This is a genomic window from Enterobacter hormaechei ATCC 49162 (genome assembly GCF_001875655.1).
Classification (GTDB): Bacteria; Pseudomonadota; Gammaproteobacteria; order Enterobacterales; family Enterobacteriaceae; genus Enterobacter; species Enterobacter hormaechei.
The window spans coordinates 1-225976 of the sequence record NZ_MKEQ01000002.1; the positions used below are offsets into that span (position 1 = coordinate 1).

226 protein-coding genes, 2 tRNA genes, 4 rRNA genes and 3 pseudogenes are annotated in these 225976 nt (G+C 55.8%); 147 read left to right on the plus strand and 88 right to left on the minus strand.

What is annotated here, in order from left to right; all coding sequences use genetic code 11:
* The 6 genes and pseudogenes from pcoB to pcoE all read left to right on the plus strand — a co-directional run.
* Positions 1 to 868: pseudogene (pcoB, locus tag BH712_RS18915) on the plus strand (copper resistance outer membrane transporter PcoB); the annotation flags it as partial.
* A 39-nt stretch (positions 869 to 907) separates the two neighbouring features.
* Entirely contained in the window at positions 908 to 1288 is a 381-nt protein-coding gene (pcoC, locus tag BH712_RS18920; protein ID WP_000025662.1) for a copper resistance system metallochaperone PcoC, read from the plus strand.
* 55 nt (positions 1289 to 1343) lie between these two features.
* A pseudogene (gene pcoD / locus BH712_RS18925) lies at positions 1344 to 2226 on the plus strand (copper resistance inner membrane protein PcoD).
* Positions 2227 to 2280: 54 nt separating this feature from the next.
* The gene (gene pcoR, locus BH712_RS18930; protein ID WP_001188930.1) at positions 2281 to 2961 is read left to right on the plus strand and encodes a copper response regulator transcription factor PcoR; all 681 of its coding nucleotides are present in this window, start codon (positions 2281 to 2283) and stop codon (positions 2959 to 2961) included.
* A complete protein-coding gene (pcoS, locus tag BH712_RS18935) occupies positions 2958 to 4358 on the plus strand; it encodes a copper resistance membrane spanning protein PcoS (RefSeq protein ID WP_001211180.1) in 1401 nt (466 codons plus the stop codon). The genes pcoR and pcoS overlap by 4 nt, the downstream gene beginning before the upstream one ends.
* 217 nt (positions 4359 to 4575) lie before the next feature.
* Complete coding sequence (pcoE, locus tag BH712_RS18940) at positions 4576 to 5010, plus strand: copper resistance system metallochaperone PcoE (protein WP_000723069.1); 435 nt, start codon at positions 4576 to 4578, stop codon at positions 5008 to 5010.
* A gap of 359 nt (positions 5011 to 5369) precedes the next feature.
* Here pcoE and BH712_RS18950 read toward each other — a convergent pair whose 3' ends face one another.
* The gene (locus BH712_RS18950) at positions 5370 to 6317 is read right to left on the minus strand and encodes a hydroxyacid dehydrogenase (RefSeq protein WP_006812318.1); all 948 of its coding nucleotides are present in this window, start codon (positions 6315 to 6317) and stop codon (positions 5370 to 5372) included.
* Complete coding sequence (locus BH712_RS18955; RefSeq protein ID WP_006812317.1) at positions 6317 to 7009, minus strand: RraA family protein; 693 nt, start codon at positions 7007 to 7009, stop codon at positions 6317 to 6319. The genes BH712_RS18950 and BH712_RS18955 overlap by 1 nt, the downstream gene beginning before the upstream one ends.
* Positions 7010 to 7178: 169 nt before the next feature.
* Between BH712_RS18955 and BH712_RS18960 the strand changes: the two genes are divergently transcribed.
* The gene (locus tag BH712_RS18960; RefSeq protein ID WP_032674096.1) at positions 7179 to 7916 is read left to right on the plus strand and encodes an IclR family transcriptional regulator; all 738 of its coding nucleotides are present in this window, start codon (positions 7179 to 7181) and stop codon (positions 7914 to 7916) included.
* 36 nt (positions 7917 to 7952) lie between these two features.
* Here the strand turns inward: BH712_RS18960 and BH712_RS18965 are convergent, their stop codons facing one another.
* A complete protein-coding gene (locus tag BH712_RS18965) occupies positions 7953 to 9287 on the minus strand; it encodes an MFS transporter (protein WP_006812315.1) in 1335 nt (444 codons plus the stop codon).
* A gap of 329 nt (positions 9288 to 9616) precedes the next feature.
* On the opposite strand from BH712_RS18965, the gene BH712_RS18970 reads away from it, so the two are divergent.
* The gene (locus BH712_RS18970; RefSeq protein WP_032674095.1) at positions 9617 to 10642 is read left to right on the plus strand and encodes a TerC/Alx family metal homeostasis membrane protein; all 1026 of its coding nucleotides are present in this window, start codon (positions 9617 to 9619) and stop codon (positions 10640 to 10642) included.
* 60 nt (positions 10643 to 10702) lie between these two features.
* On the opposite strand, the gene BH712_RS18975 is transcribed toward BH712_RS18970, so the two are convergent.
* The 3 genes from BH712_RS18975 to BH712_RS18985 form a co-directional block, all read right to left on the minus strand.
* The gene (locus BH712_RS18975) at positions 10703 to 11365 is read right to left on the minus strand and encodes an HAD family hydrolase (protein WP_003861228.1); all 663 of its coding nucleotides are present in this window, start codon (positions 11363 to 11365) and stop codon (positions 10703 to 10705) included.
* Between the two features lie 106 nt (positions 11366 to 11471).
* On the minus strand, positions 11472 to 12266 hold the full coding sequence (locus BH712_RS18980) for an SDR family NAD(P)-dependent oxidoreductase (RefSeq protein WP_006812313.1): 795 nt from the start codon (positions 12264 to 12266) through the stop codon (positions 11472 to 11474).
* 31 nt (positions 12267 to 12297) lie between these two features.
* Positions 12298 to 13179: a LysR family transcriptional regulator gene (locus BH712_RS18985; protein ID WP_006812312.1), complete on the minus strand. Its 882-nt coding sequence runs from the start codon at positions 13177 to 13179 to the stop codon at positions 12298 to 12300.
* Between the two features lie 99 nt (positions 13180 to 13278).
* Between BH712_RS18985 and BH712_RS18990 the strand changes: the two genes are divergently transcribed.
* Positions 13279 to 13785, plus strand: coding sequence for a phenolic acid decarboxylase (locus tag BH712_RS18990; protein WP_006812311.1), 507 nt, complete (start codon positions 13279 to 13281; stop codon positions 13783 to 13785).
* Between the two features lie 59 nt (positions 13786 to 13844).
* Here BH712_RS18990 and acpT read toward each other — a convergent pair whose 3' ends face one another.
* The 20 genes and pseudogenes from acpT to BH712_RS19090 all read right to left on the minus strand — a co-directional run bounded on the left by acpT (position 13845) and on the right by BH712_RS19090 (position 30492).
* A complete protein-coding gene (acpT, locus tag BH712_RS18995; RefSeq protein ID WP_006812310.1) occupies positions 13845 to 14438 on the minus strand; it encodes a 4'-phosphopantetheinyl transferase AcpT in 594 nt (197 codons plus the stop codon).
* A 2-nt stretch (positions 14439 to 14440) separates the two neighbouring features.
* On the minus strand, positions 14441 to 15670 hold the full coding sequence (locus BH712_RS19000; RefSeq protein WP_006812309.1) for a beta-ketoacyl-ACP synthase: 1230 nt from the start codon (positions 15668 to 15670) through the stop codon (positions 14441 to 14443).
* Complete coding sequence (locus BH712_RS19005) at positions 15667 to 16398, minus strand: 3-ketoacyl-ACP reductase FabG2 (protein ID WP_032674094.1); 732 nt, start codon at positions 16396 to 16398, stop codon at positions 15667 to 15669. Before BH712_RS19005 ends, BH712_RS19000 begins: the two co-directional genes overlap by 4 nt.
* A complete protein-coding gene (locus BH712_RS19010) occupies positions 16392 to 16865 on the minus strand; it encodes a hotdog family protein (protein WP_006812307.1) in 474 nt (157 codons plus the stop codon). The genes BH712_RS19005 and BH712_RS19010 overlap by 7 nt, the downstream gene beginning before the upstream one ends.
* Positions 16865 to 18031, minus strand: a complete 1167-nt coding sequence (locus BH712_RS19015; protein ID WP_006812306.1) for a beta-ketoacyl-[acyl-carrier-protein] synthase family protein — start codon at positions 18029 to 18031, stop codon at positions 16865 to 16867. The genes BH712_RS19010 and BH712_RS19015 overlap by 1 nt, the downstream gene beginning before the upstream one ends.
* A 1-nt stretch (position 18032) precedes the next feature.
* Complete coding sequence (locus tag BH712_RS19020; RefSeq protein WP_006812305.1) at positions 18033 to 18611, minus strand: DUF3261 domain-containing protein; 579 nt, start codon at positions 18609 to 18611, stop codon at positions 18033 to 18035.
* Complete coding sequence (locus tag BH712_RS19025; protein ID WP_006812304.1) at positions 18608 to 20929, minus strand: MMPL family transporter; 2322 nt, start codon at positions 20927 to 20929, stop codon at positions 18608 to 18610. The genes BH712_RS19020 and BH712_RS19025 overlap by 4 nt, the downstream gene beginning before the upstream one ends.
* Positions 20898 to 21499 (minus strand): annotated as a pseudogene (locus BH712_RS19030) (LolA family protein). Before BH712_RS19030 ends, BH712_RS19025 begins: the two are co-directional and overlap by 32 nt.
* Entirely contained in the window at positions 21496 to 21918 is a 423-nt protein-coding gene (locus BH712_RS19035; protein ID WP_006812302.1) for an acyl-CoA thioesterase, read from the minus strand. Before BH712_RS19035 ends, BH712_RS19030 begins: the two are co-directional and overlap by 4 nt.
* 3 nt (positions 21919 to 21921) lie before the next feature.
* Positions 21922 to 23613: a glycosyltransferase family 2 protein gene (locus BH712_RS19040; RefSeq protein ID WP_006812301.1), complete on the minus strand. Its 1692-nt coding sequence runs from the start codon at positions 23611 to 23613 to the stop codon at positions 21922 to 21924.
* Entirely contained in the window at positions 23604 to 23954 is a 351-nt protein-coding gene (locus tag BH712_RS19045; RefSeq protein WP_006812300.1) for an ApeI family dehydratase, read from the minus strand. The genes BH712_RS19040 and BH712_RS19045 overlap by 10 nt, the downstream gene beginning before the upstream one ends.
* Complete coding sequence (locus tag BH712_RS19050) at positions 23941 to 25287, minus strand: AMP-binding protein (RefSeq protein ID WP_006812299.1); 1347 nt, start codon at positions 25285 to 25287, stop codon at positions 23941 to 23943. The genes BH712_RS19045 and BH712_RS19050 overlap by 14 nt, the downstream gene beginning before the upstream one ends.
* Entirely contained in the window at positions 25280 to 25840 is a 561-nt protein-coding gene (locus BH712_RS19055; RefSeq protein ID WP_006812298.1) for a COG4648 family protein, read from the minus strand. Before BH712_RS19055 ends, BH712_RS19050 begins: the two co-directional genes overlap by 8 nt.
* A gap of 10 nt (positions 25841 to 25850) precedes the next feature.
* Entirely contained in the window at positions 25851 to 26102 is a 252-nt protein-coding gene (locus tag BH712_RS19060; protein ID WP_022649680.1) for an acyl carrier protein, read from the minus strand.
* 11 nt (positions 26103 to 26113) lie between these two features.
* Complete coding sequence (locus BH712_RS19065; protein WP_003861263.1) at positions 26114 to 26371, minus strand: phosphopantetheine-binding protein; 258 nt, start codon at positions 26369 to 26371, stop codon at positions 26114 to 26116.
* Positions 26352 to 27167: a lysophospholipid acyltransferase family protein gene (locus BH712_RS19070; protein WP_032674093.1), complete on the minus strand. Its 816-nt coding sequence runs from the start codon at positions 27165 to 27167 to the stop codon at positions 26352 to 26354. Before BH712_RS19070 ends, BH712_RS19065 begins: the two co-directional genes overlap by 20 nt.
* On the minus strand, positions 27164 to 27886 hold the full coding sequence (locus tag BH712_RS19075) for a beta-ketoacyl synthase chain length factor (RefSeq protein ID WP_006812295.1): 723 nt from the start codon (positions 27884 to 27886) through the stop codon (positions 27164 to 27166). The genes BH712_RS19070 and BH712_RS19075 overlap by 4 nt, the downstream gene beginning before the upstream one ends.
* A gap of 125 nt (positions 27887 to 28011) precedes the next feature.
* A complete protein-coding gene (locus BH712_RS19080) occupies positions 28012 to 29061 on the minus strand; it encodes an AI-2E family transporter (RefSeq protein WP_003861270.1) in 1050 nt (349 codons plus the stop codon).
* Positions 29062 to 29196: 135 nt separating this feature from the next.
* The gene (locus BH712_RS19085) at positions 29197 to 29754 is read right to left on the minus strand and encodes a DcrB family lipoprotein (protein ID WP_006812294.1); all 558 of its coding nucleotides are present in this window, start codon (positions 29752 to 29754) and stop codon (positions 29197 to 29199) included.
* A gap of 72 nt (positions 29755 to 29826) precedes the next feature.
* Positions 29827 to 30492: a 7-cyano-7-deazaguanine/7-aminomethyl-7-deazaguanine transporter gene (locus BH712_RS19090; RefSeq protein WP_006812293.1), complete on the minus strand. Its 666-nt coding sequence runs from the start codon at positions 30490 to 30492 to the stop codon at positions 29827 to 29829.
* A 169-nt stretch (positions 30493 to 30661) separates the two neighbouring features.
* Here BH712_RS19090 and tusA point away from each other — a divergent pair, with 169 nt between their 5' ends.
* The 4 genes from tusA (at position 30662) to BH712_RS19110 (ending at position 33875) form a co-directional block, all read left to right on the plus strand.
* Positions 30662 to 30904, plus strand: a complete 243-nt coding sequence (gene tusA / locus BH712_RS19095) for a sulfurtransferase TusA (protein ID WP_006812292.1) — start codon at positions 30662 to 30664, stop codon at positions 30902 to 30904.
* A 180-nt stretch (positions 30905 to 31084) separates the two neighbouring features.
* The gene (locus tag BH712_RS19100) at positions 31085 to 32056 is read left to right on the plus strand and encodes a TRAP transporter substrate-binding protein (protein WP_000858957.1); all 972 of its coding nucleotides are present in this window, start codon (positions 31085 to 31087) and stop codon (positions 32054 to 32056) included.
* A 12-nt stretch (positions 32057 to 32068) separates the two neighbouring features.
* Entirely contained in the window at positions 32069 to 32578 is a 510-nt protein-coding gene (locus tag BH712_RS19105) for a TRAP transporter small permease (protein ID WP_001293225.1), read from the plus strand.
* Between the two features lie 10 nt (positions 32579 to 32588).
* Complete coding sequence (locus BH712_RS19110) at positions 32589 to 33875, plus strand: TRAP transporter large permease (RefSeq protein WP_006812291.1); 1287 nt, start codon at positions 32589 to 32591, stop codon at positions 33873 to 33875.
* Between the two features lie 89 nt (positions 33876 to 33964).
* On the opposite strand, the gene zntA is transcribed toward BH712_RS19110, so the two are convergent.
* Entirely contained in the window at positions 33965 to 36136 is a 2172-nt protein-coding gene (gene zntA / locus BH712_RS19115; RefSeq protein ID WP_032674091.1) for a Zn(II)/Cd(II)/Pb(II) translocating P-type ATPase ZntA, read from the minus strand.
* A gap of 76 nt (positions 36137 to 36212) precedes the next feature.
* Positions 36213 to 36839 (minus strand): lysoplasmalogenase, encoded by a 627-nt coding sequence (locus BH712_RS19120; protein ID WP_006812289.1) that lies wholly within the window; start codon positions 36837 to 36839, stop codon positions 36213 to 36215.
* A 129-nt stretch (positions 36840 to 36968) separates the two neighbouring features.
* On the opposite strand from BH712_RS19120, the gene BH712_RS19125 reads away from it, so the two are divergent.
* Positions 36969 to 37328, plus strand: coding sequence for a DUF2500 domain-containing protein (locus tag BH712_RS19125; protein WP_032674090.1), 360 nt, complete (start codon positions 36969 to 36971; stop codon positions 37326 to 37328).
* A gap of 95 nt (positions 37329 to 37423) precedes the next feature.
* On the opposite strand, the gene BH712_RS19130 is transcribed toward BH712_RS19125, so the two are convergent.
* Positions 37424 to 37705 (minus strand): DUF1145 family protein, encoded by a 282-nt coding sequence (locus tag BH712_RS19130; protein WP_006812287.1) that lies wholly within the window; start codon positions 37703 to 37705, stop codon positions 37424 to 37426.
* Positions 37689 to 38291 carry a 16S rRNA (guanine(966)-N(2))-methyltransferase gene (rsmD, locus tag BH712_RS19135; RefSeq protein ID WP_006812286.1) on the minus strand — a complete coding sequence of 201 codons (603 nt, stop codon included), beginning with the start codon at positions 38289 to 38291 and terminating at the stop codon, positions 37689 to 37691. The genes BH712_RS19130 and rsmD overlap by 17 nt, the downstream gene beginning before the upstream one ends.
* Positions 38292 to 38417: 126 nt before the next feature.
* Between rsmD and ftsY the strand changes: the two genes are divergently transcribed.
* The 6 genes from ftsY to livJ all read left to right on the plus strand — a co-directional run bounded on the left by ftsY (position 38418) and on the right by livJ (position 45413).
* On the plus strand, positions 38418 to 39893 hold the full coding sequence (gene ftsY / locus BH712_RS19140; protein ID WP_006812285.1) for a signal recognition particle-docking protein FtsY: 1476 nt from the start codon (positions 38418 to 38420) through the stop codon (positions 39891 to 39893).
* Between the two features lie 2 nt (positions 39894 to 39895).
* Positions 39896 to 40561 (plus strand): cell division ATP-binding protein FtsE, encoded by a 666-nt coding sequence (gene ftsE, locus BH712_RS19145; protein ID WP_006812284.1) that lies wholly within the window; start codon positions 39896 to 39898, stop codon positions 40559 to 40561.
* Positions 40554 to 41609, plus strand: a complete 1056-nt coding sequence (gene ftsX / locus BH712_RS19150; protein ID WP_006812283.1) for a permease-like cell division protein FtsX — start codon at positions 40554 to 40556, stop codon at positions 41607 to 41609. The genes ftsE and ftsX overlap by 8 nt, the downstream gene beginning before the upstream one ends.
* 250 nt (positions 41610 to 41859) lie before the next feature.
* Positions 41860 to 42717 carry an RNA polymerase sigma factor RpoH gene (rpoH, locus tag BH712_RS19160; protein WP_006812281.1) on the plus strand — a complete coding sequence of 286 codons (858 nt, stop codon included), beginning with the start codon at positions 41860 to 41862 and terminating at the stop codon, positions 42715 to 42717.
* A gap of 135 nt (positions 42718 to 42852) precedes the next feature.
* Positions 42853 to 44118, plus strand: coding sequence for a 4-aminobutyrate--2-oxoglutarate transaminase (locus BH712_RS19165; RefSeq protein ID WP_006812280.1), 1266 nt, complete (start codon positions 42853 to 42855; stop codon positions 44116 to 44118).
* 197 nt (positions 44119 to 44315) lie between these two features.
* Positions 44316 to 45413, plus strand: a complete 1098-nt coding sequence (gene livJ / locus BH712_RS19170) for a branched chain amino acid ABC transporter substrate-binding protein LivJ (RefSeq protein WP_073885143.1) — start codon at positions 44316 to 44318, stop codon at positions 45411 to 45413.
* Positions 45414 to 45590: 177 nt separating this feature from the next.
* On the opposite strand, the gene panM is transcribed toward livJ, so the two are convergent.
* Positions 45591 to 45974, minus strand: coding sequence for an aspartate 1-decarboxylase autocleavage activator PanM (panM, locus tag BH712_RS19175; RefSeq protein ID WP_006812278.1), 384 nt, complete (start codon positions 45972 to 45974; stop codon positions 45591 to 45593).
* Positions 45975 to 46398: 424 nt separating this feature from the next.
* On the opposite strand from panM, the gene livK reads away from it, so the two are divergent.
* The 10 genes from livK to ugpQ all read left to right on the plus strand — a co-directional run bounded on the left by livK (position 46399) and on the right by ugpQ (position 56470).
* On the plus strand, positions 46399 to 47508 hold the full coding sequence (gene livK, locus BH712_RS19190; RefSeq protein ID WP_032674089.1) for a high-affinity branched-chain amino acid ABC transporter substrate-binding protein LivK: 1110 nt from the start codon (positions 46399 to 46401) through the stop codon (positions 47506 to 47508).
* A gap of 46 nt (positions 47509 to 47554) precedes the next feature.
* A complete protein-coding gene (gene livH, locus BH712_RS19195) occupies positions 47555 to 48481 on the plus strand; it encodes a high-affinity branched-chain amino acid ABC transporter permease LivH (protein ID WP_003861540.1) in 927 nt (308 codons plus the stop codon).
* A complete protein-coding gene (locus BH712_RS19200; protein WP_006812275.1) occupies positions 48478 to 49755 on the plus strand; it encodes a high-affinity branched-chain amino acid ABC transporter permease LivM in 1278 nt (425 codons plus the stop codon). The genes livH and BH712_RS19200 overlap by 4 nt, the downstream gene beginning before the upstream one ends.
* Positions 49752 to 50519: a high-affinity branched-chain amino acid ABC transporter ATP-binding protein LivG gene (livG, locus tag BH712_RS19205; protein WP_006812274.1), complete on the plus strand. Its 768-nt coding sequence runs from the start codon at positions 49752 to 49754 to the stop codon at positions 50517 to 50519. Before BH712_RS19200 ends, livG begins: the two co-directional genes overlap by 4 nt.
* Before the next feature lies 1 nt (position 50520).
* On the plus strand, positions 50521 to 51234 hold the full coding sequence (gene livF / locus BH712_RS19210; RefSeq protein ID WP_006812273.1) for a high-affinity branched-chain amino acid ABC transporter ATP-binding protein LivF: 714 nt from the start codon (positions 50521 to 50523) through the stop codon (positions 51232 to 51234).
* A gap of 264 nt (positions 51235 to 51498) precedes the next feature.
* Positions 51499 to 52815, plus strand: a complete 1317-nt coding sequence (gene ugpB / locus BH712_RS19215; RefSeq protein WP_032674088.1) for a sn-glycerol-3-phosphate ABC transporter substrate-binding protein UgpB — start codon at positions 51499 to 51501, stop codon at positions 52813 to 52815.
* Between the two features lie 116 nt (positions 52816 to 52931).
* The gene (ugpA, locus tag BH712_RS19220; protein ID WP_006812271.1) at positions 52932 to 53819 is read left to right on the plus strand and encodes a sn-glycerol-3-phosphate ABC transporter permease UgpA; all 888 of its coding nucleotides are present in this window, start codon (positions 52932 to 52934) and stop codon (positions 53817 to 53819) included.
* Positions 53816 to 54661, plus strand: a complete 846-nt coding sequence (gene ugpE / locus BH712_RS19225; protein ID WP_006812270.1) for a sn-glycerol-3-phosphate ABC transporter permease UgpE — start codon at positions 53816 to 53818, stop codon at positions 54659 to 54661. The genes ugpA and ugpE overlap by 4 nt, the downstream gene beginning before the upstream one ends.
* Before the next feature lies 1 nt (position 54662).
* Complete coding sequence (locus BH712_RS19230; protein WP_006812269.1) at positions 54663 to 55733, plus strand: sn-glycerol-3-phosphate import ATP-binding protein UgpC; 1071 nt, start codon at positions 54663 to 54665, stop codon at positions 55731 to 55733.
* Positions 55730 to 56470 carry a glycerophosphodiester phosphodiesterase gene (gene ugpQ / locus BH712_RS19235; RefSeq protein WP_006812268.1) on the plus strand — a complete coding sequence of 247 codons (741 nt, stop codon included), beginning with the start codon at positions 55730 to 55732 and terminating at the stop codon, positions 56468 to 56470. The genes BH712_RS19230 and ugpQ overlap by 4 nt, the downstream gene beginning before the upstream one ends.
* On the opposite strand, the gene BH712_RS19240 is transcribed toward ugpQ, so the two are convergent.
* Complete coding sequence (locus BH712_RS19240; RefSeq protein ID WP_006812267.1) at positions 56460 to 56831, minus strand: DUF2756 family protein; 372 nt, start codon at positions 56829 to 56831, stop codon at positions 56460 to 56462. The genes ugpQ and BH712_RS19240 overlap by 11 nt on opposite strands.
* A gap of 122 nt (positions 56832 to 56953) precedes the next feature.
* Here BH712_RS19240 and ggt point away from each other — a divergent pair, with 122 nt between their 5' ends.
* Positions 56954 to 58699 carry a gamma-glutamyltransferase gene (gene ggt / locus BH712_RS19245; RefSeq protein WP_006812266.1) on the plus strand — a complete coding sequence of 582 codons (1746 nt, stop codon included), beginning with the start codon at positions 56954 to 56956 and terminating at the stop codon, positions 58697 to 58699.
* A gap of 83 nt (positions 58700 to 58782) precedes the next feature.
* On the opposite strand, the gene yhhY is transcribed toward ggt, so the two are convergent.
* Positions 58783 to 59271: an N-acetyltransferase gene (yhhY, locus tag BH712_RS19250; RefSeq protein WP_006812265.1), complete on the minus strand. Its 489-nt coding sequence runs from the start codon at positions 59269 to 59271 to the stop codon at positions 58783 to 58785.
* Between the two features lie 310 nt (positions 59272 to 59581).
* On the opposite strand from yhhY, the gene BH712_RS19260 reads away from it, so the two are divergent.
* The 5 genes from BH712_RS19260 (at position 59582) to gntU (ending at position 64523) form a co-directional block, all read left to right on the plus strand.
* Positions 59582 to 60619 (plus strand): oxidoreductase, encoded by a 1038-nt coding sequence (locus BH712_RS19260; protein ID WP_006812264.1) that lies wholly within the window; start codon positions 59582 to 59584, stop codon positions 60617 to 60619.
* Between the two features lie 123 nt (positions 60620 to 60742).
* Positions 60743 to 61438, plus strand: a complete 696-nt coding sequence (locus tag BH712_RS19265) for a pirin family protein (RefSeq protein ID WP_000639796.1) — start codon at positions 60743 to 60745, stop codon at positions 61436 to 61438.
* A 91-nt stretch (positions 61439 to 61529) separates the two neighbouring features.
* On the plus strand, positions 61530 to 62525 hold the full coding sequence (gene gntR / locus BH712_RS19270) for a gluconate operon transcriptional repressor GntR (RefSeq protein WP_003861567.1): 996 nt from the start codon (positions 61530 to 61532) through the stop codon (positions 62523 to 62525).
* Between the two features lie 126 nt (positions 62526 to 62651).
* On the plus strand, positions 62652 to 63179 hold the full coding sequence (gntK, locus tag BH712_RS19275) for a gluconokinase (RefSeq protein WP_024906707.1): 528 nt from the start codon (positions 62652 to 62654) through the stop codon (positions 63177 to 63179).
* Positions 63180 to 63182: 3 nt separating this feature from the next.
* Entirely contained in the window at positions 63183 to 64523 is a 1341-nt protein-coding gene (gntU, locus tag BH712_RS19280) for a gluconate transporter (protein WP_023295539.1), read from the plus strand.
* A 540-nt stretch (positions 64524 to 65063) separates the two neighbouring features.
* Here gntU and yhgN read toward each other — a convergent pair.
* The gene (gene yhgN / locus BH712_RS19290; RefSeq protein WP_003861574.1) at positions 65064 to 65657 is read right to left on the minus strand and encodes an NAAT family transporter YhgN; all 594 of its coding nucleotides are present in this window, start codon (positions 65655 to 65657) and stop codon (positions 65064 to 65066) included.
* A 178-nt stretch (positions 65658 to 65835) separates the two neighbouring features.
* On the opposite strand from yhgN, the gene asd reads away from it, so the two are divergent.
* The 6 genes from asd to glgP all read left to right on the plus strand — a co-directional run bounded on the left by asd (position 65836) and on the right by glgP (position 76547).
* Entirely contained in the window at positions 65836 to 66939 is a 1104-nt protein-coding gene (gene asd / locus BH712_RS19300; protein ID WP_006812261.1) for an aspartate-semialdehyde dehydrogenase, read from the plus strand.
* A gap of 239 nt (positions 66940 to 67178) precedes the next feature.
* Positions 67179 to 69365 (plus strand): 1,4-alpha-glucan branching enzyme, encoded by a 2187-nt coding sequence (gene glgB, locus BH712_RS19305; protein ID WP_032674086.1) that lies wholly within the window; start codon positions 67179 to 67181, stop codon positions 69363 to 69365.
* Complete coding sequence (gene glgX, locus BH712_RS19310) at positions 69362 to 71335, plus strand: glycogen debranching protein GlgX (RefSeq protein WP_006812259.1); 1974 nt, start codon at positions 69362 to 69364, stop codon at positions 71333 to 71335. Before glgB ends, glgX begins: the two co-directional genes overlap by 4 nt.
* Before the next feature lie 17 nt (positions 71336 to 71352).
* On the plus strand, positions 71353 to 72648 hold the full coding sequence (gene glgC, locus BH712_RS19315; protein ID WP_003861582.1) for a glucose-1-phosphate adenylyltransferase: 1296 nt from the start codon (positions 71353 to 71355) through the stop codon (positions 72646 to 72648).
* Positions 72648 to 74081 (plus strand): glycogen synthase GlgA, encoded by a 1434-nt coding sequence (gene glgA / locus BH712_RS19320; protein ID WP_022649646.1) that lies wholly within the window; start codon positions 72648 to 72650, stop codon positions 74079 to 74081. The genes glgC and glgA overlap by 1 nt, the downstream gene beginning before the upstream one ends.
* An 18-nt stretch (positions 74082 to 74099) precedes the next feature.
* Positions 74100 to 76547 (plus strand): glycogen phosphorylase, encoded by a 2448-nt coding sequence (glgP, locus tag BH712_RS19325; RefSeq protein WP_006812256.1) that lies wholly within the window; start codon positions 74100 to 74102, stop codon positions 76545 to 76547.
* 85 nt (positions 76548 to 76632) lie between these two features.
* Here the strand turns inward: glgP and glpD are convergent, their stop codons facing one another.
* Complete coding sequence (glpD, locus tag BH712_RS19330; protein ID WP_006812255.1) at positions 76633 to 78141, minus strand: glycerol-3-phosphate dehydrogenase; 1509 nt, start codon at positions 78139 to 78141, stop codon at positions 76633 to 76635.
* A gap of 188 nt (positions 78142 to 78329) precedes the next feature.
* Here glpD and glpE point away from each other — a divergent pair, with 188 nt between their 5' ends.
* Genes glpE through BH712_RS19350 form a run of 3 tightly spaced genes read left to right on the plus strand, consistent with a single transcriptional unit; the run spans position 78330 to position 80315 of the window.
* The gene (gene glpE / locus BH712_RS19340; protein ID WP_006812253.1) at positions 78330 to 78662 is read left to right on the plus strand and encodes a thiosulfate sulfurtransferase GlpE; all 333 of its coding nucleotides are present in this window, start codon (positions 78330 to 78332) and stop codon (positions 78660 to 78662) included.
* A 47-nt stretch (positions 78663 to 78709) separates the two neighbouring features.
* Complete coding sequence (gene glpG / locus BH712_RS19345; RefSeq protein ID WP_006812252.1) at positions 78710 to 79540, plus strand: rhomboid family intramembrane serine protease GlpG; 831 nt, start codon at positions 78710 to 78712, stop codon at positions 79538 to 79540.
* A gap of 16 nt (positions 79541 to 79556) precedes the next feature.
* The gene (locus BH712_RS19350) at positions 79557 to 80315 is read left to right on the plus strand and encodes a DeoR/GlpR family transcriptional regulator (protein WP_000815090.1); all 759 of its coding nucleotides are present in this window, start codon (positions 79557 to 79559) and stop codon (positions 80313 to 80315) included.
* 62 nt (positions 80316 to 80377) lie between these two features.
* Here BH712_RS19350 and malT read toward each other — a convergent pair whose 3' ends face one another.
* On the minus strand, positions 80378 to 83083 hold the full coding sequence (malT, locus tag BH712_RS19355; protein ID WP_006812250.1) for an HTH-type transcriptional regulator MalT: 2706 nt from the start codon (positions 83081 to 83083) through the stop codon (positions 80378 to 80380).
* A gap of 571 nt (positions 83084 to 83654) precedes the next feature.
* Here malT and malP point away from each other — a divergent pair.
* On the plus strand, positions 83655 to 86048 hold the full coding sequence (malP, locus tag BH712_RS19360; RefSeq protein WP_006812249.1) for a maltodextrin phosphorylase: 2394 nt from the start codon (positions 83655 to 83657) through the stop codon (positions 86046 to 86048).
* 9 nt (positions 86049 to 86057) lie between these two features.
* On the plus strand, positions 86058 to 88139 hold the full coding sequence (malQ, locus tag BH712_RS19365; RefSeq protein ID WP_006812248.1) for a 4-alpha-glucanotransferase: 2082 nt from the start codon (positions 86058 to 86060) through the stop codon (positions 88137 to 88139).
* A gap of 88 nt (positions 88140 to 88227) precedes the next feature.
* Here malQ and gntT read toward each other — a convergent pair whose 3' ends face one another.
* The 3 genes from gntT to gntX all read right to left on the minus strand — a co-directional run bounded on the left by gntT (position 88228) and on the right by gntX (position 91227).
* Positions 88228 to 89544, minus strand: coding sequence for a gluconate transporter (gntT, locus tag BH712_RS19370; protein ID WP_006812247.1), 1317 nt, complete (start codon positions 89542 to 89544; stop codon positions 88228 to 88230).
* 365 nt (positions 89545 to 89909) lie between these two features.
* The gene (nfuA, locus tag BH712_RS19375; protein WP_003861601.1) at positions 89910 to 90485 is read right to left on the minus strand and encodes a Fe-S biogenesis protein NfuA; all 576 of its coding nucleotides are present in this window, start codon (positions 90483 to 90485) and stop codon (positions 89910 to 89912) included.
* 61 nt (positions 90486 to 90546) lie between these two features.
* A complete protein-coding gene (gntX, locus tag BH712_RS19380; RefSeq protein WP_032674085.1) occupies positions 90547 to 91227 on the minus strand; it encodes a DNA utilization protein GntX in 681 nt (226 codons plus the stop codon).
* A 36-nt stretch (positions 91228 to 91263) separates the two neighbouring features.
* Between gntX and bioH the strand changes: the two genes are divergently transcribed.
* Positions 91264 to 92046 (plus strand): pimeloyl-ACP methyl ester esterase BioH, encoded by a 783-nt coding sequence (bioH, locus tag BH712_RS19385; RefSeq protein ID WP_006812245.1) that lies wholly within the window; start codon positions 91264 to 91266, stop codon positions 92044 to 92046.
* Here the strand turns inward: bioH and feoC are convergent.
* The 5 genes from feoC to greB form a co-directional block, all read right to left on the minus strand.
* Entirely contained in the window at positions 92021 to 92257 is a 237-nt protein-coding gene (gene feoC / locus BH712_RS19390) for a [Fe-S]-dependent transcriptional repressor FeoC (protein WP_000157581.1), read from the minus strand. The two genes, bioH and feoC, sit on opposite strands and share 26 nt — an antisense overlap.
* A 12-nt stretch (positions 92258 to 92269) precedes the next feature.
* Positions 92270 to 94588 (minus strand): Fe(2+) transporter permease subunit FeoB, encoded by a 2319-nt coding sequence (gene feoB, locus BH712_RS19395; RefSeq protein ID WP_006812244.1) that lies wholly within the window; start codon positions 94586 to 94588, stop codon positions 92270 to 92272.
* Between the two features lie 30 nt (positions 94589 to 94618).
* Positions 94619 to 94846: a ferrous iron transporter A gene (gene feoA, locus BH712_RS19400; RefSeq protein ID WP_006812243.1), complete on the minus strand. Its 228-nt coding sequence runs from the start codon at positions 94844 to 94846 to the stop codon at positions 94619 to 94621.
* 336 nt (positions 94847 to 95182) lie between these two features.
* Positions 95183 to 97513, minus strand: a complete 2331-nt coding sequence (locus BH712_RS19405) for a Tex family protein (protein WP_032674149.1) — start codon at positions 97511 to 97513, stop codon at positions 95183 to 95185.
* 87 nt (positions 97514 to 97600) lie between these two features.
* Positions 97601 to 98074: a transcription elongation factor GreB gene (gene greB, locus BH712_RS19410; protein WP_000856689.1), complete on the minus strand. Its 474-nt coding sequence runs from the start codon at positions 98072 to 98074 to the stop codon at positions 97601 to 97603.
* Positions 98075 to 98302: 228 nt separating this feature from the next.
* Between greB and ompR the strand changes: the two genes are divergently transcribed.
* Positions 98303 to 99022, plus strand: coding sequence for an osmolarity response regulator transcription factor OmpR (gene ompR, locus BH712_RS19415; RefSeq protein ID WP_001157751.1), 720 nt, complete (start codon positions 98303 to 98305; stop codon positions 99020 to 99022).
* The gene (gene envZ / locus BH712_RS19420; protein WP_003861615.1) at positions 99019 to 100365 is read left to right on the plus strand and encodes a two-component system sensor histidine kinase EnvZ; all 1347 of its coding nucleotides are present in this window, start codon (positions 99019 to 99021) and stop codon (positions 100363 to 100365) included. Before ompR ends, envZ begins: the two co-directional genes overlap by 4 nt.
* Positions 100366 to 100454: 89 nt before the next feature.
* Here envZ and pckA read toward each other — a convergent pair whose 3' ends face one another.
* The 5 genes from pckA to BH712_RS19445 form a co-directional block, all read right to left on the minus strand.
* Positions 100455 to 102074: a phosphoenolpyruvate carboxykinase (ATP) gene (gene pckA / locus BH712_RS19425; protein WP_006812240.1), complete on the minus strand. Its 1620-nt coding sequence runs from the start codon at positions 102072 to 102074 to the stop codon at positions 100455 to 100457.
* Positions 102075 to 102464: 390 nt separating this feature from the next.
* Complete coding sequence (hslO, locus tag BH712_RS19430) at positions 102465 to 103349, minus strand: Hsp33 family molecular chaperone HslO (RefSeq protein ID WP_006812239.1); 885 nt, start codon at positions 103347 to 103349, stop codon at positions 102465 to 102467.
* An 18-nt stretch (positions 103350 to 103367) separates the two neighbouring features.
* Positions 103368 to 103769 (minus strand): ribosome-associated heat shock protein Hsp15, encoded by a 402-nt coding sequence (hslR, locus tag BH712_RS19435; protein WP_006812238.1) that lies wholly within the window; start codon positions 103767 to 103769, stop codon positions 103368 to 103370.
* On the minus strand, positions 103766 to 104449 hold the full coding sequence (yrfG, locus tag BH712_RS19440; RefSeq protein WP_006812237.1) for a GMP/IMP nucleotidase: 684 nt from the start codon (positions 104447 to 104449) through the stop codon (positions 103766 to 103768). The genes hslR and yrfG overlap by 4 nt, the downstream gene beginning before the upstream one ends.
* 64 nt (positions 104450 to 104513) lie before the next feature.
* On the minus strand, positions 104514 to 106652 hold the full coding sequence (locus BH712_RS19445; RefSeq protein WP_006812236.1) for an intracellular growth attenuator family protein: 2139 nt from the start codon (positions 106650 to 106652) through the stop codon (positions 104514 to 104516).
* A gap of 327 nt (positions 106653 to 106979) precedes the next feature.
* Here BH712_RS19445 and nudE point away from each other — a divergent pair, with 327 nt between their 5' ends.
* Positions 106980 to 107540 (plus strand): ADP compounds hydrolase NudE, encoded by a 561-nt coding sequence (nudE, locus tag BH712_RS19455; RefSeq protein WP_003861622.1) that lies wholly within the window; start codon positions 106980 to 106982, stop codon positions 107538 to 107540.
* 93 nt (positions 107541 to 107633) lie between these two features.
* Here nudE and mrcA read toward each other — a convergent pair whose 3' ends face one another.
* Positions 107634 to 110186: a peptidoglycan glycosyltransferase/peptidoglycan DD-transpeptidase MrcA gene (gene mrcA, locus BH712_RS19460; protein WP_006812234.1), complete on the minus strand. Its 2553-nt coding sequence runs from the start codon at positions 110184 to 110186 to the stop codon at positions 107634 to 107636.
* Positions 110187 to 110306: 120 nt separating this feature from the next.
* On the opposite strand from mrcA, the gene BH712_RS19465 reads away from it, so the two are divergent.
* The 12 genes from BH712_RS19465 (at position 110307) to trpS (ending at position 120264) form a co-directional block, all read left to right on the plus strand.
* On the plus strand, positions 110307 to 111080 hold the full coding sequence (locus BH712_RS19465) for a type IV pilus biogenesis protein PilM (RefSeq protein WP_006812233.1): 774 nt from the start codon (positions 110307 to 110309) through the stop codon (positions 111078 to 111080).
* Positions 111080 to 111571, plus strand: coding sequence for a PilN domain-containing protein (locus BH712_RS19470; RefSeq protein WP_006812232.1), 492 nt, complete (start codon positions 111080 to 111082; stop codon positions 111569 to 111571). The genes BH712_RS19465 and BH712_RS19470 overlap by 1 nt, the downstream gene beginning before the upstream one ends.
* Before the next feature lie 3 nt (positions 111572 to 111574).
* Positions 111575 to 112036 carry a HofO family protein gene (locus BH712_RS19475; RefSeq protein WP_006812231.1) on the plus strand — a complete coding sequence of 154 codons (462 nt, stop codon included), beginning with the start codon at positions 111575 to 111577 and terminating at the stop codon, positions 112034 to 112036.
* Positions 112026 to 112430: a HofP DNA utilization family protein gene (locus BH712_RS19480; protein ID WP_006812230.1), complete on the plus strand. Its 405-nt coding sequence runs from the start codon at positions 112026 to 112028 to the stop codon at positions 112428 to 112430. Before BH712_RS19475 ends, BH712_RS19480 begins: the two co-directional genes overlap by 11 nt.
* Positions 112342 to 113580 (plus strand): DNA uptake porin HofQ, encoded by a 1239-nt coding sequence (gene hofQ / locus BH712_RS19485; protein ID WP_006812229.1) that lies wholly within the window; start codon positions 112342 to 112344, stop codon positions 113578 to 113580. Before BH712_RS19480 ends, hofQ begins: the two co-directional genes overlap by 89 nt.
* A 286-nt stretch (positions 113581 to 113866) precedes the next feature.
* Positions 113867 to 114388, plus strand: a complete 522-nt coding sequence (aroK, locus tag BH712_RS19495) for a shikimate kinase AroK (protein WP_003861630.1) — start codon at positions 113867 to 113869, stop codon at positions 114386 to 114388.
* Positions 114389 to 114445: 57 nt separating this feature from the next.
* Positions 114446 to 115534: a 3-dehydroquinate synthase gene (gene aroB, locus BH712_RS19500; protein ID WP_003861631.1), complete on the plus strand. Its 1089-nt coding sequence runs from the start codon at positions 114446 to 114448 to the stop codon at positions 115532 to 115534.
* A 92-nt stretch (positions 115535 to 115626) separates the two neighbouring features.
* A complete protein-coding gene (gene damX, locus BH712_RS19505) occupies positions 115627 to 116916 on the plus strand; it encodes a cell division protein DamX (protein ID WP_006812228.1) in 1290 nt (429 codons plus the stop codon).
* Positions 116917 to 116983: 67 nt separating this feature from the next.
* On the plus strand, positions 116984 to 117796 hold the full coding sequence (gene dam / locus BH712_RS19510; RefSeq protein WP_006812227.1) for an adenine-specific DNA-methyltransferase: 813 nt from the start codon (positions 116984 to 116986) through the stop codon (positions 117794 to 117796).
* 39 nt (positions 117797 to 117835) lie between these two features.
* Positions 117836 to 118513 carry a ribulose-phosphate 3-epimerase gene (gene rpe / locus BH712_RS19515; protein ID WP_032674083.1) on the plus strand — a complete coding sequence of 226 codons (678 nt, stop codon included), beginning with the start codon at positions 117836 to 117838 and terminating at the stop codon, positions 118511 to 118513.
* The gene (gene gph, locus BH712_RS19520; RefSeq protein ID WP_006812225.1) at positions 118506 to 119267 is read left to right on the plus strand and encodes a phosphoglycolate phosphatase; all 762 of its coding nucleotides are present in this window, start codon (positions 118506 to 118508) and stop codon (positions 119265 to 119267) included. Before rpe ends, gph begins: the two co-directional genes overlap by 8 nt.
* Positions 119260 to 120264, plus strand: a complete 1005-nt coding sequence (trpS, locus tag BH712_RS19525) for a tryptophan--tRNA ligase (RefSeq protein ID WP_006812224.1) — start codon at positions 119260 to 119262, stop codon at positions 120262 to 120264. Before gph ends, trpS begins: the two co-directional genes overlap by 8 nt.
* Before the next feature lie 96 nt (positions 120265 to 120360).
* Here the strand turns inward: trpS and BH712_RS19530 are convergent, their stop codons facing one another.
* The 5 genes from BH712_RS19530 to tsgA form a co-directional block, all read right to left on the minus strand.
* Complete coding sequence (locus BH712_RS19530; protein WP_020884583.1) at positions 120361 to 120531, minus strand: YhfL family protein; 171 nt, start codon at positions 120529 to 120531, stop codon at positions 120361 to 120363.
* 143 nt (positions 120532 to 120674) lie between these two features.
* Complete coding sequence (gene cysG / locus BH712_RS19535; protein WP_006812222.1) at positions 120675 to 122048, minus strand: siroheme synthase CysG; 1374 nt, start codon at positions 122046 to 122048, stop codon at positions 120675 to 120677.
* A gap of 134 nt (positions 122049 to 122182) precedes the next feature.
* Entirely contained in the window at positions 122183 to 122509 is a 327-nt protein-coding gene (gene nirD, locus BH712_RS19540) for a nitrite reductase small subunit NirD (protein WP_006812221.1), read from the minus strand.
* On the minus strand, positions 122506 to 125049 hold the full coding sequence (nirB, locus tag BH712_RS19545) for a nitrite reductase large subunit NirB (protein WP_006812220.1): 2544 nt from the start codon (positions 125047 to 125049) through the stop codon (positions 122506 to 122508). The genes nirD and nirB overlap by 4 nt, the downstream gene beginning before the upstream one ends.
* Before the next feature lie 261 nt (positions 125050 to 125310).
* Positions 125311 to 126495, minus strand: a complete 1185-nt coding sequence (gene tsgA / locus BH712_RS19550; protein WP_006812219.1) for an MFS transporter TsgA — start codon at positions 126493 to 126495, stop codon at positions 125311 to 125313.
* 278 nt (positions 126496 to 126773) lie between these two features.
* Here tsgA and ppiA point away from each other — a divergent pair, with 278 nt between their 5' ends.
* The 4 genes from ppiA (at position 126774) to argD (ending at position 129940) form a co-directional block, all read left to right on the plus strand.
* The gene (ppiA, locus tag BH712_RS19555) at positions 126774 to 127346 is read left to right on the plus strand and encodes a peptidylprolyl isomerase A (RefSeq protein WP_000920483.1); all 573 of its coding nucleotides are present in this window, start codon (positions 126774 to 126776) and stop codon (positions 127344 to 127346) included.
* Between the two features lie 107 nt (positions 127347 to 127453).
* Positions 127454 to 128038, plus strand: a complete 585-nt coding sequence (locus tag BH712_RS19560; protein ID WP_006812217.1) for a putative adenosine monophosphate-protein transferase Fic — start codon at positions 127454 to 127456, stop codon at positions 128036 to 128038.
* A 30-nt stretch (positions 128039 to 128068) separates the two neighbouring features.
* Complete coding sequence (gene pabA, locus BH712_RS19565; RefSeq protein ID WP_006812216.1) at positions 128069 to 128632, plus strand: aminodeoxychorismate synthase component 2; 564 nt, start codon at positions 128069 to 128071, stop codon at positions 128630 to 128632.
* A gap of 87 nt (positions 128633 to 128719) precedes the next feature.
* A complete protein-coding gene (argD, locus tag BH712_RS19570) occupies positions 128720 to 129940 on the plus strand; it encodes a bifunctional acetylornithine/succinyldiaminopimelate transaminase (protein WP_174269506.1) in 1221 nt (406 codons plus the stop codon).
* Here argD and BH712_RS19575 read toward each other — a convergent pair.
* Both BH712_RS19575 and crp read right to left on the minus strand, forming a co-directional pair.
* Positions 129937 to 132024, minus strand: a complete 2088-nt coding sequence (locus BH712_RS19575) for a YccS/YhfK family putative transporter (RefSeq protein WP_006812214.1) — start codon at positions 132022 to 132024, stop codon at positions 129937 to 129939. The two genes, argD and BH712_RS19575, sit on opposite strands and share 4 nt — an antisense overlap.
* A gap of 57 nt (positions 132025 to 132081) precedes the next feature.
* Positions 132082 to 132714 (minus strand): cAMP-activated global transcriptional regulator CRP, encoded by a 633-nt coding sequence (crp, locus tag BH712_RS19580; RefSeq protein ID WP_000242758.1) that lies wholly within the window; start codon positions 132712 to 132714, stop codon positions 132082 to 132084.
* Between the two features lie 310 nt (positions 132715 to 133024).
* Here crp and BH712_RS19590 point away from each other — a divergent pair, with 310 nt between their 5' ends.
* Entirely contained in the window at positions 133025 to 133429 is a 405-nt protein-coding gene (locus BH712_RS19590; RefSeq protein ID WP_006812213.1) for an OsmC family protein, read from the plus strand.
* An 86-nt stretch (positions 133430 to 133515) separates the two neighbouring features.
* Here the strand turns inward: BH712_RS19590 and BH712_RS19595 are convergent, their stop codons facing one another.
* Genes BH712_RS19595 through BH712_RS19605 form a run of 3 tightly spaced genes read right to left on the minus strand, consistent with a single transcriptional unit; the run spans position 133516 to position 135653 of the window.
* Positions 133516 to 134385, minus strand: a complete 870-nt coding sequence (locus BH712_RS19595) for a phosphoribulokinase (RefSeq protein WP_003861663.1) — start codon at positions 134383 to 134385, stop codon at positions 133516 to 133518.
* A gap of 30 nt (positions 134386 to 134415) precedes the next feature.
* Positions 134416 to 134634 carry a YheU family protein gene (locus BH712_RS19600; protein WP_003861664.1) on the minus strand — a complete coding sequence of 73 codons (219 nt, stop codon included), beginning with the start codon at positions 134632 to 134634 and terminating at the stop codon, positions 134416 to 134418.
* On the minus strand, positions 134631 to 135653 hold the full coding sequence (locus BH712_RS19605; protein WP_006812212.1) for a hydrolase: 1023 nt from the start codon (positions 135651 to 135653) through the stop codon (positions 134631 to 134633). The genes BH712_RS19600 and BH712_RS19605 overlap by 4 nt, the downstream gene beginning before the upstream one ends.
* Before the next feature lie 228 nt (positions 135654 to 135881).
* Between BH712_RS19605 and mdcA the strand changes: the two genes are divergently transcribed.
* From mdcA to mdcH, 8 genes are all read left to right on the plus strand, one after another.
* The gene (mdcA, locus tag BH712_RS19615) at positions 135882 to 137537 is read left to right on the plus strand and encodes a malonate decarboxylase subunit alpha (RefSeq protein WP_006812210.1); all 1656 of its coding nucleotides are present in this window, start codon (positions 135882 to 135884) and stop codon (positions 137535 to 137537) included.
* Positions 137537 to 138394, plus strand: a complete 858-nt coding sequence (locus BH712_RS19620; protein WP_006812209.1) for a triphosphoribosyl-dephospho-CoA synthase — start codon at positions 137537 to 137539, stop codon at positions 138392 to 138394. The genes mdcA and BH712_RS19620 overlap by 1 nt, the downstream gene beginning before the upstream one ends.
* Positions 138395 to 138403: 9 nt before the next feature.
* The gene (mdcC, locus tag BH712_RS19625) at positions 138404 to 138703 is read left to right on the plus strand and encodes a malonate decarboxylase acyl carrier protein (RefSeq protein WP_006812208.1); all 300 of its coding nucleotides are present in this window, start codon (positions 138404 to 138406) and stop codon (positions 138701 to 138703) included.
* Positions 138696 to 139529, plus strand: a complete 834-nt coding sequence (locus BH712_RS19630) for a biotin-independent malonate decarboxylase subunit beta (RefSeq protein WP_001204087.1) — start codon at positions 138696 to 138698, stop codon at positions 139527 to 139529. Before mdcC ends, BH712_RS19630 begins: the two co-directional genes overlap by 8 nt.
* On the plus strand, positions 139529 to 140329 hold the full coding sequence (mdcE, locus tag BH712_RS19635; protein ID WP_032674081.1) for a biotin-independent malonate decarboxylase subunit gamma: 801 nt from the start codon (positions 139529 to 139531) through the stop codon (positions 140327 to 140329). The genes BH712_RS19630 and mdcE overlap by 1 nt, the downstream gene beginning before the upstream one ends.
* A gap of 123 nt (positions 140330 to 140452) precedes the next feature.
* Positions 140453 to 141412: an AEC family transporter gene (locus BH712_RS19640; RefSeq protein WP_006812205.1), complete on the plus strand. Its 960-nt coding sequence runs from the start codon at positions 140453 to 140455 to the stop codon at positions 141410 to 141412.
* Positions 141413 to 141414: 2 nt separating this feature from the next.
* The gene (locus tag BH712_RS19645; protein ID WP_006812204.1) at positions 141415 to 142032 is read left to right on the plus strand and encodes a malonate decarboxylase holo-ACP synthase; all 618 of its coding nucleotides are present in this window, start codon (positions 141415 to 141417) and stop codon (positions 142030 to 142032) included.
* Positions 142032 to 142928 carry a malonate decarboxylase subunit epsilon gene (gene mdcH, locus BH712_RS19650; protein WP_006812203.1) on the plus strand — a complete coding sequence of 299 codons (897 nt, stop codon included), beginning with the start codon at positions 142032 to 142034 and terminating at the stop codon, positions 142926 to 142928. The genes BH712_RS19645 and mdcH overlap by 1 nt, the downstream gene beginning before the upstream one ends.
* A 95-nt stretch (positions 142929 to 143023) precedes the next feature.
* Here the strand turns inward: mdcH and BH712_RS19655 are convergent, their stop codons facing one another.
* A complete protein-coding gene (locus BH712_RS19655) occupies positions 143024 to 143956 on the minus strand; it encodes a LysR substrate-binding domain-containing protein (RefSeq protein ID WP_006812202.1) in 933 nt (310 codons plus the stop codon).
* Positions 143957 to 143971: 15 nt separating this feature from the next.
* On the minus strand, positions 143972 to 145876 hold the full coding sequence (locus BH712_RS19660; protein WP_006812201.1) for an ABC transporter ATP-binding protein: 1905 nt from the start codon (positions 145874 to 145876) through the stop codon (positions 143972 to 143974).
* Positions 145877 to 146008: 132 nt separating this feature from the next.
* Between BH712_RS19660 and kefG the strand changes: the two genes are divergently transcribed.
* The 4 genes from kefG (at position 146009) to slyD (ending at position 149282) form a co-directional block, all read left to right on the plus strand.
* Complete coding sequence (kefG, locus tag BH712_RS19670) at positions 146009 to 146560, plus strand: glutathione-regulated potassium-efflux system ancillary protein KefG (RefSeq protein ID WP_006812200.1); 552 nt, start codon at positions 146009 to 146011, stop codon at positions 146558 to 146560.
* On the plus strand, positions 146560 to 148365 hold the full coding sequence (gene kefB / locus BH712_RS19675) for a glutathione-regulated potassium-efflux system protein KefB (RefSeq protein ID WP_006812199.1): 1806 nt from the start codon (positions 146560 to 146562) through the stop codon (positions 148363 to 148365). Before kefG ends, kefB begins: the two co-directional genes overlap by 1 nt.
* A 13-nt stretch (positions 148366 to 148378) precedes the next feature.
* Complete coding sequence (locus BH712_RS19680) at positions 148379 to 148579, plus strand: YheV family putative zinc ribbon protein (RefSeq protein ID WP_003861689.1); 201 nt, start codon at positions 148379 to 148381, stop codon at positions 148577 to 148579.
* 94 nt (positions 148580 to 148673) lie between these two features.
* Complete coding sequence (slyD, locus tag BH712_RS19685; RefSeq protein ID WP_006812198.1) at positions 148674 to 149282, plus strand: peptidylprolyl isomerase; 609 nt, start codon at positions 148674 to 148676, stop codon at positions 149280 to 149282.
* A 51-nt stretch (positions 149283 to 149333) separates the two neighbouring features.
* Here the strand turns inward: slyD and BH712_RS19690 are convergent, their stop codons facing one another.
* Positions 149334 to 149552, minus strand: coding sequence for a protein SlyX (locus BH712_RS19690; RefSeq protein ID WP_003861693.1), 219 nt, complete (start codon positions 149550 to 149552; stop codon positions 149334 to 149336).
* A gap of 238 nt (positions 149553 to 149790) precedes the next feature.
* Between BH712_RS19690 and fkpA the strand changes: the two genes are divergently transcribed.
* From fkpA to bfr, 11 genes are all read left to right on the plus strand, one after another.
* The gene (gene fkpA, locus BH712_RS19695; RefSeq protein ID WP_003861695.1) at positions 149791 to 150609 is read left to right on the plus strand and encodes an FKBP-type peptidyl-prolyl cis-trans isomerase; all 819 of its coding nucleotides are present in this window, start codon (positions 149791 to 149793) and stop codon (positions 150607 to 150609) included.
* Between the two features lie 167 nt (positions 150610 to 150776).
* Complete coding sequence (locus BH712_RS19700) at positions 150777 to 151499, plus strand: helix-turn-helix transcriptional regulator (RefSeq protein ID WP_003861697.1); 723 nt, start codon at positions 150777 to 150779, stop codon at positions 151497 to 151499.
* Positions 151499 to 151885 (plus strand): sulfurtransferase complex subunit TusD, encoded by a 387-nt coding sequence (gene tusD / locus BH712_RS19705; RefSeq protein ID WP_003861699.1) that lies wholly within the window; start codon positions 151499 to 151501, stop codon positions 151883 to 151885. The genes BH712_RS19700 and tusD overlap by 1 nt, the downstream gene beginning before the upstream one ends.
* Positions 151885 to 152244, plus strand: coding sequence for a sulfurtransferase complex subunit TusC (tusC, locus tag BH712_RS19710; protein WP_006812197.1), 360 nt, complete (start codon positions 151885 to 151887; stop codon positions 152242 to 152244). The genes tusD and tusC overlap by 1 nt, the downstream gene beginning before the upstream one ends.
* A 7-nt stretch (positions 152245 to 152251) precedes the next feature.
* Positions 152252 to 152539 (plus strand): sulfurtransferase complex subunit TusB, encoded by a 288-nt coding sequence (gene tusB, locus BH712_RS19715; RefSeq protein ID WP_006812196.1) that lies wholly within the window; start codon positions 152252 to 152254, stop codon positions 152537 to 152539.
* 124 nt (positions 152540 to 152663) lie between these two features.
* The gene (gene rpsL, locus BH712_RS19720) at positions 152664 to 153038 is read left to right on the plus strand and encodes a 30S ribosomal protein S12 (protein WP_000246815.1); all 375 of its coding nucleotides are present in this window, start codon (positions 152664 to 152666) and stop codon (positions 153036 to 153038) included.
* A gap of 96 nt (positions 153039 to 153134) precedes the next feature.
* Positions 153135 to 153605, plus strand: coding sequence for a 30S ribosomal protein S7 (gene rpsG / locus BH712_RS19725; RefSeq protein WP_003861706.1), 471 nt, complete (start codon positions 153135 to 153137; stop codon positions 153603 to 153605).
* A gap of 96 nt (positions 153606 to 153701) precedes the next feature.
* Positions 153702 to 155816 carry an elongation factor G gene (gene fusA, locus BH712_RS19730; protein ID WP_006812195.1) on the plus strand — a complete coding sequence of 705 codons (2115 nt, stop codon included), beginning with the start codon at positions 153702 to 153704 and terminating at the stop codon, positions 155814 to 155816.
* A 69-nt stretch (positions 155817 to 155885) separates the two neighbouring features.
* Complete coding sequence (tuf, locus tag BH712_RS19735; protein WP_039274549.1) at positions 155886 to 157070, plus strand: elongation factor Tu; 1185 nt, start codon at positions 155886 to 155888, stop codon at positions 157068 to 157070.
* Between the two features lie 178 nt (positions 157071 to 157248).
* Positions 157249 to 157443 (plus strand): bacterioferritin-associated ferredoxin, encoded by a 195-nt coding sequence (gene bfd / locus BH712_RS19740; RefSeq protein WP_003863268.1) that lies wholly within the window; start codon positions 157249 to 157251, stop codon positions 157441 to 157443.
* A 72-nt stretch (positions 157444 to 157515) separates the two neighbouring features.
* The gene (bfr, locus tag BH712_RS19745; protein WP_003863270.1) at positions 157516 to 157992 is read left to right on the plus strand and encodes a bacterioferritin; all 477 of its coding nucleotides are present in this window, start codon (positions 157516 to 157518) and stop codon (positions 157990 to 157992) included.
* Here bfr and BH712_RS19750 read toward each other — a convergent pair.
* Positions 157976 to 158449 carry a prepilin peptidase gene (locus BH712_RS19750; protein ID WP_032674080.1) on the minus strand — a complete coding sequence of 158 codons (474 nt, stop codon included), beginning with the start codon at positions 158447 to 158449 and terminating at the stop codon, positions 157976 to 157978. The genes bfr and BH712_RS19750 overlap by 17 nt on opposite strands.
* Positions 158450 to 158829: 380 nt before the next feature.
* Between BH712_RS19750 and rpsJ the strand changes: the two genes are divergently transcribed.
* From rpsJ to BH712_RS19905, 31 genes are all read left to right on the plus strand, one after another.
* A complete protein-coding gene (rpsJ, locus tag BH712_RS19755) occupies positions 158830 to 159141 on the plus strand; it encodes a 30S ribosomal protein S10 (protein ID WP_001181005.1) in 312 nt (103 codons plus the stop codon).
* A gap of 32 nt (positions 159142 to 159173) precedes the next feature.
* Positions 159174 to 159803, plus strand: coding sequence for a 50S ribosomal protein L3 (gene rplC / locus BH712_RS19760; protein WP_003863274.1), 630 nt, complete (start codon positions 159174 to 159176; stop codon positions 159801 to 159803).
* Between the two features lie 10 nt (positions 159804 to 159813).
* Positions 159814 to 160419 carry a 50S ribosomal protein L4 gene (rplD, locus tag BH712_RS19765; RefSeq protein ID WP_000424395.1) on the plus strand — a complete coding sequence of 202 codons (606 nt, stop codon included), beginning with the start codon at positions 159814 to 159816 and terminating at the stop codon, positions 160417 to 160419.
* Positions 160416 to 160718: a 50S ribosomal protein L23 gene (gene rplW, locus BH712_RS19770; protein ID WP_000617546.1), complete on the plus strand. Its 303-nt coding sequence runs from the start codon at positions 160416 to 160418 to the stop codon at positions 160716 to 160718. The genes rplD and rplW overlap by 4 nt, the downstream gene beginning before the upstream one ends.
* A gap of 17 nt (positions 160719 to 160735) precedes the next feature.
* Positions 160736 to 161557 carry a 50S ribosomal protein L2 gene (gene rplB / locus BH712_RS19775; RefSeq protein WP_000301859.1) on the plus strand — a complete coding sequence of 274 codons (822 nt, stop codon included), beginning with the start codon at positions 160736 to 160738 and terminating at the stop codon, positions 161555 to 161557.
* 16 nt (positions 161558 to 161573) lie between these two features.
* A complete protein-coding gene (gene rpsS, locus BH712_RS19780) occupies positions 161574 to 161852 on the plus strand; it encodes a 30S ribosomal protein S19 (RefSeq protein ID WP_001138117.1) in 279 nt (92 codons plus the stop codon).
* 14 nt (positions 161853 to 161866) lie between these two features.
* Complete coding sequence (gene rplV / locus BH712_RS19785; protein ID WP_002919773.1) at positions 161867 to 162199, plus strand: 50S ribosomal protein L22; 333 nt, start codon at positions 161867 to 161869, stop codon at positions 162197 to 162199.
* A 17-nt stretch (positions 162200 to 162216) separates the two neighbouring features.
* Entirely contained in the window at positions 162217 to 162918 is a 702-nt protein-coding gene (rpsC, locus tag BH712_RS19790) for a 30S ribosomal protein S3 (RefSeq protein ID WP_000529945.1), read from the plus strand.
* Between the two features lie 12 nt (positions 162919 to 162930).
* Positions 162931 to 163341: a 50S ribosomal protein L16 gene (gene rplP, locus BH712_RS19795; protein ID WP_002919759.1), complete on the plus strand. Its 411-nt coding sequence runs from the start codon at positions 162931 to 162933 to the stop codon at positions 163339 to 163341.
* Complete coding sequence (gene rpmC / locus BH712_RS19800; RefSeq protein ID WP_003863282.1) at positions 163341 to 163532, plus strand: 50S ribosomal protein L29; 192 nt, start codon at positions 163341 to 163343, stop codon at positions 163530 to 163532. The genes rplP and rpmC overlap by 1 nt, the downstream gene beginning before the upstream one ends.
* Positions 163532 to 163786 (plus strand): 30S ribosomal protein S17, encoded by a 255-nt coding sequence (gene rpsQ / locus BH712_RS19805; RefSeq protein ID WP_002438707.1) that lies wholly within the window; start codon positions 163532 to 163534, stop codon positions 163784 to 163786. Before rpmC ends, rpsQ begins: the two co-directional genes overlap by 1 nt.
* A 166-nt stretch (positions 163787 to 163952) precedes the next feature.
* Positions 163953 to 164324: a 50S ribosomal protein L14 gene (gene rplN / locus BH712_RS19810; protein WP_002919748.1), complete on the plus strand. Its 372-nt coding sequence runs from the start codon at positions 163953 to 163955 to the stop codon at positions 164322 to 164324.
* A gap of 10 nt (positions 164325 to 164334) precedes the next feature.
* Positions 164335 to 164649: a 50S ribosomal protein L24 gene (gene rplX, locus BH712_RS19815; protein ID WP_003863287.1), complete on the plus strand. Its 315-nt coding sequence runs from the start codon at positions 164335 to 164337 to the stop codon at positions 164647 to 164649.
* Between the two features lie 14 nt (positions 164650 to 164663).
* Positions 164664 to 165203, plus strand: a complete 540-nt coding sequence (rplE, locus tag BH712_RS19820; protein WP_003863290.1) for a 50S ribosomal protein L5 — start codon at positions 164664 to 164666, stop codon at positions 165201 to 165203.
* 14 nt (positions 165204 to 165217) lie between these two features.
* On the plus strand, positions 165218 to 165523 hold the full coding sequence (gene rpsN, locus BH712_RS19825) for a 30S ribosomal protein S14 (RefSeq protein WP_003863291.1): 306 nt from the start codon (positions 165218 to 165220) through the stop codon (positions 165521 to 165523).
* A 30-nt stretch (positions 165524 to 165553) separates the two neighbouring features.
* The gene (gene rpsH, locus BH712_RS19830; RefSeq protein WP_006178918.1) at positions 165554 to 165946 is read left to right on the plus strand and encodes a 30S ribosomal protein S8; all 393 of its coding nucleotides are present in this window, start codon (positions 165554 to 165556) and stop codon (positions 165944 to 165946) included.
* Positions 165947 to 165958: 12 nt separating this feature from the next.
* Entirely contained in the window at positions 165959 to 166492 is a 534-nt protein-coding gene (gene rplF, locus BH712_RS19835) for a 50S ribosomal protein L6 (protein WP_003863296.1), read from the plus strand.
* Between the two features lie 9 nt (positions 166493 to 166501).
* Positions 166502 to 166855, plus strand: coding sequence for a 50S ribosomal protein L18 (gene rplR / locus BH712_RS19840; RefSeq protein WP_003863297.1), 354 nt, complete (start codon positions 166502 to 166504; stop codon positions 166853 to 166855).
* Positions 166856 to 166869: 14 nt separating this feature from the next.
* Positions 166870 to 167370 carry a 30S ribosomal protein S5 gene (rpsE, locus tag BH712_RS19845; RefSeq protein WP_003863299.1) on the plus strand — a complete coding sequence of 167 codons (501 nt, stop codon included), beginning with the start codon at positions 166870 to 166872 and terminating at the stop codon, positions 167368 to 167370.
* Positions 167371 to 167376: 6 nt separating this feature from the next.
* Positions 167377 to 167556, plus strand: coding sequence for a 50S ribosomal protein L30 (rpmD, locus tag BH712_RS19850; protein ID WP_003863301.1), 180 nt, complete (start codon positions 167377 to 167379; stop codon positions 167554 to 167556).
* A 3-nt stretch (positions 167557 to 167559) separates the two neighbouring features.
* Positions 167560 to 167994 (plus strand): 50S ribosomal protein L15, encoded by a 435-nt coding sequence (rplO, locus tag BH712_RS19855; RefSeq protein WP_003863304.1) that lies wholly within the window; start codon positions 167560 to 167562, stop codon positions 167992 to 167994.
* 7 nt (positions 167995 to 168001) lie between these two features.
* A complete protein-coding gene (secY, locus tag BH712_RS19860) occupies positions 168002 to 169333 on the plus strand; it encodes a preprotein translocase subunit SecY (RefSeq protein ID WP_003863305.1) in 1332 nt (443 codons plus the stop codon).
* A gap of 31 nt (positions 169334 to 169364) precedes the next feature.
* The gene (gene rpmJ / locus BH712_RS19865; protein WP_000868187.1) at positions 169365 to 169481 is read left to right on the plus strand and encodes a 50S ribosomal protein L36; all 117 of its coding nucleotides are present in this window, start codon (positions 169365 to 169367) and stop codon (positions 169479 to 169481) included.
* Between the two features lie 146 nt (positions 169482 to 169627).
* On the plus strand, positions 169628 to 169984 hold the full coding sequence (gene rpsM / locus BH712_RS19870; protein WP_003863308.1) for a 30S ribosomal protein S13: 357 nt from the start codon (positions 169628 to 169630) through the stop codon (positions 169982 to 169984).
* A 16-nt stretch (positions 169985 to 170000) separates the two neighbouring features.
* Positions 170001 to 170390: a 30S ribosomal protein S11 gene (gene rpsK / locus BH712_RS19875; RefSeq protein WP_003863312.1), complete on the plus strand. Its 390-nt coding sequence runs from the start codon at positions 170001 to 170003 to the stop codon at positions 170388 to 170390.
* Between the two features lie 32 nt (positions 170391 to 170422).
* A complete protein-coding gene (gene rpsD, locus BH712_RS19880; RefSeq protein ID WP_003863314.1) occupies positions 170423 to 171043 on the plus strand; it encodes a 30S ribosomal protein S4 in 621 nt (206 codons plus the stop codon).
* A gap of 25 nt (positions 171044 to 171068) precedes the next feature.
* Positions 171069 to 172058, plus strand: coding sequence for a DNA-directed RNA polymerase subunit alpha (locus tag BH712_RS19885; protein ID WP_002919219.1), 990 nt, complete (start codon positions 171069 to 171071; stop codon positions 172056 to 172058).
* 40 nt (positions 172059 to 172098) lie between these two features.
* Complete coding sequence (gene rplQ / locus BH712_RS19890) at positions 172099 to 172482, plus strand: 50S ribosomal protein L17 (RefSeq protein ID WP_001216368.1); 384 nt, start codon at positions 172099 to 172101, stop codon at positions 172480 to 172482.
* A 106-nt stretch (positions 172483 to 172588) separates the two neighbouring features.
* The gene (locus tag BH712_RS19895; RefSeq protein WP_006812193.1) at positions 172589 to 172957 is read left to right on the plus strand and encodes a DnaJ family domain-containing protein; all 369 of its coding nucleotides are present in this window, start codon (positions 172589 to 172591) and stop codon (positions 172955 to 172957) included.
* A gap of 2 nt (positions 172958 to 172959) precedes the next feature.
* Entirely contained in the window at positions 172960 to 173385 is a 426-nt protein-coding gene (zntR, locus tag BH712_RS19900) for a Zn(2+)-responsive transcriptional regulator (RefSeq protein ID WP_006812192.1), read from the plus strand.
* Positions 173386 to 173442: 57 nt separating this feature from the next.
* Positions 173443 to 173658, plus strand: coding sequence for an alternative ribosome-rescue factor A (locus BH712_RS19905; RefSeq protein ID WP_032674079.1), 216 nt, complete (start codon positions 173443 to 173445; stop codon positions 173656 to 173658).
* Here BH712_RS19905 and mscL read toward each other — a convergent pair whose 3' ends face one another.
* The 5 genes from mscL to def all read right to left on the minus strand — a co-directional run bounded on the left by mscL (position 173659) and on the right by def (position 178437).
* Complete coding sequence (gene mscL / locus BH712_RS19910) at positions 173659 to 174072, minus strand: large-conductance mechanosensitive channel protein MscL (protein WP_003863335.1); 414 nt, start codon at positions 174070 to 174072, stop codon at positions 173659 to 173661.
* A gap of 146 nt (positions 174073 to 174218) precedes the next feature.
* Positions 174219 to 175595: a Trk system potassium transporter TrkA gene (trkA, locus tag BH712_RS19915; protein ID WP_003863337.1), complete on the minus strand. Its 1377-nt coding sequence runs from the start codon at positions 175593 to 175595 to the stop codon at positions 174219 to 174221.
* Between the two features lie 22 nt (positions 175596 to 175617).
* A complete protein-coding gene (gene rsmB / locus BH712_RS19920; protein ID WP_006812190.1) occupies positions 175618 to 176904 on the minus strand; it encodes a 16S rRNA (cytosine(967)-C(5))-methyltransferase RsmB in 1287 nt (428 codons plus the stop codon).
* Between the two features lie 52 nt (positions 176905 to 176956).
* Positions 176957 to 177904: a methionyl-tRNA formyltransferase gene (gene fmt, locus BH712_RS19925; protein ID WP_006812189.1), complete on the minus strand. Its 948-nt coding sequence runs from the start codon at positions 177902 to 177904 to the stop codon at positions 176957 to 176959.
* A 23-nt stretch (positions 177905 to 177927) separates the two neighbouring features.
* On the minus strand, positions 177928 to 178437 hold the full coding sequence (gene def / locus BH712_RS19930; RefSeq protein WP_006812188.1) for a peptide deformylase: 510 nt from the start codon (positions 178435 to 178437) through the stop codon (positions 177928 to 177930).
* A 127-nt stretch (positions 178438 to 178564) separates the two neighbouring features.
* Between def and dprA the strand changes: the two genes are divergently transcribed.
* The 6 genes from dprA to BH712_RS19960 are packed head-to-tail and all read left to right on the plus strand — an operon-like array spanning position 178565 to position 182348.
* On the plus strand, positions 178565 to 179689 hold the full coding sequence (gene dprA / locus BH712_RS19935; protein ID WP_032674078.1) for a DNA-protecting protein DprA: 1125 nt from the start codon (positions 178565 to 178567) through the stop codon (positions 179687 to 179689).
* A complete protein-coding gene (gene smg, locus BH712_RS19940) occupies positions 179661 to 180134 on the plus strand; it encodes a DUF494 family protein Smg (RefSeq protein ID WP_000460665.1) in 474 nt (157 codons plus the stop codon). Before dprA ends, smg begins: the two co-directional genes overlap by 29 nt.
* A gap of 26 nt (positions 180135 to 180160) precedes the next feature.
* Positions 180161 to 180703: a DNA topoisomerase family protein gene (locus BH712_RS19945; protein WP_006812186.1), complete on the plus strand. Its 543-nt coding sequence runs from the start codon at positions 180161 to 180163 to the stop codon at positions 180701 to 180703.
* 4 nt (positions 180704 to 180707) lie between these two features.
* Positions 180708 to 181280 carry an L-threonylcarbamoyladenylate synthase type 1 TsaC gene (gene tsaC, locus BH712_RS19950; protein ID WP_006812185.1) on the plus strand — a complete coding sequence of 191 codons (573 nt, stop codon included), beginning with the start codon at positions 180708 to 180710 and terminating at the stop codon, positions 181278 to 181280.
* A 4-nt stretch (positions 181281 to 181284) separates the two neighbouring features.
* Positions 181285 to 182103 (plus strand): shikimate dehydrogenase, encoded by an 819-nt coding sequence (aroE, locus tag BH712_RS19955; protein ID WP_006812184.1) that lies wholly within the window; start codon positions 181285 to 181287, stop codon positions 182101 to 182103.
* Entirely contained in the window at positions 182100 to 182348 is a 249-nt protein-coding gene (locus BH712_RS19960) for a DUF1488 family protein (RefSeq protein ID WP_006812183.1), read from the plus strand. Before aroE ends, BH712_RS19960 begins: the two co-directional genes overlap by 4 nt.
* Here the strand turns inward: BH712_RS19960 and BH712_RS19965 are convergent.
* Positions 182324 to 182878, minus strand: coding sequence for a gamma carbonic anhydrase family protein (locus BH712_RS19965; protein WP_003863357.1), 555 nt, complete (start codon positions 182876 to 182878; stop codon positions 182324 to 182326). The two genes, BH712_RS19960 and BH712_RS19965, sit on opposite strands and share 25 nt — an antisense overlap.
* A 473-nt stretch (positions 182879 to 183351) precedes the next feature.
* Here BH712_RS19965 and BH712_RS19970 point away from each other — a divergent pair.
* The 6 genes from BH712_RS19970 to rrf (BH712_RS19995) all read left to right on the plus strand — a co-directional run bounded on the left by BH712_RS19970 (position 183352) and on the right by rrf (BH712_RS19995) (position 188579).
* Positions 183352 to 184893: ribosomal RNA gene (locus tag BH712_RS19970) — 16S ribosomal RNA — on the plus strand.
* 85 nt (positions 184894 to 184978) lie between these two features.
* Positions 184979 to 185054, plus strand: a tRNA-Glu gene (locus BH712_RS19975).
* A 183-nt stretch (positions 185055 to 185237) separates the two neighbouring features.
* Positions 185238 to 188143: ribosomal RNA gene (locus BH712_RS19980) — 23S ribosomal RNA — on the plus strand.
* Between the two features lie 71 nt (positions 188144 to 188214).
* Positions 188215 to 188330: ribosomal RNA gene (rrf, locus tag BH712_RS19985) — 5S ribosomal RNA — on the plus strand.
* A 14-nt stretch (positions 188331 to 188344) separates the two neighbouring features.
* Positions 188345 to 188420, plus strand: a tRNA-Thr gene (locus BH712_RS19990).
* A gap of 43 nt (positions 188421 to 188463) precedes the next feature.
* A 5S ribosomal RNA gene (rrf, locus tag BH712_RS19995) occupies positions 188464 to 188579 on the plus strand.
* The 16S, 23S and 5S rRNA genes sit together here with 2 tRNA genes alongside, the layout of an rRNA operon.
* A 347-nt stretch (positions 188580 to 188926) precedes the next feature.
* Here rrf (BH712_RS19995) and BH712_RS20000 read toward each other — a convergent pair.
* The 3 genes from BH712_RS20000 to BH712_RS20010 all read right to left on the minus strand — a co-directional run bounded on the left by BH712_RS20000 (position 188927) and on the right by BH712_RS20010 (position 193661).
* Complete coding sequence (locus BH712_RS20000) at positions 188927 to 189148, minus strand: lipoprotein (RefSeq protein WP_003860364.1); 222 nt, start codon at positions 189146 to 189148, stop codon at positions 188927 to 188929.
* A 248-nt stretch (positions 189149 to 189396) separates the two neighbouring features.
* Complete coding sequence (locus BH712_RS20005; RefSeq protein WP_006812181.1) at positions 189397 to 192510, minus strand: efflux RND transporter permease subunit; 3114 nt, start codon at positions 192508 to 192510, stop codon at positions 189397 to 189399.
* Between the two features lie 11 nt (positions 192511 to 192521).
* Positions 192522 to 193661 carry an efflux RND transporter periplasmic adaptor subunit gene (locus BH712_RS20010; RefSeq protein WP_006812180.1) on the minus strand — a complete coding sequence of 380 codons (1140 nt, stop codon included), beginning with the start codon at positions 193659 to 193661 and terminating at the stop codon, positions 192522 to 192524.
* Between the two features lie 399 nt (positions 193662 to 194060).
* Here BH712_RS20010 and envR point away from each other — a divergent pair, with 399 nt between their 5' ends.
* Positions 194061 to 194708, plus strand: a complete 648-nt coding sequence (gene envR, locus BH712_RS20015; protein WP_006812179.1) for an acrEF/envCD operon transcriptional regulator — start codon at positions 194061 to 194063, stop codon at positions 194706 to 194708.
* Here the strand turns inward: envR and BH712_RS20020 are convergent.
* The 14 genes from BH712_RS20020 to acuI all read right to left on the minus strand — a co-directional run bounded on the left by BH712_RS20020 (position 194703) and on the right by acuI (position 207635).
* Positions 194703 to 196787, minus strand: coding sequence for a putative bifunctional diguanylate cyclase/phosphodiesterase (locus BH712_RS20020; protein ID WP_006812178.1), 2085 nt, complete (start codon positions 196785 to 196787; stop codon positions 194703 to 194705). The genes envR and BH712_RS20020 overlap by 6 nt on opposite strands.
* A 141-nt stretch (positions 196788 to 196928) precedes the next feature.
* A complete protein-coding gene (locus BH712_RS20025) occupies positions 196929 to 197093 on the minus strand; it encodes a DUF2556 family protein (protein ID WP_003860373.1) in 165 nt (54 codons plus the stop codon).
* A 177-nt stretch (positions 197094 to 197270) separates the two neighbouring features.
* Entirely contained in the window at positions 197271 to 197567 is a 297-nt protein-coding gene (gene fis / locus BH712_RS20030) for a DNA-binding transcriptional regulator Fis (protein ID WP_000462905.1), read from the minus strand.
* A gap of 23 nt (positions 197568 to 197590) precedes the next feature.
* Positions 197591 to 198556: a tRNA dihydrouridine synthase DusB gene (gene dusB, locus BH712_RS20035; RefSeq protein ID WP_006812176.1), complete on the minus strand. Its 966-nt coding sequence runs from the start codon at positions 198554 to 198556 to the stop codon at positions 197591 to 197593.
* A gap of 329 nt (positions 198557 to 198885) precedes the next feature.
* Positions 198886 to 199626 carry a carbonic anhydrase gene (locus BH712_RS20040; protein WP_032674077.1) on the minus strand — a complete coding sequence of 247 codons (741 nt, stop codon included), beginning with the start codon at positions 199624 to 199626 and terminating at the stop codon, positions 198886 to 198888.
* Positions 199627 to 199763: 137 nt separating this feature from the next.
* Positions 199764 to 200645, minus strand: a complete 882-nt coding sequence (gene prmA / locus BH712_RS20045; protein ID WP_006812174.1) for a 50S ribosomal protein L11 methyltransferase — start codon at positions 200643 to 200645, stop codon at positions 199764 to 199766.
* An 11-nt stretch (positions 200646 to 200656) separates the two neighbouring features.
* A complete protein-coding gene (gene panF, locus BH712_RS20050) occupies positions 200657 to 202108 on the minus strand; it encodes a sodium/pantothenate symporter (protein ID WP_032674076.1) in 1452 nt (483 codons plus the stop codon).
* Positions 202098 to 202340, minus strand: a complete 243-nt coding sequence (locus BH712_RS20055; RefSeq protein ID WP_006812172.1) for a YhdT family protein — start codon at positions 202338 to 202340, stop codon at positions 202098 to 202100. Before BH712_RS20055 ends, panF begins: the two co-directional genes overlap by 11 nt.
* Before the next feature lie 108 nt (positions 202341 to 202448).
* Complete coding sequence (gene accC, locus BH712_RS20060; RefSeq protein ID WP_003860388.1) at positions 202449 to 203798, minus strand: acetyl-CoA carboxylase biotin carboxylase subunit; 1350 nt, start codon at positions 203796 to 203798, stop codon at positions 202449 to 202451.
* Between the two features lie 10 nt (positions 203799 to 203808).
* The gene (gene accB / locus BH712_RS20065; RefSeq protein ID WP_003860389.1) at positions 203809 to 204273 is read right to left on the minus strand and encodes an acetyl-CoA carboxylase biotin carboxyl carrier protein; all 465 of its coding nucleotides are present in this window, start codon (positions 204271 to 204273) and stop codon (positions 203809 to 203811) included.
* A gap of 21 nt (positions 204274 to 204294) precedes the next feature.
* Entirely contained in the window at positions 204295 to 204747 is a 453-nt protein-coding gene (gene aroQ / locus BH712_RS20070) for a type II 3-dehydroquinate dehydratase (RefSeq protein WP_006812171.1), read from the minus strand.
* A gap of 234 nt (positions 204748 to 204981) precedes the next feature.
* Complete coding sequence (msrQ, locus tag BH712_RS20080) at positions 204982 to 205581, minus strand: protein-methionine-sulfoxide reductase heme-binding subunit MsrQ (protein WP_006812170.1); 600 nt, start codon at positions 205579 to 205581, stop codon at positions 204982 to 204984.
* The gene (gene msrP, locus BH712_RS20085) at positions 205582 to 206583 is read right to left on the minus strand and encodes a protein-methionine-sulfoxide reductase catalytic subunit MsrP (protein WP_006812169.1); all 1002 of its coding nucleotides are present in this window, start codon (positions 206581 to 206583) and stop codon (positions 205582 to 205584) included.
* 77 nt (positions 206584 to 206660) lie between these two features.
* A complete protein-coding gene (acuI, locus tag BH712_RS20090) occupies positions 206661 to 207635 on the minus strand; it encodes an acrylyl-CoA reductase (NADPH) (RefSeq protein ID WP_006812168.1) in 975 nt (324 codons plus the stop codon).
* A gap of 183 nt (positions 207636 to 207818) precedes the next feature.
* Here acuI and csrD point away from each other — a divergent pair, with 183 nt between their 5' ends.
* The 8 genes from csrD to tldD all read left to right on the plus strand — a co-directional run bounded on the left by csrD (position 207819) and on the right by tldD (position 220087).
* The gene (gene csrD / locus BH712_RS20095) at positions 207819 to 209759 is read left to right on the plus strand and encodes an RNase E specificity factor CsrD (RefSeq protein ID WP_006812167.1); all 1941 of its coding nucleotides are present in this window, start codon (positions 207819 to 207821) and stop codon (positions 209757 to 209759) included.
* A 282-nt stretch (positions 209760 to 210041) separates the two neighbouring features.
* Positions 210042 to 211085 (plus strand): rod shape-determining protein MreB, encoded by a 1044-nt coding sequence (mreB, locus tag BH712_RS20100; RefSeq protein ID WP_000913396.1) that lies wholly within the window; start codon positions 210042 to 210044, stop codon positions 211083 to 211085.
* 62 nt (positions 211086 to 211147) lie between these two features.
* The gene (gene mreC / locus BH712_RS20105) at positions 211148 to 212164 is read left to right on the plus strand and encodes a rod shape-determining protein MreC (RefSeq protein ID WP_003860400.1); all 1017 of its coding nucleotides are present in this window, start codon (positions 211148 to 211150) and stop codon (positions 212162 to 212164) included.
* A complete protein-coding gene (gene mreD / locus BH712_RS20110; RefSeq protein ID WP_003860402.1) occupies positions 212164 to 212652 on the plus strand; it encodes a rod shape-determining protein MreD in 489 nt (162 codons plus the stop codon). Before mreC ends, mreD begins: the two co-directional genes overlap by 1 nt.
* 9 nt (positions 212653 to 212661) lie before the next feature.
* A complete protein-coding gene (locus BH712_RS20115) occupies positions 212662 to 213255 on the plus strand; it encodes a Maf family protein (protein WP_003860403.1) in 594 nt (197 codons plus the stop codon).
* Entirely contained in the window at positions 213245 to 214714 is a 1470-nt protein-coding gene (rng, locus tag BH712_RS20120; RefSeq protein ID WP_003860405.1) for a ribonuclease G, read from the plus strand. Before BH712_RS20115 ends, rng begins: the two co-directional genes overlap by 11 nt.
* Before the next feature lie 42 nt (positions 214715 to 214756).
* The gene (yhdP, locus tag BH712_RS20125) at positions 214757 to 218557 is read left to right on the plus strand and encodes an AsmA2 domain-containing protein YhdP (protein WP_006812166.1); all 3801 of its coding nucleotides are present in this window, start codon (positions 214757 to 214759) and stop codon (positions 218555 to 218557) included.
* Positions 218558 to 218641: 84 nt separating this feature from the next.
* Entirely contained in the window at positions 218642 to 220087 is a 1446-nt protein-coding gene (gene tldD, locus BH712_RS20130) for a metalloprotease TldD (RefSeq protein WP_006812165.1), read from the plus strand.
* A gap of 109 nt (positions 220088 to 220196) precedes the next feature.
* Here the strand turns inward: tldD and aaeR are convergent, their stop codons facing one another.
* Positions 220197 to 221123, minus strand: coding sequence for an HTH-type transcriptional activator AaeR (gene aaeR, locus BH712_RS20135; RefSeq protein ID WP_006812164.1), 927 nt, complete (start codon positions 221121 to 221123; stop codon positions 220197 to 220199).
* A 179-nt stretch (positions 221124 to 221302) separates the two neighbouring features.
* Here aaeR and aaeX point away from each other — a divergent pair, with 179 nt between their 5' ends.
* The 4 genes from aaeX (at position 221303) to BH712_RS20155 (ending at position 225960) form a co-directional block, all read left to right on the plus strand.
* Complete coding sequence (aaeX, locus tag BH712_RS20140; RefSeq protein WP_003860416.1) at positions 221303 to 221506, plus strand: p-hydroxybenzoic acid efflux pump operon protein AaeX; 204 nt, start codon at positions 221303 to 221305, stop codon at positions 221504 to 221506.
* 7 nt (positions 221507 to 221513) lie between these two features.
* Positions 221514 to 222446 carry a p-hydroxybenzoic acid efflux pump subunit AaeA gene (gene aaeA / locus BH712_RS20145; protein ID WP_003860417.1) on the plus strand — a complete coding sequence of 311 codons (933 nt, stop codon included), beginning with the start codon at positions 221514 to 221516 and terminating at the stop codon, positions 222444 to 222446.
* Positions 222447 to 222451: 5 nt separating this feature from the next.
* Positions 222452 to 224419 (plus strand): p-hydroxybenzoic acid efflux pump subunit AaeB, encoded by a 1968-nt coding sequence (aaeB, locus tag BH712_RS20150; protein ID WP_006812163.1) that lies wholly within the window; start codon positions 222452 to 222454, stop codon positions 224417 to 224419.
* A gap of 86 nt (positions 224420 to 224505) precedes the next feature.
* On the plus strand, positions 224506 to 225960 hold the full coding sequence (locus BH712_RS20155; protein ID WP_006812162.1) for an NAD-dependent succinate-semialdehyde dehydrogenase: 1455 nt from the start codon (positions 224506 to 224508) through the stop codon (positions 225958 to 225960).
* The last annotated feature ends 16 nt before the right edge of the window (positions 225961 to 225976 follow it).

A 225976-nucleotide genomic window follows, 5' to 3' on the forward strand; every position in this document is an offset into this window, starting at 1 on the left:
ATACCTGTTCTGGTCGCCGGTTTGTTTTACCTCACAGCTTTCTATTGCGGCGGGCTCCGTCTCTGCAGATCCCCACGCCGGGCACGACATGTCTGCCATGCAGATGCCAGCAGATGAGAATTTCACTGAGATGACGTCAATGGAGCCCATTGTAACTGAGAGCAGAACGCCAATTCCGCCTGTTACCGATGCCGACCGGAAGGCTGCATTCGGCAATTTACAGGGGCATGCGATCACGACAGTGCGATTAATTATCTGGTTCTGCTGGATCAACTGGAATGGCAACGGTCGGATAACACCAACAATTTCAGCTGGAGTTAACAGCTGGATTGGAGGCGACACAGATCGGATTTGGCTAAAGAGTGAAGGTGAACGAAGCAATGGGGAAACGGAGGCGGCTGAAGCGCAGTTACTCTGGGGACATGCGGTTGGCCCATGGTGGGATTTGGTTGCGGGTGTCAGGCAGGATTTCAGACCTGCTTCTGCCCGGACCTGGGCTGCTGTCGGTTTTCAGGGGCTGGCACTCTATAATTTTGAGTCTGAAATTACGGGTTTTGTCAGTAATGGCGGAAAAGCAGCCCTTCGTCTGGGAGGAGAATACGACGTTTTACTGACTAACCGGCTCATACTCCAGCCATCCTATGAGGTGAATTTCTACAGTCAGGATGATGAATCGCGGGGTCGCGGCAGGGGACTGACTGACACAGAGCTGGGGCTCCGGCTGCGCTATGAAATACGCCGTGAGTTTGCACCCTATATAGGCGTTTCCTGGAATCAACTTTACGGGAAAACATCCGATATGGCGAAAAGAGAAGGTGAGAAAGACCATCAGGTAGTATTCCTGGCGGGAGCCAGAATCTGGTTTTAACGCACTGATATAAAACACTCAACTAAACAGGTAAATAAAATGTCGATTTTAAATAAAGCCATTCTTACAGGTGGCCTCGTTATGGGCGTTGCTTTCTCTGCTATGGCCCATCCGGAATTAAAAAGCTCTGTGCCACAGGCTGATTCAGCCGTAGCGGCCCCGGAAAAGATTCAGCTTAATTTCTCGGAAAATCTGACCGTGAAATTCTCAGGTGCAAAATTAACGATGACGGGTATGAAAGGCATGTCATCACATTCTCCGATGCCGGTCGCGGCAAAAGTGGCGCCAGGCGCTGACCCTAAATCGATGGTCATTATTCCGCGAGAGCCTTTACCCGCTGGCACTTATCGTGTTGACTGGCGCGCGGTTTCTTCAGATACGCACCCTATTACCGGTAATTACACCTTTACAGTGAAGTAATATTATGAACGACCTGATTATGATTGTTATTCGTTTTCTTCTTTATCTGGATTTGATGGTAATATTTGGATTGCCATTTTTTCAGATATATGGAATAAGCGGTGTCAGACATGAAACCTATAACCTGACTAATTTCAGGTCGTTTATAACTTTTGCTGTTGTTACAGGCATCATTCTTACTGGCATTAATATGCTCCTGGTATCTAATGCCATGAGTGGAGTAACTGACCTCAGAGAATTATCCATCCATGTTATCGAGATGGTGATAGAAGAAACTGATGTGGGTATTAGCTGGATTGTCAGGCCTCTGTGCCCTGTTTACCACACTCGGTGCTTTGTTCCTTTACACTAATAAGAGAGTATTGTCCTGCCTGCTGATGACGATGAGTGGGGGCGTGGCGCTGGCTACACTTGCCTGGGGAGGACACGCCGTTATGCATGACGGTCTGCATTACTATCTCCATTTTACTGAGCGATCTGACCCATCTCGGCGCTGCAGGTGCCTGGACAGGTGCTCTGGTTGCATTTGCTATCCTGCTGATGCGCAGAAACGAGCATAATGCACAGAGCGTCATTGTGATATCTGACTCCCCTGGCAAAATTTGCCACGGCAGGAACGGTGATTGTTGTAGCCCTGATCCTGGAGTGCGCTGGTCAACTATCTGTATATTGCTGAGGGTAACTTAACTCCCTTATTCAACAGTTCCTGGGGGAGGATATTGCTTGCCAAGACGGCTCTGTTTGTTCTGATGCTTCTTCTGGCTGCAGCAAACCGGTTTCACCTGGGTCCCCGGCTTGAAGTTATGGTCAGGGAAGGGAATTATGATCGCAGCGTTGCCCTGATGCGAAACAGCATCCTGACAGAATTCGTTGTTGCGATTATCATTCTGGGCGCCGTAGCGTGGCTCGGAATGCTTGCTCCGTCTCAGGTCAGCTAGGGGACAGCCAAAGCTCATGCGTGAGATTTTTACTTTCATATCAGCGAGTTGACCATGCAGCGTATTTTAATCGTTGAAGACGAACAAAAAACAGGTCGTTACCTGCAGCAGGGACTGGTTGAGGAAGGCTATCAGGCCGATCTCTTTAATAATGGCCGCGATGGTCTCGGGGCCGCGTCGAAGGGACAGTATGATTTGATAATACTGGACGTGATGCTGCCTTTCCTCGACGGGTGGCAAATCATCAGCGCACTGAGGGAGTCCGGGCACGAAGAACCGGTCCTGTTTTTAACCGCAAAGGACAACGTGCGGGACAAAGTGAAAGGACTGGAGCTTGGCGCAGATGACTACCTGATTAAGCCCTTTGATTTTACGGAGCTGGTTGCACGTGTAAGAACCCTACTGCGCCGGGCACGCTCGCAGGCCGCAACAGTCTGCACCATCGCCGATATGACCGTTGATATGGTGCGCCGGACCGTGATCCGTTCGGGGAAGAAGATCCATCTCACCGGTAAAGAATACGTTCTGCTTGAGTTGCTGCTGCAACGCACCGGAGAAGTGTTACCCAGGAGTCTTATCTCGTCCCTGGTCTGGAACATGAATTTTGACAGTGATACGAATGTGATTGATGTCGCCGTGAGACGTCTGAGAAGTAAAATTGATGATGACTTTGAGCCAAAACTGATCCATACCGTTCGCGGTGCCGGATATGTCCTGGAGATCAGAGAAGAGTGAGGTTCAAAATTTCCCTGACCACACGCCTGAGCCTGATTTTTTCTGCGGTGATGCTTACGGTATGGTGGTTATCAAGTTTTATCCTGATTAGCACCCTTAATGGCTATTTCGATAATCAGGACCGCGATTTTCTGACAGGTAAACTTCAGCTCACCGAAGAGTTTCTTAAAACAGAGACGTTCAGGAACAAAACGGATATTAAGTCATTATCAGAAAAAATAAACGATGCGATGGTGGGGCACAATGGCTTATTCATTTCTATAAAAAACATGGAAAATGAAAAAATTGTTGAACTCTATGCCAAAAATTCTGTTGTTCCAGCGGTCCTGCTTAATAAGTCGGGTGATATTCTCGACTATATGATCCAGACGGAAGAAAATAACACCGTGTACCGCAGTATCTCGCGGCGGGTTGCCGTGACGCCGGAACAGGGTAAAAGCAAACATGTCATCATTACGGTTGCCACGGATACTGGGTATCACACCCTGTTTATGGACAAACTCAGTACCTGGCTGTTCTGGTTCAATATCGGTCTGGTCTTTATTTCTGTTTTTCTGGGCTGGCTGACCACACGTATTGGTCTGAAACCGCTACGGGAAATGACCAGTCTGGCTTCCTCCATGACCGTACACAGCCTGGATCAGCGTCTAAATCCCGATCTGGCTCCGCCGGAAATCTCTGAGACCATGCAGGAGTTCAATAATATGTTTGATCGCCTGGAGGGGGCATTCCGGAAACTGTCAGATTTCTCGTCTGACATCGCGCATGAGCTGCGCACACCAGTCAGTAATCTGATGATGCAGACGCAGTTTGCACTGGCTAAGGAAAGGGATGTTTCGCATTACCGCGAAATTTTATTCGCTAACCTGGAAGAACTGAAAAGGTTGTCACGAATGACCAGTGACATGCTTTTTCTGGCACGTTCAGAGCATGGTCTGCTGCGGCTGGATAAACATGATGTGGATCTGGCAGCCGAACTGAATGAATTACGTGAGTTGTTCGAGCCCCTGGCAGACGAAACAGGAAAGACAATCACGGTTGAAGGAGAGGGCGTTGTTGCCGGAGACAGCGATATGCTCCGACGTGCTTTCAGTAACCTGCTTTCCAATGCAATCAAGTATTCTCCCGATAACACCTGTACAGCGATACACCTTGAGCGTGACAGTGACTGTGTGAACGTGATGATTACGAATACGATGTCCGGCCAGGTTCCCGCTAATCTGGAACGTTTGTTTGACCGGTTCTATCGCGCAGACTCATCAAGGTTCTACAACACGGAAGGCGCGGGGCTGGGATTATCAATTACAAGGTCGATCATTCATGCTCACGGCGGCGAGCTGTCAGCAGAACAGCAGGGGCGTGAAATTGTGTTCAAAGTGCGCCTGTTAATGGATTAATCCCGTTGTTCAGGAGAAACCTGGAAGGTGACAAAATTGTCATCATTCAGTCACGCGATAAACAGAGGCGGTTTTTTATAATTATTCATAAATCAGGAGCAGCGTGATAACACAATCACCTGGTTCCTGGAGTGATGATTAACCCGCCCTGAGATCAACTGCTTTCTCTGTTATAAGCCATTGATTGTTTGGGTATGTAAACACCGGAGACCCAACCATGAAAAAGATTCTCGTATCATTTGTTGCCATTATGGCTGCCGCTTCATCTGCCATGGCTGCAGAGACAATGAACATGCATGACCAGGTAAATAATGCACAGGCACCTGCCCACCAGATGCAGTCATCTGCTGAAAAAAGTGCAATTCAGGGAGACAGCATGACAATGATGGATATGAGCAGTCACGATCAGGCCGCAATGTCCCATGACATGATGCAAAACAGCAATTCTGCTGCCCACCAGGACATGGCTGAAATGCATAAAAAAATGATGAAAGCTAAACCCGGAGCTACCAACGAAACAGCAAAGTCATTTTCTGAAATGAGCGAGCATGAGAAGGCCGCAGCTGTACATGAGAAGGCGAATAATGGTCAGTCTTCCGTTGTTCACCAGCAGCAGGCTGATAAGCATCGCAGTCAGATCACCCAGAATTAACCCGCAGCTCCACTTGTTAGACCCTCATTTGACGCCGAAGTCACTGGCTTACGCTCCCGTCCGGGAGCGTTTTTTTTCCCATATATCAAACTTTAACTCTGAAGAGGTGGAAGTATCTGACCAACACTGTCACGTAACGCCAGATAACTACAAAAACACCTTTTTCCTCCTGTAAATTGCAGTTCCTGCAAGAACATCAAGGCATAATGTTGGAACAGCGTGTGATACACACTTAGCATCATGTTTTGTATGTGTTTTTTTAAAACTTTACAACTTTAAAGTCTTTTTCAGGTTAAAGGATACAACTTTAATGTCTCTACACAGCTGAGGATAAATGACAGGTCATTCATCATTGCGTTTCACGGGCTGACGGTGGCGCCGTCAGTCACGCGTATAACGTCCAGAATATTGCTGGCGGCCACGGTTCCCATCTTGATGTATGACGCTGCGCTGACGCCGCCAATATGCGGCGAAATGATGACGTTATCGACGGTTTGCCATATGTGCGGGGCGGTCAGTGGCTCGCTGGTAAAGCTGTCGAGTGCCGCGCTGTGCAAGGTTCCATCCTTCAGAGCGTGTAACAGGGCTTCATCGTTAATTAACCCGCCGCGCGCCGTGTTAACCAGAATCGCGTTACGTTTACAGTACTTGAGTGTGTCTGCGTTGATCATCTCTCTGTTGTCGTCAGTGAGCGGACAATGCAGGGAGATAACATCGGCACGGGATAAAAGGTCGGGTAAGGTGTTTGCCCGTTCACAACCAGAAGGCATCGTTTTAGCGTAAGGATCATACGCCACAACCTGCATGCCGAATGCCTGCCCCACCTGCGCAACCCGCGAGCCAATTGCCCCCAGGCCGATAAGCCCCAGCGTCATGCCGTCCAGCTCGATCGATTTGTGCGTGGCTTTATCCCAGTACCCGTCGCGCAGACGTTTATCCAGGGTGACCACGGATTTGGCACAGGCAAGAATCAATGCCCAGGTATGTTCTGCAACCGCTGCTGCATTGGCGCCAGGGGCGGAACGAACGGCGATATCACGCGCCGCTGCCGCTGGCTGGTCTATCACGTCAATGCCGCTTCCGTGTTTCGATATAACCTGTAATGCAGGGGCGGCATCCATGATCCTTGCCGTTATCCTGCCGTAACGCACCAGGATGGCCACCGGGTTGTGCTGTTCGCACAGCGTAACCAGCTGATCTTCTGTAGGCTGACGGCCAGCATACACCACGTCAAAGTCACGCAGCATGTTTACAGCCTGGTCCGCCAGGTCGCATCCCGTGACCAGTACAACGCGTTTGCCTTCCATTACAGCGTCTCCCCGTCAGATAACATGCCCGCCTTACGCAGCGCGTCGTTAAGCCAGTGTGGACGTAAATCACCCTCACGAATCGCAGCAAGACGTCGGGTCTCTGTTTCGAGTTTCCCTTTGGCCATGGCGATAACGGCCTGCACTTCATCACGCGGGATCACCACCACACCGTCGATATCCGCGACCACCAGATCCCCGGCTTGCACCGTCGCGCCAGCGATTGAGATAGGGTGATTAACCCGGCCAGGAATTGATTTTGTTGGGCCACAGGGGTTAAGACCGGCGGCGAAGACGGGGTAATGCCCTTTACTCAGGGTATCGGCATCACGTACCGCCCCGTCAATGATGATGCCCGCAATACCGCTTGCCTGGGCCTGCGTTGCCATAATCTCACCGAGCAGCGCACAGGTCAGATCGCCTTTCCCGTCAACAACCAACACATCGCCAGGCTGTGCGACGGCCATGGCGGCATGGATGGCCAGATTATCTCCCGGGCGCACCTCCACGGTAACTGCCGGGCCTGCAACGGCCATGTGAGGCGCGAGCGGTTTGATACGACCATGCAGGGTACCGCGGCGACCGGCAACATCCGCCAGTATGGCGGCCTGATACTCGGCAGCCTGGTGAACCTGTTCAGTCGATACGCGCTCGACCTGACGATTAATCAATGATGTTTCAGATGCGGACATTTATGCCTCCATATTGTTTTACTGTGTACAATGCAGGTGTACATTACGAAACAACTATAGCGGTGTTGCTTTCCCTTTAGCCAGATCTGCAACGGCGTTTGTGATGTAAACACGAAGTGACTCACAAAAATTGAGGTACACTCACTGCCGAGCAGAAAAGGAGATGATGATGGGTAACGAAGGCGTTGTAGCGGTCGAAAAGGCGCTGGCTTTACTGGATTGCTTCCGTCCCGGCGATGAGAGCCTGACGCTGACCGCGCTGGCGCAGCTATCGGGTTATCACAAAACCACGGTTTACCGGCTAATGAATTCGCTTGAGCGAATGAACTATGTCGTCAGGCATGATGACGGCAATTATGCGCTTGGCCCACGTCTGCTTTACCTTGGCAAACTTTATGAGCAATCTTTCCATCTTTCCCGGGTGGTGCAGCCTGAGCTTCAGGCGTTATCACAGGCCTCTCAGGAGAGCGCAAGCTGGTATGTGTTAGAAGGCGGGCAGCGTCTGTGCCTGTTCCGGGCAGAAGCATCGCACGGGTTGCGTCACAGCAATCTGCCGGGTACTCAGTTTCCGCTGGACGATTCTGCCATCAGTAAAGTGCTTCGCCACTGGGGCCTTAATGACGCGCTGCCTGAAGGGGAGCCCGCTGTTCCGCTCTATACCGCAGGCGCCCGGGACCCGCATACTGCGGCGTTCGCGATGCCCGTCTTCGGCGTCAATGACAAGCTGATTGCGGCGCTGGCGTTAACCGGGCCTATCTCCAGACTGACTGAAGATCGTCGTGAACAGGGGATCAGCCAGCTAATGCACGCTACCGCCAGCCGACTGTCGCAGAAAATGGGGGCCAGTAAGCCTTTCTGCCAGCAGTTTTACGGGGAAACGCAGGATACTGCGGAAGAGAGCCTCTAAGCATAAAGCGGGACGGGCGTCCCGCTTTTGGTCTGTCTAATGGGTGACCTGCTTTTCATGCAACTGCGCATTGCGAGCCTGGCGTCCCATCACCAGCACCGCGATCCCCCCCGCGACGCACAACCCCGCCAGAGGCAGCATCGCCAGCGTGTGGCTACCCGTCCGCTCGTTGATGATGCCGTAAGCGTTGACCATCACCGCACCGCCGATAAGGTTGGCGATGGCGCCAATTGCGGCCAGCCCCGCAGCAGCCGACGTGCTGCTCATCCAGCCTGACGCCAGTGCCCAGAACGGCCCTTTCATTGAATACGCCCCGATCAGCATGATGCTCAGGATAACAATGGTGGCGGAAAGAGAGACGCTGACAAAGGCGGCAAAGACACCTGCGGCAATCATGAACAGCGTCAGCGCCGTATGCCAGCGGCGTTCGTTGGTTCGGTCAGAACTCCGTCCCCACACAATCATCAGTACGGATGCCAGGCCGTAAGGAATGGCGTTGAACAGCCCCGTCTCCAGATTATCAAGGTGGAACGATTTCAGCAGCTGCGGTGACCAGACGCTGATGGTCGTGCCCGCTGATGACGCGCCTGCGTAAATCAGCGCCAGCAGCCAGATTTGACGGTGCCTGAGCAACTGCCATGTCGTCTGGTGCCCGATATTTTTTTGCTGTTGACGCTCGGTTTCAAGCGTCGTTTCCAGCCACTTTTTCTGTTCCGCGTTAAGCCAGTTAGCCTGGTGCGGACGATCGCGAAGCACAAACCAGGCAGCGACACCCAGCAGGACGGCGGGTAAACCTTCAATGATAAACAGCAGATGCCAGCCGCGCAGACCCAGCCAGCCATCCATTGACAGAATCAACCCGGACAGCGGCGAGCCGATAAAATTGGCCAGCGGGATCGCGACCATAAAGGACGCGATAATTCGCGCACGGTAGCGGGAAGGGATCCACCAGGTCAGAAAGAGTACGACGCCGGGGAAGAAGCCCGCCTCCGCGGCACCCAGCAGAAAACGCACGATATAAAGCGACGTGGTGTTTTGTACCAGCGCCATACACATGGACACCACCCCCCAGCTGATCATAATGCGGGGGATCCACAGACGTGCGCCCACTTTCTGCATCGCCAGATTGCTGGGAACTTCAAACAGAAAATACGCCACGAAATAGAGGCTGCTGGCGAAGCCAAACGCCGCTTTGCTGAGACCGAGATCTTCATTCATCTGTAGCGAAGCCATGCCGATATTGCCGCGATCGATAATGGAGACCAGGTAGCTGACTATCAGAAACGGGAGGATGCGCCAGATCACCTTGCGCATAGTCTCTCTTTCTATGTCCTCAATGGCGGCAGCGCCATTACGAATATGTTCTGTCATGTGTTCCTCGCAGGGGCTGTTCTTGGTTTTATCAGGTACAACTCGGTTTTATTAAACAAAACCACTATAGCGTCGGCGCCTTCTTTTTATCCAGTTAATGGAAGGTTTAAATGATGTAAATAAGACGTGACTCACAGTTAACGGGCTTTACGTTATGAGCCTAAACGACAGATGCGCCACCCCCCGTTGTGAGGTAAAGTACACACCTTGCGCAGCCTCAGAGCTGCGGTTTTGTGGGGTATATGCGAATAACACGTTCCCCCCATTCTCACTTCTGGTTTACGCCAGCCTGCATGGTGTTGTGGTTTGTTTTCTTAAAAGGGTTGTCTATGTCTGCTGCTCATCTCGGTTTCCCGACGGAAACCGTTGTTGTCTTTGTGGTGATGGCCATTGGGGCGATGTTTATCGACCTCTTCATGCACCGTCACGATAAGCCGATCTCGCTGAAAAGCGCGGTCATGTGGTCCATCTTCTGGGTCATGATGGCGATGGCCTTCGCCGGATTCTTATACGTGCACCACGGCGCGGAGATGGCCAGTCTGTTCCTGACCGGCTATGCGCTGGAAGAGGTTCTTTCCGTCGACAACCTGTTTGTGATGATGGCGATCTTCGCCTGGTTCGGCGTACCGGATAAATATCGTCACCGCGTGCTCTACTGGGGCGTGCTTGGGGCGATTGTGTTCCGCGGTATTTTTGTTGCAATCGGCACCAGCCTGCTGAGCCTGGGGCCGTATGTTGAGGTGATTTTTGCGCTGGTCGTCGGCTGGACGGCAGTGATGATGCTAAAGCGCAATGAAGAGAGCGATGAAGTAGAAGATTACTCCGGCCATCTGGCGTACCGCCTGGTGAAACGCTTCTACCCGGTGTGGCCAAAAATCAGCAGCCATGCGTTCATCCTGACCCAGAAAGAGGTGGATGCTGAGCTGGAGAAGCCTGAAAACAAGGATGTGATGGTGGGCCGCGTGAAAAAGGCGAAGCGTTACGCAACGCCGCTGCTGCTCTGCGTTGCGGTGGTGGAGCTGTCCGACGTGATGTTCGCCTTCGACTCCGTTCCCGCAATCATTGCCGTCAGCCGTGAGCCGCTGATTATCTACAGCGCCATGATGTTCGCCATTCTCGGCCTGCGTACTCTCTACTTCGTGCTGGAAGCGCTGAAACAGTACCTGGTGCATCTGGAAAAAGCGGTGGTGTTACTGCTGTTCTTCGTGGCGTTCAAGCTGGGGCTGAATGCGACCGACCACTTCTGGCATCACGGTTATAACATCGGTGCCACGGCAAGCCTGTTTGTGGTGCTGGGGGTGCTGGCGCTGGGGATCATTGCGAGCGTGATGTTCCCGGGGAAACGTGAGGCCTGATGTACCGCTTTTCTCCCTCTCCCTGTGGGAGAGGGCCGGGGTGAGGGCACCGGGCCGCACCTAACCCTTAATTGGTGAATTCCGGCGCTTGCTCGGATGATGGAAATGCCGCCAGTGGGGATCCTGCGCCGCTGCCAGCAATTCATGGTCGCCGCGCGTGTCGCCCCAGGCGCGCAGGTGATACGCGTTCAGGTCGCCATACACCTTCTCCAGCCTCGCCACCTTCTGTGCACAACGGCAGTTATGGCCGGTGATCCGCCCGGTCAGCTTGCCGTCTTTCACTTCCAGCTGCGTGCCAATCAGCTTAATGCCGAGCTTATCGGCCCACGGCTGTAACACCAGCGCCGGGGAAGCAGAGCAAATCGTCACTTCTGCACCGGAATTGACCTCATTAGCGACGGCCAGCACGCCTTCCGGGCGCATCAGCTTGTTCCAGTATTTTTCACAGAAGGCTTCCGCCTGCTGACGTAACCAGTGCTCATCCACCCCCGTCAGGAAGGTTTTGATCAACACCTCTTTCAGTTCATCACGCGTCAGCTTGCGGCGCACGCAGTGCAGCGTAGGCAGGGCCATGCGCACCAGTCGGCCAGCAAAATAGCGCTTGCCAAAGGCAAAGCGCAGGAACGGAATAAAACTGTCGTGGTGCGTCAACGTACCATCAAAGTCAAAGACAGAGAGCACGCTGGACTTCGCCACGGCTTCGTCGGCAATCATATTGGTCATAAATACGTCTTAACTGAAATACACATTCTGTTCACTAGTTTACCTGCTTTACCTGCACAGTCCTTAGATCCGATCTCATTTTTTCTCGAACCTGGGGCCTGACGGATCAAACAATGTCATCCACCACGCCGCCGTCAACGCGCAGCGCCGCGCCGGAAGTCGCGGAGGCCTGCATGGAACAGACATACACCACCATATTCGCCACTTCTTCCACCGTGGCGGCGCGCTGGATCACCGAACTGGGGCGATTCGTCATCACGAACGCTTTCGCCAGCTGCTCCAGCGATTTACCGGTTCTCTCGATCTCGTCTTTCATCATCGCAGCAAAACCGTCCGACATGGTCGGGCCGGGCAGCACGCTGTTCACCGTGACGCCGCTGCCGGCCACGAACTTCGCCAGCCCGCGCGCCAGCGAGAGCTGGGCAGTTTTCGTTACGCCATAGTGGATCATATCCGCAGGGATATTGCAGGCCGATTCTGACGAGATAAACACCACACGACCCCAGCCTTTTTGTACCATGCCAGGCAGCAGGGCGCGGGAGAGGCGCACGCCGGACATGACGTTTGTTTGCCAGTAGCGTTCCCAGGTCTCGTCGTCGGTGGAATAAAAATCCTGCTGACCATAAATCCCGGCGTTATTCACCAGAATATCAACGTGCGTGGCAACCCTGAGCAGTTCGTCAACGCCCTCCTGCGCGCTGAGATCGGCGATGGCGGCGCGGACCTGAACGCCAGGCACCACCTGCTGTAACGCCTGAATGCCTTTGTTCACTGAGTCGATGCTGCGTCCATTCACGATCACTTCCGCGCCGCTTTCCGCCAGCCCGCGGGCGATGGCAAACCCAATGCCGCCGGTGGATGCCGTCACCAGCGCCACTTTCCCCGTTAAATCGATTTTCATCGTTCGCTCCTTGTCGTCTTAGGTTCAAAACTTAAAGCGTAGCAGTTGACGATGACGGCTCCTGCTTAAAAAGGCGCAACAGCGTCTCAACCTGCTCGTCCAGCGGGCTGAGGGAGCGTTTGACGATGAGGTGCAGCGGCGTGGCGCGACGTACGCCGTGGCTGAGCGGCAGGATTTTGAGGATACCTTGCTGGAGTGGGGCCTGAATGCGTTCTTCCGGTAACCAGCCGTACCCAACCTGATACATCACCGCTTCGATTGCGGCATCGATGGTGGAGAATGTCCATGACTCCCCGGTGGGGCGAACGGTGGGCTGGCTGTCTGCGATCTGAATGCGCGGCCACGGGCGTAGCATCTCGTCGTTAAGCGGTGTATCCAGCGCAAACAGCGGGTGCGCGTGATGCGCGACGGCAACAAAATCGATATTCATCAGCCATTCGCCCAGGCCGGTTATGTCCTGGCGGCGGGTTAAGACCATCACGTCGGCTTCATCATTGAGCGCATCCGTACGGCTGTTTTCCAGCACCTCTGTGAGCCGCACCTGCGTTTGCGGGTACAGCTGCTGAAACTGGCGCAAAATCGCGAACAGCCGACTGCGCGGAAAGATACTGTCGACCATCAAATCGATACGGGTTCGCATCCCGCTGCGCAGAGTCGCCGCGCGCGTTTCAACATAGGCGAAGGCTTTCAGCAGCGGTTTAACCTGATTCAGCAACAGCTCGCCCGCCGGGGTCAGCACGGCCCGTCTGCCTTCTGTCATTAAGAGCGCCACCCCCAGCCGCTCCTGCAAAAGCGACAGGTTATAGCTGACCGAGGACTGGCTGCGGTGGGTCTCTTCCGCCGCCTTAGCGAAGCTGCCAGCCTCGATGACTTTCTCCAGCAAGGCCCACTGTTCGAGCGTCGTCTTATGCATGATTAATCTAAATTTTGGATGAATTTGATTTAAACATAGCGTTATTCATTCGATTTTTGAAGGGGTACGATCGTCTCATCAAAACAAAGGAGACATCTTATGAACACCTTCGACAAACATGATTTAAGCGGCTTCGTCGGCAAACATCTGGTTTATACCTACGATAATGGCTGGAACTACGAAATTTACGTTAAAAACGAAAACACGCTCGACTACCGTATTCACAGCGGTCTGGTGGGCAACCGTTGGGTGAAAGATCAGCAGGCATACATTGTTCGCGTTGGGGAGAGCATCTATAAAATTTCCTGGACGGAGCCAACCGGTACCGACGTGAGCCTGATCGTGAACCTGGGCGACAGCCTGTTCCACGGCACCATCTTCTTCCCACGCTGGGTCATGAATAATCCGGAAAAAACCGTCTGCTTCCAGAACGATCACATTCCGCTGATGAACAGCTACCGTGATGCCGGTCCGGCGTATCCGACAGAGGTGATTGATGAATTCGCGACCATTACCTTCGTGCGCGACTGCGGCGCCAATGATGATAGCGTGATCAATTGCGCGGCCAGCGAGCTGCCTGCAAACTTCCCTGAAAATTTAAAATAAGATCGGGAACAGGTGAACGGGACATCGGCCATGTTGGTTTTAACCGGCATGGCCGTTTTTTATGCCGCAGAAATGCCGGAGTAAGAAACAGAGTCCGCCGTTAAGGTGAAAGGCGTAGGGGTACAGACCGCCAGGCTCAGCGAGCCGAAACGTAGCTGGCTGACCGGGAGCGACTGGGCGGTACTGTCAATGCTGACAATCTGCCACGCGCTGCCGCCGCGCTGTTTGACGATCGCTTCTTTGCGCGTCCAGATACGCCAGAATGCGGAAAGCTGCTCTTCAGGCGCTTCCCGCTCCAGTTCATCATGTTCGGTGAGGCTGAAAACGGCATTCGCCAGCGCCTGCCAGTTCTCGCGCGGGCGGATCACTTCGATATCGCAGCCCACTTCACCTTCATCGCTCATCAGCAGGGCAATGTCGTCCCCGCTGTGACTCAGGTTAAACCACAGCGGATGACCGTTAGCGAAGGCCGGTTTTCCCTGCTCGCCGTAAATTATCTCGGGAAGCGGTGAGGGGGATAAGGTTCTGGCGAGCAACGTCCGGCCTGCAAGCCAGGAAGCGTGTCGTGCACCCTGCGGTGCTCTGTCTGCGAGCGTTGACGCCAGTGGGTCCGCGCTAAGGGTGGAGATTTTTCCCAGTACAAACTGGTACATAGTTACGCCCAGCGTTTGATGATTATCGAGGTATTAATGCCGCCAAAGGCAAAGTTATTGCTCTGAATAAATTCGCAATCAATCGGGCGGGTTTCCCCCATAATATAATCTAAAGCGCCGCATTGCTCATCCGGTTGTCTTAAATTGAGCGTCGGCGTGAACCAGCCCTCCCGCATCATGTGCAGACTCAACAGGGCTTCCAGCGCGCCACAGGCGCCCAGGGTATGGCCGAAATAGCTCTTCAGGGATGAGATGGGCACCCTGTCGCCGAAGATAGCGGCGGTCGCCTGACTCTCGGCGATATCCCCGCGATCGGTCGCCGTACCGTGGGCAGAAATATAACCAATGTCCTGGGGGCCAAGGCCCGCCATCGCCAGCGACTGTTCCATACACACCTGCATGGTTTCACGCTGGGGCTGGGTGATGTGCGCCGCATCGCAGTTGGTGGCAAAGCCCACGATCTCGCCATAAATTGTCGCCCCCCGCGCTCTGGCGTGATCCAGCGCTTCCAGCACCAGCGTGCCCGCACCTTCACCAATCACCAGACCATCTCGCTGAACGTCAAACGGCGACGGCGTGGTTTTCGGCGCGTCGTTCCGCTGGCTGGTGGCAAACAGGGTATCGAAAACCGCTGCTTCCGACGGACACAGCTCTTCCGCGCCGCCTGCCACCATCACGGTCTGGTAGCCGTGACGAATCGCTTCCCAGGCATAGCCAATCGCCTGGCTGCCGGAGGTACAGGCGCTCGACGTGGGGATCACCCGTCCGCGCAGGCCAAAGAACAGCCCGGTATTCACCGCCGTGGTGTGCGGCATCATCTGCACGTAGGTAGTGCCGGTGATGTTGTGGGTGTGCTTTTCGGTGAGCATGGAGGCAAACTCGCTGACCGGCCCGGTGCTGCCCGTTGACGAGCCGTAGGCGATCCCGGTCTGACCGTTGGTCAGCACGGCGTCGTCGATCAGTCCCGCCTGCTCCAGCGCCAGTTCGGTCGCGCGGGTGGAAAGCAGCGACACCCGGCCCATGGCGCGAATGCGCTTTCGCGTGTAGTGAGCGGGGAGGGTAAAGTCTTCAATCGGCGCGGCGAGCAGGGTTTGCAGGCCGTCATACGCCTGCCACTCCGTCATGGTACGCACCGCGTTTTCATACCCGCGCAGACGGCGCGAGATGGTCGGCCAGTCCTCGCCGAACGCGGTGACGCCGCCCATGCCCGTAATCACTACCCGGCGGGTCATAGCATGCCTCCGTTAATCGAAATCACCTGACGCGTCACATAGCCTGCTTTATCCGACATCAGGTAGCTCGCCAGCCCGGCGACTTCCTCGGCCTGGCCCATACGCTGCATCGGGATCATCGACATCGCCGCATTCAGCGCGGCGTCGTCCATCTCGATCATGCCGGTATCGATCAGCCCCGGCGCGATGCAGTTGACGGTGATTTTGCGTTTTGCCAGCTCGGTGGCGAGCGCTTTGGTGGCGCCGATGATCCCGGCTTTCGCCGCGCTGTAGTTCACCTGCCCACGGTTGCCCATGATGCCTGATACCGACGACAGGGTAATGATCCGTCCGCCCTTGCGGGTGCCGATCATCGGCATAATGCAGGGATGAATGACGTTATAAAAACTGTCGAGATTGGTGTGGATCACGCTGTCCCAGTCCTCGTCGCTGAGCGCCGGAAATGCGCCGTCGCGGGTAATGCCAGCGTTACTGACCACGCCGTACCACGCGCCGTGATCGGCGATCTCCTGTTCCAGCACCGTGCGGCACTGCTCACGGTTGCCTACGTCGAAGGTGAGTAAACGGCCCGCGCCGCCCGCCCGGACAATCGCTTCCAGCGTCTCCTGCGCGCCCGCTTCATCACGATGGTAATGCACGCCGACGGTGAAACCGTCCGCCGCAAGCTGAAGGGCGATAGCGCGGCCAATGCCTTTGCTGGCACCCGTGACCAGTACGGATCTCATGATGGTGTTCCCTGGTTGAAAAGTGTGGTTAATTCTTCCTCGCTCGGCTGGAAGGTGTTCACGCGGCCCGTGGCGAGGGAGGCGTTATCCGCTTGAATGGCGCATTCGAAGCTGCCGAAGCGGTCATCCTGCATCAGTCGTTCGATGGTGATGGTCAGCGTGCTGCCTGCGGCAAAATGCCCTGCGTCGCACACCAGCTCGCGCGCGCCCAGCACCATACCCAGCGCACAGTGCGGCAGCCCTTTTTGCATCCGGTGCCACTCTGACCAGACGCCCACGGTCTGGGCCATCAGCTCCAGCGCAAACCAGCCAGGCAGGTTGCCGTCAGCGTCCAGAAACGGGGCCAGAACACCCCGATCGTTCACCGTGACGCGGCAAACGGCGCGGTCATCGGTGACGCTTTCCACGCTTTCAAGCAGCAGCATCGGCGTATCGTGAGGAAGATAATCCCCGGGGGGTAAATAGCGCATTATGCCCTCCCCAGCAGAAGGCTGGCGTTGTTGCCGCCAAACGCGAAAGAGTTCGACAGGATCACCGGTTTTGTCAGCGGTGCGCTCTGGTGCAGTAGGCCGAAGGTGGGCAGGGTGTCGTCCGGCGCGTAGCGGGAAAAATCCTGCGGTGGCAGCGGCAGGTCTCGGGTCAGGATCAGCCAGCTCAGGGCGGCCTCGGTGATCCCGGCGGCGCCCAGCGTGTGGCCGGTAAGGTGTTTCGTGGAGCTGCACGGCACGCGGTCGCCAAAGAGGTCGTGGATCACCTGCGCCTCAATGCGATCGTTCAGCGGCGTGGCGGTGCCGTGCAGGTTGATATAGCCGACGTCCGCCGCCGTCATGCCCGCCTCGTTCAGCGCCTGGGTGATGGCGCGGATCGCCCCTTCGCCCTGCGGATGCGGGGCGGAAATATGGTACGCATCGCTGGATTCCCCCGCGCCCAGAAGGGCAATCTCGCCCGGCTCGCGGGTCAGCACCATCAGGGCCGCCGCTTCGCCAATGGTGATCCCCCGACGGTTGCGGCCAAACGGCTCGCACAGGGTCGGGGAGAAGGATTCCAGGCTGTTGAAGCCGTTGACCGGCATGCGGCTCAGGCTGTCGGCCCCGCCGACGATGGCGACATCCACCAGCCCCGCCTCGATCAGACGACGACCGCTAATGATCGCCCGCGCGCTGGAGGAGCAGGCGGTCGAGATGGTATACGCCGGGCCGTCCAGCGCCAGCCAGCGGGCAAGAAAGCGCGACGGATCGCCCAGCTCCTGCTGCGGATATTGCCACTGCGTGCTGCGCTCGCCGTTCTGCGCGCGGCGCACGTACTCATCCCCCTCGTCCAGCCCGGAGGTGCTGGTGCCCAGCACAACCGCCACGCGGTCGCGCCCCACGCGCGCAATGGCCGCATCAACGGCGGGGCGGATTTGCGCCAGCGCCGCCAGCAGCAGCTGGTTGTTGCGGCTGCGATGGGCGGAAAAAGACTCGGGGACAGGGGGAAGTTCACCCTCCACGCCCCCCAGCACGGCCTCGGGGAAGCCCTGTAGCCAGCCCGCACGGTGACGCATCCCGGGGGCCACGCCAGCGATCAGGTTCGCCGCAATGTCATCAGCCGAGTTGCCGAGCGCGTTGACCATGCCAACCGCAGAAAGGTAAATCATCTCAGTCACCCAGATATTGAATGGTGATGTGGTAGTGAAAAGCGTGCTGCGCAATGCTAATCGGTTCGCGCCTGCCGTTACGGTTCAGGTAGACAATTTCCGTGACCAGTTTGCCATCGGGGTTGCGCAGTTCGCGTCTGGTGTCAGTATCGTTCAGCGTCCAGCCTTTCGGCAACTGCGGCCGCCAGGCGCTGAGCGGCCAGTGGCTGAGCATCACGTCGGCCAGCACCTGGCTGGCGGGCGGCAGCTGCGGCATCACAACCGACTGCTCGGTGTGGATCCCGGTGTCGTCGTAGGTGGCGAGGAACAGGCGGATCCCGACGGAGGAGAGACCGGCAAGCGTCACTTTATCTCCGTCGGCGTTCAGCATCACCACCAGCGACTGGGTCTGGCCTTTAAAACTGCCGGTAAGCAACTGCTGCGCGCGGAGAGCAGGCGTGATGCCCGGCGGTGGCAGCGTGACGCGGGTGCCCGGCTGGAGCCAGGCCTGAGGGCGCGTGTCATCGCGGTTCGTCGTATGGCTACAGCCCGCCAGCAGCAGGGCCATCATCACTGCCGCCAGGCGAATGAAACGGGTCATGGTAAGTTCTCTTTGTTAGTCGGCATCGCCAGCGGGGCGAGCAGGAACGCGGTGAAGATACCGCTCACCAGCACAATGCCAAAGCTGCTGATGGCCTGAGTGGTGCTGAATACCAGCATCCCCAGCGTCAGCAGGGTGGTCATCATAGCGAGGGTAATCGCCAGCATGGAGGTCAGCGGCGTGCCGCGCGGGTTGCTGAAAAACAGCGTGTAGTTGATGCCAATGCCGAGGACCAGCACCAGCGCCAGCAGGGAAAACAGATTCACCGGATGACCCGTCAAGGCCAGCATTGCCAGCCCGCCACCCAGCGACAGCACGGACGGCACCAGCGCCACCAGCCCTTTTCGCCAGCCGAGGCGCACCATCGCGCCGCAGGCAATTACCGCCAGCGCCACGCCCAGCAGTCCCGTCAACAGCGAGCGGTAGAGCGCAAACAGGCTGTCAAAGCTGGCCTTACGGTCAACCCAGACGACCCCGGGATGACGGGCGGCCAGCTCGCCAAGTGCGGCGCTGTTTTTCACCCCATCGACCGGCACTAACACGCCGCTTGTGCCGTCCGGCAGCGTCAGCCACAGCAAACGCCAGCCCTCGCTGGCCGGGCTGGCGAGCCACGCTTCCACGCTGACAGGCATGGCGTTCAGGTTCGGTTCAACGGCGTTCAGCCCGGTGCTTTTCAGCATTTTCATCACCGTTGGCGCGGCGTTACGCAGCAGATGCAGATCGCTTTTCTGCCGCGCCAGCGAATTCAGCGGCAGGGTACGCCAGCGGGTAAATGCCCCCGCCTGTTGCGCCTGCGCCAGCGCCGGGGTAAATGCCTCCAGCCGCTCCAGCGTTTCCTGCGCCGACGCGCCGTACACCACGAACCACTTCTGATCGACGTTCTGCCCGGTCAGGGCGGTGATGGTTTTTTCCTGCGCCAGAATGTCCTGCGGCAACGCCTGAAGCCGGGCGATATCGTCATCCACCCGCAGGCTGGCGATCCCGATGGCGGAGAGCAGCGCCAGCGCTACCGGCAGCCCGACAGCGAGGGCTTTCCTGTCGCGCCAGGCGTTCAGCCAGCGCTGCATCATCCCTCTCAGGGGAACCGGGCGGATCGGCATGCCCCGGCACAGCCACGGATGCCAGAAAATTACCGTCAGGCACGAGGCGCTCAGCCCTGCGGCGGCGAACACCGCCATCTGACGAATGCCGGGGAAGGGGGCCAGCATCATGAAGAGATACGCCACCACGGTGGTCAGCAGCGCCAGCAGCAGCGCGTTACGCACTTTCGCCAGGCTTTGCCAGGGCGAGTGTTCCGCGCCGTGCACCATCCGTTCCGTGAGGTAGTAAATCGTATAGTCCGCCGAGATGCCGATGATGCTCATGCTCATCACCAGCGTCATCAGGTGCAGTTCACTGAACAGCAGGAGCGTCACGACCGTCCCCGCCAGCGCGCCGATGGCAATGGAGAGCAGGCTCAGCAGCAGCGGACGCACGGAGCGAAACACCGACACAATCAGCAGGATCACCCCGAGCACCGTGGCGACGCCGAGCGTGGAAATATCTTTTTTAGCCTGCTGGCTGGCGTAATCGCTGTAGAACACCGTCCCGCGCGAGAGCAGCTGCGCCTGTGGATACTGGCTTTTTAGCGCCTTCTGCAACGTGTTAAGGGTGGTCACGAACTGGTGGGTTTGCTGCATATCGAACGACGAGCCTGCCAGCTCGCCGTGCAGCAGATACCAGTAGTTCCCGGCCTCGTCTTTTGTCACCAGCCAGCCGTCCATCAGCTGCATCTTCTGGCTGTTCTTCGCCAGCGCGAGCTGCGCGCCGCGCATCAGCATCAGCGGATCGTTTTGCAGCTCCTTGCCGCTCACGCCGGAAAAGGCGGAGTAGAGCTGGGACAGGATCCACTGGGCCTGCGCTTCACCGCCGTTTTGCAGGCGGGCGCGGGTGGCCGGATCGATCAGGCCATTGCGGTGCTGCCAGAAGAAATCTCCCCAGGCCTGTTGCCCAGCGGCGTCCAGCGGACCTTTTACGACATTCAGCGCCTGGCTGCGTTGCAGCAGGGTTAACCACTGCTGCGCCACGCGCGGGTCCGGCTGTTTGCCGGGGCTGACCAGCCAGATAAGCTGGCGGTCGAGGCGCTGCATAAATCCGTCGTTGAGGGCGGGAGGGATCGCGCCGAGCGTCTGTTTCGGCAGCATGGCGAGCACGCTACTGTTCAGCCGTGCGCCGGGCAGCAGCGACAGCAGTACGCCCAGCAGGATCAGGCATACCGCGGCCCACAGCAGCGCCGGGCGCAGGGCGTTACGGTGCGGTAAAGCGCTGGCGTTCTGCATCGGTCAGGCGGGCGTCAGTTGGTGGCGGGAGAGGGCGATATCCGTCGTGTCGCCCTGCTTATCGTTCAGGCGAATGGATTCCAGATAGATCGCGCCCTTCAAATCCAGGGAGGTAAAAATCTTGTCCAGCGGCGTGGTGATGGGGGTGAGCACCAGCGACCAGCGGCCTTCGCCCAGGTCTTTGAAATCGATGCGGAAGTTCTCTTCCAGCACCTTGCGGTCGGCCTGGAACAGCGCCCGCAGCAGGTGGTTGAACTGGAACATCTGTGGATTAGTGTCGGCGGTAATGGTTTGCGGCGGCTGACCGTTAACGATCTGCACCATCCGTTGGTCATCCAGCAGCAGCGTCATCGGGAACGGCGCTTTTTGATCCCACAGCAGGCCATTGTCACGGGCGATCAGCATCTCCCCCTGCGAGCGCAGCGGCTGAGGCATGTCCTTGATGGTGCGGGTCTGCTCAAAGTGCGCGCGCACCACCGGTTGCTCCGCAAACCGCTGTTGCAGTTCATCCAGCGTCACCGCGCTGACCACCGGGCTTATCAGCAGCGCGAGTAGCGTTATCCATTTCATGGCGCGATCCCCATACGTTCGAACAGAATGGCCGGGCTGACAAAGCACATCTCCCGGCTTGCTTCCTCCACCGCCACCTGAATGGTGTAGCCGGTGGTGGTGCGTTTCCCGGTTTGCGCGTCGAAGATTTGATAGGCGATGCGCAGGCGGTTCTCAACCTCTTCAATGTGGGCGCGGACGCGAATGCGCTGCTCGAAAGTCACCGCATCGCGGTATTTCACCCGGGTATCCACCACCGGCCAGACGTAGCCGGACGCTTTCATCTGGCGATAGCCGTAGTCAAACTGGTTGAGCAGCGCTTCGCGGGCAATCTCAAAGTAGCGGAAATAGTTGCCGTGCCACACCACGCCCATCATATCGACGTCGTGGAACGGAACGGTGATTTCAACTTCAGCCGTAAAGCGGGGATCGGTCAGCACCCTTTACTCCTTCTCGTTGATCTCTGGCAATTGCCAGAAATCGAAAAAATTAAACCAGTCGAGCGGCGACATGAGCGCGTAATGCTCCAGCCGCTGCGCATAGCGGTCGACGGTCTGCTGTAGCGCCTGCTGGCGTTCGCCGCGCGGTAGCAGCAGCGGGTCGGCAAACGGCTCGCAGTGTAGGGTCAGCTTTCCCTGCTGGCAGAGGGCAAAAATCAGCACCACCGGGCAGCGCAAAATGGAGGCCAGAATAAATGGCCCCTGCGGGAACGGGGCGGGCTGGCCCATAAATTCGCTCCATATCACTCGCCAGCTGCCGCCGCGCTGCGGGGTAACGGCGATGCGATCGCCCACGATCGCCACCCATTCACCGCGATCCAGCTTCTCTTTGATGAGGATGGCGGTTTCCGGGCCAATGTCGGTGACCGGCATCAGGTGAATGCCCGCCTGCGGGGCCATCTCCTCCATCACCTGCTTAAAGCGTCTGGCGTTGTCGCTAAAGACCAGCGCGTTAATGGTTTTCGCCCCTTCGCGCTGGGCCAGCGCCCGGCAGGCTTCCACATCGCCAAGGTGCGACGCGAGCAGCAGTTTGCCCTGAGGATCGTCCAGTCCCAGCGCCTCCTGCGCGCCTGGCGCAAAGACCAGATCGCGATGGAGTTTCATTTCGCCCCGCCAGCTGGCCACTTTATTCAGCATGGCATGACCGAAGCGCAGGAAGTGGGAAAAACTGTTAAGCCGCGCGGGTTGCGGCATTTGCCGCTGTGCTATCACCGTTTTAACCCGCGCCAGCCACTGCTGCGACGCCAGACGCGCAGAGCGGGCGGTCAGCCAGTAGACGGCGGTAACCGGCCACAGCAGGATGGTGAACGCCTTTCGCCCCAGCAGCTGCCAGACGCGCAGCATCAGGCGCATGCCCCATAACCCTTTCACCTCCTGCTGCTGCGCCCAGTGCTGCGAGCGGCGACGCATCAGCAGGGAAGGAATGCGCGGCAGCATGCCGAGAAACAGACGGGTATGCATCCATGAGATGCGCACGTTGTCTTTCAGGGCATCAAAATGGGATACCCCATCCGGCGGATAGGTCACGCGGGTGGGCAGAAAATAGCTGGTGTTGCCCTGCCAGTAGAGGCGCACCATCACTTCGGTATCAAAATCCATCCGCCTGCCGAGCGGCGTGTCCGCCGCAAGGCGCAGGACCGGGGCTATCGGGTAAATGCGAAACCCGCACATGCTGTCTTTGAGTTGCAGGGAGAGGGTTTCAATCCAGACCCAGACGTGGGTGATCCAGCGTCCGTACAGGCGCGAACGGGGGATCGAATCATCGTAAACGGGCTGCCCGGAAATGAGCGCATCGGGATGGCGTTCAGCCAGCGCCAGCAGTCTGGGGATGTCTTCGATAGCGTGCTGCCCGTCAGCGTCCACCTGAACGGCGTGGGTGAAACCGCGATCGGCGCAGGCTTTCAGCCCCTGCATCACCGCCGCCCCTTTGCCGCTGTTTTCGGCCAGCCGCAGCAGCGTGATTTGCGGATGAGCCGCCGCCAAATCCTCAAGCACACGGCGCGTGGTTTCATCGCTGCCATCGTCCACCATCAGACAGGGCAGATCGAAAGGCGCGAGGCGCGCCAGCACCGAAGCCATCATCGCCCCGTGGTTGTAGCACGGGATCAGCACGCAGGGACGGAAGGTTACTGACATAAGCGAATCTTCCCGCTGCTGGCGGTGTGGCGCGCGTTACCCGCATGGCGCTGATAGCTAAAGGTCAGCATCTGGCGTTCAGGCTGCCAGGCAAGGGCCAGCGTGACCGTGTTCTCCGGCAACAGCGGGGCGGCGAACTTTACGTTCTGAATACTGTGAAAACGGTAGCCCGGCGCCAGCGCGCTAGCGTAATGCATTACCCAGTCGAGCTGGGCGACGCCGGGCAGCAACGGCTGTACGGCGAAATGTCCCTTAAACCAGAGCAGGCCAGGATCAAGATAAAGGGTTATCTCCAGATGCTGTGGATCGGGCTGGAGGCGCCCGATTTCAGGGATCTTCATGAAACAACTCCTGTAGTTGCGCAGTCACGCGCTTGTTCATGCTGTTGACCGGAATTTCATCGACGATCCGCCAGTAGCGCGGCACGGCAACCGGTTCAAGCCAGGGGCGAAGGGCGCGACGCCAGGCAAGCACCTGCGCTTTTTTGCCCTGGTCGTGTTGCTGACGCGCCGCTTCATTCAATACCAGCAACACGCCGATGCCCTGACGCCCGCCGCGCGTCACCGTCAGCGCGGCGGCCTCGCGGATGCCGTCCAGCGCCAGCAGGCGGCGCTCAATGTCATCGAGCGAAATGCGTTTATCTTCGAGTTTAACCACCCGACCGCGACGCCCGACGAGGCTGAACTGCCCGTCAGCCGTGAAGTGCAGAATATCATCCAGCGCGATCCCTTCCGCCTCGGGGATCAGCGGCGACGTCACGCGATCGCCGTGAAACGCCACGCCGGGGAAAGGCTGCCAGCGCGTGCTTTCCTCCTGACGGTAGCGCCAGGCCATAACCCCCGTTTCCGTACTGCCGTATATTTCATCCGGCCAGACGTTGAGCCAGGCCTGAACCGCAGTGACCTCCTGCCAGGGCAGCGCGCCGCCAGCGGAGAAGAGCAGGTTAACGGGGGGCGGCGTCAGCGATTCGTCCAGCCGCTTAAGGAACGCCGGGCTGCTGATGAAAAGATAGCGTTTATCGCCGGGAAGGGCAGAGAGCTGCTCGGCATAGTTGAGCAGGCTGGCATGCAGCGGCAGGCCGAGCGCCATGGGTAAGACGACACGGAACGTCAGGCCGTACAGGTGGTGCAGCACCACGGAAGCCACGACGTGACAGCCCGCCAGACGTTCACCAAAATGCGCCGCCAGCAGACGCGCCTCACGATCCAGGCTGATAACCGGCTTACACACCCGCTGCGGCGCGCCGGTCGAGCCGGAGGTGTAAAGCTCAATCGTGCGCATCTCATCGATGGCAGGCAGCGGTGAAAAGGGATGGCCTGCCCGCTGAGCGGAAGTCACCCGCCGCTGTCGCCCCTGAAAATCGAGCGTGGTGTCGCTCAGGATGCCGCTGAACAGTGCCCGCTGTTCGTTAAGCTGCGCCGCCCGGCTGTGGCCGGGGAGGACGGGCGTTTTCCCCGCATGCAGCGTTGCCAGCAGGGCGACAATAAACAGATAGCCGTCTTCAAAACACAGCGCCCAGCGCTCGCCATCTTCATGACGCAGCGTGTCGACCAGCTGAGTGACGTCGTGGCGCAAATCGCCAAGCGTCCAGAGGCGGTCGTCACGCCAGGCGACAGGGGTGTCGTCAGGGCGGGGCGCACTGAGCCACTGGCTAAGCGGAAGGGGGTTAAACATCGTTTTTCATCACCCGTTGTCGCACCAGCCACTCGACGGCCATCAGCGTGCCCATCAGGAGATAGGCAATCATCCCGTTCCACAGCGTCCACAGACGTATGTCCGCATGTAAAACGGTAAACAGCGCGATGGCTCCGTTGACGATAAAAAACACGCACCATATCTGGGTAACCCGGCGCGTGTACCGTATCCCGACGGGGGAAAGATCCGGTTCACGCAGGCGCGCCAGCCGTTCGACGACAGGCATAGCCGTCCACAGCGAACCGCCAAACACCACCAGCATCACCAGATTCACCACCACCGGATAAAACAGCACCCACTGGTGCGCGTCCAGGATGTAGCTCGCTGCGCAAAGCACAATGCCAGCCAGCGCCACGCTCACGAAAAGATAACGCAGGGGGCCGCCCTGCCGACGGGCCTGGCAGACGCGCAACAGCAGCACCAGCGCCATCACGGGCAGTATCCCGTGCAGGCTGTTATTCGCCAGCCCAAAGCCGATCAGAAACGGCCATGCCAGCAGCATCAGTCCTGTCAGGGCGGGAAGGATCGGCATCGAACGCACGTTACGCGTCGCGCTGAAGCTGTTCCACAACGTCCACGACGTCCTGCACCGTGCGCACCGCTTTAAAGGTTTCGGGCTTGATTTTATGGCCCGTTTTCTTTTGCAGGTGCACCACCATATCGACGGCATCAATGCTGTCGAGATCCAGGTCCTCGTAAAGCCGTGCCTCAGGGGTAATATCCTCCGGGGCGACTTCAAACAGGGTAATAAGAAGCGCAGAGACTTCCTGATAAATCGTTTGTTGTTCTGTCATGGCGGTCATTCTCAGGCGCGTTGTTGATGGATAAAAGCCGCGAGCGTGGCAACGGAGTAGAAGTGCTGACGCATCTCGTCACTTTCGGCAGAAAGCACTACGCCGTACTGATTTTTCACCGCCAGCCCCAGCTCAAGGGCGTCAATTGAGTCCAGACCGAGGCCGTCGCCAAAGAGCGCGGCGTCTGTATCAATATCCTCTGGGGTAAGTTCTTCCAGATTCAGCGTAGAGATAATGAGATTCTTAATTTCAAGATAGAGCGCTTGCATCTTTCGTTCCTGACAAAGATTGAAGACCGGTTGTTAACTGATGCTGCATATGCCGGTTTAACTGCCTTGCCGCCAGCGCGGGTTCGTGCTGACTCGCATCATAAAAATCATGAATGTTGATGCGTTCGCGAACATCCACGGTGAAAACAGGTTTGTTGGGGGGCACGTTATACCAGCTGCTCTGTTTATCCAGCATCCGTTCGCTACAGTGGATCACCACCACGCGCACGGCGCTGTTGCAGCGAACGGTGATATTCGCCGCCCCACGTTGCAGGGTAATGGCTTCGCCCACCCGGGTGCGGGTACCTTCCGGGAAGATAAGCAGGGTGTCGCCCTGGGCCAGACGCTGCTGGCTGGCGGTAAGTAGCGTGTCGGCTTCGCTGTTAATCAGATAGTCCGCCGCGCGGATCACGCCGCTGACAAACGGATTACGCAGCAGGGCGCTTTTCACCAGACAGTCGGTTTCGTTCATCACCGACGCCAGCAGGACGTAGTCCAGCAGCGAAGGGTGGTTCGCAATCACCAGACAGCCCCGCTCGGCGCGCAGAACGTCCAGGTTGTTGAAACGGTAATCCAGCACGCCCACCCCGCGCACCACCGCGAGAAACAGGCGAAAACTGGCAGAAATCGTGCGGCGTGCCAGGCGACGGCGTTGAGTGCGGTCGCGCTGGAAAATCAGCAGCAGGTTAAACCACACCAGCGACAGCGTCAGTCCGCCGAGGCCGAACAGGGCGAAGCACAATCCGGTCATCAGCATGCGCCATACCCGATCGAGGCGGGAACGTAACCCTTTCATTGGCGCGTCCATTGCCACAGCAGGCGCTCGCCCGGCAGGGTAAACTGGCGCTCGTCACGCAGGTAATGGCGCAGGAACTGGAGGCTTTGCGGCAGCGCTGGCTCTTCAGGCGTGTGGTTGGGGTGCGTTTCACAGCTGAGCGTATTTCCGGCCTCAATCACCAGCGCCAGCGCGTAGGGCCAGACGGGCATCTGCGGCGGCAGCCCGGCGTGATAAAAATCAGGCAGCTGGCCGTCGAAATCTACCAGCAACACGCGGGAGTAGCCCGCATGCAGCAGGCTCAGCACGTCGCATAAGCTCTGCTGGAAGGTATCCATACCGGCGGATACCGACGAAGAGACAACCGGCTGACGCGCGGCGATAGTGAGATTGCCGACCGCCGAGTTGTGTACCGACATGGCAAAATCGGTCGGTGAAACAGGCTCTTCTGCCGCCAGAGCCTGAAGAATACGGAAATTACGCTCCAGTTCCCCATGACGGCTGCTGTAGACGACGGCGTCGATGCGATGTTTGTGCAGCATCATCAGGCCAAGGTCAACGGCCAGCTTGCTGCCTGAATTCAGGCGGCGGGCGGTCATCATCGGCAGATGGGTCAGTTTCGCCAGCGGTGCCGCGGGATCGATGGCGTCAGACCGGCGTGACCATGCCTGCCATTCGTCGGCATCGCTGAGTCCTGGCGCTCTTGCCTGCCAGTCGATAAGGGTAAGTGTAAATTTCATCTACGCGCGTCCGCGATAAACCTGTTTCTGTGACTTTTTCTTCGCCAGCGCGATTTGCTGCGCACATCGTACAATGTTGTCGTCGCGCTGGCGAATAAACGTCACTTTTGACCGTTTTCACCCGGTTATCCCGGCAAACGGCTTTTTGGCCGACCCGGCCCCAGCAGAATGGCGAGTTTACTGCCTCCTTTGGTGGTTTCCATCCAGATTTTACAGACGCTGGTGAGCGGCACGGAGAGTAGCATGCCCACGGGTCCCAGCAGCCATCCCCAGATCAGTAACGATAAAAACACCACCATCGTCGACATGCCCAGACGGTGGCCCATCATGCGCGGTTCGAGAATATTACCCAGCACCATATGCACGACGAGGAACAGCGCCCCTACCAGCATGCACTCATAAAAACCGTTAAACAGAAACGCCTGGATCATCGGCGGAACCGCAGAAAGCACCGCGCCGATATTGGGCACGTAGTTCAGTAAAAACGCCAGCACGCCCCACATCAGCGCGAACTGCACGTCCAGCAGTACCAGCCCCAGCCAGACGATCACGCCGGTCCAGAGGCTTAACAGGGTTTTCAGCGCCAGGTATTTAGAGACACCCTTCAGCGCGCGGTGCAAACCGGCAATGTGGATCTGCGGATTGTTCAGGGCAAAACGCAGTTTATACGGCACGTGGCGTACTTCGAACAGCATAAACACCACCGTCATTACCAGCAGCAGAATGCTGGCCATCGCCCCGGAAAGCCCGGTCATCAGGGTGGTGGCGTAGGTCATGACTTTCTCGGAATCCATCCGGCGCAGCATCCGTTCCGGTGAAATATGCAGATTCACGAACGGCAACATGCGCTGGAGATCGACCAGCTTACGAGTCAGCTCTTTATTGTACTGCGGCAGCATGGTGGAAAATTCGCTCAGCGAGGCGGCAAGCACGCCGAACAGCGCCGTCAGGACAACCAGCATCACCATCACCACAATGGTAATGGCAACCGGGCGGCTGATGCCCCGGCGTAAAAACCATGTCACCAGCGGGTTAAGCACAATGGCGAAAAACAGTGCCAGCAGAAGCTGAACAATGATATCCGCCGCCGCGTGGATACCCGCCAGGATAACCACCAGGCAGGCAAGTTTTAATAAAATATGAAGTCCGGCTTTATCGGGCGGGCTGGCAGTCATAAGAATTCCTTTTTCCGGGGGGCGTGTTAATTGTAGTGCGCCGGATGGGCTTCGTCTGGAGTGTTAGTCTGAAAGTCGTGGCAAAAAAATGGCCCCCGACGCAAGCGCCGGAGGCCACGGTAGCCTGTTGAACGATTACTGGATCACGAGGGTGTTAATGATGTTTTCAGCGGCGGTCTGCGCTTTCTGCTGATTATCTGCCGGCAGGGTGATCTGCATGGTCAGCAGTTTATTATCGACTTTGCCGAGCACAACGGAGGAGTACGCGGTCTGGCCTTTGGCAGAGATGATGCTGTCCAGCTGTTGCAGCGTGTGGCCTTTCAGTTCAATAGACTTGTTGGTGACCACCTGAAGCTGTGGGTCGCGACTGCGCTGCTGATCTTCCAGGCGTTTAGCCAGCACGCCCAGATCTTCGCTGGTATCGTCACCGACAATCACAATCACCGCTTTTTGGCCGGTGGCATCGGAATAGACGTGCATATTGTTCGCCTGGGTGCCCAGCTTACCGCTCTGGTCGGTCATGTCTGCGGGCAGAGAGAAACTGAGTTTGCCATCCATCAGGCTTACCGGCTGACCGGTGGCGTTGCTTTCTGCTGACGCGCCCTGAGCAGGCGTTTTGGTGTCGCTGTTATCACAGGCTGCAAGGCCAACAACCAGCAGGCCAATCCCGACATATTTAACCAGATTGCGCATTGACTTCTTCCTTTCGATAAACGGCCATAACGGCTCATTCGTTCATCTTATCACAACTGATAAAGCGAACCCTTAACCTGCCTGCAATGCGGAGATTTCAGATTTATCTGCCAGCCTTTTCAGCAGCATATTCAACAGTACGCCGTACATCGGCAGGAAGAAAACCAGGCTGATAAGCACCTTAAAGGCGTAGTCCACCAGAGCAATTTCCATCCAGTGTTCTGCCATGAAGGCGTCCGGGCTGCGCCAAAAGGCGATGAAGAAGAAGGCCAGCGTATCGCTCACGTTACCGAACAGCGTGGATGCCGTCGGTGCCATCCACCAGCGATGATTCTGACGCAGGCGGTTAAAGACGTGAACGTCGAGGATCTGCCCCAGGGCATAGGCCATAAAGCTGGCGGCGGCAATACGCGCGACGAAGAGGTTGAAATGCATCAGCGCGTCGAAGCCCTGCCAGCTGCCCATGTAAAACAGCGAGGAGATAGCGTAGGAGACAAACAGTGCCGGGATCATCACCGCAAAAATAATCCGCCGCGCCAGCGGTGCGCCAAAAATACGCACGGTTAAATCCGTCGCGAGGAAAATAAACGGGAAACTGAACGCGCCCCAGGTGGTATGGAAACCAAAAATGGAGATGGGGAGCTGTACCAGATAGTTACTGGAGATGATCACCAGCAGATGAAATAGCGAAAGCCAGAACAACGCCTTGACGCGCTGCGATTGTGTAAAGGAGTTCATATTGTACCTTTTTGATTAATATTTGGGGTGAGGGAACCCAATAAAGCCGCCGCATGATACTGCTTTGACGACACTTTGCAATGGCTAATTTTCACGCAATCGTTAACCTGGTTTGCATTGGCGATAGCGGGGCGTAAACTACAGCCGTTTTTACCTGAACGAGAAGAAAATGACCGACCTGTTTTCCAGCCCAGACCACACGCTTGATGCTCAGGGCCTCCGTTGCCCGGAGCCGGTAATGATGGTGCGTAAAACCGTCCGTAACATGCAGAGCGGCGAAACGCTGCTGATCGTCGCAGATGATCCGGCCACCACCCGCGATATTCCCGGTTTTTGTAACTTTATGGAACATGAACTGGTGGCGCAGCAAACCGAAACCCTGCCGTACCGGTATTTGATTCGTAAGGGGTAAACCCTCACCCCGGCCCTCTCCCAAAGGGAGAGGGAGAAAGCATTTCTAAACCATCGTTTCAAAATTTCGCGCTTTTTGTGAGGCGCTTCACCCTCCCTTTTCCAGCCGTAGTCTATTTTTTAAACGTCAAAAACTAAAACACCGTTTTAACGCTTATCTCACTACCCTGGAGTTGACTCAATGAAAACGACCCTCAAGCCGTTACTGGCCGCTCTGTGCCTGTCTGCTTTTGCCTGCACCGTCTCCGCGCAAACCATTAAAGCCGCCGATGTGCATCCTGAAGGCTACCCGAACGTGGTGGCGGTTCAGCACATGGGTGAAAAACTCAAACAACAAACCGATGGCAAGCTGGAGATTAAGGTCTTCCCCGGCGGCGTGCTGGGGGATGAAAAGCAGATGATTGAGCAGGCGCAGATGGGGGCGATTGATATGATCCGCGTCTCCATGGCGCCGGTAGCCGCCATCCTGCCGGATATCGAAGTGTTTACGCTGCCCTACGTGTTCCGCGATGAAGACCACATGCACAAGGTAATCGACGGGGATATCGGCAAGCAGATCGGCGACAAACTCACCGCCAACCCAAAATCCCGCCTGGTCTTCCTCGGCTGGATGGATTCCGGCACCCGCAACCTGATCACCAAAGAGCCTGTCCTGAAGCCGGACGATCTGAAAGGGAAGAAAATTCGCGTGCAGGGTAGCCCGGTGGCACTGGCCACGCTGAAAGCGATGGGGGCCAACGCGATCGCGATGGGCGTCAGCGAGGTGTACAGCGGCATGCAGACCGGCGTGATCGACGGTGCGGAGAACAACCCGCCCACCTTTATCGCCCATAACTACATGCCGGTCGCCAAAAACTACACGCTGAGCGGCCACTTCATCACCCCGGAAATGCTGCTCTACTCCAAAGTGAAGTGGGACAAACTGAGCGCTGACGAACAGCAAAAGATCCTGACGCTGGCCCGCGAAGCGCAGATCGAGCAGCGCAAGCTGTGGAACGACTATAACGCCCAGGCGCTGGCCAAAATGAAGGCCGGTGGCGTGCAGTTCCACGATATCGATAAAGCGGTGTTTATCAAGGCGACAGAGCCGGTGCGCGCGCAGTATGGCGATAAGCATCAGGACCTGATGAAAGCCATCGCTGACGTTCAGTAAGCCGGAGTACGTATGTCCGAACTCTACCTGAAGTGGATGGACCGTCTGTACCTGCTCGCCATGGCGGTGGCGGGTCTCTCGCTGCTGGTGATGACGATTGTGATCCCCATCGGCATCTTCTCTCGCTACGTGCTCAATCGCGGCGAATCCTGGCCGGAACCGATCGCCATTATCTGCATGGTGACGTTTACCTTCATCGGCGCGGCGGTCAGTTACCGCGCCGGGTCGCATATTGCGGTCAACATGCTCACCGACCGTCTGCCCGCATCGCTGCAAACCCTGTGCGCGCGGGTGGTGGATCTGCTGATGCTGCTGATTTCTGGCCTGATGTGCTGGTACAGCTACTGGCTGTGCGTCGAACTCTGGGAACAGCCGGTGGCGGAGTTTCCGCTCCTGACCTCCGGCGAAAGCTATCTGCCGCTGCCTGTCGGGTCGGCCATTCTGATCCTGTTTGTGCTTGAACGCCTGCTGTTTGGCTCACAGGAAAACCGTCCGGTCGTGCTGATCGGCAATCACACTTAAGGGGTGAACAATGGATGCTTTTGTTTTGTTATTCACCCTCGCCATTTTGCTGGCGCTGGGGATGCCGGTGGCCTTCGCCGTGGGCTTAAGCGCCGTGGCGGGTGCGCTGTGGATTGACCTCCCGCTGGAAGCACTGATGATCCAGATCACCAGCGGGGTGAACAAATTTACCCTGCTGGCGATCCCGTTCTTCATTCTTGCCGGGGCGATCATGGCGGAAGGGGGGATTGCCCGACGGCTGGTCAATTTCGCGTACATTTTTGTGGGCTTCATTCGTGGTGGGCTGTCGCTGGTGAACATTGTCGCCTCGACGTTCTTCGGCGCGATTTCCGGTTCGTCGGTGGCGGATACGGCGTCCATCGGCAGCGTGATGATCCCGGAGATGGAGAAGAAGGGCTATCCGCGCGAATACGCGGCGGCGGTGACGGCCAGCGGGTCGGTGCAGGCGATTCTGATCCCGCCCAGCCACAACTCGGTGATTTACTCGCTGGCGGCAGGGGGCACAGTCTCCATCGCCACGCTGTTTATTGCGGGCGTGCTGCCGGGCCTGCTGCTGGGTATGGGGCTGATGGCCCTCTGCCTGTGCTTCGCCCGCAAGCGCGGTTATCCGAAGGGAGATAAAATCCCTTTCAGGCAGGCGCTGAAAATTGTGCTGGATGCCCTGTGGGGGCTGATGACGGTGGTGATTATCCTCGGCGGGATCTTGTCCGGGATATTTACCGCCACTGAATCTGCCGCCGTGGCCTGCCTGTGGGCGTTCTTCGTCACCATGTTCATCTACCGCGACTACAAATGGAATGAACTGCCGAAGCTGATGTGCCGCACGGTGAAAACCGTCACCATCGTGATGATTTTGATTGGCTTTGCGGCGGCGTTTGGGGCAGTGATGACCTACATGCAGTTGCCAATGCGCATCACCGAATTCTTCACCTCGCTGTCCGATAACAAATACGTGATCCTGATGTACCTCAACATCATGCTGCTGCTGCTTGGCACGCTGATGGACATGGCGCCGATCATCCTGATCCTGACCCCGGTGCTGCTGCCGGTGACCAATGCGCTGGGGATCGACCCGGTGCATTTTGGGATGATCATGATGGTTAACCTGGGGATTGGGCTGATCACGCCGCCGGTCGGGTCGGTGCTGTTCGTGGCGAGCGCGGTGAGTAAGCAGAAGATCGAGCACGTTGTACGCGCGATGCTGCCGTTCTACGGCATGTTGCTGGTGATATTGGGGATGATTACCTATATTCCGGCGATTTCATTATGGTTGCCGGGGGTGTTAGGGATGCAGTGACGCGTGCGGCCTGATGCCCTCACCCCGGCCCTCTCCCACGGGGAGAGGGGGCAAACACGAGAAACGGCAACCCGGTTGCCGTTTCACTTTTACCTTTGGCGCAACAGCCGCAGCGCGTTCGCCGTCACCAGCACCGTCGCCCCGGTATCCGCCAGCACCGCCAGCCACAGGCCGGTCATGCCGAGCAGCGTGGTGACCAGGAAAATCCCCTTCAGGCCCAGCGCAATCCCGATGTTCTGGCGAATGTTGGCCCGCGTCGCCCGCGCGAGATCTATCATCTGCGCCAGCCCGGTCAGACGGTTGTGCGTCAGCGCCGCATCCGCCGTCTCCAGCGCCACGTCGGTGCCGCTGCCCATGGCAATGCCGATGGTTGCAGCCTTCATCGCCGGGGCATCGTTAATGCCATCGCCTACCATCGCCAGCGGGGCGCGCGCGTTCATCTCCGTTACGGCACGCACCTTGTCCGCAGGCAGTAACCCGGCCTTAAACGCCAGCCCCAGCTCGCCAGCAATCGCCGCCGCCGCGCGCGGGTTGTCGCCGGTCAGGATCACGCCCTGTACGCCCAGCCTGTGCAGCGCGTTGATGGCGTCTTTCGCATCGTCACGCAGGGTATCGCGCAGCGCCAGCATGCCCATCGGTACGCCGTCCTGCATCACGGCAACAACCGTCTGACCGGCCTGCTCTAATGCCTCAACCTGTGGATCCGCGAACGCACCTGCCGCGGCGATCAGCACTTTTTTGCCGTCGACGACGGCCTCAATCCCGGATCCGACCAGCGCTCGCTGGGCGGTTGCCGAAGGGATGTTCAGCCCGCGTTCCTGCGCTTCACGCACTATCGCCTGCGCCAGCGGGTGAGTGGATCCCTGCTCTACGGCGGCGGCCAGCGTCAGCAGTGCGTCTTCACTGATGTCCTGCGGATAGACGCCGGTGACCTGCGGTTTACCAACCGTCAGCGTGCCGGTTTTATCGAAGGCGATGTGCTGAACCTGGCTCAACTGCTCCAGCGCCGCACCGCCCTTAATCAGCGCCCCGCGACGTGCCGCTGCCGCCAGGCCTGAGGTAATCGCCGCCGGGGTGGAGATCACCAGCGCGCACGGACAGCCGATCAGCAGCAGGGTCAGCCCTTTATAAATCCAGCCCTCCCACGGTGCGCCGAAGAACAGCGGTGGCACCACGGTAACCAGCAGCGCCACCAGCATGATGGCGGGGGTGTAAATTCGGCTGAAGCGATCGATAAAGCGTTCGACCGGTGCGCGGCGCTCTTCGGCCTCTTCAATCAGCTTCAGGATGCGGTCGATGGCGCTGTCGCCCGGTTCAGAAAGCACGGTGAGCTGCACCAGTCGGTCAACGCTGGTGGCGCCCGCAGGCACTTTTTCACCTGCCGCACGCGCGACCGGGATGGATTCTCCGGTCAGGGCGCTTTCGTCAAAGCTTGCAGTGGCGGTCACGAGGGTCCCATCGGCTGGCAGACGCCCGCCAGCGGCGACTTCAATCACGTCGCCCGGGCGCAGCGTGTTGATGGCGACCGTTTCACGTTTGCCTTCATGGATCCGCGTGGCAGTTTCCGGCTTCAGCGCCATCAGCGCGCTCACCCCTTTGCGCGCCCGGCTCGCCGCCCAGCCCTCAAGCCGTTCGCCGATCAGGAACAGCAGCAGCACCATCGCCGCTTCCGCCGTCGCGCCAATAAACAGCGCGCCGATGGCCGCCACGCTCATCAGCATTTCAATGGCAAACCAGCTGCCGCTTCTCATCAGGCGCAGCGCCTGACGGGCAATTGGAAACAGGCCGACCAGCGTGGTGGCGATAAACGCCAGATTGCCGAACGGGTGATTGATCTGCTCCAGCCCCCAGCTCAGGGCCATCATGATGATAAGCGTGATTAGGGGCAGGTTCTCTTTTAGCGGGGAGGTTTTTTCAGCGGGCGCCGTTTCGCTGCGCAGGGTATAACCCGCTTTGCTGACGGCGGCTTCAACCTGTTTACTGACGTCGTTTTCGGCGCTGACCAGGAGCTTTTCGGTAGCAAACAGCACCTGAACGTGGTTCACGCCCGGCACCTGCTTCACCGCGTTTTCCACTTTGCGGGCGCAGGCCGCGCAGTCCATACCGTTGACCACCCAGCTGTAGTGATTGCCGCTTTCAGGCAGCGCGTCGACCTGGGTTTCGCACGCGCCCTCGCAGCAGCAGTCGTCTTTCAGCGGAACCGGGCTGAGCTTAAGTGCCGAGAATTGTGGAACTTTTTTCGGTGTTTCTGGAGTCGACATGGCAGTCTCCGGTAATGATAATTTTCTCATTAACCGCAGCATACACTCTGGAGTCGACTCCAGAGTCAAGCGTTATTTAGATATACAGTGAACGCACAATCAGGAAGTGTCCGGCAAAGTAACAGGCGGCGGAAATCGCATTATCCGCACGGAAGCGGCGGCGATAATGACTGCCCAACCAGACGATATTGCCGAGCAACAACAGCGCCGCGCCGAAGAAGGCGGACATGGCCTGAGACGTCGGGCGGAAGAACCACAGTTCACCGGCCAGCCACACCATCACCAGCGTCATGGCGATAAAGGTACATATCGGCAGACGCATCTCTTCCAGACGCGACCAGATCACCGCGATCAGCAGGGCGCCAATCACCAGCAGCACCAGCGGCAGTGGCCAGAAGAAGGAGAGCGTCATCTGGCTGGCAAAGTAGATGGTATAGAGCAGATGCGACAGGAAGAACGCCCCCACGGCGTACAGCAGGCGCTGACGCGGCAGCAGGGTTAAGGCATCGCCAATCAGGGAAGCACACAGCCCCGCGAGGACAAGATAGCTAATGGCGTTAAACATGGGTGCCTGCCAGGCAAGCAACAGCAGGAGCAATAGCGTGACGGGTTTAAACAACCAGCGCTGCCAGGCTGGGCCACGGTAAGACGCATCGACATAAAGCCATGCGGAAAAACAGACAGCGATAAATGACCAAAGCATATTAACTCCCTGTAACTGTTGAGGCTGAATGATCAGTTCCTGATCCAGTGTAGTGACGCGAGCGGGCGTTTGGCAATGCCGGGGCAGGCGAGGTATCCTGAATTCCGCATAATCTGATGGGATTTTCCAATGAGCAAGATGCCGCTGTTTTTCATTATCGTGGTGGCGATTATCGTCGTTGCCGCCTCGTTTCGCTTCGTGCAGCAGCGCCGTGAGAAGGCCGACAACGACGCCGCGCCTCTGATGCAAAAGCGCGTGGTGGTGACGAACAAGCGTGAGAAGCCGCTCAACGACCGCCGCTCTCGCCAGCAGCAGGTGACGCCTGCGGGCACAACGATGCGCTATGAAGCGAGCTTTAAGCCGGAAACCGGCGGGCTGGAGATCACTTTCCGCCTGGAGGCGCAGCAGTACCACCAGCTGACGGTAGGGGAGAAGGGGACGCTGAGCTACAAAGGGTCGCGGTTTGAAGGGTTTGTACCGGAGCGGTAATTTTACCCCTCACCCCGGCCCTCTCCCCAGAGGGGAGAGGGTGTAATCGTCCCCTCGCCCCTTTGGGGAGAGGGTTAGGGTGAGGGGCAAATCTGTTACTTCTTCACCTGCGCCTTAAACTTTTTCATCCACACCAGCAGTTCAAATACGCCGAAAATAAACACCCGCAGCTGCTGCCAGCCGGTCATCGGTGGGCCATCTTTCGGCAGGCCGTTTTTCAGCATCACCATCTGCAACGCATGCATGAACGCGGTAAAAATCAGCGCCACGTTAATAAAGATATTCAGCGGACGCGGGAACGGGTGCACCAGATTCAAAATCAAAAATGCCCAGACGCCCAGCATCAGCAAGCGCCCTACGTTAATCAGTACTGGCATCGGATCCTCCTTGTGCCTGACGGTGATAAAGACGATAAGCCACCTGACCGGCGACCTTCTCGCGGTGCAGATCCCAGTGAACGGGAACGGGCGGCAGGCCATTTTCCACTTCGCTTTCGACGTAAATCAGCGCGTCGTCTGCCAGCCAGCCATTTTTTTCCAGCAACGATAATGTCTCTTCCAGCAGTCCTTTACGGAACGGCGGGTCAACAAACACCACGTTGAACGGCGTCCCGTTTTGGGCGAGGAAGCTTAGCGTATTGGTATTCACCACTTTCGCGTTGGTTGCCTTCAGCGTAGCCAGATTTTGCTGCAACGTCTGCGCGACGCCGCGCTCCATCTCCAGCAGCGTGGCGCTGGCGGCATAACGCGACAGTGCTTCCAGACCTAATGCACCGCTGCCAGCGAAGCAGTCCAGGCAGTTGGCGTCTACCATTGACGGGGCAAGCCAGTTAAACAGCGTCTCGCGAACGCGGTCCGTGGTGGGGCGTAAACCGGGGCTGTCCGGCACCGGTAATTTCCGGCCTCGCCACTGACCGCCGATAATGCGTATTTGACCGGCCGGGGCGCGGGTGGGTTTCTTCATCTCAGGAAAGCTCTGTTAACAATGCCCTGCGATTGCGGGCGGTGATGTCAATTAAGTAAAGTGTTAGACTATTTCATCATTTTTTTAGCTTCCCTGTATATAGCGCCGCGAGGAGTGTAGTCGCAGATGGCAAAACAAAAAAAACGTGGCTTCTTTTCCTGGTTGGGTTTCGGTGAAAAAGAGCAAGAAACAGAACAGAAAACCGAAGAACAACAGGTTGTAGAAGAGCAGTCACAGCCTGAAACGCCTGTCGAAACCGCTGCGGTTGTCGAAGCGGAAGAGCCAGCCCACAGCAAAGAAGAGATTGAATCCTTTGCTGAAGAGGTGGTTGAGGTCACTGAACAGGTTCAGGAGAGCGAAAAACCAGAGCCGGTTATCGTTGAAACCCTTAACGAAGCGCCGCAGGCCGCTATCGAACACGAAGAACTGCCGCTGCCGGAAGAGGTGAAAACCGAAGAGGTTTCTGCCGAAGAGGTTTCTGCCGAAGAGTGGCAGGCCGAAGCGGAAACCGTTGAAATTGTAGAGGCGGTGGAAGAAGAAGCGGCCCTTGAGCCAGAGCTGACCGACGAAGAGCTGGAAGCCCAGGCGCTGGCGGCGGAAGCGGCTGAAGAAGCGGTCATTGTTGTGCCGGTAGAAGAGCAGGCCGAAGAAGCGATCGTTCAGGAGCAGGAAAAACCAACCAAAGAAGGTTTCTTCGCGCGCCTGAAACGCAGCCTGCTCAAGACCAAAGAAAACTTAGGTTCCGGATTTATCAGTCTGTTCCGCGGCAAGAAGATCGACGACGATCTGTTTGAGGAGCTGGAAGAGCAACTGCTGATTGCGGACGTGGGCGTGGAAACCACCCGGAAGATCATCACTAATCTGACCGAAGGGGCGAGCCGCAAGCAACTGCGTGACGCCGAGGCGCTGTACGGCCTGCTGAAAGACGAGATGGGTGAAATTCTCGCAAAAGTTGACGAACCGCTTAATATTGAAGGCAAAATGCCCTTTGTTATTCTGATGGTTGGTGTCAACGGCGTGGGTAAAACCACCACCATCGGCAAGCTGGCGCGCCAGTTCGAGCAGCAGGGCAAATCGGTGATGCTGGCGGCGGGTGATACCTTCCGTGCGGCAGCGGTGGAACAGCTCCAGGTGTGGGGCCAGCGCAACAATATTCCGGTCATTGCCCAGCACACCGGCGCGGATTCCGCCTCCGTGATTTTCGATGCTATCCAGGCGGCGAAGTCGCGTAACGTGGACGTGCTGATTGCGGATACCGCAGGGCGTTTGCAGAACAAATCGCACCTGATGGAAGAACTGAAGAAAATCGTTCGCGTCATGAAGAAGCTGGACGAAGATGCACCGCATGAAATTATGCTGACTATCGACGCCAGCACCGGGCAGAACGCCATTAGCCAGGCGAAGCTGTTCCATGAAGCGGTAGGACTGACCGGGATCACGCTGACCAAGCTGGATGGCACCGCGAAAGGCGGGGTGATCTTCTCCGTGGCCGACCAGTTCGGCATTCCTATCCGTTACATCGGTGTGGGCGAGCGTATTGAGGATTTGCGTCCGTTTAAAGCGGACGACTTTATTGAGGCACTATTTGCCCGAGAGGACTAACAATGATTCGCTTTGAACACGTCAGCAAGGCCTATCTCGGTGGGAGACAAGCGCTACAGGGGGTAACATTTCACCTCCAGCCAGGCGAGATGGCATTCCTGACCGGCCATTCCGGCGCGGGGAAAAGTACCCTGCTCAAGCTGATCTGTGGGATCGAGCGGCCAAGCGCCGGGAAAATCTGGTTCAGCGGCCATGAAATTAGCCGTCTTAAGAACCGAGAAGTGCCGTTCCTGCGTCGTCAGATCGGCATGATTTTCCAGGATCACCACCTGCTGATGGATCGCACGGTTTTCGATAACGTCGCGATCCCGCTGATTATTGCCGGTGCCAGTTACGATGATATCCGCCGTCGCGTTTCGGCGGCGCTGGATAAGGTCGGGCTGTTGGACAAAGCGAAGAACTTTCCGATCCAGCTCTCCGGCGGTGAACAGCAGCGCGTGGGCATCGCCCGTGCGGTGGTGAACAAGCCAGCCGTTTTGCTGGCGGATGAACCGACCGGTAACCTGGACGATGCCCTGTCCGAAGGGATTTTGCGTCTGTTTGAGGAATTTAACCGCGTGGGGGTCACGGTACTGATGGCGACGCACGACATGGGGCTGATCTCCCGCCGTTCGTACCGCATGCTGACCCTGAGCGACGGGCATTTGCACGGAGGCCACGGTGAATAAGCGTGATGCAATGAACCAGATTCGGCAGTTCAGCAACCGGTTTGACCGTTTCCGCAAGCCTCAGGGTGGCGGGGACGGCAATCGCAATGCGCCTAAGCGCGCTAAACCGACACCGAAGCCGAACTCCCGCAAAACCAACGTCTTCAACGAGCAGGTGCGCTACGCCTTCCAGGGCGCGTTGCAGGATCTGAAAAGCAAACCGCTGGCGACGTTCCTGACGGTGATGGTGATTGCCATCTCCCTGACGCTGCCCAGCGTCTGCTACATGGTTTACAAAAACGTCAACCAGGCGGCGTCCCAGTATTATCCGTCGCCGCAGATCACCGTTTATCTGGATAAAGCGCTGGACGATAACGCGGCGGCACAGGTGGTCGGGCAGATTCAGGCCGAACAGGGCGTCGAGAAGGTGAACTACCTATCGCGCGATGAAGCGCTGGGCGAATTCCGCAACTGGTCCGGATTCGGTGGCGCGCTGGATATGCTCGAAGAGAACCCACTGCCCGCGGTGGCGGTGGTGATCCCGAAGCTCGATTTTCAGGGCACGGATTCGCTCAACACCCTGCGCGACCGCATTACCCGCATTAACGGGATTGATGAAGTGCGCATGGACGACAGCTGGTTTGCCCGCCTTGCCGCCCTGACCGGGCTGGTAGGACGCGTGTCGGCGATGATCGGCGTGCTGATGGTGGCGGCGGTGTTCCTTGTCATCGGTAACAGCGTTCGTCTGAGCATCTTCGCCCGTCGCGATACCATCAACGTGCAGAAACTGATTGGCGCAACGGATGGTTTCATCCTCCGCCCGTTCCTCTACGGCGGCGCGTTATTAGGTTTTTCTGGTGCATTTCTTTCATTGATTTTGTCAGAAATTTTGGTGATGCGGTTGTCGTCTGCCGTCACCGAGGTGGCGCAGGTGTTCGGAACTAAGTTTGATATCAGTGGCTTAGGGTTCGATGAGTGCCTGCTGTTGCTGCTGGTGTGCTCCATGATCGGCTGGGTGGCGGCATGGCTGGCAACGGTTCAACATTTACGCCACTTTACTCCCGACTAATAAAAGCGTGATATAATCTTTCCCTGCACCGAGATGTTCGCTTGCAGGGAAAGCGTCCCTGTTGTCTCTTCCCCTGTAATCATCTTCATGTCACATTTTGTGCGTAATTTATTCACTGTTGCACCTGGAACTTGTGGATAAAATCACTGTCTGATAAAAGAGTGAATGCTAATCTCGTTGCTCAAACGCTTTGGCATGGTTGTTGCCTGACGGGGACAACCTGGACCAGAAGAAACATTGAGAGGAATGAATGACCAAAGAAATGCAAACTTTAGCTTTAGCCCCTGTTGGTAACCTGGAATCTTACATCCGGGCTGCGAACACCTGGCCGATGTTAACGGCCGAGGAAGAAAAGGAGCTTGCTGAAAAGCTGCATTACCAGGGCGATCTGGAAGCAGCTAAAACGCTGATCCTGTCTCACCTGCGCTTTGTTGTTCACGTTGCTCGTAATTATGCGGGCTACGGCCTGCCGCAGGCGGACCTGATTCAGGAAGGCAACATTGGCCTGATGAAGGCGGTACGTCGCTTCAACCCGGAAGTGGGTGTGCGACTGGTCTCCTTCGCCGTGCACTGGATCAAAGCTGAAATTCATGAATACGTTCTGCGTAACTGGCGTATTGTGAAAGTCGCCACGACGAAAGCGCAGCGCAAACTGTTCTTCAACCTGCGTAAAACCAAGCAGCGTCTGGGCTGGTTCAATCAGGATGAAGTGGAAATGGTGGCGCGCGAGCTGGGCGTTTCCAGCAAAGACGTCCGCGAGATGGAATCCCGTATGGCCGCGCAGGACATGACGTTTGATATGTCTGCCGACGATGACGCGTCCGACAGCCAGCCGATGGCCCCGGTTCTGTATCTACAGGATAAAACCTCTAACTTTGCTGAAGGCATTGAAGAGGATAACTGGGAAGACCAGGCGGCGAACAAGCTGACCTTTGCGATGGAAGGTCTCGACGAGCGTAGCCAGGATATCATCCGCGCCCGCTGGCTGGACGAAGATAACAAGTCCACGTTGCAGGAACTGGCCGACCGCTACGGCGTCTCCGCTGAACGTGTGCGTCAGCTTGAGAAAAACGCCATGAAAAAACTTCGCGCCGCTATCGAAGCGTAATTTCCGCGAAGTAAGACGAGAACCCCTGGATGCGAATCCGGGGGTTTTGTTTTTTTAGCGCCCGCTCTGGCGAATTTCTCCCCCCTGGCAAACACTTACTGATGCGCTAAGCAGGCGACTTCAGAGGGTGACAGGGTGAAAAATAACGAACTGAACGACCGGCGTTTACAGGCAACGCCGCGCGGTATCGGCGTCATGTGTAACTTCTATGCCGATAAAGCCGAAAACGCCACGGTGTGGGACGTGGAAGGTAACGAGTATATTGATTTTGCCGCCGGGATCGCCGTGCTGAATACCGGGCATCGCCATCCTGACGTTATCGCCGCCATCGAAAAACAGCTTCACGCCTTTACCCATACCGCTTATCAAATCGTCCCGTATGAAGGCTATGTGGCGCTTGCCGAGCGCCTCAACCAGCGCGTGCCAATAGACGGCCCGGCCAAAACCGCCTTCTTCTCAACGGGGGCAGAAGCGGTCGAAAACGCGGTTAAAATCGCCCGCGCGTACACCAGGCGTCCCGGCCTTATCACCTTCGGCGGCGCGTTCCATGGCCGTACCTTTATGACCATGGCGCTGACCGGCAAAGTGGCGCCCTATAAACTCGGCTTCGGCCCGTTCCCCGGCTCGGTGTACCACGCGCAATTCCCCAACAACCTGCACGGCGTCACTACCGCCGAAGCGTTAAAAAGCCTGGATCGTATCTTCAAAGCCGATATCGCGCCCGATCAGGTGGCGGCAATCATTATTGAGCCGGTTCAGGGCGAGGGCGGATTCAACGTCGCGCCCGCTGATTTTATGCAGTCGCTGCGTGCCCTGTGCGATACCCACGGGATTTTACTGATTGCCGACGAAGTGCAAACCGGCTTCGCCCGCACCGGCAAGCTGTTCTCCATGGAAAACCACTGCGTGAAGCCGGACCTGATCACCATGGCGAAAAGTCTGGCGGGCGGGATGCCGCTCTCGGCGGTCTCTGGCCGGGCGGAGGTGATGGACGCCCCCGCCCCGGGTGGGCTGGGCGGCACCTACGCGGGCAACCCGCTGGCGATTGCTGCGGCCCATGCGGTACTGGACGTGATTGACGAAGAAGATCTCTGCACCCGCGCGGCGCATCTCGGGCATCATCTGGTCGAGGTGCTGAATAAAGCGAAGGATGGCTGTCCGTATATCGCCGATATCCGTGGGCAGGGCTCGATGGTGGCGGTGGAATTTACCGATCCGCAAACCGGGCAGCCGTCGCCGGAATTTACCCGTCAGGTTCAGGAGCGCGCGTTGAACGAAGGGCTGCTGCTTTTGAGCTGCGGCGTTTACGGCAACGTTATTCGCTTCCTCTACCCGCTCACCATCCCCGAAGCGCAGTTCCGTAAGGCGCTGGATATTATTTCCGCCTCGCTGACACGATAAAGCCAAAAGCCCGGCTGAAATGACGGTCGGGCTTATCATATTTTCATTTCAAATTAGCTATTCCAAAATCATAAAAATGGGGTATGTTTTAGCAGAGTATGCTGAAAAAGCGCGAACAGCACGCCTATAACTGAAATAAAGCGCTACACAACAACATCACAACAATCGTTATAACCATAATAATGGGGAATCTCAGGATGAACATGAAGGGTAAAGCGTTACTGGCAGGATGTATCGCGTTGGCATTTGGTACCGCGCAGGCTGATATTAAAGTGGCCGTGGTGGGCGCGATGTCCGGTCCGGTAGCACAGTACGGCGACCAGGAATTTACGGGCGCGGAACAGGCGGTTGCAGACATTAATGCTAAGGGCGGCATCAAGGGCGAAAAGCTGCAAATCGTAAAATATGACGATGCCTGTGACCCGAAACAGGCGGTCGCGGTGGCGAACAAAGTGGTGAACGACGGGATCAAATACGTTATCGGCCACCTGTGCTCCTCTTCCACTCAGCCCGCGTCTGACATCTACGAAGATGAAGGCATTCTGATGATCACGCCCGCTGCGACGGCACCCGAGCTGACCGCGCGCGGCTATAAGCTGATCCTGCGCACCACCGGTCTGGACTCCGATCAGGGGCCAACCGCCGCGAAATACATCGTTGAAAAAGTGAAGCCGCAGCGCATCGCAATTGTTCATGACAAACAGCAGTACGGCGAAGGTCTGGCGCGTGCCGTGCAGGACAACCTGAAAAAAGCGAACGCCAACGTGGTGTTCTTTGACGGTATCACCGCCGGTGAGAAAGACTTCTCTACCCTGGTGGCGCGTCTGAAGAAAGAGAATATCGATTTTGTTTACTACGGCGGCTATCACCCGGAAATGGGGCAGATCCTGCGCCAGGCGCGTGCGGCGGGTCTGAAGACGCAGTTCATGGGGCCAGAAGGTGTCGCGAACGTTTCCCTGTCTAATATCGCGGGTGAATCTGCTGAAGGGCTGCTGGTCACCAAACCGAAGAACTACGACCAGGTGCCTGCGAACAAACCTGTGGTCGATGCCATCAAGGCGAAGAAACAGGATCCAAGCGGTGCGTTCGTCTGGACCACCTACGCAGCGTTGCAGTCTCTGCAAGCGGGCCTGAACCAGTCAGCCGATCCGGCGGAGATTGCCACCTGGCTGAAAGCGAACTCGGTGGAAACCGTGATGGGACCGCTGTCCTGGGATGAGAAGGGCGACCTGAAGGGCTTCGAGTTCGGCGTGTTTGACTGGCATGCCAACGGCACGGCTACTGACGCCAAATAATTTTCCCGTCGCCTTTCGCGCCGCAGGTGCGTTGGCTGCGTTATTCAACCCCGGTCACTTACTTATGTAAGCTCCCGGGGATTTCATAACTTGCCGCCTTCCTGCAACACGAAATGCTTGGGAAAATGCGGCAGATAATGTAGGCCGGGTAAGGCGCAGCCGCCACCCGGCTTTTTTTTAGCGCTTCTCCCACCCGTTCGCCTGCGCCGTAAACCCTAACGCCTGCATAAACGCCGCCATTACGCCGCGATCCTCCACGCCCACGTCGGCCATCCACCAGGAGGTCACGCTCGGGTTTTCGCGGATCACCTCTTCAATCAAATACTGCCCGACTCCCCGACGGCGGGTGACGTCGCGCACGCGCAGGGAGTCCAGCGCCCCTTCCGTGCCGCTCAGCGTTACGCGGACGGCGGCCAGCAGACGTTCGTTAAAGCGCGCGGCATAGATGCGGTGATTCTCATCGACGGTCAGCGACGAAGGGGAATATTCCGGCCAGATCTTGCCCAGGTCGATATGATCCTGGTCGCTAAAGGTCACCAGACGCACGATAGTCAGTTTCATTAGCTGTTTGTCCAAATCAAAAAGAGTACAGCCAGTGTACTCAATTTATTTGCTCAGGCGCTTTCTCTTTTTATTCCCATTTACCAGGTGATTAGTTTTATGACGACGCGATGGGCAGTTTGAAAACACATGGATCGAAAAATAAGCAGAATTTTAACCTGAAAGGCAGTGATTTATTCGGCGCTTTGTACCGTTATTTTATGCTGCCAACTGCGCTTTTATTTGTTTATCTCTGCCTGATTTCAGAATATTATCTTTGCTTAATCGCCTGAAAAATAGAGATTTTAGTCTGGTTTTTGACAAAAAACTGCGCTAAACCATTAAAGGCACTGGTAAAAATAGCGTTGTTCATTAAAAGTACAGAATGCTTTTTAACCATAATAAAACAAAATATAAACACGACATCACGAATGGGGATTCAGAGATGAAAAGGAACGCGAAGACATTAATCGCGGGGATGGTCGCACTGTCGATCTCGCATGCCGCTATGGCAGACGACATTAAAGTTGCGGTAGTGGGGGCGATGTCCGGCCCTGTTGCCCAGTGGGGCGACATGGAGTTCAACGGCGCGCGTCAGGCCATCAAAGACATCAACGCCAAAGGCGGGATCAAAGGCGACAAGCTGGTGGGCGTGGAGTATGACGACGCCTGCGATCCGAAACAGGCCGTCGCGGTAGCCAACAAAATCGTCAACGACGGTATCCAGTACGTCATCGGGCACCTGTGTTCATCCTCCACGCAGCCTGCGTCTGACATCTACGAAGACGAAGGTATCCTGATGATCACCCCGGGCGCCACCAACCCGGAACTGACCCAGCGCGGCTATCAGCACATTATGCGTACCGCGGGTCTGGACTCCTCTCAGGGGCCAACCGCCGCCAACTACATTCTCGAGACCGTTAAGCCGCAGCGTATCGCCATCATCCATGACAAGCAGCAGTACGGCGAAGGTCTGGCGCGTTCCGTGCAGGATGGCCTGAAAAAAGGCGGGGCGAATATCGTCTTCTTCGACGGCATCACCGCCGGTGAGAAAGACTTCTCGGCGCTGATCGCCCGTCTGCAAAAAGAGAATATCGACTTCGTTTACTACGGCGGCTACTACCCGGAAATGGGCCAGATGCTGCGCCAGGCGCGCGCCACCGGTCTGAAAACCCAGTTCATGGGGCCAGAGGGCGTGGGCAACGCCTCTTTGTCAAACATCGCCGGGGATTCTGCCGAAGGCATGCTGGTGACGATGCCGAAACGCTATGACCAGGATCCGGCGAATAAGGCTATCGTGGACGCGCTCAAGGCGCAGAAGAAGGATCCGAGTGGTCCGTACGTCTGGATCACCTATGCCGCCGTGCAGTCACTGGCAACGGCCATGGATCGTACCGGCAGCAAAGCGCCGCTGGATCTGGTGAAAGATTTAAAAGCGCACGGGGCGAACACCGTGATTGGGCCGCTGAACTGGGATGAGAAAGGCGATCTGAAGGGATTTGAATTTGGTGTCTTTAAGTGGCACGCCGACGGGTCTTCCTCGGCCGCCAAATAACTATCCCACCGCCCGGTTCTCCGGGCGGGTATAAAAAGGTTTGCATATGTCCGAGCAGTTTCTCTACTTTTTGCAGCAGATGTTTAACGGCGTCACGCTGGGAAGCACCTATGCGCTGATCGCCATCGGCTATACGATGGTTTACGGCATTATCGGCATGATTAACTTCGCCCACGGCGAGGTGTACATGATCGGTAGCTACGTCTCCTTTATGATCATCGCCGCGCTGATGATGATGGGCATCGACAGCAGCTGGCTGCTGGTGGCCGCCGGGTTTGTCGGCGCGATTGTGATTGCCAGCGCCTACGGCTGGAGCATCGAACGTGTGGCCTACCGGCCCGTGCGCAGCTCCAAGCGCCTGATCGCGCTGATCTCCGCCATCGGGATGTCTATTTTCCTGCAAAACTACGTCAGCCTGACCGAAGGCTCACGCGACGTGGCGCTGCCAAGCCTGTTTAACGGCCAGTGGATTGTGGGGGCCAGCGAAAACTTCTCCGCTTCTGTCACCACCATGCAGCTGGTGATCTGGGTTGTGACCTTTATTGCGATGCTGGCCCTTACCCTGTTCATCCGCTACTCCCGCATGGGACGCGCCTGCCGCGCCTGCGCGGAAGATCTGAAGATGGCGAGCCTGCTCGGGATTAACACCGACCGCGTGATTGCGCTCACCTTCGTGATCGGCGCGGCGATGGCGGCGGTGGCTGGCGTGTTGCTCGGCCAGTTCTACGGCGTCATCAACCCCTACATCGGCTTTATGGCCGGGATGAAAGCCTTCACCGCAGCGGTGCTGGGCGGTATCGGCAGTATTCCGGGGGCGATGATCGGCGGCCTGATCCTGGGCGTGGCGGAAGCGCTCTCCTCGGCGTACCTGAGCACGGAATATAAAGATGTGGTGTCGTTTGCCCTGCTGATTCTGGTTCTGCTGGTGATGCCTACCGGTATTCTGGGCCGTCCGGAGGTAGAGAAAGTATGAAACCGATGCATTTTGCCATGGCGCTGCTTTCTGCCGCCATGTTCTTCGTCCTGGCGGGCGTCTTTATGGGCGTTCAGTTAGGGCTGGACGGCACGAAGCTGGTGGTGGATACCGCCCCTGACATCCGCTGGCAGTGGGTGTTTATCGGCACTGGCGTGGTGTTCCTGTTCCAGCTGCTGCGTCCGCTGTTCCAGAAGACGCTGAAAAACGTCTCCGGGCCGAAATTCGTCCTGCCGGCGATCGACGGTACAACGGTGAAACAGAAGCTGTTCCTCGTAGCGCTGCTGGTGGCTGCCGTGGCGTGGCCGTTTATGGTGTCGCGCGGTACGGTGGATATCGCCACCCTGACCATGATCTACGTGATTCTGGGGCTGGGTCTGAACGTGGTGGTGGGGCTTTCTGGCCTGCTGGTACTGGGCTACGGCGGCTTCTACGCCATCGGGGCGTACACCTTCGCGCTGCTGAACCACTATTACGGCCTCGGCTTCTGGACCTGTCTGCCGCTGGCGGGGCTGGTCTCTGCCGCCGCGGGCTTCCTGCTCGGCTTCCCGGTGCTGCGCCTGCGCGGTGACTACCTGGCGATTGTGACCTTAGGCTTCGGCGAAATCGTCCGTATCCTGCTGCTCAACAACACCGAGGTGACCGGCGGCCCGAACGGCATCAGCCAGATCCCGAAACCGACCTTCTTCGGCCTGGAGTTCAGCCGTACCGCCCGCGAAGGCGGCTGGGATACCTTCAGCAACTTCTTCGGCATCAAGTACGACCCGTCCGACCGCGTAATCTGGCTTTACCTGGTGGCGCTACTGCTGGTGGTGATTACCCTGTTCGTGATCAACCGCCTGCTGCGCATGCCGCTGGGCCGCGCGTGGGAAGCGCTGCGTGAAGATGAGATCGCCTGCCGCTCTCTGGGCCTGAACCCGACCCGCATCAAGCTGACCGCGTTTACCATCAGCGCCGCGTTTGCCGGTTTCGCCGGAACGCTGTTTGCCGCGCGTCAGGGCTTCGTCAGCCCGGAATCCTTCACCTTTGCCGAATCCGCCTTTGTGCTGGCGATTGTGGTGCTTGGCGGGATGGGCTCGCAGTTCGCCGTGATCCTCGCCGCCATCCTGCTGGTGGTCTCCCGCGAGCTGATGCGCGACTTTAACGAATACAGCATGCTGATGCTGGGTGGTTTGATGGTGCTGATGATGATCTGGCGTCCGCAGGGTCTGCTGCCGATGACGCGTCCACAGCTGAAGCTTAAGAGTGCGGAAGCGAAAGGAGAGCAGGCATGAGTCAGCCATTATTATCCGTTAACGGTCTGATGATGCGTTTTGGCGGCCTGCTGGCGGTCAACAACGTGAATCTGGATCTGCACAAGAAAGAGATTGTCTCCCTGATTGGCCCGAACGGCGCGGGAAAAACCACGGTCTTCAACTGTCTGACCGGCTTCTACAAGCCGACGGGCGGCACCATCATGCTGCGCGATCAGCACCTTGAAGGGCTGCCGGGCCAGCAGATCGCCCGCATGGGTGTGGTGCGTACCTTCCAGCACGTGCGTCTGTTCCGCGAGATGACGGTGATTGAGAACCTGCTGGTGGCGCAGCATCAACAGCTGAAAACCGGGCTGTTCTCCGGCCTGCTGAAAACCCCGGCCTTCCGCCGCACGCAGGAGGAGGCGCTCGACCGCGCCGCCACCTGGCTCGACCGTATCGGCCTGCTCCAGCACGCCAACCGACAGGCGAGCAACCTCGCTTACGGGGATCAACGTCGCCTTGAGATCGTGCGCTGCATGGTGACCCAGCCGGAGATCCTGATGCTTGACGAACCCGCGGCGGGCCTCAACCCGAAAGAGACCAAAGAGCTGGACGAGCTGATTGCCGAGCTGCGCGATCATCACGACACCACCATCCTGCTGATTGAGCATGACATGAAGCTGGTGATGGGCATTTCGGACCGTATCTACGTGGTAAACCAGGGCACGCCGCTGGCGAACGGCACGCCGGAAGAGATCCGCAACAACCCGGACGTGATCCGCGCATACCTTGGTGAGGCATAAGATGGAAAAAGCGATGTTAACGTTCGACAAGGTCAACGCGCACTACGGCAAGATCCAGGCGCTGCACGACGTCAGCCTGCATATCAATCAGGGAGAAATCGTGACCCTGATTGGCGCCAACGGCGCGGGGAAAACCACGCTGCTTGGCACCCTGTGCGGCGATCCGCGCGCCACCAGCGGGCGGATTGTGTTTGACGGGAAAGACATTACTGACTGGCAGACGGCTAAAATCATGCGTGAAGCGGTGGCGATTGTCCCGGAAGGGCGTCGCGTGTTTTCCCGCATGACGGTGGAAGAGAACCTGGCGATGGGCGGTTTCTTCGCCCATCGGGATGAATACCAGACCCGCATCAAGTGGGTGTACGAACTCTTCCCGCGCCTGTGGGAGCGCCGTATCCAGCGCGCGGGCACCATGTCCGGCGGTGAACAACAGATGCTGGCGATTGGCCGCGCGCTGATGAGCCAGCCGCGCCTGTTGCTGCTGGATGAACCGTCGCTCGGCCTTGCGCCGATCATCATCCAGCAGATCTTCGACACCATCGAACAGCTGCGCAAAGAGGGGATGACCATCTTCCTCGTCGAGCAGAACGCCAACCAGGCGCTGAAGCTCGCCGACCGTGGCTACGTGCTGGAGAACGGGCGGGTGGTGCTGGAGGATACCGGCGACGCGCTGCTGGCGAACGAGGCGGTGCGGAGCGCGTACCTCGGAGGCTAAGCCGTCTGTGTTGCCCGGTGGCGCTTACGCTTACCGGGCCTACGTGTTTTTCTCCCTCTCCCTGTGGGAGAGGGCCGGGGTGAGGGCACCAGACCGCACCCAACCACACACACAACCCCCTTCACACAACCATCATCCCTCTGACGCCTGGCTGTCACTTATCTGTAAACAAACAGTTATTTTTCTGTCATTCGAGCATGTCATGTTACCTCGCGAGCATAAAACGCGTGATATCGCGCATCCGGCACAATAAGAGAGATGACAATGACATCGTTACGACACACAGCTTTGGGTCTGGCAATCGGTCTGGCTTTTGCGACGAACGCAATGGCTGTGACCACCATTCCGTTCTGGCATTCCATGGAAGGGGAGTTGGGAAAAGAGGTTGACTCCCTGGCGCAGCGTTTCAACGACACCCATCCGGATTACAAAATTGTGCCGGTGTACAAAGGTAACTACGAGCAGAGCCTGAGCGCGGGCATTGCCGCCTTCCGTACCGGCAACGCTCCGGCGTTGTTACAGGTTTATGAAGTGGGCACCGCCACTATGATGGCCTCAAAAGCCATCAAGCCGGTGTATGAAGTGTTCAAAGAGGCGGGCATCAACTTCGACGAGTCGCAGTTCGTGCCGACCGTAGCGGGTTACTACACCGATTCAAAAACCGGCCACCTGCTGTCCCAGCCGTTTAACAGCTCTACGCCGGTGCTGTACTACAACAAAGATGCCTTCAAAAAAGCCGGTTTAGACCCGGAGCAGCCGCCAAAAACCTGGCAGGACCTGGCCGAGTACACCGCGAAGCTGAAAGCGGCGGGGATGAAGTGCGGCTATGCCAGCGGCTGGCAGGGCTGGATCCAGATTGAAAACTTCAGCGCCTGGCACGGCCTGCCGGTTGCCACCAAAAACAACGGCTTCGACGGCACCGACGCGGTGCTGGAGTTCAACAAGCCGGAGCAGGTGAAGCACATTGCGCTGCTGGAAGCACTCAACAAGAAGGGCGATTTCAGCTACTTCGGGCGTAAGGACGAATCCACCGAGAAGTTCTACAACGGCGACTGCGCGATTACCACCGCCTCGTCCGGCTCACTGGCGGACATCCGTCACTACGCCAAATTCAACTACGGCGTAGGCATGATGCCGTACGACGCTGACGTAAAAGGCGCGCCGCAGAACGCCATTATCGGCGGGGCGAGCCTGTGGGTGATGCAGGGCAAAGACAACGGTACTTACAAAGGCGTCGCCGAATTCCTCGACTTCCTGGCGAAGCCGGAAAACGCCGCCGAGTGGCACCAGAAGACCGGCTACCTGCCGATCACCAAAGCCGCGTACGACCTGACCCGCGAGCAGGGCTTCTACAGCAAGAACCCGGGGGCGGACATTGCGACGCGTCAGATGCTGAACAAGCCGCCGTTGCCGTTCACCAAAGGCCTGCGTCTGGGCAACATGCCGCAGATCCGCACCATCGTGGATGAAGAGCTGGAAAGCGTGTGGACCGGGAAGAAAACGCCACAACAGGCGCTGGACTCTGCGGTAGAGCGCGGGAATCAGCTGCTGCGCCGCTTTGAGCAGTCGACCAAATCGTAATTCAAACTAATCCCCCTCACCCCGGCCCTCTCCCCATAGGGGAGAGGGTGTAATCGTCCCCTCTCCCCTATGGGGAGAGGGTTAGGGTGAGGGGTGAATATCTACAGAGCAAACCTATGTCATCATCCCGTCCGGTGTTCCGTTCCCGCTGGCTGCCGTACCTGTTGGTCGCGCCCCAGCTGGTCATCACCGTTATCTTCTTTATCTGGCCTGCGGGCGAAGCGCTGTGGTACTCGGTACAAAGCGTCGATCCGTTCGGGCTTTCCAGCCAGTTTGTCGGTCTGGACAACTTCACCGCGCTGTTCCATGACAGCTACTACCTGGACTCCTTCTGGACGACGATCAAATTCAGCGCGCTGGTGACCGTCAGCGGCCTTGTCGCGTCGCTGTTTTTCGCCGCGCTGGTGGATTACGTGGTGCGCGGCAGCCGTCTGTATCAGACCCTGATGCTGCTGCCTTACGCCGTGGCGCCCGCCGTCGCTGCCGTGCTGTGGATCTTCCTGTTTAACCCGGGCCGGGGACTGATTACCCACTTCCTGGCGGAGTTCGGCTATGACTGGAACCACGCCCAGAACAGCGGTCAGGCGATGTTCCTGGTGGTGTTCGCCTCGGTGTGGAAACAGATCAGCTACAACTTCCTGTTCTTCTTTGCCGCGCTGCAATCCATTCCACGTTCGCTGGTAGAGGCCGCCGCCATCGACGGCGCAGGGCCGGTGCGCCGCTTCTTCAGGCTGTCGCTGCCGCTGATCGCCCCGGTGAGCTTCTTCCTGCTGGTGGTTAACCTGGTGTACGCCTTCTTCGACACCTTCCCGGTGATCGACGCCGCCACCGCGGGCGGCCCGGTGCAGGCGACCACCACGCTGATTTACAAGATCTACCGCGAAGGCTTTGCCGGGCTTGATCTCTCAGCCTCTGCCGCGCAGTCCGTGGTGCTGATGTTCCTCGTCATCATCCTCACGGTGGTGCAGTTCCGCTATGTTGAAAGTAAGGTGCGCTACCAATGATTGAGAACCGTCGCGGGCTGACGATTTTCAGCCATACCATGCTGGTTCTGGGGATTGTCGTTATCCTGTTCCCGCTGTACGTGGCCTTTGTCGCCGCCACGCTGGACACCAAAGCGGTGTTCGACACGCCGATGACGCTCGTCCCCGGCGGGCATCTTTTCGAAAACATGAAAACCATCTGGACCCAGGGCGTGGGGGCCAACAGCGCGCCGTTCTGGCTGATGATGCTCAACAGCTTCATCATGGCGTTCGGCATCACCGTCGGCAAAATCACGGTGTCGATGCTCTCCGCCTTTGCCATCGTCTGGTTCCGCTTTCCGCTGCGCAACCTGTTCTTCTGGATGATCTTCATCACCCTGATGCTGCCGGTGGAGGTGCGTATCTTCCCGACGGTGGAGGTGATCGCCAACCTGAAGATGCTCGACAGCTACGCGGGCTTAACCCTGCCGCTGATGGCCTCGGCCACCGCCACCTTCCTGTTCCGCCAGTTCTTTATGACCCTGCCGGACGAGCTGATTGAAGCCGCGCGCATCGACGGCGCCTCGCCGATGCGCTTCTTCCGCGACATCGTGCTGCCGCTGTCGAAAACCAACCTCGCGGCGCTGTTTGTGATCACCTTTATCTACGGCTGGAACCAGTACCTGTGGCCGCTGCTGATCGTTCAGGACGTCAACCTCGGCACCGCCGTGGCGGGTATCAAAGGCATGATCGCCACCGGCGAAGGCACCACCCTCTGGAACCAGGTGATGGCGGCGATGCTGCTCACCCTTATCCCACCCGTAGTCATTGTTTTAGCCATGCAGCGCGCGTTTGTCCGCGGCCTGGTCGATAGCGAGAAATAAGATGGCAGGTTTAAAATTACAGGCAGTAACCAAAAGCTGGGATGGTAAAACCCAGGTGATTCAGCCGCTGACGCTCGACGTGGCAGACGGAGAATTCATCGTTATGGTCGGCCCGTCCGGCTGCGGAAAATCCACCCTGCTGCGCATGGTGGCGGGGCTTGAGCGCGTCACTTCTGGCGATATCTGGATTGACCGCCAGCGCGTCACCGAGATGGAGCCAAAAGATCGCGGCATCGCGATGGTGTTCCAGAACTACGCCCTCTATCCGCACATGAGCGTGGAAGAGAACATGGCCTGGGGGCTGAAAATTCGCGGGATGGGCAAAGGCCATATCGCCGAGCGCGTAAAAGAGGCCGCACGCATTCTGGAGCTGGACGGCCTGCTCAAGCGCCGCCCGCGTGAACTTTCCGGCGGCCAGCGCCAGCGCGTGGCGATGGGGCGCGCCATCGTGCGCGATCCGGCGGTATTCCTGTTCGACGAACCGCTGTCTAACCTCGACGCCAAACTGCGGGTGCAGATGCGCCTTGAGCTACAGCAGCTGCATCGCCGCCTGAAAACCACGTCCCTGTATGTGACCCACGATCAGGTTGAAGCGATGACCCTTGCCCAGCGCGTAATGGTGATGAACAAAGGCATCGCCGAGCAGATTGGCACTCCGGTGGAGGTGTACGAAAAACCGGCCAGCCGTTTTGTGGCGAGCTTTATCGGCAGCCCGGCGATGAACCTGCTGGACGGGCGGATCAATACTGCGGGAACCCACTTTGAACTGGAAAGCGGGATGGCGTTGCCGATCAACTGGTACTATCGTGGCTACGCCGGGCGTAAGATGACGCTCGGTATCCGCCCGGAGCATATTGGTTTGACGTCTCAGGCGGACGGCGGCGTGCCGCTGGTGATGGACACGCTGGAGATGCTGGGCGCCGATAACCTGGCGCATGGTCGCTGGGGCGCGCAAAAGCTGGTGGTGCGTCTGCCGCATCAGGAGCGCCCGAAAGCAGGCAGCACGCTGTGGCTGCATATGCCGGAAAATCACCTGCACTTATTTGACGGTGAAACAGGACAACGAGTATGAGCAACTGGCCTTACCCCCACATCGTCGCCCACCGTGGCGGCGGTAAACTGGCGCCGGAAAACACCCTGGCGGCGATTGATATCGGCGCGCGCTTCGGCCACACGATGATCGAGTTCGACGCTAAGCTGTCGAAAGACGGCGAAATTTTCCTGCTGCACGACGACAACCTCGAACGCACCAGCAACGGCTGGGGCGTGGCGGGCGATCTGCCGTGGCGTGACCTGCTGAAGGTAGATGCCGGAAGCTGGTACAGCGGAGAATTTAAAGGCGAACCGCTGCCGCTGCTGGCGGAAGTGGCGGACCGCTGTCGTCAACACGGCATGATGGCCAACATCGAAATCAAACCGACTACCGGCACCGGGCCGCTGACGGGTAAAGTGATTGCCCTTGCCGCGCGCGAACTGTGGGAAGGGATGACCGCGCCGCTGTTATCGTCGTTTGACATTGACGCGCTGGAAGCCGCACAGAATGCCGTACCGGAACTGCCGCGCGGGCTGCTGCTGGATGAGTGGCAAGAAGACTGGCGCGCGCTGACAACCCGCTTAGGCTGCGTGTCGATCCACCTCAACCATAAGCTGCTGGACGCAGCGCGCGTGACGCTGTTGAAGGAGGCGGGTCTGCATATTCTGGTGTATACCGTCAACAAACCCCAGCGTGCAGCCGAGCTGCTGCGCTGGGGTGTGGACAGCATCTGTACCGATGCAATTGACCAGATCGGGCCGAACTTTATTTATTAAGCATACTGCCGTTCTGCTGGGTCGGCAGCATATGCTGCTGACCGCTGCTTTGCGACATCCCGCCCCCTAACATCCCACCGTTGGCATTGGGCAGCGGCTGTTCAAGCATCTGGCCCTGCTGCACGCGCTGGGTGTTGGTATTCATCTGGTTTTGCAGGTGCTGCTGCTGCACCTGTGTCTGCGTTTTTAACTGCTGATTGAGCATCCCTTTCTGCTGCTGTTGCTGGCTCATCATCTCCGTCTGCATACGTTGCTGGCTCGGGATGACGTAACCCGGCTGGTTCGGGTTGTTCAGGGTGTTGATTGGCTGTGCGAGCGCGGCGAACGGAAGCAGCGCGGTCAGGATCAGTAATCGTTTCATGGTTATCTCCTCCTTTGAGGCTTCTCTTAAGTTTACCCTCATTCCGGCATAACGATGATTTTTTAAGAGTTGTGAACCAGGCTTAAGCGGGGAATATGCACCCCTTCACCTGGAGAACAATAATGATGAAACCAACCTTTTTGCGCTGGGTCGCCATCGCTGCGCTGATGGCAGGCGGCACATTTACCGTGGCGGCCAACCCGCCCGCAGCTCCTCCGGTCTCTTACGGCGTGGAGGAGGATGTTTTTCATCCCGTGCGGGCGACGCACGGCATGGTGGCCTCGGTTGACGCACTGGCAACCCAGGTGGGCGTCGATATTCTTAAGCAGGGCGGTAATGCGGTGGATGCGGCGGTCGCGGTGGGGTATGCGCTGGCGGTGACGCATCCGCAGGCGGGGAACCTGGGCGGCGGCGGGTTTATGATGCTGCGCACGAAAGACGGTAAAACCACGGCCATCGACTTCCGCGAAATGGCACCTTCCCAGGCGTCCCGCGATATGTTCCTCGACGACCAGGGGAACCCGGACAGCAAAAAGTCTCTGACCTCGCATCTCGCGACCGGTACACCGGGCACCGTTGCGGGCTTCTCGCTGGCGCTGGAGAAATACGGCACGATGCCGCTGAACAAGGTGGTGCAGCCTGCCATCAGGCTGGCGCGGGAGGGGTTTGTGGTGAATGACGCCCTGGCGGACGATCTCAAAACCTACGGCAGCGAAGTCATTCCCAATCACGAAAACAGCAAGGCTATCTTCTGGAAAGACGGCGAGCCGCTGAAGAAGGGCGATAAGCTGGTGCAGAAGAACCTCGCCAAAAGTCTGGAACTGATTGCTGAAAACGGTCCTGACGCCTTCTACAAAGGGGCGATTGCCGACCAGATTGCGGAAGAGATGCAAAAGAACGGCGGGCTTATCACCAAAGCGGATCTGGCGGAATACAGGGCGGTGGAGCGCGAGCCGATTAGCGGCACCTATCGCGGCTACGACGTCTTCTCCATGCCGCCGCCGTCCTCCGGCGGGATCCACATCGTACAGATCCTCAATATTCTGGAAAACTTTGATATGCACAAGTTCGGCTTCGGCAGCGCGGACGCCATGCAGGTGATGGCGGAGGCGGAAAAGCGCGCCTATGCTGACCGCTCGGAATACCTCGGCGATCCGGACTTCGTTAAGGTGCCGTGGCAGGCGCTAACCGATAAAGCCTATGCCAAATCGATTGCCGACGAGATCGACATCAACAAGGCTAAGCCGTCCAGCGAGATCCGCCCCGGCAAGCTGGCACCGTATGAAAGCAACCAGACCACGCACTTCTCGGTGGTGGATAAGGACGGAAACGCGGTGGCGGTAACTTATACGCTGAATACTACCTTTGGCACCGGGATTGTAGCGGGCAACAGCGGTATTTTACTGAACAACGAGATGGATGATTTTTCTGCCAAACCGGGCGTGCCGAACGTCTACGGGCTGGTCGGCGGCGATGCGAATGCGGTCGGGCCGAAGAAGCGCCCGCTGTCGTCCATGTCGCCCACCATCGTAGTGAAAGACGGCAAAACCTGGCTGGTGACAGGCAGCCCGGGCGGGAGCCGGATTATCACGACCGTGCTGCAAATGGTGGTGAACAGCATCGATTTTGGCATGAACGTTGCCGAAGCGACCAATGCGCCGCGCTTCCATCACCAGTGGCTGCCGGACGAGCTGCGCGTGGAGAAGGGCTTTAGCCCGGACACCCTCAAACTGCTTGAGCAGCGCGGGCAAAAAGTGGCGGTGAAAGAGGCGATGGGCAGCACCCAGAGCATTATGGTCGGGCCGGACGGCGCGCTGTTTGGCGCATCGGACCCGCGTTCGGTGGATGATTTAACGGCGGGATATTGATTATTCCCCTCACCCTGGCCCTCTCCCCAAAGGGGAGAGGGAACGATTACACCTGGGGAGAGGGCCGGGGTGAGGGGTCTGTGTCACTTCATACGCGCCATATAATACGCGTCCACATACTCGCCGTTGCGCAGGGCGTAGCGCTTGCCGGTGCCTTCAATCTCGAAGCCGTGCTTTTTGTACACCGCGATTGCCGGTTCGTTATCGACAAATACCGTTAACTCGATGCGATCGACACGCAGCCAGTTGTCACACATATCGATCATGGTGCGAATCAGCGCGCTGGCGACGCCGCGGTTTTGCCACTGCGCACCCACACAAATACCGAAATCGGCAACGTGACTGCGGCGTGGTCGCTGGGCGACGTCAATGCACAAATGCCCGACCACGATATCATCAATGCAGGCAACCAGCTGTTTAATGCCCGGCTGCTCGCCTAGCCGCATTTGCCACATTTCCCTTGAAGGATGAGGAACCTGTAGCGTGTTGTGGTACACCTCCGGCTGGGCGTGGATCTGACGAATGGCGTCGTAATCTTTCGGTTCAGCGTGGCGTATCACTATCTCACTCATTCCTTGTTCCTCAGTCAGTTAAACGTCCCTTCAAACATCAATGACTTTAAAAGTTGAGTCAATCGCTATTTTTTGCAAAAAGTGTTGGACAAGTGCGAATGAGAATGATTATTATTGCTCTGCATTCAGGAAGACCTCCTACGGGAACCTGAAAGCACGACATTGCTCACATTGCTTCCAGTATTACTTTAGCCAGCTTCTCGCTGGCTTTTTTTTGCCCTTTTTCTCCCTCTCCCCGTGGGAGAGGGCTGGGGTGAGGGCAAAACATGCGCTATGGTAAAACCCAGTAACCTTCCAAAAGGACTGAGCCATGACACTACATTGTGCATTTATTGGATTTGGCAAAAGCACCACCCGTTACCACCTTCCGTATGTCCTCCACCGTAAAGAGACGTGGCATGTGGCCCATATCTACCGCCGCAGCGCGAAGCCGGAAGAGCAGTCTCCGCAGTATTCCCACATTCATTTCACCAGCGATCTTGATGAAGTATTGAATGACCCGCAGGTCAAATTGGTGGTGGTCTGTACCCACGCCGACAGCCATTTTGACTATGCGAAACGCGCGCTCGAAGCGGGCAAAAACGTGCTGGTTGAAAAGCCGTTCACCCCAACCATCGCCGAAGCGAAAGAACTGTTCGCGCTGGCAAAGAACAAGGGGCTGACCGTCACGCCGTATCAGAACCGTCGCTTTGACAGCTGCTTCCTGACGGCGAAAAAGGCAATTGAAAGCGGCAAGCTTGGCGAGATCGTGGAGGTTGAAAGCCACTTCGATTACTACCGTCCGGTGGCGGAGACCAACCCCGGCCTGCCGCAGGACGGCTCGTTCTATGGTCTAGGCGTGCATACCATGGATCAGATCATCTCTCTGTTTGGCCGCCCGGATCACGTTGCGTACGACATCCGCAGCCTGCGCAATAAAGCCAACCCGGACGACACCTTTGAAGCGCAGCTGTTCTACGGTGACCTGAAAGCCATCGTCAAAACCAGCCACCTGGTGAAAATCGACTACCCGAAATTTATCGTTCACGGCAAGAAAGGCTCCTTTATCAAGTACGGTATTGACCAACAGGAGACCAGCCTGAAGGCCAATATCATGCCGGGTGAACCGGGCTTTGCGGCGGATGATTCCGTGGGCGTGCTGGAGTATGTGAACGATGAGGGCGTCACGGTCAGAGAAGAGCTGAAGCCGGAAACGGGCGACTATGGACGCGTCTACGATGCGCTGTATGAAACCCTCACCAATGGCGCGCCGAATTACGTCAAGGAATCTGACGTTCTGACCAACCTGGAAATCCTTGAACGGGCCTTCGAACAAGCATCTCCTGCCACGGTAACCCTTGCCAGATAAGAAAACATGGCTCCTCTTCGCTTGTTCTAAATTTTTGAACAGAGGAGTCAATTTTCACCCTCTATGATCCCAGGGCGTTTGCGTCCACACTTACTCCATCGAAACGAACTGAGGGTGAAAACAATGATCTACTTACGCAAAGCAAACGAACGTGGTCACGCGAATCATGGCTGGCTGGACTCATGGCATTCATTCTCGTTTGCCGACTACTACGACCCGAACTTCATGGGCTTCTCCGCACTGCGCGTCATTAACGACGACGTGATTGATGCAGGCCAGGGCTTCGGGACCCACCCGCACAAAGACATGGAAATCCTGACCTATGTGCTGGAAGGGGCGGTTGAGCACCAGGACAGCATGGGCAACAAAGAGCAGGTTCCGGCGGGTGAGTTCCAGATTATGAGCGCGGGTACCGGGGTGCGTCACTCTGAGTACAACCCGAGCAAAACGGAAAAACTGCACCTGTATCAAATCTGGATCATTCCAGAAGAGACCGGCATCACGCCACGCTACGAGCAGCGCCGCTTCGACGCGAAACAGGGCAAACAGCTGGTGCTCTCCCCGGATGCGCGTGAAGGTTCCCTGAAAGTGCATCAGGATATGGAACTGTACCGCTGGGCGCTGGCGAAAGACGAACAGTCTGTCCACCAGATTGCCGCCAACCGCCGCGTCTGGATCCAGGTGGTGAAAGGGGAAGTGTCCATCAACGGCACCAAAGCCACCACCGCCGATGGCCTGGCCATCTGGGATGAGCAGGCGCTCTCCGTGCATGCGGACAGCGAAAGTGAAATTCTGCTGTTTGACCTGCCGCCGGTCTAAATAATTTCTCAACCTTCCCTTTAAACGGGGAAGGTTGAGCTTTGTCCGTGATAAACTGAGCAAATCTCTCACTTCAAGATTTCTCAGGACGATGAAAAAGAAACGCCCCGTACTTCAGGATGTCGCCGATCGCGTCGGTGTGACCAAAATGACGGTCAGCCGTTTTTTACGTAACCCGGAACAGGTTTCCGTGGCGTTGCGTGGCAAGATTGCCGCCGCCCTTGATGAACTGGGTTATATCCCCAACCGCGCGCCCGATATTCTCTCCAATGCCACCAGCCGTGCGGTGGGCGTCCTGCTTCCTTCCTTAACCAACCAGGTTTTCGCCGAAGTGCTGCGTGGCATCGAAAGCGTCACCGATGCGTTCGGTTATCAGACCATGCTCGCGCACTACGGGTACAAGCCGGAACTGGAAGAGGAACGTCTTGAATCGATGCTTTCCTGGAACATCGACGGTCTGATTTTAACGGAACGTACTCACACCCCGCGCACGCTGAAAATGATTGAAGTCGCCGGTATCCCGGTAGTGGAGCTGATGGACAGCCAGTCGCCGTGCCTCGACATTGCCGTGGGGTTCGATAACTTTGAAGCGGCGCGTCAGATGACGGCGGCGATTATCGCCCGCGGCCATCGCCATGTAGCCTATCTGGGTGCGCGTCTGGATGAACGTACTATCATCAAACAGAAGGGATACGAGCAGGCGATGCTCGACGCCGGTTTAACCCCGTACAGCGTGATGGTGGAGCAATCCTCCTCCTATACCTCGGGTATTGAGCTGATGCGTCAGGCGCGACGCGAGTATCCGCAACTGGACGGTATTTTCTGTACCAACGATGACCTTGCGGTCGGCGCCGCGTTTGAATGCCAGCGTCTGGGTTTAAAAATCCCGGATGATATGGCGATTGCCGGTTTCCACGGCCATGACATTGGCCAGGTGATGGAGCCGCGTCTGGCGAGCGTTCTGACCCCGCGTGAACGCATGGGCCGCATTGGTGCAGAACGCCTGCTGGCGCGCATTCGTGGAGAGGCAGTTACCCCAAAAATGTTAGATTTAGGTTTCACCTTGTCACCGGGTGGATCTATTTAATCCGACAAATTTGAAGTAGCTCACACTTATTCACTTCGCGCACGTTTGGATATTGCTTCTCTTATGCCCCGGCAGGACAATGTTACCGATAACTGTTACCCGTAACAATTGACTGAGGGACACCCTTTGAGCACGACTAATCACGATCACCACGTTTACGTCCTGATGGGCGTGTCCGGTAGCGGTAAATCTGCCGTGGCGAGCGAAGTGGCGCATCAACTCCAGGCTGCGTTTCTTGATGGTGACTTCCTCCATCCGCGTAGCAACATCATGAAAATGGCTTCCGGCGAGCCGCTGAACGACGACGACCGCAAACCGTGGTTGCAGGCGCTGAATGACGCCGCGTTCGCGATGCAGCGCACCAATAAAGTCTCCCTGATCGTCTGCTCCGCGCTGAAAAAAACCTATCGCGACCTGCTGCGCGACGGCAATCCGAACCTCTCTTTCATCTACCTGAAAGGCGATTTCGAAGTGATTGAAAGCCGTCTGAAGGCGCGTAAAGGCCACTTCTTCAAAACCCAGATGCTGGTGACGCAGTTCGAAGCGCTTCAGGAGCCGGGTGAAGATGAAAAAGACGTCTTAGTGGTTGATATCGATCAGCCGCTGGAAGGTGTTGTTGCCAGCACCATCGAGGTTATTAATAAAAGGCAGTAAGTTTTGAGTACATTAACGCTAGTGTTGACAGCAGTGGGTTCCGTTTTGCTGCTGCTGTTTTTAGTGATGAAGGCGCGTATGCACGCCTTCGTTGCTTTGATGGTGGTTTCTATTGGTGCCGGTCTCTTTTCTGGCATGCCGCTCGACAAAATTGCGGCGACGATGGAAAAAGGGATGGGCGGCACGCTCGGCTTCCTGGCCATTGTGGTGGCGCTGGGCGCGATGTTTGGCAAGATTTTGCACGAGACGGGCGCGGTCGATCAGATTGCCGTCAAGATGCTGAAATCCTTCGGCCACAGCCGTGCGCACTACGCGATTGGTCTGGCTGGTCTGATTTGCGCGCTGCCGCTGTTCTTCGAAGTGGCGGTTGTGCTGCTGATTAGCGTCGCGTTCTCCATGGCGCGTCATACCGGCACTAACCTCGTGAAGCTGGTCATTCCGCTGTTTGCGGGCGTGGCGGCAGCGGCGGCGTTTCTGCTGCCGGGGCCTGCGCCGATGCTGCTGGCCTCCCAGATGCACGCTGACTTTGGCTGGATGATCCTGATTGGCCTGTGCGCGGCGATACCGGGAATGATTATCGCCGGTCCGCTGTGGGGCAACTTCATCAGCCGTTACGTTGAGCTGCACATTCCGGATGACATCTCCGAGCCGCACCTGGGCGAGGGCAAAATGCCGTCCTTCGGGTTTAGTCTCTCTTTGATTCTTCTGCCTCTGGTGCTGGTTGGCCTGAAAACCATCGCCGCGCGTTTTGTGCCGGTGGGGTCAACCGCGTACGAATGGTTCGAATTTATCGGTCATCCGTTCACCGCGATCCTGGTGGCGTGTCTGGTGGCGATTTACGGCCTGGCGATGCGTCAGGGCATGCCGAAAGACCGCGTGATGGAGATCTGCGGCGCGGCGCTGCAACCGGCCGGGATTATCCTGCTGGTGATCGGTGCAGGTGGCGTGTTCAAGCAGGTGCTGGTGGATTCCGGCGTGGGTCCGGCACTGGGCGAAGCGCTGACCGGGATGGGGCTGCCGATTGCGGTCACCTGCTTCGTACTCGCCGCGGCGGTGCGTATCATTCAGGGCTCCGCGACCGTGGCGTGCTTAACTGCCGTCGGTCTGGTGATGCCGGTGATTGAACAGCTGAACTACTCCGGTGCGCAGATGGCGGCGCTCTCTATCTGTATCGCGGGTGGCTCGATTGTGGTTTCGCACGTGAACGACGCGGGCTTCTGGCTGTTCGGTAAATTTACCGGCGCCACCGAAGCGCAAACCCTGAAAACCTGGACGCTGATGGAAACGATCCTCGGCACGACGGGTGCGATTGTCGGGATGATTGCGTTTACGCTGCTGAGCTAATCCCGGTTTTCTCCCTCTCCCGGTGGGAGAGGGCTGGGGTGAGGGCATCAGGCCGCACCCTAAAATAATATTTCGTTTTGCGAGCCGCCTTCCAGAGCCTCTCTTGCCACCCCGCCCCCAACGCAGTATCTTCTTGCCGCGCCTGCAAAATCAGGCGTCAGGATTAGCCTCTCCAGTGGTGGATACACATTACTCATCAGAGGCTGTCTTATGACTACTACCCCTAACTTTTCTCACACTTTATTTACTACCCCATTCGATCACACCACTGATTTCACCGAACTGGCAGATAATTGCTCGCGGTTTGTCGACGTGCTGCTTGCTCACAAAGGAAGGCATCGTGCCGCTGTAAAAAATGCCGGGTGGCGCTTACGCTTACCCGGCCTACGGGACCAGAGTTTGTTGTAGGTCGGGTAAGGCGAAGCCGCCACCCGACAAAATAAGACCTCTGCGGCCTGATGCCCTCACCCCGGCCCTCTCCCACGGGGAGAGGGGGCAAACACTAAAAACGGCAATCTAAGATTGCCGTTTTGCTTTTACCTACCCTTTCATCCACGCCCGGATCCCGTCCAGGAACATCTGCGTGGCCATCATCACCAGAATCAGCCCCATCAGGCGCTCCAGCGCGTTCACCCCTTTCTCACCCAGCAGGCGCAGGAACAGCGACGACTGTAACAGGATAATAAACGTCCCGCCCCAGGCGATCAGCAGGGCAATCACCAGATGGCTCATCTGATTCGGATACTGATGCGACAACAGCATCAGCGTCGCCAGAATCGTTGGTCCGGCGACCAGCGGAATTGCCAGCGGCACGATAAACGGCTCTTCACCCGCGGGCAGGCCGCTACTGCTGCCTTCCGCGCTCGGAAAAATCATCTTAATGGCAATCAGGAACAAAATTATCCCGCCGGAAATGGAGACCGTTTCGGCGCGTAAGTTCAGGAAGGCAAGGATCTTTTCACCAGCGAACAGGAAGATAAACATCACCAGCAGGGCGATAAGCAGTTCGCGGATCATGATCGCCCGGCGGCGCTTCGGCTCGGTGTGCTTCAGCACCGACATGAAGATCGGCAGATTACCGAGCGGATCCATAATCAGGATCAATAAAACCGCTGCGGAAATGATTTCACTCATCTTAAATTATCCCTGATACTTATTGTGGTTATTCCGATGATTAGCACTTTTTCTGATAGCCGGGCAATCATCGATTAATTTCGCTTGCGACTTTGGCAGCATTTTGTAATGTGAAGCATATCCCAGTTCAATACTGGCTTGCACAATCAGCACACACCCCTTGCAGGAAAAAAATGCTATGAAAAACGTTGGTTTTATCGGCTGGCGCGGTATGGTCGGCTCTGTACTCATGCAACGCATGGTTGAAGAGCGCGATTTCGACGCCATCCGCCCGGTCTTCTTCTCCACTTCCCAGCTCGGCCAGGCTGCACCGTCCTTTGGAGGTACCACTGGCACGTTGCAGGATGCTTACGACCTGGAGGCGCTGAAGGCACTCGACATTATTGTGACCTGCCAGGGCGGCGATTATACCAACGAAATCTATCCGAAGCTGCGTGAAAGCGGCTGGCAGGGCTACTGGATTGACGCGGCCTCTTCGCTGCGCATGAAAGACGATGCCATCATCATTCTTGACCCGGTTAACCAGGACGTCATCACCGATGGCCTGAACAACGGCGTGAAAACCTTTGTCGGCGGTAACTGCACCGTCAGCCTGATGCTGATGTCCCTCGGCGGCCTGTTCGCGCAGGACCTGGTGGAGTGGGTCTCCGTAGCGACCTACCAGGCGGCCTCCGGCGGCGGCGCGCGCCATATGCGCGAGCTGCTGACCCAGATGGGCCAGCTGCACCAGAGCGTCGCGACCGAGCTGGCAGACCCGGCATCCGCTATTCTCGACATTGAGCGTAAAGTCACTCAACTGACCCGCAGCGGCGAACTGCCGGTGGATAACTTCGGCGTACCGCTGGCCGGTGGCCTGATCCCGTGGATCGACAAACAGCTGGATAACGGCCAGACCCGCGAAGAGTGGAAGGGCCAGGCTGAGACCAACAAAATCCTCGCGACCGCGAACACCATTCCGGTTGACGGTCTGTGCGTGCGTATCGGCGCGCTGCGCTGTCACAGCCAGGCCTTCACCATTAAACTGAAAAAAGATGTGTCTATTCCGACCGTGGAAGAGCTGCTGGCCGCACACAACCCGTGGGCGAAAGTGGTGCCAAACGATCGCGATATCACCATGCGCGAACTGACCCCGGCAGCCGTCACCGGTACGCTGACCACCCCGGTTGGCCGCCTGCGCAAGCTGAACATGGGGCCGGAGTATCTCTCTGCGTTCACCGTGGGTGACCAGCTGCTGTGGGGTGCCGCCGAGCCGCTGCGCCGCATGCTGCGCCAGCTGGCGTAATAATTTGTTAAACACGGGGGGTGATTGTCACCCCCTTTTTTTGCGTACTACATGGAGTAAAACGCAGATGTCTGATTTTTTATCAGGAGGACCCACGACGTTGGCTATGCTTTAAGGAAGATTTATTTCTCACCTGAGGGTAGGGCGGAGCAGAGAGGATTAACTGCACCGTTTAGGTCACATTAAAAGTCGTTCCGGAGCGAGTAAAAAGGGCGACATAAAAAAACAGGATGAATACCATGTCCGATCGTATTTCGAGAGACGTGATTAATGCGCTTATTGCGGGTCATTTTGCCGACCCCTTTTCTGTGCTAGGGATGCACCGTACAGAGGCCGGACTGGAAGTTCGGGCGCTGTTACCGGATGCGACAGAAGTGTGGGTTATCGAACCCAAAACCGGCCGCAAGGTGGGTAATCTGGAATGCCTCGACTCGCGTGGCTTCTTCTCGGGCGTCATGCCCCGCCGTAAAAATCCTTTTCGTTACCAGCTCGCCGTTATCTGGCACGGCCAGCAAAACCTGATTGACGATCCCTATAGCTTCGGCCCGCTCTTAAAAGAGATGGACGCCTGGCTGCTGTCCGAAGGGACCCATTTACGCCCTTACGAAACGCTGGGTGCCCATGCGGATACCATGGACGGTATCACCGGCACGCGTTTTGCCGTATGGGCGCCAAACGCCCAGCGCGTCTCCGTCGTCGGGCAGTTCAACTACTGGGACGGTCGTCGTCACCCCATGCGCCTGCGCCGGGAAACCGGCATCTGGGAACTGTTTATCCCCGGTGCGCACAACGGTCAGCTCTACAAATTCGAGATGATCGATGCCAACGGCAAGCTGCGTATTAAATCTGACCCGTACGCCTTTGAGGCCGAGCTGCGTCCGAATACCGCCTCGCTGATTTGCGGCCTGCCGGAAAAGGTCGTCCAGAGCGAGGAGCGCAAGCAGGCCAACCGCTTCGATGCGCCCATATCGGTTTATGAGGTGCATCTTGGCTCGTGGCGTCGGCACACCGATAACAACTTCTGGCTGAGCTATCGCGAGCTGGCGGACCAGTTGGTGCCGTACGCCAAATGGATGGGCTTTACCCATCTGGAGCTGCTGCCGATCAACGAACACCCGTTCGACGGCAGCTGGGGCTATCAGCCTACCGGGCTGTATGCGCCTACGCGCCGCTTCGGCACGCGCGATGACTTCCGCTATTTCATCGATGCCGCCCACGCCGCCGGGCTGAACGTGATCCTCGACTGGGTGCCGGGCCACTTCCCGTCGGACGATTTTGCGCTGGCAGAGTTCGACGGCACGAAGCTGTACGAGCACAGCGATCCGCGCGAAGGCTATCACCAGGACTGGAACACGCTGATCTACAACTACGGTCGCCGTGAAGTGTCGAATTACCTGGTCGGTAACGCGCTGTACTGGATCGAGCGCTTCGGCATTGATGCCCTGCGCGTGGATGCGGTGGCGTCGATGATCTACCGCGACTACAGCCGCAAAGAGGGCGAGTGGATCCCGAATGAGTATGGCGGACGTGAAAACCTGGAAGCGATTGAGTTTCTGCGCAACACCAACCGCATTATCGGCGAGCAGGTAGAAGGCGCCGTGACCATGGCGGAAGAGTCCACCGACTTCCCGGGTGTTTCCCGTCCACCGGCAATGGGTGGTCTGGGCTTCTGGTATAAGTGGAACCTCGGCTGGATGCACGACACGCTCGACTACATGAAGCTCGACCCGGTTTTTCGTCAGTATCACCACGATAAGCTCACCTTCGGGCTGCTCTACAACTACACCGAAAACTTCATGCTGCCGCTGTCGCATGATGAAGTGGTGCACGGCAAGAAATCCATTCTCGACCGCATGCCGGGCGACCCGTGGCAGAAGTTCGCCAACCTGCGCGCCTACTACGGCTGGATGTTCGCCTTCCCGGGCAAAAAGCTGCTGTTTATGGGTAATGAGTTTGCCCAGGGGCGCGAATGGAACCACGACACCAGCCTTGACTGGCATCTGCTGGAGGGCGCGGACAACTGGCACCACGGCGTGCAGCGTCTGGTCCGCGACCTGAACCTGACCTATCGCCACCACAAAGCGCTGCACGAGCTGGACTTCGATCCGTACGGCTTTGAGTGGCTGGTGGTGGACGACCACGAGTGCTCGGTGTTTGTCTTTGTACGCCGCGACAAAGCGGGTAACGAGATCATCGTTGCCAGCAACTTTACCCCGGTGCCGCGCGAACACTACCGCTTCGGCATTAACCAGCCGGGCAAATGGCGCGAAATTCTCAATACCGACTCCATGCACTACCACGGCAGCAACGCCGGTAACGGTGGGCTGGTACAGAGCGACACCCTCGAAAGCCACGGCCGACCAAACTCCCTGAGCCTGACGCTGCCGCCGCTGAGCACAATCTGGCTGGTGCGGGAGGGAGAATGACACAGCTCACGGCAGGTAAACCCGAACCGCTCGGGGCAAGTTTTGACGGAAAGGGGGTTAACTTCACGCTCTTTTCCGCCCATGCGGAGCGGGTGGAACTCTGTGTGTTTGACGGGGAAGGTAACGAGCACCGTTACGATTTACCGGCGCGCACGGGGGATACCTGGCATGGTTACCTGGCCGGAGGACGGCCGGGGATGCACTACGGTTTTCGCGTTCACGGCCCCTGGGAGCCTGCTCAGGGACACTGGTTTAACCCGGCGAAGCTGCTGATTGACCCGTGCGCGCACCGCGTCGACGGCGAGTTTAAAGACGACCCGCTGTTCCACGTTGGCTATGGCGAACCTGACCACCGCGACAGCGCGTCCGTCGCGCCTAAAAGCGTGGTGGTGCACGATCTCTATGACTGGGAAGACGATGCCCCGCCGCAGACGCCGTGGGGCAATACCGTGATTTATGAAGCCCACGTCAAAGGGCTGACGTATCTGCACCCGTCGATCCCCAAAGAGATGCGCGGCACCTATAAAGCGCTTGGGCATTCGACGATGGTCGCTTACCTGAAGCACTTAGGCATCACCGCGCTGGAGCTGTTGCCGGTGGCGCATTTCGCCAGCGAGCCGCGCCTTCAGCGTCTTGGGTTAAGCAACTACTGGGGCTACAACCCGCTGGCGATGTTCGCCCTCGACCCGCGCTACGCGGTGCATCCCGAGAAGGCGCGGGATGAGTTTCGTGATGCGGTGAAGGCGCTTCACGCGGCGGGGATTGAGGTCATTCTGGACGTGGTACTGAACCACAGTGCGGAAAGCGATCTTGACGGTCCGACGCTCTCACAGCGCGGAATCGATAACCGTAGCTATTATTGGATCAGGGACGACGGCGATTACGAGAACTGGACCGGGTGCGGTAACACCCTCAATCTCAGTCATCCGGCGGTCACGCATTACGCGTATGAGTGCCTGAAATACTGGGTTGAGACCTTCCACGTGGACGGTTTTCGTTTCGACCTGGCGCCGGTGATGGGGCGTACCCCGGCGTTCAGCCAGCAGGCGCCGCTGTTTGAGGCGATAAAAAACTGCCCGGTGCTTTCCCGGGTGAAGCTCATCGCAGAGCCATGGGATATCGGTGAGGGCGGTTATCAGGTGGGGAACTTTCCGCCCCTGTTTGCCGAGTGGAACGACCACTACCGCGATGCCATCCGCCGCTTCTGGCTGACGCGCGATCTGTCGTTAGGGGAGTTCGCCGGACGCTTTGCTGGCTCCAGCGATCTCTTTAAGCGCGACGGAAAACGTCCGTCGGCCACCATTAACCTGGTGACGGCGCACGACGGTTTTACGCTGCGCGACTGCGTTTGTTTCAATCAGAAACACAATGAGGCAAACGGCGAAGAGAATCGCGATGGGACTAACGATAACCATAGCTTTAACCATGGTATAGAAGGGTTAGGCGGAAGTCTGGATGTGATCGAGCGGCGACGCGCCAGCGTTCATGCGCTGCTGACGACGCTTTTGTTATCGCAGGGTACGCCGATGCTGCTGGCGGGTGACGAACACGGCCACAGCCAGCACGGCAACAATAACGCCTATTGCCAGGATAACACCCTGACCTGGCTTGACTGGGGAGAAGCGAACAGCGGGTTGACCCATTTCACCGCGGCGCTGATCCATCTTCGCCAGCAAATCCCCGCGCTCACCGCCGACCGCTGGTGGGAGGAGGGCGACGGCAACGTTCGCTGGCTGAATCAAGACGCGCAACCGTTAAGCGCGCAAGAGTGGCAACACGGCGTACCACGTTTGCAAATCCTGCTGTCGGATACGTGGCTGGTGACGCTGAACGCGACGGACGACGTCGCTGAGATTGTTTTACCTGACGGGGAGTGGCGAGCTGTTCCCCCCTTTGCCGGAGCGGATAATCCGGTAGTAATGGCTGTCTGGCACGGGCCTGCGCACGGAGTGTGCGTATTCCAAAGATGATAAAAAAGGAGTTAGTCATGGTTAGATTAGAGAAGAACGATCCGTTAATGTTGGCGCGCCAGCTACCATTAAAAACAGTTGCCCTGATACTCGCGGGCGGGCGTGGTACCCGTCTGAAAGATTTGACCATCAAGCGCGCCAAACCGGCCGTTCACTTTGGTGGTAAGTTCCGTATTATCGACTTTGCGCTCTCCAATTGCCTGAACTCAGGCATTCGCCGCATTGGCGTCATTACCCAGTATCAGTCGCATACGCTGGTGCAACACATTCAGCGCGGCTGGTCATTCTTCAGCGAAGAGATGAACGAGTTTGTCGATCTGCTCCCGGCGCAGCAGCGCGTTCACGGGGAGAACTGGTACCGCGGCACGGCGGATGCCGTGACCCAGAACCTCGACATCATTCGCCGCTACAACGCGGAATACATCGTCATCCTCGCCGGGGATCACATCTACAAGCAAGATTACTCCCACATGCTGATCGACCACGTCGAAAAAGGGGCGCGCTGCACCGTGGCGTGTCTGCCGGTGCCCGTTGCGGAAGCAACCGCGTTTGGCGTGATGCATGTAGACGGCGACGACAAGATTATCGACTTCGTCGAAAAGCCGGCAAATCCGCCAACCATGCCAGGCGACGACACCAAATCGCTCGCCAGCATGGGGATCTATGTCTTTGATGCCGATTATCTTTATGAACTGCTGGAAGAGGACGACAAAGACGAAAACTCCAGCCACGATTTCGGTAAAGACATCATCCCGAAAATTACCAAAGCTGGCATGGCGTATGCACATCCCTTCCCGCTCTCCTGCGTGCAGTCCGATCCGAATGCGGAACCTTACTGGCGCGATGTGGGAACCCTGGAAGCGTACTGGAAAGCCAACCTCGATCTGGCATCCGTGACGCCTGAGCTGGATATGTACGACCAGAACTGGCCGATTCGCACCCATATGGAATCGCTGCCGCCAGCGAAGTTCGTCCAGGACCGCTCCGGCAGCCACGGCATGACGCTCAACTCGCTGGTTTCTGGCGGGTGCATTATCTCCGGTTCGGTGGTGGTGCAGTCCGTGCTGTTCCCGCGCGTGCGTATAAACTCATTCTGTAATATCGATTCGGCAGTTCTGCTGCCGGACGTCTGGGTAGGGCGCTCATGTCGCCTGCGTCGCTGCGTTATCGACCGTGCCTGCGTCATTCCTGAAGGGATGGTGATTGGGGAAAACGCGGAAGAAGATGCGCGTCGTTTCTACCGTTCGGAAGAGGGGATCGTGTTAGTAACACGGGAAATGTTGCGGAAGCTGCAAATCAAACAGGAGCGATGATGCAGGTTTTACACGTATGTTCTGAGATGTTCCCGTTGTTAAAAACGGGCGGACTGGCGGATGTTCTTGGTGCATTACCGGCGGCGCAAATTGCCGGAGGGGTGGATACCCGCGTGTTGTTACCCGCTTTTCCGGATATCCGGCGTGGTATCCCCGATGCAAAGGTGGTTACCCGCCGCGAGACCTTCGCGGGACGTATCACCCTGCTTTTTGGACATTACAATGGCGTAGGGATTTACCTGATTGATGCGCCGCATTTATACGACCGACCCGGCAGCCCGTATCACGATACCAATCTGTACGCCTATACCGATAACGTGCTGCGCTTCGCCCTGCTGGGCTGGGTGGGGGCGGAAATGGCCGTCGGGCTGGATCCGTTCTGGCGTCCGAACGTGGTGCATGCGCACGACTGGCATGCGGGCCTGGCACCGGCGTATCTCGCGGCGAAGGGCCATCCGGCCAAATCGGTGTTTACGGTGCACAACCTGGCGTATCAGGGCATGTATTACGCCCATCATATGAACGACATCGATCTGCCATGGTCATTCTTTAACATGCACGGACTGGAGTTTAACGGACAGATTTCGTTCCTGAAGGCCGGGCTGTACTACGCCGACCACATCACGGCGGTCAGCCCAACCTACGCGCGTGAAATTACCCAGCCGGAGTTCGGTTACGGTATGGAAGGGCTGCTGCAACAGCGCCATCGTGAAGGTCGCCTGTCGGGCATTCTGAACGGCGTGGATGAACAGATCTGGAATCCGGAAACGGACCTCCTGCTGGCGGCGCGCTATGGCCGTGACTCCGTTGAGGACAAAGCGGAAAACAAGCGCCAGCTTCAGATTGCGATGGGGCTGAAGGTCAACGACAAGGTGCCGCTGTTTGCAGTGGTCAGCCGCCTGACCAGCCAGAAAGGGCTGGATCTGGTGCTGGAAGCGCTGCCAGGGTTGCTTGAGCAGGGCGGCCAGCTGGCGCTGCTCGGCGCAGGCGACCCGGTATTGCAGGAAGGTTTCCTGGCGGCCGCGGCGGAACATCCGGGGCAGGTGGGCGTGCAGATCGGTTATCACGAAGCGTTTTCTCACCGCATCATGGGCGGCGCGGACGTGATTCTGGTGCCGAGCCGGTTCGAGCCATGCGGCCTGACGCAGCTCTATGGCCTGAAGTACGGCACGCTGCCGCTGGTGCGACGCACGGGCGGGCTGGCGGATACGGTGTCTGACAGCTCCCTGGAAAACCTGGCGGACGGTATCGCCAGCGGGTTTGTTTTCGAGGACAGTAATGCCTGGTCGCTGCTTCGGGCGATCCGGCGTGCTTTCGTCTTGTGGTCCCGTCCATCCCTGTGGCGTTACGTACAACGTCAGGCGATGTCTATGGACTTTGGCTGGCACGTTGCGGCGCAGTCCTACCGCGACCTTTATCAACGCTTGATGTAACGAGGCGAAGTTACTGATATGAATGCTCCATTTAGCTACTCTTCCCCCACGCTCAGCGTTGAGGCGTTGAAGCACTCCATCGCCTATAAGCTGATGTTTACCATTGGGAAAGATCCCGTTATAGCCAACAAGCATGAGTGGCTGAACGCCACGCTGTTTGCGGTGCGTGACCGTATGGTCGAACGCTGGCTGCGCTCCAACCGCGCCCAGCTTTCGCAGGAGACGCGTCAGGTCTATTACCTGTCGATGGAGTTTCTGATTGGTCGCACCCTCTCCAATGCGCTGTTATCGCTCGGTATTTATGACGACGTAAAAAACGCCCTGGAAGAGATGGGGCTGGATTTAGAAGAGCTGATTGACGAAGAGAACGACCCGGGGCTGGGTAACGGTGGTCTCGGGCGTCTTGCCGCCTGTTTCCTCGACTCGCTGGCGACGCTGGCGCTGCCGGGGCGCGGGTACGGTATTCGCTACGACTACGGCATGTTCAAGCAGAACATCGTGGATGGCCGTCAGAAAGAGTCCCCGGACTACTGGCTGGAGTACGGTAACCCGTGGGAGTTCAAGCGCCACAATACGCGCTACAAGGTGCGTTTTGGCGGGCGTATTCAGCAGGAAGGAAAAAAATCCCGCTGGGTGGAAACCGAAGAGATCCTCGCCGTGGCCTATGACCAGATCATTCCCGGCTACGACACCGATGCGACCAATACCCTGCGCCTGTGGAATGCGCAGGCCAGTAGCGAGATCAACCTGGGTAAATTTAACCAGGGCGACTACTTCGCGGCGGTGGAAGATAAAAACCACTCCGAGAATGTGTCACGCGTCCTGTATCCGGATGACTCAACCTACTCCGGCCGCGAGCTGCGTCTGCGTCAGGAGTATTTCCTCGTCTCGGCAACGATTCAGGATATTCTCAGCCGTCATTATCAGCTGCACAAAACCTATGCGAATCTGGCGGAGAAAACCGCCATTCACCTCAACGACACCCATCCGGTGCTGTCGATCCCTGAACTGATGCGCCTGCTGATTGACGAGCATAAGTTCAGCTGGGATGACGCGTTTGAAGTCACCTGCCAGGTGTTCTCGTACACCAACCACACGCTGATGAGTGAAGCGCTGGAGACGTGGCCGGTGGATATGCTCGGCAAAATTCTGCCGCGCCACCTGCAAATCATCTTCGAGATCAACGACTACTTCCTCAAGACCTTGCAGGAGCAGTACCCGAACGATACCGGCCTGCTGAGCCGCGCCTCGATCATTGATGAATCCAATGGTCGTCGCGTACGCATGGCCTGGCTGGCGGTGGTGATCAGCCACAAGGTGAACGGCGTGTCAGAGCTGCACTCGAACCTGATGGTGCAGTCGCTGTTTGCAGACTTCGCGAAGATCTTCCCGACGCGTTTCTGCAACGTGACCAACGGCGTCACCCCGCGCCGCTGGCTGGCGCTGGCGAACCAGCCGCTCTCCGATGTGCTGGATGAGAACATTGGCCGCACCTGGCGCACCGATTTGAGCCAGCTGAGCGAGCTTGAGCAGCACATTGATTTCCCGACGGTGAACAAAGCGGTGCGGGAAGCCAAACTGTTGAACAAGAAACGTCTGTCGGTCTGGCTGGCGCTGCATCTGAACGTGGTGGCGAACCCGAAAGCGCTGTTCGACGTGCAGATCAAACGCATCCACGAGTACAAGCGTCAGCTGATGAACGTCCTGCACGTCATTACCCACTACAACCGCATCAAGGCTGACCCGACGGCAGAGTGGGTGCCGCGCGTGAAAATCTTTGCCGGTAAGGCGGCGTCCGCGTACTACATGGCGAAGCACATTATTCATCTCATCAACGATGTGGCGAAGGTGGTGAACCACGATCCGGACATTGGCGATAAGCTGAAGGTGGTGTTTATCCCGAACTACAGCGTCAGCCTGGCGCAGCTGATTATTCCGGCGGCGGATCTCTCTGAGCAGATTTCCACGGCGGGGACGGAAGCATCCGGTACCAGCAACATGAAGTTTGCCCTGAACGGCGCGCTGACTATCGGCACGCTGGACGGCGCAAATGTTGAGATGCTGGAGCATGTGGGCGCGGAGAATATCTTTATCTTCGGGAATACGGCGGAAGAGGTGGAGGCGCTGCGCAAGCAGGGCTACTCGCCGCGTGAGTATTATGAAGAAGATGAAGAGTTACGCCAGGTGCTGACGCAAATCGCCACCGGGGTGTTTAACCCTGAGGAGCCTGGACGCTATCGTGACCTGGTGGATTCGCTGATTAACTTTGGCGATCACTATCAGGTGCTGGCGGATTACCGCAGCTATGTGGATTGTCAGGATAAGGTGGACGAACTGTACCGTCAGCCGGAGAAGTGGACCAGCGCCGCGATGCATAACATCGCCAACATGGGGTATTTCTCGTCGGACAGGACCATCAAGGAGTATGCCGAGAATATCTGGCATATTGATCCGGTGAGGTTGTAAAACAACGCCCGGTGGCGCTGCGCTTACCGGGCCTACTCGATCCTGTAGGCCGGGTAAGGCGGAGCCACCACCCGGCTTTTTTCAATTACGACGCCAGCGAAAGCTCACGCTTTCCCGCATGTTGCGCCAGCCACTGCGCCACGCGAGACTGCTGCTCGGCGTTAAGCCACATACCTTCTTTCGTACGACGCCAGATGGCATCGTCCAGACGGCGTACCCATTCGTGTGCCACCAGATAGCGCAGCTCCGCTTCGTACAGCTCATGGCCAAAATGCTCGCCCAGATCGGCAATCTCTTTCGCGCCGCCGAGGAACAGTTCGGTATTGCTGCCGTAGGTGCGGGCATAGTGGCGCGCCATCCCTTCGGTGATGAACGGGAAGCGGCGGCGCAGCTTCGCGGCATAATCGTCGCGGTTACCGCCGATATCGCCGCCAGGCAGCACGGCGCCTTTGGTCCATGCCGGTCCGATGCCTTTGTAATACGGCGCCAGTTTCTCCAGCGCGTGCTCCGCCAGTTTGCGGTAGGTGGTGAGCTTACCGCCAAACACCGACAGCAGCGGCGCCTGACCGTCCACGTCATGAATATCGAGCGTATAGTCGCGGGTGATGGCCTGCGGTGAGTCAGACTCGTCATCGCACAGCGGACGCACGCCGGAGTAAGTCCAGACCACGTCATCGCGCGCCAGCTGTTTCTTAAAGTGCGCGTTGTACACTTTCAGCAGATAGCTGACTTCACTCTCGTCGATCTCAACGTTTTTCGGATCGCCTTTGTACTCCACGTCGGTGGTGCCGATGATGGAGAACTCGTCCATCCACGGGATCACAAACACGATGCGCTTATCTTCGTTTTGCAGGATATAAGCCTGCTTCTGGGTGTGCACACGCGGCACCACAATGTGGCTGCCCTTGATCAGGCGGATGCCGTAAGGTGAAGGCAGGTGCATACCGTCATCGAAGAACTGTTTCACCCACGGGCCGGTGGCGTTCACCAGTCCGCGCGCTTTCCAGCTAAACTTCTCGCCGGTATCCACGTCTTCCGCTTCCACAATCCACAGGCCGTTTTCGCGGCGTGCGGCGGTTGCGCGGGTACGGGTTTTCACCTCGCCGCCTTTCTTCTCGACCATCTGGGCGTTAGCCAGCACCAGACGCGCATCGTCCACCCAGCAGTCGGAATATTCGAAACCGCGCACGATTTCAGGCTTAAGAACCGATTCTGAGCCAAAACGCAAACCGGTCGAACCCGGCAGGCTGGTGCGTTTACCCAGATGATCGTACATAAACAGACCAATGCGGATCATCCACGCCGGACGCAGGTGCGGGCGGTGAGGCAGGCGGAAGCGCATCGGGATCGCCAGATGCGGGGCCATGTTCAGCAGCACTTCGCGTTCGGCCAGCGCTTCGCTGACCAGGCGGAATTCGTAGTGTTCCAGGTAGCGCAGGCCACCGTGGATCAGCTTGGAGCTGGCGGACGACGTCGCGCAGGCGAGATCGTTAGCTTCCAGCATCAGCACGGATAAACCGCGTCCTGCGGCATCAACCGCAATACCGGCACCGTTGATGCCACCGCCTATCACAATCAGATCTTTGGTTTCCATAACACCCTCATGCACTTTCGTTAAAGCTCAAAAATGTTCGATATCGCTCATAATAGCAAAGGAACGCGCTTTTGGTAACATCAAAAAAACAATTTAGAGTGATATGGATAACATAATGGCGTTTACCCGCCGCCAGGACGTACACTACGGGGTAAAATCGTGTCGTTGACCACTGTAAAGAGAACACCATGGATCAGTTTGAATGTATTAATGTAGAAGAAGCCCATCAGAAGATGCACCAGGGAACAGCGGTGCTGGTGGATATCCGCGATCCGCAGAGCTTTGCGATGGGCCACACGCCGGGCGCGTTCCATCTCACCAACGACTCATTGGGCGCGTTTATGCGCGATAACGACTTCGACACCCCGGTGATGGTCATGTGCTATCACGGCAACAGCAGTAAAGGCGCGGCGCAGTATCTGCTTCAGCAGGGTTACGAGGCGGTGTACAGCGTCGATGGCGGCTTCGATGCCTGGCATCGTCATTTCCCGGCAGAAGTTGAATACGCGTTTGAGCGCTGATCCCGCTATACTGTCCCCTTTTGTGTGGAAATAAGCGACCGCTGCCCATGTTGATGATCACCTCTTTTAGCAACCCGCGCGTCGCCCAGGCGTTTGTCGACTATATGGCGACGCAGGGCATTATCCTGACTATTCAGCAGCATACACAGACGGATGTCTGGCTGGCGGACGAAACCCAGGCCAGCCGCGTGAATGCTGAACTGGCGCGTTTTCTGGAAAACCCGGGCGACCCGCGTTATCTGGCGGCAAGCTGGCAATCCGGGCAGACCGACAGTGGCCTGCACTATCAACGTTTTCCTTTCCTCGCCACCCTCCGCGAGCGCGCAGGGCCGTTTACGCTGTTGCTGATGGCGGCCTGCATCATCGTCTTCATTATTATGAGCGTGGTGGGCGACCAGAGCGTGATGATTGCCCTCGCATGGCCGTACGATCCCTCCCTGCAATTTGACGTCTGGCGCTACTTCACGCATGCGCTGATGCACTTCTCGGTGATGCATATCCTCTTTAACCTGCTGTGGTGGTGGTATCTTGGCGGTATCGTTGAGAAGCGGCTCGGCAGCGGCAAGCTGATTGTTATCACCCTTATCAGCGCCCTGTTGAGCGGCTACGTACAGCACAAATTCAGCGGCCCGTGGTTTGGCGGGTTATCCGGCGTGGTATACGCCCTGATGGGTTACGCCTGGCTCAGAGGCGAGCGCGACCCGGAAAGCGGCATCTATTTACAACGTGGATTAATAACCTTTGCGTTAATATGGCTTATTGCCGGATGGTTTGATCTGTTTGGTATGTCTATCGCCAATGGTGCGCACGTTACCGGCCTGGCGGTCGGGCTGGCGATGGCGCTTGCCGATACGCTCCATGCGCGAAAACGAACATAATTCCCAGGGATATTTCATGAAACAAACACAACGTCATGACGCCATTATCGAACTGGTAAAAAAACAGGGATACGTCAGCACTGAAGAGCTGGTGGAGCAGTTTGCCGTCAGCCCGCAAACCATCCGTCGTGACCTCAACGATCTGGCCGATCAGAACCGTATTCTGCGTCACCACGGCGGCGCGGCGCTGCCGTCCAGCTCGGTGAACACCTCGTGGCACGACCGTAAAGCGACGCAAACGGCAGAGAAAGAGCGCATAGCCCGTAAAGTGGCGAGCCAGATCCCGAACGGCGCGACGCTGTTTATTGATATCGGCACCACGCCGGAAGCGGTCGCTCATGCCCTGCTGAACCACGAGAACCTGCGCGTGGTGACCAACAACCTGAACGTGGCCAACACCTTGATGCAGAAAGATGATTTCCGCATCATCCTCGCGGGGGGCGAACTGCGTAGCCGCGACGGGGGCATTATCGGCGAAGCGACGCTCGATTTTATCTCTCAGTTCCGCCTCGACTTCGGCATTCTGGGGATCAGCGGCATCGACACCGACGGCTCGCTGCTGGAGTTCGATTACCACGAGGTGCGCACCAAGCGCGCAATTATTGAGAACTCGCGCCACGTGATGCTGGTGGTGGATCACTCCAAGTTTGGTCGTAACGCGATGGTGAACATGGGCAGCATCAGCATGGTGGATGCGCTCTACACCGACGTGATGCCGCCAGCGGGCGTGATGCAGGTGATTAAAGATAATAATTTGCAGTTAGAGTTGTGTTGAAAAGCTTTTCACCCTCTCCCCGTGGGAGAGGGCCGGGGTGAGGGCATCAGACCGCAGAGGAATTACACCCCATACCCCATCATCTTCAACAGCTGCTGCGCATGCTGCACCGCGTCCTGACGGTGCGCCACGCCCAGCTTCTGATACAGATTGCGAATGTGCGTTTTGATGGTGGTTGCCGCCACCGCCAGTTCACCGGCAATCTGCTCGTTGCTGTAGCCGGAATAGATCAGCCCCAGCACCTGCCATTCACGCTGGGTGAGCGGGCTGGTGCGGATAAGCTCCGGCACTTCCGGATGATTCAGCAGACGTTCCACGAAGTTCTCATCGAAGTGCGCAAACTTGTGGCGGTGGTGCTGGTTGATCTCACGCAGGATCCGCTGGGCGCGATGCTGATCCAGCTCTGGCAGCGTGTTGAGCTGAATCAGCTGGCGCAACTGCTGGGCCATCACTTCGCCTTCAATCACAAAGTGGCTGATAAACCCGGTGCGGTTCGCCAGCTGCAAGGCTTCCAGCAGCACGCGCTGGGCATCGTTTTTACGTCCCGCCTGCCAGTAAAGCTGGTTTAACAGCAGCAGGTTGCGGTTCAGGTCGCTCATCAGACGCAGGCTACGGGCGTTTTCGTTCAGTTCTTCCAGCACGATCTCGGCAGGCTCGAAGTCACCCAGCAGGATCTGCACGCGGGCGATGTTGCGCCACTGGCTTTGCAGGAAGTGGTTATTGGCAAATTCGGGTTTAGGCGTATGACGCAGCCAGTTGGCGGCGGACTTTTTATCGCCGGTCATCTGCCAGTAAATCACCCGGACCTTATCGGCGTTGGAAACCCAGTCGCTATGGTACTGCCCGTTGCCAAGCAGGTTTTCCAGGCGGTTAAGGTGATTGCGGGCATTATCCAGGTCGCCGCGCGCCAGCGAGCACTGCACCAGCAGGGCCAGACACTGTAATTGCTGTTGCGGCTGGAAGCTCGAAAGCACATTCAGACCCTGACGGGCGCAGCTTTCTGCTTCATCCAGACGCGACCATGCCCACAGCAGCTGAGCGCGAATACGCAACAGGAACTCGTGCATCGGCAGCTGTTCCAGATGCTGTTCACGGATCAGCTGGAACGCTTTCTCCTGGTTTTCCCAGGCGGCTTGCAGGAACCCCTGAGCAAATAAAATCTCGCTTTGCTGGATCAGACTCCACAGGGCGTAATGCCACACATCGTGGCGGCGCGCCATCTGTTCGGTTTGCTGCATGAGTGAAAGCGAACGCGTGAGGTCGCCCTTACAGTGCAGCACTTCGCCGTGCACCGAGGTGGCCACAATGCGGCTGTAAAAATTCGCCAGCGGCAACTCATCCAGCGCGACCATCGCCAGCCGTTCGGCTTCATCCGGGTCGCCGTCGTTAATCGCCACCTGCGCACGCAGGGCGTTGAATTCGCCATGCAGGGTGGTATCCATCTCGCTTTCCATCTCCTGCTCGGCGCGCGCCAGCAGGGTGTTCACTTCGCTGTAGCGATGCTGGCTCTGCATCAGCCAGGCCTGGAGCAGCACCAGACGCGGGTTTTCCAGCAGGCTCTCCCACGGCAGCGCTTTCAATGACTCTTCCAGCAGCGTCAGTTCGCTATGGTTGAACAGACCCCATGCGTGGTTGAGCAGAATATCGCGCAGCATACTGGCATCCCCGGCGGCCAGCGCATGGTGGATAGCCTCGCTCGGGAAACCTTGCGCCATCCAGCTTTCGGCGGCGGCGCGGTGAATGTCGGGCAGCTCTGCGGCCAGCTCCCACTGGCAACGCTGACGCAGGAAACTGCCAAACAGCGGATGGTAGCTAAACCATTCGCCGTGATCGTCCATGCGCGTCAGGAACAGGCCCTGACGTTCAATCTCTTCAAGCTGAAGCTGCCCGTTTTCAATGCCGGTGACGCGCACAATCAGCGCATCGTTCATGGAGCGCAACAGGGAGCTTTTCAGCAGGAAATGGCGGGTGGAGAGGTCAACGCTGTCGAGAACTTCATCCACCAGATAATCCGACAGGTGGCTGGCGTTGATGCCCGCCAGGCGGCGCGCGGACTGATGCGTCGGGCTGTTGTTTTGCCGGGCGGAAAGGGCAATCAGCTGTAGCGCCGTGGCCCAGCCTGCAACGTCATCGCACAGGCGGCTGCTTTCTGACGCCTCAATCGGCGAAGTCAGGCGGCAGTCAAAGAACTGTTTCGCTTCCTGATGGGTAAAGGCCAGCTGCTGGCTGCCGATTTCCAGCAGCTGATCGCGCACGCGCAGGTTGGCAATGCCCAGCTGTGGAAGGTTACGCGACAGGACAACCAGCGTCAGGTTTTCCGGCTGATGGCGCAGGAAGAAACGCATGGACTCATGAATAACCGGGTTGGTGATCAGATGATAATCATCAATCACCACATACAGCGGGCGATGCCATTCGGCCAGCTCGATAAACAGCTGGGAGAAAAGAGAGGACAGGCTGGCGTACTGGCGCTTTTGCACCATCACCTCGCTGGTGACGCAGTGTCCGTTGGTGGCCTGCTGAATTGCGGCAATTAAATAGCTGGCAAAACGCTCCTGCTGGTTATCACCTTCATCCAGCGAGTACCAGCCAAGATCGCTTTTGCCTGCCGCCCATTGCGAAATGAGCGTTGTTTTTCCATAACCCGCAGGACTCGTAACCAGCGCCAGTCGGAAATTATGCGCACCGGAAAGTTTAGCCAGCAGGCGCTCGCGGACCACAGTATGGTCAAGACGAACCGGGCGACTTAATTTGGACGGAATCAACATAGTTTTCACTTCACTGTGGGGAACGAGAGAATTTATTTTTTTTGCGCTTCGTAATTAATATCTATAAGTTCGGCCAATAGAGGAACTATTGCAAGTTATGTCTGGGTTTGGAGGCTCTGAATTTGCACTCTGTCACAAAACATTCGCATCGCTGATGGAACTTTTTGTAAATGGCTGGATGCCGCGCTGCTGCTGGCTTGTCTGCATAAGGCACGGTTGCGCTGAAACTGGTTTCAGAAAGAGATAATGACGCTGAAGTTAATAAACTTTGGGAAAGTTGCACAGGCTTAATAGTGGTGCTGAATAATCCCGACGCGCGGAAATATTATTCTACGTAAGTAATCATTTCAGCGAGGATTAATTTCCATCGAAACGGCATTTCATTTCTTTGACACCCTTCCGGGATATCTTTTTTTACCAGGCGCATACTCACACAGTGGCCTCGATCACACTTTTATGCTCATCCCCGCTACTCCTCCCTGCCTAATCCCCGGCAGGAGGAGGAAGAGGCGCAATGAGCCAGGCACACTAGCGCCAAATGTGTTTTCTCTCTACAGGATGCCGATTCCCTATGTCACAGCCTACTTTCAACAAAGCTCAATTTCAGGCTGCCCTGACGCGTCAGTGGCAGCGTTTTGGCCTTCATGCTGCAAACGAGATGACGCCTCACCAGTGGTGGCAGGCGGTGAGCGGGGCGCTCGCAGAGCAGCTGGACGCTCAGCCTGTGGCGAAGCCTGTTAAGGGCCAGCGCCACGTCAACTACATTTCGATGGAGTTCCTGATTGGCCGTCTGACGGGCAACAATCTGCTGAACCTTGGCTGGTATCAGGACGTCGGTGACGTGCTGAAAGAGCACGACATCAACCTGACCGATCTGCTGGAAGAAGAGATTGACCCGGCGCTGGGTAACGGCGGTCTGGGACGTCTGGCGGCCTGTTTCCTGGATTCCATGGCAACGGTGGGCCAGTCGGCCATTGGCTATGGCCTGAACTATCAGTACGGCCTGTTCCGTCAGTCGTTTGCCGACGGCCATCAGATGGAAGCGCCGGATGACTGGCACCGTAACACCTACCCGTGGTTCCGCCACAACGCGCAGCTGGATGTGCAGGTGGGCATTGGCGGGAAAGTCACGAAGCAGGGACTTTGGGAACCGGCGTTCACCCTCACTGGCGAAGCCTGGGATCTGCCGGTGCTCGGCTACCGTAACGGCGTGGCGCAGCCGCTGCGTCTGTGGCAGGCGAAGCACGCACATCCGTTTAACCTGACCAAATTTAACGACGGCGATTTCCTGCGCGCCGAGCAGCAGGGTATCGACGCCGAGAAGCTGACCAAAGTCCTCTACCCGAACGACAACCACCTGGCGGGTAAGAAGCTGCGCCTGATGCAGCAGTACTTCCAGTGCGCCTGCTCCGTGGCGGACATTCTGCGTCGCCATCACCTGGCGGGTCGCACGCTGGCGCAGCTGCCGGACTTCGAAGTGATCCAGCTGAACGACACGCACCCGACCATTGCCATCCCTGAACTGCTGCGCGTGCTGATCGACGAGCATCAGCTAAGCTGGGACGATGCCTGGGCCATCACCAGCCGCACCTTCGCCTACACCAACCACACCCTGATGCCAGAAGCGCTGGAGTGCTGGGATGAAAAGCTGGTGAAAACGCTGCTGCCGCGCCATATGCAGATCATCAACAAGATTAACGACCAGTTTAAAACCCTGGTGGAGAAAACCTGGCCGGGCGACAAAGCCGTCTGGGCGAAGCTGGCCGTGGTACACAACAAACAGGTGCGCATGGCGAACATGTGCGTGGTCAGCGGCTTTGCCGTTAACGGCGTGGCGGCGCTGCACTCGGATCTGGTGGTGAAAGATCTGTTCCCGGAATACCACCAGCTGTGGCCGACCAAATTCCATAACGTGACCAACGGCATCACGCCGCGTCGCTGGATCAAACAGTGCAACCCGCTGCTGGCTGGCCTGCTGGACAAGACCCTGAAGAAAGAGTGGGCCAACGATCTGGACCAGCTGATCAACCTGGAAAAACAGGCCGACGACGCGAAGTTCCGCGAGCAGTACCGCGCCATTAAGCTGGAGAACAAAGTGCGTCTGGCGGAGTTTGTGAAAGTGCGTACCGGAATTGAAATTAACCCGAACGCGATTTTCGATATCCAGATCAAACGCCTGCACGAGTACAAACGTCAGCACCTGAACCTGCTGCACATTCTGGCGCTGTACAAAGAGATCCGCGAGAACCCGCAGGCCGACCGCGTGCCGCGCGTGTTCCTGTTCGGTGCGAAAGCGGCGCCGGGCTACTACCTGGCGAAAAATATTATCCTCGCCATTAATAAGGTGGCGGCGGCGATCAATAACGATCCGAAAGTGGGCGACAAGCTGAAGGTGGTGTTCCTGCCGGATTACTGCGTCTCTGCGGCGGAAATGCTGATCCCGGCGGCGGATATTTCCGAGCAGATCTCTACCGCCGGTAAAGAAGCCTCCGGTACCGGCAACATGAAGCTGGCGCTCAACGGCGCGCTGACCGTCGGCACGCTGGACGGTGCGAACGTAGAAATCGCGGAGAAGGTCGGCGAAGAGAACATCTTTATCTTCGGCCATACTGTTGAAGAAGTGAAAGCCATCAAAGCCAAGGGCTACGACCCGGTGAAATGGCGTAAAAAAGACAAAGTGCTGGATGCGGTGCTGAAAGAGCTGGAAAGCGGGAAGTACAGCGACGGCGACAAGCACGCGTTTGACCAGATGCTGCACAGCATGGACAAACAGGGCGGCGACCCGTACCTGGTGATGGCAGACTTCACCGCTTACGTTGAAGCGCAGAAGCAGGTGGACGTGCTCTATCGCGACCAGGATGCCTGGACCCGCGCGTGTATCCTGAACACCGCGCGCTGCGGCATGTTCAGCTCTGACCGCTCAATCCGTGATTATCAGGCCCGTATCTGGCAGGCAAAACGCTAAGGAAGCGCGATGGAGAGTAAACGTCTGGACAGTGCCGCGCAGGCGGCGGGAATTAGCCTCAGTTACATCAATGCGCACGGCAAACCGCAGTCTATTGGTGCGGACACCAAAAGACGTTTGCTCGATGCGATGCACAAAACCGACGCGAAAGCGTCGGTTGCCCCGGTGCCAAACGTGAAGGTCTTTACCGCGGGTAAAAAGATGTCGCTGGCGGTAGAAGGGCGCGGTGAGTTCAGCTGGCTGCTCACCACCGAAGAGGGGCATCAGCACAAAGGCCATGCCACCGGCGGCAAAACGTTCACCCTTCCGGCGAAACTGCCGGAGGGGTATCACAGCCTGACGCTCACTCAGGACGAACAGCGTTTTCACTGTCGGGTGATCGTCGCGCCGAAGCGCTGCTATGAGCCGCAGGCACTGCTTGAAGGCAAAAAGCTGTGGGGGGCCTGCGTGCAGCTCTATACGCTGCGTTCGGACAGCAACTGGGGCATCGGTGATTTTGGCGATCTGAAGAAGATGCTGGCATCTGTTGGTGAGCGCGGCGGCGCGTTTATCGGCCTCAACCCGATCCACGCCCTCTATCCGGCCAACCCGGAAAGCGCCAGCCCGTACAGCCCGTCTTCGCGCCGTTGGCTGAATGTAATTTACATCGACGTTAACGCGTTAGACGATTTCAAAAACAGCAAAGAGGCGCAGGCCTGGTGGAAGCTTGAGACCACCCAGCAGATGCTGAAACAGGCCCGCGATGCGGACTGGGTCGATTATGCCTCCGTGACCGCGCTGAAAATGGCGGCGCTGCGTCTGGCGTGGAAAGGCTTTGCGAAGCGCGATGACGAGCAGATGGCGGCCTTCCGCCAGTTTGTGATGCAGGAAGGTGAGAGTCTTTACTGGCAGGCAGCGTTTGACGCGCTGCATGCGTATCAGGTGCAGGAGGACGAGATGCGCTGGGGCTGGCCGGTGTGGCCGGAAGCCTATCAGTCCGTTGATACCCCGGAAGTGAAGGCGTTCTGTAAGACGCATGCCGACGAGGTGGATTTCTATCTCTGGTTGCAGTGGCTGGCCTACAGCCAGTTTGCCGCCTGCTGGCAGGTGAGCCAGGGCTATAAGATGCCGATCGGCCTGTATCGCGATCTGGCCGTTGGCGTGGCGGAAGGCGGAGCGGAAACCTGGTGTGACCGTGAACTTTACTGCCTGAAAGCTTCCGTCGGTGCGCCACCGGATATCCTTGGCCCGCTTGGTCAGAACTGGGGCTTGCCGCCGATGGATCCGCACGTGATGGCGGCGCGTGCCTACGAGCCGTTTATCGACCTGCTGCGCGCGAATATGCAGAACTGCGGCGCGTTGCGTATCGACCACGTGATGTCCGTGCTGCGCCTGTGGTGGATCCCGTACGGTGAAACCGCCGACCACGGGGCGTACGTGCAGTATCCGGTGGACGATCTGCTCTCAATTCTTGCGCTGGAGAGTAAGCGTCATCAGTGCATGGTGATTGGCGAAGATCTCGGTACCGTGCCGGTGGAAATTGTCAGCAAGCTCCGCGACAGCGGGGTTTACTCCTACAAAGTGCTCTATTTTGAAAACGACCATGAGAAAACCTTCCGCGCGCCGAAAGCGTACCCTGAACAGTCAATGGCAGTCGCGACGACGCATGATCTTCCTACGCTCCGGGGCTACTGGGAAAGCGGCGACCTGACGCTTGGTAAAACGCTGGGGCTGTATCCTGATGAAGAGGTTCTGCGCGGGCTGTATCAGGATCGCGAGCTGGCGAAGCAGGGGCTGCTGGATGCGCTGCATAAGCATGGCTGTCTGCCGAAGCGCGCCGGGCATAAGGCGTCATTGATGTCGATGACGCCAACGCTTAACCGTGGCTTACAGCGCTATATTGCCGACAGCAACAGCGCGTTACTCGGCCTGCAACCGGAAGACTGGATAGATATGGCGGAGCCGGTAAACATTCCCGGCACCAGCTATCAGTACAAAAACTGGCGACGCAAGCTGTCCACAACGCTTGAAGCGATGTTTGCCGATGATGGGGTGAACAGGCTGATTAAGGATTTGGACAAGCGCAGAAGGGCGGTGGGTAAGAAGCCGTAATTTGCCCCTCACCCTGGCTCTCTCCCCAAAGGGGAGAGGGAATCGAATGTAGGCCGGGTAAGCGTCAGCGCCACCCGGCTTTTTTACATCAAACCACCATATTCAACAGCAGCACCCCGACCAGGCCGCACACCGAAATAATGGTTTCCAGCGCGGACCAGGACTTGATGGTTTCACCGATGGTCAGGTTGAAGTACTCCTTGAACAGCCAGAAGCCCGGATCGTTCACGTGAGAGAAAATCACGCTACCGGAACCGACCGCGATAACCATCAGTTCAGGGCTGACGCCGGTGGTGGCAATCAGCGGCGCAACAATACCGCCCGCGGTAATCGCTGCAACGGTCGCAGAACCCAGCGCAATACGCAGCACCGCGGCAATAGACCAGGCCATCAGGAGCGGCGATACGTTGGTTTCATGCATCATGGCGGCGATGTATTTGTCCACGCCGCTGTCGACCAGCACCTGCTTGAACGCGCCGCCGCCGCCGATGATCAGCAGCATCATGGCAATGATTTTGATGGAAGAGGTCAGCGTGTCGTTGATCTGATCCATGGAACGACCACGGTTAAGACCGAAGGTGAACATGGCGATCAGAACCGCAATCAGCGTTGCCATCACCGGGTCGCCCAGGAACTCCGCAACGGACAGGAACGCGTGGCCTTTCGGCAGAACCATTTCTGCTATGGCACGCATCGCCATCAGGATCACCGGCACCAGTGAAGTCCAGACGCTGACGCCAAAGCCAGGCATCTCTTCTTCGGTGAAGGTTTTGGCGCTGTACAGCCCTTCCGGGATAGGCTTATCGATGCCTTTCAGGAAGCGGGCATAAATAGGACCAGCCAGAATTACCGTTGGGATCGCCAGAATCGTACCGAACAGCAGGGTTTTACCCATATCGGCGTGGAAGATGGTGGCGATAGCCGTTGGACCCGGGTGCGGTGGCAGGAAGCCGTGGGTGACGGACAGCGCCGCAGCCATTGGCACACCCACGAACAGCAGCGGGATGTTGGCGGCAGCGGCGATGGTGAACACCAGCGGCAGCATCAGGACGAAGCCCACTTCATAGAACAGCGCAAAACCGACGGTAAAACCGGTTAACACGACTGCCCATTGAATGTTCTTCTTGCCAAATTTCTCGATCAGCGTGGTGGCAATACGCTGTGCGCCACCGCAGTCCGCGAGCATTTTACCGAGCATGGCGCCGAAGCCCATGATCAGCGCCAGGCTGCCGAGCGTACCGCCGACACCGGCTTTAATGGAGCTGATAACTTTAACCAGCGGCATTCCCTGCATCAGACCGACTGCAAGTGCCACCAGAACCAGAGCGATAAATCCGTTCATTTTGAAGCGGATCATCAAGAGCAGTAATAACACAACACCGATAGCGACGATGACTAATGGCATGATTGACCTGGCCTTTGAATTGTTATGGGTAACGTCATTGTTTCAACGACAAATTCCGGTTGTCCCAACTGGGAACAGAGTGTTAACGGCACTCATACTGATGCCTGCGAAAACATTAAGTTTAGTCGGCTGTTATAAGGGTGTTGAGTGCCCACGAGAATGATACGGGTAACATGCGGTGATTGAGAATCACCCAGGGAGGCAAAATTTGAATTATGAGACGCAGGTCAACATATAGAGGGGGGCGGCGGGAAAATAAATGCCGGGTGGCGGCTACGCCTTATCCGGCCTACGATTCGGATGCAGAAACGGTTTTGTAGGCCCGGTAAGCGCAGCGCCACCGGGCAATACAGACGGGCACCGGATTAATAGTAAGAGTGCTCGCCGCGCTGGTGCTCGGTCAGATCGCGCACGCCTTTCAGTTCCGGGAATTCGTTCAGCAGCTGCTTCTCGATCCCTTCTTTCAGGGTCACATCGACCATGGAGCAGCCGTTACAGCCGCCGCCGAATTGCAGGATCGCCAGACCATCTTCGGTGATTTCCATCAGGGAAACACGTCCACCGTGGCCAGCCAGCTGCGGGTTGATCTGCGATTGCAGCAGATACTCCACACGCTCCATCAGCGGGGCATCGTCAGAGACTTTACGCATCTTCGCGTTTGGCGCTTTCAGCGTCAGCTGAGAACCCAGCTGGTCGGTGACGAAATCAATCTCCGCATCTTCAAGATACGGCGCGCTCAGCTCATCAACGTACGCGGTGAGCTGTTCAAATTTAAGGGCAGTGTCAGTTGCTTCCACAGCATCCGGAGGACAATAAGAGACACCACATTCTGCATTCGGAGTGCCTGGATTGATCACAAACACGCGGATCTGCGTCCCTTCTTCCTGATTTGCCAGCAGTTTGGCAAAGTGCGCTTGTGCAGAATCGGAAATACGGATCATAGCTTTGGCCTAATAGTTGACTAAATTACCTGGGTATAATCATACGCCCATTGGAGAAGGGCTACAAGGTACGGCACAGACACCATACCTGAACAGACGCGGCGCCGCTTTGCAAAAGCAGTCGGGAAAGTTCAGCCACGGTACTGCCCGTGGTGACGACATCATCCACAATCGCGATATGGAGGCCGTTGACCGGCAATTCAAGGCGAAAGGCGTTTTTCAGGTTCCTTTTGCGCGACCGGGCGTTAAGGCGGTGCTGAACGGCAGTGGCATGAATGCGTTTCAGCGCAGAGGCTGGATACCGGCAACCCAGCCAGTGGGCGAGCGGACGGCAGAGCAGGTCGCTTTGATTGTATCCGCGTCGCCAGTGGCGGCGCTGAAACAGTGGCACGTTCACGAGCGTGTCGACCTGCGGCAGTCCGCGCGTTCTTCGCGCCTGCAATACCGCCAGTAATAACAGGCGTGCCAGCGGCTGCGCCAGTGCAGTCTGACTGGAAAACTTGAACTGATGAACCAGACGACTCAGCGGCAAAACGTAGTCATCCACCGCCACCAGCGCGCTCCACGGCGGCGCTTTTTTAAGGCATCGGCCGCAGGGCAGCGTCTGGCTTACGGCAGGCAAGCCGCATTGCGGACAGCCCTTCAGGTCACCCAGCGCTCGCGTGCAAACGGAACAGATGCCCCACGCGCTCAGCGTAAGTGGCATTCGGCATAGCCAGCACAAGCCGGGCACTGTTAGCATACGCAACCTCCATGTGAAAAAAGAGAACGTTAACTGATGAAGACGCTGTGGTGGCAGACCGTTGGCACGGGAAATTGTCATCTTGTGCTGCTGCACGGATGGGGACTGAACGCGGAAGTGTGGCGTTGCATAAGTGAGGAACTGGCCTCGCAATTCACGCTACATCTGGTGGATCTACCGGGGTATGGCCGTAGCCACGGCTATGGCGCGATGACGCTCAACGACATGGCGGAGCAGGTTCTGGAAGCGGCGCCGCAAAAAGCCGTCTGGCTCGGCTGGAGCCTGGGCGGGCTGGTGGCAAGCCAGATTGCGCTGCGTCATCCTGAGCGGGTACAGGCGTTGATCACCGTTGCCTCATCACCCTGTTTCAGCGCCCGCGAGGCGTGGCCGGGCATCAAACCCGAGGTGCTCGCCGGGTTCCAGCACCAGCTGAGCGAAGACTTCCAGCGTACGGTGGAGCGTTTCCTGGCATTACAGACGATGGGAACAGAAACCGCCCGTCAGGACGCGCGGACGCTGAAGCAGACGGTGCTTTCTCTACCGATGCCGGAAGTTGAGGTGCTGAACGGAGGGCTGGAGATCCTGAAAATGGTCGATCTGCGCGAGCCGCTGGCGTCGCTGACGGTGCCGCATCTGCGTGTTTATGGCTATCTGGATGGACTGGTCCCGCGCAAGGTGGTCCCGCTGCTGGATGCGTTGTGGCCGGAGAGTAAATCGCTGGTGGTTGCCAAAGCGGCCCATGCGCCATTCATCTCTCATCCTGCTGAGTTTTGTTCGGCGCTGTCCGGTTTTATTAGCGAAGCGTCCACCACTCCCTGAGACAGGCTTTTCCTTCCGGGCAACGCTTACAACTGCCGGACAGACAACCGTCCGGCTCTTCCTGAATGCGCACGGCTTTCCCCATGGCCTCCAGCCTTTCCAGCATGGCATCGATCATCGGCTGCGGCGTATGCAGGCTGAGGCTGAGCTGCTTCGCCTCCATTCGCCCCTGCAACGCCAGTAAATCACGAACCTGAATCAACGATGCCATGTTCTTTTCCCCTTAGTGACAGTCGCCCGCAGGACTGCTACAGCAGGTTGTCGGGGTTTTGCGCGTTGCCAGCAGGTTAACGTTAACGCGGCTACGCGCCCGGCGCAGCAGGCCAATCACCATCACGTTAAACAGGATCACCGCCAGAATACAGACCAGGCTGTAGCGCGGATGTTGACTGTAATTGACGGCCTGATAAAACACGGTCGCCAGCGAGTAGGCAATGTTCAGCCCCCACAGAATGGAGAAGCCCATCCAGCCGCGGCTGGACTCACGGGCAATGGCGCCCATGACCGAGATGCACGGAATATAGAGCAGGACGAAGATCAGGTAGCTGTAGGCCGCTGACGCGCTGCCAAATTTCTGGCCCATCACGCCCATTGCCCCGGTCGCCATTTCGCCGTCGCCTTTGCTGGCTTCAATCGGGTTCGCCAGTACGCTCAGGCTGAAGGTGTCTTTCAAGCTCTGCCAGGTCTCTTCCACCGCGCCGAGCAGTTCATCCCCGAGGTGGAACGCAGCCGGATTAAACTCCTCTTCCTGAATGTTTTCCGCGGTGTAAAGCGTGTTCAGGGTGCCGACAACCACCTCTTTTGCCATTGCGCCGGTAAACAGGCCCACGGTTGCCTGCCAGTTGTCTTCCTGCACGCCAATCGGTTTGAAGACCGGCGTAATGACGCGGCTGACGGAGGCAAGGGCAGAGTCATTAATGTTGTCCGCGGCCTGGCCGCTCAGGGTGAAGCTGTTCAGGGCGCTCAGGAAAATACTGACCACCACAATCACCTTACCGGCACGCAGAACGAAGCCCTTCAGGCGCTGCCAGGTCTGAATGATCAGGCTTTTGAGATGCGGAACGTGATAAACCGGCAGTTCCATCACGAACGGCGACGCTTCGCCACGCATGATGGTGTGCTTCAGCATCAGGCCGGTGAGAATAGCCATCACGATACCCAGCACATACAGGGAGAAGACGGCCAGCGCCCCTTCCTGACCAAAGAACGCCGCGGCAAAGACCGCGAAGATCGCCAGTCGCGCGCCGCAGGACATGAACGGCGCCATCATGATGGTCATCAGGCGTTCGCGCGGGGCATCCAGCGTACGCGCGCCCATGACTGACGGCACGTTACAGCCGAAACCAACAATCAGCGGCACGAAGGATTTGCCCGGCAGCCCCAGCGCCTGCATCAGGCGGTCCATCACGAAGGCGGCGCGCGCCATGTAACCGGAATCTTCGAGGAAGGAGAGGAACAGGTACATCATGCCGATCTGCGGTACCAGCGGCAGGACGGTGTTGATCCCGCCGCCGATCCCCTGCGCAAGGAAGATGGTCAACCATTCCGGGAAGTGGAGGGTGTAGCCCAGCCACTGAATGCCGTGCACGAAAATAGCGACAGAGCCGCCATCAAAGATGGGTTGTAATGCGCCGCCGATGTTAATGGCGAGCAGGAACATCACGTACATCACCAGTAAAAAGATCGGCAAACCGAGGAAGCGGTTGAGCACAATCTTATCCACGGCGGCGGTGAAGCGGCTGGGTTCAGCGGTTAATGCATTGCTGACCACGTCACAGATTGCGGCGATGGCCTGATAGCGCGCATCCGCAATGTGCAGGGCCGGGTCATCCAGCTCATCGCTCAGGCGAGCCTGTGCGACGTCCAGCTTATCCGCCGCATCGCCTGCATAGGCGCGGCTGTAGATATCGCCTTCCAGCATTTGCAGACCAAGCCACAGGCGTTGTCTGGCGGGCATGCTGTTATCCATCTCCTGCGCCAGTTGTCTGGCTTCGCGCAGCAGCGGCTGGGCGTAGTGGACCAGTTCGATGTCGGCATTGCCCGTGTGGCGGTCAATCGCCAGCTTCAGGGCGTCAATGCCGCGCGCGCGGGTAGAAACCAGCGGCACCACCGGGCAGCCCAGACGGGCGGAGAGGGCATCGACGTCGATGCGCAGCTTTTGCTTCTCGGCGATGTCGAGCATGTTCAGCGCCACGATGCAGGGAATACCCAGCTCCAGCAGCTGTAACGTGAGATACAGATTGCGTTCGAGATTGGAGGCATCCACCACGTTGATGAGCAGATCCGCGTCCCCGCTCAGAATATAGTGGCAGGCAATCTGCTCATCGAGAGAGGTCTGGGAGGAAATTGTGGTGAGTGAATAGGTCCCCGGTAAATCAACCAGCGTGACCTGATTGTCTGTCGTGGTGAACTGGCCTTCTTTGCGTTCAACCGTCACGCCTGCCCAATTTCCCACACGCTGGCGTGCGCCGGTTAACTGATTAAATAAGGTTGTCTTGCCGGAATTTGGATTGCCAATTAAGCCAATAGTTAATTTTTTCATTGTAGTAGACTCACTGAAACCGCTGGCTTGTTAACGGGATAAAGATTCAACTTCAATTAATGCGAGGTCTTTTTTACGCAGAACCAGATTAACGCGTCGGGTTTCGATATGAATAGGATCGCCCAACGGCGCAACGCGCACCACCTGGAATGATGAGCCGGGTAGCATACCCAGGGACAGCAGCTTCTGCCGGTAGGCCGGGCTTATCTCACGGGTAAAACCGATAATTTTCCACGCACTGTCTGGAGTGAATTGCATAGCGCCTGATTCCACGAGAGGTTAAATAATCTACACTGCGATGATAATGAGAATAGTTTTTATCAGCAATAATAAAAATGTGACGGGATGTTGTTAATCGTATTAATTTGCGGTCTGCTTGACCTTGCTCAATATTTGCGAAATTGAGGTGAAAATAAAAAGAAGGGCATTTGTTAATGAGGTGATAAATAGCGGTTTAAATATGGATATGCAATCGGTTTCATATTTTACGATATTATTTTTCCCCTCACCCCGGCCCTCTCCCCAAAGGGGCGAGGGTGTTCAAGTTCCCTCTCCCCTTTGGGGAGAGGGTTAGGGTGAGGGGCATTTACAGCATTAGCGTTTCTTGCCCATCGCCGCTGCCAGCGCATCCATCATTGCGCTGTTGCCCGCAGGCTGTGCGTCACGTCCGCGTGGCTTCGCGGCTTTCGCTGCCGGACGCTGCTGTTCACGGCCACCGCCATTACCGCCACGGCGCGCGTTAGTGTCGCCCGGCTGCTCGTCCAGACGCATGGTCAGGGCGATACGCTTGCGCTGGAGATCCACTTCCAGCACTTTCACCTTCACGATGTCGCCCGCTTTGACCACGGTGTGCGGATCTTCAACGAACTTGTCGGCGAGGGAAGAGATATGCACCAGACCATCCTGATGCACGCCGATATCCACAAACGCGCCAAAGTTGGTGACGTTGGTTACCGCCCCTTCCAGCACCATGCCCGGTAACAGGTCGTTCATGGTTTCCACGCCGTCAGCAAAGGTTGCGGTTTTAAACTCAGGACGCGGATCGCGGCCCGGTTTTTCCAGCTCTTTGATGATGTCAGTGACCGTCGGCACGCCGAACTGTTCGTCGGTGAAATCCACCGCTTTCAGGTTACGCAGCGCGCTGCTGTCGCCCATCAGATCTTTCAGCGCCTGCCGGGTAGCGGCCAGAATACGCTCAACCACCGGGTACGCTTCCGGGTGAACGGTAGAGGCATCCAGCGGGTTATCGCCGTGGTTGATGCGCAGGAAGCCCGCGCACTGCTCAAACGCTTTCGGCCCCAGACGGTTTACCTTCAGCAACTGCTGGCGGTTCTGGAACTGACCGTTCTCATCACGCCAGGCAACGATATTCTGCGCCATCATACGGGTCAGGCCCGCCACGCGGGTCAGCAGGGGAACGGAAGCGGTGTTCAGGTCCACGCCGACGGCGTTAACGCAGTCTTCCACTACTGCATCCAGCTTGCGCGCCAGCTGCGTCTGACTCACGTCGTGCTGATACTGGCCCACGCCGATGGATTTCGGGTCGATCTTCACCAGCTCCGCCAGCGGATCCTGTAAACGACGGGCAATAGAGACCGCACCGCGCAGGGAAACGTCCAGATCCGGGAACTCCTGCGCCGCCAGTTCCGAGGCGGAATAAACCGATGCCCCCGCCTCGCTGACGATCACCTTCTGCGCCGTCACTTTCGGGAACTGCTTCTGCACGTCCAGGTAGAAACGCTCGGTTTCGCGGGATGCCGTACCGTTACCGATGGCAACCAGCTCAACGTTGTACTTCTCGCACAGCGCGGCGACGATGACAGCCGCTTTCGCTGCCTGACCGGTGTGCGGGTATATGGTGTCGGTGGCAACCAGCTTGCCGGTGCCGTCAACCACGGCCACCTTCACGCCGGTACGCAGACCCGGATCGAGACCCATGGTGGCGCGCAGGCCAGCTGGCGCAGCCATCAGCAGGTCGTGCAGGTTTCGGGCGAAGACGTTGATCGCTTCGTCTTCGGCGCGCTCGCGCACGGTGCCCATCAGTTCGGTTTCGAGGTGCATCAGCACCTTGATGCGCCAGGTCCAGCTCACCACGCCTTTGCGCCAGCTGTCCGCCGGGGCGTTGTTCAGGCGCAGACCGAGGTGATCGATAATGATCTGCTCGCAGTGGCTCTCTTTTGGCGGCTCATCAAACTGCGGATCGGCATTCAGGGAGAGTTGCAGCACGCCTTCGTTACGGCCACGGAACATCGCCAGCGCGCGGTGAGACGGTGCGGTAGAAATGGGTTCGTGGTGATCGAAGTAGTCGCGGAATTTCGCGCCTTCGTCCTCTTTGCCGGACACCACGGTGGAGACGATATGCGCATTCTTCCACAGGTAATCACGCACTTTGGCCAGCAGCGCCGCGTCTTCAGCGAAGCGCTCCATCAGAATGTAGCGCGCGCCGTCCAGCGCGGCTTTGGTGTCCGCTACGCCTTTGTCGGCGTCGATAAACCTGGCGGCTTCGGTTTCCGGGTCGTGAGACGGCTCGTTCCACAGCAGGTCAGCCAGCGGCTCAAGGCCGGCTTCGATAGCAATCTGCCCGCGCGTTCGGCGCTTCGGCTTGTACGGCAGATAGAGGTCTTCGAGTTCGGTTTTACTCAGGGTACCGTTAATGGCGCTTTCCAGCTCGCTGGTCAGCTTGCCCTGCTCGCCGATAGATTTGAGGATCGCCTGACGTCGGTCTTCCAGCTCGCGCAGATAGCCCAGTCGGGTCTCCAGGTTACGCAGCTGCGTGTCATCCAGACCGCCGGTGACTTCCTTACGATAACGTGCAATAAACGGCACGGTGTTCCCTTCATCAAGCAGGCGAACGGCAGCTTCTACCTGTTCGGCTCTGGCCTGAAGTTCACCCGCAATAATGCGGCAGAGCGACTCTTTCATCATGGTCAGTTCATCTTGTGGATCGAAAATCAGGGGGATAGTTATACGGGCTGACACCAAAAAATGCCAGCCGGGGAGGGCGCTCTCGGACTATTTAACATACTCGATTTCGTTGACGTACCAGCTTGCTTCACCGGCAGGCGTCTGAACGACGGCCAGGTCACCCACCTCTTTTTTCAGCAGGGCGCGGGCCATGGGTGAGTCGATAGAAATGTAATCCTTACGACCGAAAATTTCATCGTAGCCGACGATGCGAAAACGCAGGGTTTGGCCGTCGTCGTTTTCGATCTCCACCCAGGCGCCGAAGAAGACTTTACCTTCCTGCTGCGGGGAGTAATCGACAATTTTGAGATTCTCGAGGCACTTGGTCAGGTAACGTACCCGGCGATCGATCTCGCGCAGCCGCTTTTTATTGTACTGGTAGTCCGCATTCTCGCTGCGGTCGCCCAGGCTTGCTGCCCAGGTGACTTTTTTGGTCACTTCCGGACGCTCCTCGCGCCACAGGTAATCCATCTCTTTTTTGAGTTTCTCGTACCCTTCACGGGTGATCAGGGGCGTTTTCATGGTGCAGCCTTCAATGCCGATTAACTGTCTTTGCGCACAATACGTAGCGCACAGTGTAACAGACAAGATTAATAATGATTTATGTGATGAAATGAACAGATAAGCTGCTGTTAAATATGCTTTGTAACAATTTCGTCTAGAATTTATACCAGAATTTGCTGGTCGAACACGTGCACTTTTTTAGAATACGCTGTTCCAGGCCTATCCGAACCTTTGGGAGTACACACAATGCAAGAGAACTACAAAATTCTGGTCGTAGATGACGACATGCGCCTGCGTGCGCTGCTGGAACGTTATCTGACCGAGCAGGGCTTCCAGGTTCGTAGCGTCGCGAACGCGGAACAGATGGATCGCCTGCTGACGCGTGAATCCTTCCACCTGATGGTGTTAGACCTGATGCTGCCTGGCGAAGACGGGCTTTCCATCTGCCGACGTCTGCGCAGCCAGAGCAACCCGATGCCGATCATCATGGTAACGGCGAAGGGTGAAGAAGTTGACCGCATTGTCGGCCTTGAGATCGGCGCTGATGACTACATTCCAAAGCCGTTTAACCCGCGTGAACTGCTGGCGCGTATTCGCGCCGTGCTGCGTCGTCAGGCGAACGAGCTGCCGGGCGCGCCGTCTCAGGAAGAGGCCGTCATTGCATTCGGTAAGTTCAAGCTGAACCTCGGCACCCGTGAGATGTTCCGTGAAGATGAGCCAATGCCGCTCACCAGCGGTGAGTTCGCGGTGCTCAAAGCGCTGGTCAGCCACCCGCGTGAGCCGCTCTCCCGTGACAAGCTGATGAACCTGGCCCGTGGTCGTGAATATTCCGCGATGGAGCGTTCTATCGACGTGCAGATCTCTCGTCTGCGCCGCATGGTGGAAGAAGATCCGGCGCATCCTCGCTATATTCAGACCGTGTGGGGTCTGGGCTACGTGTTTGTCCCGGACGGCTCTAAAGCATGAGGCGAATGCGCTTCTCGCCGCGAAGTTCGTTTGCCCGCACGCTGTTACTGATCGTCACCCTGCTGTTCGTCAGCCTGGTGACGACCTACCTGGTGGTGCTGAACTTTGCGATCCTGCCGAGCCTTCAGCAGTTTAATAAGGTACTGGCATACGAAGTGCGTATGCTGATGACCGACAAACTGCAACTGGAGGACGGCACGCAGTTGGTTGTTCCCCCGGCGTTCCGTCGGGAAATCTACCGTGAGCTGGGCATTTCTCTTTATTCGAACGAAGCGGCGGAAGATGCTGGCCTGCGCTGGGCGCAGCACTACGAATTCCTCAGCCAGCAGATGGCGCAGCAGCTTGGTGGCCCGACGGAAGTGCGCGTTGAGGTCAATAAAAGCTCACCGGTTGTCTGGCTGAAAACCTGGCTGTCACCCAACATCTGGGTGCGTGTTCCCCTCACCGAGATCCATCAGGGCGACTTCTCGCCGCTGTTCCGTTACACCCTGGCGATCATGCTGCTGGCCATCGGCGGCGCGTGGCTGTTTATTCGTATTCAGAACCGACCGCTGGTTGACCTGGAGCATGCGGCATTGCAGGTCGGTAAAGGGATTATCCCCCCGCCGCTGCGCGAGTATGGCGCGTCGGAAGTACGCTCGGTAACGCGTGCGTTTAACCACATGGCGGCAGGCGTTAAACAGCTGGCGGATGACCGTACGTTACTCATGGCGGGCGTCAGTCACGATTTACGCACGCCGCTGACGCGTATCCGGCTGGCGACAGAGATGATGGGCGAGCAGGATGGTTATCTTGCAGAGTCCATCAACAAGGATATCGAAGAGTGTAACGCCATCATCGAGCAGTTTATTGACTACCTGCGCACCGGGCAGGAGATGCCGATGGAGATGGCGGATCTGAACGCGGTTCTGGGCGAAGTGGTCGCCGCCGAAAGTGGCTACGAACGTGAAATTGCGACCGACCTTCAGGCGGGCGAGATTCAGGTACGTATGCACCCACTTTCGATTAAACGCGCGGTGGCGAACATGGTGGTCAACGCGGCGCGCTACGGCAACGGCTGGATCAAAGTCAGCAGCGGTACGGAACTCAACCGCGCCTGGTTCCAGGTGGAAGACGATGGCCCGGGCATCAAGCCAGAGCAGCGTAAGCACCTGTTCCAGCCGTTTGTGCGCGGCGACAGCGCGCGCAGCACCAGCGGAACCGGCTTAGGCCTGGCGATTGTGCAGCGTATTGTGGATAACCATAACGGACTGCTGGAAATTGGCACCAGCGAGCGGGGTGGTTTGAGCATTCGTGCGTGGTTACCGGTGCCGGTTTTGCGGGGGCAGGTGAAAGAGAGTTAATTTCCCCTCACCCTAACCCTCTCCCCAAAGGGGAGAGGGGACTTTTACACCCTTTCCCCTTTGGGGAGAGGGCCGGGGTGAGGGGTTAATTACAGCTTCGGTCCCGCACTCACCAGCGCAGCACCCGCCGGGGTATCGGTATACTTCTCGAAGTTTTCGATAAACAGCTTCGCCAGCGATTCTGCCTTCTCACGCCACTGTTCCGGTGAACCGTAGGTGTTACGCGGATCCAGGATACGCGTATCCACGCCCGGCAGCTCTGTTGGGATCGCCAGATCGAACATCGGCAGCGTGAAGGTTTCGGCGTTATCCAGTGAACCATCCAGAATCGCGTCGATGATGGAGCGCGTGTCTTTGATGGAGATACGTTTGCCCGTACCGTTCCAGCCAGTGTTTACCAGGTATGCCTGTGCGCCGGATGCCTGCATGCGTTTCACCAGCACTTCCGCGTACTGCGTCGGGTGTAGCGACAGGAACGCCGCGCCGAAACAGGCGGAGAAGGTTGGCGTTGGCTCGGTCACACCGCGCTCGGTACCCGCCAGTTTAGCGGTAAAGCCGGAGAGGAAGTGATACTGCGTCTGGCTGGCGGTCAGGCGGGAAACCGGTGGCAGCACGCCGAACGCATCCGCCGTCAGGAAAATCACCTTCGTGGCATGCCCCGCCTTCGACACCGGCTTCACGATGTTCTCGATGTGGTAGATCGGGTAAGAGACGCGGGTGTTTTCCGTTTTCGACGCATCGTCGAAGTCGATAGAACCATCGGCACGCACGGTGACGTTTTCCAGCAGCGCATCGCGGCGAATCGCGTGGAAGATATCCGGTTCTGCCTCTTCAGACAGGCGAATGGTCTTCGCGTAGCAGCCGCCTTCAAAGTTGAACACGCCGTCATCATCCCAGCCGTGTTCATCGTCGCCAATCAGACGACGTTTTGGATCGGTGGACAGCGTAGTTTTACCGGTGCCGGAAAGACCGAAGAATACTGCTACATCGCCTTTTTCCCCGACGTTCGCCGAGCAGTGCATGGAGGCGATTCCGCGCAGCGGCAGCAGGTAGTTCATGACCGAGAACATCCCTTTCTTCATTTCGCCGCCGTACCAGGTCCCGCCGATCAGCTGGATACGCTCGGTCAGGTTGAAGGCGATAAAGTTTTCGGAGTTCAGACCCTGCTCTTTCCACTGCGGGTTGGTGCATTTCGCGCCGTTCATCACGATAAAGTCTGGAGTGAAGTCTTGCAGCTCTTCATCGGTCGGACGAATGAACATGTTCTTCACGAAATGCGCCTGCCAGGCCACTTCAGTGATAAACCGTACGGAAAGACGGGTGTCGGCGTTAGCGCCGCAGAACGCATCGATAATAAACAGACGCTTGCCGGAAAGCTGATGGGTGACAAGTCCTTTCAGATGCTGCCAGGTTTCCGGGGAGAGCGGTTTGTTATCGTTCTTCCCTTTGCCCTTATCAGCCCACCACAGCGTATCGCGGGTGGTATCGTCTCGGACGATATACTTATCTTTCGGCGAACGACCGGTAAAAATACCCGTATCGACGGCGATAGCACCAAGGTTCGTCAACACACCTCGCTCGTATCCTTCCAGTGCTGGATTGAGCTCTTCCTGATACAGCGTATCGTAATCGGGGTTGTAGACCACTTCCTGGACGTCGTGAATACCATAAGCCTTGAGATCTTGCGGGGTTAAACCATTAACACGCATATCACTGCTCCTTAGCCAATATGTACTGCCTGAAATTGTAGGGTTTTTCTGGGGATGTTAACCGCGACGGGGCTCATAGATTTACGTATCTGGTCAAAACCCTTACTAACGGAAAACGCTGCGACTCCAGTCACAGGGCGGGCAGATTATCGCAGGAATCGCTTTTTGGTTGGGGAAAATGTTCTTAAAAGGTTAAAGGTTGGTGATTTTATCGGAAGGAATGTGAATGTAATCGCATACATGTAAGAAAATTACGTAAGGGTTACATAGGGAAAACGATTCAGCTTGGGTGGGATATTTGCCCCTCACCCTAACCCTCTCCCCAAAGGGGAGAGGGAATTCAAACACCCTCTCCCCTTTGGGGAGAGGGCAGGGTGAGGGGAAATAGGTTTAATGAACCTGCGGATCCGCCGGGGAGGCGTTATTGCGGATCTCCGCGATATCCATCGAATTGAACACGTAGTGCGTACCGCAGTAATCACAGTGCATATCGATTTCACCGTCTTCCGCCATGATGCTGTCGATCTCTTCATCCGGCAGTGTTTTCAGGGCGCCCGCGCAACGCTCGCGAGAGCAGGTGCACTTAAATTCCACCGCCTGCGGATCGTAAACCGTCACCTCTTCTTCGTGATACAGACGCCACAGCACGTCGGTCGCCGACAGGGTGAACAGCTCTTCCGCTTTGATGGTTTCCGTCAGCGTTGCCAGATGCTCAAAATCATTGGTCTGTGCATCCTGTGCAGGCAGAACCTGGAGCAGCATACCACCGGCAGCAGGCTGGCCATCCACTTCACCGGTGCGGATGAACAGGCGGGTTGGCAGCTGTTCGGAACGCATGAAGTAATCTTCCAGGCAGGCGGCAAGCGTATCGCCCTCCAGACCGACAACGCCCTGATAACGCTCACCCTCTTCAGGCGAGATCGTGATAACCAGGTAGCCGTTACCGACCAGCGTTTTCAGATCGGCATTTTCAGGGATATCGCCCTGAACGCGCGCCACGCCGCGCATCTGCTGCTGATTATTGCCGTTGATCACCGCCAGCGACATCGGGCCATCGCCCTGCAACTGTACGGTAATATCCCCTGCGAATTTCAGCGTGGCGGTCAGCAGGCTGGTGGCAACCAGCAGTTCGCCCAACAGGGTTTTCACCGGCAGCGGGTAGTTGTGGTTTTCCAGGATCTGTTTCCAGGTTTCGGATACGGTGACCAGCTCGCCGCGCACGGCGAATTGTTCAAACAGATAGCGGTGTAATTGGTCGTGTTGGGCCATTTTCATCTCTCGTGCAGGTGAGAATTACTCGTTCTCACCGTGTTTAAATTTCATCAGATCGCGGCGCTCTTTTTTGTCCGGTCGCCGGTCCGGGTGAGGCATTGTGAGCGCATTCATTTTGCGCGCCAGCGCGGTTTTCTCGCGCTTCTCTATGCTTTCGGCCGTCTCTTCATATAGCAAAACGGCTTCGGTTGCGGGCCGCCGCTGTTCGGTAATGGCTTTCACCACCACCGTTTTCTCATCGTTGCCCTGGCGAAGCGTTAACGTGGCATTCAGTTCAACCAGCTTGCTCGGTTTGCTGCGCTGACCGTTGTAATGCACCTTTCCGCCATCAACCATTTCACGGGCAAGGGCGCGCGTTTTGTAAAAACGGGCGGCCCACAGCCATTTATCCAGTCTTACCCCATCAGAGGGTTTTTCTTTCATGGCGTCTCCTTCACGGTGAGTGAGGGGATCATCCGGCGATAGTCGTTCAGCCCCGGATGTCGAAGATAGCTTTTTTCAGCCAGGCCGGAATCAGGATTGGTCACGCCCAGACAATAGCGAATGCCAAAAGCGGCCGCAGAATCCAGAATCGGCTCGCTATCGTCTATGAAAAGCGTCCGTTCCGGCTGTAAACCGGTCTCTTCCACCACGGCATGCCACAACCGCTGATCTTCTTTCGGATAACCAAATGTGTGGGTGGAAAGCAATAAATCAAGGTGTGAAGCAAGACCGGTATGTTCCAGCTTCACGGCCAGGTTATGGGGATGCGCATTCGTCAGCAAAATGCGGCGCTTACCGCAGGCTTTTAGCGCGTCCAGGAACGGAACCGTATCGTCGCGCAGTACGGCGCGTGCGCCCTGGGCGGTGGTCATGGCACAAATATCCAAACCGAGTCGCTCGCTCCAGTAATCAAGACAGTACCAGTTTAGCGTATGCTGCACCGCGCTATATTGCGAACGAATGAATTCCTGCGCTTCCGCCGGGGAGATCCCCTGCTGTTCACCGTATGTTTCCGGGACCAGCTTTTGCCAGAAATAGTTATCAAAGGCGAGATCAAGCAGCGTGCCGTCCATATCAAGCAGGACGGTATCAACCGCTTGCCAGTCGATATCAAGATGCATAAGGGGGAACTCCAGCCAGAAGAAACGTGCGCGACAGGGTAGCACAACTTGTCGCGCAGGGACGTTATCCGATCAGGCTCTCGGAAGAGGAGATCAGTTTCGGGTTAAGGCAATTTTCGTAGTAGGCCTGGATTTCTGCCAGCCGCGTGCGGGAACGCTGATAGCGGCGTACGGCCTGATAACCATTCCAGACAATGCACGCCAGCATCGCAATCAGCAGCAGGGATGTCCCTACATAGCGCCACAGGCCAGCGCTATCCGGCATACGGTGCAGGCCGATATGACGCGTGCCGTTGGCGTCGGTAAAGAGGGTGGTGACGATCCCTTCCGCGCTGAATGGCGTCTGCATCAGCATCTGCGCCAGACGCTGGAATTCGCTCCACTGCTCCTGGGCAGGATAGTCATACAGCGAAACCTGCGGATAGGGTTGATCCACCAGGTCGCTGCCTTCATCGCTGGCAATCACAAATCCGCCTGGCGCCGGGCTGTTAAGCGCCTGAGCCGCACGGGTGGTTTCACGCATCACGAAGGGGGCGGTAGAGGTTGCCACCAGGTTATCCAGCGACTCGGCGCTGACCGGACGCAGAAGCACGTTCACCCCGTCCAGGCGTCCCGCTTCGGCGCGTTTCACCAGCGCGTCCCAGTCTTTGCTGTTACCGAGGTTGACCAGCGCGTTCTTCAGCCGGATACAGTCATCCTGAGCTGAGCAGAGATCCTCTGTTTTCAGGACGATTTCGCCAAAGTCATCCAGCAGCACCATGCCCGACTTCTGAATAGCAGAACGCAGGGCAGGGCTGACGCGAGAATCATCATCCGGTTTCGGATGGAGCTGGCGATTAATCGTCTGGGTAAGCGCGGTGGCCTTATTGACCACATCCGATTCCGGCAGCGGCAGCGGAGAGGCGTCATTCCAGATGATCTGAGAGCAGTCGAACGGCGAGAACGGTGAGTTCTGGCGCGTGTTCCAGGCGCCCGGCGTGTGGATATTACACATCCCGGTACCTTTCAGACGCAACGTATCCCCCACGCGTACCCCCGCTTCTTCAAGCTGCTGCACGCTGGTGGCTTCCACGGTTTGCGCCCCTTTGATCCACGACAGGGTAAATTTAATCGGCATATCCAGCGGCACGAAAAGCAGCAGCATGACGAAGATTAACGCGGCGCCACCGGCAATCACCGCGCTGCGGAGCCAGTGCTGAAGCGGGAAGTTTTTCACTTCGTCGTGCAGGGATAAGTAACGTCCCTGGCGTACAACGTGGCGGTCGAGATAAATATCAATATCCGTTTTGTGGCCCAGGTCCTGCGCAATCCACGGCTGCCAGTGGCGCGGATAGATGAGATCGATGATCCCGAGCGAGATATTGTTGATATGTTCCTGATCGTTCTCGCCAAACAGTCCCCAGCGTTTTGGGGTTCCGCGTAGGCAGTGAATTTCGCGTAATGACGTTTTTGCTGGCGGGGCAAATATGCCCCACAGTCCGGCGGCCAGAAGCAGCACTGCGCCACCCGCGAGCCACGGAACAAACACGTCCGGCGTCAGCAGGCAGATGAAAAAGAGCAGGAACGAGACGACAATCAGCACCGCTTCGCGAATGCCGTCCGGGCGGCTAAGAACGTACTCCTCATGCGTCTCCTGGCGGATGTTCAGCAGTTCAATCTGCTCAGTCTCTTCACCGCGAATAGAGGCCTGCGTTCCGCTCGCGCGTTCCAGCGCAAAGCGCGGCGCTTCCTGAACATATTCGCTCAGGGTATGACCATTCAGGGAAATAACCAGCGGCAACGTATCGGTATGGATAAGCTCAACGCTGTTTTCATCGTTGATATACTGCTCCCAGAAGGGGGGCAGGTGGACTTCAACGGAATCGAGATAGTAGCGCCACTTATTGGGATCGTCGGTGGTGATGCCGTAGCGGGTAATAGAGCGCGTCACGCACAGAACGGTGTCGCTTTGGGCGTTCAGATTGAGCGATACGGGGGCGGCGCTGGCGCCGGTAGGGCCAGGCGAAAGCCGGGATCGGTTCAGCGTGTCGAGATACTGCTCAACGGTACAGCGTTCCTCTGGCGAAAGCTTGCGCGTGTTTGCCCCGGCAAACGCGTTTAAAAAGGGCAGCCGATAACGGCGATGTACGCGGCGCCTGAATACCCACACCGCAATCGACGCGCAGGCCAGCACAGCAGCGAGAAAAATCAAAATGGTGCTCATGCTTTCCCCATCTTACTTATCTTCTTACAGGTGTTGTCAGTCGCACCTTTTGTACAATGAATGAGATTCTGTGGTCGGCTATCGGCAAGTATGGAGTCTAACTTGAGCATGTTGACGCGCATCCCAGTGACCGGTAATGATAACAAAGCCTGTTCCGGCGCGATATCAGCAAATTCCTGGAAACATTTCAACCTCTTGACATTTGTTTTGAAATGAGAATCACGTACAGTTACGTTGCATAAATGTAAATAAAGAGCAATTGACATTGCCGAAACCGTGCGGCGTATCGCACAATAAAGCCAGTTCACCCAGCAAAGACCCGTCAAGATGACCAAACCCTTACAAAAGCCCACCATTCTGAATGTTGAAACCGTCGCGAAATCGCGTCTGTTTAATGTCGAAAGCGTGGATCTGGAGTTCAGCAACGGTGTGCGTCGTGTTTATGAACGTATGCGCCCCTCCTCACGTGAAGCGGTGATGATCGTGCCCATCGTCGATGAGCACCTGATCCTCATCCGTGAATACGCCGTGGGCACCGAATCCTACGAGCTGGGCTTCTCCAAAGGACTGATCGATCCGGGCGAAACGGTGTTTGAAGCGGCAAACCGCGAGCTGAAAGAAGAGGTGGGGTTTGGCGCGAAAGAGCTGACGTTCCTGAAAAAACTGAGCATGGCGCCGTCCTATTTCTCCAGCAAAATGAACATTGTAGTTGCGGAAGATCTCTATCCTGAATCGCTGGAAGGAGACGAGCCGGAACCGCTGCCGCAGGTTCGCTGGCCGCTGGCTCATCTGATGGATTTGCTGGAAGATCCTGACTTTAACGAGGCGCGCAACGTGAGCGCACTGTTCCTGGTGCGGGAATGGCTGAAGGGGCAGGGGCGTTTGTAGCGCCACCATTAAAAACGGCAACCGAAGGTCGCCGTTTTGCATTGACGTTGTAGCCGGGTCAGGCGTAGTCGCCACCCGGCTTTTTTGTTGGCGTCAGAACAGCTCGTGCGTCTCGCCGTTATCGATGATCTCTGTACCCACCTCGTGCACTGCCTGCGTGGTTGGCTGAGTGCCCTCAATGAAATACTCTGCACGGCTGTTACCGCCATTCGCGAGCTGTCCGGTGCTGCGGTCGATATTTACCGTCACCACGCCCGGCGGTGGCGTTAGCGGCTGCTCTGGTACGCCCTCGAGAACGGCTTTCATGTATGCATCCCAGGCAGGTTGCGCACTCTTCGCGCCGCCTTCGTAACCGGAAATCTGATCTTTAATCGCGCCAGAGGCGGTAGTGCGTCCCAGATCGCGGCGGTGATCGTCAAAACCAATCCAGACAGAGGTGACAACGCCCGGGCCATAACCTGAGAACCAGGCATCTTTCGAACTGTTGGTTGTCCCGGTTTTGCCGCCGATGTCGTGGCGCTGCAAATCGCGGCCCGCTCGCCAGCCGGTGCCTTGCCAGCCCGGTTCGCCAAAGATGTTGGTGTTCAGTGCGCTCTTAATCAGGAACGACAGCGGCGTGCTGATTACGTGCGGGGCATACTCCTGCGCGCCACTCTGGGCGACCAGCGCCTGATTGGCCTGTTCCAGCTGAGGCTGCGGCACCGCCAGATTCTGACGTTCCTGCGAGATCGCCACATCTTCCATATCCTTGTTTTCCAGGACATTGGATTTTGGCGTGTCGCCGTAAATCACCGGAATATCGCATTCAGGGCAGGCAATTTTCGGTTTCGCTTCAAACAGCACGCCGCCCTGATCGTTCTCGATTTTGCTGATGAAATACGGATCGACCAGGAAGCCGCCGTTTGCCATCACCGAGTATCCACGTGCGACCTGGAGTGGCGTAAAGGACGCGGAGCCGAGCGCCAGAGATTCGGTATGAACGATGTTTTGCGCCGGGAAGCCGAAGCGTTGCAGATACTCTGCCGCATAATCAACGCCCATCGCACGCATCGCGCGAACCATAACCACGTTCTTTGACTGGCCAAGCCCCTGACGAAGACGGATAGGGCCAGCGTATTGCGCCGGAGAGTTCTTCGGCTGCCAGTCAGAACCCGCACCGGCATCCCAGCGGGAGATTGGCACGTCGTTGAGAATGCTGGCGAGCGTCAGACCCTTATCCATCGCCGCGGTATACAGGAACGGTTTGATGTTCGAACCGACCTGACGCAGCGCCTGGGTCGCGCGGTTAAACTTGCTCTGGTTGAAATCGAACCCGCCAACCAGCGCCATCACGGCACCGTTTTGCGGATTGATAGAGACCAGAGCCGAGTTGACGTCCGGCACCTGCGCCAGCCACCAGGCATCACCGACCTGACGCACCCAGATTTGTTGTCCGGTTTGTACCACATCGGTCACTTTGCGCGGCGTAGGCCCCTGAAGGGTGTCAGAACGGTACGGACGCGCCCAGCGGACACCTTCCATGCGCAGCGATACGGATGTGCCATCGGCCATCATCGCCACCGCTTCCTGTGGATCGGCCTGGGTGACTACCGCTGGACGCAGCGGGCCATAGGTCGGCAGCGCTTTCAGGGAATCAGTGATTTTTTTGCTGTCCCAGGCGCCTTCGCCCACTTTCCACAGCACGTTGGACGGGCCGCGATAGCCGTGACGCATATCGTAATCCATCACGTTATTACGCACCGCCTGCTGGGCAGCCTGCTGCACCTTGCGGGTCACGGTGGTATAGACGCGATAGCCATCTTCATACGCTTTATCACCGTAGCGACTCACCATCTCCTGGCGAACCATTTCAGTGAGATACGGTGCAGAGAAGGCAATTTCCGGCGCATGGTAATTGGCGTCAATAACGTCGCTGCGCGCCTTATCGTACTCAGCCTGGCTGATGTAGCCTTCGCTCAACATACGCGACAGCACCACGTTACGGCGCGCGGTGGCGCGGTCCAGCGAGTAGAGCGGGTTAAACGTGGATGGCGCTTTTGGCAGACCGGCAATGGTCGCCATTTCGCTCAGCGTGAGCTGATCGATCGGCTTACCAAAGTAGACCTGAGCCGCTGCCCCAACGCCATAGGCGCGGTAGCCCAGATAGATCTTGTTGAGGTAAAGCTCCAGGATCTCGTCTTTGCTCAGCAGTTGCTCAATGCGGATCGCGAGGAACACCTCTTTGATCTTACGCATCAACGTCTTTTCCGGGCTGAGGAAGAAGTTACGCGCCAGCTGCTGGGTAATGGTACTTGCCCCCTGAGAGGCATGACCGGAGAACAGCGCCACGCTTGCCGCACGGAAAATACCGACCGGATCGACACCGTGGTGCTCGTAAAAACGGCTGTCCTCGGTGGCGATAAACGCCTTCACCATCACGGGTGGAATTTGATTTAAGGTCAGAGGGATACGACGTTTCTCGCCGTATTGCGCCATCAGTTCACCATCGGCGCTATAGACCTGCATAGGGATCTGAAGCCGCACATCACGAAGCGTGGCGACGTCAGGGAGTTGCGGCTCGACATATTTGTACAAACCAATAATCGAGCCTGCTCCCAGCAGAATGCAACAGACTGCAAGGATCAATAAATACTTTACGAACTTCACCGGAGATTTCCCATTTGGTTTAGCCTGGGCAGTTTCTAAACAATCGCGCGGTAGTATAAAGGCAAGCCTGATTCATTGATATAGCCGTCACTCTGACGGGCAATAAGGAGATCGTGAAGCATGGCTTTTAAAACGTGGCAAACAGGCGTTCATATTCAACAGGATAAGGTAGTTGCTGTCGCGCTGACCCGAGAGCGGGCGGGCTGGCGTTTACGGCGCTGGTGGGCGGTGCCGCTGTCAGACGCCATTATCAGGGAGGGAAAAATAGTTAACCCAGAACAACTGGTTAATGCCTTACGCGGCTGGCGGAAAACGTTGCCGCACTCGCATCGGGTATTTCTCTCATTTCCGTCAACGCGTGTTCTGCAACGCGCGTTGCCTCGTCCATCCGTTACCTTGCGTGACAGCGAACAGCTCACCTGGGTAGGCGCCACATTAGCGCGTGAGCTGGAGATGCCTGCCGATACGCTCTGCTTTGACTACGCGCAGGATACGTTCAGCAACACATTTCAGGTTACCGCAGCGCAGAACAGAGAGGTTGATACCCTGCTGTCGCTGGCGAAAGCGCTGCATTTGCGCCTGGCCGCAATCGCCCCGGATGCCGGTGCGCTGGCGAATCTTCTCTCTGCTGTTGCCCCCACCCGGTGCGTGGCCTGGAGAGATGAACATCAGTGGCTATGGGCGATGCGCCATCAGTGGGGGCGGCGTGACACCACGGAAGCGGCGAACGTGAATGCGCTGGCGGCGCTGCTTGCGCTTTCGCCTTCTGATATCGCCGTGTTTGATGCTGCTCGCGACCCGTGGGAAGTGGTGAAATTGTGTCAGCCGCCGCTGCCAGAATGCGGTGCTGATTACACCGTCGCCCTGGCGCTGGCCATGAGCGAGGTGCCGTAATGAGCATGCCCAATCTTTTACCCTGGCGTCGGCAACAACGTATTCAGCACCTGCGTTTCTGGGGCTTGCTGTTTGCCGCCTCATTGCTGGTGATGCTGGCGGGAGGCGTCAGTCTGCGGGTGACAAAGACGCTCGCGTTACAGTCGCTGCAAAGCGAACTGGCGGGAATGCGTGCGGTGCAGAAGGTATTGAAAGCGCGTCAGCCGCAATCTGCGGGGCTGAAAACCCCTTCGCTGCCCTCTGATCCGGCATGGCAACCCGCGCTGGAATCCCTTGCAGACGCAATGCCCCGGCAGGCCTGGCTGACGGCGCTGCGCTATCAGCCTCCCTCGCTGATCCTGACCGGCTATACCACCTCACTGCCAGCGCTCTCCGCCATGACCGATGCCCTGAAAAGGGTAACGGGGTTTACCCCCGGACCGGCAGGCGAACTGCAACAGGATAGCCAGGGGCGATGGATGTTCTCTTTTCAGCTGCATAGCCGGAGGTAGCCAGTGGACATCTGGTATCAACGCTGGAGTGATGCACGTCCTTCCCGGCGCGTCCTTTGTTGGTTTATCGCGTCGGGGTTCGTTGCGTTTGTGATTTGGGGGCTGCTGCTCAGACCCGCTGCTCTGCGCTACGCCGATATTCAGGCGCAGACTATCAGTGCGAAGCGAATCAACGCCTCGCTGTGGCCACAGGCCAGACGGCGACCGGTGATGACGCAAGTGAAACCCTCGCAACCGGCGCAGCCCTTTTCTCCGCTGGCCTTTCAGCGTGAGGAGGCAAGGCTGGTGCACTGGAAACCGCAGCAGAATGGCGGAGAGCTGGCGCTGGATGCCTCATGGGGCGCGGTTCCGGCGCTCTTTTCCCGGCTGGCGCTTGAGAACATGCGGGTAAGCGCGTTTGACATCACACCGCAGGGCAAACGGCTACGCCTCAGCCTGCAACTGGAGATCGGTCATGCGCAGTAAAGCCCGGTTGCTGATCCTGCTTTCTCCGCTTTTCCTGACCGGGATGCGGGATCCCTTCTCTGTGCCGGAAGAGCGTTGCGCAGCAGGGCAACTCAGCCAGTGGCGATATCAGGGAGTAGTCAGTGGCAGCATGGATATCGGCCTTATGCAGGACGGGCAGAAACGCTGGCACCGGGTAAAAACGCAGATGCGGTTAACGCCTGGCTGGCGGGTGAGTGCGATAGATAAACAACAACTGACCGTTGATGTCGGCGAGATGTGCGAGCCGAAGCAATGGACATGGCAACGAGAAGGAACGAAAAAAAGTGAAGATAAGGATAGGGCTGTTACTGGCGGTACTCAGCCAGCCCCTGTGGGCCGCGACGCCAAAACCGGTCACCCTGCTGGTGGATGACGTCCCGGTGGTACAGGTCTTACAGGCGCTGGTCGCGCAGGAGGATCGCAATCTGGTGGTGTCGCCAGATGTCAGCGGTTCCCTTTCGCTGAATTTAACACGAGTGCCCTGGAGGCAGGCGCTTCAGACGGTAGTGAACAGCGCCGGGCTGGTATTGCGGGAAGAGGGCGGCATTTTTTATGTGCATACGGCGGCCTGGCTACGGGAACAGCAGGCGCGTAAAGCGCAGGAGCAGGCCCAGCGTCTGCTCGACGCCCCGCTGCACTCCCACAGCATTCCGTTTGCTTATGCAGATGCGGCCGAATTGCAAAAAGCGGCGGAAAAGCTCTTGAGTCCGAAAGGCAGTCTCTCCGTCGACAAGCGCACCAACCGTCTTCTGGTCAGGGATAACCAGACGGTGGTGGCGATGCTCCAGCGCTGGGCAGCGCAGATGGATCTGCCCATCGAGCAGGTGGAACTGGCGGCGCAGATTGTGACAATCAGTGAAAAAAGCCTGCGTGAACTGGGGGTGAAATGGAACCTCGCTGACGCAACAAAGGCCGGTAAGGTGGGGCAGGTCTCGACGCTTGGCGCGGACCTGTCGGTGGCCAGTGCGACCACCCACGTAGGGTTCAACATCGGGCGCATCAACGGCAGGATGCTGGATCTTGAGTTGTCGGCGCTTGAGCAAAAGCAGCAGGTGGATATCATCGCCAGCCCGCGGCTGCTGGCGTCGCACATGCAGCCTGCCAGCATCAAGCAGGGCAGCGAAATTCCGTATCAGGTTTCCAGCGGCGAGAGTGGGGCTACATCCGTTGAATTTAAAGAGGCGGTATTAGGCATGGAGGTGACGCCGGTGGTCCTGCCGGGCGGCCGCGTGCGTCTGAAACTGCATATCAGTGAAAATATGCCCGGTCAGGTGCTGCAACAGGCTGATGGTGAAACGCTGGCGATTGATAAGCAGGAGATCGAAACGCAGGTCGAGGTAAAAAGTGGGGAAACGCTCCCCCTGGGCGGGATCTTTTCGCAAAAGAATAAAACCGGACGCGACAGCGTACCTGTGCTGGGCAACATCCCGTGGCTGGGGCAGTTGTTCCGCCATGACGGAAAAGATAACGAACGGCGCGAGTTAGTGGTGTTTATCACGCCACGTCTGGTCAGTATTCATTAATGGGTAACGATCCCCGCAATGATTTTGCATTCAGTTTGTTGCAGATGTTTGACGTGGGGCATGAATTAGCATACAAGGAGTACCGATTTGAGTTGGACTTACGTCTTATTTCCTTATGCGCCGGGAACGGTGATTTAATCAGTTGCCAAACAAGCCGGAGTATTGAGATAATTTTTCGTCTGACTCTCGCTCTATTGCAAATGAGGTTTCAGTTCATGTCCTGCTACGCCGGGTGTCTGCGCAGCGGGGATTACCATTAACGAATAGTCTTAGTAGTACCGAAAAAATGGCAGAGAAACGCAATATCTTTCTGGTTGGGCCTATGGGTGCCGGCAAAAGCACTATTGGGCGTCAGTTAGCTCAACAACTCAATATGGAATTTTACGATTCTGATCAAGAGATTGAGAAACGAACCGGAGCGGATGTGGGCTGGGTCTTCGACGTAGAAGGCGAAGAAGGTTTCCGTGACCGAGAAGAAAAAGTGATCAACGAACTCACGGAAAAACAGGGCATTGTGCTGGCAACAGGCGGCGGCTCTGTAAAATCTCGCGAAACCCGCAACCGTCTCTCCGCCCGTGGCGTAGTGGTCTATCTTGAGACGACCATCGAAAAACAGCTGGCACGCACGCAGCGTGATAAAAAGCGCCCGTTGTTGCAGGTTGAAACACCGCCACGTGAAGTTCTGGAAGCTTTGGCCGATGAACGCAATCCTCTGTACGAAGAGATTGCTGATGTGACCATTCGTACTGACGATCAAAGCGCTAAAGTGGTTGCAAACCAGATTATTCATATGCTGGAAAGCAACTGATTCTGGCTTTATATACACTCGCCTGCGGGTAAAAGCATTTAAGGTGGATGTCGCGTCATGGAGAGGATTACAGTTACTCTCGGGGAACGTAGTTACCCTATCACCATCGCGGCTGGTTTGTTTAACGACCCAGCTTCCTTCTTACCACTGAAAGCGGGTGATCAGGCGATGCTGGTCACCAACGAGACGCTGGCTCCGCTTTATCTCGATCGTGTACGCCACCTGCTTGAGCAGGCGGGCGTGAAGGTCGACAGTGTGATTCTGCCCGATGGCGAGCAGTACAAAAGCCTGACGGTACTGGATACCGTCTTTACCGCACTTCTGCAAAAACCGCACGGTCGTGATACAACACTGCTTGCCTTGGGCGGCGGCGTTGTGGGCGATCTGACCGGTTTTGCAGCCGCCAGCTACCAGCGCGGCGTGCGCTTTATTCAAATTCCAACCACGTTGCTGTCACAGGTCGATTCTTCTGTAGGCGGTAAAACGGCGGTTAACCACCCGCTCGGCAAAAACATGATTGGCGCGTTCTACCAGCCTGCCTCGGTGGTGGTGGATCTCGACTGTCTGAAAACCTTGCCAGCACGCGAACTGGCGTCCGGCCTTGCAGAAGTGATCAAATACGGCATTATTCTTGACGGTGAGTTCTTCACCTGGCTGGAAGAGAATATGGATGCGCTGCTGCGCCTCGACGGGCAGGCAATGGCCTACTGTATTCGCCGTTGTTGTGAGCTGAAAGCAGAAGTCGTTGCCGCAGATGAGCGTGAAACCGGCTTACGTGCTTTACTGAATCTGGGGCATACGTTTGGTCACGCAATCGAAGCCGAAATGGGCTACGGTAACTGGCTGCACGGTGAGGCTGTCGCTGCCGGGATGGTTATGGCTGCACGTGCCTCTGAACGTCTGGGGCAGTTCAGGCCGGAAGAGACCGCACGTATCATCGCGTTGCTTAAACGTGCTGGCTTGCCGGTGAGTGGGCCGCAGGAAATGTCTGCGCAGGCGTACCTTCCCCACATGATGCGCGATAAAAAAGTATTGGCAGGTGAGATGCGTCTGGTACTCCCACTTGCAATAGGGAAAAGTGAAGTGCGCGGCGGAGTGCCGCACGAAGTCGTACTTGGCGCTATTGCTGATTGTCAGCAGGCGTAACAACTAGAAAGGTCAGACCGCTGTAACAGGTGGTCGTTTTAGCTTCAGGTAAATGCAGAGTCGTTGGCATAAGCCTTTGAGTGGGGTGTTAAATGGATGAATTCAAACCAGAAGACGAGCTGAAACCCGATCCCAGCGATCGTCGTACTGGTCGTTCTCGTCAATCTTCAGAACGTGATAACGAGCCGCAGATCAACTTTGACGATGTCGATCTGGATGCAGACGATCGTCGTCCTTCGCGTAGCCGTAATGTGCGAAATGAGCGTGAAGACGAGGAGTATGAATCCGAAGAAGAGTTAATGGATGAACAGCCTGTTGAACGTCGTCCGCGCAAGCGTAAAAAAGCGGTAGCGGCAAAACCGGCCTCTCGTCAGTACATCATGATGGGCCTTGGCGTTCTGGTTCTGGTCTTGCTGATTGTCGGCATTGGTTCCGCGCTAAAAGCACCTTCTACCAATTCTACCGAGCAGACGGCGTCTGCCGAGAAGAGCATCGACCTGTCTGGTAACGATGCGAGCAACCAGGCGAATGGCGCTCAGCCTGCGCCGGGTACCACCTCCGCGGAACAGACCGCCGGTAACACCAGTGCAGGCCAGGATATCTCTCTGCCGCCCGTCTCTGCGACCCCAACTCAGGGCCAGGCACCTGTTACGCCTGAAGGCCAGCAGCGTGTTGAAGTTCAGGGCGATTTGAATAACGCGCTGATGCAGCCGCAGAATCAGGAGCAGGTTAACGCTGCCGTGGTGAACTCCACGCTGCCAACTGAACCTGCCACCGTTGCGCCAGTTCATGGCAGCAATGCCCAGCAGCAAACGGCGGCAACGGAAACCAAACCGCGCCAGACGCAGACTGCGCCGCGTCAGGAGCGTAAACAGGCTGTGATTGAGCCGAAGCGTGAGACGAAACCACAGACCGTGGCAAAAGCGCCAGAAACGAAAGCGCCAGCGCAGACAAAACCTGCGGTGAGCCAGCCGGTTAAAGCGCCAACGCCTGCGGCAACCACTGCGCCGAAAGCAACGGCGACCACGACCGCGCCTGCGGCAACAACGCCTGCGGCTCCCGCTGCCAAAACGGGCGCTGCATCAGGTAAAACGACGGGCAACGTGGGTTCTTTGCAGTCGGCCTCTTCCAGCAACTACACCCTTCAGCTGAGCAGTTCGTCTAACTATGACAACCTCAACGCCTGGGCGAAGAAATCGAATCTGAAAAACTACGTGGTTTATCAGACGACCCGTAACGGTCAACCGTGGTATGTGCTGGTGAGTGGTATCTATGCTTCCAAAGATGAAGCAAAACGTGCCGTTTCCACGCTGCCAGCCGATGTGCAGGCGAAAAACCCGTGGGCGAAGCCGATTCATCAGGTGCAGGCCGATCTGAAGTAATGTTTAAAGCGCAGGATGCTGTCGGAGCTTTCTCCACAGCCGGAGAAGGTGTAATCAGTTAGTCAGCATGAAAAAAAATCGCGCTTTTCTGAAATGGGCAGGGGGGAAATACCCCCTGCTCGATGATATTAAAAAGCACCTGCCGAAAGGCGAGTGTCTTATCGAGCCCTTCGTGGGTGCTGGATCGGTGTTCCTGAATACCGATTTTTCTCGTTATATCCTGGCGGATATCAACAGCGACCTCATCAGCCTCTATAACATCGTCAAACTGCGTACCGATGAGTATGTGGAAGAGGCGCGGAAGCTGTTTACGCCAGAGAACAACAACCCGGACGTCTACTATCAGTTCCGCGCTGAGTTTAATCAGAGCCAGGATCCGTTCCGCCGCGCGCTGTTGTTTCTTTATCTCAACCGCCATGGCTACAACGGCCTGTGCCGGTATAATCTGCGTGGCGAGTTTAACGTGCCGTTTGGCCGCTATAAGCGTCCCTATTTCCCGCTGGACGAGCTGTATCACTTTGCTGAAAAAGCGCAGAATGCCGAGTTCTACTGCCTCTCCTATGAAGAGTGCATGGAGCTGGCGGGCGTAAATTCGGTGGTCTACTGTGACCCGCCTTATGCGCCGCTGTCTGCCACGGCAAATTTCACCGCCTACCACACCAACAGCTTCAGCCCGGCCGAGCAGGCGCGTCTGGCGGAGATGGCGGAAAAGCTGGTCAGCAAAAGAATTCCGGTGTTAATTTCGAATCACGACACGCCTGATACGCGCGAATGGTACAAAGCCGCGAAGCATTTTCAGGTAAAAGTGCGGCGTAGCATTAGCAGCAACGGCGGCACACGTAAAAAGGTGGACGAACTTCTGGCGCTTTATCGACCCTGAGCCTTTGCCCGCCGGTAAACACATTTCAAGGAGATGCGGATGAAACAGTTTTTGATTGCCCCCTCAATTCTGTCGGCCGATTTTGCCCGCCTGGGTGAAGACACTGCCAAAGCTCTCGCGGCTGGCGCGGATGTCGTCCATTTCGACGTTATGGATAACCACTACGTTCCCAACCTGACCATCGGTCCGATGGTGCTTAAAGCGCTGCGTAATTACGGGATCACCGCCCCCATTGACGTGCATCTGATGGTGAAACCGGTTGACCGCATCGTGCCTGATTTCGCCGCGGCGGGTGCCAGCATCATCACTTTCCACCCGGAAGCCTCCGAGCATGTTGACCGTACTCTACAGCTGATCAAAGAGAACGGCTGTAAGGCAGGGCTGGTCTTTAACCCGGCGACCCCGCTGAGCTATCTCGACTACGTGATGGACAAGCTGGACGTGATCCTGCTGATGTCCGTCAACCCGGGCTTTGGTGGCCAGTCGTTTATCCCACAGACCCTCGACAAACTGCGTGAAGTGCGCCGCCGTATCGATGAGTCTGGCTATGATATTCGCCTGGAAGTGGACGGCGGTGTGAAGGTCAATAACATCGGTGAGATTGCGGCGGCAGGGGCGGATATGTTCGTCGCAGGCTCCGCCATCTTCGATCAACCAGATTACAAAAAAGTCATTGATGAAATGCGCCGTGAACTGGCGAAGGTAAATCATGGATAAATTGCAGGCTATTCGGGGTGTAGCATTTGACCTCGACGGCACGCTGGTCGACAGCGCGCCAGGATTAACCCGCGCCGTCGATCAGGCGCTGTATGCCCTTGAACTCCCCGTTGCGGGCGAAGAGCGCGTCGTGACGTGGATTGGTAACGGTGCGGACGTGCTGATGGAACGCGCGCTGACCTGGGCTCGTCAGGAGCGCGCCTCGCAGCGTTCCGCACAAGGGAAACCGAGTGTTGACCACGCGGATATTCCCAAGGATGAGCAGCAGCGTATTTTGCGCAAACTGTTCGACCGTTTCTATGAAGAGACCGTCGAAGAGGGCAGCTTCCTGTTCCCGGATGTCGCTGAAACGCTGGGCGCGCTCCATGCAAAAGGCATCCCGCTGGGGCTGGTGACTAACAAGCCGACACCGTTCGTTGCGCCTCTGCTTGAAGCGCTGGATATCGCGAAATACTTCTCCGTGATTGTGGGCGGCGATGATGTGCAGAATAAAAAGCCGCATCCGGAACCGCTATTGCTGGTGGCAGGAAAATTATCCTTAGCGCCTGCGGAGCTGCTCTTTGTCGGGGATTCCCGCAATGATATTCTGGCTGCCAGAGCGGCAGGTTGCCCGTCTGTTGGGCTGACCTACGGCTACAACTACGGTGAGGCCATTACGCTGAGTGAGCCGGACGTTGTGTTCGACCACTTCAAAGATTTGTTGCCCGCACTCGGGCTCTCGCACAGTGAACATCAGGAATTGAATAATGACTAAGCCCATCGTTTTTAGTGGCGCACAGCCTTCAGGTGAACTGACCATTGGTAACTACATGGGTGCGTTACGTCAGTGGGTGAGCATGCAGGACGATTACCACTGCATTTATTGCATCGTGGATTTGCATGCTATCACCGCGCGTCAGGATCCCGAGAAGCTGCGCAAAGCGACGCTCGATACGCTGGCGCTGTATCTGGCCTGCGGTATCGATCCCGAGAAGAGCACCATTTTCGTTCAGTCTCACGTGCCAGAGCACGCGCAGCTGGGCTGGGCGCTGAACTGCTACACCTATTTCGGTGAGCTGAGCCGCATGACCCAGTTCAAGGATAAGTCTGCCCGCTACTCTGAAAACATCAACGCCGGTCTGTTTGACTATCCGGTGCTGATGGCGGCCGACATTCTGCTGTACCAGACCAACCAGGTGCCGGTGGGTGAAGACCAGAAGCAGCATCTGGAGCTGAGCCGCGATATCGCCCAGCGCTTTAACGCGCTTTACGGTGACGTGTTTAAAGTGCCTGAGCCGTTTATTCCGAAATCCGGTGCGCGCGTGATGTCGCTGCTGGAGCCGACCAAGAAAATGTCCAAGTCCGACGATAACCGCAACAACGTTATCGGCCTGCTGGAAGATCCGAAATCAGTGGTGAAAAAGCTCAAGCGTGCGGTGACCGACTCCGACGAGCCGCCAGTGGTGCGCTACGACGTGCAGAACAAAGCGGGCGTGTCTAACCTGCTGGACATCCTCTCCGGTGTGACCGGACAAAGCATCCCTGAACTGGAAAAACACTTCGAAGGCAAGATGTACGGCCACCTGAAGGGTGAAGTGGCAGACGCCGTTTCCGGTATGCTGACCGAGTTGCAGGAGCGCTATCACCGTTACCGTAACGACGAAGCTTTCCTGCAAAAAGTGATGAAAGAGGGCGCGGAAAAAGCCAGCGCGCGCGCCTCCGAAACCCTGAAAGCGGTGTACGACGCGATTGGGTTTGTGGGTAAACCTTAAGCCGCTTTGCCGGGTAAGGCGGAGCCGCCACCCGATAAAAACTGACGAAACAAAAAAACCGGGAAATCCCCGGTTTTTTTTACGCCTGAAAAACGCTTACTGCTGTGCCGCCGGGCCGCAACCGCCGATGATCTTCGAAATGGAGATCGCCGGGTGCAGGAGGTAATCATAGCTGCAATTATTTTTAGTATTTTGCACGTGACCGGTGCAGGCCGTCAGCGTTGATAACATGCCGACCAGAACGGCAGCTTTTGCCAGTTTGAACATACGCATTCCTTGTCAAAAATTGAAAATTGGATGTAACACGAGGGAATAAATGGAAAAGTTCCATTATGCGGACGGTATGTTATCGACTGAGGTAAGAAGGGAGTAGTCCGCTTAAAGACTACTCCCGGGAGAGAGTTTATGCGTTAGTGGCTGGAGAACCAGTTCAGTTTTTCGCGCAGGGCTACCACGCGACCCACCACGATCAGCGCCGGGCTTTCAACCTGCTGTGCCAGCTCGCCAAGCTGCGTCAGTACGCCATCGACTACTCGCTGGGTAATGGCAGTGCCGTTTTCCACCAGCGCGACCGGCATATCTGCTTCCATGCCATGCTCCAGCAGTTTCGCCTGAATCGTGGCAGCCTGGTTTAGCCCCATGTAGAAGACCAGCGTCTGCTTTTCAGCGGCCAGATTATGCCAGTCCAGCTCGCTACCGGTTTTCAGGTGGCCCGTCACCAGGCGCACGCTCTGGGCGTAGTCGCGATGGGTTAACGGAATGCCGGAATAGGCAGAACAGCCGGATGCCGCGGTAATGCCCGGCACCACGGAGAACGGAATACCCGCGTTGCACAGGGTTTCCAGCTCCTCGCCGCCGCGACCAAAGATAAACGGATCGCCGCCTTTCAGACGCACCACGCGCTTACCTTTTTGCGCTTCCCGCAGCAGGATCTGGTTGATCTCCTCCTGCGGTACGCAGTGATAACCCGCCCGTTTGCCGACGAACACGCGGTCAGCATCGCGGCGCACCAGATTCATGATGTCATCTGAGACCAGACGGTCATACACCACGATGTCCGCCTGCTGGATCTGCTGAAGCCCTTTCAGCGTCAGCAGGCCCGCATCGCCGGGACCTGCGCCTACCAGTACCACTTCACCGCGATGATCCAGCGGTTCAGAGAGGAGTTGCTCGGTCGTCTCTTCAACCGCTTTCGCATCCTGATTCGCCAGCGACTGCGCCAGCCTGTCGTTAACAAAGAACTTCTCCCAGAAACGACGGCGTTCGCCCACGGTCGAGAAGGTTTGCTTCACGCGGGAACGAAGCTGCCCGGCGTAATGGGCAATCTGACCAAGATGCTGTGGCAGCACGGCTTCCAGTTTCTCCCGCAGGAGACGGGCAAGAACGGGCGAGCGGCCACCGGATGACACCGCAATCATCAGCGGTGAACGGTCGATAATCGACGGCATGATAAAGCTCGCCTCTTTCGGCGCATCCACCACGTTACAGAAGATGCGGCGCGCTTCGCAGGCGTCGCTGACGCGCTGGTTAACGTCATCGTTATCCGTTGCGGCGATGGTCAGCCAGCAGGTATCCAGCAGGGATTCATCAAATTCACCCTGTACCTGCGTGAGCATCCCTTCCTGCGCCCAGACGTCAAACTGTGGGGCGAAGGTGAGGGCGTTGACGGTCAGTCGGGCGCCCGCCTCTAACAGCAGGCGCGCTTTGCGTTCAGCCACATCGCCGCCGCCCACGAGCAGGCAGTCGCGGTTGCGTAATTGACAAAAAATCGGCAGGTGATCCACGACGTTACCTCACAGCATTCATGGCGGGGGAAGAATTGACGTCAGGATAACAGCAGGAATCGTACAGAACATACGGTTTTTCCTGCCGTTACCCATAAGGGGTCATAAGCCTTTCCTATTGAAAAGGCGAGGGGTTACGCTTTCAGCTGCACCTCGCCGTCCTTCACGCGGACGTCGTAGTGTTTGACCGAGACGCTTTCATCTTCCATGCAGCGTCCGTCGGTTAAGCGGAAGCGCTGCTTTTTCAGCGGGCTGGCAACCCACAGTTCGCCCTGGTGCTCCGCAATCAGACCGCGGGAGAGCACGCTGGCCTCGAAGAACGGGTCGATATTGCTGATGGCAAAGACCTGTTCATCGTGGCGCGGGCGGAAAATCGCCACCTGCTCGTTACCCAGCAGAGCACAGACGCCGGTTGCTGGCAGAATGTCATTAATATTGCAGATATTTACCCACTGGCTCATGCGTTTTCCTCCACCAGCATCACCGGAATACGTTCATACGGGGTCGCTGGACGATGCTGTTCGCGCTCCGGCACCACCTGCACGTTCGGGTCGCGCTGGGTGCTGTTGATAAAGTGTTTGAAGCGAGTCTGCGCCGCTGGCGTGTTCACGGTTTCGGTCCACTCGCAGATCACCGCCTCGCGCAGGCGAGCCATTTCGGATTCCAGCTGTTCATTCAGACCCAGCTTGTCGTCGATAATGACCGACTTCAGGTAGTCGATGCCGCCTTCAAGGTTATCCAGCCAGGACGCGGTACGGGTCAGCTTATCGGCGGTACGAATGTAGAACATCATGAAGCGGTCGAGGTATTTGATCAGCGTATCGTGATCGAGATCGGCGGCCAGCAGGTCTGCATGGCGAGGTTTCATCCCGCCGTTACCGCACACGTACAGGTTCCAGCCTTTCTCGGTGGCAATGATACCCACGTCTTTGCCCTGCGCTTCCGCACATTCACGGGTACAGCCTGAGACGCCGAACTTCATTTTGTGCGGCGTACGGATGCCTTTGTAGCGGTTTTCCAGCTCTACGCCGAAGCCCACGCTGTCGCCTACGCCGTAGCGGCACCAGGTGCTGCCCACGCAGGTTTTCGCCATACGCAGCGCTTTGGCGTACGCGTGACCGGTTTCGAAGCCCGCTTCAATCAGCTGACGCCAGATTTCCGGCAGGTCATCTTTCTGCGCACCAAACAGGCCGATACGCTGGGAGCCGGTGATTTTGGTGTACAGGTTAAACTCACGGGCGATACGGCCTACGGCGACCAGCCCTTCCGGGGTAATTTCCCCCCCGGCAGAACGCGGGATCACCGAGTAAGTCCCGTCTTTCTGAATATTGGCCAGGAAGTTATCGTTGGTGTCCTGAAGCGGCGTGTGTTCTGGCTTGAGCACATATTCGTTCCAGCAGGACGCCAGCAGGGAACCGACCGTCGGTTTACAGACTTCACAGCCGTAGCCCTGGCCATGTTTCTCCAGCAGTTCGTCGAAGGACTTAATGCCTTCCACGCGAATCAGGTGATACAGCTCCTGGCGAGAGTAAGCGAAGTGCTCGCACAGGTTATTGTTCACTTCGATGCCCTGTTTCGCCAGTTCAGCGTTCAGCACCTGAGTCACCAGCGGAATGCAGCCGCCACAGCCGGTCCCGGCTTTGGTTTCCGCCTTCAGTGCCGCAACGGTGTGACAGCCTTTGTTGATGGCGGAGATCAGCATGCCTTTGGTCACGTCGAAGCAGGAGCAAATCTGTGCGCTGTCCGGCAGTTTATCCACGCCGATGGACGGTTTACCGCTGGAGGCGTGCGCTGGCAGGATCAGCGCGTCCGGGTTCTCCGGCAGCTCAATGGCGTTCAGCACCAGCTGGAGCAGGTTACCAAAGTCGCTGGTATCGCCCACCAGCACCGCCCCGAGCAGGGTTTTGTTGTCCTGGCTGACGATAAGACGTTTGTAGACTTCTTTGCTTTCGTCCAGATAAACATAGCTGCGGGAGTTCGGGGTGCGGCCATGCGCATCGCCAATACCGCCCACGTCCACACCCAGCAGCTTCAGCTTGGCGCTCATGTCTGCGCCGGTGAAGGCGTTTTCGCTGCCGAGGATATGGTCAACGGCGACCTGCGCCATTTTGTATCCTGGTGCAACCAGACCGTATACGCGGTTGTTCCAGCTGGCGCATTCGCCGATGGCGTAGATATCCGGATCGGAGGTCTGGCAGGTGTCGTTAATCATGATCCCGCCGCGCTGCGCAACGGCCAGTCCGCACTGGGTGGCCAGCTTGTCGCGCGGGCGAATGCCGGTGGAGAAGACGATGAAGTCCACTTCCAGCTCGCTGCCGTCGGCAAAGCGCATGGTTTTACGCGCTTCGGTACCTTCCTGCACGATCTCTTTGGTGTTCTTGCTGGTGTGAACCTTCACGCCCATGCTTTCGATTTTACGGCGAAGCTGGTCGCCACCCATGTGGTCCAGCTGTTCAGCCATCAGCATCGGGGCAAATTCGATGACGTGGGTTTCAACGCCGAGGTTTTTCAGCGCGCCTGCCGCTTCCAGACCCAGCAGACCACCGCCGACAACCGCACCGCGTTTGCTTCGACGTGCGCAGGATTCAATGGCGTTAAGGTCTTCAATGGTACGGTAAACGAAGCAATCCTGGGTTTCCGAACCTTTAATAGGCGGGATCCACGGGTACGAGCCAGTCGCCATAATCAGCTTGTCGTAAAAAACCGTACGTCCGGCGCTGGAGTGGATCACTTTCTCCTGACGGTTGATGGTGATAGCGCGTTCGCCCACCAGCACTTTCACGCCATGCTTCTCGTAGAATCCTTCACGCACCAGAGAGAGCTCTTCGGCGGTGTGGTGGGAGAAGTAGGAAGACAGGTGCACACGGTCGTACGCCTTGCGGGGTTCTTCACAGAACACGGTAATATCGAACTGGTTAGCATCGGCTTTATCGAGAAGATCCTCAATAAAGCGGTGGCCGACCATGCCGTTACCGATGATAGCGAGTCTGACTTTGCTCATTTTTGCCTCGATTTCTTTTCTATTACTGCCTACCTTAACGATTCAGCAGGGGCACTTATTGATGCAAATCAAATACGCCTTCACCTACCCCTTAGGGGGTATATCTATGATTTGTCAGGATTTTTATAAGTGGCGGATATTGTTCGATTTTTGTGCTTGCTTGTTTTTTGCGCAATTTTTTGTGGGGTTTTTGCGAATCGACGGGCAGGGCGGATGAGCGGGGTATAAACCCCTTTGTACCAGACAAAGGGGTTACGGCGATTAGTGGGTAGCCGTTGCCGGGTTGTGCTGACGGTGACGGGTGACAAAGCCCAGCACGAAGCACATGATGAACACCACGGCGTACAGACCGTTAGCGGTATGCAGCGCGGCCAGTGGGCCGCTGTGCGCAACAATCGGGCCGGTGACCACGAAGGTCAGCATGGTACCGATGGTGCCGCAGGTCAGCACGAAGTTCACCAGCTTTGGCGAGGCCACTTTGGTCTGGAGAGAGCCAAGGGTGATGATTGAGGTATAGATCGCGCTGGAGAAGAAGCCCAGGGTCAAAATGAACCACGGCATATGTTCCGGGGAACCGTTGATGAACAGATACATCAGTACGGTTGCCAGACCCGCCAGGACGGTCAGAATACGTTGCAGGTCGAAGAAGCGCAGGATAAAGCTAAACGCCCACATGCCGAACATGTAAGACATCCAGAAATCGCTCACCAGTTTACCCGCGTCGTTCAGGCTCATGCCCAGACCTTTTGCGTATTCCGGCACCCAGGAGATAAAGCCCAGCTGGCCGAGGATGTAACACAGCGCGGCGATGGAGAGGAACAGCACGCCGATACCCCATTTTTCTTTCGCGACCGGCTCGGACGTAGTCTGCGCTTTTTTGCCGAGCACCGGGAATTCACAGCCGAAGGTCAGAATGAAGATCGCGACATAAACCAGACCAATGCAGGCATACACCCAGTACCACTCAATGCTGCGCGCCAGAAGATACGCGGCGACCATCGGGAAAATCATCCCGGCCATGCTGAAGAAGGAGTCGGTGAACAGCAGACGCGCGCCGCGCTGGCGGCCTTCATACATATGGGTGATCAGGAACGTACCGATCGACATGGTGATCCCGCTCACCAGGCCCAGCACGAACATAGCGGCAGAGAAGAGGGCGATGCTGTGGCTCAGCATCAGGCCCGCCACGGCGGCGATCATCAGCACGAAGCCGAAGCGTAGCTGGGTTTTCAGCGGTACGATTTCCATCAGCCAGGCATTCAGGAAAATAGAGATCAGGATCCCCGCGTTCAGGAAGGTGAAGGTGTTACTCATGCTGGAAACGGGAAGCTGGAAATACTCTGCGATATTTCCCATCACCATCCCGGTGACGATCACCAACGCGCCGGTCAGGGCGTAAGAGAAGAAGCTGATCCATGTGAGCTTAATGCGATTGCTGTTAGTCATGTCTGGCCTGTTAAAAGTAAAGAAAAACGCAATGACTGCGTTTGAGCGGGCAGATTTTAGTCGCGAAAGTGATCTAATTAAATCTTTTCGGAAACTTTTGAGCGCAATTGCAGGTTTTAACGTGATGTAGATCACATTACGTTGCGGCGTGAACAATCGTTTGCGCGGTAATAATTGTTTCAATTTGGTAAAATTAGGTAAAAGACTGGTCTGGGTTCATACTGCTCTTTAGAATCAAGCCATTCGCTTTTTATACTGCGCTTTGTTAAGGAATTCTCATGCTCAAATCAACACTGGCGGCTGTCGCAGCTGTGTTTGCTCTTTCTGCCGTTTCCCCTGCTGCGCTGGCAGCCAAAGGAGACCCCCACGTCCTGCTGACTACCTCTGCGGGGAATATTGAGCTGGAGCTGGATAGCCAGAAAGCCCCTGTTTCGGTGAAAAACTTCCTCGACTACGTGAACAGTGGTTTTTATAACAACACCACGTTCCACCGCGTGATCCCGGGCTTTATGATTCAGGGTGGCGGTTTTAACGAGCAGATGCAGCAGAAACAGCCTAACCCGCCAATCAAAAACGAAGCGGATAACGGCCTGCTGAACAAGCGCGGCACCATCTCCATGGCGCGTACGGCGGATAAAGACAGCGCCACCAGCCAGTTCTTCCTCAACGTGGCTGATAACGCCTTCCTGGACCATGGCCAGCGCGACTTTGGCTACGCGGTGTTCGGCAAAGTGGTGAAAGGTATGGACGTGGCGGATAAGATCTCTCAGGTTCAGACGCACGATGTCGGTCCATACCAGAATGTGCCGTCTAAGCCAGTGGTCATTCTCTCTGCGAAAGTGCTGCCGTAATCGTTCCCTCACACGGGCATATCTTGCCCGTGTCTTTCCGCCCTCCCGGCGAAAGCGCGTTTTGCTGCTTATACTTGTGGCAAACGGACTATTCAGGGAGGCGTTAAGTGAAAAAACTCACCGACAAGCAAAAATCCCGTCTCTGGGAACAACAACGTAACGTCAATTTTCAGGCCAGTTGCCTCCTTGAAAAAGGCAAGGGTCCCGCTAAACCCGACATCGAGACGCTGGAACTGGGGCCTTCGGCACCGGGTTTACCCCATCTGTGCCTTATTCACCGCCATTTATTCCGCAACGAAATGAAAGGGGCTGGCGAGCTGCGCACCGCCGATATTTCCAAAGGTGATATTCCTTTTTGCCATTTCGAGTACATCGAGAAGGTGGGAAATGAGCTGATGGCTGCGCTGGAAAGTGATAAATATCTGGTTGGCCTTGAGAAAGAGGAATTCACAGACAGAATCAGTCATTACTACTGTGAAATCAATATGCTACATCCGTTTATGAGCGGTAATGGCGTGGCCCAACGGATTTTCTTTGAACAACTGGCAATCCATGCGGGGTACGTGCTGAACTGGCAGGGTATCGATCCGGACGGCTGGGCGTCCGCCAACCAGAGCGGGGCGATGGGAGATTTGACCGCCCTGAACGCCATCTTTGCCAAAGTGGTGAGCGAAGCGCGGGAATCTGCGTAAAATAGGGCGGCCATTTTTTCAGGAGCCGCCATGATTCTGCTGATTGATAACTACGATTCCTTTACCTGGAACCTTTACCAGTATTTTTGTGAGCTGGGGGCAGAGGTGGTTGTCCGCCGTAACGATGAAATCGCGCTGGCTGACATTGACGCGCTGGCACCCCAGAAGATCGTGATTTCGCCGGGGCCGTGTACCCCGTCGGAGTCCGGTATCTCGCTGGAGGCGATCCGCCACTACGCGGGCAGGGTGCCGATTCTGGGCGTCTGCCTGGGCCATCAGGCGATTGCGCAGGTCTTTGGCGCGACCATTGTCCGTGCCGCGAAAGTCATGCACGGCAAAACCTCACCGGTCACGCACACCGGTACGGGCGTGTTCTCGGGGCTGAATAACCCGTTAACCGTGACGCGCTACCATTCGCTGGTGATTGATCCGCCGACCCTGCCGTCATGCTTTGAGGTTACCGCCTGGAGCGAGTCGCAGGAGATCATGGGCATTCGCCACCGCGAGTACGATCTGGAAGGCGTGCAGTTCCACCCGGAAAGCATTCTCAGCGAACAGGGGCACGCGCTGCTGGCCAATTTCCTTAATCGCTGAATATCTGTTGCCTTGTTGTGATTTTTTATGCATATTTTGTGATTATATTTTCACAATAACTGTGACATAAAAATGGATGGTCATGACATGGCAACTGAACAACCAGCAATTACCCGCGCGACATTCGATGAAGTGATCCTGCCGATTTATGCACCGGCTGAGTTTATCCCGGTGAAGGGGAGAGGCAGCCGCGTCTGGGATCAGCAGGGCAACGAGTATGTTGATTTCGCGGGCGGTATTGCGGTGACGGCGCTGGGCCATTGCCATCCTGCGCTGGTGGACGCGCTGAAAACGCAGGGCGAAACCCTGTGGCACACCAGCAACGTGTTCACCAACGAACCGGCGCTGCGTCTGGGGCGTAAGATCATCGATGCCACCTTCGCCGAACGCGTGCTGTTTATGAACTCCGGCACCGAAGCCAACGAAACCGCCTTTAAGCTGGCGCGTTACTACGCAACCACGCGTCATAGCCCGTACAAAACCAAAATCATCGCGTTCCATAACGCCTTCCACGGTCGCTCCTTCTTTACCGTTTCCGTTGGCGGCCAGCCGAAGTATTCCGACGGCTTTGGTCCGAAACCTGCGGATATCATCCACGTGCCGTTTAACGATCTGCATGCCGTGAAAGCGGTGATGGACGACCACACCTGCGCGGTAGTGGTGGAGCCGATTCAGGGCGAAGGCGGCGTCACGGCGGCCACCCCGGAATTTCTGCAAGGGCTGCGCGAACTGTGCGACGAGCACCAGGCGCTGCTGGTGTTTGATGAAGTGCAGTGTGGGATGGGGCGTACCGGGGATCTGTTCGCTTATATGCACTACGGCGTCACGCCGGATATTCTGACCAGCGCGAAAGCGCTCGGCGGCGGTTTCCCGGTCAGCGCGGTGCTCACCACCCAGGATATCGCTTCCGCATTCCACGTTGGCTCACACGGCTCCACCTACGGCGGTAATCCGCTGGCGTGCGCCGTGGCGGGTGCGGCGTTCGACATCATTAATACGCCGGACGTTCTGAAGGGCGTGAATGCGAAACGCGACCTGTTTGTGAAACATCTTCAGCATATTGACGAGCAGTTTGATGTCTTCAGTGAGATCCGCGGGATGGGGCTGCTGATCGGCGCTGAACTGAAGCCGCAGTACAAAGGCCGCGCACGCGATTTTCTGCACGCTGCCGCACATGAAGGGGTTATGGTGTTGAATGCCGGGCCGGACGTGATGCGTTTTGCACCGTCGCTGGTGGTGGAAGACAAAGACATCGAAGACGGGTTAACCCGTTTTGCCGCGGCGGTCGCGAAGATCGTCAGCGGCTAATACGCGGTGCGTTTTAACCGGCGCGTTAACCAAATCCCATGATGCGGGCGCTGACGCCATGCCACCGATGAAATGGTGTGCATGGTGTTCAGATGCCCCAGCACGCGCTGTAAATGCTGCTCCAGGGTGCTCATCGGCCCGTGGGTCAGCGTCTCCGGCGCTTCCAGAATGTTCGAATCCCCCGACTCGCCCGGCGCGTCATACTCCAGACGCTGCTGACAGCGCTGCAACGCAATTTCACACGACTGCAAATAGCGCTGCGCCAGATCCGGCGTCAGCATCGTATGCTCGCGCGCCAGCGTGGTCATGGCGTTAATATGCTCGACGATGAACTGGCTGTGCGTGACCCACAGTTTCATATCCGCCAGGTAGTGCGCGTTAAAGCCCGGCTCCTGCATGGCCTGGTTAAGGGAGTTGAACAGGGCGTTATGCGCCTGGTTGACCTTCATGCGCTCGTAGGCCAGCGGAGAGGGCTGCGGGTCATCGCTCAGGATAAGACGAATGGCCTGCTGGTCGGCTTCCAGCGCATCGTGGGCGTTCTGCCTCAGCAACCCGCTTTGCCACTGGGGCCACAGCCAGACCATGCCGCCAAAGGCGATCAGGCAGCCAATCAGCGTATCGACCAGCCGGGCAATAATAAACTGTTCCCCGTTAAGCGTGAGCAGTTGCAGGGTATATACCGCCGTCACCGTAAAGCCCACCATCGCCCAGCCGTAGTTTTTGCGGATGATCAGGTAACTCACCAGCGTGATCGCCAGCATACCGGCCAGGGTATAGCCCTCCGGCACATGGAAGTGCAGCGTCACGCCCGCGATAATCAGCCCCGCCATCGTCCCGCCCGCCCGATGCAGAATACGCACCCGCGTGGCGCCATAGCCGTTCTGGGTAACAAACAGCACGGTCATTAAGATCCAGTAGGGTTTCGGCAGGTGCAGGGCCATTCCCATCAGGCTGGCGATGCTCAGCATCACACTGATCCGCGCGGCGTTGCGCAGGGCGGAAGACTTCAGTGAAAGATAGCTTTTGAGGGCGGGCAGCAGCGGCAGCCGTTTTTGCTTATCGGCCATCAGGTCCCTGGCATAAAGCGGGCGCTGGGTGCGCAACACCCGGGCGATGCGGCTGAAATGCCAGGCGGCAAACTGCCCGACCGGGTTATCCGCGTGCTGACGCGCAATCTTTTCCAGCGCGCCGAGCTGTTTGTCCATGTTAAAGCGCGTCGGGTAGCGGTGATAGAGGATATCGTCAGCCAGCACCCGCAGGCGCGCCGCGACGGTCTGCGCGTTCCAGCGGATCACCGCTTCCGCATGGCTGCGCTCCACCAGCTTTTGCACCTCTTCCGGATTATGAAGGCTGACGGATATATGCTCCTGCAAATCCAGCCCGACCTGGAAGGTACGCAGCAGCCGCTTGTATTCATGATTTTTGTTGGCGGCAAGCATGTGCAACTGCTGATAGCACTGGCTAATGAGATCCACCACTTTTTGCTGACGCGCCAGCAGCGGCGGCAGGGATTTTTCCGGGTCGGTATGTTGAGTGAGCAGGGTGTATTTTGCTTCGCAATATTCAGCAAGCTGCACGTAGAGCAGGCTCAGGGATTCGCGCAGCGGCTGTTCCCGCCACAGCCAGAACCAGAACCAGTTAAACAGCCCGTACCACAGCGTGCCGAGGGCGTAGATCAGCAATGGCTCCCACACCGGCATATTGCCCGCAAGGCTTAAGGTGAAGATGGCGGCAATCAGCGACGCGGGAAGCAGGCGGGCGTGCAGCGAGCTGATTTCCGCCGTGACGCCGAGCGTCATCGCCAGCACGGTCAGGATCAGCGGCAGCGGGATATCACGAGCCAGCAAAAGCTGTACGGCGAGGCTACAGCCCGCAAACAGGCAGCCGCCGATAATCAGACGTTTAAAAAAGCGTTTATGCGGCGTATCCAGACCGGCAATGTTGCAGCAGGCGGGGACGAGGGAAAACAGCAGGCCTTGCTGAAGATGTCCGAGGATCAGGCCCACGGCCACGGGAAGACACAACACCAGCGTTTGTCGCAGTGCGTAGTTAACTTCCGGATGATAGATCAGCCTGCGCCACATGGGGAGTAGAGACAAAAACGGCGTGCCACCCTGCGGCGGCACGCCGTTTGACCGCAATTAACGGGTTCCGTAAACCACGATAGTTTTACCGTGGGCAGAGATCAGGTTCTGATCTTCCAGCATCTTCAGGATACGGCCCACTGTTTCACGGGAGCAGCCGACGATCTGACCGATTTCCTGGCGGGTAATTTTAATTTGCATGCCGTCAGGGTGGGTCATGGCGTCTGGCTGTTTCGCCAGGTTCAACAGCGTCTGCGCGATACGACCGGTCACGTCCAGGAAGGCGAGGTTACCCACCTTCTCAGAGGTCACTTGCAGACGGCGTGCCATCTGGGAAGAAAGACGCATCAGGATGTCAGGGTTGACCTGAATCAGCTGACGGAATTTCTTGTAAGAAATTTCAGCCACTTCACATGCTGTTTTTGCACGAACCCAGGCGCTACGTTCCTGGCCTTCTTCAAACAGGCCCAGTTCACCGATAAAATCGCCCTGGTTCAGATAAGAAAGGATCATCTCTTTCCCTTCTTCATCTTTGATCAGCACGGCCACCGAGCCTTTAACGATGTAATACAACGTTTCCGCCTTTTCACCCTGGTGAATCAGCGTGCTCTTTGATGGGTACTTATGAATGTGGCAATGAGACAAGAACCATTCGAGAGTCGGGTCTGTTTGCGGTTTGCCAAGCACCATGCGCTGTTATCCTCTGTTATAAGCTGTCACCAGAGTCATAAGATGCATCCGGACTCTGGGGTTGCAATCGAATTCTTACCCATACCTGGGAAGTCGGCTGTCGTAACGTTTCGCAGCCAGTAAAGTTTGATGTCCTCTGCATACATGTGTAACGTCAATGTATTACTGTAGCATCCAGAGTGTTTTAGCATAGCTTTCGCCGCGTGTCTCCTGGTGTCTCGCTTCAGCATGACGCAGGTCGCCTTCCGTTGCGAGAAATGTAACGTACACGTAATCTGTCATAAAAAATGCAACGTTGGAGTGAGTGAATATGCAAGCGCGTGTGAAATGGGTAGAAGGGTTAACGTTCCTGGGCGAGTCTGCTTCCGGGCACCAGGTTTTGATGGATGGCAACTCCGGCGATAAAGCGCCAAGCCCAATGGAAATGGTGCTGATGGCGGCGGGCGGATGCAGCGCGATCGACGTGGTGTCGATCCTGCAAAAAGGCCGTCATGACGTGACCGATTGTGAAGTGAAGCTGACGTCGGAACGTCGCGAAGAGGCGCCACGCCTGTTTACCCATATCAATCTGCACTTTATCGTCACCGGCAAAGCGCTGAAGGACGCGGCGGTGTCACGCGCGGTAGATCTCTCTGCGGAGAAGTACTGCTCTGTGGCGTTGATGCTGGAGAAAGCGGTAAACATCACCCATTCGTATGAAGTGATCGAGGCGTAATCTTTTGGCGGGTGGCGCTTCGCTGACCCGCCCTACAACTGCACGCCCGTAGGCCGGATAAGCGAAGCGCCATCCGGCAACAGGCGTCACGCGATCTGCTTTCCTTCCATCAGCCGCTGCACCAGCGGTGTCATGATCAGCTCCATCGCCAGCCCCATTTTTCCGCCCGGCACCACTAACGTATTCATGTGCGAAATAAACGAACCCTGTAGCATCGCCAGCAGCCAGGGGTAATCAATGCCTTCCAGGTTGCGGAAGTGGATCACCACAAAGCTCTCGTCCAGCGACGGGATGCTTTTTGCGGCGAACGGGTTGGAGGTGTCCACGGTGGGGACGCGCTGGAAGTTAATGTGGGTGCGGGAGAACTGTGGCGTCAGGAAGTTGATGTAGTCTTCCATGGAGCGTACCACCGAGTCCATGACCGCCTCGCGCGAATGGCCGCGCTCGCTCATGTCACGCGTCAGCTTCTGGATCCACTCAAGGTTAACGATCGGCACCACCCCCACCAGCAAATCCACATGGCGCGCCACGTCGTGCTGAGGCGTCACCACGCCGCCGTGCAATCCTTCGTAAAACAGCACGTCAGTCGGTTCCGGCAGCGGTTGCCAGGGCGTGAATGTGCCGGGAACCTGGTTCCAGGGCACGGCTTCATCGTAGGTGTGTAAATACTTGCGGGACTGCCCGGTGCCGCTCTGCCCGTATTCGCGGAAGGTTTGCTCCAGCAGGCCGAAGTCATTCGCCTCCGGGCCGAAGTAGCTGATGTGTTTACCCAGATCGCGCGCCTTGCGGATGGCCATATCCATCTCCGGGCGCGTGTAGCGGTGAAAGCTGTCGCCCTCTACCTCTGCCGCCCGTAAGTTAAGCTGGGCGAAGATCTTGCGGAAGGCGAGGCTGGTGGTAGTGGTACCCGCCCCACTCGAACCCGTAACGGCAATAACCGGATGTCTGGCAGACATAGCAACTCCCTGACTGGAAAAGTGTAAAGATCAGCCATGAAACGCGTTGCGGGGCATGATATTGACCGTCTCATGCAGTTCGGACCATACCAGCACCACGTCGCCGCTTTTAAGCTGGCGCTTAACATCGTTGACCTTTTGTTCAAGCGAACGTTCATGTTCACCATAATCGGTGCCTTCGCGCAAGACAAAGCTTTCAATCAGATTATCGAGCGTTTCGGGAGAGAGATCCTGCCAGGGAATAATCATTTTTTACCGTCCAGATAAGCCGTTAACCAGTCGGGAATACGCGTCTCAAGCCACATTTTTGGCCGACGCAGCGTGCCGCCAACAAAGCCGACGTGTCCGCCGAACTGGGTGAGCTGATACTCCACGTTGGCTGGCAGATGTTCGGGCGCGGGGATCGAGTGATGATCCATAAACGGGTCATCTTTGGCGTGGATAATCAGCGTAGGTTTCGTGATTTGATTCAGTAAAGGCATGGCGCTGCACTGACGGTAATAGTCAATCGCATCGGCAAAGCCGTGAATTTTCGAGGTGATCAAATCATCAAACTCGCGCAGGCGCTTCACGCGTTTGAGCTGTTGCAGCGTCACAGGCAGCGTATCGGGATAGGCCTTCAGCTTGCGCGCGGCGTTGGCTTTCAGCAGGTTGAGCAGGTAACGCTGGTAGACCCGCGAAAACCCCTTTTCCATATGATAGCTGCACTGCTCCAGCATAAACGGCGCAGAGACGATCACCGCCGCCTCCAGCGGTACGGCGTCGCTCTCCTTCGCCAGCAGGCAGGCCAGCATATTGCCGCCCAGCGAATACCCCACCGCTGCCGTTGGCACCTCGCCAAAACGGTCTCTCAGCCAGCGCAGGAACCAGGTGCCGTCCTCGGTTTCACCCGAGTGATAAATGCGTTTCTGACGATTAGGTTCGCCGCTGCACCCGCGAAAATGCATCACCACCCCAAGCCAGCCGCGGGCTTTCGCCGCCTCGATGAGACCGTGTGCGTAAGGGCTGTGCAGGCTGCCTTCCAGACCGTGAAAGACCACCAGACGGGGTTTATGTCTGGCCCGATCCGGATCTTCGCTCCAGGCGAGATCCAAAAAGTCACCATCCGGCAAATCCAGGCGTTGCCAGTGTGGGGTGAACTGTAACTTGCGGCGGATCAGGCGCGGCAGCATGGTTTGCAGGTGAGGGTTAGCCACACCGCGCATGGGCACGAACTCTGCGCTCTCTTCGGCTGCAATGTCGAAGTCTGAGGGAATGATTTGGGTCATAAGGGCGATGCTGATTCTTGTCAGAAATTAACTATACCTTCCGAATTGTACCCCGTTTAGCCCGTTTTTCCGAAACATGAACTGATCCCGATCACATTTCTTTACCTTGATTATTACTCTCAGGCTAATGATTCCGCTCTACGCTTAATTGATGCCTTTCTCACCAGCGCGCACACTTTACTCAACGTTAAGCAAATCAGAATGATGTGCTGAATCAGGAGGTTAATAATGTTATCTGGGCAAACACCCACCCGGCAATGGAACACCCGACGCAGCGAGAAAGCGCGTCGTCTGGCGTCCGTACCGGTGCAGGGCAAGGTACTGCCAACCGGCGATCTTGTCGCCATGCTGGAAAAACTGATCGCACCAGGCGACAAAGTCGTTCTGGAAGGCAACAACCAGAAGCAGGCAGATTTCCTTTCCCGTTCACTGGCCGAAGTGAACCCGCAAATCGTGCACGACCTGCATATGATCATGCCGAGCGTGGGCCGCAGCGAACATCTGGATATCTTTGAGAAAGGCATCGCCCGCAAGCTGGACTTCTCTTTCTCGGGCACGCAGAGCCTGCGCATCTCGCAGCTGCTGGAAGATGGCCAGCTCGAAATCGGGGCGATTCACACCTACATCGAACTCTACTCACGTTTATACGTCGACCTTTCGCCAAACGTGGCGCTGATTGCCGGGTTTAAAGCAGACCGCAAAGGCAACCTCTACACCGGGGCAAGTACTGAAGATACCCCGGCGCTGGTGGAAGCCGCCGCATTCCACGACGGCATCGTCATCGCACAGGTGAACGAGCTGGTGGACGATGAGTGCGACCTGCCGCGTGTGGATATTCCAGGCTCGTGGATCGATTACGTGGTGGTGGCCGACAAGCCGTTCTTTATCGAACCGCTGTTTACCCGCGACCCGCGCCTGATCAAACAGGAACATATCCTGATGGCGATGATGGCGATTAAAGGCATCTACGCGGAACACCAGGTGCAGTCCCTGAACCATGGGATTGGCTTTAACACTGCCGCCATTGAGCTGCTGCTGCCAACCTACGGCGAACAGCTCGGACTCAAAGGCAAAATCTGTAAACACTGGACGCTGAACCCGCATCCAACGCTGATCCCCGCCATTGAGAGCGGCTGGGTGGAGAGCGTTCACTGCTTCGGTGGCGAGCTGGGGATGGAAGAGTACATCCGCGCCCGCCCGGACGTGTTCTTTACCGGCGCCGACGGCTCCATGCGCTCTAACCGCGCCTTCTGCCAGCTGGCAGGTCAGTACGCGGTCGATATGTTTATCGGCTCTACGCTACAGGTTGATGGTTACGCTAACTCCTCAACCGTGACCCGCGGCCGTCTCTCCGGCTTCGGCGGCGCGCCAAACATGGGCCACGATCCGCACGGTCGTCGCCACGCCACACCGGCCTGGCTGAACATGATCACCGAGCCTGACCCAATGCAGCGCGGTAAAAAGCTGGTTGTGCAGATGGTGGAAACCTTCCAGGCGGGCGTGAAGCCAACCTTCGTGGAAAAACTCGACGCCGTTGACGTGGCGAAAGCCTCCGGTATGCCGCTGGCACCGGTCATGATTTACGGTGATGACGTCACCCACGTGCTGACGGAAGAGGGCATTGCTTACCTCTACCGGGCGAAAGATCTGGAAGAGCGTCGCGCCATGGTCGCTGCCGTGGCGGGTATCACTGATATCGGTCTGGGCGTGGACGCCAGACGCGTGGCGGAACTGCGTCAGAGCGGCAAGGTTGTTTATCCGGAAGATATGGGCATTCGCCGTACCGACGCCACCCGCTCTCTGCTGGCTGCGGGCAGCGTGGCTGACCTCGTTGAGTGGTCCGGTGGTCTGTATAACCCACCTGCGAAATTCCGGAGCTGGTAATGAAACTTCTGCCCCAGATTCAGGTTGAAGGCGGTGCCGAATGGCTGGCGCGAACCGCCACGCAGTGTCTGATTGACGAAGCACGTTTAAGCCCGAAGCCCGGTCTGGTGGACAGCCGGGGGAACGGCGCGCACCACGATTTATCGCTTGCGCTGATGGAGCGCTCCGCTCACAGCCTGACCCCCACGTTTCAGGCGCTGGCGCAACAGAGCTGGCAGCGTCCGGCGGATATTGCCCTCCGGCAAACCGTTGGCCGCCTGGGTCGCGAAGGTGAAAGGCAGATGATGGCCGCTACCGACGGCGTGAATACGCACCGTGGCGCGATCTGGGCGCTGGGACTGCTGGTCAGCGCGGTGGCGATGCTGGGTGGCGATGCCCGGGCGCAAACCGTCGCGAACACCGCCGCTCAGCTGGCGAAACTGCCGGATGACGCGGCGCCGAAAGTGTTCAGCAAGGGGTTACGCGTTACGCACCGCTACCGTGTGCCGGGCGCGCGCGAAGAGGCTCAGCAGGCGTTTCCGCACATCATGCAGCGCGCGCTGCCGCAGCTTCGCCTCAGCCGTCTCAACGGCAGCAGTGAAACGCAGGCCAGACTCGACGCGCTGATGGCGATCATGACTTCGCTCACCGACACCTGCGTGCTGTCGCGCGCGGGCATGGAGGGGCTGGACGCCATGCAGAGCGGCGCCCGGGCGGTACTGAACGCCGGAGGATGCGCAACGCTCGCGGGGCAGCAGGCGCTGGCGCGGTTAGACCGTCAGATGCTGACGCTTAACGCTTCGCCGGGCGGAGCCGCAGACCTGCTTGCCGCCACGCTGTTTCTTGACCGCGTCGAAACGCCTTATTCAAAGCATTAAGAGGATGTTATGGAAAAAATCACATTGACCGTGCCCGCCAGCCGCGAAGTCAGCGGCAGAGCGCTGGCAGGGGTAGTCGGTTCCGGGGATATGGAGGTGCTTTTCACCGCCGAACCGGGCCAGACCTTAACCATTGATATCACCACCTCCGTCGACAACAGTCGTGGGCGCTGGGAGGCGTTGTTCAACCGCCTGCAAACCGTCAGCAGCCTGCCCGCAGGTAAGCTGACCATCCACGACTTCGGCGCGACGCCGGGCGTGGCACGCATTCGTATCGAACAGGTTTTTGAAGGGGTGAACTATGCGTGATGACAGCAGCTTTATCGAATTAAAAGCGCGCCAGCGTGCGCAGGCGCTGCTCGACGACGGCAGCTACCGCGAACTGCTGGATCCGTTTGAAGGCATTATCTCTCCGTGGCTTGGGCCACAGGGGATTGTTCCTCAGGCCGATGACGGCATGGTGGTCGCGAAAGGGACCATCAACGGCCAGCCTGCGGTGGTGGTGGCGATTGAAGGCACCTTCCAGGGCGGCAGCATGGGCGAAGTGTCCGGTGCCAAAATGGCGGCGGCGCTGGAGCTGGCGGCAGAAGATAACCGCAACGGTATTCCGACGCAGGCGGTGCTGTGCCTCGAAACCGGCGGCGTCCGTTTGCAGGAAGCCAACCTTGGCCTGGCGGCGATTGCCGATATCCACGCCGCGATTGTCGACCTGCGCCGCTATACCCCGGTCGTCGGGATTGTCGCCGGGACCGTGGGCTGCTTCGGCGGGATGTCCATCGCCGCGGCGCTGTGCAGCTATCTGATTGTAACCCGCGAAGCGCGGCTCGGCCTCAACGGTCCGCAGGTTATCGAGCAGGAAGCGGGCATTGAAGAGTACGACTCCCGCGACCGTCCGTTTATCTGGAGCATGACCGGCGGCGAAGTGCGCTATGAGAGCGGGCTGGTGGACGCGCTGGTGGGCGACGGCGTGAACGCGGTGAAAGCCGCGATGAACGACGCCATCGCCAAAGGCGTACCGGCGAAACATCGCACCGATAATTACGACGATTACCTGAACCGTCTGACGAATTTCGACACCCGCAAACAGGCCGATGCCGAACAGATTAAAGCGCTTTTTGCCCGGGAGGTGAAATGATGAGTAACGCAATGAGCCGTGGCGAACGCTGGCTGGAAACCCTCGCGCCGAACGCCAAACGTATTGAGGGGTTATGCCCGTCCGTGCAGGCCGCAGACGGCGAGCTGAACGGTGAAACGGTGCGCTTTGTCGCCGTGGTGCCGGACGCCAACAACCACTTCCCGCGCGCGGCGCAAGGGGAAGTGGGGCTGCTGGAAGGCTGGACACTGGCAAAAGTGGTCAGCGAAACCGTCGCCGCTGACGCCGATAAAGCCGTGAAGCGCCCGATTGTGGCGGTGATCGACGTCCCGAGCCAGGCCTATGGCCGCCGCGAAGAGGCGTTTGGTATCCACCAGGCGCTGGCCGGAGCCGCTGCCGCTTACGCCAACGCGCGTCTGGCGGGGCATCCGGTGATTGGTCTTATCGTCGGTAAGGCCATGTCCGGCGCGTTTCTGGCCCACGGCTACCAGGCTAACCGTCTGATTGCCTTCAACGATAAAGGCGTGCTGATCCATGCCATGGGCAAAGAGTCTGCGGCGCGCATTACGCTGCGTACCGTTGAGGCGCTGGAAAAACTGGCTGCCACTATTCCGCCTATGGCGTACGACATCAGCAACTACGCCACCCTGGGGCTGCTTTCCGACCTGCTGGACATCAGCAATCCGGATGCCCCTTCCGAAAGCGATCTGACGCGGGTGAAAACCACCCTGCAACAGGCCATCAGTGACGCTCGTCAGGACTCCACGTTGAAAAACCGTCTGGGTGCTGACAACCGCCGCAGCTCGGCGCTCGTACGTGAACGTATGCGAGCCAGCTGGTAAGTAAAAAGAGACCTGCCAGAGGCATTACCCCGTGGGCGCGCCCGTTGCGTCCACGCGGGGATCTGCATCCTGAAAATAATAAACATCGCGCCAGTGCTTAAACTTTTTTACTACAGGTGATTTATGACTTACGTAATTGTTCATGCTCTTGCACCGATTTTCGTCATCATGCTGCTGGGATTCTGGGCCGGTAAGGCAAAGATGGTCGATAACAAAAATGTTTCCCTGCTGAATATCTTCGTCATGGATTTTGCCCTTCCGGCCGCGCTGTTCAGCGCCACCGTGCAAACCCCGTGGACCGGCATTGTGGCGCAGTCGCCGCTGATCCTGGTTCTCACCCTGGCGATGTGGATCACCTATGCGGTCATCTACTTCCTTGCGACAAAAGTGTTTAAAAAATCCCCGCAGGATGCGGCCGTGCTGACCTTGACCGTCGCGCTGCCAAACTATGCGGCGCTTGGCCTGCCGATTCTGGGCAGCGTACTGGGGGAAGGACCTTCGACCTCACTGTCCGTGGCGGTCTCCATCGCCTGTGGTTCAGTGTTGATGACCCCGTTCTGTCTGCTGATCCTGGAGCGTGAGAAAGCCCGCGCCGAAGGCAACAACTCCGGTTCAACGCTTTCCATGCTGCCGGTGCTGATGTGGCGTTCCATTAAGAAGCCGATCGTGATGGGCCCGCTGCTGGGTGTGATCCTGTCCGCTATCGGCATCAAAATGCCGGAGCTGGTACTGGCGGCGATTAAACCGCTGGGACTGTCTGCGACCGCTGCGGCGCTGTTCCTGACCGGGGTGATCCTCTCCGAGCGTAAACTTCAGATCAACACCATGGTGATCACTTCTACTATCGCCAAGCTGCTGATCCAGCCAGCGATTGCCTGGGGTATCGTTTTAATCTTCGGTCTGCACGGCTCCGTGGCGATCACCGCCATCCTGATGATTGCGCTGTCCGCGGGCTTCTTCGGCGTGGTGTTCGGTAACCGCTTTGGCGTGCAGTCGCCGGATGCTGAAGCCGTGCTGCTGTTAAGCTCCGTACTGTGTATCCTGTCGCTGCCGCTGTTTATCTCGCTGACTTCAGGAATGTAATCATGACTACAACATTACGCCCCCACGACCTCATCTGGCTTACCGCGCGCGACGCGCTGGAAGGCATCACCGAATCCTGGGTGGATGCGGCCTGGCATACCGGGCTGCCGGTGGTGGTGCGGCGTGATGTTGATATTGAAGGCCGTATTCCCGTTGGCGTGCGCGGATTGCGCCGCGACCAGCGGGCGGCCGGATGGGTGAAGCCTGAGAACGTGTTGCGCGTGGTATCGCCCGAAGATTTGAGCGTTGCCGCCGATCTGCTGCGTTCACCGTTTGTCACCCAGCCGCCGGTACAGGTGGCGCTTCAGCTTGCTCAGCAGTCGTGGCCGTGGACGTGGGGGATAACCGGTAGTACGGGTTACGCGCTGGCGACCGGCATTCCGGTGATCCACGCCGACAGCGATCTCGATCTGCTGATCCGCGCCCCGCGCGCCGTTTCCCCTGACGCGTTTACTGGCTGGCAGGTTCAGCTCAGCCGCGCGTTGTGCCGGGCGGATACGCAGGTGGATACGCCCGAGGGCGGATTCGCGCTGGCGGAATGGTTGCGCGACGGCAAAACGCTGCTAAAAACGCAATGTGGACCGCGCCTGGTGGCGGATCCATGGCACAGGGAGGAGTAATGAAAATACTGTTTACCTTTCCGGGGCAGGGCACACAGCATGAAGGTATGCTGCAAAACCTGCCGGGAACGGAGCTGGAGCAGGCCCGTGCTGTGCTGGGGGCGGAAGTCGATACCCTGGACAGCGAAGGCGCGTTAACCCACACCCGCGCGGTTCAGCTTTCGCTGCTGATTGCCGGTGTGGCCTGGGCGCGTGAGCTGGAACGTCGCGGCGTGTCGCCGGATATCGTCAGCGGGCTGTCCATTGGCGCTTATCCTGCGGCGGTTATCGCCGGTGCGCTGGAGTTTACGGACGCGCTGAAGCTGGTGGCGCTGCGCGGCGATCTGATGGAGCAGGCGTATCCCCACGGCTACGGCCTGACGGCGATAATGGGGTTGACCCTGCCGCAGGTGGAAAACCTGATTCAGGGGACCGGAACCTATATCGCTAACCTGAATGCCGAAACGCAGATCGTGATTGCCGGAGCCGATGACGGCATGGCGCAGGTGGCGGAGCGCGCGCTGGCAAAGGGCGCAAGCAAGGCTAAGCGGCTGGCGGTGAGCGTGCCATCGCACTGTGCGCTGCTGGCGGAACCGGCGAAAAAGCTGGCCGCAGCGTTTGAATCGGTCACGCTTTCACGCCCCCGTTGCGCGTACCTGAGCGGCAGCACCGGGCGTGTGCTCTGGCAGCCGGAGAAAATTGCCGACGACCTGGCGATGAACATGGCGCGTACGGTGCGCTGGCAGGAGGCAGTGATTTCTGCCAATGAACGCGAAGCGCGGCTGGCGATTGAGATGCCGCCGGGAGGCATATTGACCTGCCTGACGCGGCAGGCGGCGTGGGAAGGCGAATCCATTTCGCTGGAGCGCAGCGGAGTGGACGTGGCGGTGCATCTGGCGGGTCGGCTTCGTGCGTAATTTTTTGCCCGGTGGCGGCTGCGCCTTACCGGGCCTACGGGTTCGATTGCTTTGTAGGCCGGGTAAGACGCAACGCGTCGCCACCCGGCAAGACCTCAGGCTCCGTCCTGCAAACTTCTGGCATACATCCGCCCTTCCGCGGCCAATGCCCGCAGGCTCGGATCCTGCTCGCGGTTGCGGGCAAAGACGATCGCAATCAGCTGCTGCATCTGGTACGGCTGTGCCAGCTTCAGAAGTTGCACCGAATTTTCGTATACCTTCTTCATCCTGCCTGGCATCAACGTAAACCCGACCCCCGCCTGCACCAGGCTCAGCATCGAGAAAATATCATTTACCCGCGTCACAATCTCCGGCTCGAAACCGGCGATATGAAATGCTTCCTGAAACCCGGCGTAAGTGGCAAACCCTTCCGCGAGGGCGACAAACTTCTGATCTTTATAGTCACGCAGATCGGCGGGGCCGCTGGTATTCAGCGTGGCAGAGGCCGGTGCGGCAAGGAAAATATCGTCATGGAACAGGGGCAGCACTTCGAGGCTGTTACGGTCGATATCGCTTTCGGAGATAGAGATTAAAATCGCATCCAGCGACCCCTCATCCAGCATATGGAGCAGGGTTTCGTTCGAACCCATTGTCAGATCCATCTCCAGATCCGGACGGCGTAGCTTCATGCCCATTATCAGGCGCGGCACGGTCTCCAGCGTCAGCGAGTAGAGCGTGCCGACGCGCAATCGCCCCTGGCCGATACCGGCGATTTTGCGCGACTCTTCCAGCCCGCGCTCCATCACCTGCATCACCTCCTGACAATACTCCAGCAGCGTCCACGCGGAGGGGAGGGCAATCAGGTTACGCCCTTTGTGAGTAAAGAGCGGACAGCGGACGTTCTCTTCGAGGGTGTGCAGCGCGCGGTGTACGCTGACACCGCTCAGGCCGAGTGTTTCGGCGGTACGTGCGATATTGCCCTTCTCCATGAACGTCATGAAGATACTGAGCTTACGGAATGTAATCTCGCTCGTGGTATCGAAACCCATAACCCTCCCGGCGTGTTAGTCGGCTTGCAGCATCGCTTCCAGCTGTTCCTGCGCGTCCAGCCATGCTATTTCGCACGCTTCGAGGCTGGATTTGGTTTTCGCCTGGGTTTGCAGACAGTCCGTCAGTTCGGCTTTGCGGCTCTGATCGTACAGTTCGCTGTCGCCCAGCTTCTCTTCCACGGCGGCAAGCGTGGCGTTGAGCTTTTCCATCTCTTTTTCGAGACGGACAATCTCTTTACGCAGCGGCTGCGTCTGGGTGCGCAGTTCCGCTTCACGGCGCTTCTGGTCTTTACGCGCCTGGGCACTGTTGGCGTTGTCCTTCGCTGACTCTTCCGGCTGGTTTTCCTGCTTCTGCACGTCCGTCAGCCACTGCTGGTAATCTTCCAGGTCGCCGTCGAACGGCTCCACTTTGCCGCCGTGCACCAGGTAGAGATCGTCCGTGGTGGAGCGGATCAGGTGGCGATCGTGCGAAACGACAACCAGCGCGCCTTCGAACTCAATCAGCGCTTCGGTCAGCGCCTGACGCATGTCGAGATCGAGGTGGTTGGTCGGTTCATCGAGCAGCAGCAGGTTGGGCCGTTGCCAGACGATCAGCGCCAGCACCAGACGGGCTTTTTCGCCGCCGGAGAAGCGCTCGGTGTTTTCTGTCACCTTATCGCCCTGGAAGCCGAAGCCGCCGAGATAATCACGCAGCTTTTGCTCCATTTCCTGCGGCGCCAGACGCGCCAGATGCTGGATTGGCGATTCATCCGCACGTAAAAATTCCAGCTGATGCTGGGCGAAGTAGCCAAGCTTGATGCCTTTCGCCAGGCCGATTTCGCCGCTGACCGGGTTAAGCTCGCCCGCCAGCAGCTTGATCAGCGTCGATTTACCGGCGCCGTTACGCCCCAGCAGACCAATGCGAGAACCCGGCACCAGGTTGAGCTTGATAGAGTCGAGAATAATGCGATCGCCATAGCCCGCGCTCACTTTTTCCATTTTCAGCAGCGGGTTCGGCAGGCTCTCCGGCTCGCGGAAGCTGAAGTGGAACGGGTTATCCACGTGCGCGGGGGCGATCATCTCCATGCGTTCCAGCATCTTGATGCGGCTCTGGGCCTGCTTGGCTTTTGACGCCTTGGCCTTGAAGCGATCGACAAAGCTTTGCAGGTGCGCCACGCGCTGCTGCTGGCTTTCATACATCGCCTGTTGCTGGGCAAGACGCGTCGCGCGCTGGCGCTCGAAGGAGCTGTAGTTGCCGGTGTACTCGAACATGCTTTGCTGTTCGATATGAATGATTTTATCCACCACCGGATCGAGGAAGTCGCGGTCGTGGGAGATGAGAATCAGAGTGCCCTGATAGCTCTTGAGCCACTTCTCCAGCCAAATAACCGCATCAAGATCGAGGTGGTTGGTCGGTTCATCGAGCAGCAAAAGGTCGGAGCGGCAGATCAGCGCCTGCGCCAGGTTGAGGCGCATACGCCAGCCGCCCGAGAAGTCGCTGACCGGGCGTTCAAGCTGTTCGTTGCTGAAGCCCAGACCGTGCAGCAGGCTGGAGGCGCGGGAGCGGATGGTCCAGGCATCGATAGCGTCCAGCTTGCCGTGGATCGTGGCAATAGCATGACCGTCGTTGCGCTCGTTGGCGGCGTTGAGTTCCGCTTCGAGCTTGCGGTATTCGCGATCGCCGTCGATAACATAGTCGAGCGCGGGTTCGCTCAGCGCGGGGGTCTCCTGGTTCACCCAGGCGAGCTGCCAGTTGCCCGGGAAAGTAAAGTTCCCGCCATCCGCGCTTATCTCGTTTTTCAGCAGCGCCAGCAGGGTGGATTTACCGCAGCCGTTTTTGCCGACCAGCCCCACTTTCTGGCCCGGGTTGATGGTAGCAGTCGCGTTATCGAGCAGGACGCGCACGCCGCGACGAATTTGTAACGAGGAGAAAACAATCATAGAAGCGCCGTATGTTCCGACTATGTTAATTTGTCATTATGATAATGTAAGGTGTGGGCCATTTTCCCCACCGGGCCGCCATGGTAGCCCAAAACGACAACAATACACAAAAACAGAACCGGGAGGGGAGTGATGTCTCAGACAGCGAAAGTGCTGCTGCTGTATGCCCATCCGGAATCACAGGACTCGGTGGCGAACCGGGTGCTGCTTAAGCCGGCTACACAGCTCAGTAACGTAACGGTGCACGATCTCTACGCGCACTACCCCGATTTCTTTATCGATATTCCTTACGAGCAGGAACTGCTGCGTCAGCACGACGTGATCGTGTTCCAGCATCCGCTTTATACCTACAGCTGTCCGGCGCTGCTGAAAGAGTGGCTGGACCGCGTGCTGAGCCGGGGCTTCTCCAGCGGGGTGGGGGGCAACCAACTGGCGGGAAAGTACTGGCGGAGTGTCATTACCACCGGTGAGCCGGAAAGTGCCTACCGTCACGACGGGCTGAACCGCTACCCCATGAGCGATATCCTGCGACCGTTTGAGCTGACGGCGGCGATGTGCCGCATGCACTGGATGAGCCCGATAATTGTCTACTGGGCGCGGCGGCAGGATCCGAAAGCGCTGGCGAGCCATGCCAGAGCCTATGGCGAATGGCTGGCGTCACCGATTCCGGCGGGAGGACGCTAATGGACGGTTCGAATTTACTCCTTGCCGGGGTACTGTTTTTGTTTGCCGCTGTCGTCGCGGTTCCGCTTGCCGCGCGTCTCGGTATCGGCGCGGTGCTGGGCTATTTGCTGGCCGGGATAGCCATTGGCCCCTGGGGACTGGGGTTTATCAGCGATGTGGATGAGATCCTCCACTTCTCTGAACTGGGCGTGGTGTTCCTGATGTTCATCATTGGCCTTGAGCTGAATCCCTCCAAACTGTGGCAACTGCGGCAATCTATTTTTGGCGTCGGGGCGGCGCAGGTATTGCTCAGCGCGGCTATTCTCGCGGGTCTGCTGATGTTGACGCAGTTTTCCTGGCAGGCCGCGGTGATCGGCGGGATAGGTCTTGCGATGTCGTCGACGGCGATGGCGCTACAGCTGATGCGCGACAAAGGGATGAACCGCAACGAGGCGGGGCAGCTGGGCTTTTCGGTACTGCTGTTCCAGGATTTAGCGGTGATCCCGGCGCTGGCGCTGGTGCCGCTGCTGGCAGGCTCTGGGGACGATCATTTCGACTGGATGAAGATCTCCATGAAGGTGCTGGCCTTCGCGGGGATGCTGATTGGCGGACGGTTTTTGCTGCGTCCGGTGTTCCGCTTTATTGCGGCATCCGGCGTGCGCGAGGTATTCACTGCCGCAACGCTTCTGCTGGTGCTTGGCTCAGCGCTGTTTATGGGTGCGCTGGGGCTGTCGATGGCGCTCGGGACGTTTATCGCCGGGGTGCTGCTTGCGGAAAGCGAGTATCGCCACGAGCTGGAAACCGCCATCGATCCGTTTAAGGGGCTGCTGTTAGGGCTGTTCTTTATCTCGGTGGGCATGGCGCTTAATCTTGGCGTGCTCTATACCCATCTGCTGTGGGTTATTGCGAGTGTCGCCGTGCTGGTGGCAGTGAAATCGCTGGTGCTGTATCTCCTCGCGAGAATTTACGGGCTGCGCAGCTCGGAAAGAATGCAATTTTCCACTGTGTTAAGCCAGGGCGGAGAATTTGCGTTTGTGCTGTTTTCCACTGCGTCGTCTCAGAAACTGTTCAAAGATGACCAGATGGCGCTGCTGCTGGTGACGGTCACGCTGTCGATGATGACCACACCGCTGCTGATGAAGCTGGTGGACAAACTGCTGTCGCGCCGCCTCAATCCCGCGGACGATGAAGGCGAAGCGCCGTGGGTGGAAGATGATAAACCGCAGGTGATCGTCGTGGGCTTTGGCCGCTTCGGGCAGGTGATTGGTCGCCTGTTGATGGCAAATAAAATGCGCATCACGGTGCTGGAGCGCGATATCAGCGCCGTCAACCTGATGCGCAAATATGGTTATAAGGTCTACTACGGTGATGCGACGCAGCTTGAGCTGTTGCGCTCGGCGGGCGCAGAGGCTGCGGAGTCTATCGTTATCACCTGTAACGATCCGGAAGACACAATGAAGCTGGTGGAGCTGTGCCAGCAGCATTTCCCACATCTGCATATTCTGGCGCGTGCGCGCGGACGTGTTGAAGCTCACGAACTTTTGCAGGCGGGTGTGAAACACTTCTCCCGCGAAACCTTCTCCAGCGCGCTGGAGTTGGGACGCAAGGCGCTGGTTTCGCTGGGCATGCATCCTCACCAGGCGCAACGCGCCCAGATGCATTTCCGTCGGCTGGATATGCGAATGCTGCGCGAGCTGATGCCCGTGCATAGCGACACGGCGCAGATCTCCCGCGTACGGGAAGCGCGTCGCGAACTGGAGGAGATCTTCCAGCGTGAGATGCAACAGGAACGACGCCAGCTCGACGGCTGGGATGAATTTGAATAAAGGGTAACGAAAGATGGCTGTACGTAAACGCTTTATCGCGGGCGCAAAATGCCCTTCCTGCCAGGCGCAAGATACGCTGGCCATGTGGCGTGAGAATAATATCGATATCGTTGAATGTGTTAAGTGCGGTCACCAGATGCGTGAGGCTGACAAAGAAGCTCGCGATCACGTTCGCAAAGAAGAGCAAGTGATCGGCATTTTTCATCCAGACTAGCGATATGCTCTGAGTTTTTTTAAGCTTAAGGGTACACGGGTGCAGATTTCCGCTACAATCTGCGCCAGCAATTTTCCCACGCTCAGGAGATATCATGAAAGTAGCAAAAGACCTGGTGGTCAGCCTGGCCTATCAGGTACGTACAGAAGACGGTGTGTTGGTTGATGAGTCTCCGGTGAGTGCGCCGCTGGACTACCTGCATGGTCACGGTTCCCTGATTTCCGGCCTGGAAACGGCGCTGGAAGGCCATGAAGTTGGCGACAAATTCGACGTTGCTGTAGGCGCGAACGACGCTTACGGTCAGTATGACGACAACCTGGTTCAGCGCGTTCCTAAAGACGTGTTCATGGGCGTTGACGAGTTGCAGGTTGGCATGCGCTTCCTGGCGGAAACCGACCAGGGTCCGGTTCCGGTTGAAATCACTGAAGTTGAAGACGACCACGTTGTGGTTGACGGCAACCACATGCTGGCCGGTCAGAACCTGAAGTTCAACGTAGAAGTTGTTGCGATCCGTGAAGCGACCGAAGAAGAACTGGCTCATGGCCACGTTCACGGTGCGCACGGTCACGACCATGACCACGGTCACGACCATGACCACGATCACGGCCATGACGGCTGCTGCGGTGGTCACGGCCACGACCATGGTCATGACCACGGCCACGGTAAAGGTGGTTGCGGTAACGGCGGCTGCGGCTGCCACTGATTCCGTACTGCGGAAAATAAAAAAGCGGGATAATCCCGCTTTTTTTACGCCTCAATAATGAGGTGGTGGCGTCTCTTCTGACTGAGAGGCAATGTTTGACGGCTGCGTGGCCTTCAGCTTTTCCGTCAGCAGGCGCATGTGATCGCGCAGTTTTGCCATTTCAAGCTCATGGGCCGTCACGGTCTGGTTCAGTTCTTCGATGGTGATGTCCTGAAAAGCCAGGCGGCTTTCCAGCTCAGCCAGTCTCGCTTCGATCGTTGTATCCTTCATCCTTCACCTCGTTTATCTCTCATTCGCCATAATGGACCAGCGGCGGCGAAGTTTAGCTGACTTTTTCCTTAAGTACAGTATCCATCTCCCTGACAAGAAACTTATTTAAACAAAAATAGTCTGAAAAGAAGCGACATTCGGGGGAGTCTGTCTGTAGATTTCTTCCACAACGTTTTATAGTACGTCACTCATTTACGTTTAACACTGGGGTGAGAGACCTCGGGTCCTGGAGATATGGATGAAATCACTGTTTAAAGTTACGCTGCTGGCGACCACCATGGCTGTAGCGCTCAATGCGCCGCTGTCTTTCGCTGCTGATACTGCTGCGAAGCCTGCTGCGACTACAGACAGCAAAGCGGCATTCAAAAATGACGACCAGAAATCTGCCTACGCACTTGGCGCGTCTCTGGGTCGTTACATGGAAAACTCTCTGAAAGAACAAGAGAAACTGGGCATCAAACTGGACAAAAACCAGCTGATCGCAGGGGTTCAGGATGCGTTCGCAGACAAGAGCAAACTGTCTGACCAGGAAATCGAGCAGACTCTGCAAGCGTTTGAAGCGCGCGTGAAAGGCGCCGCTCAGACCAAAATGGAAGCAGACGCTAAAGATAACGAAGCGAAAGGCAAAGCCTACCGCGACAAGTTTGCGAAAGAGAAAGGCGTGAAAACGTCTTCTACTGGCCTGATTTATAAAGTTGAGAAAGAAGGTACCGGCGACGCGCCTAAAGACAGCGACACCGTTGTGGTGAACTACAAAGGTACGCTGATCGACGGTAAAGAGTTCGATAACTCTTATACCCGTGGTGAGCCTCTCTCCTTCCGTCTGGACGGTGTGATCCCGGGCTGGACCGAAGGCCTGAAGAACATCAAGAAAGGCGGTAAAATCAAGCTGGTCATCCCACCGGATCTGGCTTACGGCAAAACCGGCGTTCCGGGTATCCCGGCTAACTCCACGCTGGTGTTTGATGTAGAACTGCTGGACATCAAACCGGCACCGAAAGCGGATGCGAAAACAGACGCACCGGCTGACGACAAAGCCGCAGCAGCTAAGAAGTAATGCTGAAAAAAACCGCCGCCTTTACAGGCGGCGGTTTTTTTATTGTGGGGCAGATATAATTAACACTGGAAAGCGTTATACACGCTGTATTAATTTAGTTGTCCGTGTAGATAATGAGCCTGCCCTGAAAACCTAACGACAGGCTCCTGAAAAGGAGTGTTTTTTTCATGTCCAGGTCGCTTTTAACCAACGAAACCAGTGAACTTGATTTGCTGGATCAACGTCCATTTGACCAGACCGACTTCGATATTCTGAAATCCTACGAAGCGGTAGTGGACGGGTTAGCGATGCTCATTGGTTCCCACTGCGAAATCGTATTGCATTCCCTGCAAGATCTTAAGTGTTCCGCTATCCGCATTGCGAATGGTGAGCACACTGGCCGTAAAATTGGTTCGCCAATCACCGACCTTGCATTGCGTATGTTGCATGACATGACCGGCGCGGACAGCAGCGTCTCAAAATGCTATTTCACCCGCGCCAAAAGCGGCGTACTGATGAAATCAGAAACGATCGCGATTCGAAACCGCGAACACCGGGTGATCGGTTTGCTGTGCATCAACATGAACCTTGATGTGCCATTCTCGCAAATCATGAGCACCTTCATTCCGCCAGAAACGCCGGACGTGGGCTCATCGGTGAACTTTGCTTCTTCTGTTGAGGATCTCGTGACGCAGACGCTGGAGTTCACCATTGAAGAGGTGAATGCCGATCGCAACGTATCCAACAACGCCAAGAATCGTCAGATCGTCCTGAACCTCTATGAGAAAGGGATTTTTGATATCAAAGATGCCATCAACCAGGTGGCCGATCGCCTGAATATCTCTAAGCACACGGTTTACCTCTATATTCGCCAGTTCAAAAGCGGCGACTTCCTGGGACAAGACAAGTAATGCGTTTTGCGTTAATGGTGACGGGCCCGGCGTACGGTACTCAGCAGGCCAGCAGCGCGCTACAGTTTGCCCATGCGCTGCTTGATGCCGGTCATGAACTGGCAAGCGTCTTCTTCTATCGCGAAGGCGTGTATAACGCGAACCAGTTTACGTCTCCGGCGAGCGATGAGTTTGACCTTGTGCGCGCCTGGCAAAAATTAAACGAAACGCAGGGCGTTGACCTGCATATCTGCGTTGCGGCGGCACTGCGTCGCGGCGTGACGGATGCGACCGAAGCCGAACGCCTCGGTCTGGCGGGGGCTAACCTGCAACCGGGCTTTTCGCTCAGCGGACTAGGTGCCCTGGCACAGGCGGCATTGACCTGCGACAGAGTGGTGCAATTTTGATGAAGCGCGTAGCGTTTGTTTTTACTTCTGCGCCGCACGGCAGCGCTTCAGGCCGGGAAGGGCTGGATGCATTGCTCGCGACATCGGCTTTAACCGACGATATCGGCGTATTCTTTGTAGGCGACGGCGTATTCCAGCTGCTGGCAGGCCAACAACCGCAGGCCATTCTTGCGCGCGACTACATTGCGACCTTTAAAGTTCTGCCGCTCTATGACATTGAAACCTTCTGTGTGTGCGCCGACTCGCTGGCCGCGCGTGGGTTAAACGAGAAAACACCGTTCGTGCTGGACGTGACGATCCTGACATCTGCTGCGCTGCGCGAACAACTCTCTCACTACGATACCGTTCTGACTTTCTGAGGCTGTTATGCTCCACACCCTGAGCCGTTCACCGTGGCAATGCGATATCGACACGCTACTGAGCATGCTGCGCGAAGGTGATGATCTGCTGCTGATTCAGGATGGCGTACTCGCGGCGCTTGAAGGCAGCCGTTTTGTTGAAATCCTCAGTAATGCCCCCATAACAGTCTCTGCGCTGAAAGAGGATCTGGATGCGCGGGGTCTTTCTGGTCAAATTTCAGCCAAAATTGACGTGGTTGGCTATACTGATTTCGTCAATCTTACTGTGACGCACGCCAGTCAAATGAACTGGTGATTTGAGATCGCTGTATATTTCTTGACACCTTTTCGACGTAGCCCTAAAATTTCGCGTCCTCATATTGTATGAGGTCGTTTTATTACGTGTTTACGAAGCAAAAGCTAAAACCAGGAGCTATTTAATGGCAACAGTTAACCAGCTGGTACGCAAACCACGTGCACGCAAAGTTGCAAAAAGCAACGTGCCTGCGCTGGAAGCCTGCCCGCAGAAACGTGGCGTATGTACTCGTGTATATACCACCACTCCTAAAAAACCAAACTCCGCACTGCGTAAAGTATGCCGTGTGCGTTTGACTAACGGTTTTGAAGTGACTTCCTACATCGGTGGTGAAGGTCACAACCTTCAGGAGCACTCCGTGATCCTGATCCGTGGCGGTCGTGTTAAAGACCTTCCGGGTGTTCGTTACCACACCGTTCGTGGTGCGCTGGACTGCTCAGGTGTTAAAGACCGTAAGCAGGCTCGCTCCAAGTACGGCGTGAAGCGTCCTAAGGCTTAATGGTTCTCCGTTAAGTAAGGCCAAACTGATTTATCTTAATGTCAAACTAAACTCGTAGAGTTTTGGACAATCCTGAATTAACAACGGAGTAATCCCATGCCACGTCGTCGCGTCATTGGTCAGCGTAAAATTCTTCCAGATCCGAAATTCGGATCAGAACTGCTGGCAAAATTTGTAAATATCCTGATGGTAGATGGTAAAAAATCTACCGCAGAAGCAATCGTATACAGCGCGCTGGAGACCCTGGCTCAGCGTTCTGGTAAAAATGAACTGGAAGCCTTCGAAGTCGCTCTCGACAACGTGCGCCCGACTGTAGAAGTTAAGTCTCGCCGCGTTGGTGGTTCTACTTATCAGGTTCCAGTTGAAGTTCGTCCGGTTCGTCGTAATGCTCTGGCAATGCGTTGGATCGTTGAAGCTGCTCGTAAACGCGGTGATAAATCCATGGCTCTGCGTCTGGCGAACGAACTTTCTGATGCTGCGGAAAACAAAGGTACCGCAGTGAAGAAACGTGAAGACGTTCACCGTATGGCAGAAGCCAACAAGGCGTTCGCACACTACCGTTGGTAATCCCTTCGGAGTCGTAGTCACCAGGCGGGCGCTTCAGAGAAGCCGCCCGCTCTGGGTAACTTAACTGAACGCCTAAAGATATAAACGAGGAATCAAATGGCTCGTACAACACCCATCGCACGCTACCGTAACATCGGTATCAGTGCGCACATCGACGCCGGTAAAACCACTACTACCGAACGTATTCTGTTCTACACCGGTGTAAACCATAAAATCGGTGAAGTTCATGACGGCGCAGCCACCATGGACTGGATGGAACAGGAGCAGGAGCGTGGTATTACTATCACCTCCGCAGCGACTACTGCATTCTGGTCAGGTATGGCTAAGCAGTACGAACCGCATCGCGTAAACATCATCGACACCCCAGGGCACGTTGACTTCACCATCGAAGTAGAACGTTCCATGCGTGTTCTTGACGGCGCGGTAATGGTTTATTGCGCAGTTGGTGGTGTTCAGCCACAGTCTGAAACCGTATGGCGTCAGGCAAACAAATATAAAGTTCCACGCATCGCGTTCGTTAACAAAATGGACCGTATGGGTGCTAACTTCCTGAAAGTTGTTGGCCAGATCAAAACCCGTCTGGGCGCGAACCCTGTTCCGCTTCAGCTGGCAATTGGTGCTGAAGAAGGCTTCACCGGCGTTATCGACCTGGTGAAAATGAAAGCCATCAACTGGAACGAAGCAGATGCGGGCGTTACCTTCGAATACGAAGATATCCCGGCAGAGATGCAGGACCTGGCTGACGAATGGCACCAGAACCTGATCGAATCCGCAGCAGAAGCTTCTGAAGAGCTGATGGAGAAATACCTGGGTGGTGAAGAACTGTCTGAGCAAGAGATCAAATCTGCTCTGCGTCAGCGCGTTCTGAACAACGAAATCATCCTGGTAACCTGTGGTTCTGCGTTCAAGAACAAAGGTGTTCAGGCGATGCTGGATGCGGTAGTTGACTACCTGCCATCCCCGGTTGACGTTCCTGCGATCAACGGCATCCTGGACGACGGTAAAGATACTCCGGCTGAGCGTCACGCAAGTGATGACGAGCCGTTCTCTGCGCTGGCGTTCAAAATTGCTACCGACCCATTCGTGGGTAACCTGACCTTCTTCCGCGTTTACTCTGGTGTGGTTAACTCCGGTGACACCATCCTGAACTCCGTGAAAGCGGCGCGTGAACGTTTTGGCCGTATCGTACAGATGCACGCTAACAAACGTGAAGAGATCAAAGAAGTTCGTGCGGGCGACATCGCTGCTGCTATCGGTCTGAAAGACGTGACCACTGGTGACACCCTGTGTGACCCAGATCACCCGATCATTCTGGAGCGTATGGAATTCCCTGAGCCGGTAATCTCCATCGCAGTTGAACCAAAAACCAAAGCTGACCAGGAAAAAATGGGTCTGGCTCTGGGCCGTCTGGCGAAAGAAGACCCATCATTCCGCGTATGGACTGATGAAGAATCTAACCAGACCATCATCGCTGGTATGGGTGAACTGCACCTGGACATCATCGTTGACCGTATGAAGCGTGAATTCAACGTTGAAGCGAACGTGGGTAAACCTCAGGTTGCTTACCGCGAAGCGATTCGCGCGAAAGTTACCGATGTTGAAGGTAAACACGCTAAGCAGTCTGGTGGTCGCGGTCAGTACGGTCACGTTGTGATCGACATGTACCCACTGGAGCCGGGCTCTAACCCTAAAGGTTACGAGTTCATCAACGACATCAAAGGTGGTGTAATTCCTGGCGAATACATCCCTGCCGTTGATAAAGGCATCCAGGAGCAGCTGAAAGCTGGTCCTCTGGCTGGTTACCCGGTTGTAGACATGGGTGTTCGTCTGCACTTCGGTTCTTACCACGACGTTGACTCCTCTGAACTGGCGTTTAAACTGGCTGCGTCTATTGCCTTTAAAGAAGGCTTTAAGAAAGCAAAACCAGTTCTGCTTGAGCCGATCATGAAGGTTGAAGTAGAAACTCCTGAAGAGAACACCGGTGACGTTATCGGTGACTTGAGCCGTCGTCGCGGTATGCTGCGTGGTCAGGAATCCGAAGTAACTGGCGTTAAGATCCACGCTGAAGTTCCGCTGTCTGAAATGTTCGGATATGCAACTCAGCTGCGTTCTCTGACCAAAGGTCGTGCATCATACACTATGGAATTCCTGAAGTATGATGATGCGCCGAACAACGTTGCTCAGGCCGTTATCGAAGCCCGTGGTAAGTAATCCACAGGATTAAAACCTAAGTCCCGTGCTCTCTCCGAAGGGGAGAGCACTATAGTAAGGAATATAGCCGTGTCTAAAGAAAAATTTGAACGTACAAAACCGCACGTCAACGTTGGTACTATCGGCCACGTTGACCATGGTAAAACTACCCTGACTGCTGCAATCACTACCGTACTGGCTAAAACCTACGGCGGTGCTGCTCGTGCTTTCGACCAGATCGATAACGCACCAGAAGAAAAAGCTCGTGGTATCACCATCAACACCTCTCACGTTGAGTATGACACCCCGACTCGCCACTACGCACACGTAGACTGCCCAGGCCACGCCGACTATGTTAAAAACATGATCACCGGTGCTGCGCAGATGGACGGCGCGATCCTGGTTGTTGCTGCGACTGACGGCCCTATGCCTCAGACCCGTGAGCACATCCTGCTGGGTCGTCAGGTAGGCGTTCCTTTCATCATCGTGTTCCTGAACAAATGCGACATGGTTGATGACGAAGAGCTGCTGGAACTGGTAGAGATGGAAGTTCGTGAACTGCTGTCTCAGTACGATTTCCCAGGCGACGACACCCCAATCGTTCGTGGTTCCGCGCTGAAAGCGCTGGAAGGCGAAGCAGAGTGGGAAGAGAAAATCATCGAACTGGCTGGCTTCCTGGATTCTTACATCCCAGAACCAGAGCGTGCGATTGACAAGCCATTCCTGCTGCCAATCGAAGACGTATTCTCCATCTCCGGTCGTGGTACCGTTGTTACCGGTCGTGTAGAGCGCGGTATCATCAAAGTGGGTGAAGAAGTTGAAATCGTTGGTATCAAAGAGACTGCGAAGTCTACCTGTACTGGCGTTGAAATGTTCCGCAAACTGCTGGACGAAGGCCGTGCTGGTGAGAACGTTGGTGTTCTGCTGCGTGGTATCAAACGTGAAGAAATCGAACGTGGTCAGGTTCTGGCGAAGCCAGGCTCAATCAAGCCACACACCAAGTTCGAATCTGAAGTGTATATTCTGTCCAAAGACGAAGGCGGCCGTCATACTCCGTTCTTCAAAGGCTACCGTCCACAGTTCTACTTCCGTACAACTGACGTGACCGGTACCATCGAACTGCCAGAAGGCGTAGAGATGGTAATGCCAGGCGACAACATCAAGATGGTTGTGACGCTGATCCACCCAATCGCGATGGACGACGGTCTGCGTTTCGCAATCCGTGAAGGCGGCCGTACCGTTGGCGCGGGCGTTGTTGCTAAAGTTCTGGGCTAATTAATTACCCCTGAAATAAAAAGGACGCTTCGGCGTCCTTTTTTGTTTTCTGCCGTTGGGGCGTTGTCATAAAAATTCGCATTTTTTGTCTTCTCCCGCCACGTATTCCAGCGGCTGTGCTATTGTAATCATAACCATTCTCACTTACACTTTGCGCATATTTTGAACGGGAGTCTTTATGTACGTTTGTTTATGTAATGGTGTAAGCGACAAAAAAATTCGTCAGGCCGTTCGCCAGTTTCAGCCACAATCTTTCCAGCAGCTTCGCAAGTTTGTTCCGGTGGGAAATCAATGCGGTAAATGCGTTCGTGCAGCGCGTGAGATCATGCAGGACGAACTGATGCAGATCCCGGAATTCAAAGAGATCGCGTAAGCCTCTATCTTTTTTTTGACATCCCCGTAGCCCGATCTACGCTTCAATGAGTGGAAGCGGAGGGACTATATAATGAAAGGTGATGTTAAAATCATAAGTTATCTCAATAAATTATTGGGAAATGAGCTTGTCGCAATCAATCAGTATTTTCTCCATGCAAGAATGTTCAAAAACTGGGGACTGACTCGCCTCAACGATGTTGAATACCATGAGTCCATTGATGAAATGAAACACGCCGATAAATATATTGAGCGTATTTTATTCCTTGAAGGCATCCCTAACCTACAGGATCTTGGAAAACTGGGCATCGGAGAAGATGTCGAAGAGATGCTGCGTTCTGATCTCCGACTGGAGCTTGAGGGCGCAAAAGACCTGCGTGAAGCCATTGCCTATGCGGACAGCGTACATGATTACGTCAGCCGCGATATGATGATCCAGATCCTGGCCGATGAAGAAGGGCACATCGACTGGCTTGAGACCGAACTGGATCTCATTAGCAAAATTGGCCTACAGAACTACCTTCAGTCTCAAATCAAAGTGGAAAGTTAATCAGGCTTTCCCAGCCAACGCATAAACCCGCTGCTGCCAGAAATGGCCCAAAAGGCAGTGGGTTTTTTAATGCCCGTCTATCAGGGGTGAACAACGAGAGAGCAGTCAGATACAGCAGAGCCATCAGCGCGGCCACTAGTGCCAGTAATGGCAGTACACACCAGCCGTGCCATGCCCCCAGCGCCGCCAGATATTTTATGTCGCCAAATCCCATCCCTTCACGTCGGCAGATGAGCCGATATCCCCAATAGATAACGGCGAATCCGGCGTATCCTGCCATCGCACCCACTACCGCGCTCGGCAAAAAATCAGGATGGAGGCAAAGCTGGTAGAGCAGGCCCGTCCATAACAGCGGGCAAAGAAATTTATCGGGAAGAAGCCCCGTGCGAATATCGGTGCGGACAAGCAAGGCTGATAACGCAAAATAGATCAGCAGAAAGGGGAGGGACATTAACATAGAGAGCGCCTCAACAGGATTTGAGCGCATACTCATCGTAATCTATCTCTCCGGCAATATGCAAAAACAGCCATTGCGTAGCGGCTTCAGACAAAGAGTTGAGAAGGGATACTTTGCATCAAAAATTGCGAGGCCTTACGCAGAGTATGTCTTTGGCGCTTAATTTCTAAACGGCACTTGCGTCTTCCCCAGATTTACGTATAATGCGCGGGCTTGTCGTAATTGACGGCGGGTTCAATCTGAACCAGAGTAGCTCACTTTGTTACTCAACAATGCTCCCAATTGGGGAGCTACGTAAGAACGGTTACACTCTCCCATCAATCGTAATGGGTTTGAGGAGTAATCATTTTCGTTTATAAAATAATTGGAGCTCTGGTCTCATGCAGAACCAAAGAATCCGTATCCGCCTTAAAGCGTTTGATCATCGTCTGATCGATCAATCAACCGCGGAAATCGTCGAGACTGCTAAGCGCACTGGTGCGCAAGTCCGTGGTCCGATCCCGCTGCCGACCCGCAAAGAGCGCTTTACCGTTCTGATCTCTCCGCACGTTAACAAAGATGCGCGTGATCAGTACGAAATCCGCACTCACAAGCGTCTGGTTGACATCGTTGAGCCAACTGAGAAAACCGTTGATGCTCTGATGCGTCTGGATCTGGCTGCCGGTGTAGACGTGCAGATCAGCCTGGGTTAATCAGGTCATCGAGCGATTGAGAGGTTGAAACAATGATTGGTTTAGTCGGTAAAAAAGTGGGTATGACCCGCATCTTCACTGAAGATGGCGTTTCTATCCCAGTAACCGTAATCGAAGTTGAAGCAAACCGCGTTACTCAGGTTAAAGATCTGGCTAACGATGGCTACCGCGCTATTCAGGTTACCACTGGTGCTAAAAAAGCTAACCGTGTAACCAAACCAGAAGCGGGTCACTTCGCTAAAGCTGGCGTTGAAGCTGGCCGTGGTCTGTGGGAATTCCGTCTTGCTGAAGGCGAAGAGTTCACCGTAGGTCAGGACATTAGCGTTGAGCTGTTTGCTGACGTTAAAAAAGTTGACGTAACCGGTACCTCTAAAGGTAAAGGTTTTGCTGGTACCGTTAAGCGCTGGAACTTCCGTACCCAGGACGCTACTCACGGTAACTCCTTGTCTCACCGCGTTCCGGGTTCTATCGGTCAGAACCAGACTCCGGGCAAAGTGTTCAAAGGCAAGAAAATGGCAGGTCAGCTGGGCAACGAACGTGTAACCGTTCAGAGCCTGGACGTAGTACGTGTTGACGCTGAGCGCAACCTGCTGCTGGTTAAAGGTGCGGTCCCGGGTGCAACCGGTAGCGACCTGATCGTTAAACCAGCTGTGAAGGCGTAAGGGGATAGCAATGGAATTAGTATTGAAAGACGCGCAGAGCGCGCTGACTGTTTCCGAAACTACCTTCGGTCGTGATTTCAACGAAGCGCTGGTTCACCAGGTTGTTGTTGCTTATGCAGCTGGTGCTCGTCAGGGTACTCGTGCTCAGAAGACTCGTGCTGAAGTAACTGGTTCAGGCAAAAAGCCATGGCGCCAGAAAGGTACCGGCCGTGCGCGTTCAGGTTCTATCAAGAGCCCGATCTGGCGTTCAGGTGGCGTGACCTTCGCTGCGCGTCCACAGGACCACAGTCAAAAAGTTAACAAAAAGATGTACCGCGGCGCGCTGAAAAGCATCCTGTCCGAACTGGTACGTCAGGATCGTCTGATCGTTGTCGAGAAGTTCTCTGTTGAAGCGCCTAAAACTAAGCTGCTGGCACAGAAACTGAAAGACATGGCTCTGGAAGATGTGCTGATCATCACCGGTGAGCTGGACGAGAACCTGTTCCTGGCCGCGCGTAACCTGCACAAGGTTGACGTACGCGACGCGACTGGTATCGACCCGGTTAGCCTGATCGCCTTCGACAAAGTCGTAATGACTGCTGATGCTGTTAAGCAAGTTGAGGAGATGCTGGCATGATTCGTGAAGAACGTCTGCTGAAGGTGCTGCGCGCACCGCACGTTTCTGAAAAAGCGTCTACTGCGATGGAAAAAACCAACACCATCGTTCTCAAAGTTGCTAAAGACGCGACCAAAGCAGAGATCAAAGCTGCTGTGCAGAAACTGTTTGAAGTCGAAGTCGAAGTCGTTAACACCCTGGTAGTTAAAGGGAAAGTTAAACGTCACGGACAGCGTATCGGTCGTCGTAGCGACTGGAAAAAAGCTTACGTCACCCTTAAAGAAGGCCAGAACCTGGACTTCGTTGGCGGCGCTGAGTAAGTCGGAGGAGTAATACAATGGCAGTTGTTAAATGTAAACCGACATCTCCGGGTCGTCGCCACGTAGTTAAAGTGGTTAACCCTGAGCTGCACAAGGGCAAACCTTTTGCTCCGTTGCTGGAAAAAAACAGCAAATCCGGTGGTCGTAACAACAATGGCCGTATCACCACTCGTCACATCGGTGGTGGCCACAAGCAGGCTTATCGTATTGTTGACTTCAAACGCAACAAAGACGGTATCCCAGCAGTTGTTGAGCGTCTTGAGTACGATCCGAACCGTTCCGCGAACATCGCGCTGGTTCTGTACAAAGATGGCGAACGCCGTTACATCCTGGCCCCTAAAGGCCTGAAAGCTGGCGACCAGATTCAGTCTGGCGTTGATGCTGCAATCAAAGCAGGCAACACCCTGCCGATGCGCAATATCCCGGTTGGTTCTACCGTTCATAACGTAGAAATGAAACCAGGTAAAGGCGGTCAGCTGGCGCGTTCCGCGGGTACTTACGTTCAGATCGTTGCGCGTGACGGTGCTTATGTCACCCTGCGTCTGCGTTCTGGTGAAATGCGTAAAGTCGAAGCAGACTGCCGCGCTACTCTGGGCGAAGTTGGCAATGCTGAGCATATGCTGCGCGTTCTGGGTAAAGCTGGTGCTGCACGCTGGCGTGGTGTTCGTCCTACCGTTCGCGGTACTGCGATGAACCCAGTCGACCACCCACATGGTGGTGGTGAAGGTCGTAACTTTGGTAAGCACCCGGTAACTCCGTGGGGCGTTCAGACCAAAGGTAAGAAGACCCGCAGCAACAAGCGTACTGATAAATTTATCGTACGTCGCCGTAGCAAATAATTTTAGAGGATAAGCCATGCCACGTTCTCTCAAGAAAGGTCCTTTTATTGACCTGCACTTGCTGAAGAAGGTAGAGAAAGCGGTGGAAAGCGGAGACAAGAAGCCCCTGCGCACTTGGTCCCGTCGTTCAACGATCTTTCCTAACATGATCGGTTTGACCATCGCTGTCCATAATGGTCGTCAGCACGTTCCAGTCTTTGTTACCGACGAAATGGTTGGTCACAAACTGGGTGAATTCGCACCGACTCGTACTTATCGCGGCCACGCTGCTGATAAAAAAGCGAAGAAGAAATAAGGTAGGAGGAAGAGATGGAAACTTTAGCTCAACATCGCCATGCTCGTTCTTCTGCACAGAAGGTTCGCCTTGTTGCTGACCTGATTCGCGGTAAGAAAGTGTCGCAGGCCCTGGACATCCTGACCTATACCAACAAGAAAGCTGCGGTATTGGTCAAGAAAGTACTGGAATCTGCCATTGCTAACGCTGAACACAACGATGGCGCTGACATCGACGATCTGAAAGTCGCGAAAATTTTCGTAGATGAAGGCCCAAGCATGAAGCGCATTATGCCGCGTGCGAAAGGTCGTGCAGATCGCATCCTGAAGCGCACCAGCCACATTACTGTGGTTGTGTCCGATCGCTGAGACTCTGGAGACTAGCAATGGGTCAGAAAGTACATCCTAATGGTATTCGCCTGGGTATTGTAAAACCATGGAACTCTACCTGGTTTGCGAACACCAAAGAATTCGCTGACAACCTGGACAGCGATTTTAAAGTACGTCAGTACCTGACTAAGGAACTGGCTAAAGCGTCTGTATCTCGTATCGTTATCGAGCGTCCAGCTAAGAGCATCCGTGTGACTATTCACACTGCTCGTCCTGGCATCGTTATCGGTAAGAAAGGCGAAGACGTAGAAAAACTGCGCAAGGTCGTAGCGGATATCGCTGGCGTTCCTGCACAGATCAATATCGCTGAAGTTCGTAAGCCTGAACTGGACGCTAAATTGGTTGCTGACAGCATCACTTCTCAGCTGGAACGTCGTGTTATGTTCCGTCGTGCTATGAAGCGTGCTGTACAGAACGCAATGCGTCTGGGCGCTAAAGGTATCAAAGTTGAAGTTAGCGGCCGTCTGGGCGGCGCGGAAATCGCACGTACCGAATGGTACCGCGAAGGTCGCGTACCGCTGCACACTCTGCGTGCTGACATCGACTACAACACCTCTGAAGCGCACACCACTTACGGTGTAATCGGCGTTAAGGTATGGATCTTCAAAGGTGAGATCCTGGGTGGTATGGCTGCTGTTGAACAACCGGAAAAACCGGCTGCTCAACCTAAAAAGCAGCAGCGTAAAGGCCGTAAATAAGGAGCGTCGCTGATGTTACAACCAAAGCGTACAAAATTCCGTAAAGTGCACAAAGGCCGCAACCGTGGTCTGGCGCAGGGTACGGATGTTAGCTTCGGCACTTTCGGTCTGAAAGCTGTTGGCCGTGGTCGTCTGACTGCACGTCAGATCGAAGCAGCACGTCGTGCAATGACCCGTGCAGTTAAGCGTCAAGGTAAGATCTGGATCCGTGTATTCCCGGACAAACCGATCACCGAGAAGCCACTGGAAGTTCGTATGGGTAAAGGTAAAGGTAACGTGGAGTACTGGGTTGCCTTGATCCAACCGGGCAAAGTCCTTTATGAAATGGACGGTGTTCCGGAAGAGCTGGCCCGTGAAGCCTTCGGCCTGGCAGCAGCGAAACTGCCTATCAAAACCACCTTTGTAACTAAGACGGTGATGTAATGAAAGCAAAAGAGCTGCGTGAAAAAAGCGTTGAAGAGCTGAACGCTGAGCTGCTGAACCTGCTGCGTGAGCAGTTCAACCTGCGTATGCAGGCTGCAAGTGGCCAGCTGCAACAGACTCACCTGCTGAAGCAAGTGCGTCGCAATGTTGCGCGCGTTAAGACTTTACTGACTCAGAAGGCGGGTGCGTAATGACCGATAAAATCCGTACTCTGCAAGGTCGTGTTGTTAGCGATAAAATGGAGAAATCCATTGTTGTAGCTATCGAACGTTTTGTGAAACACCCGATCTACGGTAAATTCATCAAGCGTACGACCAAACTGCACGTACATGACGAGAACAACGAATGTGGTATCGGCGACAAGGTTGAAATCCGTGAATGCCGTCCACTGTCCAAGACTAAGTCCTGGACGCTGGTTCGCGTTGTAGAGAAAGCGGTTCTGTAATAGAGTACGCATTCTCAATACGAATAAACGGCTCAGCGATGAGCCGTTTATTTTTTCTACCCATATTGCAGAAGCGGTGTTATAATGCCGCGCCCTCGATATGGGGCTTTTTAACGGCTCTGATTTTAGAGTCTCAGGTAGTAGTTGACATTAGCGGAGCACTAAAATGATCCAAGAACAGACTATGCTGAACGTCGCCGACAACTCCGGTGCACGTCGCGTAATGTGTATCAAGGTTCTGGGTGGCTCGCACCGTCGCTACGCAGGCGTAGGCGACATCATCAAGATCACCATCAAGGAAGCAATTCCACGTGGTAAGGTCAAAAAAGGTGATGTGCTGAAGGCGGTAGTGGTGCGCACCAAGAAGGGTGTTCGTCGCCCTGACGGTTCTGTCATTCGCTTCGATGGTAATGCATGCGTTATTTTAAACAATAACAGCGAGCAGCCTATCGGCACGCGTATCTTTGGGCCGGTAACTCGTGAACTTCGTACTGAGAAGTTCATGAAAATTATCTCTCTGGCACCAGAAGTACTCTAAGGAGCGAATCATGGCAGCGAAAATCCGTCGTGATGACGAAGTTATCGTGTTAACCGGTAAAGATAAAGGTAAACGCGGTAAAGTAAAAAATGTTCTGTCTTCCGGCAAACTCGTCGTTGAAGGTATCAACCTGGTTAAGAAACATCAGAAGCCGGTTCCGGCCCTGAACCAACCAGGCGGCATCGTTGAAAAAGAAGCTGCTATTCAGGTTTCTAACGTTGCAATCTTCAATGCGGCTACCGGTAAGGCTGACCGTGTAGGCTTTAGATTCGAAGACGGTAAAAAAGTCCGTTTCTTCAAGTCTAACAGCGAAACTATCAAGTAATTTGGAGTAGTACGATGGCGAAACTGCATGATTACTACAAAGACGAAGTAGTTAACAAACTCATGACTGAGTTTAACTACAATTCTGTCATGCAAGTCCCTCGGGTCGAGAAGATCACCCTGAACATGGGTGTTGGTGAAGCGATCGCTGACAAGAAACTGCTGGATAACGCAGCAGCTGACCTGACAGCAATCTCCGGTCAAAAACCGCTGATCACCAAAGCACGCAAATCTGTTGCAGGCTTCAAAATCCGTCAGGGCTATCCGATCGGCTGTAAAGTAACTCTGCGTGGCGAACGCATGTGGGAGTTCCTTGAGCGCCTGATCACTATTGCTGTTCCACGTATCCGTGACTTCCGTGGCTTGTCCGCTAAGTCTTTCGACGGTCGTGGTAACTACAGCATGGGTGTCCGTGAGCAGATCATCTTCCCAGAAATCGACTACGATAAAGTCGACCGCGTGCGTGGTTTGGATATTACCATTACCACTACTGCGAAATCTGACGAAGAAGGCCGTGCTCTGCTGGCTGCCTTTGACTTCCCGTTCCGCAAGTAAGGTAGGGTTACTGAATGGCTAAGCAATCAATGAAAGCACGCGAAGTAAAGCGCGTAGCTTTAGCTGATAAATTCTTCGCTAAACGCGCTGAACTGAAAGCGATCATTTCTGATGTGAACGCTTCCGACGAAGATCGTTGGAATGCGGTTCTCAAGCTGCAGTCTCTGCCGCGTGATTCCAGCCCGTCTCGTCAGCGTAACCGCTGTCGTCAAACAGGTCGTCCACATGGTTATGTGGGCAAGTTTGGGTTGAGCCGTATCAAACTGCGTGAAGCCGCCATGCGCGGTGAAGTACCAGGCTTGAAAAAGGCTAGCTGGTAATTACCAATTGAATCACGGGAGTAAAGACAGATGAGCATGCAAGATCCGATCGCGGATATGCTGACCCGTATCCGTAACGGTCAGGCCGCGAACAAAGTTGCGGTCACCATGCCTTCCGCCAAGCTGAAAGTGGCAATTGCCAACGTGCTGAAGGAAGAAGGTTTTATCGAAGATTTTAAAGTTGAAGGCGACACCAAGCCGGAGCTGGAACTTACTCTCAAGTATTTCCAGGGTAAAGCTGTTGTAGAAAGCATTCAGCGTGTCAGCCGCCCAGGTCTGCGCATCTATAAGAAAAAAGATGAGCTGCCAAAAGTAATGGCTGGTCTTGGTATCGCAGTTGTTTCTACCTCTAAAGGTGTTATGACTGATCGTGCAGCGCGCCAGGCTGGTCTTGGTGGCGAAATTATCTGCTACGTAGCCTAATCGGAGGAAAGAATGTCTCGTGTTGCTAAAGCACCGGTCGTTATTCCTGCCGGCGTTGATGTAAAAATCGACGGTCAGGTTATTACGATCAAAGGTAAAAACGGCGAGCTGACTCGTACCCTCAACAAAGCTGTTGAAGTTAAACATGCAGATAACGCTCTGACCTTCGGTCCACGTGATGGTTTCGTGGATGGATGGGCTCAGGCTGGTACCGCGCGTGCCCTGCTGAACTCAATGGTTGTTGGTGTTACCGAAGGCTTCACTAAAAAGCTTCAGCTGGTTGGTGTAGGTTATCGTGCAGCTATCAAAGGGAATGCAGTAGGCCTGTCTCTGGGCTTCTCACACCCTGTTGAGCATCCGCTGCCGGCCGGTATCACTGCAGAATGTCCGACTCAAACTGAAATCGTGCTGAAAGGCGCTGATAAACAGCTGATCGGTCAGGTTGCAGCAGATCTGCGCGCCTACCGTCGTCCTGAGCCTTATAAAGGCAAGGGTGTTCGTTACGCCGACGAAGTCGTGCGTACCAAAGAGGCTAAGAAGAAGTAAGGTAACACTATGGATAAGAAATCTGCTCGTATCCGTCGTGCGACCCGCGCACGCCGCAAGCTCAAAGAGCTGGGTGCAACTCGCCTGGTGGTACATCGTACCCCGCGTCATATTTACGCACAGGTAATTGCACCGAACGGTTCTGAAGTTCTGGTAGCTGCTTCTACTGTAGAAAAAGCTATCTCAGAACAATTGAAGTATACCGGTAACAAAGACGCCGCAGCAGCTGTAGGTAAAGCTGTCGCAGAACGCGCTCTGGAAAAAGGCATCAGCAATGTTTCCTTTGACCGTTCCGGGTTCCAATATCATGGTCGTGTCCAGGCACTGGCAGATGCTGCCCGTGAAGCTGGCCTTCAGTTCTAAGGTAGAGGTGTAAGATGGCTCACATCGAAAAACAGGCTGGCGAACTGCAGGAAAAGCTGATCGCGGTAAACCGCGTATCTAAAACCGTTAAAGGTGGTCGTATTTTCTCCTTCACAGCTCTGACTGTAGTGGGTGATGGTAACGGTCGCGTTGGTTTTGGTTACGGTAAAGCGCGTGAAGTTCCAGCAGCGATCCAGAAAGCGATGGAAAAAGCCCGTCGCAATATGATTAACGTCGCGCTGAACAACGGTACCCTGCAACACCCAGTTAAAGGTGTTCACACGGGTTCTCGTGTATTCATGCAGCCAGCTTCCGAAGGTACCGGTATCATCGCCGGTGGTGCAATGCGCGCCGTTCTGGAAGTTGCTGGAGTTCATAACGTTCTGGCTAAAGCATATGGTTCCACCAACCCGATCAACGTGGTTCGTGCAACTATTGATGGCCTGGAAAATATGAATTCTCCAGAAATGGTCGCTGCCAAGCGTGGTAAATCCGTTGAAGAAATTCTGGGGTAATTGACCATGGCAAAGACTATTAAAATCACTCAAACCCGCAGTGCAATCGGTCGTCTGCCGAAACACAAGGCAACGCTGCTTGGCCTGGGTCTGCGTCGTATTGGTCATACCGTTGAGCGCGAGGATACTCCTGCTGTTCGTGGTATGGTCAACGCGGTTTACTTCATGGTTAAAGTTGAGGAGTAAGAGATGCGTTTAAATACTCTGTCTCCGGCCGAAGGCTCTAAAAAGGCGGGTAAACGCCTGGGTCGTGGTATCGGTTCTGGCCTCGGCAAAACCGGTGGTCGTGGTCACAAAGGTCAGAACTCTCGTTCTGGCGGTGGCGTACGTCGCGGTTTCGAGGGTGGCCAGATGCCACTGTACCGTCGTCTGCCGAAGTTCGGCTTCACCTCTCGCAAAGCAGCGATCACAGCGGAAATCCGTCTGTCTGACCTGGCGAAAGTTGAAGGCGGCGTTGTAGACCTGAACACGCTGAAAGCGGCTAACATTATCGGTATCCAGATCGAGTTCGCGAAAGTGATCCTGGCTGGTGAAGTTTCTACTCCGGTAACTGTTCGTGGCCTGCGTGTTACTAAAGGTGCTCGTGCTGCTATCGAAGCTGCTGGCGGTAAAATTGAGGAATAAGTAGCAGATGGCTAAGCAACCGGGATTAGATTTTCAAAGTGCCAAAGGTGGATTTGGCGAGCTGAAACGCAGACTGCTGTTTGTAATCGGCGCGCTGATTGTGTTCCGTATTGGCTCTTTTATTCCGATCCCTGGTATTGATGCCGCTGTACTTGCCAAACTGCTTGAGCAACAGCGAGGCACCATCATTGAAATGTTTAACATGTTCTCTGGTGGTGCTCTCAGCCGTGCTTCTATTTTCGCACTGGGTATTATGCCGTACATTTCGGCATCGATTATTATCCAGCTGCTGACGGTCGTTCATCCGGCCCTGGCAGAGTTGAAGAAAGAAGGGGAGTCTGGACGTCGTAAGATTAGCCAGTACACCCGTTACGGCACTCTGGTGCTGGCAATATTCCAGTCGATCGGTATTGCTACCGGTCTTCCGAATATGCCTGGTATGCAGGGCCTGGTATTAAACCCAGGCTTTGCATTCTATTTCACCGCTGTTGTTAGTCTGGTCACAGGGACTATGTTCCTGATGTGGCTCGGCGAACAGATTACTGAACGAGGTATCGGTAACGGTATCTCAATCATTATCTTCGCCGGTATCGTTGCGGGACTCCCGCCGGCCATCGCCCATACTATCGAGCAAGCGCGTCAAGGCGACCTGCACTTCCTCCTGTTGCTGTTGGTTGCAGTATTAGTATTTGCAGTGACGTTCTTTGTTGTCTTCGTTGAACGTGGTCAACGCCGCATTGTGGTGAACTACGCTAAACGTCAGCAAGGTCGTCGTGTCTATGCTGCACAGAGCACACATTTACCGCTGAAAGTGAATATGGCGGGGGTTATCCCGGCTATCTTCGCTTCCAGTATTATTCTGTTCCCGGCAACCATCGCGTCATGGTTCGGGGGCGGTACTGGTTGGAACTGGCTGACAACAATTTCGCTGTATTTGCAGCCTGGGCAACCACTTTATGTGTTACTCTATGCGTCTGCGATCATCTTCTTCTGTTTCTTCTACACGGCGTTGGTCTTCAACCCGCGTGAAACAGCAGATAACCTGAAGAAGTCCGGTGCATTTGTACCAGGAATTCGTCCGGGAGAGCAAACGGCGAAGTATATCGATAAAGTAATGACTCGCCTGACTTTGGTTGGTGCGCTTTATATTACTTTTATCTGCCTGATCCCGGAGTTCATGCGTGATGCAATGAAAGTACCGTTCTACTTCGGTGGGACCTCACTGCTTATCGTTGTTGTCGTGATTATGGACTTTATGGCTCAAGTGCAAACTCTGATGATGTCCAGTCAGTATGAGTCTGCATTGAAGAAGGCGAACCTGAAAGGCTACGGCCGCTAACTGGTCGCCTGAGAAGTTACGGAGAGTAAAAATGAAAGTTCGTGCTTCCGTCAAGAAATTATGCCGTAACTGCAAAATCGTTAAGCGTGATGGTGTCATCCGTGTGATTTGCAGTGCCGAGCCGAAGCATAAACAGCGCCAAGGCTGATTATTTCGCATATTTTTCTTGCAAAGTTGGGTTGAGCTGGCTAGATTAGCCAGCCAATCTTTTGTATGTCTGTACGTTTCCATTTGAGTATCCTGAAAACGGGCTTTTCAGCATGGTGCGTACATATTAAATAGTAGGAGTGCATAGTGGCCCGTATAGCAGGCATTAACATTCCTGATCAGAAACATGCTGTGATCGCATTAACTTCGATCTACGGCGTCGGCAAGACCCGTTCTAAAGCCATTCTGGCTGCAGCGGGTATCGCTGAAGATGTTAAGATCAGTGAGCTGTCTGAAGAACAAATCGACACGCTGCGTGACGAAGTTGCCAAATTTGTCGTTGAAGGTGATCTGCGCCGTGAAATCAGCATGAGCATCAAGCGCCTGATGGATCTTGGTTGCTATCGCGGTTTGCGTCATCGTCGTGGTCTGCCAGTGCGCGGTCAGCGTACTAAGACCAACGCACGTACCCGTAAGGGTCCGCGCAAACCGATCAAGAAATAATCGGGGTGATTGAATAATGGCAAAGGCACCAGTTCGTGCACGTAAACGTGTAAGAAAACAAGTCTCTGACGGCGTGGCTCATATCCATGCTTCTTTCAACAACACCATCGTTACTATTACTGATCGTCAGGGTAACGCATTGGGTTGGGCAACAGCCGGTGGTTCCGGTTTCCGTGGTTCTCGCAAATCCACTCCGTTCGCAGCTCAGGTTGCAGCAGAGCGTTGCGCTGAAGCCGTAAAAGAATACGGCATCAAGAATCTGGAAGTTATGGTTAAAGGTCCGGGTCCGGGTCGTGAATCTACTGTTCGCGCTCTGAACGCCGCTGGTTTCCGCATCACGAATATTACTGATGTGACTCCGATCCCTCATAACGGTTGTCGTCCGCCGAAAAAACGTCGCGTATAACGCTCGTTTTTTAGGTTAGTTGGAGATAGAAAATGGCAAGATATTTGGGTCCTAAGCTCAAGCTGAGCCGTCGTGAGGGCACCGACTTATTCCTTAAGTCTGGCGTTCGCGCGATCGATACCAAGTGTAAAATTGAACAAGCTCCTGGCCAGCACGGTGCGCGTAAACCGCGTCTGTCTGACTATGGTGTGCAGTTGCGTGAAAAGCAAAAAGTTCGCCGTATCTACGGTGTGCTGGAGCGTCAGTTCCGTAACTACTATAAAGAAGCAGCACGTCTGAAAGGCAACACAGGTGAAAACCTGCTGGCTCTGCTGGAAGGTCGTCTGGACAACGTTGTATACCGTATGGGCTTCGGCGCGACTCGTGCTGAATCACGCCAGCTGGTTAGCCATAAAGCAATCATGGTAAACGGTCGTGTTGTTAACATCGCTTCTTATCAGGTTAAAGCGAATGACGTTGTTAGCATTCGTGAGAAAGCGAAAAAGCAATCTCGCGTGAAAGCCGCTCTGGAGCTGGCTGAGCAGCGTGAAAAGCCAACCTGGCTGGAAGTTGATGCTGGCAAGATGGAAGGTACGTTCAAGCGTCAGCCAGAACGTTCTGATCTGTCTGCGGACATTAACGAACACCTGATCGTCGAGCTTTACTCCAAGTAAAGCTTAGTACCAAAGAGAGGACACAATGCAGGGTTCTGTGACAGAGTTTCTAAAACCGCGCCTGGTAGATATCGAGCAAGTGAGTTCGACGCACGCCAAGGTGACCCTTGAGCCTTTAGAGCGTGGCTTTGGCCATACTCTGGGTAACGCACTGCGCCGTATTCTGCTCTCATCGATGCCGGGTTGCGCGGTGACCGAGGTTGAGATTGATGGTGTACTTCATGAGTACAGCACCAAAGAAGGCGTTCAGGAAGATATCCTTGAAATCCTGCTCAACCTGAAAGGGCTGGCGGTGAGAGTTCAGGGTAAAGATGAAGTTATTCTTACTCTGAATAAATCTGGCATTGGCCCTGTGACTGCAGCCGACATCACCCACGACGGTGATGTTGAAATCGTCAAGCCGCAGCACGTGATCTGCCACCTGACCGATGAGAACGCAGCTATTAGCATGCGTATCAAAGTTCAGCGCGGTCGTGGTTATGTGCCGGCTTCTGCCCGAATTCATTCGGAAGAAGATGAGCGCCCAATCGGCCGTCTGCTGGTCGACGCATGTTACAGCCCTGTAGAGCGTATTGCCTACAATGTTGAAGCAGCGCGTGTAGAACAGCGTACCGACCTGGACAAGCTGGTCATCGAAATGGAAACCAATGGCACAATCGATCCTGAAGAGGCGATTCGTCGTGCGGCAACCATCCTGGCAGAACAACTGGAAGCTTTCGTTGACTTACGTGATGTACGTCAGCCGGAAGTGAAAGAAGAGAAACCAGAATTCGATCCGATCCTGCTGCGCCCTGTTGACGATCTGGAATTGACTGTCCGCTCTGCTAACTGCCTCAAGGCAGAAGCTATCCACTATATCGGTGATCTGGTACAGCGTACCGAGGTTGAGTTGCTGAAAACGCCGAACCTGGGTAAAAAATCTCTTACCGAGATTAAAGACGTGCTGGCTTCACGTGGTCTGTCTCTGGGCATGCGCCTGGAAAACTGGCCACCGGCAAGCATTGCTGACGAGTAACCGGATCACAGGTTAAGGTTTTACTGAGAAGGATAAGGTCATGCGCCATCGTAAGAGTGGTCGTCAACTGAACCGCAACAGCAGCCATCGCCAGGCTATGTTCCGCAACATGGCAGGTTCACTGGTTCGTCATGAAATCATCAAGACGACCCTGCCTAAAGCGAAAGAGCTGCGTCGCGTAGTTGAGCCGCTGATTACTCTTGCCAAGACTGACAGCGTTGCTAATCGTCGTCTGGCATTCGCCCGTACTCGTGATAACGAGATCGTGGCAAAACTGTTTAACGAACTGGGCCCGCGTTTCGCGAGCCGTGCCGGTGGTTACACTCGCATTCTGAAGTGTGGCTTCCGTGCAGGCGACAACGCGCCGATGGCTTACATCGAGCTGGTTGATCGTTCAGAGAAAGCAGAAGCTGCTGCAGAGTAATCTGTAGTAACGTAAAAAAACCCGCCTCGGCGGGTTTTTTTATATCCGCAGAATCTCCACTTATCTACAATGGCTGTATCTTTTCTGCTCACCCCTGGAGTTCATTATGTGGTTGCTCGATCAGTGGGCTGAACGCCATATTTGTGATGCCCTAAACAAAGGTGAGTTCGATAATCTTCCCGGTAGCGGTGAGCCGCTGGTGCTGGATGATGATTCACATGTTCCACCTGAATTACGGGCCGGTTATCGATTATTGAAAAACGCAGGATGTTTACCCCCTGAACTTCAGCAACGTAATGAAGCCGTAGAGCTTGCCGATCTGCTTAAAGGTATTCATAAGGACGACCCGCGGTTCTCTGAAATCAGTCGTCGGTTAGCACTCATCGAACTAAAACTTCGCCAGACGGGAATGAAAACTGACTTTTTGCATGGTGAGTATAGTGAAAGGTTAATGCAAAAAATAAACGAGGAGTAGCCATGTACCGCATAGGTGAACTTGCGAAACTTGCTAACGTAACGCCGGATACTATCCGCTACTACGAAAAGCAGCAGATGATCGATCATGAGGTCAGAACGGAAGGCGGATTTCGCCTTTATACGGATAACGACCTGCAACGGCTCCGTTTTATCCGCTATGCCCGGCAGCTCGGCTTCACGCTGGAGTCGATCCGTGAACTGCTGTCGATCCGTATCGATCCTGAACACCATACGTGTCAGGAATCTAAAAGCATCGTTCAGGCCCGGCTGGATGAAGTTGAAGCGCGAATTCATGAGCTTCAGACCATGCAGCGATCTCTGCAAAGGTTAAATGACGCGTGCTGTGGTACCGCTCATAGCAGCGTTTATTGCTCAATACTGGAAGCACTTGAACAGGGCGCCAGTAGTGAAACTCAGGGCTGTTGATTTTTTATCAGCCAGGGACTAGACTCCCGCCGACATTAACTATGCTCAGGAGAAATGATGAGCCGCTATCAGCATACTAAAGGACAAATTAAGGATAACGCCATTGTGGCATTGCTTCACGATCCACTTTTCAGACAACGCATTGAGAAGAACAAAAAAGGAAAAGGAAGTTATTTGCGTAAAGGTAAACATGCACAACGGGGTAACTGGGAGGCCAGTGGCAAGCAAGCTAATCGCTTTTTTACCACTGGCCTTTCTGTTTCTGTCGCCTGATTAAACGCGATTATTCTGCTCTTTTAACAGATCGCGAATTTCAGTCAGTAAGACTTCTTCTTTAGTTGGTGCTGGCGGGGCAGCAGCCGGTTCTTCTTTTTTACGGTTAAGTCTGTTGATGAGTTTGATCGCCATGAAAATGGCAAATGCCACAATCACGAAATCAAATACGTTCTGAATGAATACGCCATAGTGCATTACAACCGCAGGGATATCACCCTGAGCTTCCCGAAGGGTGAAGGCGAATTGTTTGAAATCAATGCCTCCGATCAACAGTCCTAACGGCGGCATAATAATGTCGGCAACTAATGATGAAACGATCTTACCGAACGCCGCACCAATAATGACACCCACAGCCAAATCCACTACATTCCCGCGCATCGCAAATTCGCGAAATTCTTTAATAAAACTCATTATGTTCTCCTTGTGCCAGCTGACGCCTATAAGTTTAACAAATGATTAGCTAATTGCCATTGGGGATAAATAATCGTTATGAAAAATAAAAGGCATGAAAATTAGAAGGTTAATATTTGGGTGCTCTCGTCTGAGCACCCAAATCATTACAGGAAGAACGGGCTTGGCTGGAATAAACGCTCGACGTCGGTAATAAATTTTTTATCGGTCAGGAACATAATAACGTGGTCACCCTGCTCGATACGTAAATTATCATTGGCGATCATAACATCATTACCTCGCACTACGGCGCCGATAATGGTGCCAGGTGGAAGTTTAATTTCATCGATCGCGCGACCCACAACGCGCGACGTCGTTTCATCCCCGTGAGCGACGGCTTCAATGGCTTCAGCAACTCCACGACGAAGAGATGACACGCCGACAATATCCGCTTTACGCACGTGGCTTAGCAGGGCAGAGATGGTGGCTTGCTGGGGTGAAATAGCAATATCAATTACGCTTCCCTGTACCAGGTCGACATAAGCCTTACGCTGGATAAGCACCATCACTTTTTTCGCCCCCATACGCTTAGCGAGCATAGCGGACATAATATTCGCTTCGTCGTCGTTGGTGACGGCAATAAAAAGATCGACCTGATCGATATGCTCTTCGGCCAGTAATTCCTGATCCGAAGCATCCCCATAGAACACAATGGTGTTCTGTAGTTTTTCAGCCAGCTCCGACGCGCGCTGCTGATCTCGTTCGATCAGCTTCACGCTGTAGTCTTTTTCCAGTCGTCTCGCCAGGCCTGCACCAATATTACCACCGCCGACCAGCATAATACGTTTATACGGTTTTTCGAGACGCTGTAGCTCACTCATCACCGCACGGATATGCTGGGAAGCCGCAATAAAGAAGACTTCATCTCCGGCTTCGACAATGGTGGAACCTTGCGGACGGATAGGCCTGTCGTGACGGAAAATCGCCGCAACACGCGTATCAATATGTGGCATATGCTCGCGCATTGTCGACAGGGCATTACCAATCAGCGGGCCGCCGTAATAGGCCTTCACGACCGCCAGGCTTACTTTTCCTTCAGCAAAGTTCACAACCTGCAACGCGCCCGGATACTCAATCAGACGATAAATACTGTCGATAACCAGCTGTTCTGGCGCAATAAGATGGTCGATGGGTACCGCTTCGGAATTAAACAGCTTCTCCGCATCCCGGACATAGTCTGGGGAGCGAATGCGGGCGATGCGGTTCGGGGTGTTGAATAGCGAGTAGGCCACCTGACATGCAACCATGTTGGTTTCATCAGAACTGGTTACTGCAACCAGCATATCGGCATCGTCCGCGCCCGCCTCCCGAAGCACTCGGGGATGAGAGCCGTGCCCCTGCACAACACGAAGATCAAACTTGTCCTGCAAAACGCGCAGGCGATCGCCATTGGTATCCACAATGGTGATATCGTTGTTTTCGCCCACGAGATTTTCCGCCAGCGTTCCGCCAACTTGCCCTGCACCCAGAATGATAATTTTCATCTTTCGTGACCTGTTCTCTACATCACTTTTTGATTAGCTTAGCGTAAAAGAAGCCATCACCCTCTTCAGCGCCCGGCAGATTTTGCAGACCCGGGTGCTCAGGCGTCCCCGTATCGTGCAGCGTAGCGTCCGGGGTGCGTTTCAGGAAAGCCGCAATTTGCTGACTGTTCTCTTCCGGGAGAACAGAGCAGGTTGCATACACCAGGGTTCCGCCGGGTTTGAGATGTGGCCAGATGGCATCCAGAATTTCGGATTGCAACTGGGCAAGCTCCTTGATATCACGATCGCGACGCAGCCATTTTATATCGGGATGACGGCGAATCACGCCGGTTGCAGAGCAGGGGGCGTCCAGCAAAATACGATCGAACCGGGTATCACCACACCAGTCTGCGGGTGTGCGGCCATCGCCTTGCTTAACCTGTGCTTTCATACCCAGACGCTTAAGGTTGTCATAGACGCGTGAAAGGCGCTGCTCATCAACATCCACGGCCATCACGTTGGCCCGCGGTGCCACTTCCAGAATGTGCGTTGTTTTACCCCCTGGCGCGGCACAGAGATCGAGGATCTGCTCCCCGTCCTTCGGTTCAAGCCAGGTCATGCAGCCCTGAGCGGATGCATCCTGTACCGTTACCCAGCCTTCTTCAAAGCCGGGTAGAGCATGTACTGGTGCCGCGGAGGCTAAACGAACCGCATCAGGATAAGCAGCATGTGTGAAGCCGCCCATTCCTGCCTCTTCCAGCAGGGCCAGCCATGCGTCGCGTGTATGATGATTACGATTGACGCGTACCCACATCGGTGGACGCTGGTTATTGGCGTCAGCAATGTCTTTCCATTGCTGTGGGTAGGCTTTTTTAAGGCGATTCAGCAGCCATTCAGGGTGCAGGAAGCGCGCTTCGCTTTGCGCAAATTCTGCCAGCAGTTCGTCCTGCTGACGCTGGAACTGACGAAGTACGCCGTTGATCAACCCTTTCAGCTGAGGACGTTTAATCGCTACGGCACCTTCCACTGTTTCAGCCAGTGCAGCATGAGGTGGAATGCGGGTATGAAGAAGCTGGTAGAAACCGACCATGATCAAATAATGTACGGTACGCTGCTTGCCGCTCATCGGGCGTGACATCAGCTTGTTGATTAACCACTCAAGCTGAGAGAGGGTGCGCAGCACGCCAAAGCACAGCTCCTGAAGCAGGGCTTTGTCTTTATCGGAAACCTTTTGTTGCAGTGGAGGCAGGACATTACTCAATGACTGGCCCTGCTCGATAACCTGCTCAACGGCCTGAGCCGCCATAGTGCGTAGATTTTGTCTTTTCATAACCGTAAAAATAAAAATGCCCGGAAACACCGGGCCTTAAGAGTAAATTTGTTCAGGCAAGGCGATTGCCAGGGATGAACCATTCACGACGGGAATTTAATAGATCCTGCGCGCTCATCGCCTTTTTACCGGCCGGTTGCAGCGATTCAAGATTCAAAATCCCTTCTCCGGTCGCAACCTGGATACCGTTTTTGCTGGCGTCGATAATCGTACTGGGCTCTGCCGATGTATTGCCGTTAATAACTGAAGCTTTCCAGACTTTCACTGGCTGCTCGTCAATCATCAACCAGCTCATTGGCCATGGGTTAAAGGCGCGGATGCAGCGTTCGAGTTGAGCTGCGGACAGAGACCAGTCGATCCGGGCTTCTTCTTTACTCAATTTTTCAGCATAGGTCACGTGCGCCTCATCCTGAACTTCGGGTTTCGCTGTATTGTCAGCAAGCTGTTGCAACGTTTCGATCAGCCCCTGCGGGCCGAGATCCGCCAGCTTGTCATACAGCGTGGCGCTGGTATCTTCTGAGGTAATGGGGCACGACAGTTTATACAGCATGTCGCCCGTGTCTAAACCTACGTCCATCTTCATGATTGTCACGCCAGTTTCAGCATCGCCTGCCCACAGAGCGCGCTGAATAGGGGCAGCACCACGCCAGCGTGGGAGCAAGGAACCATGGACATTAATGCAGCCCAGGCGGGGCATATCGAGTACCGCTTTCGGCAGAATGAGGCCGTAAGCCACAACTACCATCACGTCGGCGTTCAGGTCTGCCACTAACTGCTGGTTTTCCTGAGGTCGCAAAGACGCAGGCTGGAATACCGGTAAACCATGCGTTTCTGCCAGCACTTTAACCGGGCCTGGCATCAGTTTTTTACCGCGGCCAGCCGGACGGTCCGGCTGAGTAAATACGCCAACAATTTGATGACCAGACGATAACAGCGCGTCAAGATGACGCGCTGCAAAATCAGGGGTACCCGCGAAGATTATACGTAGTGATGTAGACACGTTATTCCTTGTATCCGGGGGCGTTAAGCGCGAGAACGCAAACGATCCAGTTTCTCAACTTTCTGACGAATACGCTGTTGCTTCAGCGGTGAGAGGTAATCGATAAACAGTTTACCGACCAGGTGATCCATCTCATGTTGAATGCAGATTGCCAGCAGATCGTCGGCTTCCAGCTCAAACGGATTGCCGTCACGATCCAGTGCACGGATTTTAACTTTTTCGGCACGTGGCACCAAAGCGCGCTGTTCAGGGATAGACAGACAGCCTTCCTCAATACCCGTTTCGCCACTTTTTTCCAGCAGCTCAGGGTTGATCAGTACCAGACGCTCATCGCGATTTTCAGAAACGTCGATAACAATAATACGTTTGTGAATGTCTACCTGAGTCGCGGCAAGGCCAATGCCTTCTTCAGCGTACATGGTATCGAACATATCATCGACGATACGCTGAATTTCTGCATTCACTTCTTTAACCGGTTCCGCGACGATGCGAAGGCGCTCGTCAGGAATATGTAACACTTGCAAAACTGCCATAAATTTCCAGAGTCGTGTTCAGGAGTTGATAAGAATATTACTTCTATTCTAGACAAATCCCCGGTCGATTGACAGCATCAGTGACCAATCGCAAAGATTGCTGAGGCTGCTTATGGCAGGGAAAAGGATGACGCCCACAGAGATATGGTTACGGCTTATAAACATCGGATCGTTATACGGTGATGCGATGCTGGACACCGCTCAGCGGTTGCTTCGCCAGGCGACCGTTGATGCTGAAGCTGTCAAAGAGGCAGGTCTTTCGGCCAAACATGCCGTAAAGTTTTTCTCATTCCGGGAGAGTGAGCTTGAACGAAGTCTGGAATGGCTGGAACACACGGACAACCATCTAATCACGGCTGATGATCCTCGCTTTCCGCCATTATTGCGTACTATTCCTGATTTTCCCGGGGCGCTATTTGTGCGAGGCCGCGTTGACGTACTTAATAGCATGCAGCTTGCGGTTGTGGGCAGCCGTGCGCCCTCGTGGTACGGCGAGCGTTGGGGGAAAATGCTGAGTGAACAGTTGTCCCAATGTGGCTTCACGATCACCAGTGGCCTGGCTTGCGGCATCGATGGCGTGGCTCATCATGCGGCGCTGTCAGCAAAAGGGCGAAGCGTTGCTGTGCTTGGCAATGGTCTTTTTAGTATCTACCCGCGTCGTCATCACATTCTGGCTGAGCAACTTATCGCTTCAGAGGGAGCGATAGTGTCTGAGTTTTCACTCTCATCACCGCCCAGACCGGGTAACTTTCCACGGCGTAACCGGATCATCAGCGGATTAAGCCAGGGCGTGCTGGTGGTTGAAGCTGCCATTCGGAGTGGATCGCTGGTTACCGCAAGGTGCGCGCTGGAGCAGGGGCGTGAAGTTTTTGCGCTGCCCGGCCCGTTGGGGAACCCTGGCTGCGAAGGTCCTCACTGGCTGATAAAACAGGGGGCGACGCTGGTGACCTGTAAAGAGGATATCCTGGAAAATTTGCAGTATGGATTGCATTGGTTGCAGGATGATCGCCAAAAGCGACATATTTCATCGGATCAGGAGGCAGTAGCATTGCCATTTCCCAAGCTCCTGGCTAACGTAGGAGATGAGGTAACACCTGTTGACGTTGTCGCTGAACGTGCCGGCCAACCTGTGCCAGTAACGGTAGCACAGCTACTCGAACTGGAGTTAGCAGGGTGGATCGCAGCTGTACCCGGCGGCTATGTCCGATTAAGGAGGGCATGCCATGTTCGACGTACTGATGTATTTGTTTGAGACTTACATCCACAACGAAGCAGAAATGCAGGTGGATCAGGACAAATTAACACGGGATCTGACCGACGCAGGTTTTGAGCGGGAAGATATCTATAATGCGTTGATGTGGCTGGATAAGTTGGCTGATTATCAGGACGGCCTCGCCGAACCGATGCAGCTTGCTTCTGACCCATTGTCAGTGCGCATCTATACAGCTGAAGAGTGTGAAAGGCTGGATGCCAGCTGCCGGGGATTCATTTTATTCCTCGAGCAGATTCAGGTGCTAAACCTCGAAACGAGAGAGATGGTGATAGAGCGCGTCATGGCGCTGGATACTGCTGAGTTTGAACTGGAGGATCTGAAATGGGTGATCCTGATGGTTCTGTTCAACATTCCGGGCTGTGAAAATGCCTATCAGCAAATGGAAGAATTACTCTTTGAAGTGAATGAAGGTATGCTGCATTAATTCTATGTGCAGCAACAAGAGTTGTTATGGCCAAATCAGCACTCTTTACGGTGCATAAAAACGAGCCCTGCCCACAGTGTGGGGCTGAACTTGTCATTCGGTCCGGGAAACACGGTCCGTTTCTCGGTTGTTCACACTATCCGGAATGTGATTATGTCCGTCCCCTGAAAAGCCAGGCGGACGGACATATCGTCAAAATTCTGGAGGGACAGCTTTGTCCCTTCTGTGGCGGTGAACTGGCACTGCGTCAGGGACGTTTCGGGATGTTTATCGGATGCAGCCGCTATCCGGAATGTGAGCATACGGAACAAATTGACAAGCCAGATGAAACGGCAATTGCCTGCCCTCAGTGTCAGCGTGGTCAACTGGTGCAGCGCCGCTCTCGTTATGGCAAGACCTTCCATTCGTGCGATCGCTATCCTGAATGCCAGTTCGTTATCAATTTCAAGCCAGTAGCGGGCGTCTGCCCTCATTGCGATTATCCGTTACTTATAGAAAAGAAAACCGCGCAAGGCTTGAAACGCTTTTGCGCCAGTAAACAATGTGGAAAGCCGGTTTCGGCGGATTAAATCAGTGAATAATAACCTGCCATCAGGCTCCATCGCGCAGGCGGTGGAAACCCTGAAAAAAGAAGAAGTCATCGCCTATCCAACAGAAGCTGTTTTCGGGGTCGGGTGCGATCCTGACAGCGAAGTCGCCGTTAACCGTCTGTTGGCGCTAAAACAGCGACCTGTCGAAAAGGGATTGATTTTGATTGCTGCGAGCTACGAGCAGCTTAAGCCTTATATTGATGATTCCATGCTGACACCTGCACAGCGGGAAACCATTTTCTCTGCGTGGCCAGGTCCCGTGACGTTTGTTTTCCCGGCACAACCGACAACGCCGCGCTGGTTAACCGGGCGTTTCGATTCACTCGCGGTACGTGTCACCGACCATCCGCTGGTGGTGGAGTTATGCCAGGCATTTGGTAAACCCCTGGTTTCAACCAGCGCCAACCTGACCGGGCTTCCCCCTTGTCGGACAACCGAAGAAGTTCTGGCGCAGTTCGGAAATGATTTTCCGGTAGCCGTGGGTGAAACCGGGGGGCGTCTTAACCCGTCAGAAATTCGCGATGCTTTGACCGGCGAACGTTTTCGCCAGGGATAATGTTATGGAAACCTATGCTGTTTTTGGTAACCCGATCGCGCACAGCAAGTCGCCTTTGATCCATCAGCTATTTGCAGAGCAATTGCAGATAGATCACCCGTATGGTCGGGTTCTTGCGCCTGTTGATGCATTTATACCGACGCTGAATAGCTTTTTTGATGCGGGTGGTAAAGGTGCGAACGTCACGGTGCCTTTTAAAGAAGAGGCTTTTGGGTATGCGGATGAACTGACCGAGCGTGCGTCGCTCGCTGGTGCCGTCAATACACTTAAGCGGCTTGAAGATGGTCGCCTTCTGGGCGATAACACCGATGGTATTGGTTTACTCAGCGATCTGGAGCGACTGTCGTTTATTAAACCAGGCTTTCGGATCCTGCTGATCGGTGCGGGTGGCGCGTCGCGCGGCGTATTGCTTCCTCTTCTTTCGCTGGATTGTGCGGTGACAATCACCAACCGTACTTTCTCCAGAGCAGAAGAGCTGGCGGCGTTGTTCGCACATACAGGTAGCGTAACTGCGGTAGCACTTGACGATCTCGCGGGTCACGAGTTTGACCTTGTGATTAATGCCACCTCCAGCGGAATTAATGGAGAAATCCCGGCGATTCCCGCCTCCCTGATTCATTCCCATATCTTCGCCTATGACATGTTTTACCAAAAAGGGAAGACGCCATTCCTGACCTGGTGCGAACAACAGGGGGCAAAACATCTGGCTGATGGTCTGGGCATGCTGGTGGGACAGGCGGCTCATGCGGTGTTACTCTGGCATGGCGTGTTACCCTCTGTAGAACCGGTGATCGAAAAACTGAAACAGGAACTGACGGCGTGAATCAGGCGATTCATTTTCCCGACAGAGAAATCTGGGATGAGAACAAGCAAGCGGTTTGTTTCCCGGTGCTGGTGCATGGAATGCAGTTAACCTGTGCGATTAAACGGGAAACGCTGCTCCAGCGCTTTGGTGGTTCAGATCCGTTAGCGGTCTTTTGCGAAAATCGCTGGGATCTGGAAGAGGAAGCCAGCGATTTGATCCGCGATCAGCAGGAAGACGATCAGGGCTGGGTCTGGTTATCCTGATCCAGATAATCATTCTTCCATTTAACGTAGTTGTTCGCTGAGTATTTCAATCCTTCGATCTCCGCCTCTTTTAAGGGGCGGATCTGTTTAACCGGGCTGCCTAAATAGAGATAGCCACTTTCCAGGCGTTTGTTTTGCGGAACGAGGCTTCCTGCGCCAATCATTACGTCATCTTCTACTATGACGCCATCCAGCAAAATCGATCCCATCCCAACGAGAACCCTGTTACCGATCGTGCAGCCGTGGAGCATCACTTTATGACCGACAGTAACATCTTCCCCAATGATGAGCGGATTGCCCTCAGGGTTATAAGATGACTTATGAGTCACATGCAGCACGCTGCCGTCCTGAATATTGGTGCGAGCACCGATTGCAACGTAGTTCACATCGCCCCTAATCGCGACGAGTGGCCAGATGCTGACATCATCGGCCATTCGGACATCGCCAATGACTACGCTGCTGGCATCGATCATCACGCGATCGCCTTTTTGGGGGAACAGATCTTTATAAGGACGTAATACTGCAAACATATCTACCTCGATACAGATGAGCGCTATAAAGAAGACTTTGATCGTATTCCTGGAGCGAGGCAAGGCAAAATGCGTCAATTTTTGCGCGGATCGGGTGGGTTTTCAGCGAAAAGCACGGAAAATCATCAGTTGGAAAAAAAGATCTAAAAAATACTTGTGCTAAAAACTGGGATCCCTATAATGCGCCTCCATCGACACGGCGGATGTGAATCACTTCACAGACAGCCCGGTCGGTTGAAGAGAAAAAATCCTGAAAATCAGGGTTGACTCTGAAAGAGGAAAGCGTAATATACGCCACCTCGCGACAGAGCGCTGAAGCGCGTCGCAACTGCTCTTTAACAATTTATCAGACAATCTGTGTGGGCACTCAAAGTGACATGGATTCTTAACGTCGCAAGACGAAAAATGAATACCAAGTCTCTGAGTGAACATACGTAATTCATTACGAAGTTTAATTCACGAGCATCAAACTTAAATTGAAGAGTTTGATCATGGCTCAGATTGAACGCTGGCGGCAGGCCTAACACATGCAAGTCGAACGGTAACAGGAAGCAGCTTGCTGCTTCGCTGACGAGTGGCGGACGGGTGAGTAATGTCTGGGAAACTGCCTGATGGAGGGGGATAACTACTGGAAACGGTAGCTAATACCGCATAACGTCGCAAGACCAAAGAGGGGGACCTTCGGGCCTCTTGCCATCGGATGTGCCCAGATGGGATTAGCTAGTAGGTGGGGTAACGGCTCACCTAGGCGACGATCCCTAGCTGGTCTGAGAGGATGACCAGCCACACTGGAACTGAGACACGGTCCAGACTCCTACGGGAGGCAGCAGTGGGGAATATTGCACAATGGGCGCAAGCCTGATGCAGCCATGCCGCGTGTATGAAGAAGGCCTTCGGGTTGTAAAGTACTTTCAGCGGGGAGGAAGGTGTTGAGGTTAATAACCTCAGCAATTGACGTTACCCGCAGAAGAAGCACCGGCTAACTCCGTGCCAGCAGCCGCGGTAATACGGAGGGTGCAAGCGTTAATCGGAATTACTGGGCGTAAAGCGCACGCAGGCGGTCTGTCAAGTCGGATGTGAAATCCCCGGGCTCAACCTGGGAACTGCATTCGAAACTGGCAGGCTAGAGTCTTGTAGAGGGGGGTAGAATTCCAGGTGTAGCGGTGAAATGCGTAGAGATCTGGAGGAATACCGGTGGCGAAGGCGGCCCCCTGGACAAAGACTGACGCTCAGGTGCGAAAGCGTGGGGAGCAAACAGGATTAGATACCCTGGTAGTCCACGCCGTAAACGATGTCGACTTGGAGGTTGTGCCCTTGAGGCGTGGCTTCCGGAGCTAACGCGTTAAGTCGACCGCCTGGGGAGTACGGCCGCAAGGTTAAAACTCAAATGAATTGACGGGGGCCCGCACAAGCGGTGGAGCATGTGGTTTAATTCGATGCAACGCGAAGAACCTTACCTACTCTTGACATCCAGAGAACTTTCCAGAGATGGATTGGTGCCTTCGGGAACTCTGAGACAGGTGCTGCATGGCTGTCGTCAGCTCGTGTTGTGAAATGTTGGGTTAAGTCCCGCAACGAGCGCAACCCTTATCCTTTGTTGCCAGCGGTTAGGCCGGGAACTCAAAGGAGACTGCCAGTGATAAACTGGAGGAAGGTGGGGATGACGTCAAGTCATCATGGCCCTTACGAGTAGGGCTACACACGTGCTACAATGGCGCATACAAAGAGAAGCGACCTCGCGAGAGCAAGCGGACCTCATAAAGTGCGTCGTAGTCCGGATTGGAGTCTGCAACTCGACTCCATGAAGTCGGAATCGCTAGTAATCGTGGATCAGAATGCCACGGTGAATACGTTCCCGGGCCTTGTACACACCGCCCGTCACACCATGGGAGTGGGTTGCAAAAGAAGTAGGTAGCTTAACCTTCGGGAGGGCGCTTACCACTTTGTGATTCATGACTGGGGTGAAGTCGTAACAAGGTAACCGTAGGGGAACCTGCGGTTGGATCACCTCCTTACCTTAAAGAACCTGCCTTTGTAGTGCTCACACAGATTGTCTGATGAAAAGTAAATAGCAAGGCGTCTTGCGATTGAGACTTATACGTCCCCTTCGTCTAGAGGCCCAGGACACCGCCCTTTCACGGCGGTAACAGGGGTTCGAATCCCCTAGGGGACGCCACTTGCTGGTTCGTGAGTGAAAGTCACCTGCCGTCATATCTCAAAACTGACTTGCGAGTCATGTTTGAGATATTTGCTCTTTAAAAATCTGGATCAAGCTGAAAATTGAAACGACACATCTTTAATGGTGTGTTCGAGTCTCTCAAATTTTCGCAATCAGAAGTGAAACATCTTCGGGTTGTGAGGTTAAGCGACTAAGCGTACACGGTGGATGCCCTGGCAGTCAGAGGCGATGAAGGACGTGCTAATCTGCGAAAAGCGCCGGCGAGGTGATATGAACCTTTGACCCGGCGATGTCCGAATGGGGAAACCCAGTGTGTTTCGACACACTATCGTTAACTGAATACATAGGTTAACGAGGCGAACCGGGGGAACTGAAACATCTAAGTACCCCGAGGAAAAGAAATCAACCGAGATTCCCCCAGTAGCGGCGAGCGAACGGGGAGCAGCCCGGAGTCTGAATCAGCTTGTGTGTTAGTGGAACGGTCTGGAAAGTCCGACGGTACAGGGTGATAGTCCCGTACACGAAAATGCACATGCTGTGAACTCGAAGAGTAGGGCGGGACACGTGGTATCCTGTCTGAATATGGGGGGACCATCCTCCAAGGCTAAATACTCCTGACTGACCGATAGTGAACCAGTACCGTGAGGGAAAGGCGAAAAGAACCCCGGCGAGGGGAGTGAAAAAGAACCTGAAACCGTGTACGTACAAGCAGTGGGAGCCTCTTTATGGGGTGACTGCGTACCTTTTGTATAATGGGTCAGCGACTTATATTCTGTAGCAAGGTTAACCGTATAGGGGAGCCGAAGGGAAACCGAGTCTTAACTGGGCGTTAAGTTGCAGGGTATAGACCCGAAACCCGGTGATCTAGCCATGGGCAGGTTGAAGGTTGGGTAACACTAACTGGAGGACCGAACCGACTAATGTTGAAAAATTAGCGGATGACCTGTGGCTGGGGGTGAAAGGCCAATCAAACCGGGAGATAGCTGGTTCTCCCCGAAAGCTATTTAGGTAGCGCCTCGTGAACTCATCTTCGGGGGTAGAGCACTGTTTCGGCTAGGGGGCCATCCCGGCTTACCAACCCGATGCAAACTACGAATACCGAAGAATGTTATCACGGGAGACACACGGCGGGTGCTAACGTCCGTCGTGAAGAGGGAAACAACCCAGACCGCCAGCTAAGGTCCCAAAGTCATGGTTAAGTGGGAAACGATGTGGGAAGGCACAGACAGCCAGGATGTTGGCTTAGAAGCAGCCATCATTTAAAGAAAGCGTAATAGCTCACTGGTCGAGTCGGCCTGCGCGGAAGATGTAACGGGGCTAAACCATGCACCGAAGCTGCGGCAGCGACGCTTATGCGTTGTTGGGTAGGGGAGCGTTCTGTAAGCCGTTGAAGGTGGCCTGTGAGGGTTGCTGGAGGTATCAGAAGTGCGAATGCTGACATAAGTAACGATAAAGCGGGTGAAAAGCCCGCTCGCCGGAAGACCAAGGGTTCCTGTCCAACGTTAATCGGGGCAGGGTGAGTCGACCCCTAAGGCGAGGCCGAAAGGCGTAGTCGATGGGAAACAGGTTAATATTCCTGTACTTGGTGTTACTGCGAAGGGGGGACGGAGAAGGCTATGTCAGCCGGGCGACGGTTGTCCCGGTTTAAGCATGTAGGCGGAGGTTCCAGGTAAATCCGGTACCTTGTTAACGCTGAGGTGTGATGACGAGGCACTACGGTGCTGAAGTGATAAATGCCCTGCTTCCAGGAAAAGCCTCTAAGCATCAGGTAACACGAAATCGTACCCCAAACCGACACAGGTGGTCAGGTAGAGAATACCAAGGCGCTTGAGAGAACTCGGGTGAAGGAACTAGGCAAAATGGTGCCGTAACTTCGGGAGAAGGCACGCTGATATGTAGGTGAAGCCCCTGCGGGCGGAGCTGAAATCAGTCGAAGATACCAGCTGGCTGCAACTGTTTATTAAAAACACAGCACTGTGCAAACACGAAAGTGGACGTATACGGTGTGACGCCTGCCCGGTGCCGGAAGGTTAATTGATGGGGTTAGCGGCAACGCGAAGCTCTTGATCGAAGCCCCGGTAAACGGCGGCCGTAACTATAACGGTCCTAAGGTAGCGAAATTCCTTGTCGGGTAAGTTCCGACCTGCACGAATGGCGTAATGATGGCCAGGCTGTCTCCACCCGAGACTCAGTGAAATTGAACTCGCTGTGAAGATGCAGTGTACCCGCGGCAAGACGGAAAGACCCCGTGAACCTTTACTATAGCTTGACACTGAACACTGGTCCTTGATGTGTAGGATAGGTGGGAGGCTTTGAAGCGTGGACGCCAGTCTGCGTGGAGCCGCCCTTGAAATACCACCCTTTAATGGCTGGTGTTCTAACGTAGACCCGTAATCCGGGTTGCGGACAGTGTCTGGTGGGTAGTTTGACTGGGGCGGTCTCCTCCCAAAGAGTAACGGAGGAGCACGAAGGTTGGCTAATCCTGGTCGGACATCAGGAGGTTAGTGCAATGGCATAAGCCAGCTTGACTGCGAGCGTGACGGCGCGAGCAGGTGCGAAAGCAGGTCATAGTGATCCGGTGGTTCTGAATGGAAGGGCCATCGCTCAACGGATAAAAGGTACTCCGGGGATAACAGGCTGATACCGCCCAAGAGTTCATATCGACGGCGGTGTTTGGCACCTCGATGTCGGCTCATCACATCCTGGGGCTGAAGTAGGTCCCAAGGGTATGGCTGTTCGCCATTTAAAGTGGTACGCGAGCTGGGTTTAGAACGTCGTGAGACAGTTCGGTCCCTATCTGCCGTGGGCGCTGGAGAATTGAGGGGGGCTGCTCCTAGTACGAGAGGACCGGAGTGGACGCATCACTGGTGTTCGGGTTGTCATGCCAATGGCACTGCCCGGTAGCTAAATGCGGAAGAGATAAGTGCTGAAAGCATCTAAGCACGAAACTTGCCCCGAGATGAGTTCTCCCTGAGACTTTAAGTCTCCTGAAGGAACGTTAAAGACGATGACGTTGATAGGTCGGGTGTGTAAGCGCAGCGATGCGTTGAGCTAACCGATACTAATGAACCGTGAGGCTTAACCTTACAACGCCGAAGATGTTTTGGCGAAGAGACAGACAATCACATTTCAGCCTGATACAGATTAACAGAATTTGCCTGGCGGCTTTAGCGCGGTGGTCCCACCTGACCCCATGCCGAACTCAGAAGTGAAACGCCGTAGCGCCGATGGTAGTGTGGGGTCTCCCCATGTGAGAGTAGGGAACTGCCAGGCATCAAATTTAGCGTGCTGATATGGCTCAGTTGGTAGAGCGCACCCTTGGTAAGGGTGAGGTCCCCAGTTCGACTCTGGGTATCAGCACCACTTTATACTTAGGTTAAAGTCCGGCAAGAAGTAAAAGAATTTGTCTGGCGGCTTTAGCGCGGTGGTCCCACCTGACCCCATGCCGAACTCAGAAGTGAAACGCCGTAGCGCCGATGGTAGTGTGGGGTCTCCCCATGTGAGAGTAGGGAACTGCCAGACATCAAATAAGTAGAAAGGCCATCCGCAAGGATGGCCTTTTTGCGTTATGTCTCCAGCTAAATACATTCCCTTATTCGATATTCTAACTGGCACCGTTATTACCTTACGGACGTATTATAGCGTTTTACCCTGCTGAAGCTGAGGCTGTGAAATGCATTATGCTGGTTCGCCGCAGCGTTAAATGAATTAAATGTTTATGCCAAAGGCTGTATAGATAAGGGCGTATAGCGGGAAGTAAGGTAGCGTATTGAATTTAATTAATATCTGATGCTATTGGTGATGGGATATATACGTACCGTAGATTTGGCAACAATAAAAGCGCGGCCATCGCCGCGCTTTTAAAAGTCTTATTTAGTCAGGGCGACAATACCAAGCGTCAGGCCAGCGATTGCCGCGGCTCCACCAGCTATCGCGCCTGCTGTTTCCCAGTTATCCTGAGTAGTGCCCTTCATACAGGTATTGGTATGAACCAGTCGGCCCTGATCGTCGTATACCGGTACACATGGAGAGTCGTGCGCGCAACCAGCAAGCAGCGCAGCGAGAAGTGCAACGGAAAGGAATCTTTTCATGATGTTACCTCAATATGATCGCTTATTCGCTACAGAGCCGATGCGGCAATTAACGAATTGATGATTATTTTACCACCGCACTAATACCATGAAGCACGGGGAATAATCTCAATTTGTGTAGATTGTAAAAATCATGGAGAAAAAAGCGTGGGCGCTGAATATTAATGGAGGAAATGTGGAGAGGAGGCATTTTATTACATTGTTTTCAGGAAATAAAAAAGGCACCAGAGGTGCCTTTATGATTTTCATTAATCTTTGTGCTTTGTAAACCGTCTCCGGACAACCACAAAGAAAACAGGAACAAAGAAAATGGCCAACAGAGTGGCTGACAGCATCCCGCCCATCACGCCCGTCCCGACCGCATTTTGTGCCCCACTACCTGCACCGCTGCTGATGACCAGAGGCATTACCCCAAGGATAAATGCCAGGGAAGTCATCAGGATAGGACGCAGACGCATACGCGAGGCTTCAAGCGTGGCTTCGATAATCCCTTTGCCTTCTTTATCCATGAGATCCTTGGCGAACTCAACGATCAGTATGGCGTTCTTGGCTGATAAACCAATTGTCGTAAGCAGACCAACCTGGAAGAAAACGTCATTATTTAACCCTCGCATTGATGCAGCCAGAAGCGCACCGATCACTCCCAGCGGCACAACCAGCATGACCGAGAAGGGAATTGACCAGCTTTCATAGAGGGCGGCCAGACACAGGAACACCACTATTAGCGAAATGGCGTACAGCGCTGGAGCCTGATTCCCGGAAAGTCGTTCCTGATAAGACATCCCCGTCCAGTCGTAGCCGATGCCGGACGGCAGTTTTGACGCAAGGCTTTCCATCAACGCCATCGCCTCACCGGTACTTTTGCCTGGCGCAGACTCACCGAGGATCTCCATTGATGGCATCCCATTGTAACGTTCCAGACGTGGTGAACCGTACACCCAATGAGAGCTGCTAAAGGCAGAGAAAGGCACCATTTCGCCGTTAGCGCTACGCACATACAGGTCGTTAATGTCTCCTGGTAGCATACGGAAGCGAGCATCAGCCTGGACGTAAACTTTTTTCACACGTCCGTGATCGATAAAGTCGTTCACATAGGTGCCACCCAGCGCTGTTGAGATGGTCTGATTGACGTCAGCCACGCTCACACCTAACGCCTGTGCTTTCTCCTGGTCGACATCCAGTTTGAACTGTGGCGTATCTTCCAGGCCGTTAGGACGCACGCGGACCAGTAAGTCAGGGTGTTCCCTCACCATACCAAGCAGTTGGTTACGCGCCTGCGTTAGCTGCGTATGTCCCAGGTTTGCCTGGTCAATCAGTTCAAAGTCGAAGCCTGTTGCGGTACCCAGTTCAATAATGGCTGGCAGGTTAAACGGAAATACAAGACCATCTTTGATCTGGCTGAACGCTTTCGTCGCACGGCTGACAATTGCCCCAACGCCGTTTTCCTTACCCGGGCGCTCTTCCCATGGCTTCAGGCTGACGAAAGCGATACCGGAGTTCTGCCCCTGTCCGCTAAAGCTAAACCCGTTTACCGTAAAGACCGATTCAACGTTCGCTTTCTCTTTGGTCAGATAATAGTCCTGAACCTGATCGAGTACCTGCTGGGTACGCATCTGCGTCGCCCCTGCTGGCAGCTGAACCATCGTCATAAACACCCCCTGATCCTCTTCCGGCAGGAAGGAGGTAGGCAGGCGCAGGAACAATACTGCCATGCCGCCGACGATGATGACGTAAACCAGCAGATAGCGCCCGGTCTTACGTAAAATGCCGCTCACGCTGTTGCTGTAGTGCTCCACGCTTTTATCAAAGAGCGCGTTAAACCAGCCGAAGAATCCACCTTTCTTTTCATGGTGTTCGCTGGAAACCGGTTTGAGCAGCGTTGCACAAAGTGCAGGCGTTAATATCAACGCCACCAGTACGGACAAGGCCATCGCGGAGACAATGGTCAGCGAGAACTGGCGATAGATAGCCCCGGTTGACCCACCAAAAAATGCCATCGGAATAAATACCGCCGAAAGCACCATGGCAATGCCCACCAGAGCGCCCTGGATTTGCTCCATCGACTTCTGCGTCGCCTCTTTTGGCGGCAGCTTATCCTCCACCATGACGCGTTCTACGTTCTCTACCACCACGATGGCATCATCGACGAGCAAACCTATCGCTAATACCATCCCGAACATCGTCAGGGTGTTAATGGAGAAGCCGAACGCAGCCAGTACCGCAAAGGTGCCCAGTAACACCACGGGCACGGCGATAGTCGGAATAAGGGTCGCGCGCAGGTTTTGCAGGAACAGGTACATCACCAGGAACACGAGAACGATCGCTTCAAACAGCGTCTTCACCACTTCATGGATGGAGATCTTCACGAAAGGTGTGGTGTCGTATGGATAAACAACTTTCAGTCCCTGAGGGAAGAAAGGCTGTAATTGCGCCAGCTTACTCTTGATGGCGGCAGCGGTATCCAGCGCGTTTGCGCCAGTCGCCAGCTTGATCCCTAGCCCCGTTGCTGCCTGGCCATTGATTTTGGTGACCATGTTGTAGTTTTCGCCACCCAGCTCAATGCGGGCCACGTCTTTCAGGCGGACCATTGAACCGTCCTGATTCACCTTCAGCGTCACACGACCAAATTCTTCCGGCGATTTCAGACGCGTTTGAGCAATAATTGAGGCGTTCAGTTGCTGCCCTGGTACGGACGGCGTTCCGCCCAACTGACCCGCAGCAATCTGGTCGTTCTGCGTTTTCAGCTGATTAATAACATCCAGCGGCGTGAGCTGATATTTGTTCATCGCGTTGCTGTCCAGCCAGATGCGCATTGCATACTGCGCACCGAACAGCTGCACATCACCAACGCCGGAAGTACGGCTGATTGCATCTTTTACGTTAGAAGCAACGTAGTCGGAGATATCATCCTGAGTGAGGTTTTTATTGTCCGACACAAAGCCAGCAACCAGCAGGAAGCTGCTGCTGGATTTTTCCACGCCGATCCCCTGCTGCTGCACTTCTTGCGGCAGCAACGGCATGGCAAGCTGGAGTTTGTTCTGAACCTGCACCTGCGCGATATCAGGATCCGTACCCGACTCGAACGTCAGGGTGATGGTGACGTTACCGGCGGAATCACTGGTAGACGACATATACATCAGATTATCGATACCGTTCATGTTCTGTTCGATAACCTGAGTTACGGTGTCCTGTACCGTCTGGGCATCAGCGCCAGGGTAGGTTGCTGTCACCGCAACCGCCGGGGGCGCAATGGTCGGATATTGCGCGACGGGCAGTTTTAGAATGGCCAGCCCGCCCGCAATCATCAGAATGATGGCGAGTACCCAGGCGAAAACAGGCCGTTGAATAAAGAAATTAGCCATGTCGTTATTCCTTAACTGGCTGGAGTTGCGGCGGTATCAGGAATAGCCACGACGGTGACGCCAGGGCGAACTTTTTGCAGGCCGCTAATAATGACGCGGTCGCCGTTTTTGAGGCCTTCCGTGATCAACCAGCGATCGCCAATCGCCTGCGGAGCAACGACAGTGCGAGATTCCACCTGGTTTTTCTCATTTACCACAAGCACGGTTGCATCCCCGCGAGGTGTACGGGTTACTCCCTGCTGGGGAACAAGAATGGCATCAGGCTGTGTACCTTCATCAATGCGTGCACGGACAAACATACCCGGTAACAGCATATGCTGTGGGTTAGGGAAGAGGGCGCGAAGGGTAATTGAGCCGGTACTTTCATCTACCGTGACATCAGAGAACTGGAGCGTACCTTTCAACGGGTAAGGCTGACCATTTTCCATGAGCAACTCGACGCTGCTGGTGTCTCCTTTTTGCAGGCTTGTCTGCTGTTTCAGACGCATAAAATCGCTGCTGGATTGCGTCACATCGACATAAATGGGATCGAGCTGCTGAACCGTCGCCAGCGCAGTTGACTGACCATTAGTGACTAATGCCCCTTCGGTGACGCTGGATTTACCAATACGCCCGTTGATTGGGGAAGTAACTTTCGTATAGGCCAGGTTGATCCGTGCGCTTTCAACGCCAGCCTTCGCGGCAACGACGCTCGCATCCGCCTGCTGGGCAGTTGCCACCGCCTGATCGTACTCCTGCTTGCTCACATATTGCGTACCCACCAGCGGAACGTAACGTTTCACCGTCAGATGGGCGATATTTGCCGCCGCCTGTGCTTTTACCAGTTCACCTTTCGCATTGTCGTAGGCTGCCTGATAGGTGGCCGGATCGATCTGATAAAGGGATTCACCCGCTTTAACGTCGCTACCTTCGGTAAAATTACGGTGCAGAATGATACCACTTACCTGGGGACGAACCTCCGCAACACGATACGCATCTGTTCTGCCTGGCAATTCCGTCGTTACGGCCAGTGGCGCACTTTTAACAATATGCACACTGACCTGAGGAGCTTGCGCATGCTGCTGTGGGTTTTCTTGCCCATCGCACCCGGTGAGCAGCGCGGCACAGACAATGAAACCGTATAAGGGTAAGCATCTGAAGTGATTCGTCATTACTGTTCCTTAAACTACCCTTGAACCGATATTTTTCATGAATCGGTGAAAGGGTGTGAGGCAAAAAATAGAAATGTAGCTGCGTATAGTAATGAGGGTATTTAATGTTTTTTAATTTATAAGTGCTGATGGCACTTTTAAAAAGCAAAAATCGGATTCTGACCCAGTGCATTCGGCATTCTATTTCTGTCAGGATAATCAACGGAATGCTTTTGGGTGAGTGCTATTTATATATCTTGTGAATTCAATTCGTTTGATTTATTCATGCGGATTATAAATTAAATGAATTGACTTTTTTTGTGCAAAATTAAAACGAATTTTGGTAAATACTTTGATTTACCCGAACACGTCAATATCCTTTGATAACGTATCAACCTTATGAGTAGTGAGTAGCAGGTTATGGCGCGCAAAAAGAAAGAAGAGGCTCTAAAGACCCGGCAGCAGCTGATTGAAGCCGCTATCGGTCTGTTCGCGACGCGTGGCGTAGCTAACACCACGCTTACCGACATTGCGGATGCTGCTCAACTCACTCGTGGGGCGGTTTACTGGCATTTCTCGAGTAAATCGGAAATATTTAACGCAATCTGGGAACAGCAATTGCCGTTGCGTGAGATGATTCGTGACAGGTTAATACTTTCCGAAAAAGATGACCCTTTGTTAATGTTACGTGAACAATTTATTGTCGCGCTACAATATATTGCGAGCGAGCCCAGGCAGTATGCGCTTTTACAAATTCTGTATCATAAGTGTGAATTTCATGACGATGTGATTTCAGAATGTGAAATACGCAAGCGGATCGGTTTAAACGATGATTATCTTCGCAGGACGTTAAGACAATGCATTGCTCGTAACGTCATATCTTCCCAAACTAATATTGAACTGGCGCTGATTGTTTTCCATGCCTTTTTTAGCGGAGTCATTAAAAACTGGTTAATGGATAGCAACAGTTTCAGTCTGTACAAACAAGCACCGGCGCTGGTGGATAATATTCTGGCGACACTGCATATCACCCGTGTAGCGCCAGTGGTTTACGATACAGCTTCATGACTGCGTCCGGGGTGGCGATATCTCCCCGTGCTGGCACTGTTCCTTAATAGCTTGCGCGGTAATCGGTTTGCCCAGCAGATAACCCTGTAGCGTATTACATCCCAGCTCTGTCAGAAACGCCTGCTGCGCTGCGGTTTCGACCCCTTCCGCCACGACCTTCAGATTCAGCGTTTTCGCCAGGGCGACAATCGCCGAGACGATCGTTGCATCCTCGCTCTCCCCACTTAACTCTTTCACGAAAGCACGATCGATTTTCAACTCGCAGGCGGGAAGCCGCTTAAGATAGAGAAGGCTTGAGTAACCTGTGCCAAAATCGTCTATCGAGGCTTTCACTCCCGCATCCGTCAGCGCTGTCAGGACACGTACGCTTTCGTCTGGATTGCTCATCGCCGTGGTTTCGGTCACCTCCAGGATCAACATGCCGGGCGGCACGCTATGGCGCGTCAGACAATCAAGCACCGTTTTAACCAGCGAAGGCTGTTCGAACTGCAATGTTGAAAGATTCACCGCCATTGACCAGTCCGTGTGGCCCTGAAGATGCCATTCACGCAGCTGGCGGCAGGCCTCGTCGATTACCCAGTTTCCAATTGGAATAATCAGCCCCGTTTTCTCTGCCAGGGGTAGAAACAGATCGGGAGGCAGTAACCCCTGTTTTGGGTGCTGCCAGCGTAACAGCGCTTCGAACCCGAGGACCGGTCCGGCAGGCGCGTGGAATTTGGGTTGATAAAGCAGACGTAACTCATTTCGGTCAATGGCCTGCCACAGATCATTCATCAGCTGAAGATGCGTCTGCGCCAGCGTATTCATTGACGGCTGGAAAAAGTGATAACCGTTGCGGCCCATATGTTTTGTGTGGTACATCGCGGCATCAGCGTTAAACATCAGTTCACGATCCGTTTTGCCATCGTGCGGGTAGAGCGCTATGCCAATGCTCAGGGTGACCATCAGTTCATAAGGATCGAGATGGAACGGGCTATCAATGACGCGCACCAGTGAATTTGCCAGTGAGGCAGCATCATCCGGGGTGTCGGTTTCGGCCAGCAGGACAAATTCATCCCCACCAATACGCGCCAGCGTGTACTGACCTTTCAACTGCAACAGCAAACGCTGAGTCACCGCAACCAGAAGCTTGTCCCCGACATCATGACCATAGGCATCGTTGACGGTTTTAAAGCCATCGGGATCCATAAACATCAGCGCAAAAGGGCTTCCTTCGCGATCGGCCTTGCTGATGGCCTGATCGAGGCGATCCTCAAGCAGAATACGATTGGGCAATCGCGTCAGCGTATCATGCAACGCCAGCTGTGCGAGTTCACGGTTCGCTTCTGCCAGTGATGAGGCCAGCAGCGAGGTACGAGCCTGAAGGCGGGCATCGAACATCGACACCAGCAGCGTAATCCCCAGAATAGCAAGCGCGACCACGCTAACCAGTATCGCCAGCCAGCTGCCGTTAATGCCATGGTGGTGGACCATCGTCGACACCGGAAATTGTGCTGCTTCCATACCGGCGTAATGCATGCCAGCGATAGCGATACCCATGGTGATTGCCGCCCCCAGCCGCATCAACGCCATTTGTGCGGCTTCCTGGCGTAAACGGAACGTCAGCCAAAGCGCGGCCAGTGAAGCGGCAAGGGCAATGACCACAGAGATGACCACCCACGTTTTATCCCAGACAATACCTGGTGTAACCTCCAGGGCCGCCATACCGGTGTAGTGCATGGCAACAATGCCCGTTCCCATCACGACTGCGCCGGGCAGCAGCCGGCGTAAACGTAACTGCTCCCCGCTAACGAGCCACAGGGCAAACATCGACGAGCTGATGGCGATAACCATCGAAAGCACGGTCAGGGCCGCGTTGTAACTCATGCCCATGGAAAGATCCATCGCCAGCATACCGATGAAATGCATCGCCCACACGCCAATCCCCATCGAAACACCACCACCTGCCAGCCAGACGCGTGCAGCGACGCCCTGGCTTCCGGCAACGCGCGCAGCCATATTCAATGCGGTATAAGCGGCAAGAATGGCGACAACAAAGGAGATGACTACGAGGATTTGGTTGTATTGGCTAACCAGCATGGTCTGTTCACTCGTTGTGGGACGTTAGGCAAGAGCGGTTGGAAAGGGCACAGACATTATCATCGTCAGGAAATGACGAAAAGTGATTTAAATCCCTGTTTTTATTGGGTGATAGCAGGGTTTTACACTGGATGGAAGAGGTTAGTCCAGCTCTGAGCAGTTGACCAGTTTAAGCGGGTTCACGGAATTCATATTGCGACATTTATCGGTTTCGGTGCTCATCAGTTCAATCCACTGCATCAGCAGCGCATCGAAAATGAAAACAGAGACAGCAAAAACGACCAGCCACCAGTATTTACGAATCATGTCCATTCCGCGAAAAGAGAGCCTGTAAGGTGGTGGAAATATACACGAAATGTGGGCGTTGAAAAGTGGGGAAAGAGAAGGTTTACAAAGCGTTGACGGTCACCTGTCCGGACGATAAAAAAGGCGCTTCCCCATGCCGGTTAGCGCCTTTTTAAACAAGCATTTAACTGACTAGTATCAGTTCATGCCATATTTTTTCAGTTTCTTACGCAGGGTACCACGGTTGATGCCCATCATCAGGGCAGCGCGGGTTTGATTACCACGGGTGTATTGCATCACCATGTCCAACAGTGGCTGTTCAACTTCAGCCAGTACCAGCTCATACAGGTCATTAACATCCTGACCGTTCAGTTGAGCAAAATAGTTCTTCAGTGCCTGTTTAACCGAGTCACGCAGGGGCTTTTGAGTCACCTGATCCTGAGAGTTAACGGTAGAAACGGTCAGTACGTCAGAATTTACGCGTTGTTCGAACATAGTTCTGTCAGCTCTTTATTTCATTACGCAAGATTTTCGAAGTATGCCTCCAACGCCTCCAGCTGTTCGCTGGCATCCTCAATGGCGTTGAATGTGCGCCGAAACTGGTCATTTGGAGCGTGCTCCTGGAGATACCAGGAGACGTGTTTACGCGCAATTCGGTACCCTTTTGCCTGGCCGTAGTGGTCATGCAGTTCCCGAACATGCGAACAAAGCAAGCGCTTGACCTCTGCCAGAGGCAGCGGGGCAAGCAGCTCCCCAGTGTCCAGATAATGCTGGATTTCCCGAAAGATCCAGGGTCTTCCCTGAGCGGCACGTCCTATCATCAGAGCATCAGCTCCCGTATAGTCGAGCACAGCTCTGGCTTTAAGCGGGTCAGTAATGTCGCCATTCGCGATAATCGGAATGGAAACTTTCTGCTTAACTGCCCGAATGCTGTCGTATTCAGCTTCACCGTTGAACAAACAGGCGCGAGTGCGTCCATGAATGGTCAGGGCCTGAATGCCACAGTCTTCGGCCAGTTGGGCAATCTCTACACAGTTACGGTGTTCCGGCGACCAACCCGTGCGAATCTTCAACGTAACAGGAACGTCCACTGCGCTGACAACCGCCGTCAGGATTGACTTCACCTGGTCGGGGTATTGCAGAAGGGCTGAACCTGCAAGCTTGCGATTCACCTTTTTGGCCGGGCAACCCATATTGATATCAATAATCTGGGCGCCACTTTCCACGTTAATACGCGCGGCATCTGCCATCTCTTCAGGTACGCTTCCGGCAATTTGCACGGTGCGGATACCTGGCTCATCCACGTGCACCATCCGTAGGCGGGACTTATCGCTTTCCCAAACCTGCGGGTTAGACGACATCATCTCGGAAACGGTCAGTCCTGCTCCCATCTCATAGCACAGCGTCCTGAACGGCCGGTCGGTAATACCTGCCATTGGGGCTGCGATCAGGCGATTTCTGAGCTGGTGGTGTCCGATGCGCATGAGTTAAGAAATGACCATACTGTGACTGCAAGGCGGCGTATATTACGCATTTTTTGCACGAGATGAAAGGCCAAACTTTGAACAATCCTCTGTTGTAGATCATGGAATCGCCAGTCATGCTTTTCGGATAAGATTATTCGCTATTTAAATCATTGTGTTATGAATAAATGAACATTTTGTGGGCGCTTACAATTTCCCGTAACTTCTCATCATTTCTGAATAAATGAATCAATTGTCCGGGATAATCTGCTGCTATAAGCAGCAGATTATGGCGCTTCTTTGCGATCTGCGTCGCATTTCAGCACAGGATATCAGCGTAAAAAATCGGCTTATTCAACCACCAGACGGCCATGAAGTGGCTGAACCGGGCGGCTGTTTTCGTGGTGCATGGTGTGAGTAAATTTTTGCAGCTGTTCGGCAGAGACGGTCAGCGGATGCTTGAGCACCAGCCACGTCACCCCTTCTGAACATGGCGGCGTGGTCAGAGAGCCGCTAAAACGCCAGTAGGTTTTATCCGCGGGCAGTAATTTATTCATATCGAGGGTTGGCTTAATCGTGACGTTCTGGTCAACCTGTCCTGGCATCAGGCCCCAGAGCTTATCCAGTTCAGTATTTGCCGCGCCCTGATCGAACATAACGGCAACGACCGTCAGTTCGCCGTCAGCGTTTTTATGAACCAGATGCATTTCCATTGCGTATTTTTTACCGTGCACCGTATTTTCGGATGGCGCATGGAAATGGAACTGCTGTAACGTCCAGCGCTGTTTATCAAGCGTGATGCTGTCGCGTGTATCGGCATTTTCACTCGCCTGGATAGTATGGCCGTTGTTTGTCAGAATGACCGGGCCGTCGATATAGTGCGTTTCCAGCGGAGAGATATGGGCTTTGACTGTGTTATCAATGTTAATCGGCGACTGATACATCCCGCTTTTACACGTCTTGTAGGCCTCGTCCAGCTCGCCCCAGTGTTCCGGCGCGCCTTCCCCTTGATAGCTCCAGTGTGATGCGTAAGCCGAAGCCGATATTATGCTCAGCGCCAGCAGCGCTGCCTTGCCTGAAATGTGTTTCATCGTATTCTTCCTGTGAATTTTATTATCCAAATCAATGATTAACATTATGATTTGTGTGGTTATTTTATCGAAGAAAGGAAGAGGACGGGAGAAAAAACCGAAGGGAAAAGGCGTGGTCAGACGACCACGCCAGACGCTTATTTTTTTAGGCCTGTGATGCGACACCACTCTTCTTTCTCGACCACCGGGTCGAGTGCAAAGAGATCGGCGTAGGCTTCACAGACGCTGTCTGCCTGGCTGGCAAGGATACCGGACAGGCCCAGCAGACCGCCTTCAACCGGCAGGACGCTAATTAACGGTGCCAGCTCGCGCAACGGGCCAGCCAGGATATTCGCGACCACCACATCGGCTTTCATGGCCTCTGGCTGTGCATCGGGCAGATACAGCTCAAGGCGATCGGAAACGCCATTACGCTCGGCGTTATCACGGCTGGCCTGAATCGCCTGCGGATCGATATCGATCCCGATGGCTTTTGCCGCGCCCAGCTTCAGCGCTGCGATAGCGAGGATCCCGGATCCGCAGCCGAAGTCGATCACGGTTTTGCCTTCCAGATCCAGGCCATCCAGCCATTGCAGGCACAAAGAGGTTGTTGGGTGAGTACCGGTGCCAAACGCCAGACCCGGATCCAGCATCACGTTGACCGCGTTTTCATCGGGAACCTCACGCCAGCTTGGACAAATCCACAGACGCTGACCAAACTGCATCGGATGGAAGTTGTCCATCCACTCGCGTTCCCAGTCTTTGTCTTCCAGCTGTTCGATTTTATGCGCGAAACCAGTGCCCAGCAGCGGATGGTTTTCCAGAATCGCCACCACCTCTTTCATGTCGGTTTCTGCATCGAACAGGCCGATAACGTCCGTATCACCCCACAGGCGCGTTTCGCCTGGCAGCGGCTCAAAGACCGGCGTGTCATGCGTGTCCTGGAAGGTGATAGAGACCGAACCGGCCTCCATCAGCGCGTCACTCAGTTCTTCGGCGTTTGCGCCGGTTGTGTTCAGTTTTAATTGGATCCACGGCATGGCAAAACTCTTTATTTATCAGTAGAAATCAGGGCAGCTTGTGGCGTCGGGTGACCAAAACGGTTTCCGACCACAAACGCCAGTAAACTTAACAGTAACGAAGGCACGATCGGATGGAAGCCCAGATACTGAATTTTAAACGTGGCGAGAACGGTATACAGGACGCCCCCGACAATCATGCCGCTTAATGCACCTTCGGCATTCGCGCGTTCCCAGTACAGCCCCAGCACCAGCGGCCACAGGAATACGGCTTCCAGCCCGCCAAAGGCGAGCAGGTTCAACCAGATGATCATCTCCGGTGGACGCCACGCGGCCAGCAGCAGCAACGCCCCCAGCACCAGGGTAATCACCGCCGACATGCGCTTCAGGCGTCGTTCATTTTCGACCTGTTCAGGGCGCACATTCAGATAGAGATCTTTAATGATCGTAGCGGAACTTTGCAGCAACTGAGCGTTGATGGTCGACATAATGGCCGCCATGGGGGCGGCGAGGAAAATCCCGGCGGCAAACGGCGGCAGCACTTTTACCATCAGGGTCGGAATGACCAGATCCGGTACGGTAAGGTCAGGGATCACCGCGCGTCCCAGCGCGCCCGCCAGGTGCATACCGAACATCAGGATCGCCACCACAATTGTCCCGATGATGATCCCGCGGTGCACCGCTTTGCTGTCTTTATATGAGATGCAGCGCACGGCGGTATGCGGCAGGCCAATCACCCCAAAGCACACCAGCACCCAGAACGAGGTCATAAAGGTGGGAGAAAGGATGTCATCCGCTCCCTGCGGCGAGACCAGTTTCGGATCGATCGCCTCCAGGGTTTCAACCGCATGGCTCAGGCCCCCTGCGGCATGCACGATACCTACCAGCAGGACGATAGTGCCGATAAGCATCACCATCCCCTGCAACGTGTCGTTCAGCACGCTGGCGCGGAACCCGCCAAACGCGGTATACAGCGCGATACTCACACCGAAAATGATCAGACCCGTCTCGTAGGGGATCCCGGCTGCCGTTTCCAGCAGGCGTGCGCCGCCGATAAACTGCACCGTCATCGCGCCAATAAACGCCACCAGCAGACTCAGGCTTGCCAGCCATACCAGCAAACGACTCTGATAGCGGGCAAACAGCATATCGTTCAGCGTTACGGCATTGTAGCGACGGGCCAGAATGGCAAACTTTTTACCCAGTATGCCCAGAGAGAGCCAGATGGCAGGCAACTGGATCATAGCCAGCAGTACCCAGCCCAGCCCGTACTTATAAGCGGCGCCGGGGCCACCAATAAACGAGCTGGCGCTGATATACGTGGCGGTCAGCGTCATGGCCAGCACGACGCCGCCCATTGAGCGGCTCCCGAGGAAATACTCGTTCAGAAAGGTGCCGGTCGAACGTTTACGCATCGCATAAATCGACAGGCCAAACACCAGGAACAGATAAGCGATAAGGGGCAGAATGACTTCAAGCTGCATCATCGTCCTCCAGGGAAATATCGCGATAGATAAATTTCACCATCGCCCAGCACAGCACAATAAACACCAGCGGCAGCAGCAGGCAGGCCATTTCAAACCAGTGCGGGAGGCCGGTAATGCCAATCGCCGAATCAGGTAAGTAAGCGGTTACTAACCATGCGACGAGATAGAGAAGGGTCAGCCACAGCGCCCAGCGCGCTTCTTTATGGGCCTGAACAAAACGTTTGTCCATTTTTTGTCCCTTGTGGATGAAGAAAGCGGGGATTGTACATGATGGGGCCTGGCGATCCCCAGAAATAAAAAAGGCCGGATAATCCGGCCTTTTAGCAACACTGGTCTCTTACTTCTCGTTCAGACCGAGTTTTTTCTCCAGGTAGTGGATGTTAGTCCCACCATTCTGGAAGTGCTCGTCGCTCATAATGCGCATCTGGAGATCAACGTTGGTTTTGATCCCGTCGATGATCAGCTCCTGAAGGGCGTTCTTCATGCGGGCAATGGCCACGTCACGGTTTTCGCCGTAGCAGATCAGCTTACCAATCATTGAGTCATAGTACGGCGGTACGGTGTAACCGGCGTAGATATGGGACTCCCAGCGCACACCAAAGCCACCCGGCGCGTGGAAACGCGTGATTTTACCCGGGCTTGGCAGGAAGGTGTTCGGGTCTTCGGCGTTGATACGGCACTCTACCGCATGGCCTTTCACCACAACTTCTTCCTGTTTGATGGACAGCGGCTGACCGGCTGCGATACGCAGCTGCTCTTTGATCAGGTCAACGCCGGTGATCATTTCGGTAACCGGGTGTTCAACCTGAATACGGGTGTTCATCTCAATGAAGTAGAACTCGCCGTTTTCGAACAGGAACTCAAAGGTACCCGCCCCGCGATAGCCGATATCGACACACGCTTTGGCGCAACGCTCACCGATGTAGCGACGCAGTTCCGGCGTAATGCCCGGCGCTGGCGCTTCTTCGACCACTTTCTGGTGACGACGCTGCATGGAGCAGTCACGTTCTGCCAGATAGATCGCGTTACCCTGACCGTCAGCCAGCACCTGAATTTCGATGTGGCGTGGGTTTTCCAGGTATTTTTCCATGTACACCATGTCATTGCTGAAAGCCGCTTTCGCTTCCGCTTTGGTCATGGAGATGGACTGCGCCAGTTCAGCATCGCTGCGTACAACGCGCATACCGCGACCGCCGCCGCCGCCGGACGCCTTGATGATCACCGGATAGCCAATGCGTTTAGCATGGGCACGGTTAGCATCCATGTCGTCGGTCAGCGGGCCGTCAGAGCCTGGTACGGTTGGAACACCGGCTTTTTTCATCGCGGTGATCGCAGACACTTTGTCACCCATCAGGCGAATAGTGTCGGCTTTCGGGCCGATGAAGATAAAGCCAGAGCGTTCTACCTGCTCAGCAAAGTTGGCGTTCTCAGAGAGGAAACCGTAACCCGGGTGAATCGCGACCGCGCCAGTGATTTCGGCGGCGCTGATGATTGCCGGGATGTTCAGATAGCTTTTTACGGACGGAGCCGGACCGATACAGACCGTCTCATCCGCCAGCAATACGTGTTTTAAATCGCGATCCGCGCTTGAGTGCACGGCCACGGTCTTGATGCCCAGTTCTTTACAGGCACGAAGAATACGCAGTGCAATCTCGCCACGGTTGGCGATAACAATTTTATCCAGCATGTTCGCCTCGTTACTCGATGACGACCAGCGGCTCGTCAAATTCTACCGGCTGACCACTTTCGACCAGGATCGCTTTCACAGTACCTGACTTGTCTGCTTCGATCTGGTTCATCATTTTCATGGCTTCAACGATGCACAGGGTATCGCCTACGTTGACTTTCTGACCCACTTCGATGAACGCTTTCGCGTCCGGGCTCGGGGTGCGGTAGAAAGTACCAACCATTGGGGAACGTACGATGTGACCACTGATTTCTGTTGCAGCCGCAGGTGCTGCTTCTGCTGCCGCTGGCGCAACGGCTGCGGAGAGCGCAGGCTGTTGCACTGGCGCAGCGTAAGCTTGCTGCATTACCGGGAAGCTAGCGGCTGGGGCTGCACGGCTGATGCGTACAGACTCTTCGCCTTCAGAAATTTCCAGTTCGGAGATGCCTGATTCTTCAACCAGCTCGATCAGTTTTTTAATCTTACGAATATCCATGAGTGGGTTCCGTACTCTTGTTTAGTGTGATTGTGACAAGCGTTTTACCGCTGTCTGTAAAGCGTATGAATAGCCGTCTGCACCCAGCCCACAAATCACGCCAGCGGCGATATCTGACAGGTAGGAATGGTGACGGAACGGCTCTCGGGCGTGCACGTTACTCAGGTGGATCTCGATAAACGGGATACTCACCGCGAGCAGTGCGTCGCGTATAGCAACACTGGTGTGCGTAAACGCGGCCGGATTGATCAGGATATAGTCCACAGTGTCTTTAGCCTGATGAATACGGTCGATGATTGCGTACTCCGCGTTTGACTGAAAATGGTCCAAATCCACATTCAGCGAAGCTGCTTCCGTACCCAGACGGTTAACAATTTCGTTCAATGTCAGCGTTCCGTACTTCTCTGGCTCACGGGTGCCGAGCATGTTCAGGTTCGGTCCGTTCAATACTAAAATTTGGAATTTGTCAGCCATTGTGCCGCTATCTCCTGCGATTTTCGGGTAAAAAACAACATATACCCTCAACGCGCAATTGTCACCCTTTCAGAGGCCTAAAACCCCTGTCCGGAAAACCGAAGTCGCACATTATAACGATTTCGTAGCATTTGGCAGCTAAATACTGGTCTTATCAGGGAAGATTATCAACCGCTATCCGAAAAAGATTCGCGGTTGATAAGTAATCTGCGGGAAAACGCACAGTTTCGTGAACTATCGCCACCACTGGCGGAACTTCTTGTAACGCCACGCTAAAAGGGCCAGTGCCAGCACGGCGTAGATGACCGGCTGAGGGGATAAAATCTTCACCGACCACAGGTAGTGGATGGGGGCTAGGATCGCGACAAGATAGACGAAGTTGTGCAGCAGTTGCCAGCGTCGACCCAGTTTTCGCTGCGCGTACTGCGTTGATGTCAGCGTCAGCGCCAGTAACACCAGCCAGCTTACGATACCCAGCGTCAGATAGGGACGCGTCACCAGTTCGCTGCCAAGGAGTGCCAGGTTGTTAATGCCCAGTTCCAGCAGGGCGTAGCTGGTGAGGTGCAGCGTCGCCCAGGCAAAACACCATAGCCCCAAAAGCCGACGGGTGCGTATCAATAAGGGCTGTTTAGCGTAACGCGCCAGCGGTGAGACGAGCAAGGTCGCCAGCAAAAATTTCAGAGCCATCCGACCCGTAAAATGCTGAATATCTTTCGCCGGATCGGCACTGAACTGGCCCTGACTGGCTGCCCAGAAGAGCCAGATAAAGGGGAGCAATCCGGCTAAATGCAGGAGTACCTTCAGCCAGGTTATCTGCTTTGCCGTTAAACGCACTTAGAAGTTCTCCCGTAAATTCAGCCCACGGTAGAGGGACGCCACCTCATCCGCATAGCCGTTAAACAGCAGCGTTGGCTGACGTTTAACATCCAGCGCGCCACCGGAACCGATAAAACGTTCCGTCGCCTGCGACCAGCGCGGATGGTCAACGTGTGGGTTAACGTTGGCAAAAAAACCATACTCATCGGGTGCCGCCAGGTTCCAGGTGGTGGGTGGACGTTCGCGAGTGAGCTTAATGCTGACGATCGATTTGATGCCCTTGAAACCGTATTTCCACGGTACGGTTAAACGAATGGGCGCCCCGTTTTGCGGCGGCAGGGCTTTGCCGTAAACCCCGACGGTGAGCAGCGTAAGCGGATGCATGGCTTCGTCGAGACGTAATCCTTCTACATAGGGATACTCCAGCCCGCCGCCGATAAACCGATCCTTCTGGCCTGGCATCTCATCCGGGGCGTAGCGCGTCTGGAAGGAAACATACTTCGCGTTGCTGGTAGGCTCAACCAGCGCCAGCAGTTTGTGCAAAGGGAAACCCACCCACGGCACCACCATCGACCAGGCTTCCACACAGCGCATCCGGTAAATGCGTTCTTCAAGAGGGAAGCGGGTGGTGAGGTCATGATGATCCAGCGTCAGCGGTTTTGCCACCTCGCCATCTATCTTCAGCGTCCAGGGATCGGTTTTCATGCTCCCGGCGTTGGCGGCAGGATCGGCCTTATCAAGACCAAACTCATAGAAGTTGTTATAGCCGGTGACTTTATCTTCCGGCGTCAGCGTCAGTTTATTCTGCCACCGCGCCGGTTTCGTGAAGGTAAGCGGTGCGCCGGAAGGGGCTTTCGGACGGTCATTGCCCTTAAACCAGTCGAGCAGATCGGCATGGGCCGCAGGGGTGAGGGTCAGGGCAGTGGCGCTGATGCCAAGCATTTTCAGGATCTGGCGGCGCTGTAGCATAAAGACAGACTCAGACGTTACGTCGGCTTCCGTCAGTTTTCGGGTTTTCATGGCATCCTCCGTCAGGCGTTTTTCTAAGCATGACGGAGGAGAAGGGTTAGCGCGAATATGTCACGAAAATTTGAAGATTAGGCGATCTTAACCAGCGCACGACCGTGGAACTGGTTGTCCATGATTTTATTCGCGAACTCTGGCGCCTGGCTCAGGATAATCTCAGTGGCGCTCCGATCATAGAATGAGGCTGGCAGATCCCGTGCCAGACGTTCCCAAGCCTCTGTACGCCGCTCGGCTGGGGTCATGACCGAATCGACACCCTGAAGACGCACGTTACGCAGAATAAATGGCATCACCGTCGTCGGCAGGGCAAAACCACCCGCCAGACCACAGGCCGCCACGCAGCCACCGTAATTCATTTGCGCCAGCACTTTCGCCAGCACTTTGTCGCCAACGGTATCTACTGCGCCAGCCCAGACCTGTTTTTCCAGCGGGCGGGTCTCGGCGAACTCGTCGCGGCTCAGAATACGGTTTGCGCCCAGCTGACGCAGATAGTCATGCGTACTTTCGCGGCCAGAGACGGCGGCGACCTGATACCCCAGCTTGTGCAGCAGCGTGACGGCCGTGCTGCCCACGCCGCCGCTGGCGCCGGTGACGACAATTTCGCCAGAGTCAGGACGGATCCCGGCCTCTTCCAGCGCCATCACGCAGAGCATGGCGGTGAAACCAGCGGTGCCGATGATCATCGCTTTACGACCGTCCAGGCCTTTCGGCATCGGGACCAGCCAGTCACCTTTTACGCGCGCCTGCGCTGCCAGTCCACCCCAGTGGTTTTCACCCACACCCCAGCCGGTGAGCAGCACCTGCTGTCCGGCGTGAAAACGCGGATCTTCACTGGTATGTACGCGGCCTGCAAAGTCGATTCCTGGCACCATTGGGAAATTTCGGATGATTTTACCTTTTCCCGTAATGGCCAGTGCATCCTTATAGTTCAGGCTGGACCAGTCGATATCCACGGTCACGTCGCCCTCCGGCAGGCGGCTCTCCTCAATGGATTGCACCGAGGCAACGGTTTTGCCGTCCTGCTGTTCTAAGATCAAAGCCTGCATACAGGTCCTCACTAGGTTTGATGATGGGAAAATATGTTCTGAAGACTATACTCGCTCAGTGAAACGCAGTGCCGATTTAACGCAATAAATTGCCAGATACACCAGGTTTGGTAGTATGTCGCATTTAAAATGCAAGTTAGCGCTCACTTGCACCTCTCTTCAACCCACGGAGTAATCTCAAGGATGCGATTAACGACGAAGTTCTCAGCTTTTATCACCTTGCTGACGGGGCTGACCATATTTGTCACGCTAATCGGCTGCTCGCTGAGCTTTTATAATGCCATCCAGGATAAGCTGGTTAACCGTGTTGAATCGGTTGCATCGGTTATCGACACCCGCCTGATTACGACCTCCTTCCCGGCGCTTTCGCGTGAGCTGGATGAGTTAATGGTGCCTGTGGATATTGTGCAGATCGACATTAAACAGGGGAAGCGGACCGTTTTCAGCCATGCCCGCCAGGGCAGCTATCGTCCTGCCGGCACGGTAGATCAGTATCGGGACGTAACGGTACACTCACTTAAACATCCGGGTATGACAATCCATCTGATGTACCAGGATCCGATGAGCAACTATTTACGCTCGCTCATGACCACCGCGCCCTTAACCATCGCCGTTGCCTTTATCGTACTGCTAATTTTTCTCGCCGTTCGCTGGCAGCGTCGTCAACTTTCCGGCCAGGAACTGCTGGAAACCCGCTCCGTGCGGATACTGAACGGCGAGCGGGGTCCGCAGGTGCGGGGATCGGTTTATGAATGGCCATCACGCACCAGTAGCGCTCTGGACGTGTTGCTCTCCGAAATTCAGTTTGCCAGCGATCAGCGTAGCCGTATGGACACGTTGATTCGCTCTTACGCCGCGCAGGATAACAAAACGGGCCTCAATAACCGTCTCTTCTTTGATAATCAACTGGCTACGCTTCTTGATGACCCCGAAAAGGTGGGTACGCATGGCGTGGTAATGATGATTCGTCTGCCCGACTTCGACCTTCTCCGGGATACCTGGGGCCAGCGCGTGGCGGAAGAGAACCTCTTCACGCTGATCAACCTGCTGTCCACCTTTATTATGCGCTACCCCGGAGCGCTACTGGCGCGCTACCACCGCAGTGACTTTGCCGTCTTGCTGCCGCATCGCACCTTAAAGGAGTCCGAAAGTATCGCCAGCCAGTTGCTGAAAGCCGTCGACGCGCTGCCCCAGAACAAAATGCTCGACAGAGACGACATGGTGCACATGGGCATCTGTGCCTGGCGCGGCGGTCAGTCGACGGAGCAGGTGATGGAACATGCGGAAGCGGCCACGCGCAACGCCGTCTTACAGGAGGCGAACGGCTGGGCGGTCTATGATGATACGCTGCCGGAGAAAGGGCGCGGCAACGTGCGCTGGCGAACCCTGATTGAACAGATGCTGAGCCGCGGTGGACCGCGCATCTATCAAAAACCGGCGGTCATGAAGAGTGGTCATGTCCATCATCGTGAGCTGATGTGCCGTATCTTTGATGGGACCGAAGAGGTTATCTCCGCGGAGTATTTACCGATGGTGCTGCAATTCGGATTGTCCGAAGAGTATGACCGCCAGCAAATTACTCGTCTCATCCCGTTTTTATCGTACTGGCCTGAAGAAAATCTGGCTTTACAGGTGACCGTCGAATCGCTGATCCGCCCGCGCTTCCAGCGCTGGTTACGTGACACGTTAATGCAATGCGAAAAATCGCAACGCAAACGCATTATTTTTGAACTTGCAGAGGCAGATGTAGGTCAACACATCAGCCGGTTGCGCCCGGTGGTGCGTTTAATCAATGCACTTGGGGCTCGCGTGGCGGTAACCCAGGCGGGTCTGACCCTGGTGAGCACCAGCTGGATCAAAGAGCTGGATGTCGAATTATTGAAGCTGCATCCGGGTCTGGTAAGGAATATTGAAAAACGCACGGAAAACCAACTGCTGGTACAAAGCCTGGTGGAAGCGTGCAAGGGAACACAAACGCAAGTATTTGCCGCAGGCGTACGTTCACGAAGTGAATGGCAGATGTTGACAGAGCGCGGCGTGACGGGCGGTCAGGGGGATTTTTTTGCCGCCTCTCAGCCGCTTGACACCAATGTGAAAAAATATTTGCAAAGATACTCTGTTTGACCTGCCGTTTACTTTGTTTTCACGTAGAATATCGCGCCTGTAGCTTTGAGTAAGACGAGCATAAAAGCCAGTGAACGACCTTTAGTGGGTTACAAGTGAAAGTGAGGGACGCTGCTGTTTACTCAGCCCTGAGGGATTCAGGGGATGAATTTGTAACAAAGGAAACGTGCTGCACTAATTTTCACCGTAGCAGACGATTTTTGCGCCTTGTCGCTGCTGCGTGTGGTTGGTAAAGTAAGCGGATTTTGTTTTCCGCCCCAGCTTTCAGGATTATCCCTTAGTATGTTGAAAAAATTTCGTGGCATGTTTTCCAATGACCTGTCCATTGACCTGGGTACCGCGAATACCCTTATTTATGTAAAAGGACAAGGCATCGTATTGAATGAGCCTTCCGTTGTGGCCATTCGTCAGGATCGTGCCGGCTCGCCAAAAAGCGTGGCCGCAGTAGGTCATGATGCGAAGCAGATGCTGGGCCGTACGCCGGGCAACATCGCCGCGATCCGCCCAATGAAAGACGGCGTTATTGCTGATTTCTTCGTGACCGAAAAAATGCTTCAGCACTTCATCAAGCAGGTTCACAGCAACAGCTTCATGCGCCCAAGCCCGCGCGTGCTGGTGTGTGTGCCGGTTGGCGCAACTCAGGTTGAACGCCGTGCGATCCGTGAATCCGCTCAGGGTGCCGGTGCGCGTGAAGTGTTCCTGATTGAAGAGCCGATGGCTGCGGCAATTGGTGCGGGTCTGCCAGTTTCTGAAGCAACCGGTTCTATGGTGGTGGATATTGGTGGCGGTACCACTGAAGTGGCCGTTATCTCCCTGAACGGTGTGGTTTATTCCTCCTCCGTGCGTATCGGCGGCGACCGTTTCGACGAAGCCATCATCAATTACGTTCGCCGTAACTACGGCTCTCTGATCGGTGAAGCGACCGCAGAGCGCATCAAGCACGAAATCGGTTCTGCTTATCCGGGTGATGAAGTTCGCGAGATCGAAGTTCGCGGTCGTAATCTGGCTGAAGGTGTACCACGCGGATTCACCCTGAACTCCAACGAAATCCTGGAAGCGTTGCAGGAGCCGCTGACCGGCATCGTGAGCGCGGTGATGGTTGCACTGGAACAGTGCCCGCCAGAGCTGGCCTCTGATATCTCCGAGCGCGGCATGGTGCTGACCGGTGGTGGTGCGCTGCTGCGTAACCTCGACCGCCTGTTAATGGAAGAGACAGGGATTCCTGTCGTAGTTGCAGAAGATCCACTGACTTGCGTCGCCCGTGGTGGTGGCAAGGCGCTGGAAATGATCGACATGCACGGCGGCGACTTGTTTAGCGAAGAGTAGTCGGGTGTGAGAGGGTAGCAATTTGCTACCCTTTCTCTCTGACGCGAGAATACGCATAGCCTATGAAGCCAATTTTTAGCCGTGGCCCGTCGCTACAGTTTCGCCTGATCCTGGCGGTTCTGGTTGCGCTCGGGGTCATTATTGCCGATAGCCGCCTCGGTACGTTCAGCCAGATCCGAACGTACATGGATACCGCCGTCAGTCCTTTCTACTTTATTTCAAATGGTCCCCGTGAACTGCTCGACTCCGTGTCGCAAACGCTCTCATCACGTGACCAGCTCGAACTCGAAAACCGTGCGTTACGCCAGGAACTGCTGCTGAAAAACAGCGAGCTGCTGATGCTGGGGCAATATAAGCAGGAAAACGCACGTCTGCGTGAACTGCTTGGCTCGCCGCTGCGCCAGGATGAACAGAAAATGGTCACCCAAGTGATCTCCACCGTAAACGATCCGTACAGCGATCAGGTGGTGATTGATAAAGGCAGCGTGAACGGCGTCTACGAAGGTCAGCCTGTGATCAGCGATAAAGGCGTCGTGGGCCAGGTTGTGGCGGTTGCCAAACTGACCAGCCGCGTGCTGCTGATTTGCGATGCCACCCATGCACTGCCGATTCAGGTGCTGCGTAACGATATTCGCGTGATTGCCGCAGGTAACGGCTGCACAGACGATCTGCAACTGGAACACCTGCCTGCCAACACGGATATCCGCGTGGGCGACGTGCTGGTGACGTCCGGTTTGGGCGGTCGTTTCCCGGAAGGCTACCCGGTTGCGGTTGTCTCTTCCGTGAAGCTCGACACTCAGCGTGCCTACACCGTGATCCAGGCGCGTCCAACGGCTGGCTTGCAGCGTTTGCGCTACCTGCTGCTGTTGTGGGGTGCCGATCGTAACGGTGCTAACCCGATGACGCCGGAAGATGTGCATCGTGTGGCCAATGAACGCCTGATGCAGATGATGCCGCAGGTGCTGCCTGCGCCGGATGCGATGGGGCCACCTGCGCCCGTACCGGCTCCGGCGACAGGGTTAACGCAGCCGCTGCCAGATGCGCCGCCACCGCCGCAAGTTTCGGGTGGAGGGCAGTAGTGGCCAGTTATCGTAGCCAGGGGCGCTGGGTAATCTGGCTCTCATTCCTCGTTGCACTGTTGCTGCAAATTATGCCCTGGCCGGACGACATTCTTGTTTTCCGGCCAAACTGGGTATTGCTCATTTTGCTCTACTGGATCCTGGCCCTGCCGCACCGCGTAAATGTCGGCACAGGTTTTGTGATGGGTGCCATACTGGATCTTATCAGTGGCTCTACGCTTGGCGTCCGCGCCTTATCCATGAGCATTATTGCGTATCTCGTCGCACTCAAATTCCAGCTCTTTCGTAACCTTGCGCTCTGGCAACAGGCGCTGGTAGTGATGTTGTTGTCGCTCGCTGCGGATATCGTTGTTTTCTGGGCAGAGTTTTTAGTGATCAACGTCTCTTTCCGACCGGAAGTGTTCTGGAGTAGTGTAGTAAACGGTGTGCTCTGGCCGTGGCTGTTCCTGCTGATGCGTAAAATTCGCCAGCAGTTTGCCGTGCAATAAAAGGTTTCTATGACGTCTCTGTATCTTGCCTCCGGTTCTCCGCGTCGCCAGGAACTGCTCGCGCAGTTGGGTGTCTCCTTCGAACGCATCGTTACCGGCATCGAAGAAAAACGTGCTGAGGGCGAAAGCGCTCAGCAGTATGTTTCTCGTCTGGCGCGTGAAAAAGCGCAGGCGGGCGTCGCATGCGTGCCGCGTGACTTACCGGTGCTGGGTGCGGATACCATCGTCATTCTCAATGGCGAGGTGCTTGAGAAACCCCGCGACGCAGACCATGCAGCGCGGATGCTGCGTAACATGTCCGGACAAACCCATCAGGTAATGACGGCAGTGGCGCTGGCGGACAGCCAGTACGTTCTGGATTGCCTTGTGGTAACGGAAGTGACGTTCAGAGTCCTCACCGACGAGGAGATCGCCGGCTATATCGCCAGCGGTGAACCTATGGATAAAGCAGGTGCATACGGTATTCAAGGGTTGGGTGGCTGTTTTGTCAGGAAGATAAATGGCAGCTATCACGCCGTAGTCGGCTTACCGCTGGTGGAAACGTATGAGTTGCTGAGCAATTTTAACTCACTGCGTGAGGGAAGGGATAATTATGACGGCTGAATTGTTGGTAAACGTAACGCCATCGGAAACCCGTGTGGCCTACATTGATGGTGGCATTCTTCAGGAAATTCATATTGAGCGTGAAGCGCGACGCGGAATCGTAGGCAATATCTACAAAGGTCGTGTCAGTCGTGTACTACCGGGTATGCAGGCGGCTTTTGTAGATATTGGGCTCGATAAGGCAGCGTTTTTACACGCCTCCGACATCATGCCGCATACCGAATGCGTGGCTGGCGAAGAGCAAAAGCAGTTTGCGGTACGTGATATTTCTGAACTGGTGCGTCAGGGCCAGGATCTGATGGTGCAGGTGGTAAAAGATCCGCTGGGCACCAAAGGTGCACGTCTGACTACCGACATCACCCTGCCTTCACGCTATCTGGTCTTTATGCCAGGGGCGTCGCACGTTGGCGTGTCACAGCGTATTGAGAGCGAAAGCGAGCGCGAGCGCCTGAAAAAGGTGGTCAGCGCCTACTGCGACGAGCAGGGCGGGTTTATTATCCGTACTGCGGCGGAAGGGATCAGCGAAGAAGATCTGGCCTCGGATGCGGCCTACCTGAAGCGCGTCTGGACCAAAGTGATGGAGCGTAAAAAACGCAACCAGACCCGCTACCGGCTGTACGGTGAGCTGGCGCTCGCTCAGCGCGTATTACGCGATTTCGCCGATGCGCAGCTTGATCGCATTCGCGTGGACTCCCGTCTGACGTATGAAGCGTTACTCGAATTTACCGCCGAGTACATTCCCGAAATGCCGGGCCTGCTGGAGCATTACACCGGCCGCCAGCCGATATTTGACCTTTATGACGTTGAAAACGAAATCCAGCGCGCGCTGGAGCGTAAGGTTGAGCTGAAATCGGGTGGTTATCTGATCATCGATCAGACTGAAGCGATGACCACCGTCGATATCAACACCGGCGCGTTTGTCGGCCATCGCAACCTGGATGACACCATTTTCAACACCAATATCGAAGCGACGCAGGCCATCGCGCGCCAGCTTCGCCTGCGCAATCTGGGCGGCATTATCATCATCGACTTTATCGATATGAATAATGAAGATCACCGCCGTCGCGTGCTGCACTCCCTGGAGCAGGCGCTGAGTAAAGATCGCGTGAAAACCAGCATCAATGGCTTCTCGCAGCTCGGTCTGGTGGAAATGACCCGGAAACGGACCCGCGAAAGCGTGGAACATGTCCTGTGTAATGAATGTCCAACCTGCCATGGACGCGGAACGGTAAAGACGGTGGAGACGGTCTGCTACGAGATCATGCGTGAGATTGTCCGTGTCCATCATGCCTACGACTCAGACCGTTTTCTGGTCTATGCTTCCCCTGCGGTGGCGGAGGCCCTGAAAGGGGAAGAGTCGCACGCGCTGGCGGAAGTGGAAATCTTTGTCGGCAAACAGGTAAAAGTGCAAATTGAGCCGCTCTATAACCAGGAGCAGTTTGACGTCGTCATGATGTAAACGCAGTTCGCTGCGAGATTAAAGGCTGACAAGGAGAGACGCGTGAGGCGATTGCCGGGGATTTTACTGCTTACTGGGGCAACGCTGGTCGTGATTGTCGCGCTGCTCGTGAGCGGGCTGCGTCTCGTCTTACCGCACCTGGACAGCTGGCGTCCGCAAATCCTGGCCAAAATCGAATCCGCCACCGGCCTGCCGGTGGACGTGAGCCATATCGAAGCAAGCTGGCAGAACTTTGGCCCGACGCTTGATGCGCGGGATATCAGCGCCAGCCTGAAAGATGGCGGCCATCTTAAAATCAAACGCGTCACCCTGGCGCTGGATGTCTGGCAAAGCCTGCTGCATCTGCGCTGGCAGTTTCGCGATCTCACCTTCTGGCAACTTCAGCTGATGACCAACACGCCGCTGCGCAGCGGCGACAGCGATCGTGGGCTGGAAACCAACCGTATCAGCGATCTGTTCCTGCGGCAGTTCGATCATTTCGATCTGCGCGACAGCGAAGTGAGCTTTATTACGCTTTCCGGTCAGCGCGCCGAGTTGGCAATCCCGCAGTTGACCTGGCTAAACGGGAAAGAGCGTCACCGCGCCGAGGGGCAGGTGAATCTTTCCAGCCTGAACGGGCAGCACGGCGTTATGCAGGTGCGGATGGATCTGCGGGACGACAATGGCCTGCTGAACAATGGCAGGGTTTGGCTACAGGCGGACGACGTGGACGTGAAGCCGTGGCTCGGTGAGTGGCTTCAGCAGAACATGCAGCTGGAAACCGCACGTTTCAGCCTCGAAGGCTGGATGACCCTGACGAACGGCGCGTTCGCCAGCGGTGATATCTGGCTTAAGCAGGGAGGCGCGAGCTGGAAAGGTGAACGTCGTCAACATCAACTTTCCGTCGATAACCTCACCGCTCACGTCACGCAGGAAAAGGGCGGCTGGCAGTTCGCTATTCCGGATACGCGTATCTCCATGGATAACAAACCCTGGCCGCGCGGCGCGCTGACGCTGGCGTGGATGCCGGAGCAGGACGTCGGCGGGGTAAACGGGAAACGCAGCGACGAACTGCGTATCCGCGCCAGTAATCTGGATCTGACGGCGATCGAAGGTCTGCGTTCAATGGCCGCAAAACTCTCCCCGGATCTGGGCGAAATCTGGCTGGCGACGCAACCGAGCGGGCAGATAAACCGTCTGGCACTCGATATTCCGCTTCAGGCCACGGAAAAGACGCGTTTTCAGGCGGCATGGAAAAATCTTGCGTGGAAACAGTGGAAACTGCTGCCGGGTGCTGAGCACTTCAGCGGTAAGCTGGAAGGAAGCGTGGAAAACGGCAGGCTGACGGCAGAAATGCAGGACGCGAAAATGCCGTACGAAACGGTCTTCCGTGCGCCACTGGAGATCGAAAAGGGAAACGCCACCCTTAACTGGCTGAAGAATGACAAAGGTTTTCAGCTCGATGGCCGCGATATCGATGTGAAAGCCAAAGCGGTACATGCCCGCGGTAATTTCCGCTATCTACAGCCTGAAGGTGATGAACCATGGTTGGGTATTCTGGCGGGCATCAGCACGGATGACGGTTCGCAGGCGTGGCGCTACTTCCCGGAAAACCTGATGGGGAAAGCGCTGGTGGACTATCTCAGCGGCGCCATCCAGGGCGGTCAGGCGGATAACGCCACGCTGGTCTATGGCGGCAACCCGCACCTGTTCCCGTATAAGCATAACGAAGGCCAGTTCCAGGTTCTGGTGCCGCTGCGCAACGCCACCTATGCCTTCCAGCCGGACTGGCCCGCGCTGAAGAATCTGGATATTGAACTCAACTTCCTCAATGACGGCCTGTGGATGAAGACGGACAGCGTTGCCCTGGGTGGCGTGACGGCAAGCAACCTGACGGCAAACATCCCGGATTACTCCAAAGAGAAATTGCTGATTGATGCGGACATCAAGGGACCGGGTAAAGCGGTTGGCCCGTACTTTGAAGATACGCCGCTGAATGACTCCCTGGCAGCCACCCTTCAGCAATTGCAGTTAGATGGCGATGTGAATGCTCGCTTACATCTGGATATCCCGCTGGACGGTGAAATGACCACCGCCAAAGGCGACGTTCGCCTTAACAACAACAGCCTCTATATCAAGCCGCTGGACAGCACGCTAAAAAACCTCAGCGGTCAGTTCAGCTTTGTTAACGGCACGCTGAAAAGTGAGCCGCTGAAAGCAACCTGGTTCAATCAACCCGTCAATATCGATTTCTCCACCACCGAGGGCGATAAAGCCTACCAGGTGGCGGTCAATATGGACGCGAACTGGCAGCCGTCACGCATGGATGTTCTGCCGAAGCCGATTGAGAATGCGGTGGACGGGGCGGTGTCATGGAATGGCAAAGTTGCCATCGACCTGCCTTATCATGCCGGTGCGCGTTATAACGTCGACATTACGGGCGATCTGAAAAACCTCAGCAGCCAGCTTCCGGCACCGCTGAATAAGAAAAACGGTGAAGCATTGCCTGTCAACGTTAAGGTTGCGGGCAACCTCAACAGCTTCGAGCTCACCGGCAACGCGGGCGGAACAAACCACTTCAACAGCCGCTGGCTGCTTAACCGCAAGCTGACGCTGGACAGGGCAATCTGGACGACGGACAGCCGCACCACGCCACCGCTGCCGGAGCAGGCGGGCGTTGAACTGAATCTCCCGCCGATGGATGGCGCCGAGTGGCTGGCACTGTTCCAGAAAGGTGTCGGGCAAAACGTCGACCAAACGGCGCAGTTCCCGCAGTCCATTACCTTGCGAACGCCAGCGCTGACGCTGGGTGGGCAGCAGTGGAACAATCTGAGTATTGTCTCCAGCCCGACGGTAAACGGTTCAAAGGTCGAGGCGCAGGGGCGTGAAATTAACGGTTCGTTGACGATGCGCGATAATGCCCCATGGCAGGCGGCTATCCGTTATCTCTATTACAACCCGACCTTTGCGGCATCTCACGCTCAGTCGACAAGCGCTTCTCCGTTAAGCGAGGCCACGCGCGTGGATTTCAGCGGCTGGCCCGATCTCCAGCTGCGCTGTGCGGAGTGCTGGCTGTGGGGGCAAAAATATGGCCGTATCGACGGCGACTTCGCCATCCAGGGCAATACGTTGAGCCTCTCTGGGGGGCTGGTGGATACCGGCTTTGGCCGGCTGACTGCCAAAGGCGAATGGGTGAACAAACCGGGTGAACAGCGCACCTCGCTGAAAGGCGATATTAAAGGCAACAAGCTGGACGCCGCGGCTAACTTCTTCGGTATCAGCACGCCGCTTCGGGGATCGTCGTTCGATGTGAATTACGATCTGCACTGGCGTGCAGCGCCGTGGACGCCGGATGAAGCTTCGCTTAACGGCATCCTGAAAACCAACTTCGGTAAGGGTGAGGTTGCCGATGTGAGCACGGGGCGCGCCGGGCAGATCCTGCGTCTGCTGAGTTTTGACGCGCTGCTGCGCAAGCTGCGCTTCGACTTTAGCGACACCTTCAGCGAAGGTTTCTACTACGATTCCATTCGCAGCACGGCGTGGATCAAAGACGGCGTTCTGCACACCGACGACACGCTGGTGGACGGCCTGGAAGCGGATATCGCGATGAAAGGGTCAGTGGATCTCGTGCGCCGCGAGCTGGATATGGAAGCCGTGGTGGCGCCGGAGATTTCCGCAAGCGTGGGCGTTGCGGCAGCCTTTGTGGTCAATCCGATCGTCGGGGCGGCGGTGTTTGCGGCCAGTAAAGTGCTGGGGCCGCTCTGGAGCAAAGTCTCGATTCTGCGCTATCGCATTACCGGGCCGGTTGATAAACCACAGATTAATGAAGTGCTGCGCCAGCCGCGCAAAGAAGCACAGCAATGATTTGACGTGGGCAGGTAATTGCCTCACTCTCAATAAATACGATCTTTATACCGCCACCGGCGGCAACGAACGAGTAGCAATACGATGAGTCTGAACCTGGTAAGTGAACATTTGCTCGCAGCGAACGGCCTGAGCCATCAGGACCTGTTCTCCATTCTTGGTCAACTGACCGAACGCCGCCTCGACTATGGCGATCTCTATTTCCAGTCGAGCTATCACGAATCCTGGGTTTTAGAAGACAGCATCATTAAAGATGGCTCTTATAACATTGATCAGGGCGTCGGCGTACGCGCCGTCAGCGGCGAAAAAACCGGTTTTGCCTATGCAGACCAGATAAGCCTGGCCGCGCTGGAACAGAGCGCGCAGGCGGCTCGAACCATTGTGCGCGATACCGGCGACGGTCGCGTGAAAACGCTGGGCGAAGTGCAACACACCGCGCTCTATACCAGCATCGATCCGCTGCAAAGCATGAGCCGTGAAGAGAAGCTGGACATCCTGCGTCGCGTGGACAAAGTGGCTCGCGCAGCGGACAAGCGCGTGCAGGAAGTTTCTGCCAGCCTGAGCGGGGTCTATGAACTGATACTGGTGGCGGCGACGGACGGTACGCTGGCCGCCGACGTGCGTCCGCTGGTGCGTCTTTCCATCAGCGTTCAGGTGGAAGACGACGGCAAGCGCGAGCGCGGCTCAAGCGGTGGCGGCGGTCGTTTTGGCTATGACTGGTTCCTGGGCGATGTTGATGGCGAAGCCCGCGCGGATGCGTGGGCGAAAGAAGCCGTGCGCATGGCGCTGGTTAACCTGTCTGCCGTGGCGGCACCCGCCGGTACGCTGCCGGTGGTTCTGGGCGCAGGCTGGCCGGGCGTGCTGCTGCACGAAGCGGTCGGTCACGGCCTGGAAGGGGATTTCAACCGTCGCGGGACGTCCGTATTCAGCGGTCAGATGGGGCAGCTCGTCTCCTCGGAACTGTGTACCGTGGTGGATGATGGCACCATGCTCGACCGTCGCGGCTCGATTTCTATCGACGACGAAGGTACGCCGGGCCAGTACAACGTGCTGATTGAAAACGGCGTGCTGAAAGGCTACATGCAGGACAAGCTTAACGCACGGTTGATGGGCGTAGCGCCAACGGGTAATGGCCGTCGCGAATCCTACGCGCATCTGCCGATGCCGCGTATGACCAACACCTACATGCTGCCGGGTAAATCCACGCCGCAGGAGATTATCGAATCTGTTGATTACGGGATCTTCGCGCCAAACTTTGGTGGCGGTCAGGTGGATATCACCTCCGGCAAATTTGTCTTCTCTACCTCCGAGGCGTATCTGATTGAGAAAGGCAAAGTGACCAAAGCGGTGAAGGGCGCAACGTTGATTGGGTCCGGCATCGAAGCGATGCAGCAGATTTCCATGGTCGGTAACGACCTGAAGCTGGATAACGGCGTGGGCGTTTGCGGCAAAGAGGGCCAGAGCCTGCCTGTGGGCGTGGGTCAGCCAACGCTGAAGGTTGATAACCTGACGGTGGGCGGCACGGCGTAAATTTTTCCCCCTCACCCCGGCCCTCTCCCCAAAGGGGCGAGGGAGAAAAGACCGCACGGAGCAGTCCCCTCTCCCCGTTGGGGAGAGGGTTAGGGTGAGGGGTGAATGCCTACTCTTTCCTTCTCCCCCGCATGCCCTGAAACAGCTCCGCCACTTCCACAAAATAGTCCGTCAGATAGTTAATACAGACCTGCACCTTCAGCGGCAGCTTGTCCTTTTCGGTATACAACGCGTACACCGGGCGCGGATCGGACTGGTAGCGCGGGAAGAGGATCTCCAGTTCGCCGCTGTTGATCTCGTTGATCACCCACATCAGCGGCACGTAGGCGATCCCGGCCCCGGCCACCAGCCAGCGCGAGATCGTCATCGGATCGTTGGTCACGAAGCGGCCTTCTGGCAGCAGTTTAGTGGAAAGCCCTTCCGGCGCAATCAGTTCAAATTCGTTATCTGGCCGTACGCTGTATTCCAGCCACGAGTGGTTACTCAGGTCGGCGGGTTTTTCCGGTACGCCATACTGTGCCAGATAGCTCTTCGAAGCGCAGACCACCATCGGCATGCTGCCCAGTCGACGCGAGAACAGGCTCGAGTCCTGCAATGCGCCAACGCGTATCACCACGTCTAACCCATCGGCAATCAGATCCGGTGCTGGAATGCCCGTGACCAGATTGACGGATAAACCGGGATACTCTTTCAGCATTTCCGCCGTCATGGCAGCGAGAACATTTTGTGCCATAGTTGAAGAACACCCGATGCGCAGCGTGCCGATAGGGGTGTTATTAAAGGCATAGAGCTGCTCATGAACATCCTGCACTTCATGCAGCATTCGACGGCAGCCCTGATAGTAAATTTTCCCCGCTTCCGTCAGCCCGATGCTGCGGGTGCTGCGGTTGAGCAGCTTTACCTGAAGCTCATCCTCCAGTTTTGACACCGTCTGGCTAATGGATGAGACGCTCATTTGTAGCTGACGTGCTGCGGCGGTAAAAGAGCCTTGTTCGACAACTTTGGCAAACACCGACATGCGTTTAAGACGTTCCATTATTCACTCTGGCTTAAAAGTGATTTAGATCACATATGATAGATAACAGCATAACAGTTACGTTAATATATTATTAATTACATAACGGCTGCGCCACTCTCGCCCGGCAATTCTTGCTCTCCTGCGGCGGTGCGAGCTTAAAAATCCAGTAACCTGCACTCTCTTTAATCAAGGTCAACATGAGTCTGTTTCCCGTTATCGTGGTGTTCGGTTTGTCGTTCCCACCGATATTTTTCGAGCTTCTTTTATCACTGGCGATCTTCTGGCTGGTGCGCAAGGTGCTGGTCCCTACCGGGATTTATGATTTCGTCTGGCATCCTGCATTGTTCAATACCGCGCTGTATTGCTGCCTGTTCTATTTAATATCGCGCATGTTTGTCTGAGGTTGATGTGAAAACGCTAACAAGAAAAATCTCCCGCACTGCCATCACTATGGCGCTGGTCATCCTGGCGTTCATCGCTATTTTTCGCGCCTGGGTTTATTACACCGAATCCCCGTGGACGCGCGATGCGCGTTTCAGCGCGGAGGTGGTTGCGATAGCGCCCGATGTCGCCGGTCTTATTACGGCAGTCAACGTTCACGATAACCAGCTGGTGAAAAAAGATCAGGTGCTGTTCACCATCGACCAGCCGCGCTATCAAAAAGCGCTGGAAGAAGCGGAAGCCGACGTGGCCTATTACAACGCGCTGGCCTCTGAAAAACGCCGTGAAGCAGGACGCCGTAACAAGCTGGGCATCCAGGCCATGTCCCGGGAAGAGATTGACCAGTCCAATAACGTGCTGCAAACCGTGCTGCATCAGCTGGCAAAAGCGCAGGCGACGCGCGATCTGGCGAAGCTCGATCTGGAACGTACCGTTATCCGCGCCCCGTCCGATGGCTGGGTAACCAACCTCAACGTCTATGCGGGTGAGTTTATCACGCGCGGCTCAACCGCCGTGGCGCTGGTGAAACAGAACTCCTTCTACGTCCTCGCCTATATGGAAGAGACCAAGCTGGAAGGCGTGCGTCCGGGCTATCGCGCCGAAATCACGCCGCTCGGCAGCAACCGGGTGCTGAAAGGTACCGTGGACAGCGTTGCTGCGGGGGTGACCAACTCCAGCAGTACCAATGATTCAAAAGGAATGGCGACCGTCGATTCCAACCTTGAGTGGGTTCGCCTGGCGCAGCGCGTACCGGTTCGCATTCGTCTGGATGAGCAGCAGAGCAACCTCTGGCCCGCAGGCACCACGGCGACGGTGGTGATCACCGGTGAAAAAGACCGTGACGCCAGTCAGGACTCCATCTTCCGTCAAATCGCCCACCGCCTGCGCGAGTTTGGTTAATCACTATGGGCATTTTTTCCATCGCCAGTCAGCACATCCGCTTCGCCGTGAAGCTGGCATGCGCCATTGTGCTGGCGCTGTTTATTGGATTTCACTTCCAGCTTGAAACGCCGCGCTGGGCCGTTCTGACCGCCGCCATTGTCGCCGCCGGTCCCGCCTTCGCTGCGGGTGGCGAACCCTACTCCGGCGCAATCCGCTATCGCGGGATGCTGCGTATTATCGGGACCTTTATCGGCTGTATCGCCGCCCTGACCATTATCATCCTGATGATCCGCACCCCGCTGCTGATGCTGATCGTGTGCTGTATCTGGGCCGGTTTTTGCACCTGGATCTCTTCCCTGGTTAAGGTCGAGAACTCGTACGCCTGGGGGCTGGCGGGTTATACCGCGCTGATTATCATCATCACCATTCAGTCCGAACCCCTGCTCGCCCCGCAGTTCGCGGTAGAGCGGTGCAGTGAGATTGTGATTGGTATTGTCTGCGCGATTGTCGCAGATCTGCTTTTCTCTCCGCGATCTATCAAGCAGGAAGTGGATCGTGAGCTGGATGCGCTGATCGTTGCCCAGTACCAGCTGATGCAGTTGTGCATTAAGCATGGCGACAGCGAGGAGGTCGACAAGGCCTGGAGTGCGCTGGTGCGCCGCACGCAGGCGCTTGAAGGGATGCGCAGTAATCTCAATATGGAGTCTTCCCGCTGGGAGCGCGCCAATCGTCGTCTTAAAGCGATCAATACCGTCTCGCTAACGCTGATCACCCAGGCGTGTGAAACCTACCTGATTCAGAACACCCGTCCCGAGGTGGTAACGGATACCTTCCGCGAACTGTTTGACGAGCCTGTGGAGACGGTGCAGGACGTGCATCGACAGCTCAAACGCATGCGCCGTGTGATTGCCTGGACGGGAGAACGGGATACGCCAGTCACCATTTATACCTGGGTTGGTGCCGCAACGCGCTACCTGCTCCTGAAACGCGGCGTGATTAGCAACACCAAAATCAGTGCGGCGGAAGAAGAGGTGTTACAGGGCGAAGTGGTGATCAAACCGGAATCCGCCGAGCGTCATCATGCGATGGTCAACTTCTGGCGTACCACCCTGGCCTGTATACTCGGCACGTTGTTCTGGCTGTGGACTGGCTGGACGTCCGGTAGCGGCGCGATGGTGATGATTGCGGTCGTCACCGCGCTGGCGATGCGTCTGCCCAACCCGCGAATGGTCGCTATCGATTTTCTGTACGGCACCATTGCGGCGTTACCCATTGGCGCGCTCTATTTCCTCGTGATTATCCCCTCGACGCAGCAAAGCATGCTTTTGCTCTGCATCAGCCTGGCGGTAATGGCGTTCTTTATCGGGATAGAGGTACAAAAACGCCGTCTGGGATCGTTAGGTGCGCTGGCAAGTACGATTAACATCATCGTGCTGGATAACCCGATGACCTTCCATTTCAGCCAGTTCCTGGACAGCGCACTAGGCCAGCTGGTGGGGTGTTTCCTGGCGATGATGGTGATCCTGCTGGTGCGGGATAACTCTCAGGCGCGGACTGGACGCGTGCTGCTGAATCAGTTTGTATCCGCCGCCGTTTCGTCCATGACCACCAACACCGCGCGGCGCAAGGAGAACCACCTGCCAGCGCTCTATCAGCAGCTCTTCCTGTTGCTGAATAAATTCCCGGGAGATGTGGCCCGCTTCCGGCTGGCGTTAACCATGATTATCGCGCACCAGCGTTTGCGGAACGCGCCCGTGCCGATCAACGACGATTTGTCCGCTTTCCACCGCCAGCTACGGCGAACGGCGGACCATGTGATATCGGCATCCAGTGATGACAAACGTCGCCGCTACTTTAAGCAACTGCTGGAGGAGCTGGATATCTACCAGGAGAAACTGCGAGTCTGGGAAGCGCCACCGCAGGTTACCGAGCCGGTAGAGCGGCTGGTGTTTATGCTGCACCGCTACCAGAATGCGCTGACAGACAGCTAATAAAGAGAAAACCGACGCCAAAAGCGTCGGTTTTTTTGTGGCTATACTTATTCTTGCAGGTTCAAACATTCAGGAAGGGAGGACACATGACAACCCAGGCTCTTCAGGACAGTATTCTTTTTCAGACCGGCTATCTGGTTAACGGTATCTGGAAAACACTCGACACCACGTTTGATGTGCTAAACCCGGCCACGGGCGAGGTGGTCGCGAAAGTGGCGAAAGCAGGGAAAGCCGAAACCGAAGAGGCCATTGCGGCCGCGACGAAAGCCTTTCCCGCATGGCGCGCGAAAACGGCAAAAGAGCGTTCCGCGATCCTCTATCGCTGGTATGAACTGATTATCGAGAACAAAAGCTGGCTCGGGCGGCTGATGACCACCGAGCAGGGCAAGCCGCTGAAAGAGGCTGAGGGTGAAGTGGACTACGCTGCCAGCTTCATTCAGTGGTTTGCCGAGCAGGCCAAGCGCGCCAACGGTGAAATCATTCCTCCGGTTAAACCCGGTTCCCGTATTCTGGCCACTCGTGAACCTGTCGGGGTGGTTGCTGCTATCACGCCATGGAACTTCCCGATGGCCATGCTCACCCGTAAGCTCGGCCCGGCGCTGGCAGCAGGGTGTACCGGTGTGATCAAACCTGCAAACAACACGCCGCTGAGTGCCTTTGCGCTGCTGACGCTGGCCAAGCAGGCCGGTGTGCCGGATGGTGTGCTGAATGCGGTCGCGGGGAGCACCTCTGAAATTAGTGACGCCATTATGGCCAGCCATGACGTGCGCAAAATCTCGTTTACCGGTTCAACCGCCGTCGGGAAAACGCTGGTTCGCAATTCCGCAGAGACCATGAAAAAGGTGTCGATGGAGCTGGGCGGTAATGCGCCGTATATCGTATTTGAGGATGCGGACATTGACGCTGCCGTCAAAGGCGCGATCGCCAACAAGTTCCGTAACGCCGGACAGGTGTGTGTCAGCGTCAACCGCTTTTATATTCAGGAAACGGTCTACGACAAGTTTGTCAATCAGCTTGCCGATGCGGTGAAGGCGCTGAAGGTGGGCAGCGGTCTGGACGAGGGCATCGTTGTCGGCCCGCTGATAGAGCCTTCGGCTGTCGATAAAGTGCGCGAGCACGTCGAAGATGCGGTAGCGAAGGGCGCCACGGTGCTGGCTGGCGGTAAACCGCACGAGCTGGGCGGCAACTTCTGGATGCCAACTGTGCTCGGTGACTGCCATGAAGGCATGAAGCTGGCAGAAGAGGAGACCTTTGGTCCCGTTGCCGCCTGCTTCCGCTTCACGTCGGAAGACGAAGTGGTTATGCGTGCTAACAATACGCCTTTCGGTCTGGCGGCCTACTTTTATACCCAGAATCTCTCGCGCGTGTTCCGCGTCTCACAGGCCATTGAGAGCGGCATGATCGGGATTAATGAATGTGCGGTCTCGACCGAGCTGGGGCCGTTTGGGGGGGTAAAAGAGTCCGGGCTGGGCCGTGAGGGGTCCGTGCTGGGGCTGGAGGAGTTTCTGGAAGTTAAAACCCTGCATATCGGGGGATTATAATAGACAGGGCGGCATC

Bases quoted from the DNA above. Each gene is read 5' to 3' on its own strand.
- pcoC (WP_000025662.1), top strand. From the start codon at position 908: ATGTCGATTTTAAATAAAGCCATTCTTACAGGTGGCCTCGTTATGGGC.
- pcoR (WP_001188930.1), top strand. From the start codon at position 2,281: ATGCAGCGTATTTTAATCGTTGAAGACGAACAAAAAACAGGTCGTTAC.
- pcoE (WP_000723069.1), top strand. From the start codon at position 4,576: ATGAAAAAGATTCTCGTATCATTTGTTGCCATTATGGCTGCCGCTTCA.
- BH712_RS18950 (WP_006812318.1), bottom strand. From the start codon at position 6,317: ATGGAAGGCAAACGCGTTGTACTGGTCACGGGATGCGACCTGGCGGAC.
- BH712_RS18955 (WP_006812317.1), bottom strand. From the start codon at position 7,009: ATGTCCGCATCTGAAACATCATTGATTAATCGTCAGGTCGAGCGCGTA.
- BH712_RS18960 (WP_032674096.1), top strand. From the start codon at position 7,179: ATGGGTAACGAAGGCGTTGTAGCGGTCGAAAAGGCGCTGGCTTTACTG.
- BH712_RS18965 (WP_006812315.1), bottom strand. From the start codon at position 9,287: ATGACAGAACATATTCGTAATGGCGCTGCCGCCATTGAGGACATAGAA.
- BH712_RS18970 (WP_032674095.1), top strand. From the start codon at position 9,617: ATGTCTGCTGCTCATCTCGGTTTCCCGACGGAAACCGTTGTTGTCTTT.
- BH712_RS18975 (WP_003861228.1), bottom strand. From the start codon at position 11,365: ATGACCAATATGATTGCCGACGAAGCCGTGGCGAAGTCCAGCGTGCTC.
- BH712_RS18980 (WP_006812313.1), bottom strand. From the start codon at position 12,266: ATGAAAATCGATTTAACGGGGAAAGTGGCGCTGGTGACGGCATCCACC.
- BH712_RS18985 (WP_006812312.1), bottom strand. From the start codon at position 13,179: ATGCATAAGACGACGCTCGAACAGTGGGCCTTGCTGGAGAAAGTCATC.
- BH712_RS18990 (WP_006812311.1), top strand. From the start codon at position 13,279: ATGAACACCTTCGACAAACATGATTTAAGCGGCTTCGTCGGCAAACAT.
- acpT (WP_006812310.1), bottom strand. From the start codon at position 14,438: ATGTACCAGTTTGTACTGGGAAAAATCTCCACCCTTAGCGCGGACCCA.
- BH712_RS19000 (WP_006812309.1), bottom strand. From the start codon at position 15,670: ATGACCCGCCGGGTAGTGATTACGGGCATGGGCGGCGTCACCGCGTTC.
- BH712_RS19010 (WP_006812307.1), bottom strand. From the start codon at position 16,865: ATGCGCTATTTACCCCCCGGGGATTATCTTCCTCACGATACGCCGATG.
- BH712_RS19015 (WP_006812306.1), bottom strand. From the start codon at position 18,031: ATGATTTACCTTTCTGCGGTTGGCATGGTCAACGCGCTCGGCAACTCG.
- BH712_RS19020 (WP_006812305.1), bottom strand. From the start codon at position 18,611: ATGACCCGTTTCATTCGCCTGGCGGCAGTGATGATGGCCCTGCTGCTG.
- BH712_RS19025 (WP_006812304.1), bottom strand. From the start codon at position 20,929: ATGCAGAACGCCAGCGCTTTACCGCACCGTAACGCCCTGCGCCCGGCG.
- BH712_RS19040 (WP_006812301.1), bottom strand. From the start codon at position 23,613: ATGTCAGTAACCTTCCGTCCCTGCGTGCTGATCCCGTGCTACAACCAC.
- BH712_RS19045 (WP_006812300.1), bottom strand. From the start codon at position 23,954: ATGAAGATCCCTGAAATCGGGCGCCTCCAGCCCGATCCACAGCATCTG.
- BH712_RS19050 (WP_006812299.1), bottom strand. From the start codon at position 25,287: ATGTTTAACCCCCTTCCGCTTAGCCAGTGGCTCAGTGCGCCCCGCCCT.
- BH712_RS19055 (WP_006812298.1), bottom strand. From the start codon at position 25,840: ATGCCGATCCTTCCCGCCCTGACAGGACTGATGCTGCTGGCATGGCCG.
- BH712_RS19060 (WP_022649680.1), bottom strand. From the start codon at position 26,102: ATGACAGAACAACAAACGATTTATCAGGAAGTCTCTGCGCTTCTTATT.
- BH712_RS19065 (WP_003861263.1), bottom strand. From the start codon at position 26,371: ATGCAAGCGCTCTATCTTGAAATTAAGAATCTCATTATCTCTACGCTG.
- BH712_RS19070 (WP_032674093.1), bottom strand. From the start codon at position 27,167: ATGAAAGGGTTACGTTCCCGCCTCGATCGGGTATGGCGCATGCTGATG.
- BH712_RS19075 (WP_006812295.1), bottom strand. From the start codon at position 27,886: ATGAAATTTACACTTACCCTTATCGACTGGCAGGCAAGAGCGCCAGGA.
- BH712_RS19080 (WP_003861270.1), bottom strand. From the start codon at position 29,061: ATGACTGCCAGCCCGCCCGATAAAGCCGGACTTCATATTTTATTAAAA.
- BH712_RS19085 (WP_006812294.1), bottom strand. From the start codon at position 29,754: ATGCGCAATCTGGTTAAATATGTCGGGATTGGCCTGCTGGTTGTTGGC.
- BH712_RS19090 (WP_006812293.1), bottom strand. From the start codon at position 30,492: ATGAACTCCTTTACACAATCGCAGCGCGTCAAGGCGTTGTTCTGGCTT.
- tusA (WP_006812292.1), top strand. From the start codon at position 30,662: ATGACCGACCTGTTTTCCAGCCCAGACCACACGCTTGATGCTCAGGGC.
- BH712_RS19100 (WP_000858957.1), top strand. From the start codon at position 31,085: ATGAAAACGACCCTCAAGCCGTTACTGGCCGCTCTGTGCCTGTCTGCT.
- BH712_RS19105 (WP_001293225.1), top strand. From the start codon at position 32,069: ATGTCCGAACTCTACCTGAAGTGGATGGACCGTCTGTACCTGCTCGCC.
- BH712_RS19110 (WP_006812291.1), top strand. From the start codon at position 32,589: ATGGATGCTTTTGTTTTGTTATTCACCCTCGCCATTTTGCTGGCGCTG.
- zntA (WP_032674091.1), bottom strand. From the start codon at position 36,136: ATGTCGACTCCAGAAACACCGAAAAAAGTTCCACAATTCTCGGCACTT.
- BH712_RS19120 (WP_006812289.1), bottom strand. From the start codon at position 36,839: ATGCTTTGGTCATTTATCGCTGTCTGTTTTTCCGCATGGCTTTATGTC.
- BH712_RS19125 (WP_032674090.1), top strand. From the start codon at position 36,969: ATGAGCAAGATGCCGCTGTTTTTCATTATCGTGGTGGCGATTATCGTC.
- BH712_RS19130 (WP_006812287.1), bottom strand. From the start codon at position 37,705: ATGCCAGTACTGATTAACGTAGGGCGCTTGCTGATGCTGGGCGTCTGG.
- rsmD (WP_006812286.1), bottom strand. From the start codon at position 38,291: ATGAAGAAACCCACCCGCGCCCCGGCCGGTCAAATACGCATTATCGGC.
- ftsY (WP_006812285.1), top strand. From the start codon at position 38,418: ATGGCAAAACAAAAAAAACGTGGCTTCTTTTCCTGGTTGGGTTTCGGT.
- ftsE (WP_006812284.1), top strand. From the start codon at position 39,896: ATGATTCGCTTTGAACACGTCAGCAAGGCCTATCTCGGTGGGAGACAA.
- rpoH (WP_006812281.1), top strand. From the start codon at position 41,860: ATGACCAAAGAAATGCAAACTTTAGCTTTAGCCCCTGTTGGTAACCTG.
- livJ (WP_073885143.1), top strand. From the start codon at position 44,316: ATGAACATGAAGGGTAAAGCGTTACTGGCAGGATGTATCGCGTTGGCA.
- panM (WP_006812278.1), bottom strand. From the start codon at position 45,974: ATGAAACTGACTATCGTGCGTCTGGTGACCTTTAGCGACCAGGATCAT.
- livK (WP_032674089.1), top strand. From the start codon at position 46,399: ATGAAAAGGAACGCGAAGACATTAATCGCGGGGATGGTCGCACTGTCG.
- livH (WP_003861540.1), top strand. From the start codon at position 47,555: ATGTCCGAGCAGTTTCTCTACTTTTTGCAGCAGATGTTTAACGGCGTC.
- BH712_RS19200 (WP_006812275.1), top strand. From the start codon at position 48,478: ATGAAACCGATGCATTTTGCCATGGCGCTGCTTTCTGCCGCCATGTTC.
- livG (WP_006812274.1), top strand. From the start codon at position 49,752: ATGAGTCAGCCATTATTATCCGTTAACGGTCTGATGATGCGTTTTGGC.
- livF (WP_006812273.1), top strand. From the start codon at position 50,521: ATGGAAAAAGCGATGTTAACGTTCGACAAGGTCAACGCGCACTACGGC.
- ugpB (WP_032674088.1), top strand. From the start codon at position 51,499: ATGACATCGTTACGACACACAGCTTTGGGTCTGGCAATCGGTCTGGCT.
- ugpA (WP_006812271.1), top strand. From the start codon at position 52,932: ATGTCATCATCCCGTCCGGTGTTCCGTTCCCGCTGGCTGCCGTACCTG.
- ugpE (WP_006812270.1), top strand. From the start codon at position 53,816: ATGATTGAGAACCGTCGCGGGCTGACGATTTTCAGCCATACCATGCTG.
- BH712_RS19230 (WP_006812269.1), top strand. From the start codon at position 54,663: ATGGCAGGTTTAAAATTACAGGCAGTAACCAAAAGCTGGGATGGTAAA.
- ugpQ (WP_006812268.1), top strand. From the start codon at position 55,730: ATGAGCAACTGGCCTTACCCCCACATCGTCGCCCACCGTGGCGGCGGT.
- BH712_RS19240 (WP_006812267.1), bottom strand. From the start codon at position 56,831: ATGAAACGATTACTGATCCTGACCGCGCTGCTTCCGTTCGCCGCGCTC.
- ggt (WP_006812266.1), top strand. From the start codon at position 56,954: ATGATGAAACCAACCTTTTTGCGCTGGGTCGCCATCGCTGCGCTGATG.
- yhhY (WP_006812265.1), bottom strand. From the start codon at position 59,271: ATGAGTGAGATAGTGATACGCCACGCTGAACCGAAAGATTACGACGCC.
- BH712_RS19260 (WP_006812264.1), top strand. From the start codon at position 59,582: ATGACACTACATTGTGCATTTATTGGATTTGGCAAAAGCACCACCCGT.
- BH712_RS19265 (WP_000639796.1), top strand. From the start codon at position 60,743: ATGATCTACTTACGCAAAGCAAACGAACGTGGTCACGCGAATCATGGC.
- gntR (WP_003861567.1), top strand. From the start codon at position 61,530: ATGAAAAAGAAACGCCCCGTACTTCAGGATGTCGCCGATCGCGTCGGT.
- yhgN (WP_003861574.1), bottom strand. From the start codon at position 65,657: ATGAGTGAAATCATTTCCGCAGCGGTTTTATTGATCCTGATTATGGAT.
- asd (WP_006812261.1), top strand. From the start codon at position 65,836: ATGAAAAACGTTGGTTTTATCGGCTGGCGCGGTATGGTCGGCTCTGTA.
- glgB (WP_032674086.1), top strand. From the start codon at position 67,179: ATGTCCGATCGTATTTCGAGAGACGTGATTAATGCGCTTATTGCGGGT.
- glgX (WP_006812259.1), top strand. From the start codon at position 69,362: ATGACACAGCTCACGGCAGGTAAACCCGAACCGCTCGGGGCAAGTTTT.
- glgC (WP_003861582.1), top strand. From the start codon at position 71,353: ATGGTTAGATTAGAGAAGAACGATCCGTTAATGTTGGCGCGCCAGCTA.
- glgA (WP_022649646.1), top strand. From the start codon at position 72,648: ATGCAGGTTTTACACGTATGTTCTGAGATGTTCCCGTTGTTAAAAACG.
- glgP (WP_006812256.1), top strand. From the start codon at position 74,100: ATGAATGCTCCATTTAGCTACTCTTCCCCCACGCTCAGCGTTGAGGCG.
- glpD (WP_006812255.1), bottom strand. From the start codon at position 78,141: ATGGAAACCAAAGATCTGATTGTGATAGGCGGTGGCATCAACGGTGCC.
- glpE (WP_006812253.1), top strand. From the start codon at position 78,330: ATGGATCAGTTTGAATGTATTAATGTAGAAGAAGCCCATCAGAAGATG.
- glpG (WP_006812252.1), top strand. From the start codon at position 78,710: ATGTTGATGATCACCTCTTTTAGCAACCCGCGCGTCGCCCAGGCGTTT.
- BH712_RS19350 (WP_000815090.1), top strand. From the start codon at position 79,557: ATGAAACAAACACAACGTCATGACGCCATTATCGAACTGGTAAAAAAA.
- malT (WP_006812250.1), bottom strand. From the start codon at position 83,083: ATGTTGATTCCGTCCAAATTAAGTCGCCCGGTTCGTCTTGACCATACT.
- malP (WP_006812249.1), top strand. From the start codon at position 83,655: ATGTCACAGCCTACTTTCAACAAAGCTCAATTTCAGGCTGCCCTGACG.
- malQ (WP_006812248.1), top strand. From the start codon at position 86,058: ATGGAGAGTAAACGTCTGGACAGTGCCGCGCAGGCGGCGGGAATTAGC.
- gntT (WP_006812247.1), bottom strand. From the start codon at position 89,544: ATGCCATTAGTCATCGTCGCTATCGGTGTTGTGTTATTACTGCTCTTG.
- nfuA (WP_003861601.1), bottom strand. From the start codon at position 90,485: ATGATCCGTATTTCCGATTCTGCACAAGCGCACTTTGCCAAACTGCTG.
- gntX (WP_032674085.1), bottom strand. From the start codon at position 91,227: ATGCTAACAGTGCCCGGCTTGTGCTGGCTATGCCGAATGCCACTTACG.
- bioH (WP_006812245.1), top strand. From the start codon at position 91,264: ATGAAGACGCTGTGGTGGCAGACCGTTGGCACGGGAAATTGTCATCTT.
- feoC (WP_000157581.1), bottom strand. From the start codon at position 92,257: ATGGCATCGTTGATTCAGGTTCGTGATTTACTGGCGTTGCAGGGGCGA.
- feoB (WP_006812244.1), bottom strand. From the start codon at position 94,588: ATGAAAAAATTAACTATTGGCTTAATTGGCAATCCAAATTCCGGCAAG.
- feoA (WP_006812243.1), bottom strand. From the start codon at position 94,846: ATGCAATTCACTCCAGACAGTGCGTGGAAAATTATCGGTTTTACCCGT.
- BH712_RS19405 (WP_032674149.1), bottom strand. From the start codon at position 97,513: ATGATGAAAGAGTCGCTCTGCCGCATTATTGCGGGTGAACTTCAGGCC.
- greB (WP_000856689.1), bottom strand. From the start codon at position 98,074: ATGAAAACGCCCCTGATCACCCGTGAAGGGTACGAGAAACTCAAAAAA.
- ompR (WP_001157751.1), top strand. From the start codon at position 98,303: ATGCAAGAGAACTACAAAATTCTGGTCGTAGATGACGACATGCGCCTG.
- envZ (WP_003861615.1), top strand. From the start codon at position 99,019: ATGAGGCGAATGCGCTTCTCGCCGCGAAGTTCGTTTGCCCGCACGCTG.
- pckA (WP_006812240.1), bottom strand. From the start codon at position 102,074: ATGCGTGTTAATGGTTTAACCCCGCAAGATCTCAAGGCTTATGGTATT.
- hslO (WP_006812239.1), bottom strand. From the start codon at position 103,349: ATGAAAATGGCCCAACACGACCAATTACACCGCTATCTGTTTGAACAA.
- hslR (WP_006812238.1), bottom strand. From the start codon at position 103,769: ATGAAAGAAAAACCCTCTGATGGGGTAAGACTGGATAAATGGCTGTGG.
- yrfG (WP_006812237.1), bottom strand. From the start codon at position 104,449: ATGCATCTTGATATCGACTGGCAAGCGGTTGATACCGTCCTGCTTGAT.
- BH712_RS19445 (WP_006812236.1), bottom strand. From the start codon at position 106,652: ATGAGCACCATTTTGATTTTTCTCGCTGCTGTGCTGGCCTGCGCGTCG.
- nudE (WP_003861622.1), top strand. From the start codon at position 106,980: ATGACCAAACCCTTACAAAAGCCCACCATTCTGAATGTTGAAACCGTC.
- BH712_RS19465 (WP_006812233.1), top strand. From the start codon at position 110,307: ATGGCTTTTAAAACGTGGCAAACAGGCGTTCATATTCAACAGGATAAG.
- BH712_RS19470 (WP_006812232.1), top strand. From the start codon at position 111,080: ATGAGCATGCCCAATCTTTTACCCTGGCGTCGGCAACAACGTATTCAG.
- BH712_RS19480 (WP_006812230.1), top strand. From the start codon at position 112,026: ATGCGCAGTAAAGCCCGGTTGCTGATCCTGCTTTCTCCGCTTTTCCTG.
- aroK (WP_003861630.1), top strand. From the start codon at position 113,867: ATGGCAGAGAAACGCAATATCTTTCTGGTTGGGCCTATGGGTGCCGGC.
- aroB (WP_003861631.1), top strand. From the start codon at position 114,446: ATGGAGAGGATTACAGTTACTCTCGGGGAACGTAGTTACCCTATCACC.
- damX (WP_006812228.1), top strand. From the start codon at position 115,627: ATGGATGAATTCAAACCAGAAGACGAGCTGAAACCCGATCCCAGCGAT.
- dam (WP_006812227.1), top strand. From the start codon at position 116,984: ATGAAAAAAAATCGCGCTTTTCTGAAATGGGCAGGGGGGAAATACCCC.
- rpe (WP_032674083.1), top strand. From the start codon at position 117,836: ATGAAACAGTTTTTGATTGCCCCCTCAATTCTGTCGGCCGATTTTGCC.
- gph (WP_006812225.1), top strand. From the start codon at position 118,506: ATGGATAAATTGCAGGCTATTCGGGGTGTAGCATTTGACCTCGACGGC.
- trpS (WP_006812224.1), top strand. From the start codon at position 119,260: ATGACTAAGCCCATCGTTTTTAGTGGCGCACAGCCTTCAGGTGAACTG.
- BH712_RS19530 (WP_020884583.1), bottom strand. From the start codon at position 120,531: ATGTTCAAACTGGCAAAAGCTGCCGTTCTGGTCGGCATGTTATCAACG.
- nirD (WP_006812221.1), bottom strand. From the start codon at position 122,509: ATGAGCCAGTGGGTAAATATCTGCAATATTAATGACATTCTGCCAGCA.
- nirB (WP_006812220.1), bottom strand. From the start codon at position 125,049: ATGAGCAAAGTCAGACTCGCTATCATCGGTAACGGCATGGTCGGCCAC.
- tsgA (WP_006812219.1), bottom strand. From the start codon at position 126,495: ATGACTAACAGCAATCGCATTAAGCTCACATGGATCAGCTTCTTCTCT.
- ppiA (WP_000920483.1), top strand. From the start codon at position 126,774: ATGCTCAAATCAACACTGGCGGCTGTCGCAGCTGTGTTTGCTCTTTCT.
- pabA (WP_006812216.1), top strand. From the start codon at position 128,069: ATGATTCTGCTGATTGATAACTACGATTCCTTTACCTGGAACCTTTAC.
- argD (WP_174269506.1), top strand. From the start codon at position 128,720: ATGGCAACTGAACAACCAGCAATTACCCGCGCGACATTCGATGAAGTG.
- BH712_RS19575 (WP_006812214.1), bottom strand. From the start codon at position 132,024: ATGTGGCGCAGGCTGATCTATCATCCGGAAGTTAACTACGCACTGCGA.
- crp (WP_000242758.1), bottom strand. From the start codon at position 132,714: ATGGTGCTTGGCAAACCGCAAACAGACCCGACTCTCGAATGGTTCTTG.
- BH712_RS19590 (WP_006812213.1), top strand. From the start codon at position 133,025: ATGCAAGCGCGTGTGAAATGGGTAGAAGGGTTAACGTTCCTGGGCGAG.
- BH712_RS19595 (WP_003861663.1), bottom strand. From the start codon at position 134,385: ATGTCTGCCAGACATCCGGTTATTGCCGTTACGGGTTCGAGTGGGGCG.
- BH712_RS19600 (WP_003861664.1), bottom strand. From the start codon at position 134,634: ATGATTATTCCCTGGCAGGATCTCTCTCCCGAAACGCTCGATAATCTG.
- BH712_RS19605 (WP_006812212.1), bottom strand. From the start codon at position 135,653: ATGACCCAAATCATTCCCTCAGACTTCGACATTGCAGCCGAAGAGAGC.
- mdcA (WP_006812210.1), top strand. From the start codon at position 135,882: ATGTTATCTGGGCAAACACCCACCCGGCAATGGAACACCCGACGCAGC.
- BH712_RS19620 (WP_006812209.1), top strand. From the start codon at position 137,537: ATGAAACTTCTGCCCCAGATTCAGGTTGAAGGCGGTGCCGAATGGCTG.
- mdcC (WP_006812208.1), top strand. From the start codon at position 138,404: ATGGAAAAAATCACATTGACCGTGCCCGCCAGCCGCGAAGTCAGCGGC.
- BH712_RS19630 (WP_001204087.1), top strand. From the start codon at position 138,696: ATGCGTGATGACAGCAGCTTTATCGAATTAAAAGCGCGCCAGCGTGCG.
- mdcE (WP_032674081.1), top strand. From the start codon at position 139,529: ATGAGTAACGCAATGAGCCGTGGCGAACGCTGGCTGGAAACCCTCGCG.
- BH712_RS19640 (WP_006812205.1), top strand. From the start codon at position 140,453: ATGACTTACGTAATTGTTCATGCTCTTGCACCGATTTTCGTCATCATG.
- BH712_RS19645 (WP_006812204.1), top strand. From the start codon at position 141,415: ATGACTACAACATTACGCCCCCACGACCTCATCTGGCTTACCGCGCGC.
- mdcH (WP_006812203.1), top strand. From the start codon at position 142,032: ATGAAAATACTGTTTACCTTTCCGGGGCAGGGCACACAGCATGAAGGT.
- BH712_RS19655 (WP_006812202.1), bottom strand. From the start codon at position 143,956: ATGGGTTTCGATACCACGAGCGAGATTACATTCCGTAAGCTCAGTATC.
- BH712_RS19660 (WP_006812201.1), bottom strand. From the start codon at position 145,876: ATGATTGTTTTCTCCTCGTTACAAATTCGTCGCGGCGTGCGCGTCCTG.
- kefG (WP_006812200.1), top strand. From the start codon at position 146,009: ATGTCTCAGACAGCGAAAGTGCTGCTGCTGTATGCCCATCCGGAATCA.
- kefB (WP_006812199.1), top strand. From the start codon at position 146,560: ATGGACGGTTCGAATTTACTCCTTGCCGGGGTACTGTTTTTGTTTGCC.
- BH712_RS19680 (WP_003861689.1), top strand. From the start codon at position 148,379: ATGGCTGTACGTAAACGCTTTATCGCGGGCGCAAAATGCCCTTCCTGC.
- slyD (WP_006812198.1), top strand. From the start codon at position 148,674: ATGAAAGTAGCAAAAGACCTGGTGGTCAGCCTGGCCTATCAGGTACGT.
- BH712_RS19690 (WP_003861693.1), bottom strand. From the start codon at position 149,552: ATGAAGGATACAACGATCGAAGCGAGACTGGCTGAGCTGGAAAGCCGC.
- fkpA (WP_003861695.1), top strand. From the start codon at position 149,791: ATGAAATCACTGTTTAAAGTTACGCTGCTGGCGACCACCATGGCTGTA.
- BH712_RS19700 (WP_003861697.1), top strand. From the start codon at position 150,777: ATGTCCAGGTCGCTTTTAACCAACGAAACCAGTGAACTTGATTTGCTG.
- tusD (WP_003861699.1), top strand. From the start codon at position 151,499: ATGCGTTTTGCGTTAATGGTGACGGGCCCGGCGTACGGTACTCAGCAG.
- tusC (WP_006812197.1), top strand. From the start codon at position 151,885: ATGAAGCGCGTAGCGTTTGTTTTTACTTCTGCGCCGCACGGCAGCGCT.
- tusB (WP_006812196.1), top strand. From the start codon at position 152,252: ATGCTCCACACCCTGAGCCGTTCACCGTGGCAATGCGATATCGACACG.
- rpsL (WP_000246815.1), top strand. From the start codon at position 152,664: ATGGCAACAGTTAACCAGCTGGTACGCAAACCACGTGCACGCAAAGTT.
- rpsG (WP_003861706.1), top strand. From the start codon at position 153,135: ATGCCACGTCGTCGCGTCATTGGTCAGCGTAAAATTCTTCCAGATCCG.
- fusA (WP_006812195.1), top strand. From the start codon at position 153,702: ATGGCTCGTACAACACCCATCGCACGCTACCGTAACATCGGTATCAGT.
- bfd (WP_003863268.1), top strand. From the start codon at position 157,249: ATGTACGTTTGTTTATGTAATGGTGTAAGCGACAAAAAAATTCGTCAG.
- bfr (WP_003863270.1), top strand. From the start codon at position 157,516: ATGAAAGGTGATGTTAAAATCATAAGTTATCTCAATAAATTATTGGGA.
- BH712_RS19750 (WP_032674080.1), bottom strand. From the start codon at position 158,449: ATGTTAATGTCCCTCCCCTTTCTGCTGATCTATTTTGCGTTATCAGCC.
- rpsJ (WP_001181005.1), top strand. From the start codon at position 158,830: ATGCAGAACCAAAGAATCCGTATCCGCCTTAAAGCGTTTGATCATCGT.
- rplC (WP_003863274.1), top strand. From the start codon at position 159,174: ATGATTGGTTTAGTCGGTAAAAAAGTGGGTATGACCCGCATCTTCACT.
- rplD (WP_000424395.1), top strand. From the start codon at position 159,814: ATGGAATTAGTATTGAAAGACGCGCAGAGCGCGCTGACTGTTTCCGAA.
- rplW (WP_000617546.1), top strand. From the start codon at position 160,416: ATGATTCGTGAAGAACGTCTGCTGAAGGTGCTGCGCGCACCGCACGTT.
- rplB (WP_000301859.1), top strand. From the start codon at position 160,736: ATGGCAGTTGTTAAATGTAAACCGACATCTCCGGGTCGTCGCCACGTA.
- rpsS (WP_001138117.1), top strand. From the start codon at position 161,574: ATGCCACGTTCTCTCAAGAAAGGTCCTTTTATTGACCTGCACTTGCTG.
- rplV (WP_002919773.1), top strand. From the start codon at position 161,867: ATGGAAACTTTAGCTCAACATCGCCATGCTCGTTCTTCTGCACAGAAG.
- rpsC (WP_000529945.1), top strand. From the start codon at position 162,217: ATGGGTCAGAAAGTACATCCTAATGGTATTCGCCTGGGTATTGTAAAA.
- rplP (WP_002919759.1), top strand. From the start codon at position 162,931: ATGTTACAACCAAAGCGTACAAAATTCCGTAAAGTGCACAAAGGCCGC.
- rpmC (WP_003863282.1), top strand. From the start codon at position 163,341: ATGAAAGCAAAAGAGCTGCGTGAAAAAAGCGTTGAAGAGCTGAACGCT.
- rpsQ (WP_002438707.1), top strand. From the start codon at position 163,532: ATGACCGATAAAATCCGTACTCTGCAAGGTCGTGTTGTTAGCGATAAA.
- rplN (WP_002919748.1), top strand. From the start codon at position 163,953: ATGATCCAAGAACAGACTATGCTGAACGTCGCCGACAACTCCGGTGCA.
- rplX (WP_003863287.1), top strand. From the start codon at position 164,335: ATGGCAGCGAAAATCCGTCGTGATGACGAAGTTATCGTGTTAACCGGT.
- rplE (WP_003863290.1), top strand. From the start codon at position 164,664: ATGGCGAAACTGCATGATTACTACAAAGACGAAGTAGTTAACAAACTC.
- rpsN (WP_003863291.1), top strand. From the start codon at position 165,218: ATGGCTAAGCAATCAATGAAAGCACGCGAAGTAAAGCGCGTAGCTTTA.
- rpsH (WP_006178918.1), top strand. From the start codon at position 165,554: ATGAGCATGCAAGATCCGATCGCGGATATGCTGACCCGTATCCGTAAC.
- rplF (WP_003863296.1), top strand. From the start codon at position 165,959: ATGTCTCGTGTTGCTAAAGCACCGGTCGTTATTCCTGCCGGCGTTGAT.
- rplR (WP_003863297.1), top strand. From the start codon at position 166,502: ATGGATAAGAAATCTGCTCGTATCCGTCGTGCGACCCGCGCACGCCGC.
- rpsE (WP_003863299.1), top strand. From the start codon at position 166,870: ATGGCTCACATCGAAAAACAGGCTGGCGAACTGCAGGAAAAGCTGATC.
- rpmD (WP_003863301.1), top strand. From the start codon at position 167,377: ATGGCAAAGACTATTAAAATCACTCAAACCCGCAGTGCAATCGGTCGT.
- rplO (WP_003863304.1), top strand. From the start codon at position 167,560: ATGCGTTTAAATACTCTGTCTCCGGCCGAAGGCTCTAAAAAGGCGGGT.
- secY (WP_003863305.1), top strand. From the start codon at position 168,002: ATGGCTAAGCAACCGGGATTAGATTTTCAAAGTGCCAAAGGTGGATTT.
- rpmJ (WP_000868187.1), top strand. From the start codon at position 169,365: ATGAAAGTTCGTGCTTCCGTCAAGAAATTATGCCGTAACTGCAAAATC.
- rpsK (WP_003863312.1), top strand. From the start codon at position 170,001: ATGGCAAAGGCACCAGTTCGTGCACGTAAACGTGTAAGAAAACAAGTC.
- rpsD (WP_003863314.1), top strand. From the start codon at position 170,423: ATGGCAAGATATTTGGGTCCTAAGCTCAAGCTGAGCCGTCGTGAGGGC.
- BH712_RS19885 (WP_002919219.1), top strand. From the start codon at position 171,069: ATGCAGGGTTCTGTGACAGAGTTTCTAAAACCGCGCCTGGTAGATATC.
- rplQ (WP_001216368.1), top strand. From the start codon at position 172,099: ATGCGCCATCGTAAGAGTGGTCGTCAACTGAACCGCAACAGCAGCCAT.
- BH712_RS19895 (WP_006812193.1), top strand. From the start codon at position 172,589: ATGTGGTTGCTCGATCAGTGGGCTGAACGCCATATTTGTGATGCCCTA.
- zntR (WP_006812192.1), top strand. From the start codon at position 172,960: ATGTACCGCATAGGTGAACTTGCGAAACTTGCTAACGTAACGCCGGAT.
- BH712_RS19905 (WP_032674079.1), top strand. From the start codon at position 173,443: ATGAGCCGCTATCAGCATACTAAAGGACAAATTAAGGATAACGCCATT.
- mscL (WP_003863335.1), bottom strand. From the start codon at position 174,072: ATGAGTTTTATTAAAGAATTTCGCGAATTTGCGATGCGCGGGAATGTA.
- trkA (WP_003863337.1), bottom strand. From the start codon at position 175,595: ATGAAAATTATCATTCTGGGTGCAGGGCAAGTTGGCGGAACGCTGGCG.
- rsmB (WP_006812190.1), bottom strand. From the start codon at position 176,904: ATGAAAAGACAAAATCTACGCACTATGGCGGCTCAGGCCGTTGAGCAG.
- def (WP_006812188.1), bottom strand. From the start codon at position 178,437: ATGGCAGTTTTGCAAGTGTTACATATTCCTGACGAGCGCCTTCGCATC.
- dprA (WP_032674078.1), top strand. From the start codon at position 178,565: ATGACGCCCACAGAGATATGGTTACGGCTTATAAACATCGGATCGTTA.
- smg (WP_000460665.1), top strand. From the start codon at position 179,661: ATGTTCGACGTACTGATGTATTTGTTTGAGACTTACATCCACAACGAA.
- BH712_RS19945 (WP_006812186.1), top strand. From the start codon at position 180,161: ATGGCCAAATCAGCACTCTTTACGGTGCATAAAAACGAGCCCTGCCCA.
- aroE (WP_006812184.1), top strand. From the start codon at position 181,285: ATGGAAACCTATGCTGTTTTTGGTAACCCGATCGCGCACAGCAAGTCG.
- BH712_RS19965 (WP_003863357.1), bottom strand. From the start codon at position 182,878: ATGTTTGCAGTATTACGTCCTTATAAAGATCTGTTCCCCCAAAAAGGC.
- BH712_RS20000 (WP_003860364.1), bottom strand. From the start codon at position 189,148: ATGAAAAGATTCCTTTCCGTTGCACTTCTCGCTGCGCTGCTTGCTGGT.
- BH712_RS20005 (WP_006812181.1), bottom strand. From the start codon at position 192,510: ATGGCTAATTTCTTTATTCAACGGCCTGTTTTCGCCTGGGTACTCGCC.
- BH712_RS20010 (WP_006812180.1), bottom strand. From the start codon at position 193,661: ATGACGAATCACTTCAGATGCTTACCCTTATACGGTTTCATTGTCTGT.
- envR (WP_006812179.1), top strand. From the start codon at position 194,061: ATGGCGCGCAAAAAGAAAGAAGAGGCTCTAAAGACCCGGCAGCAGCTG.
- BH712_RS20020 (WP_006812178.1), bottom strand. From the start codon at position 196,787: ATGCTGGTTAGCCAATACAACCAAATCCTCGTAGTCATCTCCTTTGTT.
- BH712_RS20025 (WP_003860373.1), bottom strand. From the start codon at position 197,093: ATGATTCGTAAATACTGGTGGCTGGTCGTTTTTGCTGTCTCTGTTTTC.
- fis (WP_000462905.1), bottom strand. From the start codon at position 197,567: ATGTTCGAACAACGCGTAAATTCTGACGTACTGACCGTTTCTACCGTT.
- dusB (WP_006812176.1), bottom strand. From the start codon at position 198,556: ATGCGCATCGGACACCACCAGCTCAGAAATCGCCTGATCGCAGCCCCA.
- BH712_RS20040 (WP_032674077.1), bottom strand. From the start codon at position 199,626: ATGAAACACATTTCAGGCAAGGCAGCGCTGCTGGCGCTGAGCATAATA.
- prmA (WP_006812174.1), bottom strand. From the start codon at position 200,645: ATGCCGTGGATCCAATTAAAACTGAACACAACCGGCGCAAACGCCGAA.
- panF (WP_032674076.1), bottom strand. From the start codon at position 202,108: ATGCAGCTTGAAGTCATTCTGCCCCTTATCGCTTATCTGTTCCTGGTG.
- BH712_RS20055 (WP_006812172.1), bottom strand. From the start codon at position 202,340: ATGGACAAACGTTTTGTTCAGGCCCATAAAGAAGCGCGCTGGGCGCTG.
- accC (WP_003860388.1), bottom strand. From the start codon at position 203,798: ATGCTGGATAAAATTGTTATCGCCAACCGTGGCGAGATTGCACTGCGT.
- accB (WP_003860389.1), bottom strand. From the start codon at position 204,273: ATGGATATTCGTAAGATTAAAAAACTGATCGAGCTGGTTGAAGAATCA.
- aroQ (WP_006812171.1), bottom strand. From the start codon at position 204,747: ATGGCTGACAAATTCCAAATTTTAGTATTGAACGGACCGAACCTGAAC.
- msrP (WP_006812169.1), bottom strand. From the start codon at position 206,583: ATGAAAACCCGAAAACTGACGGAAGCCGACGTAACGTCTGAGTCTGTC.
- acuI (WP_006812168.1), bottom strand. From the start codon at position 207,635: ATGCAGGCTTTGATCTTAGAACAGCAGGACGGCAAAACCGTTGCCTCG.
- csrD (WP_006812167.1), top strand. From the start codon at position 207,819: ATGCGATTAACGACGAAGTTCTCAGCTTTTATCACCTTGCTGACGGGG.
- mreB (WP_000913396.1), top strand. From the start codon at position 210,042: ATGTTGAAAAAATTTCGTGGCATGTTTTCCAATGACCTGTCCATTGAC.
- mreC (WP_003860400.1), top strand. From the start codon at position 211,148: ATGAAGCCAATTTTTAGCCGTGGCCCGTCGCTACAGTTTCGCCTGATC.
- BH712_RS20115 (WP_003860403.1), top strand. From the start codon at position 212,662: ATGACGTCTCTGTATCTTGCCTCCGGTTCTCCGCGTCGCCAGGAACTG.
- rng (WP_003860405.1), top strand. From the start codon at position 213,245: ATGACGGCTGAATTGTTGGTAAACGTAACGCCATCGGAAACCCGTGTG.
- tldD (WP_006812165.1), top strand. From the start codon at position 218,642: ATGAGTCTGAACCTGGTAAGTGAACATTTGCTCGCAGCGAACGGCCTG.
- aaeR (WP_006812164.1), bottom strand. From the start codon at position 221,123: ATGGAACGTCTTAAACGCATGTCGGTGTTTGCCAAAGTTGTCGAACAA.
- aaeX (WP_003860416.1), top strand. From the start codon at position 221,303: ATGAGTCTGTTTCCCGTTATCGTGGTGTTCGGTTTGTCGTTCCCACCG.
- aaeB (WP_006812163.1), top strand. From the start codon at position 222,452: ATGGGCATTTTTTCCATCGCCAGTCAGCACATCCGCTTCGCCGTGAAG.
- BH712_RS20155 (WP_006812162.1), top strand. From the start codon at position 224,506: ATGACAACCCAGGCTCTTCAGGACAGTATTCTTTTTCAGACCGGCTAT.